The 190,832-nt window shown below is 43.3% G+C and carries 192 protein-coding genes, 2 tRNA genes and 5 pseudogenes; 116 read left to right on the top strand and 83 right to left on the bottom strand.

The window, feature by feature from the left end; genetic code table 11:
• Positions 1-41: 41 nt before the first annotated feature.
• The gene (locus APA_RS11800; RefSeq protein ID WP_201322454.1) at positions 42-1,721 is read right to left on the bottom strand and encodes an adenylate/guanylate cyclase domain-containing protein; all 1,680 of its coding nucleotides are present in this window, start codon (positions 1,719-1,721) and stop codon (positions 42-44) included.
• Between the two features lie 302 nt (positions 1,722-2,023).
• Between APA_RS11800 and APA_RS11795 the strand changes: the two genes are divergently transcribed.
• The 11 genes and pseudogenes from APA_RS11795 to APA_RS11745 all read left to right on the top strand — a co-directional run bounded on the left by APA_RS11795 (position 2,024) and on the right by APA_RS11745 (position 10,785).
• On the top strand, positions 2,024-3,283 hold the full coding sequence (locus APA_RS11795; protein ID WP_201322453.1) for an aspartate aminotransferase family protein: 1,260 nt from the start codon (positions 2,024-2,026) through the stop codon (positions 3,281-3,283).
• Between the two features lie 455 nt (positions 3,284-3,738).
• Positions 3,739-4,554, top strand: a complete 816-nt coding sequence (locus APA_RS11790) for a creatininase family protein (RefSeq protein ID WP_201322452.1) — start codon at positions 3,739-3,741, stop codon at positions 4,552-4,554.
• On the top strand, positions 4,535-5,767 hold the full coding sequence (gene ruvB, locus APA_RS11785; protein WP_201322451.1) for a Holliday junction branch migration DNA helicase RuvB: 1,233 nt from the start codon (positions 4,535-4,537) through the stop codon (positions 5,765-5,767). The genes APA_RS11790 and ruvB overlap by 20 nt, the downstream gene beginning before the upstream one ends.
• Before the next feature lie 167 nt (positions 5,768-5,934).
• A complete protein-coding gene (locus APA_RS11780) occupies positions 5,935-6,168 on the top strand; it encodes a hypothetical protein (protein WP_201322450.1) in 234 nt (77 codons plus the stop codon).
• Between the two features lie 10 nt (positions 6,169-6,178).
• Complete coding sequence (locus APA_RS11775) at positions 6,179-6,577, top strand: type II toxin-antitoxin system VapC family toxin (protein ID WP_201322449.1); 399 nt, start codon at positions 6,179-6,181, stop codon at positions 6,575-6,577.
• 103 nt (positions 6,578-6,680) lie between these two features.
• Entirely contained in the window at positions 6,681-7,391 is a 711-nt protein-coding gene (locus APA_RS11770; protein ID WP_201322448.1) for an AbiJ-NTD4 domain-containing protein, read from the top strand.
• 534 nt (positions 7,392-7,925) lie between these two features.
• Complete coding sequence (locus APA_RS11765) at positions 7,926-8,144, top strand: DUF433 domain-containing protein (RefSeq protein ID WP_236579523.1); 219 nt, start codon at positions 7,926-7,928, stop codon at positions 8,142-8,144.
• A gap of 210 nt (positions 8,145-8,354) precedes the next feature.
• Positions 8,355-8,746 (top strand): annotated as a pseudogene (locus APA_RS11760) (IS1 family transposase); the annotation flags it as partial.
• 244 nt (positions 8,747-8,990) lie between these two features.
• Positions 8,991-9,290 carry a hypothetical protein gene (locus APA_RS11755; RefSeq protein ID WP_236579522.1) on the top strand — a complete coding sequence of 100 codons (300 nt, stop codon included), beginning with the start codon at positions 8,991-8,993 and terminating at the stop codon, positions 9,288-9,290.
• Between the two features lie 74 nt (positions 9,291-9,364).
• The gene (locus tag APA_RS11750; protein WP_201322446.1) at positions 9,365-9,607 is read left to right on the top strand and encodes a type II toxin-antitoxin system Phd/YefM family antitoxin; all 243 of its coding nucleotides are present in this window, start codon (positions 9,365-9,367) and stop codon (positions 9,605-9,607) included.
• 203 nt (positions 9,608-9,810) lie between these two features.
• Positions 9,811-10,785, top strand: coding sequence for an alpha-ketoacid dehydrogenase subunit beta (locus tag APA_RS11745; RefSeq protein WP_103669647.1), 975 nt, complete (start codon positions 9,811-9,813; stop codon positions 10,783-10,785).
• Between the two features lie 33 nt (positions 10,786-10,818).
• Here APA_RS11745 and APA_RS11740 read toward each other — a convergent pair whose 3' ends face one another.
• From APA_RS11740 to APA_RS11730, 3 genes are all read right to left on the bottom strand, one after another.
• Positions 10,819-12,111: a Y-family DNA polymerase gene (locus APA_RS11740; protein ID WP_201322445.1), complete on the bottom strand. Its 1,293-nt coding sequence runs from the start codon at positions 12,109-12,111 to the stop codon at positions 10,819-10,821.
• Positions 12,050-12,664 (bottom strand): LexA family transcriptional regulator, encoded by a 615-nt coding sequence (locus APA_RS11735; protein WP_236579521.1) that lies wholly within the window; start codon positions 12,662-12,664, stop codon positions 12,050-12,052. Before APA_RS11735 ends, APA_RS11740 begins: the two co-directional genes overlap by 62 nt.
• A 126-nt stretch (positions 12,665-12,790) precedes the next feature.
• Complete coding sequence (locus tag APA_RS11730) at positions 12,791-13,036, bottom strand: hypothetical protein (protein ID WP_201322444.1); 246 nt, start codon at positions 13,034-13,036, stop codon at positions 12,791-12,793.
• A gap of 66 nt (positions 13,037-13,102) precedes the next feature.
• Here APA_RS11730 and APA_RS11725 point away from each other — a divergent pair, with 66 nt between their 5' ends.
• Positions 13,103-13,636 carry an NUDIX hydrolase gene (locus APA_RS11725; RefSeq protein ID WP_236579520.1) on the top strand — a complete coding sequence of 178 codons (534 nt, stop codon included), beginning with the start codon at positions 13,103-13,105 and terminating at the stop codon, positions 13,634-13,636.
• 48 nt (positions 13,637-13,684) lie between these two features.
• Here the strand turns inward: APA_RS11725 and APA_RS11720 are convergent.
• The 6 genes from APA_RS11720 to APA_RS11695 form a co-directional block, all read right to left on the bottom strand.
• Positions 13,685-13,758: transfer RNA gene (locus APA_RS11720), tRNA-Pro, on the bottom strand.
• A 212-nt stretch (positions 13,759-13,970) separates the two neighbouring features.
• Complete coding sequence (locus APA_RS11715; protein WP_201322443.1) at positions 13,971-14,543, bottom strand: TIGR04376 family protein; 573 nt, start codon at positions 14,541-14,543, stop codon at positions 13,971-13,973.
• A gap of 127 nt (positions 14,544-14,670) precedes the next feature.
• Entirely contained in the window at positions 14,671-15,810 is a 1,140-nt protein-coding gene (locus APA_RS11710) for a hypothetical protein (RefSeq protein ID WP_201322442.1), read from the bottom strand.
• Between the two features lie 281 nt (positions 15,811-16,091).
• Positions 16,092-17,069: a DUF1517 domain-containing protein gene (locus tag APA_RS11705; protein WP_236579519.1), complete on the bottom strand. Its 978-nt coding sequence runs from the start codon at positions 17,067-17,069 to the stop codon at positions 16,092-16,094.
• Positions 17,070-17,164: 95 nt separating this feature from the next.
• A complete protein-coding gene (gshB, locus tag APA_RS11700; RefSeq protein WP_201322441.1) occupies positions 17,165-18,127 on the bottom strand; it encodes a glutathione synthase in 963 nt (320 codons plus the stop codon).
• Between the two features lie 170 nt (positions 18,128-18,297).
• Positions 18,298-18,594: a hypothetical protein gene (locus APA_RS11695; protein ID WP_201322440.1), complete on the bottom strand. Its 297-nt coding sequence runs from the start codon at positions 18,592-18,594 to the stop codon at positions 18,298-18,300.
• Between the two features lie 112 nt (positions 18,595-18,706).
• Between APA_RS11695 and APA_RS11690 the strand changes: the two genes are divergently transcribed.
• A complete protein-coding gene (locus tag APA_RS11690) occupies positions 18,707-19,321 on the top strand; it encodes a hypothetical protein (RefSeq protein ID WP_201322439.1) in 615 nt (204 codons plus the stop codon).
• A 21-nt stretch (positions 19,322-19,342) separates the two neighbouring features.
• Here APA_RS11690 and APA_RS11685 read toward each other — a convergent pair whose 3' ends face one another.
• The gene (locus tag APA_RS11685; RefSeq protein ID WP_201322438.1) at positions 19,343-20,560 is read right to left on the bottom strand and encodes a DUF2252 domain-containing protein; all 1,218 of its coding nucleotides are present in this window, start codon (positions 20,558-20,560) and stop codon (positions 19,343-19,345) included.
• Positions 20,561-20,607: 47 nt separating this feature from the next.
• Complete coding sequence (locus APA_RS11680; RefSeq protein WP_236579518.1) at positions 20,608-21,927, bottom strand: hypothetical protein; 1,320 nt, start codon at positions 21,925-21,927, stop codon at positions 20,608-20,610.
• A 274-nt stretch (positions 21,928-22,201) separates the two neighbouring features.
• Between APA_RS11680 and APA_RS11675 the strand changes: the two genes are divergently transcribed.
• On the top strand, positions 22,202-23,491 hold the full coding sequence (locus tag APA_RS11675) for a glucose-1-phosphate adenylyltransferase (protein ID WP_201322437.1): 1,290 nt from the start codon (positions 22,202-22,204) through the stop codon (positions 23,489-23,491).
• A gap of 228 nt (positions 23,492-23,719) precedes the next feature.
• On the opposite strand, the gene gatA is transcribed toward APA_RS11675, so the two are convergent.
• A complete protein-coding gene (gene gatA / locus APA_RS11670; RefSeq protein ID WP_201322436.1) occupies positions 23,720-25,180 on the bottom strand; it encodes an Asp-tRNA(Asn)/Glu-tRNA(Gln) amidotransferase subunit GatA in 1,461 nt (486 codons plus the stop codon).
• Between the two features lie 166 nt (positions 25,181-25,346).
• Here gatA and APA_RS11665 point away from each other — a divergent pair, with 166 nt between their 5' ends.
• From APA_RS11665 to msrA, 5 genes are all read left to right on the top strand, one after another.
• Complete coding sequence (locus tag APA_RS11665; RefSeq protein ID WP_374101356.1) at positions 25,347-25,757, top strand: STAS domain-containing protein; 411 nt, start codon at positions 25,347-25,349, stop codon at positions 25,755-25,757.
• A 634-nt stretch (positions 25,758-26,391) separates the two neighbouring features.
• Positions 26,392-26,787 (top strand): Mini-ribonuclease 3, encoded by a 396-nt coding sequence (locus APA_RS11660; RefSeq protein ID WP_201322434.1) that lies wholly within the window; start codon positions 26,392-26,394, stop codon positions 26,785-26,787.
• Positions 26,784-28,256 (top strand): 23S rRNA (guanosine(2251)-2'-O)-methyltransferase RlmB, encoded by a 1,473-nt coding sequence (gene rlmB, locus APA_RS11655; RefSeq protein ID WP_201322433.1) that lies wholly within the window; start codon positions 26,784-26,786, stop codon positions 28,254-28,256. The genes APA_RS11660 and rlmB overlap by 4 nt, the downstream gene beginning before the upstream one ends.
• Positions 28,257-28,363: 107 nt before the next feature.
• On the top strand, positions 28,364-28,660 hold the full coding sequence (locus tag APA_RS11650; protein ID WP_307837244.1) for a DUF1816 domain-containing protein: 297 nt from the start codon (positions 28,364-28,366) through the stop codon (positions 28,658-28,660).
• Between the two features lie 105 nt (positions 28,661-28,765).
• Positions 28,766-29,419, top strand: a complete 654-nt coding sequence (msrA, locus tag APA_RS11645) for a peptide-methionine (S)-S-oxide reductase MsrA (protein ID WP_201322431.1) — start codon at positions 28,766-28,768, stop codon at positions 29,417-29,419.
• 213 nt (positions 29,420-29,632) lie between these two features.
• Here msrA and APA_RS11640 read toward each other — a convergent pair whose 3' ends face one another.
• Complete coding sequence (locus APA_RS11640) at positions 29,633-30,928, bottom strand: lipid-A-disaccharide synthase (protein WP_236579517.1); 1,296 nt, start codon at positions 30,926-30,928, stop codon at positions 29,633-29,635.
• 279 nt (positions 30,929-31,207) lie between these two features.
• Between APA_RS11640 and btpA the strand changes: the two genes are divergently transcribed.
• Together btpA and APA_RS11630 are read left to right on the top strand one after the other, a co-directional pair.
• Entirely contained in the window at positions 31,208-32,074 is an 867-nt protein-coding gene (gene btpA, locus APA_RS11635) for a photosystem I biogenesis protein BtpA (RefSeq protein WP_201322429.1), read from the top strand.
• A gap of 70 nt (positions 32,075-32,144) precedes the next feature.
• A complete protein-coding gene (locus APA_RS11630) occupies positions 32,145-33,044 on the top strand; it encodes a vitamin K epoxide reductase family protein (protein ID WP_201322428.1) in 900 nt (299 codons plus the stop codon).
• 32 nt (positions 33,045-33,076) lie between these two features.
• Here APA_RS11630 and APA_RS11625 read toward each other — a convergent pair whose 3' ends face one another.
• The 3 genes from APA_RS11625 to rpmI form a co-directional block, all read right to left on the bottom strand.
• Positions 33,077-33,904: a transporter substrate-binding domain-containing protein gene (locus APA_RS11625; RefSeq protein ID WP_201322427.1), complete on the bottom strand. Its 828-nt coding sequence runs from the start codon at positions 33,902-33,904 to the stop codon at positions 33,077-33,079.
• Between the two features lie 75 nt (positions 33,905-33,979).
• Positions 33,980-34,333, bottom strand: coding sequence for a 50S ribosomal protein L20 (gene rplT, locus APA_RS11620; protein WP_103670289.1), 354 nt, complete (start codon positions 34,331-34,333; stop codon positions 33,980-33,982).
• A 72-nt stretch (positions 34,334-34,405) separates the two neighbouring features.
• Entirely contained in the window at positions 34,406-34,603 is a 198-nt protein-coding gene (gene rpmI / locus APA_RS11615) for a 50S ribosomal protein L35 (RefSeq protein WP_103670288.1), read from the bottom strand.
• A 103-nt stretch (positions 34,604-34,706) separates the two neighbouring features.
• Here rpmI and lpxB point away from each other — a divergent pair, with 103 nt between their 5' ends.
• On the top strand, positions 34,707-35,888 hold the full coding sequence (lpxB, locus tag APA_RS11610; RefSeq protein WP_201322426.1) for a lipid-A-disaccharide synthase: 1,182 nt from the start codon (positions 34,707-34,709) through the stop codon (positions 35,886-35,888).
• A gap of 166 nt (positions 35,889-36,054) precedes the next feature.
• On the opposite strand, the pseudogene APA_RS25210 reads toward lpxB, so the two are convergent.
• From APA_RS25210 to APA_RS11595, 4 genes and pseudogenes are all read right to left on the bottom strand, one after another.
• A pseudogene (locus APA_RS25210) lies at positions 36,055-36,219 on the bottom strand (IS982 family transposase); the annotation flags it as partial.
• A complete protein-coding gene (pstS, locus tag APA_RS11605) occupies positions 36,213-37,271 on the bottom strand; it encodes a phosphate ABC transporter substrate-binding protein PstS (protein ID WP_201322425.1) in 1,059 nt (352 codons plus the stop codon). The gene pstS and the pseudogene APA_RS25210, both read right to left, overlap by 7 nt.
• Before the next feature lie 107 nt (positions 37,272-37,378).
• Entirely contained in the window at positions 37,379-39,265 is a 1,887-nt protein-coding gene (gene pstA, locus APA_RS25205) for a phosphate ABC transporter permease PstA (protein ID WP_236579516.1), read from the bottom strand.
• Positions 39,258-40,487: a metallophosphoesterase gene (locus APA_RS11595; RefSeq protein WP_201322424.1), complete on the bottom strand. Its 1,230-nt coding sequence runs from the start codon at positions 40,485-40,487 to the stop codon at positions 39,258-39,260. Before APA_RS11595 ends, pstA begins: the two co-directional genes overlap by 8 nt.
• Positions 40,488-40,818: 331 nt before the next feature.
• Here APA_RS11595 and APA_RS11590 point away from each other — a divergent pair, with 331 nt between their 5' ends.
• The 3 genes from APA_RS11590 (at position 40,819) to cobI (ending at position 43,323) form a co-directional block, all read left to right on the top strand.
• The gene (locus APA_RS11590) at positions 40,819-41,550 is read left to right on the top strand and encodes an SIMPL domain-containing protein (protein WP_201322423.1); all 732 of its coding nucleotides are present in this window, start codon (positions 40,819-40,821) and stop codon (positions 41,548-41,550) included.
• A gap of 316 nt (positions 41,551-41,866) precedes the next feature.
• Positions 41,867-42,496: a precorrin-8X methylmutase gene (locus APA_RS11585; protein WP_201322422.1), complete on the top strand. Its 630-nt coding sequence runs from the start codon at positions 41,867-41,869 to the stop codon at positions 42,494-42,496.
• Between the two features lie 122 nt (positions 42,497-42,618).
• The gene (gene cobI / locus APA_RS11580; protein WP_374101355.1) at positions 42,619-43,323 is read left to right on the top strand and encodes a precorrin-2 C(20)-methyltransferase; all 705 of its coding nucleotides are present in this window, start codon (positions 42,619-42,621) and stop codon (positions 43,321-43,323) included.
• Positions 43,324-43,367: 44 nt separating this feature from the next.
• Here cobI and APA_RS11575 read toward each other — a convergent pair whose 3' ends face one another.
• From APA_RS11575 to APA_RS11555, 5 genes are all read right to left on the bottom strand, one after another.
• Complete coding sequence (locus tag APA_RS11575) at positions 43,368-43,853, bottom strand: hypothetical protein (protein WP_201322420.1); 486 nt, start codon at positions 43,851-43,853, stop codon at positions 43,368-43,370.
• 64 nt (positions 43,854-43,917) lie between these two features.
• On the bottom strand, positions 43,918-44,346 hold the full coding sequence (locus APA_RS11570) for a hypothetical protein (protein ID WP_201322419.1): 429 nt from the start codon (positions 44,344-44,346) through the stop codon (positions 43,918-43,920).
• 63 nt (positions 44,347-44,409) lie between these two features.
• Positions 44,410-44,655 carry a GlsB/YeaQ/YmgE family stress response membrane protein gene (locus APA_RS11565; RefSeq protein WP_201322418.1) on the bottom strand — a complete coding sequence of 82 codons (246 nt, stop codon included), beginning with the start codon at positions 44,653-44,655 and terminating at the stop codon, positions 44,410-44,412.
• A 187-nt stretch (positions 44,656-44,842) separates the two neighbouring features.
• Positions 44,843-45,328 (bottom strand): CsbD family protein, encoded by a 486-nt coding sequence (locus APA_RS25200; RefSeq protein WP_236579515.1) that lies wholly within the window; start codon positions 45,326-45,328, stop codon positions 44,843-44,845.
• Between the two features lie 171 nt (positions 45,329-45,499).
• On the bottom strand, positions 45,500-45,757 hold the full coding sequence (locus tag APA_RS11555; protein ID WP_201322417.1) for a CsbD family protein: 258 nt from the start codon (positions 45,755-45,757) through the stop codon (positions 45,500-45,502).
• Positions 45,758-45,995: 238 nt separating this feature from the next.
• Here APA_RS11555 and APA_RS11550 point away from each other — a divergent pair, with 238 nt between their 5' ends.
• Together APA_RS11550 and APA_RS11545 are read left to right on the top strand one after the other, a co-directional pair.
• Positions 45,996-47,471, top strand: coding sequence for an alpha-amylase (locus tag APA_RS11550; RefSeq protein WP_201322416.1), 1,476 nt, complete (start codon positions 45,996-45,998; stop codon positions 47,469-47,471).
• A 131-nt stretch (positions 47,472-47,602) separates the two neighbouring features.
• Positions 47,603-48,037, top strand: coding sequence for a BLUF domain-containing protein (locus tag APA_RS11545; RefSeq protein WP_201322464.1), 435 nt, complete (start codon positions 47,603-47,605; stop codon positions 48,035-48,037).
• 87 nt (positions 48,038-48,124) lie between these two features.
• On the opposite strand, the gene APA_RS11540 is transcribed toward APA_RS11545, so the two are convergent.
• A complete protein-coding gene (locus APA_RS11540; protein ID WP_201322415.1) occupies positions 48,125-48,277 on the bottom strand; it encodes a hypothetical protein in 153 nt (50 codons plus the stop codon).
• Between the two features lie 673 nt (positions 48,278-48,950).
• Here APA_RS11540 and APA_RS11535 point away from each other — a divergent pair.
• The 11 genes from APA_RS11535 to APA_RS11485 all read left to right on the top strand — a co-directional run bounded on the left by APA_RS11535 (position 48,951) and on the right by APA_RS11485 (position 64,442).
• The gene (locus APA_RS11535; protein WP_201322414.1) at positions 48,951-49,499 is read left to right on the top strand and encodes an Lrp/AsnC family transcriptional regulator; all 549 of its coding nucleotides are present in this window, start codon (positions 48,951-48,953) and stop codon (positions 49,497-49,499) included.
• Between the two features lie 187 nt (positions 49,500-49,686).
• Complete coding sequence (locus tag APA_RS11530) at positions 49,687-52,692, top strand: alpha/beta fold hydrolase (protein WP_201322413.1); 3,006 nt, start codon at positions 49,687-49,689, stop codon at positions 52,690-52,692.
• Positions 52,693-52,960: 268 nt separating this feature from the next.
• Positions 52,961-55,315, top strand: a complete 2,355-nt coding sequence (locus APA_RS11525) for a 3-hydroxyacyl-CoA dehydrogenase/enoyl-CoA hydratase family protein (protein ID WP_201322412.1) — start codon at positions 52,961-52,963, stop codon at positions 55,313-55,315.
• Between the two features lie 152 nt (positions 55,316-55,467).
• Positions 55,468-56,649 (top strand): acetyl-CoA C-acyltransferase, encoded by a 1,182-nt coding sequence (locus APA_RS11520; RefSeq protein WP_201322463.1) that lies wholly within the window; start codon positions 55,468-55,470, stop codon positions 56,647-56,649.
• Positions 56,650-56,674: 25 nt separating this feature from the next.
• Positions 56,675-59,254 (top strand): acyl-CoA dehydrogenase, encoded by a 2,580-nt coding sequence (locus APA_RS11515; RefSeq protein WP_236579514.1) that lies wholly within the window; start codon positions 56,675-56,677, stop codon positions 59,252-59,254.
• Positions 59,255-59,391: 137 nt separating this feature from the next.
• On the top strand, positions 59,392-60,015 hold the full coding sequence (locus APA_RS11510) for a cofactor assembly of complex C subunit B (protein ID WP_201322461.1): 624 nt from the start codon (positions 59,392-59,394) through the stop codon (positions 60,013-60,015).
• Between the two features lie 16 nt (positions 60,016-60,031).
• On the top strand, positions 60,032-60,652 hold the full coding sequence (locus APA_RS11505) for a DUF2059 domain-containing protein (RefSeq protein ID WP_201322411.1): 621 nt from the start codon (positions 60,032-60,034) through the stop codon (positions 60,650-60,652).
• Positions 60,653-60,798: 146 nt separating this feature from the next.
• Positions 60,799-61,320 carry a DUF4330 domain-containing protein gene (locus APA_RS11500; protein ID WP_201322410.1) on the top strand — a complete coding sequence of 174 codons (522 nt, stop codon included), beginning with the start codon at positions 60,799-60,801 and terminating at the stop codon, positions 61,318-61,320.
• Between the two features lie 2 nt (positions 61,321-61,322).
• Positions 61,323-63,038 carry a serine/threonine-protein kinase gene (locus tag APA_RS11495; protein WP_201322409.1) on the top strand — a complete coding sequence of 572 codons (1,716 nt, stop codon included), beginning with the start codon at positions 61,323-61,325 and terminating at the stop codon, positions 63,036-63,038.
• Positions 63,039-63,041: 3 nt separating this feature from the next.
• Positions 63,042-63,479, top strand: coding sequence for a dUTP diphosphatase (gene dut / locus APA_RS11490; protein ID WP_201322408.1), 438 nt, complete (start codon positions 63,042-63,044; stop codon positions 63,477-63,479).
• A gap of 111 nt (positions 63,480-63,590) precedes the next feature.
• Positions 63,591-64,442 carry an alpha/beta fold hydrolase gene (locus APA_RS11485; RefSeq protein ID WP_236579513.1) on the top strand — a complete coding sequence of 284 codons (852 nt, stop codon included), beginning with the start codon at positions 63,591-63,593 and terminating at the stop codon, positions 64,440-64,442.
• 156 nt (positions 64,443-64,598) lie between these two features.
• Here the strand turns inward: APA_RS11485 and ilvD are convergent, their stop codons facing one another.
• Positions 64,599-66,284 carry a dihydroxy-acid dehydratase gene (gene ilvD, locus APA_RS11480; RefSeq protein WP_201322407.1) on the bottom strand — a complete coding sequence of 562 codons (1,686 nt, stop codon included), beginning with the start codon at positions 66,282-66,284 and terminating at the stop codon, positions 64,599-64,601.
• A 92-nt stretch (positions 66,285-66,376) separates the two neighbouring features.
• On the opposite strand from ilvD, the gene APA_RS11475 reads away from it, so the two are divergent.
• Positions 66,377-66,838, top strand: a complete 462-nt coding sequence (locus tag APA_RS11475; protein WP_201322406.1) for a hypothetical protein — start codon at positions 66,377-66,379, stop codon at positions 66,836-66,838.
• 63 nt (positions 66,839-66,901) lie between these two features.
• Here APA_RS11475 and APA_RS11470 read toward each other — a convergent pair whose 3' ends face one another.
• The gene (locus APA_RS11470; RefSeq protein WP_201322405.1) at positions 66,902-67,366 is read right to left on the bottom strand and encodes a nucleoside deaminase; all 465 of its coding nucleotides are present in this window, start codon (positions 67,364-67,366) and stop codon (positions 66,902-66,904) included.
• Positions 67,367-67,565: 199 nt separating this feature from the next.
• On the opposite strand from APA_RS11470, the gene metG reads away from it, so the two are divergent.
• Entirely contained in the window at positions 67,566-69,149 is a 1,584-nt protein-coding gene (gene metG / locus APA_RS11465) for a methionine--tRNA ligase (protein ID WP_201322404.1), read from the top strand.
• Between the two features lie 422 nt (positions 69,150-69,571).
• On the top strand, positions 69,572-70,216 hold the full coding sequence (locus APA_RS11460) for an NYN domain-containing protein (protein WP_201322459.1): 645 nt from the start codon (positions 69,572-69,574) through the stop codon (positions 70,214-70,216).
• Between the two features lie 89 nt (positions 70,217-70,305).
• Here the strand turns inward: APA_RS11460 and APA_RS11455 are convergent, their stop codons facing one another.
• Positions 70,306-71,238 (bottom strand): LysR family transcriptional regulator, encoded by a 933-nt coding sequence (locus APA_RS11455; RefSeq protein WP_201322403.1) that lies wholly within the window; start codon positions 71,236-71,238, stop codon positions 70,306-70,308.
• 183 nt (positions 71,239-71,421) lie between these two features.
• Here APA_RS11455 and APA_RS25785 point away from each other — a divergent pair.
• The 10 genes and pseudogenes from APA_RS25785 to APA_RS11405 form a co-directional block, all read left to right on the top strand.
• Positions 71,422-71,538: pseudogene (locus tag APA_RS25785) on the top strand (fluoride efflux transporter CrcB); the annotation flags it as partial.
• 120 nt (positions 71,539-71,658) lie between these two features.
• Positions 71,659-72,129 carry a chemotaxis protein CheW gene (locus APA_RS11445; RefSeq protein ID WP_201322402.1) on the top strand — a complete coding sequence of 157 codons (471 nt, stop codon included), beginning with the start codon at positions 71,659-71,661 and terminating at the stop codon, positions 72,127-72,129.
• 15 nt (positions 72,130-72,144) lie between these two features.
• Positions 72,145-73,743, top strand: coding sequence for a methyl-accepting chemotaxis protein (locus APA_RS11440; protein WP_201322401.1), 1,599 nt, complete (start codon positions 72,145-72,147; stop codon positions 73,741-73,743).
• Between the two features lie 20 nt (positions 73,744-73,763).
• On the top strand, positions 73,764-75,023 hold the full coding sequence (locus APA_RS11435; protein ID WP_201322400.1) for a CheR family methyltransferase: 1,260 nt from the start codon (positions 73,764-73,766) through the stop codon (positions 75,021-75,023).
• Between the two features lies 1 nt (position 75,024).
• Positions 75,025-76,779: a methyl-accepting chemotaxis protein gene (locus tag APA_RS11430; RefSeq protein WP_201322399.1), complete on the top strand. Its 1,755-nt coding sequence runs from the start codon at positions 75,025-75,027 to the stop codon at positions 76,777-76,779.
• A gap of 386 nt (positions 76,780-77,165) precedes the next feature.
• Positions 77,166-77,909, top strand: coding sequence for a chemotaxis protein CheW (locus tag APA_RS11425; RefSeq protein ID WP_201322398.1), 744 nt, complete (start codon positions 77,166-77,168; stop codon positions 77,907-77,909).
• 2 nt (positions 77,910-77,911) lie between these two features.
• Positions 77,912-80,155 carry a hybrid sensor histidine kinase/response regulator gene (locus APA_RS11420; RefSeq protein WP_201322397.1) on the top strand — a complete coding sequence of 748 codons (2,244 nt, stop codon included), beginning with the start codon at positions 77,912-77,914 and terminating at the stop codon, positions 80,153-80,155.
• A gap of 79 nt (positions 80,156-80,234) precedes the next feature.
• Positions 80,235-81,293, top strand: coding sequence for a chemotaxis response regulator protein-glutamate methylesterase (locus APA_RS11415; protein ID WP_201322396.1), 1,059 nt, complete (start codon positions 80,235-80,237; stop codon positions 81,291-81,293).
• A gap of 93 nt (positions 81,294-81,386) precedes the next feature.
• Positions 81,387-82,364 carry a hypothetical protein gene (locus APA_RS11410; protein WP_201322395.1) on the top strand — a complete coding sequence of 326 codons (978 nt, stop codon included), beginning with the start codon at positions 81,387-81,389 and terminating at the stop codon, positions 82,362-82,364.
• 134 nt (positions 82,365-82,498) lie between these two features.
• Positions 82,499-83,470, top strand: coding sequence for a hypothetical protein (locus tag APA_RS11405; RefSeq protein WP_201322394.1), 972 nt, complete (start codon positions 82,499-82,501; stop codon positions 83,468-83,470).
• Positions 83,471-83,632: 162 nt separating this feature from the next.
• Here APA_RS11405 and APA_RS11400 read toward each other — a convergent pair whose 3' ends face one another.
• Positions 83,633-83,785: a hypothetical protein gene (locus APA_RS11400; protein ID WP_201322393.1), complete on the bottom strand. Its 153-nt coding sequence runs from the start codon at positions 83,783-83,785 to the stop codon at positions 83,633-83,635.
• Between the two features lie 36 nt (positions 83,786-83,821).
• On the opposite strand from APA_RS11400, the gene rpsM reads away from it, so the two are divergent.
• The 7 genes from rpsM to rpsI all read left to right on the top strand — a co-directional run bounded on the left by rpsM (position 83,822) and on the right by rpsI (position 88,043).
• Positions 83,822-84,205, top strand: coding sequence for a 30S ribosomal protein S13 (gene rpsM / locus APA_RS11395; protein WP_009628987.1), 384 nt, complete (start codon positions 83,822-83,824; stop codon positions 84,203-84,205).
• A 20-nt stretch (positions 84,206-84,225) separates the two neighbouring features.
• The gene (gene rpsK, locus APA_RS11390) at positions 84,226-84,621 is read left to right on the top strand and encodes a 30S ribosomal protein S11 (RefSeq protein WP_009628986.1); all 396 of its coding nucleotides are present in this window, start codon (positions 84,226-84,228) and stop codon (positions 84,619-84,621) included.
• A 122-nt stretch (positions 84,622-84,743) separates the two neighbouring features.
• Positions 84,744-85,697, top strand: a complete 954-nt coding sequence (locus APA_RS11385) for a DNA-directed RNA polymerase subunit alpha (RefSeq protein ID WP_009628985.1) — start codon at positions 84,744-84,746, stop codon at positions 85,695-85,697.
• Between the two features lie 64 nt (positions 85,698-85,761).
• Positions 85,762-86,196, top strand: coding sequence for a 50S ribosomal protein L17 (rplQ, locus tag APA_RS11380; protein WP_201322392.1), 435 nt, complete (start codon positions 85,762-85,764; stop codon positions 86,194-86,196).
• An 8-nt stretch (positions 86,197-86,204) separates the two neighbouring features.
• Complete coding sequence (gene truA, locus APA_RS11375) at positions 86,205-87,044, top strand: tRNA pseudouridine(38-40) synthase TruA (RefSeq protein WP_201322391.1); 840 nt, start codon at positions 86,205-86,207, stop codon at positions 87,042-87,044.
• Positions 87,045-87,149: 105 nt separating this feature from the next.
• Positions 87,150-87,617 (top strand): 50S ribosomal protein L13, encoded by a 468-nt coding sequence (gene rplM, locus APA_RS11370; protein ID WP_201322390.1) that lies wholly within the window; start codon positions 87,150-87,152, stop codon positions 87,615-87,617.
• Positions 87,618-87,629: 12 nt separating this feature from the next.
• Positions 87,630-88,043 carry a 30S ribosomal protein S9 gene (gene rpsI, locus APA_RS11365; protein WP_201322389.1) on the top strand — a complete coding sequence of 138 codons (414 nt, stop codon included), beginning with the start codon at positions 87,630-87,632 and terminating at the stop codon, positions 88,041-88,043.
• A gap of 89 nt (positions 88,044-88,132) precedes the next feature.
• Here the strand turns inward: rpsI and APA_RS11360 are convergent, their stop codons facing one another.
• Together APA_RS11360 and APA_RS11355 are read right to left on the bottom strand one after the other, a co-directional pair.
• Positions 88,133-88,666, bottom strand: a complete 534-nt coding sequence (locus APA_RS11360) for a hypothetical protein (protein WP_201322388.1) — start codon at positions 88,664-88,666, stop codon at positions 88,133-88,135.
• A 107-nt stretch (positions 88,667-88,773) separates the two neighbouring features.
• Entirely contained in the window at positions 88,774-89,136 is a 363-nt protein-coding gene (locus APA_RS11355) for an Hpt domain-containing protein (RefSeq protein WP_201322387.1), read from the bottom strand.
• 404 nt (positions 89,137-89,540) lie between these two features.
• Between APA_RS11355 and APA_RS11350 the strand changes: the two genes are divergently transcribed.
• Positions 89,541-90,722, top strand: a complete 1,182-nt coding sequence (locus tag APA_RS11350) for a TRC40/GET3/ArsA family transport-energizing ATPase (RefSeq protein ID WP_201322386.1) — start codon at positions 89,541-89,543, stop codon at positions 90,720-90,722.
• A gap of 252 nt (positions 90,723-90,974) precedes the next feature.
• Here the strand turns inward: APA_RS11350 and APA_RS11345 are convergent, their stop codons facing one another.
• The 5 genes from APA_RS11345 to APA_RS11325 form a co-directional block, all read right to left on the bottom strand.
• Complete coding sequence (locus tag APA_RS11345) at positions 90,975-92,192, bottom strand: EcsC family protein (protein ID WP_201322385.1); 1,218 nt, start codon at positions 92,190-92,192, stop codon at positions 90,975-90,977.
• Between the two features lie 475 nt (positions 92,193-92,667).
• Complete coding sequence (locus APA_RS11340; protein ID WP_201322384.1) at positions 92,668-93,177, bottom strand: hypothetical protein; 510 nt, start codon at positions 93,175-93,177, stop codon at positions 92,668-92,670.
• Positions 93,174-94,277: an AAA family ATPase gene (locus APA_RS11335; protein WP_201322383.1), complete on the bottom strand. Its 1,104-nt coding sequence runs from the start codon at positions 94,275-94,277 to the stop codon at positions 93,174-93,176. Before APA_RS11335 ends, APA_RS11340 begins: the two co-directional genes overlap by 4 nt.
• Before the next feature lie 157 nt (positions 94,278-94,434).
• Complete coding sequence (locus APA_RS11330; RefSeq protein ID WP_201322382.1) at positions 94,435-95,118, bottom strand: hypothetical protein; 684 nt, start codon at positions 95,116-95,118, stop codon at positions 94,435-94,437.
• A 138-nt stretch (positions 95,119-95,256) separates the two neighbouring features.
• The gene (locus tag APA_RS11325) at positions 95,257-95,526 is read right to left on the bottom strand and encodes a hypothetical protein (protein ID WP_236579511.1); all 270 of its coding nucleotides are present in this window, start codon (positions 95,524-95,526) and stop codon (positions 95,257-95,259) included.
• 320 nt (positions 95,527-95,846) lie between these two features.
• Here APA_RS11325 and APA_RS11320 point away from each other — a divergent pair, with 320 nt between their 5' ends.
• From APA_RS11320 to APA_RS11310, 3 genes are all read left to right on the top strand, one after another.
• Positions 95,847-98,597: a phycobilisome rod-core linker polypeptide gene (locus tag APA_RS11320; protein WP_201322380.1), complete on the top strand. Its 2,751-nt coding sequence runs from the start codon at positions 95,847-95,849 to the stop codon at positions 98,595-98,597.
• Between the two features lie 205 nt (positions 98,598-98,802).
• Entirely contained in the window at positions 98,803-99,816 is a 1,014-nt protein-coding gene (locus tag APA_RS11315; RefSeq protein WP_201322379.1) for a type I glyceraldehyde-3-phosphate dehydrogenase, read from the top strand.
• Positions 99,817-100,106: 290 nt separating this feature from the next.
• Entirely contained in the window at positions 100,107-102,074 is a 1,968-nt protein-coding gene (locus APA_RS11310; protein ID WP_201322378.1) for a CHASE2 domain-containing protein, read from the top strand.
• Positions 102,075-102,101: 27 nt separating this feature from the next.
• On the opposite strand, the gene APA_RS11305 is transcribed toward APA_RS11310, so the two are convergent.
• Entirely contained in the window at positions 102,102-103,943 is a 1,842-nt protein-coding gene (locus tag APA_RS11305) for a hypothetical protein (RefSeq protein WP_201322377.1), read from the bottom strand.
• Positions 103,944-104,122: 179 nt separating this feature from the next.
• Between APA_RS11305 and trpC the strand changes: the two genes are divergently transcribed.
• From trpC to APA_RS11275, 6 genes are all read left to right on the top strand, one after another.
• Positions 104,123-104,992 (top strand): indole-3-glycerol phosphate synthase TrpC, encoded by an 870-nt coding sequence (gene trpC / locus APA_RS11300; RefSeq protein WP_201322376.1) that lies wholly within the window; start codon positions 104,123-104,125, stop codon positions 104,990-104,992.
• Between the two features lie 84 nt (positions 104,993-105,076).
• Positions 105,077-105,955, top strand: a complete 879-nt coding sequence (locus APA_RS11295) for an alpha/beta hydrolase (protein WP_201322375.1) — start codon at positions 105,077-105,079, stop codon at positions 105,953-105,955.
• Positions 105,956-106,057: 102 nt separating this feature from the next.
• Positions 106,058-106,459 (top strand): Holliday junction resolvase RuvX, encoded by a 402-nt coding sequence (locus APA_RS11290; protein ID WP_201322374.1) that lies wholly within the window; start codon positions 106,058-106,060, stop codon positions 106,457-106,459.
• Between the two features lie 153 nt (positions 106,460-106,612).
• On the top strand, positions 106,613-107,065 hold the full coding sequence (locus APA_RS11285; RefSeq protein WP_201322373.1) for a photosystem I reaction center subunit II PsaD: 453 nt from the start codon (positions 106,613-106,615) through the stop codon (positions 107,063-107,065).
• A gap of 351 nt (positions 107,066-107,416) precedes the next feature.
• A complete protein-coding gene (locus APA_RS11280) occupies positions 107,417-107,563 on the top strand; it encodes a chlorophyll a/b-binding protein (RefSeq protein WP_201322372.1) in 147 nt (48 codons plus the stop codon).
• Positions 107,564-107,792: 229 nt separating this feature from the next.
• Positions 107,793-107,939 (top strand): chlorophyll a/b-binding protein, encoded by a 147-nt coding sequence (locus APA_RS11275; RefSeq protein ID WP_103669610.1) that lies wholly within the window; start codon positions 107,793-107,795, stop codon positions 107,937-107,939.
• A gap of 43 nt (positions 107,940-107,982) precedes the next feature.
• Here the strand turns inward: APA_RS11275 and APA_RS11270 are convergent, their stop codons facing one another.
• The 9 genes and pseudogenes from APA_RS11270 to APA_RS11230 form a co-directional block, all read right to left on the bottom strand.
• A complete protein-coding gene (locus APA_RS11270) occupies positions 107,983-108,813 on the bottom strand; it encodes a RimK family alpha-L-glutamate ligase (RefSeq protein ID WP_201322371.1) in 831 nt (276 codons plus the stop codon).
• Positions 108,814-108,871: 58 nt separating this feature from the next.
• Complete coding sequence (alaS, locus tag APA_RS11265) at positions 108,872-111,508, bottom strand: alanine--tRNA ligase (protein ID WP_201322370.1); 2,637 nt, start codon at positions 111,506-111,508, stop codon at positions 108,872-108,874.
• A 237-nt stretch (positions 111,509-111,745) separates the two neighbouring features.
• Positions 111,746-112,591 (bottom strand): AAA family ATPase, encoded by an 846-nt coding sequence (locus APA_RS11260; RefSeq protein WP_201322369.1) that lies wholly within the window; start codon positions 112,589-112,591, stop codon positions 111,746-111,748.
• Entirely contained in the window at positions 112,592-113,167 is a 576-nt protein-coding gene (locus APA_RS11255) for a Uma2 family endonuclease (RefSeq protein ID WP_201322368.1), read from the bottom strand.
• Positions 113,168-113,663: 496 nt separating this feature from the next.
• A pseudogene (minE, locus tag APA_RS25780) lies at positions 113,664-113,921 on the bottom strand (cell division topological specificity factor MinE); the annotation flags it as partial.
• A gap of 8 nt (positions 113,922-113,929) precedes the next feature.
• Positions 113,930-114,733 (bottom strand): septum site-determining protein MinD, encoded by an 804-nt coding sequence (gene minD, locus APA_RS11245; protein ID WP_103669614.1) that lies wholly within the window; start codon positions 114,731-114,733, stop codon positions 113,930-113,932.
• Positions 114,734-114,735: 2 nt separating this feature from the next.
• On the bottom strand, positions 114,736-115,824 hold the full coding sequence (minC, locus tag APA_RS11240; RefSeq protein ID WP_201322366.1) for a septum site-determining protein MinC: 1,089 nt from the start codon (positions 115,822-115,824) through the stop codon (positions 114,736-114,738).
• Positions 115,825-115,915: 91 nt separating this feature from the next.
• A complete protein-coding gene (locus APA_RS11235; RefSeq protein ID WP_201322365.1) occupies positions 115,916-118,405 on the bottom strand; it encodes an ATP-dependent Clp protease ATP-binding subunit in 2,490 nt (829 codons plus the stop codon).
• 222 nt (positions 118,406-118,627) lie between these two features.
• Entirely contained in the window at positions 118,628-119,542 is a 915-nt protein-coding gene (locus tag APA_RS11230) for a sulfite exporter TauE/SafE family protein (protein ID WP_236579510.1), read from the bottom strand.
• Positions 119,543-119,622: 80 nt separating this feature from the next.
• Between APA_RS11230 and rimI the strand changes: the two genes are divergently transcribed.
• The 3 genes from rimI to APA_RS11215 all read left to right on the top strand — a co-directional run bounded on the left by rimI (position 119,623) and on the right by APA_RS11215 (position 122,279).
• The gene (rimI, locus tag APA_RS11225) at positions 119,623-120,162 is read left to right on the top strand and encodes a ribosomal protein S18-alanine N-acetyltransferase (RefSeq protein ID WP_201322364.1); all 540 of its coding nucleotides are present in this window, start codon (positions 119,623-119,625) and stop codon (positions 120,160-120,162) included.
• Positions 120,163-120,304: 142 nt separating this feature from the next.
• Positions 120,305-120,907, top strand: a complete 603-nt coding sequence (locus APA_RS11220; protein ID WP_201322363.1) for a hypothetical protein — start codon at positions 120,305-120,307, stop codon at positions 120,905-120,907.
• Between the two features lie 100 nt (positions 120,908-121,007).
• Positions 121,008-122,279 (top strand): peptidoglycan-binding protein, encoded by a 1,272-nt coding sequence (locus APA_RS11215; RefSeq protein ID WP_201322362.1) that lies wholly within the window; start codon positions 121,008-121,010, stop codon positions 122,277-122,279.
• 108 nt (positions 122,280-122,387) lie between these two features.
• On the opposite strand, the gene APA_RS11210 is transcribed toward APA_RS11215, so the two are convergent.
• Complete coding sequence (locus APA_RS11210; RefSeq protein WP_201322361.1) at positions 122,388-122,981, bottom strand: L-threonylcarbamoyladenylate synthase; 594 nt, start codon at positions 122,979-122,981, stop codon at positions 122,388-122,390.
• A gap of 94 nt (positions 122,982-123,075) precedes the next feature.
• The gene (locus APA_RS11205; protein ID WP_236579509.1) at positions 123,076-123,642 is read right to left on the bottom strand and encodes a DUF2854 domain-containing protein; all 567 of its coding nucleotides are present in this window, start codon (positions 123,640-123,642) and stop codon (positions 123,076-123,078) included.
• 633 nt (positions 123,643-124,275) lie between these two features.
• On the opposite strand from APA_RS11205, the gene rpoD reads away from it, so the two are divergent.
• The 9 genes from rpoD (at position 124,276) to APA_RS11160 (ending at position 131,061) form a co-directional block, all read left to right on the top strand.
• A complete protein-coding gene (gene rpoD, locus APA_RS11200) occupies positions 124,276-125,463 on the top strand; it encodes an RNA polymerase sigma factor RpoD (RefSeq protein WP_201322360.1) in 1,188 nt (395 codons plus the stop codon).
• A gap of 298 nt (positions 125,464-125,761) precedes the next feature.
• Positions 125,762-126,628, top strand: a complete 867-nt coding sequence (locus APA_RS11195; RefSeq protein ID WP_201322359.1) for a hypothetical protein — start codon at positions 125,762-125,764, stop codon at positions 126,626-126,628.
• Between the two features lie 365 nt (positions 126,629-126,993).
• On the top strand, positions 126,994-127,350 hold the full coding sequence (locus APA_RS11190) for a hypothetical protein (protein WP_201322358.1): 357 nt from the start codon (positions 126,994-126,996) through the stop codon (positions 127,348-127,350).
• A 248-nt stretch (positions 127,351-127,598) separates the two neighbouring features.
• On the top strand, positions 127,599-127,739 hold the full coding sequence (rpmH, locus tag APA_RS11185) for a 50S ribosomal protein L34 (RefSeq protein ID WP_201322357.1): 141 nt from the start codon (positions 127,599-127,601) through the stop codon (positions 127,737-127,739).
• Positions 127,740-127,815: 76 nt separating this feature from the next.
• Positions 127,816-128,166, top strand: coding sequence for a ribonuclease P protein component (gene rnpA, locus APA_RS11180; RefSeq protein ID WP_201322356.1), 351 nt, complete (start codon positions 127,816-127,818; stop codon positions 128,164-128,166).
• Positions 128,156-128,554 carry a PH domain-containing protein gene (locus tag APA_RS11175; RefSeq protein ID WP_201322355.1) on the top strand — a complete coding sequence of 133 codons (399 nt, stop codon included), beginning with the start codon at positions 128,156-128,158 and terminating at the stop codon, positions 128,552-128,554. The genes rnpA and APA_RS11175 overlap by 11 nt, the downstream gene beginning before the upstream one ends.
• Before the next feature lie 102 nt (positions 128,555-128,656).
• Complete coding sequence (gene yidC, locus APA_RS11170) at positions 128,657-129,958, top strand: membrane protein insertase YidC (RefSeq protein WP_201322354.1); 1,302 nt, start codon at positions 128,657-128,659, stop codon at positions 129,956-129,958.
• 81 nt (positions 129,959-130,039) lie between these two features.
• Positions 130,040-130,558 carry a R3H domain-containing nucleic acid-binding protein gene (locus APA_RS11165; RefSeq protein ID WP_201322353.1) on the top strand — a complete coding sequence of 173 codons (519 nt, stop codon included), beginning with the start codon at positions 130,040-130,042 and terminating at the stop codon, positions 130,556-130,558.
• The gene (locus tag APA_RS11160; protein WP_201322352.1) at positions 130,558-131,061 is read left to right on the top strand and encodes a DUF177 domain-containing protein; all 504 of its coding nucleotides are present in this window, start codon (positions 130,558-130,560) and stop codon (positions 131,059-131,061) included. The genes APA_RS11165 and APA_RS11160 overlap by 1 nt, the downstream gene beginning before the upstream one ends.
• 194 nt (positions 131,062-131,255) lie before the next feature.
• On the opposite strand, the gene APA_RS11155 is transcribed toward APA_RS11160, so the two are convergent.
• Positions 131,256-132,788 carry a lipopolysaccharide assembly protein LapB gene (locus APA_RS11155; RefSeq protein WP_201322351.1) on the bottom strand — a complete coding sequence of 511 codons (1,533 nt, stop codon included), beginning with the start codon at positions 132,786-132,788 and terminating at the stop codon, positions 131,256-131,258.
• A 277-nt stretch (positions 132,789-133,065) separates the two neighbouring features.
• Here APA_RS11155 and APA_RS11150 point away from each other — a divergent pair, with 277 nt between their 5' ends.
• Positions 133,066-133,218: a chlorophyll A-B binding protein gene (locus tag APA_RS11150; RefSeq protein WP_094534911.1), complete on the top strand. Its 153-nt coding sequence runs from the start codon at positions 133,066-133,068 to the stop codon at positions 133,216-133,218.
• 84 nt (positions 133,219-133,302) lie between these two features.
• On the opposite strand, the gene rpsF is transcribed toward APA_RS11150, so the two are convergent.
• Positions 133,303-133,755: a 30S ribosomal protein S6 gene (gene rpsF / locus APA_RS11145; RefSeq protein ID WP_236579508.1), complete on the bottom strand. Its 453-nt coding sequence runs from the start codon at positions 133,753-133,755 to the stop codon at positions 133,303-133,305.
• Between the two features lie 421 nt (positions 133,756-134,176).
• Here rpsF and APA_RS11140 point away from each other — a divergent pair, with 421 nt between their 5' ends.
• A complete protein-coding gene (locus APA_RS11140) occupies positions 134,177-135,289 on the top strand; it encodes an ATP-binding protein (protein ID WP_201322350.1) in 1,113 nt (370 codons plus the stop codon).
• A gap of 579 nt (positions 135,290-135,868) precedes the next feature.
• The gene (locus APA_RS11135) at positions 135,869-136,642 is read left to right on the top strand and encodes an SDR family oxidoreductase (RefSeq protein ID WP_201322349.1); all 774 of its coding nucleotides are present in this window, start codon (positions 135,869-135,871) and stop codon (positions 136,640-136,642) included.
• A 105-nt stretch (positions 136,643-136,747) separates the two neighbouring features.
• On the opposite strand, the gene APA_RS11130 is transcribed toward APA_RS11135, so the two are convergent.
• Positions 136,748-137,101, bottom strand: a complete 354-nt coding sequence (locus APA_RS11130) for a four helix bundle protein (RefSeq protein ID WP_201322348.1) — start codon at positions 137,099-137,101, stop codon at positions 136,748-136,750.
• A 160-nt stretch (positions 137,102-137,261) separates the two neighbouring features.
• Positions 137,262-139,631, bottom strand: a complete 2,370-nt coding sequence (locus APA_RS11125; protein WP_201322347.1) for a GUN4 domain-containing protein — start codon at positions 139,629-139,631, stop codon at positions 137,262-137,264.
• Between the two features lie 106 nt (positions 139,632-139,737).
• Between APA_RS11125 and APA_RS11120 the strand changes: the two genes are divergently transcribed.
• Together APA_RS11120 and APA_RS11115 are read left to right on the top strand one after the other, a co-directional pair.
• On the top strand, positions 139,738-139,962 hold the full coding sequence (locus APA_RS11120) for a DUF433 domain-containing protein (protein WP_142655204.1): 225 nt from the start codon (positions 139,738-139,740) through the stop codon (positions 139,960-139,962).
• On the top strand, positions 139,959-140,291 hold the full coding sequence (locus tag APA_RS11115) for a DUF5615 family PIN-like protein (protein ID WP_201322346.1): 333 nt from the start codon (positions 139,959-139,961) through the stop codon (positions 140,289-140,291). The genes APA_RS11120 and APA_RS11115 overlap by 4 nt, the downstream gene beginning before the upstream one ends.
• A gap of 62 nt (positions 140,292-140,353) precedes the next feature.
• Here APA_RS11115 and APA_RS11110 read toward each other — a convergent pair whose 3' ends face one another.
• Positions 140,354-140,929, bottom strand: coding sequence for a Uma2 family endonuclease (locus APA_RS11110; protein WP_201322345.1), 576 nt, complete (start codon positions 140,927-140,929; stop codon positions 140,354-140,356).
• Positions 140,930-141,050: 121 nt separating this feature from the next.
• Between APA_RS11110 and APA_RS11105 the strand changes: the two genes are divergently transcribed.
• The gene (locus APA_RS11105) at positions 141,051-141,695 is read left to right on the top strand and encodes a Uma2 family endonuclease (RefSeq protein ID WP_201322344.1); all 645 of its coding nucleotides are present in this window, start codon (positions 141,051-141,053) and stop codon (positions 141,693-141,695) included.
• A 54-nt stretch (positions 141,696-141,749) separates the two neighbouring features.
• On the opposite strand, the gene APA_RS11100 is transcribed toward APA_RS11105, so the two are convergent.
• From APA_RS11100 to APA_RS11090, 3 genes are all read right to left on the bottom strand, one after another.
• On the bottom strand, positions 141,750-142,892 hold the full coding sequence (locus tag APA_RS11100) for an IscS subfamily cysteine desulfurase (RefSeq protein ID WP_201322343.1): 1,143 nt from the start codon (positions 142,890-142,892) through the stop codon (positions 141,750-141,752).
• 178 nt (positions 142,893-143,070) lie between these two features.
• Entirely contained in the window at positions 143,071-143,529 is a 459-nt protein-coding gene (psbQ, locus tag APA_RS11095; protein WP_201322342.1) for a photosystem II protein PsbQ, read from the bottom strand.
• A gap of 69 nt (positions 143,530-143,598) precedes the next feature.
• A complete protein-coding gene (locus APA_RS11090) occupies positions 143,599-144,852 on the bottom strand; it encodes a pitrilysin family protein (protein WP_201322341.1) in 1,254 nt (417 codons plus the stop codon).
• Between the two features lie 684 nt (positions 144,853-145,536).
• Between APA_RS11090 and APA_RS11085 the strand changes: the two genes are divergently transcribed.
• Entirely contained in the window at positions 145,537-146,895 is a 1,359-nt protein-coding gene (locus APA_RS11085; protein WP_201322340.1) for a hypothetical protein, read from the top strand.
• A 71-nt stretch (positions 146,896-146,966) separates the two neighbouring features.
• Here the strand turns inward: APA_RS11085 and APA_RS11080 are convergent, their stop codons facing one another.
• The 4 genes from APA_RS11080 to APA_RS11065 form a co-directional block, all read right to left on the bottom strand.
• Positions 146,967-147,350 (bottom strand): ferredoxin, encoded by a 384-nt coding sequence (locus APA_RS11080; RefSeq protein WP_201322339.1) that lies wholly within the window; start codon positions 147,348-147,350, stop codon positions 146,967-146,969.
• Between the two features lie 105 nt (positions 147,351-147,455).
• Positions 147,456-148,037, bottom strand: a complete 582-nt coding sequence (locus tag APA_RS11075; protein ID WP_201322338.1) for a thylakoid membrane photosystem I accumulation factor — start codon at positions 148,035-148,037, stop codon at positions 147,456-147,458.
• A gap of 135 nt (positions 148,038-148,172) precedes the next feature.
• Positions 148,173-148,940, bottom strand: a complete 768-nt coding sequence (folE, locus tag APA_RS11070) for a GTP cyclohydrolase I (RefSeq protein ID WP_201322337.1) — start codon at positions 148,938-148,940, stop codon at positions 148,173-148,175.
• A 375-nt stretch (positions 148,941-149,315) separates the two neighbouring features.
• A complete protein-coding gene (locus tag APA_RS11065; RefSeq protein ID WP_201322336.1) occupies positions 149,316-150,050 on the bottom strand; it encodes an SDR family oxidoreductase in 735 nt (244 codons plus the stop codon).
• 154 nt (positions 150,051-150,204) lie between these two features.
• Between APA_RS11065 and APA_RS11060 the strand changes: the two genes are divergently transcribed.
• A complete protein-coding gene (locus tag APA_RS11060) occupies positions 150,205-150,765 on the top strand; it encodes a hypothetical protein (protein ID WP_201322335.1) in 561 nt (186 codons plus the stop codon).
• Positions 150,766-150,776: 11 nt separating this feature from the next.
• Here the strand turns inward: APA_RS11060 and APA_RS11055 are convergent, their stop codons facing one another.
• On the bottom strand, positions 150,777-151,277 hold the full coding sequence (locus APA_RS11055) for a hypothetical protein (protein WP_201322334.1): 501 nt from the start codon (positions 151,275-151,277) through the stop codon (positions 150,777-150,779).
• Positions 151,278-151,470: 193 nt separating this feature from the next.
• Between APA_RS11055 and APA_RS11050 the strand changes: the two genes are divergently transcribed.
• On the top strand, positions 151,471-151,923 hold the full coding sequence (locus tag APA_RS11050) for a peroxiredoxin (RefSeq protein ID WP_201322333.1): 453 nt from the start codon (positions 151,471-151,473) through the stop codon (positions 151,921-151,923).
• A gap of 65 nt (positions 151,924-151,988) precedes the next feature.
• Positions 151,989-152,369 (top strand): SH3 domain-containing protein, encoded by a 381-nt coding sequence (locus APA_RS11045; protein ID WP_201322332.1) that lies wholly within the window; start codon positions 151,989-151,991, stop codon positions 152,367-152,369.
• Between the two features lie 35 nt (positions 152,370-152,404).
• On the opposite strand, the gene ispD is transcribed toward APA_RS11045, so the two are convergent.
• Together ispD and APA_RS11035 are read right to left on the bottom strand one after the other, a co-directional pair.
• Positions 152,405-153,091, bottom strand: coding sequence for a 2-C-methyl-D-erythritol 4-phosphate cytidylyltransferase (gene ispD / locus APA_RS11040; protein WP_201322331.1), 687 nt, complete (start codon positions 153,089-153,091; stop codon positions 152,405-152,407).
• Between the two features lie 3 nt (positions 153,092-153,094).
• On the bottom strand, positions 153,095-153,313 hold the full coding sequence (locus APA_RS11035; RefSeq protein ID WP_201322330.1) for a DUF2839 domain-containing protein: 219 nt from the start codon (positions 153,311-153,313) through the stop codon (positions 153,095-153,097).
• Between the two features lie 170 nt (positions 153,314-153,483).
• Here APA_RS11035 and APA_RS11030 point away from each other — a divergent pair, with 170 nt between their 5' ends.
• The 13 genes from APA_RS11030 (at position 153,484) to APA_RS10970 (ending at position 161,435) form a co-directional block, all read left to right on the top strand.
• Positions 153,484-153,903 carry a hypothetical protein gene (locus APA_RS11030; RefSeq protein WP_201322329.1) on the top strand — a complete coding sequence of 140 codons (420 nt, stop codon included), beginning with the start codon at positions 153,484-153,486 and terminating at the stop codon, positions 153,901-153,903.
• Positions 153,878-154,039: a hypothetical protein gene (locus tag APA_RS11025; RefSeq protein ID WP_201322328.1), complete on the top strand. Its 162-nt coding sequence runs from the start codon at positions 153,878-153,880 to the stop codon at positions 154,037-154,039. Before APA_RS11030 ends, APA_RS11025 begins: the two co-directional genes overlap by 26 nt.
• 28 nt (positions 154,040-154,067) lie before the next feature.
• Complete coding sequence (locus tag APA_RS11020) at positions 154,068-154,310, top strand: hypothetical protein (RefSeq protein WP_201322327.1); 243 nt, start codon at positions 154,068-154,070, stop codon at positions 154,308-154,310.
• Positions 154,306-154,572 (top strand): type II toxin-antitoxin system YafQ family toxin, encoded by a 267-nt coding sequence (locus APA_RS11015; protein ID WP_201322456.1) that lies wholly within the window; start codon positions 154,306-154,308, stop codon positions 154,570-154,572. The genes APA_RS11020 and APA_RS11015 overlap by 5 nt, the downstream gene beginning before the upstream one ends.
• Positions 154,572-158,432 carry a tetratricopeptide repeat protein gene (locus APA_RS11010; protein WP_201322326.1) on the top strand — a complete coding sequence of 1,287 codons (3,861 nt, stop codon included), beginning with the start codon at positions 154,572-154,574 and terminating at the stop codon, positions 158,430-158,432. The genes APA_RS11015 and APA_RS11010 overlap by 1 nt, the downstream gene beginning before the upstream one ends.
• Positions 158,433-158,455: 23 nt before the next feature.
• Positions 158,456-158,680, top strand: coding sequence for a hypothetical protein (locus APA_RS11005; RefSeq protein ID WP_201322325.1), 225 nt, complete (start codon positions 158,456-158,458; stop codon positions 158,678-158,680).
• A gap of 43 nt (positions 158,681-158,723) precedes the next feature.
• Positions 158,724-159,038: a hypothetical protein gene (locus APA_RS11000; protein WP_201322324.1), complete on the top strand. Its 315-nt coding sequence runs from the start codon at positions 158,724-158,726 to the stop codon at positions 159,036-159,038.
• Positions 159,028-159,441, top strand: a complete 414-nt coding sequence (locus APA_RS10995) for a putative toxin-antitoxin system toxin component, PIN family (RefSeq protein ID WP_201322323.1) — start codon at positions 159,028-159,030, stop codon at positions 159,439-159,441. Before APA_RS11000 ends, APA_RS10995 begins: the two co-directional genes overlap by 11 nt.
• A 1-nt stretch (position 159,442) precedes the next feature.
• Positions 159,443-159,856 (top strand): hypothetical protein, encoded by a 414-nt coding sequence (locus APA_RS10990; protein ID WP_201322322.1) that lies wholly within the window; start codon positions 159,443-159,445, stop codon positions 159,854-159,856.
• A gap of 69 nt (positions 159,857-159,925) precedes the next feature.
• A complete protein-coding gene (locus tag APA_RS10985; RefSeq protein ID WP_236579506.1) occupies positions 159,926-160,174 on the top strand; it encodes a DUF2281 domain-containing protein in 249 nt (82 codons plus the stop codon).
• A 2-nt stretch (positions 160,175-160,176) separates the two neighbouring features.
• On the top strand, positions 160,177-160,563 hold the full coding sequence (locus APA_RS10980; protein WP_201322321.1) for a type II toxin-antitoxin system VapC family toxin: 387 nt from the start codon (positions 160,177-160,179) through the stop codon (positions 160,561-160,563).
• Complete coding sequence (locus tag APA_RS10975) at positions 160,563-160,769, top strand: hypothetical protein (RefSeq protein WP_201322320.1); 207 nt, start codon at positions 160,563-160,565, stop codon at positions 160,767-160,769. Before APA_RS10980 ends, APA_RS10975 begins: the two co-directional genes overlap by 1 nt.
• Positions 160,770-160,859: 90 nt before the next feature.
• Positions 160,860-161,435 (top strand): Uma2 family endonuclease, encoded by a 576-nt coding sequence (locus APA_RS10970; protein ID WP_201322319.1) that lies wholly within the window; start codon positions 160,860-160,862, stop codon positions 161,433-161,435.
• A 3-nt stretch (positions 161,436-161,438) separates the two neighbouring features.
• On the opposite strand, the gene APA_RS10965 is transcribed toward APA_RS10970, so the two are convergent.
• Entirely contained in the window at positions 161,439-162,584 is a 1,146-nt protein-coding gene (locus APA_RS10965; protein ID WP_201322318.1) for an ABC transporter ATP-binding protein, read from the bottom strand.
• A 148-nt stretch (positions 162,585-162,732) separates the two neighbouring features.
• Between APA_RS10965 and APA_RS25775 the strand changes: the two are divergent.
• The 3 genes and pseudogenes from APA_RS25775 to APA_RS10950 all read left to right on the top strand — a co-directional run.
• Positions 162,733-162,896 (top strand): annotated as a pseudogene (locus tag APA_RS25775) (HEAT repeat domain-containing protein); the annotation flags it as partial.
• A 103-nt stretch (positions 162,897-162,999) separates the two neighbouring features.
• Entirely contained in the window at positions 163,000-164,196 is a 1,197-nt protein-coding gene (locus APA_RS10955; protein ID WP_201322317.1) for a class I SAM-dependent methyltransferase, read from the top strand.
• A 103-nt stretch (positions 164,197-164,299) separates the two neighbouring features.
• The gene (locus APA_RS10950) at positions 164,300-165,079 is read left to right on the top strand and encodes a TIGR03943 family protein (RefSeq protein ID WP_201322316.1); all 780 of its coding nucleotides are present in this window, start codon (positions 164,300-164,302) and stop codon (positions 165,077-165,079) included.
• Positions 165,080-165,168: 89 nt separating this feature from the next.
• Here APA_RS10950 and APA_RS10945 read toward each other — a convergent pair whose 3' ends face one another.
• The 4 genes from APA_RS10945 to APA_RS10930 all read right to left on the bottom strand — a co-directional run bounded on the left by APA_RS10945 (position 165,169) and on the right by APA_RS10930 (position 171,644).
• Entirely contained in the window at positions 165,169-166,011 is an 843-nt protein-coding gene (locus APA_RS10945; protein WP_201322315.1) for an ABC transporter permease, read from the bottom strand.
• A gap of 21 nt (positions 166,012-166,032) precedes the next feature.
• Positions 166,033-167,880, bottom strand: a complete 1,848-nt coding sequence (gene hepA, locus APA_RS10940) for a heterocyst formation ABC transporter subunit HepA (RefSeq protein ID WP_201322314.1) — start codon at positions 167,878-167,880, stop codon at positions 166,033-166,035.
• Positions 167,881-167,933: 53 nt separating this feature from the next.
• Positions 167,934-168,938, bottom strand: a complete 1,005-nt coding sequence (gene pheS / locus APA_RS10935) for a phenylalanine--tRNA ligase subunit alpha (RefSeq protein ID WP_201322313.1) — start codon at positions 168,936-168,938, stop codon at positions 167,934-167,936.
• Between the two features lie 189 nt (positions 168,939-169,127).
• Positions 169,128-171,644, bottom strand: a complete 2,517-nt coding sequence (locus APA_RS10930; RefSeq protein WP_201322312.1) for a peptidoglycan DD-metalloendopeptidase family protein — start codon at positions 171,642-171,644, stop codon at positions 169,128-169,130.
• Positions 171,645-172,776: 1,132 nt separating this feature from the next.
• Between APA_RS10930 and APA_RS10925 the strand changes: the two genes are divergently transcribed.
• Both APA_RS10925 and APA_RS10920 read left to right on the top strand, forming a co-directional pair.
• Positions 172,777-174,375 (top strand): glycoside hydrolase family 57 protein, encoded by a 1,599-nt coding sequence (locus APA_RS10925; protein WP_103669579.1) that lies wholly within the window; start codon positions 172,777-172,779, stop codon positions 174,373-174,375.
• Between the two features lie 191 nt (positions 174,376-174,566).
• Entirely contained in the window at positions 174,567-174,722 is a 156-nt protein-coding gene (locus APA_RS10920) for a hypothetical protein (protein ID WP_201322311.1), read from the top strand.
• A gap of 29 nt (positions 174,723-174,751) precedes the next feature.
• Here the strand turns inward: APA_RS10920 and APA_RS10915 are convergent, their stop codons facing one another.
• The 4 genes from APA_RS10915 to APA_RS25490 form a co-directional block, all read right to left on the bottom strand.
• Entirely contained in the window at positions 174,752-176,194 is a 1,443-nt protein-coding gene (locus APA_RS10915) for a TldD/PmbA family protein (RefSeq protein ID WP_201322310.1), read from the bottom strand.
• Between the two features lie 60 nt (positions 176,195-176,254).
• A tRNA-Gly gene (locus APA_RS10910) sits at positions 176,255-176,326 on the bottom strand.
• A gap of 109 nt (positions 176,327-176,435) precedes the next feature.
• The gene (locus APA_RS10905) at positions 176,436-176,924 is read right to left on the bottom strand and encodes a flavin reductase family protein (protein WP_201322309.1); all 489 of its coding nucleotides are present in this window, start codon (positions 176,922-176,924) and stop codon (positions 176,436-176,438) included.
• An 87-nt stretch (positions 176,925-177,011) separates the two neighbouring features.
• On the bottom strand, positions 177,012-177,146 hold the full coding sequence (locus APA_RS25490; protein ID WP_258040775.1) for a hypothetical protein: 135 nt from the start codon (positions 177,144-177,146) through the stop codon (positions 177,012-177,014).
• A gap of 130 nt (positions 177,147-177,276) precedes the next feature.
• Between APA_RS25490 and APA_RS10900 the strand changes: the two genes are divergently transcribed.
• The 5 genes from APA_RS10900 to hmpF all read left to right on the top strand — a co-directional run bounded on the left by APA_RS10900 (position 177,277) and on the right by hmpF (position 181,526).
• Positions 177,277-177,684, top strand: coding sequence for a GIY-YIG nuclease family protein (locus APA_RS10900; protein ID WP_201322308.1), 408 nt, complete (start codon positions 177,277-177,279; stop codon positions 177,682-177,684).
• Positions 177,685-177,710: 26 nt separating this feature from the next.
• A complete protein-coding gene (locus APA_RS10895) occupies positions 177,711-178,436 on the top strand; it encodes a hypothetical protein (protein WP_201322307.1) in 726 nt (241 codons plus the stop codon).
• A gap of 18 nt (positions 178,437-178,454) precedes the next feature.
• The gene (locus tag APA_RS10890) at positions 178,455-178,640 is read left to right on the top strand and encodes a hypothetical protein (RefSeq protein ID WP_201322306.1); all 186 of its coding nucleotides are present in this window, start codon (positions 178,455-178,457) and stop codon (positions 178,638-178,640) included.
• Complete coding sequence (locus APA_RS10885; protein WP_201322305.1) at positions 178,640-179,668, top strand: ABC transporter permease; 1,029 nt, start codon at positions 178,640-178,642, stop codon at positions 179,666-179,668. Before APA_RS10890 ends, APA_RS10885 begins: the two co-directional genes overlap by 1 nt.
• A gap of 169 nt (positions 179,669-179,837) precedes the next feature.
• Complete coding sequence (gene hmpF / locus APA_RS10880; protein ID WP_201322304.1) at positions 179,838-181,526, top strand: pilus motility taxis protein HmpF; 1,689 nt, start codon at positions 179,838-179,840, stop codon at positions 181,524-181,526.
• Between the two features lie 65 nt (positions 181,527-181,591).
• Here hmpF and APA_RS10875 read toward each other — a convergent pair whose 3' ends face one another.
• Positions 181,592-182,074, bottom strand: a complete 483-nt coding sequence (locus APA_RS10875; RefSeq protein ID WP_201322303.1) for a peptidylprolyl isomerase — start codon at positions 182,072-182,074, stop codon at positions 181,592-181,594.
• A gap of 367 nt (positions 182,075-182,441) precedes the next feature.
• Here APA_RS10875 and APA_RS10870 point away from each other — a divergent pair, with 367 nt between their 5' ends.
• Both APA_RS10870 and rsmI read left to right on the top strand, forming a co-directional pair.
• Positions 182,442-182,765, top strand: coding sequence for a phasin family protein (locus APA_RS10870; RefSeq protein WP_201322302.1), 324 nt, complete (start codon positions 182,442-182,444; stop codon positions 182,763-182,765).
• A gap of 3 nt (positions 182,766-182,768) precedes the next feature.
• Positions 182,769-183,611 carry a 16S rRNA (cytidine(1402)-2'-O)-methyltransferase gene (rsmI, locus tag APA_RS10865; RefSeq protein WP_201322301.1) on the top strand — a complete coding sequence of 281 codons (843 nt, stop codon included), beginning with the start codon at positions 182,769-182,771 and terminating at the stop codon, positions 183,609-183,611.
• 22 nt (positions 183,612-183,633) lie between these two features.
• On the opposite strand, the gene APA_RS10860 is transcribed toward rsmI, so the two are convergent.
• From APA_RS10860 to APA_RS10835, 6 genes are all read right to left on the bottom strand, one after another.
• Positions 183,634-184,590 carry an RluA family pseudouridine synthase gene (locus APA_RS10860; RefSeq protein ID WP_201322300.1) on the bottom strand — a complete coding sequence of 319 codons (957 nt, stop codon included), beginning with the start codon at positions 184,588-184,590 and terminating at the stop codon, positions 183,634-183,636.
• 86 nt (positions 184,591-184,676) lie between these two features.
• On the bottom strand, positions 184,677-186,371 hold the full coding sequence (locus APA_RS10855) for an AarF/ABC1/UbiB kinase family protein (RefSeq protein ID WP_201322299.1): 1,695 nt from the start codon (positions 186,369-186,371) through the stop codon (positions 184,677-184,679).
• A gap of 140 nt (positions 186,372-186,511) precedes the next feature.
• Positions 186,512-186,697 (bottom strand): type II toxin-antitoxin system VapC family toxin, encoded by a 186-nt coding sequence (locus tag APA_RS10850; protein WP_201322298.1) that lies wholly within the window; start codon positions 186,695-186,697, stop codon positions 186,512-186,514.
• Positions 186,698-186,709: 12 nt separating this feature from the next.
• A complete protein-coding gene (locus APA_RS10845; RefSeq protein ID WP_201322297.1) occupies positions 186,710-186,943 on the bottom strand; it encodes a hypothetical protein in 234 nt (77 codons plus the stop codon).
• The gene (locus APA_RS10840; protein ID WP_201322296.1) at positions 186,940-187,296 is read right to left on the bottom strand and encodes a hypothetical protein; all 357 of its coding nucleotides are present in this window, start codon (positions 187,294-187,296) and stop codon (positions 186,940-186,942) included. Before APA_RS10840 ends, APA_RS10845 begins: the two co-directional genes overlap by 4 nt.
• 42 nt (positions 187,297-187,338) lie before the next feature.
• The gene (locus tag APA_RS10835; protein ID WP_236579505.1) at positions 187,339-188,397 is read right to left on the bottom strand and encodes an ATP-binding protein; all 1,059 of its coding nucleotides are present in this window, start codon (positions 188,395-188,397) and stop codon (positions 187,339-187,341) included.
• 99 nt (positions 188,398-188,496) lie between these two features.
• Between APA_RS10835 and APA_RS25195 the strand changes: the two genes are divergently transcribed.
• Positions 188,497-188,715 carry a hypothetical protein gene (locus APA_RS25195; RefSeq protein WP_236579504.1) on the top strand — a complete coding sequence of 73 codons (219 nt, stop codon included), beginning with the start codon at positions 188,497-188,499 and terminating at the stop codon, positions 188,713-188,715.
• 120 nt (positions 188,716-188,835) lie between these two features.
• Here APA_RS25195 and APA_RS10830 read toward each other — a convergent pair whose 3' ends face one another.
• Both APA_RS10830 and APA_RS10825 read right to left on the bottom strand, forming a co-directional pair.
• A complete protein-coding gene (locus tag APA_RS10830) occupies positions 188,836-189,213 on the bottom strand; it encodes an endonuclease domain-containing protein (protein ID WP_201322294.1) in 378 nt (125 codons plus the stop codon).
• Between the two features lie 18 nt (positions 189,214-189,231).
• The coding region (locus APA_RS10825) for a WD40 repeat domain-containing protein (protein ID WP_374101354.1) at positions 189,232-190,832 on the bottom strand (1,601 nt) is incomplete at its 5' end.

The raw sequence follows: 190,832 nt of genomic DNA, 5'->3' as shown, positions 1-190,832 counted from the left end.
CCCGCCACAACATTTTTGGTTTTTATATGGATTGGGGCAATTCACTTGGAAAAACTGGTTTTGCTTTTACTCAACATTTCTTTCACATCAACATCTTTCCAAAGGACTCGATACAACTGCAATGGCTCTTCTTTACCCTTTACCCTAATCAAGTCCAGCTTCTCTAGTGGCAGATTCTGACTGGAGATATGAGTCCTTGTGCTTTCAGAAATAAACACTTCTCCAGCCTTCGCGGCGGTACAAATTCGGCTAGCCACATTCATCGTGTCGCCAATATTGGTGTACTGAATGAGATTCTCAGAGCCAATATTTCCTGCGGCAACCATTCCTGTATTTAGCCCAATGTGAATCTGGATTTGCAGATCGCGTCCCTGTTCTGTCCAATCTTCATTTAATTGTTTCATCGCCCATTGCATCGCGATCGCGGCATTTACAGCCATGATCGCATCATCTTCTTTTTGATAGGGCGAACCCCACACCGCTAATAGGGCATCGGCAATATATTTCTCTAAGGTTCCACCAAAGGGGAAGACGATATCCTCGACCATTACCTTGAAATATTCATTCAAAAATTCGAGAACCTTACGAGGCTGCATTGGCGCAGTCATTTCGGTGAAGCCACTAATATCCGAGAACAAGGCGGTTACTTCCGCATCGATAATCCGATTTAAATCCCAACCTTCTTCGATCTTTTGGCTGACAGCGGCAGGAAAAAAACGCTCCAGCTTAGTACGACGAATCACCTCTGATTGCATATTGCGATAGAGGTGAGCATTTTCAATTGCGATCGCAGCTTGGTTAGCAAGACTACTCAAAAATTCTAAATCTTCTTTATGGTAGGCATGACCACGAGACAAATTATCCACATACAGAACACCGATTGTGCGATCTCTTGGTCTTAATGGAGCACACATGGCGGCTTGAATCGATTGTTGAATAATAGATTGCGAACTATCAAAACGGCGATCGAGCGAAGCATCATCACTGATAATCGCATCTCCCTGCTTAAACACAAAATTAGTAATTTTGCGACTATAAAAATCAAGATCGGCTGTGGCATTAGGATTGCTAAATCTATAGGCTTTTGGTTCTAGTAGTCCTGTTTTTTCATCGACCAGTAATAAGACGGCGCGATCGACCGACATAATTTTTAGCAATAATTCCAAAATCTTTTCAGGTAAAGCCGAATAAGCTTCGGGAGATGCTAATTCTTGGCTAACCTCCAGCAAAACTCGCAACTTTGCCGATGTTCTCTGTACCTCATCAGTCCCCTGAATCATCAACACCGAGCCTGATGTCGTTAATTTCTGCTCTTTCAGCAAATCTTGCATATTCACACGAGATTTCTCTGGAGAAACGCGCATTAAAATCGATAAACCTGAATTTGGAATTACTTTTTGACCAGAAGCAGAATCATCCCCAGATTGCGATTCATCAACTAATCGAAATACGACACTACCAAACTGCACCAAATCACCATGGTTTAGCTTTTGTTGAATAATCTTGACCTGATTAACAAAAGTGCCATTACTACTATTCAAGTCAGTAACATATAAGCCTTTATCTGTCACCTGAATTTCTGCATGATGACGGGAAAGACTACGCGCATCATCTTCAACGACAATACTGTTATCTAGTCCTCGCCCGATCGTATTTACACCATGTCGTAGATCGCAGATGCGCTCATGGGGAGTACCTTGACTTTGAATAATATATGGCATATTTTTTCCTGCTGCGACTACTGCAATATCATTACAGCGCAAAGCGCTGAAGTAAAACGCAAATTTTTTATTGAAAGTTTTGCTTTGCAAAACTTTCAATAAAAAATTTGCGTTTAAGTAACTAAGCACAATTAAATATAAAACCCAAAGATCTGTACCGCCCGCGCAGCGGGCGGTACAGATCTTATTTCTGGTTTTTTAATTATGCCAAGGTACTTATTCGCTAATTCCACTACAGAAGTACTTACGAAAACTCTCGTATCATTCATAATGAAATTAACAGCATTATCACATTTTTATCCATGTCTCCAACTACGTTAGAAGTACAATCTCAAGTTCAGGCAGATAATCAGGTTTCAACCGATCCCATTGCCGAGTTTAATCAATATGTGATGAGTACCTATGCTCGCTTCCCGATCGCCTTAGAGCGTGGTGCAGGTTGCCGAGTTTGGGACAGTACAGGCAAAGAATATTTGGATTTTGTGGCTGGCATTGCTACTTGTACGTTGGGACACGCACATCCTGCAATGGTCAAAGCCGTAACTGAGCAAATCCAAACTCTTCACCACGCCTCTAATTTGTTCTATTTTGCGCCCCAAGGTCAATTGGCTAAATGGCTGGTACAAAACTCTTGTGCGGATAAGGCATTTTTCTGTAACTCTGGTGCTGAGGCAAATGAAGGCGCGATCAAATTAGCGCGTAAATATGCCCACACCAAACTCGGCATTGAAGATCCCTTAATTTTGACCGCAAATGCTAGTTTTCACGGACGCACCCTCGCCACCGTAACCGCAACGGGGCAGCCTAAATATCATAAGAATTTTGCACCCCTTGTCCGAGGATTTGACTACATTAAATATAACGACATCGCCGCCCTCGAAGATGCTGTCAAAAAATATGAAGGCAGACTCTGCGCGATCATGCTCGAACCACTACAAGGTGAAGGTGGTGTAAATCCTGGCGATCGCGCTTACTTTGCTCGTGTTCGTGAGATCTGTGACGAGAAAAAAATTCTGCTAATTATTGATGAAGTCCAAGTGGGTATGGGACGCAGCGGAATGCTATGGGGCTATGAAAATCTTGGCATTCAGCCCGATATCTTCACCTCAGCAAAGGGCTTAGGCGGCGGCATTCCCATCGGCGCGATGATGTGTAAAGCGCATTGCGATGTGTTTGAGGCTGGGGATCATGCGAGTACCTTTGGTGGTAATCCTTTTGTCTGTGCCGTTGCCCTAGCAGTTTGTAGCACGATGGTTCAGGATAATTTGATTGCCAATGCGAGAGAGCGTGGTCAACAATTGCGAACTGGACTACAAGCTATTTGCGATCGCTATCCCCAACATATTGCTTCAGTCCGTGGCTGGGGCTTAATCGATGGTTTAGTTTTGCAAGAGTCCAGCCAGATTCAAGCCCGTGATGTGGTTGCCGCAGGGATTGAATCTGGTTTGTTGCTAGTGCCTGCGGGTGTGAAGGTGGTGCGCTTTGTGCCTCCTCTGATCGTCTCTGCCGAGGAGATTGATCAAGCTCTAGCCATCGTCGAAAAGGCGATCGCTAGCTTCTAGTTGGTTATTAATGCTTTACGGTCAAAATAGAACTTAGACCCCAAAAGGCATGGCTCAGTATTTGTTTCAGGGATTTACATTAGCTTAAATGGCTGAAATATCTGATGCGCAATGGTTTTACATCAAAATACAAAATGGTATAGCGATTTTATGTTTTGATGTAAAACCATTACTGGGTTTGATTCTCAAGTCATAAAAGTGTCGTCATACTAGTGTGACTTGGGATTAGCCTCGGATTACAAAGCATTAAGTTGTTTATCATGTTTGACCTCCCCATAACACCTATAGACCAAAACCCAAATAAATAGAGGCGGCGCAAAGCGCCGCCTCTATTTATTTGGGTTTTGATTTGTCCTAGCCTGCATTATTTATTAGAATTTGCGACTGAAGCCATCTTTAAAATCAAACAACATTATTATTTTAGAAATTGATCTAGGATAAATAATAAAATCGTCATGAGTTATTTCCCTAATCATCGATATTTTGCTTACCTCACGTCACCAGAAATCGCCGCAATGCCAAACAAGCAAAATGTAGTGATTATTCTACCGATGGGGGCGATCGAGCAGCATGGCGCACATTTGCCATTGATCGTTGATGCGGCGATTAGTATTGGGGTGTTGGCAAGGGCTTTAGAGAAATTAGATCCTGTGATTCCTGCCTATGCTTTGCCGCCTTTGTATTATGGCAAATCGAATGAGCATAGTACTTTTGCAGGTACGATAACCATGCGATCGCAGACGATGCTAGCGATGTTGACAGACATTGCTGAAAGTGTCTATCGAGCAGGATTTCGGAAATTAGCTTTGATGAATTCCCACGGTGGACAGCCGCAAATTTTGGAAATAGTTGCTCGCGATCTCCATGAAAAATATCCAGATTTTGCGATCTTTCCACTCTTTACTTGGCGGGTTCCTAATTTTGCCAAAGCGCTTTTGACGGAAAAAGAATTAGAATTTGGAATTCATGGTGGCGATGCGGAAACCAGCCTGATGTTGGCGCTTTTGCCTGAACAGGTGCAGATGGATAAAGCTGTTACCGAATATCCCTATGGCTTGCCTGAAAATAGTTTGCTCAGTATGGAATCGGCAAATCCCTTTGCATGGGTGATGCGCGATTTGACTCGTAGTGGTGTGTTGGGTGATGCTAAGGCTGCGACTAGAGAAAAGGGCGAAAAAATGCTTGCCTCTCTAGTTGATGGTTGGGTGCAATTGATCGAAGATATTTACAAATTTGAGCAACCTAAAGCATATGGCAATCATCTCCTCTAAACCAAATCAAACCCCGAATCCAGAAGACGATCGGGTTAATCACCAAACTGCTCAAAACTCTGCACCAGTTCCCGAACAAGCTGTCAGCAAAAAATCAACCTCCCGATCGCCTAAAAAATCCACTAAAAAAGAAGTGACATCGCCAGAAATGCAACAGGCGTTAGATTTGCTGCAAGCGGAAGCCACACCAGAGGAGAAATTAGAGGATCAACTTGCCAAAGATGCTCCTGCTCAAGTTTCAGTTGATATCAATATTCGCCCCAAAAATCTCGCAGACTATATTGGGCAGAAAGATTTAAAAGAACTGCTAAATATTGCGATCGCGGCGGCAAAATCGAGATCGTCAGCTCTCGATCATTTGCTGTTATATGGCCCCCCAGGGTTAGGTAAAACTTCTCTGGCTCTAATTATTGCCCAAGAAATGGGCGTGCAATGCAAAATCACTTCGGCTCCTGCCCTTGAGCGTCCCCGTGATGTGGCAGGATTACTGGTTTCTCTGCAACAGGGCGACATTCTCTTTATTGATGAAATTCATCGGTTACCTAGCGTGACCGAAGAGATTCTCTATCCTGCAATGGAAGATTATCGACTTGATATTACAATTGGAAAAGGTCAAGGAGCAAGGATTCGTAGTGTGCAGTTAAATAAATTTACGCTGATCGGTGCTACTACGAGAATTGGAGCATTATCTTCGCCATTGCGAGATCGCTTTGGGTTTGTGCAACATTTCCGTTTCTATGAGCAGGATGAACTAACGCAAATTGTGTCCCGCAGTGCCAAGATTTTAGAAACTCCAATCCATGACGATGGCGCGATCGCGATCGCCGCCAGATCAAGAGGTACGCCTCGGATTGCCAATCGTCTCTTAAAGCGAGTGCGGGACTATGCCGAAGTTAAGGCAAAGGGCGAACAGATTACAGGTGCGATCGCTGAATCAGCACTGGAATTATTTAATGTCGATCCGAAAGGTTTGGACTGGATCGATCGCAAATTATTAACGGTGTTAATTGAGAACTTTAATGGTGGCCCCGCAGGCTTGGATACATTAGCAGCGGCGACTGGTGAGGATGCTCATACAATTGAAGAAGTCTATGAGCCATATTTATTACAGATTGGCTATATCAATCGCACGCCTCGCGGTCGGGTAGCTACAGCCGCAGCATGGAAGCATTTGGGCTATTCTGTGCAATCTGCGATCGCGGGTTTGTTGTAGTATGCAATCGCCTTTCACTAAAAATCAGCCAAGCAGAGATCGCCTTTCAGCCTCTAATAGCGATCGCAACCATTCCCACAACTTCACAAATAGCTACGAATATTAGCTAAAATGTTGTAGTGCTACAATTGATTGGCGATCTCTCAAATTAACCAGCGCAGACGATTATGTTACAGACAATCCAAGGAATATATCGGAACGGTAAAGTTGAATTAGCAGAAGTCCCTCAAGATATTACGGAGAGTCAAGTTTTTGTGACTTTTTTTAAGCCTGAGTCAGTTAGTCGCGCTAATCAGTTTATGTCGTTTGGGATGTTTTCAGGTTCTCAACAATCGACTGAAGCTGATTTTAGAGATGCTGAATTTAATGGTGATATTGACGATGCTCTTGGCTGGGCTTAATTCTAGCAATATGAAATATATTCTTGATACCCACGCTTTAATCTGGTTTCTGGAGGGTAATTCTCGTTTAGGGGTGACTGCTAAAGAAATTCTTGCGGATTCAAGTAGTGAATTGATTTTACCTGCGATCGCTTTGGCGGAGTCGGTATGGATCGTGAGTCGAGGCAAGACTTCGATTCTTTCCGTTGATGCTTTGCTAAAGGTAGTGAAGCAAGATAAACGAGTTTCTATCTATCCACTTGATGCTGATGTAATTGAGAAAAGTATCAACCTCACTTCTATCAATGAGATGCACGATCGTCAGATTGTATCAACGGCTTTGGTGGTGGAGGGGCAAGGAAATCAGGTAGCTATTTTGAGTTGCGATCGGAATATTTGTGCTGCGAATTTGGTTAGGATTGTTTGGTAGTTTGACTAGGGAGATCGCCTAAAATATTTATTTTCAATGCTATAGTTACAAAATAGCTATAGCTGAAATTCTGCCTAAAAAAGTTTTTGTTAATTCTATTAAAATGTCATCATTAAAGTGTAAAGGCACGACAAAATCTGGTGCAAAGTGTAATCGTGAAGCAGGTTCTTCTGGATATTGCTATGCTCACGATCCTAAAGCCATAACTGAACGTGAGACTCAAAATCAAGCGTTAAAGTTAAAATCTAAATTTGCGATACCATCTAAAAGATTTAGCGAAAGACAGGGGTTTAAACACGTATCTGAAGTAATTCAAGTTGATGATATAAGTAAAGATTTAAGACATTCACTTTGGAATGTTTTAAGTAACAATTTTTTACTTAAGTATTCAGATCATACAAGAAGTGTTTTTTGTGGGAAGCAAATTGATGAGTTTATTAAATATTTGTGGATGGATTTTTTTAAAAAGCCAATAGATGATTTGCCATCTAATCTATATGCAAGTGTACAAGTAAATGAATTACGAGAACTCTTTGATGGATTTGAATGGTTTGAAGTTTATGATTTTCTTGAAGTTACCCTTAACTATTTTGAAAGTGTGACATTAGTGGAAGAGGTGAATAATATCTTAAACAGAGAGTTTTCAGGCTTTAGGTTTGTTGGAGGTGTATTTACAGATATAACAACTGAACAAGAGGTTAAGATGCTAGAGGAAGCATTGACTGGCAAGCGATTTCCTGCTGTATCGATCCATCTCCAACGTGCTCTTACTCTGATGAGCGATCGAAAAATCCAGATTATCGAAACTCTATAAAGGAGTCTATCTCTGCTGTAGAGAGTATTGCAAAAGAGATTACTGGTAAGCCTAAAGCAACTTTAGGAGAAGCACTCAAAGTTTTAGAAATTTCCAACAAAATCCATCCGTCTTTAAAAGAGTCTTTCTCAAAATTGTATGGTTATACTAGCGATGAAGGAGGCATTAGGCACGCTATGCTAAGTGAACCCAATCTTACTGCTGCTGACGCAAAATTTTTTCTACTTTCATGTACATCTTTTATCAATTATCTAAAGTCAAAAATTTAATCCTTTAATTGTCTTAGCCTATTTTAGAGTGTTTAAATTGAATCGCTGTTACTGACTGCCTAGGAACAACGATAAGAGGATGAGAATCGCGTTTGATGAGTAGAATAACCAAAAACTAAAGTCATGAAACAAAAAGAACTACTAACTGATGTTACGTGGAACGCTGAGATTGGGGCTTGGAGACCAAGCCTCTACCTTTACAAATATGTAGGGATTTGGTCTCCAAATCCTCTCTTAAGATGACATGGAAACATTCTGACGATCTTTGTTCTACGTAATATCAGTACTAACCCGAATCTCGATTAATCCTAATATTTGTTTTGGAAAACCCTGTATTCGTAGACATCGCATTTGGGTATCCCTAATTCTCGACTTCCTAGCCAGTGGCACTAGCATCCCTGAACTACTAGAAGAATATCCACAACTGCAACCAGAAGACATTTATGCTTGCATTGCCTATGGAGAAGCGAGCATTACAGCGTGAGAATATCACAGGAAATCTTTGGATCATTTAGCGTGGGCGCATCCGCATTATCAACCAACTAAAAAGTAAAAACAATTGCGATCGCTTTGTGCTGCCATAAAACCTAGTGAAATTTTAAAAATTTTATTGTCCCATACTATGGAAAAAAAATGGCACTGGTCAGTTAAGACGTGAGATGTAAAATAAAGAGGCAGAGTCAAGGAGAAAGGCATGGAATGTCCACACTGCCAAAACCAAAAGATAGTCAAGAATGGCAAGGATTGCCACCAAGACGGCAAAGCTATCCAGAATTATTTATGCAAAGGATGCAGCAAACGGTTCAACGAACGAACAGGAACCGCAATGTCAAGGCTGAGAACGCCAGCAAATGTGGTTTCCTTTGCACTCAAGATGAGGACAGAGGGGATGAGAATCAGAGCCAGTGGAAGAGTGCTAGAAAAATACCACACAAGTATCATGAGATGGGAGCAAAAATTAGCATCCCAGTCACAGCAATGGAGTCCCCCTGCCCCAGCAGGAGCAGATATAACAGTCGAGGGAGATGAGGTTTACACTCGCGTTGGCGAGAACCTCCCCCCTCAGAGTCAAAAGGATGGACAGTAATTAGTTCACAACTGGGTGAGACCTCATGTGGGCTTAGGGAAAAACAAGACTCCAGCTATGGCGATCGGACTATATCATCGACCGATCGCCATAGCTGGAGTTGCTATCATTGCGAGGCTTTACTTCCCTCACGTCTTAACCGACCAGTGCCGAAGTTTTTGAAATGCTCTTGCAAAGCGCATTTCAAAAAACACCAGAGATGAAACTCTACGAAAGATGCTAGATCAAGGAAAGCGACCTTCAGTGATAACAGTTATTGGAAAACCTCAGCCAATTATTGGGCTTCCAGAAAATTGGGAACAACCAGCACGTTTTTTCTACCCAAGTGAACAACCCATCATTATGGGATTCAACTGTTCTAGATCTAGTTTAGAGTCAATTGATGGAAATCAAAATGGTATAGGTTTTCGTGCTGGTACAATTTCTGATTTAAGAGAATGGCTTGACAAAGAAAAAGAACAACGTAAGTTTTGGATCGGCACAGTAGTCATTTCCTTTATATCCGTTGGTTCTATTCTTCTTCGAGTTAATTTACTGCATTAAGCTGTGATTTAGCAAGTGTAGCGATTTTGACTTTCAAAAGACATACGTACTGCTCAAATTTCCAGAAGAAAAAAATGTCCATTATTCCTCTAAATGAAGCTCAAGTTAAACTTCAAGATCTGATAAATGATGTTTCACATTCTCATGAGCCTATTCTGATTTCAGGAAACACATCTAATGCTTTTCTAGTCTCCGAAGAAGATTGGAAAAGAATTCAAGAAACAATCTATTTACCCTCAATTCCCGAAGTAGGAGCGTCAATTGTGGAAGGTTTAGCAACTCCTATTAGTGAGTGTAGCGAGACACTAGAATGGTGAGAAGGAAACAAGCGTGTATCGAATCAGTTTTTATAAAATCTGATTGTAAAGACGATTGCAAAAATAGATTTTATAAGGGCTAGCTATTTTTGAATATTCTTAGCGACAATATCCCCAAGTAAGGTTATGTGTATTGACGCACCCCAAAAGATATAATCGCTTAAGACTTGTTTACATAATCATAGATACAATCACAGATTTATATGGCAGAGGTTACTTTTTTCAACGCCCTCAGAGAAGCGATCGATGAGGAAATGGAGCGCGATCCAGCCGTTTATGTTTTAGGCGAAGACGTGGGGCATTATGGCGGCTCCTACAAAGTAACCAAAGACCTTTACAAAAAATACGGGGACTTGCGCCTACTCGACACCCCGATTGCAGAAAATAGCTTCACAGGGATGGCGATCGGCTCAGCAATGACAGGCTTACGCCCGATCATCGAAGGCATGAACATGGGCTTCTTGCTACTCGCTTTTAACCAAATCTCGAATAATGCTGGGATGTTGCGCTACACCTCTGGTGGTAATTTCAAAATCCCGATCGTCATTCGTGGTCCTGGTGGCGTTGGGCGCAACCTCGGCGCAGAACATTCGCAGCGTCTCGAAACCTATTTCCAAGCTGTGCCTGGGATTAAGATGGTGGCTTGCTCCACTCCTTACAACGCTAAAGGCTTGCTGAAGTCAGCAATTCGTAACGATAACCCAATCCTTTTCTTTGAGCATGTGTTGCTGTACAACCTCAAGGAAGATATCCCCGACGAAGAATATTTGTTGCCTCTCGACAAAGCGGAAATCGTGCGCGAAGGTAATGATGTGACGATCCTGACCTATTCACGGATGCGCTATCACGTACTCAAGGCCGTCGAGACTTTAGTTGATAGAGGCTACGATCCTGAAGTGATTGACTTGATTTCGCTTAAGCCTTTGGACATGGAAACCATCGTCACCTCGTTGCGCAAAACTCATCGCATTGTAATTGTTGAAGAAGGAATGCGCTGCGCCAGTATTGGTTCAGAGATCATTGCTTCGATTAATGATAGCTATTTTGATGAGCTTGATGCACCAATTGTTCGTCTTGCCGCGCTTGATGTACCAACTCCCTACAATGGCGGATTGGAAAATCTGACAATTCCTCAACCTGAGGATGTGATTGCCGCAGTTGAGAAATTGTTAGCATAAAAAAAGAGGCGGTGCTAAGCACCGCCTCTTTTTTTATGAAACTTCGAGTAGGTCTTGCCAACAGGTTGTGTATTTTGGCGATCGCTGTTCAGATTTTGTTTTCCAGACTTGGATTACTCCAGTGGTCGCAAATCGCAAGGTATCCCTACCATAAATTTCATTGATTGTATCCATGACGCTCATCAGATTGCGCGATCGCCGCTTTTCCTCATCATTACTAACATCAAAAAGATTGCCTTGAACTTGTTTCTCAGACACAAGTCCCGTCATAATCACACCAGCTTTTTTAAAATTTTGTCCTTTGCGATAGATACTTTCGACTAACTGAGACGCGACACGGGATAGTTCGATCGTGTAGTTAGTTGATAAATCCAATTCTGCGGTGGCGCTATTTGAGTAGAAATTATCTCGAAAAGGACTGGTTCTGGCAAAAACTGTGATCACACTGGCGGCTTGTTTTTGCTGCCGTAGTTTCTCTGCGGCTCGATGTGTAAAAGAAGCGATCGCTTCTTTGAGTTCTGACAGCGTATTTATAGACTGAGGAAAAGAGCGAGAGACACAGGTTCCTTTTTTAGGATTGTCAAGTAACTCCATCGCTAAACAAGATTCACCTCTTAGCTCCAGTTGTAATTTGACACCAACGATACCCATCTTTTTACGAATCAAGCTTTCATCGGCATTTTTTACTTGCAATGCTGAATTTATACCTTTTTCTCTTAGCCAATTAGCATATTTGAAGCCAATACCCCACAAATCGCCAACATCCACTTGAGATAGGATTTCATCAATAGATGGATAGACACTGAGATCGAAAACACCTGAGCTGGATTTCTTGGCAATAAGACTGGCTAACTTTGCTAAGGTTTTGGTCGGGGCAATTCCTACTGAAACGGGAATTCCCACCCATTGCAGCACTCTTTGTCGGATCTCATTGCCATATTCCGTTAAGTCACGATATCGAAATCCTGATAAATCCATAAAGGCTTCATCAATTGAGTAGATTTCCACATCGGGAGCAAAGTAAGCCAATGTAGACATGACTCTACCCGACAAATCGCCATAAAGACTGTAGTTAGAAGAATAGACCTGAACGTCGTAGCGCTTGATGAGTTCGTAGATTCGGAAGACAGGCACACCCATCTTGATACCGAGATCTTTGACTTCCTGCGATCGCGCCACGACACAACCATCATTGTTAGATAGTACTACCACAGGTTTTCCTATCAGAGTAGGATTAAATAAACGTTCACAGGAAACGTAAAAGTTATTGCAATCGACCAGAGCGAATCTTTTTTCGACTTTTCGGTCTAACACTGTGGATGACATTAGTGACAACTCCCCAAATATGTAGTTCGGAATGTTCGTTAATAAAAATCGTCTTGTAGCTATCGTTCTCAGGGACTAGTGCAACTTCTCCTTTCTGATAATGCAAGCGTTTGACAGTAATTTCTCCTTGGACTACAGCGATCACAATATCGCCATGGGTGGCTTCAAGAGAGCGATCGACAATCAGTAGGTCGCCATCATGAATATGCGCTCCAGTCATCGAATTCCCTGAAGTTCTCACAAAAAAAGTCGCCGCTGGATGAGTCACTAAATAGCTATTGAGATCGAGCTTATGTTCTACATAGTCTTCCGCAGGAGAAGGAAAACCCGCAGGGACAGAACAGTTTTGCAACGGCAATTCTAATTTAGTGCTCATATCAGGAAGATGAATATCTCTAACACTTTCGGCAAGACTACTAACCTGTTCTTTTGTCCATGTCCCAATATTTACTATGTTTTTATTTGTTAGCAACTGCATATTTGGGGCAGTTTGATCATGTCTACTACCTTTTAGTTGCCAAAATTCACCTTGATGTGGATCGTCACTTTCCATAAGCTATTTTTTTTGATTAAAGTGCGATATTCAAAACTTTAACACAGTCGTCGATCTATAGCAAGATAAAAAAAGCAAAGGCAACGTTTTGCGTTGCCTTTGCTTTTTTTATCTTGCTCATCTTGGCTAAGCAGCATGAAAAATCATTTGATTGGGGACTGAGACCCAGACTTGAAATTTGTCTGCGTTAGGGGTAATCAATATGGCTAAACCCAAATCTAAGTCTTTTCTACAAGCAGCGATCGCTGCGTTTAAGCTGTTGAAAGACCTATCTGCAACAAAAGTTTTACCTAAAAAGACAATCCCGCGTTCTCTACCAGCAAAGGTTATGACTTCAATTGAACGGGTTTCATTTAGTGAGTTGAGAATCATGGCTGTTGGATAGTTAGGCTTGAGATCTGTGAAGGAATTTCTCTATAGCTACGAGTATCGCTTTCTATGAGTGTTGGGACTGCGATCGCTAATTCTTGTTTCTGTGATGTTATGTGTGGTAATTTGCGATCGATATCACAAATCAAGAAATTTAGGCTTATGGATAATATTCAATGTATCAGACCGATTTCCATTTGCTTATTCCGTAATGGCAACAAAATTTTGGTGTCAGAATGCTTTGACTCGATAAAGCAGGACTATTTTTGCCGTCCATTAGGTGGAGGGATAGAGTTTGGGGAAAGCAGCCAAGAAGCGATGTTGCGTGAAATTGATGAGGAGATATCTATCGAAGTAGAGAAGCTGCACCTGATTAAGGTAATCGAAAATATATTTGTTTACGAAGGCAACCAAGGACATGAAGTTGTGTTTGTCTATGACGCTGAATTTGTGGATAAGTCTTGGTATGAAAAAGAAGAGCTAACTTGTTATGAAGGTTCTATAAAAACAAAATTTACTGCAAGATGGCTGTCATTAGCGGAAATAAATAACCAGAATATAAGACTAGTTCCAGAGGGTTTAGCGAGTGTATTAGCTACATAAAAAAGGAGAGAAATTGCCTTGCAATTTCTCTCCTTTTTTATTGCGAAATCGGAATGTTGGGATTTGAACCCAAGACCCCCACTACCCCAAAGTGGTGCGCTACCAAGCTGCGCTACATCCCGTTGCGTTTTTGACGCTTTCCTATCATAGCATGATGGTTTGCAAATTTTACTAGACAAGCAAAAATATCAGCAGTTCTCATTATGAACCGATTTTGGTGTTTCCAGAGCCAAAGGCTCTGGAAACACCAAAATCAGCATGAAAGTACGCCGCAGGCGTACTTTCATGCTGATCGCAAGAACAAAGACGCTTCGCGTCTTCCTTCTTGTGGGTTTTATTTGCCCATATTGCGTTTGAGGCGTTCAAGTTCTTCATCCATTTCCCAACGCCGAAAAGTTTCTTCTAACTTATCGTTAGGATCACGAAAGGGTGGAGTGTAAAGATTGTCCCAATTTAAAGGAGTACTAGTTGGTGATTTTGCTTTGGCAGTTTTAGCGGCTTCAGCGACTTTGGCTTGGACTTCTTTGCGCCGCTCTTGGATCTGCACCTGTAGCGTTTGACTATCAGTGGCTCGTTTTTTGACAAGTTCCATCTGTGCCCAGATTTGGTTGCCTTGGCGCAAGAGCGCAGCTTCGCGTTCTTTAGCTGCACTAGCTAAGTCAGGGCGATCAAAGGATTCTGCTTTGACTGTGCGATCGTGCCAGACGCGAATTTCTTCGGCAATTTCCAGAATCCGATCTTGGAGTTTTTTCTCCTCCAGTTTCGAGCTAACGATTAGTTTCGCTATTTCTTCTTCTTGCTGCCGCAATTTATCTTCGAGGATTTGCAACTCAATCTGTGGGTTATTGCGAATAAACTCCTCTAGGCGGGTCTCTAAAAAGCGAGATATATCCTCTATTAACCCCATATACTTTCCTCAGATGTTTTAGGCGCTTTCCAGAAAAATTGTAACCCAATATCAACATTGGCATACCCAAACCCAAAAGAGAGTTGCGGCACTTTGCGCCGCAACTCTCTTTTGTTTTTGGGGAATGTTAGAACTTTTGCCCAACAAATATAGTTTTCGTTTCCTTACCGCGCTTGAGGATGATCTCTTGTTGGCTAACACGGGATAAAATCCAGCCTGTATTGTTAATCGCTTTGCCTAGTCCGATAGATTGGACAGAGCCATTTATATCAAGCATTGCGGTAGAGCGATCGCCTAAATCAAGCACACCTATCAATGTATATGATGGCGCTGGCGCAGCAATGATTTGAGGAGATACAGCATTTGGTCTTGCCATTGTCGCTGAGTTAGAAACATCAACGGAGTTATTGGTCGTGACAGGCGGTAAGGCAAGCGGAGATGGAGAATTACCACTATTACCTAGAGCAGGAGGCTGATACACAGGCACATACATTGGCTGCTGCAACCCATTCACAAAAGGATTATTTGTCCCCACGGGTAATTGCATATTGCCGACTAGGGGCGCAGCAATGATGGGCATATTGCTACCAATGGTGCCAATGGCATTAGTTGCGATCGCTCGATTTTTGTCTACTACTTCCGACAACATCCGCTTAATTTCTTCGCCAAAAGCCTTACTTGAGCCAGTGTCTTTAGATGAAACTTGAGCAACATTAACTGATTGCCTACCTAGCCAAATTCCGTGATTAATTGTCCACATTACTGCTGCAATTAGTGCGGAGCTGCAAGCAAAGACCAGCAAGAGGCGATCGATCAGGTTATATTTCGGGACTACTAGCTCAGGTGGTGTTGGTGGCAGGTTGCTTGTCGGCTCTGGATTCCGCATGATGTAGGGTTGAATCCAGAGCACATCTTGTTTAGAGATGGGTGGTAAGGCAATGTCAGCAACATTAAGTTTGGTAATGCTAACGGTATCTTTTGATGTTGACAGCTCTTTTTCGGAGGTGTCAAGTTTAGGAATTGCTACTATGTCTGAGCTTGAGGCTTGTACAGAAGCATAGGGGGTTGATGTTTTGCTTTGCTTAGTTTGTGAGTTTTTTTGTCTAAGCGATCGCTGCTTGGCATAATCAACATGGAGCGTGGATTCGACATCTCCAAACAGATCGTCCATTAAGTTATCAACGTTGTCTGTATATGCATCAACGTCTTGAGTTACATAAAGCTGCTCAGTGCTATTTGTATATTTATTATCTGTACTTTGCATCATATGTCGATCCTATTCACTCTATTAACCACGCGCACTTGGCGATACCCAAATTTATAATCAAATTGTGAAGTTTTTATCGCTATCTTAGCCAAATCACAATATTTTGAACTTGTCTCAGAACAAATAAGAAAAAAATAATACTGGTAAGTGATACCACAGATTGACGCTTAACACCATAGATTTGGCAGAGATTTTGTAAATCTTTAAACCCAAAAAATGAAAGGGGCGCATAGCGCCCCTTTCATTTTTTACTATGGGTGGACGAAAAGCGTCCAACAGGACTAGATTCTGACAAGATCGGGATATATAGTCAGCACCTCATCAGTGGTGAGCGTATAGTCTTCGGATTGTGGTTCCCACAGTACCTCTACTGCCAACAGGTTGTCCGCAGGCACAGAACCGATCGCGGATAAAGCTGACTGCAAATCTGCGGTAGAACGTAAAGGAGGCAATTTGCTGAGGCTATCACCTGCAACTGCAAGTAAAAGCGTAACCACAATATATTCGCTTGGAGCTTCGAGGTCTAAGCTACCTGCACTAGGTAATACAGCAGCAGTTTTGCCTTGCAGTACCCGACCACTGACGTTACTCAATACTTCCTCATTGAGTTTGCTGCGCTCGGACATCACCAAACTATTAAATTTTTGCTCAGCAAGGGCAAACTTGGTGTTTTCGTTGGCACTGCTGACATAAACCCAATATTCTGGATGACGCATCAAGGAGATGGCAGTTTCGCGGGTGACCGTGGCTAAACCTTCTACGGAGGAGGTGTCCGACTCTAGAGCTAGACGAGTTAACTCTTGTTGCAGAGATCGCGCTGAGGAGAGCAGACCAACTTGGATTTTGGCAACAGTAACTTTGCTAGCCATGCCAGTAATACCTTCGCCATCACCACGACCGCGAAATGCTTGCATAATCGCGCCTGCAACAATCACCAATAATAAGATCGTAAACAGTCCGCCGCCACCACCACCAAAAAACATGGGTAGGAAGAAAAATCCACCGCCGCCGTTATTGTTGTAGTAGCCATTGCTGCTGCCGCTATATCCTGAATTGGATGGAGCCGAACGGGTTGGGGCTGAGAAAGAGCTTCCACCAATCCGACCACCTGAGCGTTTTGCAAAAGCTTCGTGAGCACCACCAAATATAGTCATCGCAACTAATGAAATTACGGCAAGCGATAGCGTCCAGACTTTGACGTGAGCATTAACTTTTTGCATAAATTCTGAGCTAAAAAACTTCATAGGTAAAAGGGACATTTCTCAAAGAATTGCTATAGATGTTCTATATCAATTCTAACCTAGACAAAGTTTGCAGTAGCAAATGAATAACCCACCACCTGTGGTGGGGTTATTCATTTGAGGGTTCCTAGCCAATCCATCACCCGATCGCCCAAACACACACCGTCAAGTCGGTCAATTTCACGAACACCAGTAGGACTAGTGACGTTGACTTCGGTGAGGTAGCCGCCAATCACATCAATACCAACAAACATTAAGCCATCACGCCTTAGGATTGGTGCGAGTTGGTTGCATATTTCCCGCTCGCGATCGGTAATATTGTCTTGCACCGCACTCCCACCCGCCGCCATATTGCCACGAAACTCTCCCGACTGGGGAACGCGATTTACTGCGCCAATCGGTTCACCATCCAGCAAAATAATCCGCTTATCGCCCTTTTGCGCGTCGGGCAGATATTCCTGCACCATCACAGGAGTTTTACCAATATTAGTACTGATTTCGATCATCGAATTAAGATTGCGATCGCCTACTTCCAAAAACAAAATCCCCTCGCCACCTTTGCCGCCCAGTGGCTTCATTACTGCCTTGCCCTCAGCCGCCACAAATTCGCGAATTGTCCCTTTATCAGCAGTCACAATCGTTTTGGGAATTGCCTCTGTAAATTGCAGGGCATACATTTTCTCGTTTGCCGCGCGAATACCTTGGGGCGAGTTGAGAACTTTAGTTTTGTTAGCATCAACATAATCGAGAATGTAAGTTGCATAGAGATATTCTGTGGTTACAGGTGGATCGGGACGCATCCATACAAATTGCATGTCTTCTAAAGGTTGAAATTTGCCCTCTGCGACTTCATACCAAGGATTTGGAACTTGCCATTTACCATCTACGAGTGGCACTGGATGGATTTTGGTGGATTGCAAAAAAGCCCATGCTTTGCCATCTTTGACACTGAGCGTATTCATATTTGTAATAAACACCTCGTACCCTTGGCGACAAGATGCTTCCATCAGGGCTACGCTGGTATCATGGGCGGGATCGAGTTTGGCGATCGGATCAATAATAAAGGCAAGTTTCATAAAGTTTTATTGATTTTTTTAAATTATAGTTAGGACTTACGCATTAACCACGATTCGTAGGGGCAATTCATGAATTGCCCCTACGAATGAATAAGGTTTTCAAGCCGATTTGCGTAAGTTCTCACAGATTAAAAATGGGCGGCGCATCGCGCCGCCCATTTTTAATCTGTTTAGTCAATTGTCGAAACTAGTCGCAGTAATTGCGGAATTTCCTCGGTTTCAGGAGCAAATTCTAGCTGAGTTTCGCGGGTGGGCAAATATCCTGACTCCGCAAAAGAGATTAACATTCTCTGCAATGCAATCCATACTTCCGATTCAAATTCCCAGTCGTGGCGTGAGTTTGCACGACCTGCGATCGATCGCAAAGCCCAAAAGTAGCTATTACGAACAATTGAGCCTTGCTTGTTGTAATTTGGTACATCCTCTCGATGGATAAATAGAACTTCGTTCTCAATCTTGGCGCGCATCTGCTCTCTTGTTTTAACTTGTATACTGCAATATATAGACAAACATGTTCCCAATTTTAGTACAATCAGCCAGCACTAAAATCAGAAAAAGCTCATCATTAAATATATTATTATGCCCAGAACCGCCATTATCCAGCCCGATCAATCCTATAGTTTTGCAGATTATTTTAAACTGAACTTTGCATCACAAGATATCCTCGCGTATTTTGGCGTTATTCTCCAAAGGCAATCCTTGCAATTCCCCCGTTATGAATCCACACTAGATCGCCTGATCGATCTCAAAGCGCGCATCGAAGAAAGTCTACCCCGCCTAAGTCTCACCAGTGAAATAGCGCGACGAGAATTCCTAATTGCCCCAGTATTAACCGATGTACTCCACTATACCCAAGCCACCCTCAACATTGAATATCCCGTCGCCGTGAGTAACCAACTCAAAGGCTCCCTAGATTATCTTCTGCAAAATGACCAGACATTCCTTGTTGTTGAAGCTAAAAATGAAGACTTAGAAAGAGGCTTTGTACAACTTGCGATCGAAATGATAGCGATCGATCAATGGATTGAATCCGATCAACCAATCATATATGGCGCAATATCCACGGGAAATATTTGGCAATTTGGAAAATTCAACCGTCAAACCCGCGTAGTAACTCAAGATCTCAACCTCTTCCGTGTCCCCGCCGACCTAGACGATCTTCTACGCATCTTAGTCAAAATCCTTAGTAATTAATTATCATCCGTAATTCTTAAATCATAAATATTGACAAAACTCCTTCCAGTCAAGTTTTACCTGCTGGCTATATACCTTAGCGTATTCCATTACCTCAGTTTTCCATTTAGATTTGCTAGCAAAGTCAATCAATTGATCAATGATCGTAGAGCCTTGTCTACCGCTACTACGCAAATGCGACCAAGCCACCACTTGTCCCAATGACTGCATTAACATTTCAGAATGCGGTAATTTATCATCCCATTTCTCGATCTTTAAATGATCGGTTGGACTTTGAGTTGACTGAAGTCCTCTCAACACAAATGAATCTTTACCAATAGTCACAGAATGCAGAAAAGCAATGGGAATTGCTTGTAATCGCTTTTGAATTGAAACAATGCGATCGCTTTCACTTTCCCATGTTGGTTGTGCCCAAACGTTATGCACTGCCAGCGAAGAAGGTAGTGCTCTTTTTAGATCGAGGAGATAGTTACCATCGGGTGAGCCTTTACCTTCCACTAATAAAACATAGCGCTCTAACCCTAAACTGCCCTTGCCAGCAATGCGTTGTGCTACATCCAATAATTTAAAGAACTTAGGGTTTGGATGCTTTGAGGCAAAGACTTCCATAAAACTTGTCACTTTCTGTCTTTGCAGATCAGAAATTGGTTTTGCCTTTTTGAAATCAATTTTTAGCGATCGCTTTTGCGTTTCTTTATCTAAAACAGTACGTTCCTCTAATAGCTCTCTGCGCTTGACCTGATTTTTGCGCGCCAGCAAATCTTCGATCACAGGAGGAGCCATATCTTCACCCATCCAATAAGCTTTCCCCTTAGAGATAGTCTGAATATATGAATTGAGGAATTTCTGGCAGAGCTTTTCTGCAATTTGCAACTCAACCGAATAGGTCTCTGTAGACACAAAAATGCTAGTCAACAAACGTGCAATTTCCCAAGTACATGGAGCAAGCACAGCTTCATCAAAATCGTTGATATCAAAATAAACGTGACGATTATCCGCTTTGTAATTCCCAAAATTCTCTACATGAAGATCGCCACAAATCCAGACTAGAGGAGCTTTTTTTAACCATGACTTAATTGGTAAATCTTCATAAAAAAGATGGCAGGTAGATCGAAAAAAGACAAAGGGATTTTCTTTTTCCTCACGCATATACCCATATTTCGCTTTAAGCAAATCAGGATCTCGCGGTTGACTGAGATTAAATTGATAAATGCGATCGCAAATATTTCGATTTGCCATACAAATCCCCTCAAATTAATATTAAGTGGCGCTAGCGCCACTTAATATTAATTTACTTTACTGATCCCTGTGTAGACATTCACATTTACTAAACCCAACCAAGGATCACTAGCGGGAGTGAGAAACAATTGATCGTAAACACGGCGATTAAGGGCTGTTAGGGATGCATCGCTATTCATAAATTCACCGTTAGCAAACCAACTGTGAATCTGCGCGTGAAATACATATTCATTGCGAACAGTGTCCTGCGCGATCGCACGTTCAAAACTATTGACCACCGTTGGCATCGATGCACTTGGTGACAACTTACGTTCCATCAGCTTCAGACTACCTTGATCGAGATACACCCGATTTTGATAAAGCCTAGCTAATCTCGCCCAATTTGCATCACTAAGCTTGGCAAAAGGCGAAGGTGGAATAACTTCAGAGAGGGGCACGCTAGGTGTGCGAGTTAAAGTTGGTAACTCGATCGCCATTTTACCAACAGCCAAACGACTAGCAATGGTTGCGTCAATATTCGTTGGCGCGATCGCTACGGTCTGAAGCAAGGGTTGTGCAGGAAGGCGTAAACGAGTGAGATCTGATCGCCAGTTTTTTTCTAGCTTAGCAAGGCGATCACGATGATATTTCACCAAAACTTCACGACGCAATTTTAAATCATTAGTATTGTCAAGTAGTTGTGCCGCCCCATCAGCATCTTTAAGATTGTCCATAAAGGCTTGTGGGCTGTACAAACCGGGGATTGCATCAATTGGGCGACCATCGCTATCGAGAACATAGTGGATGCTATTGCCAGTAAGGGTTTGTTCTAGCTTGCGACCATCTCCAAAATCAATCGTGACCTTAGGTACGGGACGCTCAGGCTGCCAATGTAAAATAAAACGATCGCGCAACAACTGCGAAACTCCTGCATTAGGATAAAGCGCCGTGCGGAAAAATCGACTATTAGCGCAACTAAGCTCATCATTGAGGTTGCCAAGCAAGCGCAAAGACAAAATCGGTTTGCCAGATTCTTTTGATGCAGTCTTGGCTGCTTCCAAATCTTTGTACCAATACAACCGCGATGCATCACAGTCCTTTTGCTGACAAATTGCGTCTAAAGTTGCTCGTAATTGCGAATTATTAGGTAAATCTTTTTGATAAGCATTCCAAAATGCATCGATACCCACGTTTTTAAATTCGCGTAACTTCGCGATCGCCTGCTGCGATGTTGCTTGATCTTTGGAAGCTGCTTGTCGAACGAGACCATCTAAACTCGGTTGCTCTGAGGCTCTAGCTGCCTGTGGTAAGGAGATACCCGAGATAGCGATCGCGCCCAAACTCAATAAAGCGAAACATGAATTAGCCAGCGTTTTGTTCACAAGCATTATAAAATCTCCCTAATCGCATTTAGGCTTAAACTTAACCTTGCTAGACATAGTTGTTGCTCATATTGTTCCTAGCAAAAATAAATTTTTATGCAGCGAAATGCTTTAAACCCTAAGAAAGGAGTAGCGGCGCAAAGCGCCGCTACTCCTTTCTTGGGTTTGACTTTCTGATTTTGTGTTCTTACATTACTTGCAACGATCCCCGCAAAGATAGACAATGTTTGCATTCAGAAAAAATATGCAAATAAAAAAGCCAAGATAATCCGAATAATTTATGAAAAATGTACTGGCTATCATTCTGGGCGGTGGACAGGGAAGCCGACTATATCCCCTCACTAAGACACGCGCTAAGCCCGCCGTCCCCGTAGCAGGCAAATATCGGCTGATCGACATTCCTGTGAGCAACTGCATTAACTCAGGTATTGAAAAAATTTATATCCTGACGCAGTTTAACTCTGCATCGCTCAATCGTCATGTCAATCAAGCCTATCGACCTGCCTCCTATTCTGATGGTTTTGTCGAAATTCTTGCCGCGCAGCAGACCCCTGATAGCCCAGACTGGTTTCAAGGCACAGCCGATGCAGTTCGCCGCTATGCATGGCTTTTAGAGTCTTGGGATGTCAGCGAATATTTGATCTTATCTGGCGATCATCTGTACAACATGGACTATGAAAAGTTCGTTGAGCATCACCGTGAAACTGGTGCAGATATCACCCTATCCGTATTGCCTGTCGATCAGAAAAAAGCATCAGCTTTTGGCTTGCTCAAAACCGATAACACTGGCAAAGTGATTAATTTCCTCGAAAAGCCTAAAGGTGAAGCGCTGGAGGGAATGCGTGTTGATACAACTAAACTTGGCTTAGATCAGGCTTCAGCGATCGCGAATCCTTTCATCGCTTCGATGGGAATCTATGTATTTAACAAGCAGGCTATGTTAAAACTGCTCAGCGAAAATCCTGAACATACAGATTTTGGCAAAGAAATTATTCCTGATGCAATTCATAATTTGAATGTTCAGGCTTACCTATATAAGGGGTATTGGGAAGATATTGGAACCATCGAGTCCTTCTATCAAGCTAATCTGGATTTGACTCGTCATCCTTCCACTGGCTTTAATTTCTACGAGACTAAAAAACCGATCTACACCCGTGCTCGTTATTTGCCACCCAGCAAAGTTCATGACTGTAAGGTAAAAGATTCAATCATCGGTGAAGGATGTCTCCTTAACAAATCGACTGTCACCAATTCGGTTGTCGGTATTCGGATGCATATTGATGCTAATTGCACGATCGAAGATACTCTCCTAATGGGTTGTGATTTCTATCAGCCCCAAGAAGACCGTAAGTCGGATCTCGAAACTAACAAAGTGCCAATGGGAATTGGAGAAAACACAATTATTCGTCACGCGATCATCGACAAGAATGCTCGTATTGGCAAAAATGTGCAGATCATCAACAAAGATCGTGTCCAAGATGTAAATCGTGAAGAGCAGGGCTATTGCATCTGCAACGGCATTGTCGTCGTCGTCAAAAACGCAGTAATTCCCGATAACACGATTATCTAAAGTAGATAGACGGAATCAGAACTAAAACCTCAAAAAGCAAATTGCCGCGTTGCAGGCAATTTGCTTACTGAGTTTAGTTTTTGAGGGAATCAAAAACTAAACTCAGTAAGGGGGGCCAATTCTCAAAATGGCGTTGCCATTTTGAGAATTGGTATAAACAAGAGTTAGAACCTTTTGCCGACTCTTGTTTAAGAGGGGAAAAGCCTTGCTTCGCAAGGCTTTTTTTGTTTATAGAGAAGGTTGTTGCTTGTGCCATTCCGTTGATTGCTCGTAACCATATGCAACTTGCAGCAACACATCTTCCCTCAATACATTTGAGATCATTTGCAAACCAATTGGCATTCCCTTTGAGTCAAAACCACAGGGAATACTAATCCCTGGTAAACCCGCCAGATTTACAGGAATTGTCATCAGATCCGAGAGATACATCCCTAGAGGATCTTCAGTCTTACTACCCGCTTTAAAAGCTGTAGTTGGTGCAGTTGGACAAACTAAAACATCCACTTGCTCAAAGGCTTTTTGGAAATCTTGAACGATTAAAGTCCTAACTTTCTGAGCTTTCAGATAATAGGCATCATAGTAGCCAGCCGACAGGACATATGTACCAATCATGATCCGCCGCTTCACTTCAGCGCCAAAACCCTGTTCGCGGGTATTTTCGTACATGCTTAGCAAGTTCTCAGCATTCTCGTCACGGAAGCCATACTTCACGCCATCGTATCGGGCGAGGTTGGCGGATGCTTCTGAGGGCGCGATGATGTAATAGGTGGGCAGCCCATAGCGGAACCGAGGACAGGAAATTTCATAAACCTCTGCGCCAATACTCTCGAAATGCGCGATCGCTTTCCTCACCGCAACTTCAACTTCACTATCCAAGCCTTCTCCAAAGGTTTCCGTAATTACACCGACCTTTTTGCCCTTGAGTGATTGAGTTAAATCTGGTGTTAACAAAGCTGCGTAATCAGGAACTGCGGCGTTAATGCTGGTGGAATCCTTGGGATCGTAACCTGCGATCGCACCCAAAAATATCGCCGCATCTTCAACGGTGTTGGCAAAAGGTCCTATTTGATCCAGAGACGAAGCAAAAGCAACTAACCCAAATCGCGAAACTAATCCGTAAGTCGGCTTTAGACCAACTACGCCACAATATGAAGCAGGTTGACGAATCGATCCACCTGTATCGGAACCTGTGGCAATTATGCATTCACCACTAGAGACAGCTGCTGCCGAGCCACCCGAAGAGCCACCAGGCACATAATCAGTATTCCAAGGATTCGAGGTCATTGCGATCGCCGAATTTTCAGTGGAGCTGCCCATCGCAAACTCATCGAGGTTAGTTTTGCCAACCATCACGGCTCCAGCCGATCTCAATTTGGCGGTAATTGTCGCTTCGTAAGGTGGGACAAAATTTTTCAGCATTTTGGAGCCGCAAGTGGTGGGCATTCCCTTGACACACATATTATCTTTCATGCCAAGCGGAACCCCAGCAAGCGCTGGTAAAGTTTCACCTGCGGCGATCGCCGCATCGATGACTTTTGCCTGTGCGATCGCCACTTCTGGCGTAACAGTAACAAAACTATGTAATTTTGGCTCTAGCCGATCGATGCGATCTAAAAACTCTTGAGCAATTTCGGTTGCTGATCGCTCTTTATTGATTAAGGTTTGGCGAATTTGGGCGATCGAAAGCATAAAGAATCTAGTACGTTAGTGGGCAAGATTTTAAGTATATAGCGAAAAAGTAGAGAGGTTGCTAAGCAACCTCTCTACTTTTTCGCTATAGCTGCTATAGCTTTTGTAGCAAAAATAAATAATTTTCTGGACAAGTGCGAAGAAAGCAAATACAATATACCCGCAAATTAAGGTACGTTCGCACCGCTTGGAGGTCATTATTCCTGAACCGCTAACCCTGACTGTGAGTTTACGAGGCAGCCGCGAAGTCAAGGACACCTATCAATTGATCCGCCTCACAGGTCTTCTAGACGCTTTTTCTGAGCCAGCCTTTAAAAAGGTGATAGGCAAATGCGTCGAGGATGGACCATTTAACGTGATTTTAGATCTGTCAACCATTGATTTTGTCGATAGCTCTGGACTTGGAGTTTTAGTACAAATGGCAAAAAAAACTCAAACTTTGAGTGGCACGCTCCAAATTATTACCAACGCTAGAGTCACGCAAACTGTCAAACTGGTTCGATTAGATCAGTTCCTGTCCCTTCAGACATCTATTGATGAAGCGCTTGCCAAGCTTAACCAAACTAAAAAAGACTAAGTTAAAAGCCAGTAAAAACAATCAAATAGATCAACATATCGATTAAGCTCAAAAAGTGTAGACACTCAATTTAAACTTGATGATATTTTTCACTCAAAGATGACGAAAGTTTAGGGGGCAAATTTTCCAAATTTGATGTAAACATCAAAATAAAATTGATCGCTTAAATGAACTTGATATAGCGCAAACTACTGATAAGTACCTCGGCATAAAAAACAGAGCCAAGAACTGTACCGCCCGATACGCGGGCGGTACAGTTCTTGGGGTTTTATATTTAATTTTGCCTAGCTACCTTAATAACTCCAAATATTTTGCAAGAATTCACCTTTGCTGTTTTTTTGCCAAATATTTGTTTGGGGAACCTCCACGGAGTTTGTACTAAAACAGTTTTAGAGCGCTCAAACCCTAGTTACGACACTTGTTTTTAGTGGCAGCCACCAAAACCTATTCTCAGTAATTGGAAGTCCTGCTATGATGTTCATAAGACAAAATTTATACACATTGATGGGCAAGCTACGCTTGCCCATCAATGTCTTAAAGTAAATGTAAATATTAAATGTCTGATAAATACCTAAACATTTTGTCCAGCCCCAACGAAAGTAATCAAATTATTCTGTAATGGCATTATCCTGTAATGTCTCTTAGCCCAATCGTTGAAAATATCGCTGAGATCCCAGCCTCTGCTCTAGCCTATATTGGCGATGCTGTGTATGAAATGCAAATACGGCTTCATTATTTACTGCCGCCACGCACAGCCAAACAGTATCACCAGCTTGTAGTTAGTCAAGTTAGAGCCGAGCAACAAGCAAAACTTCTCGAAAAACTTGATCTCACAGATTTTGAGTCCGATCTAGTAAGACGCGGACGCAATGCTGCGGGATCTGCCCCACGTAAAGTTGATCCCAAGATTTACCAAAGTGCTACAGGATTTGAAGCTTTGATTGGTTATCTTTACTTAACCGATCGCGATCGCCTCGACCAAATTTTTACACAGCTACTTAGCCACATCGATACCCCAGCGCCGCCATGACAACGCAACCTAGACTAAAATCCAAATCCGACAAGAATTCTGATAGAGACGGAGATAGAAGTTACGAAAAACGCTTCGACAAGTCTTTTGATAAGTATTCAGACAAACGTTCGGATAAACGCACTGACAATCGTACCGATAGCCGTTCCGATAGTCGTCCAGAGAGAAGTACTGACCGATTTGTTGACAAGCCCTACAAATCCGATCAGCCTTACAAGTCATCAGATAGAAATTTTGACAAGCGCTCCGATAGTCGCACTGACTCTAAATATTCTGGCAAATCAGACAAATACTCAGATCGTCGTCCTGAGAAAGGTTTTGACAAGCCATTTGAGAAGCGCTCTGAATCATCTGCGGAGCCAAGATTTGAGCGCAAGTTTGACAAACCTATCGGCAAAAAGTTTGGCGACAAATTCGCTGAGAAGAAATTCGGCGATAAAAAATTCGGTGACAAGAAGTTCGGCGATAAAAAATTCGGCGACAAGAAATTCGGTGGCAAGAAGTTTGAAAAGAGTGATCGCCCTGAGCGTTCTGATCGGGGCGCTGTTCGAGATTTTGGCGATCGAGATTTTGGCGATCGCAATTTTGGCGATCGAGATCGCTCCGCAGTTCCCAACTTTGAGCGCCGCTCTCTGCCGCCAGTCTCGCGTAATGTCGATCCCGATGGCGAGTTAGGAATTGTTGCACCAGTCCATAACCCTGAAAATCCCGATATTGTTTATGGTCGTCATGCAGTTGAGGCGGTACTACAAAGCGATCGCAGCATTAACCGTGTATGGGTAACTGCTCGACTGCGTTATGCACCAGACTTCTTGCCCTTGATTGACGAAGCTAAGGCAGCAGGAGCAGTGGTCGATGAAGTTGACAATACAAGACTTGATCGCATCACTGACAATGGCAGACATCAAGGTATCGCTATTCAGGTTTCTGCTTATGAATATGCCGACCTTGACGAATTAATTGCTAGTGCTAAAGCAAAATCGGCTCAGCCAGTAATTGTCATCGCTGACGGAATCACTGATCCCCATAATTTAGGGGCGATCATTCGCAGTGCTGCTGCCCTCGGCGCACATGCCCTAGTCATTCCCCAACGCCGTGCGGCAGGAATCACCGCCACCGTTGCCAAAGTTGCGGCAGGTACTTTGGAAATCCTTCCAGTCGCCCGTGTGGTTAATCTCAATCGCGCCCTTGAGAAAATCAAGGAAGCAGGCTTCTGGGTTTATGGAACTATGGCAGGTGCAAGCGAAGCAATTCACAAAGCCAAATTCTCTGGCGCGATCGCCTTGGTCATCGGTGCAGAAGATGAAGGTTTGAGTCTGTCAGTGCAAAAAAATTGTGACTTCTTGGTATCTATACCTTTAGAAGGAAAAGTGGAAAGCCTGAATGCGTCAGTTGCCACAGGAATGGCGCTGTACGAGATTTTTAGACAACGTTGGGTGAATACGTTAAACCTGAACAATTTGTCTTGAAGTCATGTTTTAAGTTATATAAAGATATAGAAAGAAGGCTTTAAAGTTAAAGTCTTCTCATTCACCTAAACCATTCACTTTAATTATGTAAAATCATGGGTGGTAACTTGTTTAAGAACATTTTTACATCAATTCTCGAAACTGTTGGATTAGCAGTGTGGGTCGAAATTGTCACCGATTCTCCACATTGCACATACTACTTTGGCCCTTTCGCGAGTGAGTCCGAAGCTGAATCTGCAAAGCTTGGTTTTATCGAAGATCTTGAAGCAGAAGGCTCTAAAGGACTTTCTGTAATGGTTAAGCGCTGCAAACCTGAAAAGCTGACCATTTATGATGATTCAATGGATTTTAAGCTTGACCGTTTTTTTGCATTTAGCGGTCAGACTCTGAAATCACTAAACTGATGAATGAATTAAGGGGCTGAAGCCCCTAATTTTTTGTGAGATAAATGCATAATAAATATCTATGAGAGATTTATTGTTTTTTTAAGCGAATATTTAAGCGAACATATGTTATTTGGACTTGGCAAAAAGTTAACTCTTCCCACATCATCAGATGCTCTTGCGGGAAGACCTTCGGCAATTCCCACCGCATCACATCATTTTGTAAATGGTAATGCGCTGAACCCCCCTTTCCCTGAAGGTATGGAAACTGCTGTTTTTGGCTTAGGGTGTTTTTGGGGAGCCGAACGTAAGTTTTGGCAGCAAAAAGGTATTTATGTTACTGCTGTTGGTTATGCTGCGGGCTTAACACCTAATCCGACTTATGAAGAAGTTTGTTCGGGCATGACTGGACACAATGAGGTTGTGCTAGTTGTGTACGATCCCAAAGTGATTAGTTATGCTGATTTACTCAAAGTTTTTTGGGAATCCCATAATCCCACCCAAGGAATGCAACAGGGCAATGATAAAGGAACCCAATATCGTTCAGGCATCTATGTGTACAACGATGCCCAAAGAAAACTGGCCGAGGATTCGCGGGAAGTTTATCAGGATGCTCTCAAGGTTTCAGGGATGAAGCAGGGCATTACGACGGAAATTCGTGATGCTGGGGAGTTTTATTACGCTGAGGGCTACCATCAACAATATCTCGCCAAGAATCCTGGTGGGTATTGCGGGCTAGGCGGTACAAATGTTTGTTATCCGCCTACTGCCGCGATATAAAAAAGAAGCAGTTTTTTGTGTCGTGGTAAAGCCACGACACAAAAAACTGCTTCTTTTTTATATCGCATCAATCTTGTCTTTTATTAAGATTAAGAAAGATAAGGGTCACCCAAATCTTTTAAGGAGATTTCCAAAAGAATATATACCCATGCGTAGGGGCAGGTTTAGAGGCAAGTCAATGGTTTACCGATAGATTTATTCCAAAACCTGCCCTTACAGGGATTTTATTGACTGGAAATCTTTTAAATTATTGATGACCATGGCTGCGAGTTTTGTGGCCGCTCCTGCTTCACCACATACTTTTTTTAAGCGATCGCGCATTTTTGCTAACTCTTCGGGGCGATCGAGATAAGACAAAATTTCTGTAGCAACTTGAGTCGGTATGAGCTTTCCCCAAAGCTCTGGCACGATCGCTTCACCAGCCCATATATTCGGCCAAGCTAATAACTGACCTCTTTTTTGAATTTGAGAAATCAGAATCCGATTAATTAAAATCCCTAAAACTTTACCCAAAAGTGGCGCTGATGCAATTAGCCCCAGCAATCCATCCCAGCCCACTTTGGTGTCTGCAAAATTGGTGGGCAAAAGAACTAGCATCGGCTGATTGAGCGCTGCTAGCTCGGCAGTATTCGCGCCGACAGTGGTAATGCAGAGTTGGCTGCTTTTGATGAAGTTATGGGCGGGGAATTCGCGATGGATCTTAATGATAGTCCCTTTGGCAGTTACTAAATTTCCATCAAATATATTGGCTGTCGCCCCATCACTATCGGCAGTAGGAAAGCTAATTTGAGTATATTGAGCTAAGGTTTCGGGGGTAGTCGTTGGGGCAAGGATGATCGCTAATTCTAGATCGGGACGTTTTTGTTTGAGAATATCCGCGATCGCCACAACTAGAGGTGCACCGACCTGTAGTTTATGCCCTTTGGAACCAGGCATAAAGCAAATTCTGTTAGCAGGTAATGAGTTTCTCAATGTCTCTTCTTGATTTGATTGATCAATCATCAAATCCCCGATTACTGTTGCTTTTGCTCGAAATTCTGTTGGGATCTTATCGAAAACTGCCTGATTGCGTACTGCGAACAAATCTACCCAGCGAGACCATCGGGCTTCCCATTCTGCATAAATCAAAGTTTTGTAGCCAAGGCGCTTAGCGATCGCGATCGCAAAAAACTGATCTCCACCCAAAAAAACTACGATCCCTTGTTTCGCCCATTCCCAGTTAGGCGTTTTACCCCACAATAAAAAATCAAAAAACTGATCCTGAGGCAATACACGATCTACATTCGGAAAACTTTGGGCAAGTTGGGCTTCCCGTCCACTGGCATTCTGGCATGGTGAGAGGGCGATCGAAATGCGCGTTTTTTGAGGGTTGGTTAAGTCTGGCTGCGATCGCATTGATATTTCTAAGGCTTGAAGAAAGGGAAATACCCATGTCGTTAACTCCCCAGGAGCATTCGACAGAATTAAAATATCTGTAGAAATATCCTTGGTTTGAGGAATGTTAGCCATTGTCAGTAAACCCATAAAGTAGACAGAAAATTTCTCACTCTCTCTACTTTATGGGTTTACTGACAATGGCACAATTAAATATAAAACCCCAAAATCTGTACCGCCCGCTACGCGGGCGGTACAGATTTTGCCTCTGTTTTTTTAATTGTGTCGAGGTACTCATTGCCAGAAATTGAAATGACGGGATCGAATTCACGATAAAATTATGCACTCATAATCAAGTTAAATTAAGAGCTAGTCACTCAGCTTTTTACCCAAATTTTTATAAACGTCACGCATGTGGATTTAAGTAGTTTATTTGATACGCCCAAACCCGTAATTGGGGTCATCCATCTTTTGCCATTGCCTACTTCGCCTCGTTGGGGGAGCAGTCTTAAAGAGGTAATTGATCGTGCTGAGCAGGAAGCTACAGCACTCGCCGCAGGCGGTGTACATGGAATTATCGTAGAAAATTTTTTTGATGCTCCATTTACTAAAGATCGCGTCGATCCTGCTGTGGTCAGTTCCATGAGCCTAGTTGTCCATCGAGTCAAGCAAATGGTTGGCGTTCCTGTAGGCATCAATGTCCTAAGGAATGATGGTCATAGTGCCTTAGCGATCGCTTCCTGTGTTGGTGCTAAGTTTATTCGGGTCAATGTCCTGATGGGCGTAATGGCAACCGATCAAGGCATTATCGAAGGTGATGCCTACAAACTTTTGCGCTATCGCCGTGAACTAGGCTCAGACGTGAAAATCTTTGCTGATGTTTTGGTGAAGCATGCTCAACCCATTTCAGTTCCGCAGATTTCCGCAGCAGTCCACGATACGATTTATCGAGGACTTGCTGATGCGGTGATTTTATCTGGATGGGCAACGGGACATCCACCGACATCAGAAGATCTTCAGGAAGCAAAAATTGCCTGTGGTGATACACCTCTATTTGTTGGCTCTGGCGCAACATGGGATAATGTGCCGCAGTTGATGGAATATGCTGATGGCGTAATTGTCTCTAGCTCACTCAAGCGTAATGGTCAGATTCAACAAGCGATCGATCCGATCAGGGTCAGCCGCTTTGTAGATGCTGTGCGCTTAGATATTGCCAATAAAAAAAATAAGCATGTTGCCGAAGAGCAAATATTGCGATCTCCGCCGATATCGATTGGATAAAATCTATAAAATAAAAGCTAGATGCGCATAACGCCTCTAGTTACAAATCTATTTAGTAGGCAGGTACAAATTGTCAGGAACAGCTACAAGAAAACGATCTGAGCCTTGGTTGCATCGGTGGTCGCGCCCTGCGATCGTCGCTTTGTCCCTATTTGGCTTTTCTCTAACAACTTATTTGACCGTAACTCACTTTTTTGGGCAAAAAGTCGCACTCTGTGATGTCCAAGGAAGTGGCTGTGACTTAGTGCTAAGTAGTGAATACGCCAAGATTTTTGGGATCCCTTTAACAATCTTTGGTGCTTTAGGCTATCTCACCATCGGACTGTTAGCGGGCTTGCCATTGCTCTTAAAAAAAGATGATCCCAAAGCTCAAGCACAAATCAAGGAATTAGCGAATTTCTTGCTGTTTATGGTTTCCTCGTCAACTTTTGTCTTTAGCGGCTACCTGATGTATCTCCTCGCTTCGGGGCAGATCGGTGGACAGCCGCAGGTTTGCCTCTATTGCATATCTTCTGCTGTCACCATGACCACAATTTGGTTGCTAACTATATTCGGTAATGCTTGGAAAGATGTGGGCAATCTCTTCTTTACAGGTGCGATCGTGGCGATCGTTACATTTACAGGAACTTTGGTCGTTTATGGTAGCCAAGGCAAACTCTCGGCTCAGAGTAACTCGTTTGCAGGACGATTAGCTCAGCACTTGACCGCAACCAATGCCAAGATGTACGGCGCATATTGGTGTCCGCATTGTTTAGATCAAAAGAAAAAGTTTGGCGAGGCTGAAAAGTTAATTCCCTATGTGGAATGTGCTCCTAATGCTCCTAATGGGGTAAAGTCCCAAACTGCATTATGTGAACAAAAAGGAATCAAGGGATTTCCCACTTGGGAGATCAATGGAAAGATGCTTTCAGGTGAGCGAACTTTAGATGAATTAGCAAATGAATCTGGCTATACAGGCGATCGCAAATAAATAAAAAAGAGAGTGCAAAGCACTCTCTTTTTTTATAAGCCCCAATAATTTGCGCGTTCTTTGAGCCAGCCATTTCTTCGCCATTTCTCAACAATATCAAATACCCGATCGCGTAAGTCTAGATGCTGTAAACCACGCGGTAAAGCGATCGCTAAACTATGAACCGCCAATGGCTGCCCAATGATTACATAATCAGGATGATCCTTTAGCCATTGCATGAGACTAGTGCGATCGCCCACAAAAGCTTTGACTTTGCCAGATAGCAGAGCATCTAAGCCATCAGCGTAAGAACTTGCACCAATAATCGCCGCTTTGGGGAATTGAGATTGGATAATAGCAATTGCTGCTGAATTCTTAAGAACCCCAATGGCTGATGGTAGCCTCAGTTCTTGAAAAGTTATGTCACGCTTAGCGATCGCGATCGTGCTGTCGGTGTAATAGGGCAAAGAAAAATCAACTAGGCGCGAACGATTTGTGGTGACGGTGATTTGGGCGATCGCTAAATCAACCTGATTGTTTTGTAATGCGGATAAGCGATCGCGATTTTTTAATGGGATTAGCTCAATCGGCATATTTAGCTCATTGGCTAATTCACGAGCAATATCAATTTCTAGCCCTGACAAGTTACCACTGCGATCGCGAAATCCTAAAGGCGGCAAATTATCTTTGACCCCAATAACTAACTTGCCTCGTTTTTGGATTTTATCGAGAGTATTTATTTCTGGAGTTATTAATGAATTTGTTTCTGCGGCGATAGCCAAATTATGTGGTTGAAGCGCCTTGAGATAATTCCCGCCATCAAACAAGGAAATTATTGCGATCGTTGCGAAGGCAAAAGTATTACTCTGGTTTTTTTTCACATCTCCTCCCTAAAATCTCAAAAAACCCAAAAAAGAAAAAAGCGGCGCTGAGCGCCGCTTTTTTCTTTTTTGGGTTTAAACGATCGCTTTTGCTTTTTCTACAATTGCAGTAAAAGCATCAGGATCAAGAATCGCAATCTGAGAAAGCATCTTACGATTGATCTCAATATTAGATTTCTTCAACAACCCTGCAAATTTGCTATAGCTCAAACCTTGTTGGCGAGCCGCAGCATTAATGCGGGTAATCCAGAGACTACGAAAATCGCGCTTCTTCTTGCGGCGATCGCGGTAGGCATTACGCAGAGCTTTCATTACCTGCTGGTTAGCAGTGCGGAACAGCTTAGAGTGCGATCCGCGAAAGCCCTTGGCTAATTTCAGTACTTTGTTGCGGCGCTTCCTAGCTACGTTACCGCGTTTTACTCTCGTCATGGCAGTTCGTTAATTATCGTTAAAATCGGTTATTTTCACTTCTAGCAATGTCTATCTCATCGATAGCAATCACTAGGCGTAAGGCATCATTGCACTTACTCTGTCATTATCAGTCTCATCAACTATAGCCATTTTACCCAATCTGCTCTTACGAACAGTTGGCTTATGCTCTAGTAGGTGATTGCGACCAGCGTGGCGGCGAGCAAACTTGCCGCTACCCGTCACCTTGAATCGCTTGGCGGCAGATTTACGAGTTTTGAGCTTAGGCACTTCTTTCTAGTCCAAATTTTTGACCTTTACGAGTGTACCATAAGGTAACGCGATATGTTGAATTTGGCGTGAAATAATATGGCACAACCTATAAAACTTAAGTATGGAATCTAATTCAGAAATTAAGACAAAACGCCGCGTGTTTATCAGTACAGGGGAAGTTTCAGGCGATTGGCATGGGGCGATTTTGATTGAGGGGCTGCGAGAACGTGCTGCCCTAAGAGGGATCGAATTAGAAATCGTCGGACTTGGTGGAGATCGCATGGCGGCGACAGGGATCAAGGTGCTAGGAAATACGGTCGGAATTGGTTCAATTGGGATAGTTGAAGCGCTACCTTATATTTTGCCAACCCTGAAGGTGCAGCGAGATGCAAAACAATGGTTAAAAACTTCTCCGCCCGATGTGGTAGTGCTAATCGATTACATGATGCCCAATCAAAGTATGGGGCATTATGCTAAACACACATTAAAGATCCCCGTCATCTATTACATCGCTCCTCAAGAATGGGTTTGGTCATATAACGACAAAAACACGAGGGCGATCGCTGATTTTACGGATAAATTATTGGCAATTTTCCCGCAAGAAGCAGTTTTTTACGAGAAGCAAGGCACAAACGTACAATGGGTCGGACATCCATTTGTAGACCTAATGGCAAGGATTCCCGATCGCATGGAAGCACGTAAGCAACTTGGTATCGCTGATGATGATTTGGTGGTGACTTTACTTCCAGCTTCTCGTACTCAAGAATTGCGATCGGTCATGCCGATTATTCTGGCAACCGCTAAAATCATCCAAACGAAGTTACCCCATGTCAAATTTTGGTTGCCGCTATCTTTAGAGCGCTATCGCCCCGAAGTTGAGAAGTTACTTAAGGAATATGACATCAAAGCCACAATCATTTCCGCAAAGTCTCAGATTGCAATTAGCGCGGCTGACTTGGTGCTGAGCAAATCAGGAACTGTGAATTTAGAGACAGCTCTTCTCAATGTGCCGCAGGTAATTTTATATCGAGTCAGTAATGTTACGGCTTGGATCGCCCGTCATGTGCTGAAGCTAAAACTACCATTTATTTCACCCGTGAATTTAGTCAATATGGAATCAGTCGTGCCTGAATTTGTCCAAACTGCGGCGATTCCCGAAGCGATCGCGGAATGTGCATTAGATTTATTAATCAATCCTCAAGCAAGGCAAACTATGCTGGATGGATATGCCAGAGTAAGAGAAAGTTTAGGCGAAAAGGGCGCGATTAAACGTGTTGCTGATTCGATTCTTGATTATCTATAGCTTGATTGTCTATAGAAAGATAGATAGAAAAACTTCGTTATGAACTACCAAACCTCTCGCCGCCAATTTCTAGCTGGTGCTTCTAGAGCGATCGCTTTAACAAACAGTCTAGTGACGGCTGGCGAGACTGCTGCCCAATCATCTAATCAGACGTGAATTCAACGAACTACAAGCAAATAGGAGGAAGAGCAGACAATCCTTTGACCTGAAGATCCAAAGCAGGTTTAGTCTCGCGATAGGGATAAGCAACCAAACTAGCCAAAAGGCTAGCGAGAAAATTGAAAATACTGCGATGCCTTGAATGCTCAATCTGAGAAATGTTTTTCAGTTGCCAATTTTATCTAGTTCGGCGATCGCCTTTTTGACAATCATGTCTGGCAGAGGAACATATCCAAGTTCAGAACCCATTGCTTGTCCCTGTGTCAATCCCCACCGCAAGACATCTTTCAGTGCTTGCGCCTGCTTGGGATCGTCATACTGCTTATAGGCTAGTACCCAACTATACGTGACAATTGGATAGGCATCATTTGTTTCAGGGTCAGCTACAGAACCGCGAAAATCGTCAGACAATTTGATAGTGGCGATCGCCTTGGCAGTTGCATCTTCCGTTGGCAGAGCAAACTGTCCCATTCTATTTTCTAGCGCAGCTGTGGCAAGTTTCAACTGTTTGGCAAAAGCATATTCCACATAGCCAATTACGCCTTCTCCTTGCTGTATTTGAGCGCTAATTCCCGAATTATCCTTGATACCAACGCCCGTCTTCCAAGAAACGTTAAGCCCAGTTCCTACTGCACTTTGCCACTCAGGACTAATCGCGCTGAGATGGGCTGTAAATGCTGCGGTCGTACCGCTTCCATCAGAGCGATGAACTACGGTAATTGGCAGATCTGGAAGCGTAACGCTTGGATTAAGAGCGGCGATCGCGGGGTCGTTCCATTTTTTAATCTTGCCTAAAAAAATAGCTGGGAGAACTTGCCGTGATAGCTTTAGTCCAGTCTTTACCCCAGGAATGTTGTACACAACTGCAACACTACCCGCTACAGATGGAATAAGAACTACGCCGCGATTGACTTGAGAGATTTCTTTATCAGTAGGAGGAACTTCACTCGCACCAAAGTCTACTGTTCCCGAGAGAAACTGCTGAATTCCTGCAGCGCTACCTACTGGTTGGTAACTGATTTGCACGTTAGGGTTTTTAGTGTTGTATTCCTTAAACCAGCGCAAATACAAGAATGAAGGAAAGGTTGCTCCCGCCCCATATAGAGAAATTGCGGTGGCAATTGCTGACGGTTTAGATTCGGGGGCTTGAGTATTAGTCTCCTTAGGATCGGGAGGCTTTCCTTGACAAGCCTTTAGCGCGATCGCTAAGGGGATGGCTGACATTAGGAGAAATCCGCGACGGGATGAAACAAATCTGAAAGACACAAATAACCTAACTGTAGATTTTGGATAACAATACTACGATCTGTCAGCAAAGAAAAGGCTCATCGCTACAGGCGATCGCGCGTTAAAAATCTCGCTGTGATGCTGAGCGTTAAAATTAGGGCGACAACTACGAGAGCCGCCGTCCAAGCCAACGATTGATGGTTAGGATAAGGCGACAAGGCAAAGTTATAGATCAGCACGGACATTGATGCAACAGGCTTCCATAATCCATTGAATCCATACTGGCTGAACAAGGCAGTAAATAGCAATGGAGCCGTTTCACCAGATGCCCGCGCGATGGATAGAACTACCCCAGTGGCGATCGCTGGCGATGCATCTGGTAAAATTATAAATACAATAGCTTGGAGCGGACTTGCTCCTAGAGCATATGCCCCTTCACGCAGTTCTAGAGCCACAGCTTTTAATCCTTCTTCTGCAGTCCGCACTGTAATTGGCAACATTACTACCGCTAGGGCTACTCCCCCTGCGATCGCCGAAAAAGTTCCTGTAGTGAGAACAACTAAGGCGTATACAAAAAGACCGCAGAGAATTGATGGCACTCCACTCAAAATTCCATTAAAAAACCTAACCCATTGCGATAGAGCATTACCTCGCCCAAATTCAACCAAATAGATCGCCGTCCCAATTCCTAATGGTGCGCTTAATCCCGCACCTATTCCCACCATTAATAAGGTTCCCTCAATCGCATTGCGGAAACCTCCACCTAAGTCTAACGGCGGCGGCGGGAATTCTGTAAATGCCGCGACATCAAAACGCGATACTCCTTGCCATATCAGACTCGCAAAAATCGATCCAATTGCCAAAACAGCAATCGATGTTCCCAAAATTATCCCGAATGTCAACAGCCAAGTTCCAATTTTGCGCCGCAGCGGATTTGGCTGCCACAGTCCTAATTGTCGATTGGATGGAATGCGATCGCGAACTGTTTTAACACAATAACTTCCTATGATCTGCAAAAATGTTAAATTACCGTATTGCTTAGCTAAATCCTGAATTAGATGGAATGAACTTATAAACCAGTTAGCCACAACATTGACGAACAGCGTCAACACCATTAGCACTAGTGCAGCATAAAGCAATGCCGACACCTGAATTCCACGCGCTTCTGAAAATTGATTGGCAATTAAGGCGGCGATCGTAGAGCTAGGAGCCAGCCACGACCATTGAATTTGATTAGCATTACCAATCAGCATCACAGCTGCCATCGTTTCGCCGATCGCCCTACCAAGTGCAAGCACTGCCGCACCGACGATTCCAGACAAACCCGCAGGAATCATAATTCCTAAAATAAACTCCCAACGATTTGCTCCAAGGGCAGCTGCTCCCAAACGCAACTCTAATGGGACTGAGGCTAGCGCATCGCGAGATAGCGCAACCACAATGGGCAAAATCATCAGCGTCAGCACCAAGATTGTTGGCAATAGCGAGCGATTAGATGGAACTGTGCTAAAAAAAGGGATCCATCCCAAGTTTTGATGCAGCCAAAGAAGCACGGGCTTCATTATCGGGGTCAGCGTAAAAATCCCCCAAAGACCATAGACAACACTAGGAATAGCTGCAAGTAACTCGATCGCAAAAGAAATTGGTACGCGAATGCTTTTAGGTACAAAATTTTCATTCAAGAAAATCGCAATGCCAACTCCCATAGGAATTGCTAGTGCTAGGGCGACTATAGAACTGACTAGAGTTCCATAGATCTGAGGCAAAATTCCATAAATGTTGCGGACTGGATTCCATTCTGTCGTGAAGAGAAACCCTAACCCAAATTTTTGAATCGCAGGAATAGCCGCGATCGCCAGTTCGACAGCGATCGCGGCAACAATGACGACAATCGCGATCGCCATTCCTAGAGTAACCCAATGAAATACCAAGTTCGACCAAAGAGAAGCTCTATTGCGGGTCAAATAATTTGGGATAGAGACTTTAGGCACGACATAGATCGGCGCTTAAGCGACTTTCACAGCTAGAACGTTCTGATGCACTCAGATCTTCCATTTTGACATCACGACGCAATACCATGCCATTATGACCAGAGATAAAGCGGGGAAGCTCCTCAAACTTAATCAGTTGCATGGTTCGCATGTCATAGGTAGTATAGGTTGTAAGTTCAGGAGATGCAAAGTTGATATCCATTACAGTTAGAGATTTTCGTGGTGGCAGACGACTGTCAATATAAGGACGAGGTCCCGCACCGAGAATTCCCATATGTAAAAGCTGGAGCTTGCCTTTATGAGCGGGATAGTATCCGTGATGGTGTCCGCTGATATAGGTATGCACCTGATTTCGCTCTAGCATCGCCCGTAACTGTTCGGTATTTGCCATGACTTCACCAGGATCATTGCGCCCAACCGTAATCGCATAAAGAGGTAAGTGTCCCAATAAAATCTTGATTTTTGCAGATTTAGCTTCAGGGCTTTGCAACGCCTTCTCCACCCAATCCAGTTTGTCTTTGGGAATCATATCGGACGAACCATCCCAAACCAGAAAGAAAATGTCTTTGTGTTTGAAACTATAGTAGAAAGGAAACTCATTGCGATCGACAAATTCCACTCCGGGATTGTGCGCTGGATCGTTCCAATATTTAGAAGCGACCTTCCTTTCTTTGTCAAACAAAAAACCACCCGATATACTTCTAGCGCTAGATGCATCGTGATTTCCCATCGTAAATCCGTAGGGCAGTTTTGCCTTACGCAATGGAGATGCCACATGGTCGTCAAAGGCTCCCCACATCGCTTTCATCTGCTCTTCAGTCAGGGAAGGATATTGTCCAGCTACCATGTCGCCACTACATACCACCATATCTGGCTGCCAAAAGGGAAGTAGGGCAACACCCTTATCGACTTCTGGATCGTAATCAGTTGAACCATAGGCGCTGTTAAGATCGCTGATTACTACCAGTCGTACATCACCCCTTGGTGGATTATAAAGTCCATTTGGACCAGCGCTGTCAACGATCGCCTTTGTTGCTGGAGGAAGTGGAGTCTCTTTTGGGGCAGACTCAACAGCTTTTGGATTTGCAGTTACTGACGGGGTGGGAGAGGTAGGGGTTGATGTAGAGATCAAACCAGTTTGACATGCATGGAGCGCCAACACTATGGCAAGACCAGCCAACATACCAAGGAAAATTCGCAAAGACGATCGCCAAAACTGCATGATTTAAGTTGAAAGTTCAACGCGAACTACATAAGGATTCAAGTTAAATTAAGCATATAATCCATTTCTTTGCAACATAATCCAAACCGCAACAGTAATTCTCCTTATCAAAATTGGTTTCATAATGAGAATTGCTGAAACCGCAAATCTTGCTTTACAGTAATTTTCGATCAAAAATGTCGCTAAGCAATACCTTCACTCTTAAGATTTGGGAACCTAGATCTTTGTCGTTGCTGAAAATGTAACCACTCTAAATCCTATTTTATCTAGGTGATATTTTAAGAACAGCAAAAATAACAATATCGTAAAAGCAAAGGTTCGTAAGGATTATATGCGTCACTTAACTACATTTGTTCTCAGTCTTGCTTTTTGTGTTCCCGCGATCGCAACGATCGCACCTGCCGCAAAGGCGAAAGAATCTTCTGCAAAGTATTCCGAAATCAAAAATGAGCGGGTTCTCACGGTCACAGGACGTGGTGAACGCTCTGTCAAAACCACTAAAGCGAGAATTCAGCTTGGTGTAAATGTGGAAGGAAAAACTGCGATCGCCGTCCAAGAAGAAGTTGCGCGTCAAGCTAATAGCATTGTCGCGCGCTTGCAGCAACTAAATGTTGAGAAATTACAAACCACCAGCATTCAGCTCAATCCCAAGTATGTCTATGAAAATAATCGCCAACGCCAAGAAGGTTTCACGGGACAGACTAGTGTGAGTTTTGTAGTCGCGATCGATCAAGCTGGTTCAGTCCTTGATGCGGCTGTTAACTCAGGTGCAAATCTAATTGAGCAAATTAGCTTTGTCGCCACCGATGCCGAGTTAAATGCCGCTAAGCAATTCGCGCTCCAAGATGCGATTAAAGATGCTCAAACTCAATCTAATACGGTTTTGAGCGCCTTAGGTTTTACGCCCAAAACCATAAAGACCATTAATATTAGTGATTCAGCGATCGCTTATCCAGTTCCACAGCCACGCATGGACACATTTGCCAAAGCTGCTAGCTCCGTGCCAATTTTGGCTGGCGAGCAGAAAGTCGAGGCTTTAGTGACTTTGCAAATTACTTACTAAGTCCCTAATTAAAAAAGACAAATCGCCCGCTAAGCGGGCGATTTGTCTTTTTTGGTTTTAAGATTTCTTTTGCCTAACTGCTTATACTAATTCTCAAAGTGGCGTTGCCATCAGCAATTCTCATTATGAAACTGATTTTGGTGTTTCCAGCGCCTTTGGCGCTGGAAACACCAGAATCGGTTTTTTGAAAGCACGCCTAAGGCGTGCTTTCAAAAAACCGATTTGTATAATGAGAATTGCTACGTTTCCACTTTGAGAATTGGTATTAAGGGGCTTTACGCTTTAGAATAGCTTGAGATCTAATCTGACCTGTTACATGCTTGACTATATCCGTGATGGCAATGAAATTTATCAAAAGTCCTTTGCCACAATTCGCGCTGAGGCTGATTTATCAATTTTGCCACAGGACTTAGAAGTAGTTGCTGTGCGTTTAATTCATGCCTGTGGGATGACAGATATTGTTGGAGATCTTGGCTATTCTGAAGATGTGGTGAAAATTGGGAGGGCAGCGCTGAAAAATGGCGCAAATATTCTCTGTGACGCGCAAATGGTTGCTAATGGAGTCACCCGCAAGCGCCTACCAGCCAATAATCCTGTAATTTGCACCTTAAATGAGCCTGAAGTGCCAGAAATTGCTAAAACAATTGGCAATACACGTTCAGCCGCCGCAATGGAACTATGGAGATCGCATATTGAGGGATCGATCGTAGCGATCGGTAATGCACCAACGGCACTATTTCGATTATTAGAAATGCTAGATCAAGGTTTGCCCAAACCAGCCGTTATACTAGGATTCCCCGTTGGTTTTGTCGGTGCGATCGAATCAAAGGCGGCTTTGGCAGCAAACAGTCGTGGCGTTCCCTTTTTGACTATTCATGGTCGGCGTGGGGGGAGTGCGATGGCAGCCGCAGCCTTGAATGCATTAGCGATGGAGAATGAGCTATAGCAATGTACTTGATTTGTCAGTAAGGGTAATTCATGAATTGCCCTTACTGGTTTAGCTAGGCAAGGAAAAGATTCTCACACACATGATTTAGGATTGTTAGTATGAACCCAGTTGAAGAAGTGATTGCAAAAAAAGGAAACTTGTATGGCTTGGGAATTGGGCCAGGCGATCCAGAGTTATTGACTATTAAAGCGCATCGCATTTTGACTTCAGTTCCTGTGATCGCCTATCCGACTATGGAAAGCGGCAAAGTTTTGGCTAGGGCGATCGTTGCTGATTTTATTCGCCCTGAGCAGATTGAAGTACCAATGCCACTTCCATTTAGTGTCGATCGCTCTTCACAGCCCTATTACGACATTGCTGCCGAAAAGATCGCCAAACATTTAGAAGCAGGGCGGGATGTGGCGGTATTATGCGAAGGCGATCCGATGCTCTACGGCTCGTTTATGTATATTTTCAATCGTCTATCTGACAGGTTTCATACAGAAGTCATTCCAGGAATATCTTCTACTTTTGCCAGTGCCGCAATGTTGGGCGCTCCCCTTACATATCGCAATGATGTACTGAGTATCATGCCTGCAACTTTAGAAGCTAGTATTTTACGCGATCGCCTAGCAGTTGCCGATGCGGCGATCATCATCAAATTAGGTAGACATTTCGCTAAAGTTAAGTCAGTTTTAGAAGAATTAGGATTATTTTCTCGCGCCCTATATATTGAACGCGCCACAATGCCCAATCAAACGATTAAAGCGATCTCCTCAGTTGTTGCCGATGAAGTTCCCTATTGGGCGATCGTCATGATTCCCAGTCAAACTAATCCGCAATAAAAAAGAAGCAGTGCTTTGCACTGCCTCTTTTTTATTGGGATTGACTAATTGTTAGGAGAACCTGTGGTTGGCATTGGTGTTGCAGAAGGAGTCACAGCCTTTGGAGGTGCAGCTGGTGTTGCTGTCGGTTGGGCTGTTACGGTTACTGCTGGTGCTGGTGCTGGTGCTGGTGCTACAGGCTGAGGCTGTACAGTGATCTCAACCTTGGGAGTTGGTTGCGAAGTTGCAGGACTTACTTCTTTAATAGTTGTGTTATTCCGTTCGATTATTGTTGATTTGTTTTCTTTCACAGTATCAACTGCACTCGGTACTAAGATCGGTGTTGCTACTGGGCGGTTGTTTAGGAAGTATGCGATCGCTCCTCCACCTATCGCTAAGAGAAGTATGACACTGACAATTACGGCAGTAGAACTGCCATCGTTGTTGACTCTAGTCTTGTGTTCTTCAGTAACTCTGTATCCGTTCACAGGAGTATTTGAGTCAGATGTAACTTTTCTACTTGTGATTTCTTGATCTCTTTCATTAGGCATGATTTTTAATATAACTCTTAGTAATTGTTTAAGCTGGGCATTGCGACGTATCGCAAGTAATTGACTAATTGTTTGGAGAACCTGTGGTTGGTCTTGGTGTTGCAGCGGGAGTGGCAGCCTTTGGAGTTTCGGCTGGTGCTACAGGCTGAGGCTGAACAGTGATGTCAACTTTTGGGGTTGGTTGCGAAGTTGCAGGACTTACTTCTTTAATAGTTGTGTTATTCCGTTCGATTACTGTTGATTTGTTTTCTCTCACAGTGTCCACTGCACTCGGGACTAAGATCGGTGTTACTGGGCGGTTGTTTAGATAATATGCAACTGCTCCTGCGCCTACAGCTAAGAAAAGCAAGACGATAACAATCACAGCGTTAGAACTGCTATCATCTTTGACTTTAGTCGTGCGTTCTTCAGAAACGTTGTATCTGTTCAATGGAGTATTTGAGTTAGATGTAACTTTCCTACTTGTGATTTCTTGATCTCTTTCGTCAGGCATGATTTTTAATAAAACTCTTAGTAATTGTTTAAGCTAGGCGTTGCGACGTATCGCGAGTAATAACTACGCTGACTTAATCAGGCGTAGCCCAAACAGGAGGACAACAGCGCCAATCGTGGCAACAATCAAACTACCGAGTAGTCCGCCGCCAGTAGATAGACCAAAGGTGCTAAATAAGAAACCACCGAGCAATGCGCCAATGACACCGACAACGATATCTCCCACCAACCCAAATCCACCACCTCTCATCAGTTGTCCTGCTAGCCAGCCAGCAGCTAGACCGATCAAAATAAACCAAAGAAAATTCATACAATTCCATCCTTTTTATTAGTCATTGCAGTTTTCAACTTATTTCACTGATGTTACGTGGAACCCTCATCCCCCAACCCCTTCTCCCGCAGGAGAAGGGGAGTAAAACCCATATTATTTCTTGTTCCCCTCTCCTGCGGGAGAGGGGCTAGGGGTGAGGGCTGTAGAAACTTCCACGTAACATCAGTTATTTCAACATGTCTTTAAGTTTACCTTTGGCATCTTCCATTAAATTGCGAGTCTTCGATTCCATTTGTTTTGCCTTGCCAGTGACTTGGTCTCGGCTATCGCCTGTGACGTTACCGATCGCCTCTTGAGTTTTACCTTCGATATTTTTGGTAGCAGCCTTGACCCTTTCTGGTAACTTCACCTTGCCTCGAATATCTTCAGCCGCATTACGAACATCGGCTTCAACTTGTTTCGCCTTACCAGCAATTTGATTTTGGGTATCACCCATAACATTGCCGATCGCTTCTTGAGTTTTACCTTCAAGATCTTTGGCAGTTGCTTTAACTTTCCCCATTGTGGCGATCGCTGTATGAGGATAATTAACTAGCTGCGTGAATGATTGTTCCGCCGAACTATTCTTAACAGCAAGCCCAAAGACTAAGGTAAATGAGAGGATTGAAATTAATCCAATCTTTAATAATGATCGATAAATTTGCGAAATCATTTCAGTTCTCCAATTACTCTCTAAAAAATGTATTGTTTGGGATTTAATTTATCTAGTTAAATAAGTAGTCCCTAAGGAATGCCTTATCTTGTTAGATACAGGAATAAAGACGATTTTTTGATGATTAAAAATACAAAAAATCTTGGATCGTAATTTTTTAGTTAATTAGATTTAATCAATAGCATTTTTGACATCTTTCGCTTTATTCTTTACAGATTCAGCTACATTTTTAGCTTTTTCTTTAACAATGTCAGCAACATCTTTAGCTGCATCTTTGACATCTTCAGCTGCATTGCGAACATTTGCTTCAACCTGCTTTGCCTGACCTTCAGACTGCTTTGAAGAGTCATGAGTGATATTGCCCACAACTTCTTCAATTTTGCCTTCAATATTTTTGGCAGCCGCTTTAGCTCTTTCTGGTAAACTCATAATTAATGTCCTTTGTTTTTAATTCACAAATTCACTTTTGCAGCCGCGTGATTGATTTATTGAGTGAAATGAGTAACTTGATTAAATACGACATAAAATTTAACAAAGAGGATTTAACCAATATGATAGAGATCACCAGCCTTTCCAAAATATTTATTACTCAATCAGCCTCGTAATTAAGCAATAATTTCTTTATTCCTAGTTTTGTTTTTTAACCTTGATATAGAGAATGTTAGCTATGGCGAAACAAAATGGCGTGATGATGCAGTATTTCCACTGGTACATGCCCGACGATGGTAGTCTGTGGAATCAGGTGGCTGAAAAAGCTGATGAATTAGCAAAAATAGGTATTACATCCCTTTGGTTACCACCTGCTTACAAAGGTACGGCTGGAGGTATGGATGTGGGGTATGGCATTTATGACTTATTTGATCTTGGCGAGTTTGACCAAAAAGGCTCAATCAGAACCAAATATGGGACTAAAGACGAATATATTCGCGCCATTAAAGCCGCACAGAAAGTAGGAATTAATGTTTATGCCGATGTAGTGTTTAATCACAAACTAGGGGCCGATCGCGAAGAAGAAATGGAAGCGACTCCATTTAGCATGGAAAATCGGAATCAGGCGATCGGCGAGTATCAACACATCAAAGCTTGGACTCACTTTACTTTTGAGGGTCGCAAGGGCAAGTATTCGACGATGGAATGGCATTGGTGGCATTTTGATGCGATCGATTACAACGTTTATAACGAAGGTGAAGACGCTATCTATTTGCTTAAGGGTAAATCCTTTGATAAGGACGTTGATCTCGAAAAAGGGAACTTTGATTACTTAATGGGTTGCGACCTTGACATGCAAAACTCGGAAGTCCAAGGGGAACTCAAATATTGGGGGGAATGGGTGTATGACACAACCCATGTCGATGGATTCCGATTTGATGCGGTTAAGCATGTGTCAGCAAGATTCTTTCCAGAATGGTTAGAGCATGTGCGTCATCACGCCAAACGGGATCTATTTGCAGTGGGGGAATATTGGTCTTACGAAGTAGAAGCTTTAAATAATTTCATCGCTATTACCGATGGTAAGGTCGATCTATTTGATGCACCTTTGCACTTTAATTTCCATCTCGCCAGTCAAGCGGGTCAAGATTATGACCTCAGCCAAATTTTTGAAAATACCTTAGTCAAAGATCAGCCGACCCTCGCGGTTACCTTGGTAGAAAACCATGACTCTCAGCCATTGCAGTCCCTAGAATCAATCGTCGAGGCTTGGTTTAAGCCCCTTGCCTACGCACTGATTTTGCTAAGGCAAGAAGGATATCCTTGTATTTTTTATGGTGATTACTACGGCGCACATTACAAGGATTGGGGTAAAGATGGCAATGAGTATGAAATTTGGATGGAGAGCCACCAATGGTTACTTGATAAGTTCCTTTTTGCTCGGCAAACCTATTGCTATGGCGATCAGTTAGACTATTTCGACCATCCCAATACGATTGGTTGGACAAGATTGGGCGATGAAGATCATTCTGGTGGTATGGCGGTAGTACTTAGTAACGGCGAAGATGGACGGAAATGGATGAATGTCGGTCATCCTAATAGTACCTACATCGATATCACTGAGCATGTTGCTGAGCCTGTGACCACCAATGACGAAGGCTGGGCAGAGTTTTGTTGCAATGGTGGCTCAGTTTCTGTATGGCTCAAAAAGTAGAGCTTAGTAGCTAGAGCCAAAAGAGAGTAGCAGCGCTTTGCGCTGCTACTCTCTTTTGTGTTAATTGTGTGCGACAAATCATTGGCGATTTTTGGTAGTCTTATATACATTACTTGGCAATGAATAAATCTATGGCTCTCTATCGTTTAATCTACGTTAGTCAGGCGATCGCAGGACTAGAATATCCCGACTTGGTTGAAATTTTGGAGAAGTCCGAACGTAACAACAAAAAAGTAGGAATTACGGGAATGTTGAGTTTTGGTGATTCGATGTTTTTGCAGGTACTAGAGGGCAGTCGGCGGGTGATTAGCCAAACCTATAATCGCATTCTGCTAGATAAGCGTCATGTTAATGCTGAGCTGATAGATTTCTCGGAAATTGAGCATCGCGATTTTGCTCTATGGTCGATGAAGGTTGTTCAACTTGGTAATCATGCCGAAGTGCGCGACATTATCTTGAAATACTCAAGTTCAGATATATTTTCACCAATCTCGATGACTGGCAAGCAGAGTTTGAATTTTTTGCGTGAATTGACTGAACTTTATCAAAAGGGAGTAGTCTCCTAGAATGCCAAAGAGAAGAAGTATTAGGGTGGGCATTGCCCACCCTAATACCTGCAAGCAGCAACTTGCTGCTTGCAGGTAGCAAATCTATTAAAAAACTCCAATCAAAATGATGAAAGTGAATAGACAAAGCATCCCTAATATCCATGCAAAGATAGTTAAATAGGGAGCATGGTTTAATCGATCTAGATACTGATTAGCTTTTTGGTAACTCTCATCGGAATGTGAAGCAGCAGATTTCATAATTCTTTCTTCCATTATTCCTTAAAAGACATCAACTTTTAATTGCAATGGCTCACAAGGGTTGTAAAGACTGTACAAACAACAGATTGATAAAGCCCCTCTACTTTATAGAGCCATCTACCAGCAAAAGATTAGGCTTCTACAATCATCAAAAGTCATACTCTAATCTTACAACAACACTCAAGAATCTTAGGGATTAGATACAAAGAAATACACTTGACTGGGCTTGGAAGTAGTGTATGCCAATCTTAGTAAGCTCTATAACTTTAGTCAATTTACTCCCTTCCCAGTGAAGAATTAGTGGTGCGCGGCTTCGCCGCGCACCACTAATTCTTCACTTTACAACGTCTATTCTCTCGGTAGGAAGGGAGTAGTTAAGATATAAACTCAAAAAGAGAGTTGCGGCACGAAGCGCCGCAACTCTCTTTTTGGGTTTTGTTTTGTCCTAACTGGCTACAGCTATATGACGGTTTCGGGGGGGCTCTATATTTATAACTTTGCAGCAAAAATCTACATTTTTTAATACTTTATTCATTATTTTGGTTTATAAAATAAACCAAAATAATGAATAAAGTATTAAATAACAACTGGCGGTCTTGATTTAACTGGAGAATTCGGCTAGGATAAAAAGTAAGGAAATATCAATTTATAAACCTGTATTTGGAGGGGTCAATTGCAAAAGAAAAAATCTCTTAAACGCAACCCTACAGATAAGCAACCAGAACAGTTTCAGCAGTTAGACGATCGCGATAAATTACTGTTGCAACTCTTACAAGAAAACAGTCGAACGAGTAATGTAGAATTGGCTCGTCAGCTAAATCTCACCCCACCTGGGTTGCAAAAACGGCTTAAAAAACTAGAAGAAAGTGGTTGCATCGATGGATACGTAACACTAGTAAATCGTGAGGCATTGGGACTCGATCTGCTCTGTTTTACCCAAGTTACCCTCACCCATAATCAACCAGAATGTGTCGGTCAGTTCTGCGAACGGATGAAGGGGTTAACTGAAGTATTGGAATGCCACCATCTGACTGGAGAATTTGACTATTTATTGAAGGTGGTCGCATCAGATCACCAACAGCTAGAACGATTTCTCAATGAGCAGATCACGCCAATGCCAGGCGTTGAGAAGGTACGCACAAATATCGTACTGAACCAAATCAAATCATCAACTTCTCTGCCCTTCGATACTGAGTCAAATTCTATAGAAATCCAGAATTAACAAGTTCCTATAGTTCCTATAGCCCTGCACTCAAGTGCGGGCTAAAAGCTAAAGTCTGCTGAAGCAGACTAAAGAAATCTTCTAATTAACCCGTTTCAACGGGTTTGAGCTTTCAGCCCGCACTTGAGTGCAGGGCATAAGTATATCACAAGCAACTTCAGATCCCATCTTAGGGGAGGTAGCGACAGTGAAACATATAGAAGGAACGTTATTGGGGTATGAAGGATGCCATCTCTACTATCAAAGCTGGCAACCAGAGGGAATTAGCCATGCGATCGTTGTTCTCATTCATGGCTTGGGTACACATAGTGGCGTATTTCAGAATGTGGTGGACTATTTGGTTCCCCAAGGCTATGAGGTCTATGCCCTAGATTTACGAGGACATGGACGTTCTGAGGGACAACGCGGCTACATCAATCGTTGGCAAGAATTTCGCGAAGATTTACATCTTCTATTGCAACAGATTCGATCGCAACGGGTTTGCTGTTCTTATATCCTTTGGGGACATAGCCTAGGCGGGACGATCGCCCTTGACTATATCTTGCACTATCCTGAAAATATTCAGGGTGCGATCGTGACTGCGCCTGCTTTGAATAAGGTAAATATCTCGAATTTCAAGTTATCTTTGGGGAAATTATTTTCTAACGTATTACCAAGGTTCAGTTTGAAATTGGGGATTCCCCATGAAGGTAATGCCCGAACTCCAGCCGAACAACTTGCTTACGAGCAAGATCCATTGAGACATGAATATGGAACTGCACGTCTGGCGACAGAATTCTCCTCAACCGTAGACTGGATTTACAGCCATGCATCGGAGATTAAAATCCCATTGTTAGTGATGCATGGCAATTCCGATCGCGTCACGCTTCCCGAAGCCAGTCGTGCTTTTTTCCAACGGGTGATCTTTCCTGATAAAGAACATCGAGAATACCCTGATAGCTATCACGATCTCTACGTAGATGTCCATGCTCGCAAAGTATTTACTGATTTAGAAATCTGGCTCGATCGCCATCTAGCTCACGATTTAGCAGGAACGCAAACCTGCCAGTTTTTCTTAGCGAACACATTACAAAATGCGGCTTTAGTTCCTTTAGGACGAACGTTACCTTCGCTGTTAGAAGAAGCTTGTCAACGTAATCCCAATGCCAAAGCTCTTAATCAATGGACAGATCTTGGTTGGCGATCGCATTCCAATCAAGCATTCAAATCGGCAACGGAAACTTTGGCGATGGGATTGCTCGGTTTGGGTTTAGCTAAAGGCGATCGCGTGGCTTTACTGCTGCATAACGATCTCAATTTTGCGATCGCAGATATGGGTTGTCTATTAGCAGGCTTAGTGGATGTACCGATTGACTTGACGCAGACTTTAGAAAATATTTTCTGGGCGCTATCTCATAGTGAAGCCAAGGCTTTGGTGATCGCCAATTTGGATTTACTGAAGCAAATCGCACCATATTTGGGTAAAGCTCCGAATTTGCAGCAAATTGTGATTGCGGAAGTTCCTGATGATTGGCAGCCAACGCGATCGCTAGCTCCAGAATCGGCAGAGGATATACAGAACGATAGCTTGGAATTTACGCAAAATATTCCTGCCCAAGCTTGTCTAGATCTGCATACGTTCCTACATGGAAATCGTCCAGAATTTGCTCCAGAATCTCGCGATATTGCCCTACCTCAATGTTTACAAGTATTTTCACTAAGTGAATTGCAAGCCCAAGGTCAGAGTCGGGCGACCGCGCATAATCTCCAAATCTTGCGATCGCGTTTGAACTCTAGGGATCTGGCGACGATCATCTACATTCCCGCAGAGAATGGCAAACTGGTGGGAGTGATGCTGACCCATGAAAATCTTTCTGGGAACGCTTTAGCCGCTTTTGCGAGTTTAAAGGATATGGAATGGGGTGATCGCGAGGTGGGGCTATCCTTTTTGCCGCTGACCCATGTGTTTGCGCGTTGTCTGTTCTATGGTCATCTGTACTACGGTCACAGCATTTACCTCTCCCATCCCAACCGCGTACTCAGACATTTAAAGGAAGTCCAACCGACAATTCTCGCTTCCATACCTCTGCTTTTAGAGAAGTTCTATAGCAAAATTGTGGAGCGCAGCCAGAAATCATCATCGTGGTGGGAGCAGCAGATTGCGGTCTGTGGGTTGCGCCTAGCGCAACAATATGAGCTAGGACAACAGCCTCGCGGACTGGCAGCTTTGCACAACAAACTGGCGATGCAAATTGCCGATGGATTGGTATATACGCAGTGGCGATCGCTATTTGGCGATCGCTTGAAATATCTGCTCAGTGGTGGAGCGGCGCTAAGTCCCGAAATCGCCAAAGCGTTTAATGCCGCAGGGATACCAGTCTTGCAGGGTTATGGTCTAACGCAGACGGGTGGTGTCGTCTGTTTCAATCGGGTGGACAATAATCGGGCTGGCACGGTGGGCAGTCCGATTCCAGGAGTGGAAATTGCGATCGCTGCCGATGGCGAAATTCTTGTCCGTGGACTGTACGTTACCCCCGACTATTACAAAAATGCAGCAGCTACCGAGGCAGCGATCGATCCGCAAGGATGGCTGCATACAGGCGATTTGGGGGCATTTACTGACAATGGTTTGCTCAAAATCACGGGCATGAAGAAATCTCTGTTTAAGCTCTCCACAGGGAAATATATTGCCCCGCAACCCTTGGAAGAACAGCTAAACAAGTCAGTTCTGATCAAGCAAGCCACGATCGTCGGTTCCGATCGCAAGTTCTGCTCAGCATTGATCTTTGTCAATCTTAGTGCTTTACGCGATCGCGTGCGAGCTTTGGGTTTCCCTGAATTGAGTGTCACCTTAAGTAATGACGAACTGTTCCGTCATCCCTGTATCTTGGCACTCTATCGCGCTGAAATCGATGCAATCAACTGCCACTTACCTTATTGGGCGAATGTCAAGCGCTTTCTGCTGATCGATGCGGAATTGACTTTAGAAAATGGCTTACTGAGGTCAGATCAGCAAATCAATCGGGCTGCGGTAATTGCAAGATTCTCTCGCGAGATCGACATTCTCTATGGAGAGCAGGATGAGAGCAAGCTTAAAAACAGGAACAAGGCGAACAATTTAGAACCTGAAAATGTTCAACTCGATTGTGCTGATTATGATGCGATCGCCTGTCCAATTTTCACGCAGTCGCTCAATCCCCGCTTTACCAATTAGAAAATCGAAGAGATCCCCCTCAATCCCCCTTGTAAAGGGGGAAGAATTTAATTCCCCCCTTTACAAGGGGGATTGAGGGGGATCTAAAGCAACCCCCGCTTTACCAATTAGATATTCACTTTAAGAATTACTTTCCGAGGTCAAAACCTCAAAGAGATCCCCCTCAATCCCCCTTATAAAGGGGAAGGAATTAATTCCCCCCCTTTATAAGGGGGGCTGGGGGGGATCTAAAATCCCCGCTTTCCAAATCCACAGGAGGATTAAGATTATGTTTACGCCATTCCGAACCGTTGCTGTTCTCGGTGCAGGCGTGATGGGTAGCCAGATCGCCGCCCATCTGGCTAATGCTGGTCTGACCGTACATCTGCTCAATCTAGCTTCAAGCACTGGTTGCAAGAATGACCATGTGGAGGCGGCTTATAAGAAAGCGCTGAAACTATCACCACCAATTTGCTTTACCGAGAAAACCTCTCGGCGCGTCATTCTTGGCAACTTTGATGAGCATTTCGATCGCTTAGCCACAGTTGACTGGGTGATTGAGGCAATTGTGGAAGATTTGCCCACAAAGCAAGCCCTGATGGAACGATTGGAAGCGGTGATCCATCCCGATGCAATTATTTCCACGAATACTAGCGGCTTACCAATTCAGGCGATCGCTAAAGGACGCACAAAATCTTTTCGCAGTCGCTTTTTGGGAACGCATTTCTTCAATCCACCGCGCTATCTGAAATTGCTGGAACTGATTCCCACTAAGGACACCGATCCGCAGGTATTAGCGAGAATGCAATGGTTTGGAGAATTGCATTTAGGCAAGGGCATCGTGATTGCTAAAGACACGCCCAATTTCATCGCCAATCGCATTGGGATGTATGCGACGCTGCTAGCCATCAAAGCATGGACTGAAAAAGGTTACACGATCGCCGAAATTGACACCTTAACGGGAACCTTGGTAGGTAGACCCAAATCCGCAACCTTCCGCACTGCTGATCTAATTGGGCTGGACACTCTGACCTATGTCACCGATCATCTGTATCCTGCGATTCCTGACGATGAGAGTCGCGAGATCTTTCAAGTTCCCGAAATTATGCAAAAACTGGTCTCTACAGGAACTTTGGGCGCGAAAACGGGACAGGGCTTTTACAAGAAACAGAAGTCAGCAATTCTTGCCATCAATCCTGAAACCTTGACCTACGAAGCCACTGATGACACTGATTCTTTAGAAGTTACCGCGATCGCCAAATTACCACTTACCGATCGCCTGATTGCTCTGTATCGAGATCGCGGCAGGGCTGGCGAATTCTTCCGTCAAACCATGCTGGAAATCTTGGCGTACAGCTCCCGTCGGATTCCTGAAATTGCTGATAGCCCTCTCGATATCGATCGCGCCATGTGTTGGGGCTTTGGCTGGGAATTAGGGCCTTTTGAGATTTGGGAAGCACTGGGCTTTGAAACAGTTTTGGCAGATATGAGATCGGCAAATATCCTTCTGCCTGAATGGGTAAACATCTTGAGTTCTAAAGAAGGTCAACACTTCTATCAAGAGGATATCCATCAAAATCTGGAAGTCTATCGACATGGACAGGGCTATGTCCCAGTGCCATTGCTACGGGATGCGATCGATCTCGACCTGCTGAAATCGGAACCTAAACTCACAGTATGGCAAAATTCCGAAGCCGCACTGCTCGATCTGGGTGATGGGGTGCTGCTGTACGAATTTCGCTCTAAGGGTAACACGCTCAGTTTCAAAGTGCTTGAAGGTCTATCAGCATCCCTAGATATCTTGATGTCAGATCATTACAAGGGCATGGTCATCGGCAATGGTAGCGATCATTTCTCTGGTGGCGCGAATCTGCTAGAAATGGTCATCGCCGCGCAATCTGGCAACCTTGGCGTATTGGAAAAACTGATTGTAGACTTCCAAAATCTATTACATCGCATTTACTACGCACCCAAACCAATCGTTGCCGCCATCCAAGGGCGAGTTCTCGGTGGTGCTTGCGAACTCGTCCTCGCTTGTCCCCACGTAGTCGCCGCCGCCGAAACCTATATCGGTCTAGTGGAAGTGAGTGTCGGTCTGATTCCAGGAGCAGGGGGAATTCTGCGTACAGTCAAGCGTGCGGTGGAACGTTCTGCCTCAGAATTACCAAGCCACATTCAACCGTTAATCACGCGCGTCTTTGAAACGATCGCGATGGCAAAGGTTTCTTCCAGTGCCTATGAAGCTCAGGAAATGGGTTACTTACCAGCCAGTGCAAAGATTGTGATCAATGGCGATCGCCGTCTAGCGGTAGCAAAAGCAGAAATCCTCCATCTCGATCGCCTTGGCTATCTGCCACCAATCGAGAACAATAGCATCATGGTACTAGGACGTTCTGGTAGAGCCGTCTTGGAACATGAGGCATATCTCTTCCAACAAGGCGGCTATGCCAGCGAATACGATCGCTATCTTGCCAATCGCCTCGCTTATGTGATGACAGGCGGCGAACTCTCGGCTCCTGCCTTGGTTTCGGAACAGTATCTACTGCAATTGGAACGGGAAACTTTCTTGCCACTGTTGGAGCAACCAAAGACGCAAGAACGGATTGCTCATGTTTTGAAAACGAAAAAGCCGTTGAGGAATTAAATCGCCCCCTAGCCCCCAATTCTTGGGGAACAAGAAAATAACAGACTTTCAAAGCCCCCCAGAATTGGGGGGGTTAGGGGGCTAGATAGGTTGAAACGCAGACAGATTAGGTCAATCCGATCTTGATTATGGAGACTAAAACAATGAACGCCATGAATGAAACATATATTGTCAGTAGCGTGCGAACCGCCGTCGGCAAAGCCCATCGCGGCACGCTGAGAAATATGCGCCCCGACGATCTCGGCGAGATCGCCTTGCAAGGTGCGCTGAAAAAACTTCCCAATTTGCCCATTGACAGCATTGAGGATGCCATCTTTGGTTGTGCTTTTCCTGAAGCAGAGCAAGGATTTAATATCGCGAGGGTGATCGCCAGACGCGCGGGGCTTCCCGATACAGTCGCAGGTGCGACGGTCAATCGCTTCTGTGCTTCAGGGTTGCAAGCGATCACTTCGGCATCACAAGCGATTGCTACGGGACAAGCGGAAATAATGGTCGCGGGTGGCGTGGAATCGATGAGTCTGATTCCTATGGGTGGTCATGTGATGCTACCCAACCCAGTTTTGATGGAAAATATGCCTGCTATTTATAGCGCAATGGGACATACCGCTGAGAATATCGCGGAGCAGTATCATATTTCTCGTACTGAGCAAGATGAATTTGCCCTGCGTTCTCACCAACGCGCGATCGCGGCAATGCGATCGGATAAACTCTTGGATGAAGTGATTCCCGTCACCGTTCGCGAAACTCTGTATGTAGATGGCAAACCTGAAGTACATGAAACAGTTCTATCGATGGATGAAGGCGCACGTTTTGATACTAGCCTCGAAGCCTTAGCCCATTTGCCTCCCGCATTTCGTATTGGTGGTACTGTCACCGCAGGAAATACTTCGCAAATGTCCGATGGAGCAGCGGTTTCGATTCTCGTCAGCCACCGCAAAATGATCGAGCTTGGACTGCATCCCCTCGGTCGCATGGTCGGTTTCGCTGTCGCAGGTGTACCGCCAGAAATCATGGGTATTGGTCCAATTCTCGCTGTTCCGAAAGTGCTTGCGCAGGTTGGTCTGACTTTAGCAGACATAGGCTTGATCGAACTGAATGAAGCCTTTGCCGTCCAAGCCTTAGCCGTGATTCGCAAATTGGGATTGGATGAGGATATTGTCAATGTCAATGGTGGTGCGATCGCCTTGGGACACCCCTTAGGCTGTACGGGTGCAAAACTCACTGCCACGCTATTGCATGAAATGAAACGCCGCCACATTCGCTACGGACTGGTGACGATGTGTATTGGTGGTGGCATGGGTGCTGCTGCCGTATTTGAGAATTTAATGACTTAATCCTCTTCGGGGGAGGCAATCGATCATGATTACTTTACCTTTCGCGATGACCATTCCCGTTTTGTTAGCAACACTCGTATTGCTGGGATATATGGGCGTATCCCTATGGCAGTGGTCGCTTTACGGCGCGATCGCCCTTTTAATTTTCAATGCACCACTTGAGATTTGGGGAATTTTCGGTGTGCTGGCGCTAGTCTTCAATCTAACATTGCTACGACGGAATCTTGCTACAGTTCCAATCATGAAACTAATTCGATCGCTCAAACTCTTGCCCAGTATTTCGGCAACCGAACAGGTAGCAATCGAGTCAGGCACCGTCTGGATTGAAGGTGAATTCTTTTCAGGAAATCCTGATTTTCAGTGCATCAATAGCGAACCCTATCCCACCATCGATCCTGAGATTCAATCTTTTCTCGATATCCAAGTCGAAAAAGCCTGTGAAATGGCAACGGATTGGGAAATTCATCGTCGCAAAGATTTGCCTCCCGCTCTGTGGGACTATCTCAAACAAGAACGCTTCTTGGGGATGACGATCCCCAAATCTTATGGTGGTTTGGGCTTCTCCAGTCTTGCCTATAGTGCAGTGATAATGAAGTTAGCTTCCCGTTCTTTTATCCACACAGCCACCGTAGGCGTGACGAATTCTCTGGGACCCGCCAAATTACTGCTCAACTATGGCACAGAGACCCAGAAAGACCACTATTTGCCGCGATTAGCAAGCGGTGAAGAAATCCCCTGTTTTGCCTTAACGGAACCTAGTGCTGGTTCCGATGCCGCCAGCATTATCTCGAAGGGTGTAGTCTTTAAAGCAGAAGATGACAATTTATACATCCGTTTGAACTTCCGCAAACGCTACATTACTTTAGGCGCGATCTCGACTCTGATCGGACTTGCATTCAAACTCTACGATCCCGATCATCTCTTAAGTAAAGATGAAGATGTCGGCATTACCTGCGCTCTGATTCCTAGCAATACCACAGGCGTAATCTTAGGTCAGCGTCACGACCCTATGGGCGTCCCCTTCTACAACTCTCCGATCGCAGGTGTGGATGTCGTGGTTCCCATCTCGCAAATTATTGGTGGTGTGGAACAAGCGGGTCGTGGCTGGCAAATGCTGGTGCAAACCCTTGCCGCAGGACGTGGTATTAGCTTCCCTGCTACCTGCACAGGCGTGGCAAAGTTCGTAACGCGGGTAACAGGGGCCTATGCTGGTGTGCGCCAACAATTTGGGTTGCCCATCGGACGCTTTGAAGGTGTGGAAGAACCATTGGCACGAATTGGTGGCTTGACCTATCTCATGGAAGCGGCGCGAGTTTATACCTGTGCCGCCGTTGATCGCGGCGAAAAGCCTGCGGTTGCTGCCGCGATCGCTAAATATCAATTTACAGAACTTGCCCGCAAAATCGTCAATGATGGGATGGATACCCTCGGTGGAGCAGGTATTTGTCGCGGGCCACGCAATTTACTGGCTAATCTCTATACTGCTATGCCCATCCCGATTACCGTCGAGGGTTCCAATATTCTCACGCGCACGATGATGATTTTCGGACAAGGCGCAATTCGTTGCCATCCCTATATCTATCAAGAAATCGAAGCCTTACAAAAACAAGATGCGATCGCCGTAGATATGCTCCTATGGAATCATTTTGGTTTCATAGTCAAAAATGGATTTCGTAGTGCCTTGCTGAGTCTATCTCGCGGTCATCTTGCCAATCTGTCAGATTTAGGAACTTCTGGAGCGATCGCTCGCTACTATCAGAAACTAACTTGGGCTTCAGCAACCTTCGCATTCCTTACTGATATTGCTTTTTTACTCTTTGGCGGTAGTTTGAAACGTCACGAGAAACTCACAGGAAGATTTGCGGATATGCTCTCTTGGCTATATTTGGGCAGCGCCACTCTACGAAGGTTTACTGCCGAGGGGCAGCAGGAAGCAGATCTTCCCTTTGTGAACTGGGCGATGCAATACAGCTTGGCACAAATCCAAATCGCTTTAGAAGGAATTCTCGATAACTTACCTTTACCTGCGCTCGCTCGCGTACCTCTTCGCGGATGGTGTCGCCTCAATCCGATCGCAAGTTTACCAACTGATGCTCTCGGTGGTCAGATTGCCAAAAGCATCCAAACCTTTGGTAGCGATCGTGATCGGCTCACCTCTGGCATATATATTCCCACTGACTCTAATGAGGCGCTCGGTCGTTTAGAAAATGCTCTTAGCCTAAGCGATCGCGCTGAAGTAGTCTTCCAGAAGTTGAAGGCAGCAATGAGATCGGGACAGATCCTGAATATTAAACTTGATCGCAATTTGGAGCAAGCGATCGCATTGGCTTTGAGCGCAAATATTATTTCTGAAGCAGAAGCGAATCTTCTCCGAGAAGCTGAATTAGCTCGCAATGAGGCTATTCAGGTTGATGCATTTAACCTTGATGAGTATATGCAAGGTGCTGAAGTTTCCAGTCCAGAAAAACTTTATGCTTCGATGTCCTATGCCTCTCAGGTTTACGATTTGGCTGCTGTCGTCAATATCACCCAAAACACGATAGTCTCCAATTCTCAATCGAAAGCCTTTGGATACGGGTTAGGAGATCGCAATGCAGCATTATGAACATGATGATAAATTTTTTATGATGGTCTTTCCTGACAAAAGTTTTTCATGGCAAGAAATGTTTTAAAACCAATAAAATCAGAGGTGATGCTAGGCATCGCCTCTGATTTTATTGGTTTTAAATGGATTTAGATATGATGATTCGATATTTGCCGCTTGTGGTGGGTGGCTTAGGCGGCGTGGCGCTATTAGCTAATCGCATGGTGACTGCAAATCTTACAAATAGTCAGTCTCGCGCTGATGCTTTGGGGGTTTTGTTGAGCGCGGTTTTGATTTTGGTGGGGCTACTGTGGCAACAAGCTCAGCCTAAGCCTCCCGATGCAGTGAATTTAATTGGTGAAGAAGGTTTTGAACTTGATGAGAATTTGTCAGAGGCGGTCAAAACTGAACTGGCTTGGGCTTCGCATATTTTGCTAACTAATACTGTGACTAAGGTGGCGGCGGTTTACTACGATCGCAAGACGATTTTACGGCGGGGCATCTTAGGCAAGAGCAATCAGGTAAATATCGGCACGATCGCGGCAAGGGTGATGAAAACCCAAAAGCCAATTTATCTAGTCAAACTAGAGCTTTATCCTGGGCGGGTGGAGTTTGACTATCTACCCGAAAATACTCAGGGCGTAATTGTGCAACCTCTAGGCGAAAAAGGAGTCATGGTTTTAGGAGCAAATATCCCGCGTAGCTATACTAAACAAGATGAAAATTGGGTAGCGGCGATCGCTGACAAACTCACCTATAATCTCGAAAAAACATCCTCATAAAATCATGCGAAATCACATGCGAAATCATATTTTTACAACAGTTGCGTTGTCTTCATTGCTCACTACGGCTCTAGTCTTACCGTCATTTAATCAAGCGATCGCGCAGACTCCTCAAGAGAGCAGTGATGCATCCCAGCCCACAAAAACGAGTTCGCCAGTAATTTCCCAAGAAAAACGAGCTTTGATCAAAGAGCTATTAGAAATTACCGAATCCAGTAAAAATGCCCAACAAATCATGGATGCGATGGTAAGGGCTGAATTACCCAAACTAGTATCGACTATTCTCAAAAATGCTCCCGCGCTCGACAGCGATAGCCCAGATGTTCAAAAGAAGTTGAGCGACATCGTGTCACGGATGGCTGGGAAATATCGCGATCGCGTGATCAAAAAAATTGATGTCGGCCAATTGATCGATGAGGTGTCTTATCCGATCTATGACAAGTATTTTACGACCTCTGAATTGCGTGACATCATTGGCTTTTATAATTCGGCAACTGGTAAAAAGGCGATCGCTGTATTGCCTCAGGTTATAGGTGACTCCATGAAGCGTACCAATGAAATTTTGTTACCTAAAATGTCTAGCATTATGGCTGAAATCATTACTGAAGAGCTATTAAATGCATTGCCACGGAAATAGAAATAATCAGTGCAAAGCAATGTAACCGCCTTAGCGATTGCTATACTGTAATGCTGTAAGTGCTTTGTCGCATTAACAAGCCTTTCACACATTTCACTTTCACACATTTCAACTGTTACACCCTAAATCACATTCTTAAGAGACGCATGGCACTTCTAGATCGACAAGGTCGTTTATTTGGCAAATTTAGCATTCTCGACATCGGTGCGATCGCCACGATCCTGATTGTCCTGATTGGCTTACTTATAGTTCCTGGCAATGGCGGCAGTTCGATCGCGCAAATGCTATCTGCTGAAAATAAAACAGTCCAAGTCGATATGAATGTGCGGGGTCTAAGTGCAACCAATCCTCAAAACCTTCTCAAAATCGGCGACAAAGTAAAGATTATTATTCGCAATCAACCACGAGGAGAAGTCACCATCAAAAAAGTGGAAATCTCAACTCCAAAAGTTGTTGCGGCAAAATCTGATGGCACTGCGGTTTATTTTGATGACCCTCGTGCTGTCTCGACCTCTCAATCTGACCTTGCCATAACCCTCGAAGCAACTGCCCAAATCACGAATGATGGAGCTGTATTTGCTAACGAAAAGGTCAAAGTCGGCACTTCAATTGACATTGAAGGACCGAAATACATTATTCGGGGTAGTGCAATGGCGGTGAGGTATTAATTATGCAATCCCCATTTCCTCAAGGCTTTGTACTTAAAGGTCGCTATGCAGTCCGAGCAACAATTGGACAGGGTGGCATGGGGCGCACTTATCTAGCGCAAGACCTAGAGCGCTTTAATGAAACCTGTGTATTGAAAGAATTTATCCCTCCTCAAGATTCTCAAGAGGTGACAGAAAAGGCGAAAGAGTTATTTCGCCGAGAAGCATCGGTACTTTATCAAATCCGTCATCCACAAGTGCCAGAGTTTCGGGCGACCTTTGAGTCTGAGGGCCGATTGCTCTTGGTTCAAGACTATGTGGAAGGTAAAAATTATCGCAACTTGTTACTTGATCGCCTCAAGGTTGGGCAGACATTTTCGGAGAATGAAATTTTTGCATTGATGCAGCAGCTTTTGCCAGTGCTGAGCTATCTGCATGGTCACAATATTATTCACCGCGATATCTCGCCCGAAAACCTGATGTTGCGATCGCAGGATAATTTACCTGTGCTGATCGATTTTGGTGTCGTGCAGGAAACCACCGCCAAACTCAACTCACAGATGGGCATTCCCGCCTCAACCGTTGCAGGCAAAGCAGGCTATGCGCCTCCCGAACAATTACAGTCGGGCAATGCCTATGCCAATAGCGATCTCTATGCTCTTGCGGTAACTTCGATTGTTTTGCTAACTGGTCGCGAGCCATCAGAACTGTTTGATAGCATTAATCTGGCTTGGAATTGGCAACAGTTTGCCAATGTTAATCCTGCATTTGCAAGGGTAATCAACCAAATGTTGAGCTATAAACCCACCAATCGCTATCGTTCCGCCGATGAGGTGACTCAAGCGCTGCAAGTTGCCCAAGCCTCTTTTTCGGGCGCAAAAACCTATGCCGTAGGACGACAAGTGCCATCTAATGTTGCGGCAAATATTCCCCAAAGAACGGTGGTAGCTGGTGCTAGCAATCGCAATCCAGCCAATTATGGCACTCAAAATCCGCCTAATCGATCAACTAGTGGTGGCGGTGTCAACTGGTTTTTAGGGATTTTAATCATTTTGGTAGCTGGTATTGGCTCATGGGCAATCACCTCTTTCTTTTTTAGTCGTAATCGCGCTACTACCAGTCCGACTGAAACAGCGATCGCTTCTCCCACGGCAACACCAAGCGCAGCCAATGTAAAGAATATCAACACTAGCCTTGAACTCAAGTCAGTTAATGAAGGCTTAAACCGTGGATTTAGTAGCGATAAAATTGCGGCGGGACAAGTCATTAATGTACGTTTTAATGGCGAAAAAGATGAGCTTTTAACCGTTTCGCTAAATGGGGCTGATTTGCAAATGACCATCCAAAGTGACGATCAAGTTAGCCTTGATCGTAAAGCAATTGATAATGCGACAGGATATTGGCAAGGTCGCCTCAAAAAAGATGGTGTGTACTACATCAAAATCAAAACCACTAGTACAAATGAAACTACTTATAAGCTCGATGTCCAGTTAGAAGCCTCGGTAAAAGCTCAACCGACACCAACTCGAACACCTACGGCCAGTCCAACAGCTACGCCTACGGATAAGCCAACAACTACGCCCACTGCTAGTCCCACCCCTACTTCTGGACAGCCAGATCCTACGCGATCTCCCGATCCTACTCCTACTGCTGTTCCTACCGAACCACCGCGATCGCCCTCGCCAGTGCCTACTCCTACTGAGCCTGTGCCAGAGCCTTCAAAACCACTTACCTTCTAATTAATGCAAACCATAGATATCAAGTTCCAAAAACTCCATCCAGATGCTCAAGTTCCTAGTTATGCCCATATTGGGGATGCTGGTGCTGATGTTTATTCGGTTGTCGAAGTTACGCTCCAGCCACTGCATCGCGTCGCCATTCCCACAGGATTAGCAGTCGATATTCCCATCGGCTACGAAATTCAAGTGCGTCCCAAAAGTGGGCTGGCGCTCAAACATGGTATTACCGTTCTCAATTCGCCTGGAACAGTCGATGCTGGTTATCGTGGCGAGATTCAAGTGATTGTGATTAATCTAGGAACAGAAGCTTATACTTTCGCAAAAGGTCAAAAGATTGCTCAGTTAGTATTAAAATCAGTGATTCAAGCTCAATATCTTGAAGGAGAACTCGGAACTAGCGATCGCGGTATTGGCGGGTTTGGCAGTACTGGATTAACTTAGAGAGTAAGGTGGGCAATGCCCACCCTGCGCGGGAGAAATATCTTAAGTAGCCTAAATATAAGTATGCCAAGCGTTCATCACCCGAAGCTCATAATATTTTCTCAGCATGGAATGAGCGATACCAACCATGCGATGAACTCGTTAGCTTATAAAGTTGCGCCGCCATATTCTCATATCGTTGCACCAAATCTGGGGTTTATCCAAACTCATTTTGAGATTGAACCTTTGATTCAAAAGGTTGAGCGATCGGCTGCACAAGCTTTTGCTCAGTACCCTGATCTACCTGTTCGGATCATGGCTACTTCGCTGGGAGGTGTGATTTGGGTTGAGGTATTATCTCGCCATCGAGAATGGTGGTCAAAAATCGAGTCTTTGGTATTGTTAGGTTCGCCTATTGGCGGTGCTGATCTTGCCCGAATTATCGATCCTTTTGGGTGGGGTATTGGTATGGCTAAACATCTTGGCAAAAATCGGCGACCTCTAGCAGAGCAAATTACGGCTATAGTTCCGACATTGGTAGTGGCGGGGAATATCGATAGTGATGGTACGGTCACAACTGAGTCTACAAAGTTAAACCACGCTCATTTTGTCTGCTTAAACGGTGTAAGTCACCCCGCACTGAGGTTTGATCCTACTGTGGCTGAGGCGATTCAAGAATTTTGGGCAAAGCCGAGAGAACCCCTACCTGCGCCCAAAATCACGCTAACCTTAGAATTGATAGAACATTTTCGTGCCGTGTCAGGTATCACTGATGCAAATTCGCGAGATTTGCACCATGCTAAGACTGTATTCTCTTTTGCCGATGGGACTAGCCTCCACACTTGGAAAAACATTTTCGGTGTTGATCATATATTCATTGCTAATGCTGCTGGGGAATGTCAATATGCTGGATTTGTTGGCTGGGTAGACTCTGTTGGGCTGAGAAGAGCTATAGGTAAAGCGATAGAACTCCAAATAGTATGAGGCGGCGCTTCGTGCCACCTCATACTATTTTGGGGTTACAGCAATTTCAGATCAGATGAACCATAAGAAATTTTTTAAAAGTGTTGCTTCGCAACACTTTTAAAAAATTTCTTGGTTCGGGTTTGAGCGCAAAGCGCTGTAATCCCCGTGTCGAGACTAGAACAGGTCTAAATCAGTTACAGCACCTTTACTACTCGTCGAAACAAGCTTGGCATATTTTGCCAAAACACCTTTGGTGTAACGAGGAGCTGGAGGCTTCCAATTTGCACGACGGGCAGCAAGTTCCTCCTCACTGACATTGAGTTGAATCAATCGCTGATGCGCATCAATCGTGATTGAGTCGCCTTCATTTACTAAGGCGATCGCACCACCAACAAAAGCTTCAGGCGCAACGTGACCAACCACCATTCCATAAGTACCGCCAGAAAAACGGCCATCAGTAATCAGAGCCACTGAGTCCCCTAAACCCGCACCGATAATTGCACTGGTGGGCGCAAGCATTTCACGCATACCAGGTCCACCCTTTGGCCCCTCGTAGCGGATTACTAATACATCACCAGCATTAATCTTGTTCGCGAGAATTGCCCCAAGACAATCTTCTTCCGATTCAAAAACACGGGCTGGCCCAGTGATGATTGGATTTTTGACACCAGAGATTTTGGCGACTGCACCTTCTTCTGCAAGGTTGCCTCTAAGGATCGAGAGATGTCCTTGCTTGTACATCGGACGCTCCCAAGGACGGATCACATCTTGATCGGCACGAGGTTCGGCAGGAATATCTTTGAGAAGTTCCTCAATGGTTTGACCAGTAATCGTGATGCAGTCACCATGTAATAAGCCATGAACTAAGAGCATCTTCATCACTTGAGGAATACCACCTGCTTTATGGAGATTGGTGGCTACATACTTTCCTGATGGCTTGAGGTCACAGAGAACAGGAACACGCTCGCGGATACGCTCGAAATCATCGAGATTCCATTCCACACCTGCGGAATACGCGATCGCTAAAAAGTGCAAGACAGCATTGGTCGAGCCGCCTACTGCCATGACCACCGAAATCGCATTCTCAATCGATTTGCGTGTGATGATATTGCGAGGCAGCAAATTATTCCGAATCGCATTTACTAACACAGTGCCAGCTAGTTCAGTATTTGTCGCTTTTTCGGGAGCGACGGCTGACATGGTGGAGGAATACATCAAGCTCATGCCCATTGCTTCAAATGCTGAAGACATAGTATTTGCCGTATACATCCCACCACAGGAGCCAGCCCCAGGACAAGCATTGCGCTCAACTGAGTTGAGTCTGACTTCATCAATTCTGCCTGCGCTATACTGACCGACGGCTTCAAAGGAACTAACTACGGTCAAATCTTCGCCATCGAGATGCCCAGGTTCGATCGTGCCACCATAGACAAACAAAGCAGGAATGTTCATTCTTGCCATTGCGATCATCGCCCCAGGCATATTCTTGTCACATCCCCCGATCGCCAAAACGCCATCCATACTCTGACCAGTACAGGCGGTTTCAATCGAGTCAGCAATCACATCACGGGACACGAGAGAATATTTCATCCCCTCGGTTCCCATAGAGATCCCATCGCTGATCGTGATTGTGCCGAAAACTTGTGGCATCCCATTCGCAGCACGAATTCCTGCTTCAGCGCGGATCGCCAAAGGTGCAATCCCCATATTGCAAGGGGTAATTGTGCTGTGGGCGCTTGCCACACCGACAATAGGTTTAGTAAAATCTGAGTCTTGGAAACCAACAGCGCGTAACATTGCGCGGTTAGGCGATCGCTGAACGCCTTCGGTAATTGCACGACTTCGGCGATTATCGGACATAGTTCACATCTCTATTATTAGCTTAATCAACTAAAACATTTTAGAATTTTTAGACACTAGAATAATCATCTTGGACTATCGGCAATTACCAAATGCAACTTCAAAAGCAATTTCCTAAGCACTTGTCTGATCGTTTGCCAACCCGTCTCAACCGTCGTGCCGCCCTTGGGGCTGCGGCTCTGACCATCGGACTAGTTCTTTATGGTTGTGGAGAAAGTAAAATTTCCCAATGTAACAAAGTTGTTACTATTGCCAATAAAACCACAGCTTTGGTGGTTCCCAAGGATATTGCGGGCTTTGTGCCATTAGCCACAAATATTGATCAAATCCGCACAGAAATACAAGCGATCGCAGTCCAAGACTCAAAGCTTAAAGATTTGCAAACACAATTATTGGGCGTTTATGGTGATGCTTCTCAAGCTCTAAAGGGGCAAGTCAAAGCAACGGAGGCGAAAGATCCCAATGCCATGAATAAAGCCAAGCAAGATTTAGAAATTGCGGCTGGGAAAGAGAGCGATATCGTCGATCGCCTTAACGCTTTATGTAGCAAATAGGGGTTGATCATTTGCGCCACAAAAAAACTAGTTTTTCATTAAATCGCCAAGGTCTAACCCCTTTTAATTTCTGAGATTTTTAAACCAAGCTTGCAATAATTCCTGACATTCTCGTTCGCGGATTCCTGCGATCGCCTCCAGCTTATGAAACGACACAGGACTATCAGGCAAATTTGCCACCGTGCGGATCGCCCCCGCCTTCGGATCATCAGCACCATAGACTAAAGTACTAACCCTCGCCTGTAAGATTGCCCCTGCACACATCGGGCAAGGCTCTAACGTCACATATAATGTGCATCCGTTCAGATGCCAATCATGCAATACCCGCGCTGCCTCACGGATGGCAACAATTTCAGCATGGGCAGTTGGGTCTTGATCACGTTCTTTGCGATTTACACCTGTTGCGATCGCCACCCCCTCACTATTAACAATCACCGCACCCACAGGTATTTCCCCCGCCGCCCCTGCTTCTTTTGCGAGTGCGATCGCCCGATCCATCCAAGCTTGATGTATTGCTAAGTTTTTCATTATTTACAGCGCAGGGTGGGCAATGCCCACCTTACTTTCTTTCTTATCAAAAACCAAAAATAATCGGCGGCGCAAATCGCCGCCGATTTCAAAGCCCAAAAATAATCAATGGCGCGAAGCGCCTCTGATTATTTTTGGTTTTAATGTTATTTATCGCCATTTTTTTGCAAAATGGTATTAGTCCTGAATTGAGTCTTCTATGTCCCCCGAACCAAACGCTTTAGAACCGATCTCATTAACTACACCACTTTTTTACGTCAACGATCGTCCCCATATTGGTAGCGCTTACCCCACGATCGCTGCCGATGCCTTTGCGAGGTTCTATCGACTCAAAGGACATCCTGTTATGTTTGTGACAGGCACAGACGAACACGGACAAAAAATTCAGCGCACTGCCGAAAAAAACAATCTATCGCCTCAAGAACATTGCGATCGCACCGTTGCCGAATTTTATTCACTCTGGGAAAAGTTTAATATTCGCTTTGATCGCTTTACGCGCACCACCGCCCCAAAACATCAAGAGATCGTGAATGAATTTTTTCAACGGGTTTATGATGCAGGTGATATTTACTTAAATCAGCAAAAAGGCTGGTATTGCGTTGCTTGCGAAGAATTTAAAGAAGAGCGCGAACTCCCCGAAAGTCATCATTGTCCGATCCACACTAACGTTGTCTGCGAATGGCGTGATGAACCAAATTATTTCTTTCGTCTCTCCAAATATCAAGACGCGCTTGATCAATTTCAAGCAGCTAACCCCAACTTTATCCAACCCGAAAGTCGCCGCAATGAAGTTCTTGGCTTTATGAAGCAAGGATTACAAGATTTTTCGATATCCCGTGTCAACCTCGATTGGGGCTTCCCGATTCCCACCGATCCCACCCATACAATTTATGTTTGGTTCGATGCACTGCTAGGTTATGTCACAGCTCTACTCGATCCTGACGATGAGGCAACCCTCGAAAATGCTCTCAAAAAGTGGTATCCCTTCAATCTACATATTATTGGCAAGGACATACTTAGATTTCATGCAATTTACTGGCCAGCCATGCTCATGTCGGCGGGATTAGCCTTGCCAAAGCGAGTATTTGGTCATGGTTTGCTGACAAAAGATGGTCTAAAAATGGGCAAAACTCTCGGTAATACCATCGATCCTTACGATCTAGTTGAACGCTATGGCGCAGACCCAATTCGCTACTACTTTCTTAAGGAAATTGAATTTGGGCGGGATGGAGATTTTAACGAAGAAAGATTTGTGGCGATCGTCAATGCCGATCTCGCCAATAGTCTTGGTAATTTACTCAATCGCAGTCTTGGTATGGCAAGTAAATATTGTCAGCAAACTATACCTGCTCATGATCCCAGCGATCGCACTGAATTCTCAGCCCTAATTCGCCCAGTAATCGAACAGGCTACATCCTTAGGCGATCGCGTAGCAATTGATTATCAAAACCTCAACTTTCGGGCGGCTTGCGAGAAAATTCTGGAACTGATCTGGAATTGCAACAAATTAATTGATGAAACTACGCCTTGGAAGCAGTTTAAGGCAGGAAAACAAAAAGAAGTTAACGAAACTTTATATACCCTGCTCGAATCAGTACGAATTGCTGTTTATCTACTCTCGCCAATCACGCCACACATGAGCATTTCAGCCTATCAACAGCTAGGCTTACCTTTTGATGAAACATCTCCTCCTGATTGGAGTCATATAAATTGGGGAATACTAAAAACAGGTCAGCCCCTATCAACACCAACTCCAATATTTCAACGCATTGAACATAACTAAGTTGCAGTCATGTTGAGATGATTTTTAGATTTTGAATTTTGCGCTTTTCAACTCCTAAGCCCCAATCTACTCCTCTAAGTATATTTACTTATAGTGTATAGTTAGTAGTAAGTTATAAAGATAAGTTATTCATTAATGTAGCTTTATCGTTAAAAATCATATTATAGCTCTAAATTCATTTTAAATTCACTTTAAATTTAATCTTAAATTTATATTTCAAATAGTCTTGGAATAAAGCCAAGTGTTTTTATTGAAGATTACTTTTAGCGTCCGCTCATATTTTTGAAAAACTATGCGTAGGTTTATTAATCAGAAGTAAGACAAACGAGTTAAGTAAACACTTAGGACGAGTTTAAGTATCAATGCTAATACCAAAGCTTCATCCCACATCACTAGATAATAAACGTTCTATAGGCAAAAACATGTTACCTTTTGAGCAAGATTCTGGCTTTAAAGCAGACCAGATTTTAGAAAATCGAGGGCGCGTTGCCATCTTTATTGATGGCTCTAATCTCTTTTACGCCGCACTACAACTTGGTATTGAAATCGACTATACCAAGTTGCTTCTATGCCTTACCGATGGCTCACGGTTACTTAGAGCCTTTTTCTATACAGGTGTCGATCGCACCAATGAAAAGCAACAGGGCTTTCTGTTGTGGATGCGGCGCAATGGCTATCGAGTCATTTCTAAAGAACTTGTACAGCTACCCGATGGCTCTAAAAAAGCTAATCTCGATGTCGAAATAGCTGTCGATATGATGGCACTAATTGGCTCCTACGACACGGCTGTACTGGTAAGCGGCGATGGCGATCTTGCCTACGCAGTTGACGCGGCAAGTTATCGAGGTGTTCGCGTTGAAGTTGTCAGTTTGCGATCAATGACCAGCGATCATTTGATTAATGTTGCCGATCGCTATGTCGATCTTGAAGCGATCAAAGAAGATATTATGAAAATATCGCGACCTCATTCGCCCAGTCATATACCCAATACTGCGCCATCAATCGCCAACTACACATATCGTCCTATCTCTGGCGTTGCATCCATAGACAGCGATCGTGACAACTAAGGTGATTTTGCGTAACTAAATTACTGATGGTTCGTGGAGCCGTCACTCTCGCACTTGATGAAAGAGAGGACGGTTCCATGTAACATTACTTAAATATTTTGAGATTGGGAATAGACAAGATTGCGTAGCCATATATGAAATGGACTGTTATTGCTATGTTCAGACCAAACTTGCATATAGTTATATTCACCTAAATCAATCGGTGGGTCAAACATGGTTACATTAGCAAAACTCGCTAGAAGTGAAGCAATACGGCGCGGTAAAGTCAAAATAAGATCAGTTTGACCAATAATGAGAGCCGCAGATAGAAAATGCGGTAATTTTAGCATCAATCGCCGTTTGACTCCTAATTCTTCTAACTTGCTATCGACATGACTTTTAAATAATTTATTGGTTTCGGGCAATGGTGAACCTGTAGTGGTGATTAAAGTATGTGGCGAAGTAATATAGGACTCAAGCGTAATATCTTCAAGAATAGGATGATCATCTCTGACGATGGATACAAAACGTTCTGTAAATAAATTTTGAGTCTTAAATCCCTTGGTTCCATCCAGATCAAATACCCCTAAGCCGAGATCGATTTTTCCATCTTTGAGCTTTCCAAAAATGTCGGTATGCGATCCATCAATCTCTACATTAATAGAAGGACTAGAGAGAGAAAGCTGTTTTATAACTGAGGGAAGAATGACGGTGGTTCCATAGTCTGACGAGGCGATGTGAATTGTGACTTCGGCTAAGGCTGGGACAAAAATCGGTTCTGCCACTAGCTGTTCGATATTCAGAAGGATATTTCTAAGGGATGCTCGTATGGCGATCGCTCTAGGGGTGGGACGCATACCCGATGCCGATCGCTCTAGCAATGGATCGTTAAACATTTTTCGCAATCGTTGTAAAGCATGACTAGTTGCGGATTGACTTAAGCTCAGTTTTTCACTGGCTTTAGTAACGCTAACTTCATCAAGGAGAACTTTTAAAATATTTAACAGATTTAAGTCGATTTCTTTGATATCAATCTGATGCATATAGATAATTAAAACTATTCATTTTACAACTAAGTGACTTGCTGATAATACTTATATTTAGATATAGGTATCCTCCTTTGGGGTGATTACAATATCCTAAAACTTCAGCGACTTCATTTCTACTAACTAATGTCAGATATTACTATCCCTCTTGCGATCGCTTCAGGTGCAGTGCCTTGAGCATTGTCTCGGTTTTACCTCACAGAATGGTCAAAGGCTAAATTTGGAACGAAGTTTCCCTATGCAACATTTGGTATTAATTTAACTGGATGTCTAGCGATGGGTTTCTTTTTCGCGATTTCCAAAGGAATTACTGGCTTAGGCAGTGCGATCGCGGGTATGATTGGTATCCAAATCGGTGTTTTGTTGGCAAGAGCAAGCGCTCGACAATCGGAATCTTAAATTAAAAGTGTATTAAAAGTGCTAATTCTACTTTTCTATGCTGGCAAAGACCTCTATGCGATCGACAGTTCTTATATTGTTGAAGTGATTCCGCGAGTTAGTTTTAGAAAGGTACATCATGTTCCCGACTATGTGGCTGGTCTATTTAACTATCGAGGCGTAATCTTGCCCGTGATCGATCTTTGCCATTTGATCCAAGGAAGCCCCAGTCGTCCTCATCTCAGTACGCGGATCATTATCGTCAAATATCCACAGCAAAACCAATCGCTGCAATATTTAGGGCTGATGGCGGAGCGGGTGACGGAGACTTTGAGTATCTCCAATGCCGATATTCATGATTCTAATATTCGGGTTGAGGAAGCGCCTTATTTAAGCGGTACGATTGTTGATGAGAAGAGAATTATTCAATGTGTGCAGCTTGAGAAACTTTTCAGTGATGAGCGACATAATTATTTGCTGATGGGCGATCGCGATTCGATTACTACCTAAATAACCCCAAAACTTATGTTGAATAAAATTACCAATCGTCTCATTTTAGGCTTCTCACTGCCAATTCTGTTCCTAATCGTGTTGGGAACGATTATCTATTCAAGTACGGCTAACCTCATCAAATTGCAGGATGACTCAAGGCAAGTTGCCCAAAACATCAAGGATACCAATGAGTTTGCCTATGATGTGTCTAGGGTGATTGCCAGTATTCGCGGTTATGCTCTTTATCCAAAAGACCAGTACTATCGCGGAACCTATGATAAGGCGCGAGAATCGATGACCCAAAATAGGCAGGATTTGGTAAAGGTAGTTGATGCCAAAGCTCAAGACTCGATCAATGAGATGCTCCAACTTGGTGATGAATTCGATCGCGTTGCCGCCAGAGTTTATCCCCTTGTTGATGACAATAAATTGGACGATGCGAAACGGGAAATTTTAACGCCGCGCCTTGCCAAACTTGATGAGGCGCGTCTGCGCGTTCTGAAGATTCTCGAAAATCGACTTAACGATAATATTCGCGAAGCAGAACAAGCCAAAAACTTAGTAAACCTAGTAATTTTGTTGGGAACTTTGTTGGTGACGGTAATCACGATCGCGATCGCCCTATGGATTGCTTTACCACTGCAACGTCAATTACCAAAAGTAGTCCAAGCCGCCGAGCAGATTGCCGATGGCGATTTACAACAAACCATTGAGCTAAGCAACGATCCGAGCGAAGTTGGCAAGTTAATGGCTGCGTTTCACAATATGTCCAAAAAGTTGAATTTACTAGTTCTTCAGATGCAAAAATCGGGAGTACAGATTAGTACCTCTTCCACCCAAATCGCCGCCGCAGGTAAAGAATTAGAAGCTACTGTTGTCGAACAACTTGCTTCCACTAATGAGGTGAATGCTACATCTAATCAAATTGCGGCAAATTCCAAAGAATTAGTCAGAGTCATGGAGCAGGTGGCGCTGATGGCGCATTCGACTGCAACTGAGGCAGGTGCGAGTCAAACCGATCTGAACCGCATGGGTACGGTCATGCGTCAACTTTCCGATGCTACTACTTCTATTGCTACTAAACTTGGGGTAATGAATGAGAAGGCGAACAATATTAATAGCGTGGTGACAACAATTAATAAAGTGGCTGACCAGACGAATTTGTTGTCGTTAAATGCGGCGATCGAAGCTGAAAAAGCAGGAGAATATGGCGCAGGTTTTGCGGTGGTCGCCCGTGAAATTCGTCGCTTAGCTGACCAAACCGCCGTGGCAACACTGGAAATCGCGCAGATGATCAAAGAGATGCAGTCAGCAGTTTCCACAGGTGTCATGGAAATGGATAAGTTTAATAAATCTGTAGTTGATAGCGTTACTGATGTCAGCAAGATTAGCGATCAGGTTGCGAAAGTGATTCAACAGGTGCAGGGATTGACCCCACGCTTTGAGCAGGTGAGTCAGAGCATTGAGGAACAATCACAGGGAGCGCAACAAATTAGTGAAGCGATGGGACAACTCACTGAGGCATCGCAGCAGACAGTGAATGCTTTGCGAGAAACCAACGGTGCGGTAGGACAGCTTGACGAGGCGGCAAATCGATTACGATTAGAAATTGCTCAGTTCAAAACTGCTTAAGCTGCTAGCTAGGATTACTGATGGCTTTAGTTAAAATCACCAAATTACTCAGCCAAACCATCGGTTTAGATCCCGATGTGGTCGGTCTTAGCCAAATTACTAGGGCGGTGGAGACGCGGCGCGTTAGCTGTAATTTACCTGACATCGATCGCTATTGGACGCGGTTACAAACTTCGGCGATTGAATTAGAGGAACTGATCGAACTAATTATCGTGCCAGAAACTTGGTTTTTTCGCGATGGTAAACCCTTTGATTATCTCAAAACCTATGTCAATACAGAATGGCGACTTAAACCAAACCGCAATCTTTTGCAACTCCTGAGCGTCCCATCCTCAACGGGCGAAGAACCTTACTCGATCGCTATTTCTCTCCTCGAAGCAGGTTTACAACCCAAACAATTTACAATCGATGCGATCGATATTAGTCAGCGATCGCTTACCAAGGCGCGGCGTGGTATTTATACCAAAAACTCCTTTCGTGGTGATGCATGGCAGGAGCGATCGCATTACTTTCAACAAAATGATCAAGGTTATGAGCTATCTAAATCTATTCGTGATCTGGTCAATTTTCAGCAAGGCAATGTGATAACGACTTTAGCTACTAATCAAAAGCAATATGACATTATCTTTTGTCGGAATTTATTGATCTACCTCAAACCAGAAGTTTGTACGCAAGTATTAGCAGCGATCGATCCCTTACTTGTCGCAGGTGGATTGTTATTTGTGGGCGGTTCGGAAACTGGAAAAATCGTCCCAGAGCAGTACAGTTCCATTCGTCAGCCCTTCACCTTTGCCTATCGCAAGTTGGAACTCCCTCCAGTCCCTATCAAACCATCTCTTAATTTCAGTAATCCTCCTCAAATTCCCACCACACTAGATATGCAAACAATTCCCAAAATGCATTTATCTACAATTTCAAGCGCTCAATCAAGCCCATCTCTCGACTTACCAGTAGTGAGAAAACTAGCAAATGAAGGAAAACTAATCGATGCAACCACGCTTTGTAAAAACTATCTAGAAAAATATCCCACCAGTGCCGATGCTTATGTACTTTTAGGCGAGCTATACCAAGCCGATCGCCAAAATCCTCAAGCATCCCAAAAAGCAGATCAATGCTTTCAACGCGCTATTTATCTAGAGCCAAATTCCTATGAAGCCCTAATTCATCTTGCGTTGTTAAAGGAAAGTCAGGGAGATACAACAGGAGCCAATATCATTCGACAGAGAATGTCGGCGATCGCATCACGGCTTCCCAATTCTAGTTTAGGAGGAGGAACCTAAGATGTTCAAAAATCAATCGATGCAAGCCCGTCTCCTCTTTGCCTTCTTCTTTATGGGAGTTTTGGTATTAATTGTTGCTTTGGTGGGTTTAAGCGGTAGTTCTCGCTTGAGTAAACATATCAATACTTTAGCCAAAAACAATCTCCCTAGCATTGCCAGTCTATGGAAAATCAATGAAGGAAAAACCCAGATTGAATCATCGGAGCGCGGTTTACTAGATATTAATCTCAGTAAGGATCGGCGACAGTCGGAGATCACTCGCATGGATAATGCTTGGAAACAAATTCAAGAGGGATTTTATCAATATGAAGCCACTCCTAAGTCGGACACTGAAAAGAAAACCTATAAAGCTTTTCTAGAGAAGTGGGAGGCATGGAAGAAAGCCCATGAAGAGTTCTTAAGAATCAATCTCAGGTATGAAAATAGTGGAGTTGCTAGCCCCGTAATTACCAGCCCTGTCATAAATCCACTGGAAAATCCAGCGACAAATCCTGTAAATGCAGTGAAAAATCCAGTTACAAGCGTTTCTACACTTAGCGATCTCGGAAAGCAAGTTGAGATCAACCGCCAACCCTTCACCGCCGCCACCGATCTACTTTTAGCCCTGTTAAAGATTAATCAAGATCTTGCTTCAGAGACCGAAAGTATATCAGCGCAAGATGTCTCTCAAGTCGGCTTTTGGGCTTTTGTCGCCATTATCATTGGTCCTGGGACTGCGATTTTATTTGGCATCTTCTTTAGCAACACGATCGCTAAACCTCTAGGCGCGAAGATTGCAGGAGTAGTTGACATCGCTCACAAAATTTCCGCAGGGGATTTGACGAGCGAGATTTCCCCTGCCGAACAAGAAGATGAAGTCGGTCAATTACAGAATGTCTTTTACACGATGAATAAAGACCTGAATACCCTAGTTAATCGCATTCAAAAGTCTGGCAATCAAATCACCAGTTCCACCGATCGCATTACCGCTTCAGGCAGAGATTTAGAAGCCACGGTTGCCGAACAGGTTGCTTCTACCAATGAAGTATCGGCTACCGCGCACCAAATTGCTGCGACATCAAAGCAATTGGTAAAAACGATGGAACAGGTTTCGGCGGCAGCGGAACAAACCACGATCGCCGCAGCAAATAGTAAAGACAATCTGCACCACATCAATGCCGTGATGGGACAGTTGTTGGAAGGTACACAAATTATTTCTTCCAAACTAGAAGTGATGAACGCCCGCGCCAACAATATCAGCCGCGTCGTGACCACGATCATGATTGTCGCCGATCAAACTAATTTGCTTTCCCTGAACGCGGCGCTAGAAGCTGAAAGAGCAGGAGAATATGGGGCGGGTTTCTCCGTTGTCGCAAGGGAAATTCGCCGCTTAGCCGATCGCACGGCTGTGGCAACTCTGGAAATTGAGCAGATGATCAAGGAAATGCAATCAGCAGTTTCCATTGGTGTAACCGAAATGGATAAGTTTACCGAGTCAGTAGTGCATAACGTTGAAGATGTGGACAGAATTAGCGAACAAATTGCAGAAGTGATTCAGCAAGTACAGGGATTGACTCCGCGCTTTGAGCAGGTCAGTCAGAGCGTAGATGAACAATCGCAAGGAGCGCAACAAATCAGTGAAGCAATGGAACATCTCAGTCAAGCCTCGCAGCAGACCGCAGGTTCATTGCGTGAGACTAATCATGCTTTAGGACAGCTTGATGAAGCGAGTCACACTTTAAAGACGGAAATTGCCAGATTTAAGGTGATAGCCTGATGTTAAATATAATGTACAGACAAGTTCTTCTGACTACGTTTCAAGGTTTAGATCCCCCTCAATCACCCTTAAAAAGGGGGAAGAAGATAATTTTCGATTCTCTCCCCTTTCCTTTACAAGCTATCGTGCACAGACAAGTCATAAAACCCAATCAAGCCAAGCCCTTATCGCCCCCTAGCCCCCAACTCTGGGGGAACAAGAAAATAAAAGTCTTTCAAAGTCCCCCAGAATTGGGGGATTTCTTAATAAATCAAAACGAAGACAGAGAGACTTGTGTATATACGTTAGCTTATAAAGCAAAGAGAATTGAATTATCTTCTCCCCCCTTTACAAGGGGGGCTGGGGGGGGATCTTAGCAATAGTATAAAAATGGAGAACAATAGCCAATGGAAAATCATTTGAATATAGTACCCATACCTGATGATTCGGAACTTGACCAACCGACTCTCAATGATTGCTGGAATCAAATTGGCGTAATGGGCGATCGCACCTGTGGCGAATTAAAAACAGTCATTCATTGTCGCAACTGCAAAGTATACTCGGCAGCAGGACGTAGCCTATTAGAACGTAACGCACCCCCTGAATACCTCAAGGAATGGACTGATATCTTGTCAGAAGCTTCCACTAATCAGTCGGGAATCGGTGAAGGAACCCTAGTTCGCGCCACCGATACGCTTTCGGTGATTATCTTTCGACTTGGTAACGAACGCTTAGCCTTGCCTGTTAACATTCTCCAAGAAGTAACCACGCCCTATCCCATTCACACTGTCCCACACCGCAGTAACTCAGTATTTTTGGGATTAATCAATATTCGGGGAGAAACATTACTCTGTATTTCGCTCAGAGATTTACTCAGTCTAGAGTCGATCGCGGAACCAGCAGATTTCACAAATACAATTAATCCTCAGAGGATGATTGTCGCTGGCAAGAATGAGAACAAGTGGGTCTTTCCTGTCGATGAGGTGCATGGAACTTATCGCTTCCATCTCAATGAATTTAAAGATGCGCCTGTGGTCATTTCCAAAGCATCGGAAGCTTATACCAAAGGAGTCGTCACTTGGCAAGGTAAGAAGATTAACTTTTTGGATTCCGATCAATTGTTTTACACCCTAAGTCACAAGGTTTTTTAATCATGAGCGATGATTCGATGCTAGAGCTATTTCGGCAAGAAGCTGAGACACAGGTGGCGATCCTGACTCAGGGACTATTGATTTTGGAAACCAATCCTCAATCAGAGGAGGTCTTAGAAGCGTTAATGCGAGCGGCGCATTCGATTAAGGGAGCGGCAAGAATTGTTTCTCTTGAAAAACTGATTCAGTTGGCGCATCGTATGGAAGATTGTTTTGTGGCTGCCCAGAATCAGATTATTACTCTCGGTTCAGACGAAATTGATGTCTTATTGCAAGGTGTTGATCTATTGCAAGCGATCGCCCAAATTGCCGAAATCGATTTAATTGCATGGCTAAACGAGCGCGTAGGGCAGTTTGAGGCTTGTTGTGCCGCGATCGCCGCCCTCTTGCCGACTGATTTTGATACGCTCCATCCGTCATCTTTAGTCAATGTCGATCAAAGCTTGGAGACAGGAAAAGGGCTACGGCAAGAGAATGTTACTTTTGAAGCGATTACCATACCCAGCGATCGCGTGGTACGAGTCACTGCCGAAAATTTGAATCGGATTATGGGATTAGCGGGTGAATCATTGGTGGAAGCAAATTGGTTGCAACCCTTTGCCGATTCCTTCACGTTACTCAAATCTCGTCAATCGGAACTAGCTCGACTTTTGGAAACAATTCATACAGCGATCGCAAATACACCAATTGGTTCTGAAAATCAACAGATTGTCGATACAGCGCGGCGCAAAGCCCAAGAATGTCGCGAAATCCTCACCGATCGCCTCAGCGAACTAGAACTTTATGCTCGGCGAACTACCAACTTAAGCGATCGCCTCTATCGAGAAGTAATTGCTTCCCATATGCGTCCCTTTGTCGATGGTGTGCAAGGCTTCCCGCGTATGGTGCGCGACCTATCTCGACAATTAGATAAACAAGTCAAGATCCAGATTGTCGGTCAATCCACTTTAGTCGATCGCGATATTCTCAAAAAGCTCGAAGCGCCGCTTACACATATGATTCGGAATGCGATCGATCATGGCATTGAATCGCCAGCAGAGCGCGAAGCCTCAGGTAAATCGATGGAAGGCACTGTGCGTTTAGAAGCATTCCATCGCGGCGGTATGTTGGCGATTACAGTTGCTGATGATGGACGAGGAATCGATCCTGAGCGCATTCGTCAAAAAGTTATCGATCGCAATTTAGCTTCACCTGAAACGGCAGCACAACTCTCAGAAGCAGAAATTATAGAATTCCTATTTCTATCAGGATTTTCAACCACCGAGCAGGTAACGGAAATCTCAGGAAGAGGTGTAGGGCTAGATATTGCCAAAAGCATGGTACAGGAAGTCGGCGGCACAATTCGGGCTATATCTCAATTTAAAAATGGAACCAGTTTCAACTTTCAGCTTCCACTCACGCTCTCGGTAGTTAGAACATTAATTGTAAAAATATCCGATGAACCCTACGCCTTCCCTCTAGCAAGGGTAGATCGCATTGTCAAACTCGAAAAATCTGATATCTATATTGTCGAAGGTCGTCAATATTTCACGAAGGATGGTCAAAATATTGGCTTAATCGCCGCCCATCACATTCTCGATCTGCCCGAAACTTTGCCTGATTCCGATGCACTTTGTGTAGTCGTAATTAGCGATCAAGCCAATGCCTATGGACTGTTAGTAGACCAATTTCTCGGAGAGCGCGATCTCGTAGTCCGCCCGCTCGATCCGCGTTTAGGCAAAGTTCGCGATATCAGCGCCTCGGCTCTAATGGATGATGGCTCACCCGTCCTGATTGTCGATGTTTCGGATTTGGTCCGCTCCATAGACAATGCGCTCAGCAGTGGTCAATTAAGCCCCGTTGATATCAACAAAGCTAAAAAAGCTAAGGGTAGCGATCGCAAACGCATTTTGGTAGTCGATGATTCGATTACCGTTCGCGAAATGACCCGCAAACTCTTACAAAATCGCGGCTATGATGTCGATGTCGCCGTAAATGGGATGGATGCTTGGACGGCGATTCGCAGCAATCCCTATGATTTAGTGGTCAGCGATATTGATATGCCACGCATGAATGGAATTGAACTGGTCAAACAAATCAAAGATCATCCGAAATTACATACCCTACCTGTAATTATTGTCTCCTATCGCGATCGCGAAGACGATCGCATTCAGGGTATGGAAGCTGGTGCAAATTATTACCTCACAAAAAGCAGTTTTCACGATGACACTCTGGTAAATGCGATCGTCGATCTGATTGGCAGATAGCTAGGATTTCGCGATCGCACCTGCAAAATGTAGTCTAAAGTATACCTAGCCATAATTTAGCCAAAATCCTAGACTGAAAATGAGAATTGCGATCGTCAACGATACAGCTATGGCAGTTGAAGCGCTCAAACGAGTGCTTTTAACCGTTTCAAGTTATCAAGTTGCATGGATTGCAAGGGATGGCGCTGAGGCTGTGGCTTGTTGTGCTAGAGATAAGCCCGACTTGATCTTGATGGATTTATTTATGCCGATTATGGATGGTGTTGAGGCAACTCGTCAAATCATGAAACAGTCTCCCTGCACGATCTTGATCGTAACTGCAAGCGTGGGCAAGAACGCAGGAAAAGTTTTTGAAGCGATGGGATATGGTGCTCGTGATGCAGTGGATACACCGATTTTAGGAGTTCAAGGAATTTCCGATTCCGCTCAACCATTATTGGCAAAAATCGTGACCTTGAGCAAGCTCATAGGCAGATCGTCCACAACTTCAACATTAACCTCTAAGACTCAAACTTCAACTCTAACTTCTAGACTACAAACTTCAAAATTTACTACATTCACCACACCATCTCTAAAACTTCCTTCTCTAATCGCGATCGGTTCCTCAACAGGTGGGCCTAAAGCTCTGGCGACAATTCTATCTCGATTACCAGAAAACTTTGGCGCAGCGATCGCGATCGTCCAACATGTGGATATGCAATTTTCAGCAGGGCTAGTCGATTGGCTAAATCAACAAACTCCGCTCACGGTGCGCTTAGCCAAGACTGGCGATCGCTTAGAAAAAGGAATTGTCCATGTGGCGGGAACTAATGATCACCTGAGTCTGCGTGCAGATTTGACATTGCATTACATTAAAGAACCAATTGACTATCCCTATCGTCCATCAGTGGATGTCTTTTTTAAGAGTTTATCGCAGCATTGGAATCAGAAAGAAATTGCGGTATTGCTAACAGGGATGGGACAAGATGGAGCAGAAGGACTCAAGGTTTTGCGATCGCGGGGATGGCATACGATCGCACAGGATGAAAAAAGCTGTATTGTTTACGGAATGCCAAAAGCCGCCGTTCAGTTAAATGCAGCTATGGAAATTCTGTCGCCTGATGCGATCGCCAAAAGCTTAATCCAGCGTGTGATTTAAACTGTGATGTTACAAAAGATCTTCTCAAATTACTTTAGAATATTGCTCAGAATGCTACTGAGTCTATCAATAATTCTCATCGTATGGTCATTTGTGGACTCAACCGAGGTTTTAGCCGCAACAGTTGAACCACCGCAAACCTGTAGAATTGGGGTTTATGTCGCGTCTTTACGCAATCTAAATCTACCCGACAAAAGGTTTAGCACAGATTTCTATTTATGGAGTGTCTGCCCATCCAAAGAGTTACAGCCTTTGAAAAGTATGAAAGTTCTTAATGTTGAAGACTTTAAAAACTTTAAAGTGGCAAATGATAGTTCTGATGAGCGGAAAAACCTATCAAAATGGTTTGATGTACAGGAAAATGTTTATTGGTCGGGGCGCAAGGTTCGAGCAACTTTGTCTCAGAGTTGGAATGTTAGTAATTTCCCTTTTGATCGCCACACATTAACGATCGCCTTTGAAGAGACGACTAAAAATTCCTCGGAGTTTGTTTACACAACAGACTTCGATAACTCTGGATACAAACCAAATATTGATTTGGACAGTTGGCAAATTACCAAGTTTAAGATTGCCGAACAAAAGATATCCTACTCAACTACTTTTGGGAATCCAGAACAAGTTGCACAGCAGGAAAGTTACTCAAGAATAGTGATTTCAATTGATATAAAGCGGATTAAGATGTTCAGTTTCTTTAAGCTTACTATTGGCGTTTATATTGCCTTTGCAGTTGCAATGTTGTCTTTCTTCTACGATTCTAGTAATACAAGTTTAGCAAGTCCGAGAAGAGCGATTTATATCGGGGCATTATTTGCCACTTTGTTAAGTATGCGCTTACAAGAATCTGTCTTAGGTCGCACCGAAGACTTAACCTTAATAGACCAAATTCATATTGGCACTATTCTCTATGTTTTTGGAACTGGCGTTGTATCAGTCTACTCTCGGCTAACTTCTGAAAGTAACAATAAAAAGTTTGCCATGTGGCTCGATCGCCGCGTTTTCTTTCAACTGTTTACCATCTCGTTTGTCGTGTTTAATGTCATCGCGATCGCCTACGCAATTATTGTCGGCTAATCGCTAATTCTAATCGCTAATTCTAATTGCTAATTATTTACTCTTTTGTTTACTCTTAAAGTCAGGGCATAATTTTGTACTTAAAAGCTTGTAAATTTATTCTTATCTCACTCTTATGTATTAGCGCTTGGCTAATGCTTATAGGAGTTCCAGATGCGATCGCAGATCCAGTAAAACCTCCCCAGACTTGTCGCATCGGAATTTATATTACATCCTTGCGAAATTTTAAATTTGCAGACAAATCATTTACGGCTAACTTTCGGTTATGGAGTGTTTGCCCTGTCAAAGAACTTAAACCTTTAGAAAACATAGAAATCATTGATTCATTAGAATCCAATGAAATATCTATCACTACGCTTGACAAAAAAAATCTTTCTGAGTCCTTTTCCACAAAGGGTGAAGTTTATTGGTCTCAAAAAGACATCAGTGCCGTCTTGTATCAGAGTTGGGATGTCCAGAACTATCCATTTGATCGTCACACCTTAAAAATTTCTTTAGAGTCCGATCAAGATGCTTCTGAATTTATATATACACCTGACTTTAAAAATTCTGGTTATCAACGCAATATGAAGTTAAGCGGATGGAATATTACCGACTTCACCTTTGAAGAACTTAAAGTTTCCTACAAGACAAATTTTGGCGACCCAGAGCTAATTGGCAAAGATGGAGTTCATTCCCGTTTGACGATTTCCATCCCAATTCAGCGTAGCAAGTATACAAGTTTCTTTAAACTGACCGCTGGTCTCTATGTTGCTTTTGCCGTTGCAATGCTGTCATTTTTCTATGAAACGGGAGAACCTAGCTTGGTTAGCGCTCGAACAAGCTTGCTTGTAGGATGTTTATTTTCAGTTTTAGTGAATATGCGCGCCCCAGAATCGGTTTTGGGACGCACCGAGAGCCTAACTATGGTCGATCAAATTCACATTATTGCGATCGTTTATATCTTTACAGCCTCCCTTGCTACCGTATTCTCACGAATAACCAACGAAAATGGCAAAAGAAAGCAAGCGGTTTGGTTCGATCGCTATATTTTATTTCGGTTGTTTACGATCTCGTTTATCGTTCTTAATGTGATTATCATCGCCTATGCGGCGATCGTGGGCTAATCGAGATTGCTACAAATACTTGGTGCGGTTCATTTCAGGTTCGTTTCACAAGCGATCGCCTACGGTTAGCAATGCTAACCGTAGGCGATTAACTAAAGTAAATTATAAAAATATTGACATAAGTTACCATTATCCATATATTATAGAGTTCGCTGTAAAATATTACGTCTTCGTAATTTGCTTCTGTCGATTGTAGCTAACCCACTGCATAGAACTAACGCTCTCGCGAAGATAGTGTTGTACAGCCATCCGTCCCAAAAGTTGCTGACGAGATTCCTGAAAGGGTTGATCAGCAAGTGCTTTTAGGGCAACCATAACATTGAAAACTGACAACAAATTGGGAGACTTATAGTGGCTCGCATTGCAGGAGTAGACCTTCCGCGTGACAAGCGCATCGAAATAGGACTAACGTACATATACGGAATCGGTCTAACTAGCGCCAAAAAAATCTTAGCAGCTACCAAAATAAACCCTGATACACGGGTTAAAGAACTTACTGATCCTGAAGTAACAACTTTACGTCAAGAGGTAGAATCCAACTTTCAAGTTGAAGGCGATCTGCGTCGTCTCGAAGGTTTAAGCATCAAACGCCTAGTAGACATCGGTTGCTACAGAGGTCGTAGACATCGTATGGGTCTTCCTGTCCGTGGACAACGTACTCGCACCAATGCGCGTACACGCCGTGGCGGTCGTCGTACTGTCGCAGGTAAGAAGAAGGCTCCAGGTAAGAAGTAAGTAAGGATTAATACGAAACAATGGCTCGTCAAACAACTCGTAGAACTGGCGCACGTAAGAATAAGCGCAATGTCCCTAATGGAGTCGCTTACATCCAGTCTACTTTTAACAACACTATCGTCACGATCGCAGACACCGTAGGTGATGTCATCTCTTGGTCTTCGGCTGGTGCTAGCGGCTTTAAAGGCGCGAAGAAAGGCACTCCATTTGCAGCGCAAACTGCGGCTGAATCCGCTGCTAGAAGAGCAATGGAGCAAGGAATGCGTCAAGTTGAAGTAATGGTTACAGGTCCTGGATCTGGCCGCGAAACCGCAGTGAGAGCTTTGCAAGCTGCTGGTCTAGAGATCACCCTCATTCGTGACATTACCCCAATCCCTCACAATGGCTGCCGTCCTCCAAAACGCAGACGTGTGTAATCAATTACAAATTAGAAATTACGAATTAAAAACTAAATTCGTAATCCGTAATTCGTAATTTTTCAATTCTCTAATTTCACCTTTGATTTTCGTTTACTCTTGCAGACTAAGTCGGTACAAATATGGCACAGTTTCAGGTTGAGTGCGTTGCATCCCATACAGAAAAAGACAATAGCCAGTACAGCCAATTTGTTCTGGAACCACTAGATCGGGGGCAAGGCATTACCATTGGAAATGCGCTCAGACGGGTATTGCTCTCCAATCTTGAGGGTGCGGCCGTCACTGCTGTTCGCATTGCTGGTGTCAACCATGAATTTGCGACGATTCCTGGCGTACGGGAAGACGTTTTGGATTTGATGCTCAACCTTAAGGAGCTAGTGCTGAAGTCTTATAGCTCAGCACCACAGATTATCCGTTTGGTAGAGCGCGGTCCAAAGCTAGTTACGGCTACCAGTTTTCATTCTTTGCCATCGGATATCGAGATTGTTAATCCTAACCAATACATCGCCACTCTTAGTGAAGGTGCAACATTGGAGATGGAACTTACGATTGAGCGTGGTAAAGGCTATCGTTCGGTAGATCGTTCTAAGGAAGACCATAGTTCTCCTATTGATACGCTCAAGATCGACGCTGTGTTTATGCCTGTGCGCAAGGTCAAATATGAGATTAAGGACGCTCGGATCGGTGATGCGATCAATAAAGAGAGTCTATTAATCGATATTTGGACAAACGGCAGCATTACGCCTCAAGAAGCGCTTAGCCAAGCCGCTAGCGTGTTAGTGAATTTGTTCTCGCCCTTGCAAGAAATCACCCTTGCGCCCTCGTTGCCTCAAGAACGTGATGAGCAAGACGAGACTAAGCAAATTCACATTGAAGAATTGCAACTGTCAGTCAGAGCTTACAACTGTCTCAAACGGGCACAGATTAACACTGTTGCTGATTTGTTGGAATATACCCAAGACGATTTACTGGAAATCAAAAACTTTGGTCAAAAGTCAGCAGAGGAAGTTATGGATGCCCTCAAACAGCATCTTGGCTTGACCTTAACTGAGTCCAAGGCTTCTAAAGTTCTGTAGAAAGGCTATCTTTTAAACTCTTTCACCTAAAGAGTTTGGTTTCATATCCATCTAGTACACACCTATGCGTCACCGTTGTAAAACCCCCCAGCTTAACAAGGCTGCCGATCAGCGCAAAGCTCTCCTACGGGCTTTGACCACTGAGCTAATCCTCAGAGGCGAAATTAAGACAACCAGAGCTAAGGCTGATGCTGTTCGCACCAATGTCGATCACATGATCACATTGGCTAAAAATGGCTCTTTGCACGCTCGTCGTCAAGCGATCGCCTTTTTATACGATATTTCGGTCAAAGATGGCGAACCCGTTAGCGATCGCCCTCAAACCAAGACCAAACAGGAACAATTACCTGAAGATGAGCGAGTAACTACCTTGGTTGACTTATTGTTCACCCAAGCTAAAGAGCGCTACGCTGAGCGCAATGGTGGTTATACACGTATTGTGCGCACGGTCAGCCGTCGCGGTGACAATGCGGAAATGGCGATCTTGCAACTCGTATAAGCATCAAGATGTTCTCCGCTGATTCTGAGTCTCCTCATCGTGTTGCTTTAGTTATTCAATATCTAGGTACACAATTTTATGGGTGGCAAAGACAGCCAAATCATCCCAGTGTGCAGCAAACGATTGAAGAAGCGATCGCTAAGATTTGCGGAAAAGCAACCGTTTTGCATAGTGCAGGTAGAACAGATACTGGCGTTCATGCTGCGGCTCAAGTAGCCCATTTTGATACGTCAAGCTTGATCCCTCCCCACCGTTGGGCAAAGGTACTTAATAGTTATTTGCCCGAAGATATCTTGATATGTGGATCGATGGAAGTGGCTGCTGACTGGCACGCAAGATTTTCGGCAACATGGCGGCGTTATCGTTACACGATTTACACTGCGGCGATTCCGAATTTATTTGTAAAGCCGTTTAGCTGGCACTATTATCACGATCCTCTTGACGAAAAGCTGATCCATCAAGCCTTACAACCCATGTTAGGTGAACAAGATATGACGGCATTTCAGAGAGCAGGTTCAAGTCGTCCCCATAGCCGTCTTGAGCTTCAAGAAGCGATATGTTGGCGGGATGGCAATTTTGTCTATGTGGAAGTCCAAGCAAGTGGCTTTTTGTACGGCATGATTCGTTTGTTAGTAGGGCAATTAGTCGAAGTTGGGCGCTCGCGCCTAAGTGTTGAAGCCTTTACGAGCATATGGCAAGAAAAGCGTCGTATTGAAGTCAAGTATGCGGCTCCACCGCAAGGACTGTGCTTATTGGCGATCGGCTATGCCGATCATCCATTTGCTGAGTTCGCATCGCGCAAGCAAACACTAGGCTTAAATGACAACCATGTAATTACATTGGTTTGAAGTTTAAAGGCTAATGTGCTCCAAACTTACAAGTTTGACAGAAATATTTCACAGATCTATTTCTCAGATAAATATCATAGATAAATCTCGTTTGTAGAGAAACTAATGACTACAACTACACTTACTCCGAATAAAAGCTACTTACCTAAAGATCCCGATCGCAAATGGTATGTCATTGATGCGGAAGGTCAACGCCTAGGAAGGCTTGCTAGCGCGATCGCGCTTATCTTGCGCGGCAAAAATAAGCCCATCTATACGCCCCACCTAGATACTGGTGATTTTGTCGTTGTAATCAACGCCGAAAAAATTGCTGTAACTGGGAAAAAATCCACCCAAAAGCTATACAGAAGACATTCTGGTCGCCCAGGTGGGATGAAGGAAGAAACCTTTGATAAGGTAATCGCGCGCGTTCCTGAACGTATTCTCGAACATGCCATTAAGGGGATGTTGCCGAAGAATACCCTCGGTCGTCAGCTTTTCACTAAGCTCAAGGTCTACAAGGGTGCTAGCCATCCCCATGAGGCTCAACAGCCCGAAACCTTGGTCATCAACACCATCCCATCGCAGAAGTAGGAGAAATAACCGATGTCAGATACTGAACGTTCTAATCGTGCTGTTTACTGGGGGACTGGTCGCCGTAAAAAAGCGATCGCCCGTGTTCGCCTTGTTCCAGGCGAAGGAAAAGTCGTAATCAATGGTAAAGCAGGCGATTTGTACCTGCAATTCAACCCCACATACATTGCAGGCGTTAAGGCTCCTTTGGAAACCTTGGGCTTGGAAAATGAGTACGATGTTTTGGTCAATGCTCATGGTGGTGGTGTCACTGGTCAAGCTGATGCGATTAAATTGGGAGTTGCTCGCGCATTATGCGAACTTGCTCCTGAAAATCGTAAGCCTCTTAAAGTTGAAGGCTACATGACCCGCGATCCTCGTTGTAAGGAACGTAAGAAGTATGGTCTTAAGAAAGCTCGTAAAGCTCCTCAATACTCGAAACGGTAATCGTTTGCCTCAAATAAAAAGCCTCGCAATGCGAGGCTTTTTATTTATAAGGATATGAGATGCGGCGCTTCGCGCCGCATCTCATATCCTTATAGTTTTTCAATGCCGTGATCTAAAACTTCGTAATAAAGGGGTAAATATCCTGATTTGATGCCGCCATCTTCTTTGGCTTTGTCTAAATTACCGCGCAGAGTATGACTATTGTGAACGCTGTAGATTTCATAGCGATCGCCTATAAATACATAATCAGCAACATCAGTAAACTCTTCACCTTTGACGAGTTTCCAGAGATCATTCACATAAACAAAATGATAATCAGCTAGATCTGGACTTGAGGATGGACGCTCCACAGCCGCAGAGATTTCGGCAGTATAGTGGGGATTATTATTTGTTGGGGGGACAACTTTACTAGTGACGTTGCGATAAAAACAGCTTTCGTTGTAGCAAAATCTGAGTTTTGCCATTTTGTTTTTAATGTTCTCGAAGCGATCGACAATCTGAGATGAGGAAGGTTCGGTTTCAGCTGATACATCTGGCACAAACTTATTTGAGAAGGTTATGCCAAGGCAAATTAGGCAGATACAAAATATATTGGCAAGCGATCGCCATTGTTTTCTGGTCATAAAGCTCATGGTTATTAAAACTATATAGCAATCCTAAATCATAAAACCCAAAAGACAAGTTGCGGCACGAAGCGCTACCACTTGTCTTTTGGGTTTTGAAATGCTCTCTAAGATGATAAAGCTGCTATTTTTTCGGTAATAAATAGCTCAACTGCTTTCAACTTCAAGAACATCTCTTCAATAATTTCCAAGGCTTTTTCTGAATCTTGTGAGTGATTTAGTTCCTCAAGATGTAACGCTAATATCTGTATTTGCAAAGCACCCACATTGCTACTAGCGCCTTTAAGGTGATGAGCCTGACCCATAATTTGAGACCATTTATTGCTAACGATCTCATCTCTAATTTTGCTTAATCGTTGCGAAACATCTTCAACATAAACCTGTAGAACCTCAATCTCAAACTCTATATCTCCCTCTGATATCTGGTTAAGTTGCTCTAAATTAACAGGTGATTCTGGTTGATGATTCATATAGGTAAAAGCCTTACAGCAGTTAACTAAGCTAGTTTAAGTTTGCCTCAGGCTAAACTACCATGTATACAATCCAAAAAACCAGTAAGTAGGAAAAGCATTCCAGTAGTTCTAATTATGAAACTGATTTTTGGGGTTTCATCTCTGCATGCTCTGAAACCCCAAAAATCAGTTTTGATGCAAGTCCGCCGACTGCGGACTTACATCAAAACTGATTTTTATAATGAGAAGTGCTGAAGCATTTCAAAAGCGCTTTAGGCGATCGCGATATCAATGTTAGAATTAGAGGAAATTGTAAAGATTTGCAAAGCAATCTATTTATTCAAAATTTATTAGGCTGCATAGAGCAAAGCGATGTTCAGCCTAGCCTCATCAAAATTTAAACAAGACGAGTCATATCGACCATGCGTATCATTTTAATGACAGGAAAAGGCGGGGTTGGCAAAACTTCTGTCGCCGCAGCCACAGGTTTGCGCTGTGCTGAATTGGGTTATAGAACTCTAGTTTTGAGTACCGATCCTGCTCACTCCCTCGCCGATAGCTTTATGGTCGAATTAGGCCATGACCCTAAAGAAATTCGCCCAAATCTTTGGGGAGCAGAGCTAGACGCATTACGTGAACTCGAAGGCAACTGGGGTGCGGTCAAGCGTTATATTAGTGAAGTTCTCCAAGCAAGAGGGTTGGAAGGAGTTCAGGCAGAAGAGCTTGCCATCTTGCCAGGGATGGATGAGATTTTTGGTTTAGTGCGTGTCAAGCGTCACTATGACGAAAAGGAATACGACGTATTAGTAATTGACTCTGCACCTACGGGGACAGCGCTTCGACTACTTTCGCTACCTGAGGTGGCAGGTTGGTATATGCGGAAGTTTTATAAACCTTTACAGGGGATTGCCCAAGTTCTCAGTCCTGTATTTCAGCCAATTTTTAAGCGGGTGACTGGGTTCTCTTTGCCGAATAAAGAGGTAATGGACGCACCCTATGAGTTTTATGAAGAACTGGAAGCTTTAGAGAAAATCCTCACGGACAATACGACCACAACGGTCAGGCTGGTGACTAATCCAGAGAAGATGGTGATCAATGAGTCTTTGAGAGCGCATTCCTATCTCAGTCTCTATAATGTAGCTACTGACATGGTGATCGCCAATCGCATCATTCCTGAGGAAGTCCAAGATCCGTTCTTTAAAGTTTGGAAGGACAATCAGAAGCAGTATTGTGAACAAATTCACCGTGATTTTCACCCTTTGCCAATCAAGGAGATTCCCCTCTATGCTGAGGAAATGTGTGGAATTGCTGCCCTAGAAAGGCTAAAAGAGACTCTATACGGTAATGAAGATCCATCTCAGGTCTATTACAAAGAAAATACGATGCGTGTAGTTGAAGAGAACAAGCAGTATCGTTTGGAATTGTATTTACCAGGTGTGCCGAAAGAGAAGATTGAGCTAACCAAGACTGGTGATGAGCTGAATATCCGTATCGGTAATCATCGCCGCAATTTGGTGTTACCTCAGGCTCTATCGGTTCTTCAAACTGCTGGTGCAAAGATGGAAGGTGACTATCTGAAAATTCGCTTTTCGACTCCTGTTTAATGTTATACCAGTCCCTGAAAGTGTGACTACAATTTCGGGGATTAACAACCAAACCCAGTAAGAGTTTTAATATCTTCAAATGGCGTTGCCATATGAAGATGTTGTATTTTGGACAAAGCCAAAAAACAAAAGCTAGTTGCAGCGCTTCGCGCCGCAACTAGCTTTTGTTTTTATTAGCTATGGATAACTGAAAATCAAAAAGATTGTAGGATATACTTTTGCCGCCTATCATCTTTTTGATTCTGACAGATTTCAACCTAATTTCTTCTCAATCATCCTGAGTAATTCTGCCTCCTCAGGCGTTACGATACCGTCTAGCATGGCGAATTTCTGACATTGGACAAATAAAGATAAAGCAAACTCTGGTTTGATATCTTTTAGTAAAATCTCAAGAGGGATCGGTGAATCCATGTGGTTTGCGATCGCATTGATCGATTCTGATTTGAGATTGGCTAATCTCAAATCAGTTAAAATATCCTCCTTACTTCTGCCCTTACTTCTGCCCTGATTTCCCGCCAAGATCACATGGACGAGAATTTGATCGATGATTTCTTCCTGTGGAATTGCACTTTTTAAGATTTCCTCGCTATCTTTTTGAATTGCTTCTAGTTTCTCCTCAAAGTTGACTGGGTTGAGCTTTGCTTCATAAAACGCGCAACTAGCTTGCCCCAAGGTATAAAGCATAACTGCATTGGAACTTACGGCAATCACTGAGCCAGCAATGGGAATATTCCTGAGCATTCCTAATCCAGCTTTGATCGCCATTTTGCCGCCAAAAGCTAATCCAAATACTGCGACAATCTCACCTTTTCTAGTCGGATCTTTAAGATCCATTCCATAGGCACTGGCAATTTGATAAACCATCTCGGCTTGAAGTGAAGTTGTGGCAATCAGATCCCCAGCGAAAAATACTGCCGCCGCAACAGGGACAATGGAAGTAGCAAATCCAGTTGCACCAGCAAATACTGCTTTTTGTCTGATGATCCTTTGAGCTATTTGGTTTACGGACTCGTTAGGATATTTTTGCTTGAGGCGCTTCACTTCAGCTTCTGCCTTGCTAACATCAACTTGATCTAGTATTTGAAGCAGCCAATCAGCCTTGAAGGTTTGAGCAACTTTCTTCATCAAAAGACTGTTGCCGATCGCATCGATCGCATATCCTGTGCCACTGGTTGCCGTTGAGATGCCACCAACTACCGCACCGCCGACTGTTTTAGTCAATGCGCCAACTGCGCCGCCAACTGCTCCTGCGGCACTACCGATGGAACCTCCTGCGACAACAATGGAACCACTAACTGCTCCTGCTGCGCCACCGACTGCGTTACCAACTGCTCCTGCTGCGCCAGAAACCGCACTAAGCGCTTTGCCCCATTTTCCTCTTTTCTGAGCTACTTCAGATGGAATAATTGCAGAATTAATTTTTGAGACTTCATCACTAGGTTCAGATTGCTCAATAGGATCGGTTGTCATAGTAAGTAACTTATTGAGATTTTGCTGGAATTTTTAGGGCTAGACATATTAAAGGATGATGCGATCGCCTAAACTGATATAAATAATTTAGCAGCTCATCACTTGTTTCATTGGGTTAAAGATTCTCTAAATCATCGCACTCAAACGCATAGTCATCGCTCAACATCGAGGTTGAGATCCCCGACTTTTTCTACTCAATCAAAGGGGATTTACAAGTTTACAGAAAAAGTCGGGGATCTAGGCATTAACATATTCCTAGAATCGCTTAAATCATTTGGTCAGAGATCGCTTCTCTGAGGGCGTTAAAAAAAGTAACCTCTGCCATATAAATCTGTGATTGTATCTATGATTATGTAAACAAGTCTTAAGCGATTATATCTTTTGGGGTGCGACAATACACAATCTTGCTTATTGACTCTAGATTCATACTCAAAAATGACTAGCATCATTACCAACAATTTTTAAGAATCTGACGTTAATTAAAAAGAAATGGTTTGACAGCCAGACGTACACGCTTTAGCTCATTTTCGTTATGTCTAAGAAGGTGATGCTCCCATGTTTCATTCGTATTTTCAACACAATCTTTAGCAAGAGCTTCGCCAATGTCTTCAAAGCTCTTTTTCATATCATTCTTGAGTTTCTCAGGTGCAGTCCGAGATCCAAGAATAAATACCCGTTCTTGTAGCTCCTCTGGAACTTGACTCTTGATATAAATTAGTCGATTTTCATAACTCAATCCATCTGGTTCCTTATAATCATCAAAATCGATAACCAAGACAATCATTCTCTTTGGGAATTTTCCCATCTCAGAAACATGATCGTTCTTGAATTTATCTACCACTTTTTTCCAACCATTAGCGATCGGTAAAACCTGAATAGCAGTTTTATTAACGCTTAAGTTAAGAATAAATCCATTGATAATTTGGCGATTAGCATCATCTTCAGGTAGCACAAGAATATGCTCAACAAACTTATTCACTCTCATAATTCTATGTCGCCAAGAATCAAGCTATTCACAAGATCGCCATTTATAGGTATCTCACTAAGCATCCTAATCAAAGTTGGCTCTAAGTGACTTTTGCGATCGAGTATAAAAGTATTTTCGTTAGAAAACTTGCGGATTGCTTCTTCGTTATGCGACGTTACTAAAATTTGTCCACTATTCTTAAATGAGCGCCTTAGGGTTGTAATAAAATGTCCTACCTCTGATAGAGAAAGATAGTTGTCAGGCTCATCCCAGAAGCAAAAAGGACTATAGTACTTGTTTGCCGCTAGGACGACAGCACAGAGGAAAAAGCATTTTTCTCCATCAGATAAGTCTTTAAAATCAAGACTCAATGTTTGATTATTTGCTTCAAACTGAACAATCATGCTTTTAGCATCTTTGCCAATCGGTTCATTCTGGATATCCTGAATATCGGGCATGACTTCACGAAGATATCTGTCAACCTGCGTATAAGCGGCGGGGTAGCGCCTAAGTAAGCCAGAGAACCATTCGCCAAAATTTGATCCATTCCGTTCTGGTTCCAGAGTCTCACCACTAGATTCCCCTGTCATCAAGCTTGGGATCGGAGCTAAAATGATCATGCGCGACAGCCAATTCTTGAAAATATAAAGAGGATCAGTCTCAGATTTCACCTGAATTAATGGAAGAGCGACAAGATGCCACAGTAATTGAAACTGAGCTTCTTGTGGGCTGGAGTAAAAGTTGACCTGTGAAACTTCACGCGAATAAATTGGATTCCCTGCAACTAACAATTGTTCTTCAAATACGCGGATTTCCTTGGAATTTTCTGATGACAATTCTAACGCAAGGACATACTTATATAATTGCTCTTTAAGTAATACTTCTATCTCAAAACGAATTGGAACGCCAAACCTACCATTATTAAAGTCCTTATTCTGTATAAGCTGACTAACTCTATTAATGCCTCGACCTATGCTTTGTAATACTTCTAACGCAGAAGCGATCGTTGATTTACCTGTGCCATTTTTGCCAATTAAAAGTGAAGAGGGCAAATCTTTTAGATTTAGTTCAAAATTCTCCAAGCATCTAAAGTTATGTACATAGAGTCTTTGAAGCATAAAAAACTATTCCAATAAATTTGAATGAGTATTAAAGTATTTTACAAGATCAGCTATCGCACTTTCTCTTCTATCAAAGAATCCAGAAAGTGTAATTGTCGTTGACGATTGCACTTTTGTATTTCCATCAGGATTTTTCAAGATTCCAAAGCCAATTTTAATCGGAATTTCTTGGATACCACTCTTCGAGTCTACGGTAAATTCCTTCTTCAAATTTTGCTTTGCGAACATTGTATGAGTTATTACCAGATGTCATGATTTGAAACGAATTTTCCAGCAATGAACTACTGCTGCGTCTATCTCTAAGAAGCTTCGAGTAAACATGTGCCATAATTCCATGCACGTAAAAGTAATCTTCATCAATTGATTCAAAGGCATCCCAAATCTCAAAAATTGCTGCGTCAAAACTATCTAATTCACTAGTGCTCAGTAATGATGGGCTGTCATCGTTTGGGTAGCGATTATTATAATAAGCGTTAATTCGAGCAATTTGATTTTCAAGAACAGTGCTAAGAGGAAGTCCAGCTTTCTCAGCAAGAGATAAACACGCTTCAATATTATGTCCCGCTTCGGTAGTGCGTCCAAGGTCTTTAGACTCTTTCCCTACAGCGCGATAAACTGCATGTGCTTTTCCTTGCAGTGATGAATCGGTAAATAGTAGGTATGACTTTAAGAGCTTTTCTACAGATTGAGTAGCCATTTCAAAGCTTGACCACAAGTTGTTTAATAGACCACATCTAGCAAGTAGATAATCATCACTAGCCTTTTCGGCGAACTGCATAGCGTCAATATTTTGACGTAGGAACTCTTGAAAAGCTTTTTTCGTTTTGATGGTGGGCATTGAAAGGTGTTTTCTCTTACTCTAAAAATCTACTATCTCATTATAAAGTTTATAAACACGACTACTTACAAATTTGTTTTTCTGCAATAGCGATCGCACTCAAATTTAGAAATTTAAACTTCCCCTTGCTGTGAATAATTAGCCTTCACTCATCCACGAAACTCCTATATCGAAAAAACGACCACTTCCTTCATGGAGTGAGAGAGGCGACATAATTTCTAAAGTACCGTTGTTGTAATGGAATAGAGTTTTACGGCGATCGCCAACATCCGCAAGTAAACGCTCAAAAGTTTCCCAACTCACCCCATGAAGCAAGACCCGATTTTCAGATAGTGGTCTGGATTTCTCGATTTCTTCACTTACTGATGTAGCAGCTTGCTCTCTTGGTAAGGTTGGAGTATTCATCATGATTGTTTAGAGAAAAATACGGGCAGTTGTAAACTTAGATCTTTAGCTCTGAGATGAGATATAAAAATTTAAAACCAAACTTAGCTTAACAAAGATCGTTATAGCGATCGCCAATACGCCCTACGTACAGCTATATATAAATACATAGCGTCACCAACATACGTGCTTTACAAAACTTATCGTGTCTTTCTGGTTGAAATACCTGTAAATGCGGCATTTTCTGATGAGATAGAGATATATATTTAAGTTGGAAAACCCTATACTTGGGTAGATATTATTTCGACTTTTTACATACCCTTTAAAGATCTCAAGGCAGACACATGAGCGTAACAGCGTCAAGTGGTGCAGTAAATGCCCGCCCAAGTCTATATCAGACCGCTTTAACTTCCACAATTTCTCAGATAGAGCAACAAGATCGCTTTGCGACTCGTAGCGAATTAGATGATTTATCCACATATTTTCAATCTGGACTAAAACGCCTCGAAATTGCAGAAATTTTGACAAAAAACTCTGACAATATCGTATCCAAGGCTGCTAGCCGTATTTTTACGGGTGGTTCAGCAATGGCATTTTTGGAAAAACCCAAAAATGCCGATGCCTTGGAGGTCGATCGCGCTGGTCGAGTGGTTGATGTCAAGATCGGCATGGAACTTGGTACAACTACTTATACCGAGGCAAGCGAAGGTGGCTTTTTAGGGACAATCAAGAATTTCTTCAGTAATACAGGCATTACTGGCGTTGTTGATTCTGTGCCAGCTAATTTCCGCCCCATTAACATTTCTCGTTATGGCGCAGACCGCATGAAGAAGTCACTGCGTGACTTGTCATGGTTCTTGCGTTATGCCACCTATGCGATTGTCGCAGGTGACCCAAATATTCTTGCCCAAAATGTGCGTGGCTTGCGTGAAATCATTGAAGCAGCTTGCTCCACTGACGCAACTATTGTTGCTTTGCAAACCATGAAGCAAGCCGCAGCAGGTTATTTCCTCAACGATCCTGCGGCGATCGAAATTATCAAGCAATACATGGATGTAGCGATCGCTGAGTTTAAAGCAGCGACACCTTCACCCAAAGTCCGTCAGCGCAATTCCCCAGACTTACAAGGCTTGGCACTGCCTCAGATTTACTTCAACACCGCTGAGCGTCGTCAGAAGTTTGTGATGAAGGCTGCCATGACAGGTGCTGAAAAAAATGGCGTAGTTAAAGCTGCCTATCGTCAAGTTTTCGAGCGTGATATTGCTCGTGCTTATAGCCAAGGTATTTCTGACCTTGATTCTAAGGTCAAGAATGGTGAAATCTCGGTGCGTGAGTTTGTCCGCCGCTTAGGTTTATCGCCTTTATACCGCGATCAATTCTTCCTACCTTTCATCAACTCTCGTGCAGTTGAGTTAGCATTCAAGCATTTCCTTGGACGCTCTCCTGAAAGCCGTGAAGAAGTGGCTGCTTACTTTGCAATCGTCTCCAAAGGTGGTTTGCCTGCCCTAGTCAATGCTCTAGTTAACTCCAGAGAGTACAGCGACTACTTCGGCGAAGAAACCGTCCCTTACCAACGTGGATACGGACAAGAAGCCCAAACTGCACGCAACTGGGGCGCACAGTTTGACTTATTCAACTACTCTGCACCTTTCCGTAAGGTTCCTCAATTTATTACCTTGTTTGCTGCCTATGAGCAACCATTGCCAGATCAGCATGTTTATGGCGCTGGTAATGATCCTCTCGAAATCCAATTTGGTGCGATCTTCCCTAAAGAAACTCGTAATCCTAGTGCATCCCCTGCACCTTTCGGCAAGGATACCCGTCGCATCTTGATCCGCAATGGTGCTGGTATCACTAACCAACTTGGTAATCCATCGGCGACTGGCTCGATCGATCCTATGAGTCCCAAGGTCTTCAAGCTCGATCAAACCCTACGTGATAACGTCAAGATCGGTAAAGGTGCAAGAAAATCTTCGATCAAGGGCTTGAGCATCACCAACTCGGAAACCTCTACCCAAGCTGTGATTCGTGCTATTTACTTGCAAGTCATTGGCTTTATTCCTTATTCTGGTCAGCGCCAAACAGTTGCAGAGATCAAGCTAGAAAATGGCGATATCTCCGTCCGTGAATTTGTCCGCATCTTGGCTAAGTCCCCAACTTTCCGCGATCGCTATTGGACGAAGCTTTATGTATGTAAAGCGATCGAGTATACTCACCGTCGTCTATTAGGTCGTCCTACCTATGGTCGTCCTGAAATGAACGCTTACTTTGATCTCGCATCAAAGAAGGGCTTCTATGCAGTAGTTGATGCGATCCTTGAAACCAAGGAATACGAGCAAGCCTTTGGCGAAGATACCGTTCCTTATGAGCGCTATCTCACCCCCGCAGGTGTATCGCTCCGCAACAATCGCAACAGCACCTTGGGCGAAGAAAAAGGCACTAAGGTTGTGGTTGAACCAACCGCAAAGTTCATCGAACTTGGTCAGGTCACCGAAGAGCGCTCATCAGTATCGATTCGCGATCGCATCAACCAAGGTGTTGATAAGAAGCGCGAACAACGCAAGATTTTCAAGCTCACCACCACCGATCCTGTGGAAACAGGCGCATTGGTACGTGCAGCTTACCGTCAAGTGTTCGAGCGGGACATGGATGCCTATGTTGCTGACTCACAGTTCAGCCAGTTTACCTCCAAGTTGCTCAACGAAGAAATCACGGTCAAGGAATTCATCTTGGCGATCGGTACATCCGACCTTTACATCAAGGAATTCTACGCACCATTCCCCAACACTAAGGTTATCGAATTGGGTACAAAGCATTTCTTAGGACGTGCGCCCCTCGATCAAGCAGAAATCCGTAAATACAACGTGATTTTGGCAACTAGCGGTATTAAGGCGATGGTAACGGACATGGTGAACAGCCTTGAATTCCTCGATGCCTTTGGCGAAGATGTTGTTCCTTACAACCGCTTTGAGACATTCCCTGCGGCTAACTACCCCAACACCAAAGTGCTATACGATCGCCTCACCAAGCAGGACAAGTCGATCGTTGTACCTAGCTTTGCCTCGGTTAAATCGAAAGTTCCAACCACTGTTTAGCTAATAAAAAATACATGAAATACGCTGTGCGTGTTTCATGTAAAACCCAGAAAGGTAGGGGCAATTTATAGATTGTCCCTACCTTTCTGGGTTTTATTAAGATTCAAAATTTTGCTTTAATAGAGAATAAATTAGTGACGGTTTTTCGGTATCATAAGCATCAGATTAAAGTAAAAAATTAAATTTAGATAAAGGGCGATAAGAAGTGACTATCAGGGTAGCGATTAATGGATTTGGGCGTATCGGACGTAACTTTCTCAGATGCTGGGCTGGTCGCTCAGAGACAAACATAGAACTAGTTGGACTTAACGATACGTCCGATCCCCGTACCAACGCTCACTTGCTAAAGTACGACTCCATGCTCGGCAAATTTGCTGGAGAAGTTAGTGCTGATGACACCACAATTACTGTCAATGGCAAAACCATCAAAACAGTCTCCGATCGCAATCCTGACAACTTGCCTTGGAAAGAATGGGGTATTGATCTAGTTATTGAATCTACGGGCGTATTTATCGATAAAGTTGGTGCTAGCCGACATATCGGTGCAGGCGCTAAGAAAGTTCTAATTACTGCCCCTGGTAAAAATGAAGATGGCACGTTTGTTGTAGGTGTTAACGATAAAGACTACAACCATGACATTCATAACATCATCAGTAATGCTAGTTGCACCACCAACTGTTTAGCACCTGTTGCCAAAGTCTTGCTAGAAAACTTTGGCATTGTTAAAGGGGTAATGACCACCACCCACAGCTACACTGGTGACCAAAGATTGCTTGATGCTAGCCACCGTGATTTGCGCCGTGCCAGAGCTGCTGCTTTAAGCATCGTGCCTACCTCCACAGGTGCAGCTAAGGCAGTTGCGCTCGTATTGCCTCAACTTGCTGGCAAATTGAATGGCATTGCCTTGCGAGTGCCAACTCCTAATGTCTCGGTTGTAGACTTTGTTGTGGAAGTTGAGCAGCACACGATCGCTCAAGAAGTTAATGAAGCATTCCGCGTTGCCGCTGAAGGCCCCATGAAAGGCATTTTGGAATATAACGAATTGCCTTTGGTGTCAATCGACTATCGCGGTGTTGATGCATCTTCGATCGTTGACTCTTCTTTGACTATGGTCATGGGTGGCAACATGGTTAAGGTTGTTGCTTGGTATGACAACGAATGGGGCTATAGCCAACGTGTTGTTGACTTGGCTGAAATTGTTGCTAAAAACTGGAAATAGACTAACAAAAAAGAAGGGGAGGCGCTAATTGCCTCCCTTTCTTTTTTGTGAAAATCCCGCTATTTCGCTGATGTATGCGTATGAAACACTATAGATAGAATAGTGTCGAGATACTGTTCTTATAGCGACCGCCAGTTATGTTAAGAAACAATCAAAACCCAAAATAGAGTTGCGGCCTGAAGCGCTGCAACTCTATTTTGGGTTTTATCGTGGTGACAGCTTATGCATCAATATCTCAAATTTTGATGACAAAAAAATAACAAAGCACTCTTTTCTCATCGGCAATCGTAATGAAACTCTCTTCCACTTTGATTAATTTTAGAGATTTTTGTAAACGCAATCATCAGCAATTAGTGGCTGGCTTGATCACGTTTTCATTGTCTTTGGGTGTTTTAGGATTAAGAGAAAATGGAGCTTTTAAGGAAATTGAGCTTTGGGTTTATGACAGCTTAATGCGATCGCAACTTAACGAACCGCCCGATCGCCGTGTTGTCATTGTCGAAATTTCGGAAGCTGATATTCAAGACTTCTCTAAGCTATATTCTGAGCGATGGCCAATTTCGGATCGCTTATTTGCCAGACTTATTAACCAAATTTCCGTTACCAAACCCGCCGCGATCGGCATTGATAAATATCTGGATTTACCAGTTCTAGAAGGACGTAGTGAGTTAGTTGCCGCAGTTAAAAATGCTGGTAACGTAGTAAATGCTAAATTTATTGCAACGGTCGAAGGTCGGAGTGGTGTCGATCCTGCCAAAGATTTAGAACCAATTAGCAGCTATGGATATGTGAATTTACCTACCGACAAAGGGGCACTGGTGCGGCGGGCTTCAATAGTTGGAGATTCAGGTTCTTTAGCCTTTGAAATCGCCAATTTGTATTTAAAAAAATTACACGGCAAGCAACTTGAATTTAACCCAGCCGCAATTCAATTTACGGCTGGCAAACAAATTATTCCGAGGATAACGGCAAATTACGGTGCATATCGCAAAGAGGATGATAGTGGATATCAAATGATGATTCGCTATCGAGGAAAATCAAGATCTTTCGAGCATATTCGAGCGACTGATGTACTTGAAAAGCGTGTTGCTCCTGAGAAACTGCGCGATCGCGTTGTCCTAATTGGTGTGACCGCGGAAAGTCTCAAAGATAGCTTCCCCACACCTGTCAGTGTTGATGGTGAAGTGATGTATGGGGTGGAAATTCATGCAAATATTGTCAGCCAGTTGATTAGTAGCACTTTAGACGATCGCAAATTTATTCAGGTTTGGTCAAATGATACCGAAAATATTTGGATTTTGTTTTGGGCGATCGCTGGTGGTGCAATGGCAGCATTTATTGCTCATGCTGGTAAAAATATAGGGCTTTTAGTTCTCTTCTCTGGTGGTTTAGTTTGGGCTAGCTATTTTGCCTTTGGTCAGGCTCTGTGGATACCATTATTTCCAGCCTTGTTGGGTTTAATTTCTTCAAATGTACTAGTCATGGCTTATCAGCTTGCGATTCAGCAATCAGAACGCAAAGTATTGATGGGACTATTTTCACGACATGTCTCCAAGGAGTTAGCCGATATTATTTGGTCAAACCGTGAAAAATTTTTGCTAGAGGGTCGGATCACGGGACAAGAGGTATATGTTACGGTCTTGTTTACGGATATGCGAAACTTTAGTACTGCGGCGGAGGCGCAAGCTCCAGGCGAGACGCTAAATTGGCTCAATAATTATTTGGGAACGATCGCAAATGAAGTACTTGCCCATGGTGGAATGGTCGATAAATATATCGGTGATGCAGTGATGGCAGTGTTTGGTGTGCCGATTCCCCATAGCAATGAAGTTGAACGTACCCGCGATGCTCAATCTGCTGTTGCTGCGTCTTTAGCGATCGCCCATAAATTAGCAGAAATGAATGAGGTTTGGGTTGCCCAAGGTTTACCGCCAGTCTCGACAGGAATTGGTATTAACTCTGGGCTTGTGATTGCAGGAAGTTTAGGCAGTTCGGAGCGACTGGAATATTCTGTGTTAGGAGATGCGGTGAATGTTGCGTCGCGACTAGAAAGCTTTAACAAAGAAGTTGATGGTGGACCTCATCATATTTTGATTAGTGAAGAAACGCATCAGCGCTTAGATAATAATTTCCAGACCGAGTTTGTGGGTAAATTTGCCCTCAAAGGGAAAACACAAGAAACAGGAATTTACCGAGTGTTGGATGTCCAAAAGAAAACTAATCAACTTAGTCCCACAAGCTCGTCTGAAAATAAATAAAGGGCGGCGCATTGCGCCGCCCTTTATTTATTTTGTTTCTGTAGATGCTGCTTCGGGTTTAGCAGGGAAAAACTTACGTGGATCAAAGTTGAAATTTTTGAATACATCTGTTGGAGCCGCAGTTGGCTTAAACGTCTTAGGTTCCTTTTCAGGCAAGATACCTTTGGCTGGTTCAGCTTTTGGCATTACCTGAGCAGCTTCTTTCGTGGCTTTGGGGACTTCCTGAGGAGCTTCTTTAGGTGTTGTTACTTGAGGTGCGACTTTTGGTGCGATCGGTCTGCCTGGTATTGCAATAGGGGCATATTTACTCCTGCTTGGGGCAGGAGCGATCTTTACTGGTTCTACAACAGGTACAGGCTTAGACTTGGGAGATTCTGGAGTAACCTTTTCTGACTCAGTAACTGGTGCGTTTTTAGCCTTGATGATGGGTGCAGTCTTTATAGTTTCAGCAGCCACAGGAGCAGCTTTTACTTTAATCGGTTCAACCTTGGTTGGTTCTGGAGCTGGAGCTACCTTAGTCGGAACTGGGGCAGCTTTGATGGGTTCTACAGGAGCAGCCTTTACTTTAATCGGTTCAACCTTGATTGGTTCTGTTAAATCTACCTTAGTCGGGACAGGTTCAACCTTGGCAGGCTCAGCTACTGGTGATGATTTTGTAATAATTGGTGCGGCTGGAGCAACGGGAACAGGAATTACTGGAACTACAGGAACTGGAACTACAGGAATTACAGATGATGCTTTATCAACAGGTTTAGTCTCTTCCTTGGGTGTAGCTACTGGCGTAGATGTGGGGCTAACAACCTCAGTTTTAGATGATTCGGTTGGCTTTTCCGTAGGAGCGACGACAGGTGCGACAGACTCAACAGGCGAAGGTATAACTTCAGGAGCAGGTGGCACATAGTCTGGGTTAACGATCGCCTCAATGTTGGCAATCTTTTCACCACGGACTAGACGCGCTAGGGTGTCAGTACCATTGGGTTGATAGTTAATGACATGGGCTGTGCTGTTGAACACATTCGCGATCGCATCGCCATCTGGTTCTAGTAATTCTAGCTTCACCCAATTTTGTCCAGTTTTAAAGCCTTTGAGATAGATTGGCTCCCAGCGATCAAAGGTAAAGCTTTGTCCATCAATGGTGGCGCGAACCTGCCAATCATCGATCTCCTCATCATCTTTGCCGAGCAAATGCAAAGGTGCATTTTGGAGATAAAAATCAAGCATGATTGGCTCAGCACCATAGGTTCCTACAGGACGGCTGTAGGTGAGCAAAGGTGTTTTTGCTTCGGGAGTATTTTCGCCAGTCTTTGTCAATACATTAAAGGTAGTCTGTGCATACGCACCTTGGTTTTTGAAGCTTTCATGCCAAGGTCGCGAAGCAAAGGCTCGAATTGTATGAGTTCCCGCGCTGAGGTGATCAAATGTTGCGGTTTGATTTAGGTCGTAAATTGCTTTGTATTCTTGGTTATCCAAAGTCACATGGATATGTGGCCCTAAGCCAAAATCAGCATTTTTAAAAATCGGCAAATTTTTGACATCAAACTTCACTGAGACTTGGGTGTCGTTTAGCACTTCATCAGATTTTGGGCTGACAATGCTGACCTGAGGTGCGTAGCCATCGAGTAGGCGACTGAGTCGTTGAATTTCAGTGGGTGGCGAAACTTCGGTGAGATTGATGCTAGTTACAACTTTTTTGTCTGTGGCTTTACTGACTGGCTTATTATTACCACCGCAAGCTGTGAGGTAAAAGCACAGGGCGATCGCCATGACCAAACTGGATAACTTTTTCCAAGGGATATTTCGCCAATAAGATGAAACTCGCGAAGTCTTTGGCTTGTCTTCGGGTTGGTTAGAGTTTGCGATCGCGCTCATAAAAACTATGCTCAACTCACATTACACAGGCAAATATACCGAAAAATGAGCGCTTTGCTTGTAAAGAAACCTCATAATTTATAAAGTAATTTGCTAAAAAGTAACCATAGGCGGCTTTTTGATAAATTGCTTTATGCTAAAAGCTATATCTTTTTACACGATCAACCAAATTCTCATCAATGCAAGTACGTCGCCAATCTGAAACCGCTAGTAGCAAAGGCTATGCGATCGCTGCCCTAACTGACGCGCCCCAAAACATTTTAGAAAAAATTGTTTGGCATAAGGAGCAAGAGGTTGCGCAGATGTATGCCACCGAGCCGATTGAGTCAATTAAATCTAAATTATCTAGCATTAGTCCGCCACGAGATTTTTATAGCAAGTTGCAAAATTCCCCAATTAAGCCTGCCCTAATCGCCGAAGTCAAAAAAGCCTCACCTAGCAAAGGTTTATTTCGTAAAGACTTTGATCCTATAGCGATCGCCCAAGCCTACGAACGCGGCGGCGCGAGTTGCCTCTCAGTATTAACTGATCGAGAATTCTTTCAAGGCAGTTTTGAAAATTTGCAACTGGTTCGCCAAGCTGTTGAATTACCGTTACTTTGTAAAGAATTTATTATTGATCCCTATCAAATTTATCTGGGGCGATCGCATGGTGCGGATGCAGTTTTATTAATCACCGCAATTCTTACTGATACTGAATTAACCGAACTGCAAGCATTAATCCATGAGTTAGGCATGGCTGCACTAGTTGAAGTGCATACTCAAGCTGAGCTAGATCGTGTTTTACAAATTTCTGATGTGCGCTTAATCGGGATTAATAATCGCAATTTAGAAAATTTTGTCGTCGAGCTTGAACAAACTAAAATTTTAATGGATAGACTAGATTCATTAACTAGAGATAAATATCTTTGGGTGAGCGAGTCTGGCATTTATACCCGTCAAGATCTAGATTTTGTGCAAATTTGTGGAGCGAGTTCTGTGCTAGTTGGCGAGTCTTTAATCAAACAAGAAAATATTGAAGATGCAATCACAAATTTGCTAGAGAAATAAATATTCAATATACAATCGCAGCACTAATGAACTTTTGACTGTGCTTCAGATTCTTAAAAAAGTTGCTCAGCTATTTCAGTAAAAATGAACCCGAATTTACAGTCAGTATTGCAAATATTACAAAGGTTTTTATTGCCAGTAGTTCGCATTCTGGTGCTTGCTTACATTGGCTTGGCGATTGCTTTATATTTCGGACAATCAAACTTAGTTTATATGCCAAGTCAAGAGTTAATAGATACGCCTGCAACCATAGGCTTAAAGTTTGAAGATATACGGATCACAACTAAAGATAATGTCAATTTAGACGCTTGGTTTGTGCCATCTAAAGACAATGATCGAATTGGTAAAGGTGTGATTTTGTTTTGTCATGGCAATGGCGGCAATATTAGCAATCGCATCAGTTACTTACCGATATTTAAAGATTTAGGGCTTGCTACTTTCCTGTTTGATTATCGAGGCTATGGAAAAAGTGAGGGTAAACCCAGCGAAGAAGGAACCTATAACGATGTCGAAGCTGCGTGGCAATATCTTACTCAAGAGAAACAAATTCCACCTCAAAAAATTATTATCTACGGTGAATCATTAGGAGGTGCGATCGCTTCTTACCTTGCCCAAATGACTACACAACAAGATCCCACAAGTAACGCTGGTGGGTTAATACTTGCCTCCACATTTACCTCAATTAGCGATCGCGCGGCTGAGCTTTATCCATTTTTGCCAATTCGGTTTCTGTCGCGATTTTCCTACAACTCCATTGATCGCTTACCCAGCATCAAAATTCCTGTTTTAATTATTCATAGCACCGATGATGAAATCATTCCCTTTCATCATGGCGATCGCAATTTTCAAGCAGCCAATCAGCCTAAAAAATTAGTCAAACTACGCGGCGATCATAACGGTGGCTTCCTAGACTCTCTCGAAACCTATCGCAAGGGGCTTAAGGAATTTATCCAAAGTATATAATTGTGGACAGCGTAAACAAAAATTACGAATTACGAATTACGAATTGAAATCTCCTTGATAATTCGTAATTCGTAATTCGTAATTATCAATTCAGGAATATCCGTGCTGTTAGGTTTTGATCCAGGAAAACAAAAATGTGGTCTTGCTGTCATGGGCTTAGATCGCAAGCTGCATTTTCAGGTAGTTATCCCCAGTCAAGAGGCGATCGCTAAAGTTGGCAGCTTATTAGATAGCTATCCCATTTCGCTGATGGTGATGGGCGATCAAACCGCCTCTAAGCAATGGAAAGCTGAACTACGGTCATCATTCCCAGATTTGAGAATCATCACCGTAGACGAGCGTTATAGCAGTGAAGAGGCTCGGCTGCGATTTTGGAAAATTTATCCCGCACAAGGCTTAATGAAATTAGTCCCGCTTGGAATGAGATCTCCCGATCGTCCTATCGATGACATTGTTGCCATTATCCTGATTGAGCGTTATCTCATTCGTCTGATTAGCTCGTAAACAAGAAAACATCTTGCAAAGCGAGATGTTTTCTCCAAAAGTTTTGTCAAGCTTCGTAAAGTAACGTTAAGTAAGCTTGAAGCAGGGGTATATAGAAATGATATCTTTGCACTTGATATCAAAAGCGTATACGCAATTTGGGAGAACATCTCAATGTCAGAAGAAACAGCAGAAACAGCAACCTTTACTGCACCTGCCCCTAAAGGCAAAACCCCAATCTGGGGTGGTAGCACAGGTGGTTTGCTCAACTCCGCTTTCACCGAAGAAAAGTACTTAATCTCTTGGAATAGCCCCAAAGAGCAAGTATTTGAAATGCCCACAGGCGGCGCTGCAACTATGGTCAGTGGCGACAACTTGCTTTACTTAGCTAAGAAAGAGCAAGCCCTTGCTTTGGGTACACAGTTGCGTAAATTTAAGATCACCAATTACAAAATCTGGCGCGAATTTCCTAATGGCGACCAAGTTTATCTCCATCCTAGCGATGGTGTATTCCCTGAGAAGGTGAATGCTGGTCGTGTTGCCGCTAATAGCGTCAGCCGCAAGATTGGTGATAACCCTAATCCTATAAGCGTCAAGTTTACAGGTAATGCAACTTACGATGTCTAATTAATAGCTTTGGCTATTAATATCGCTCTCATTTATTTTTATTTCCTCAAAAGCCATCGAGATCATAGGATCTCGATGGCTTTTGTTTTAGTTAGGAGTCTGCGATTTAATAAAGTACCGAATATGAAACCAGAATAAGTGGGGCGGCAAAGCCGCCCCACTTATTCTGGAAAATCTGGATTGGCACTTTATTCTTTCGCAAGTCCCTTATCTTGCTGAGGTGTCGGTAGACACAACCTCACTGAATCTATCTTTAGCGGTATAGCATATTAAGAAATATAAAGTAATATTAATTCAAGCAAAGATTATTAACGTTTACTTAATAGTTAAACCACCAAGGAGATTACTGAAATGGAAAACACTACGGAGACAAAATTCGGTTTCAACAACTTCGCTGAAACTTGGAATGGTCGCCTCGCAATGTTAGGTTTCGTTATTGGTTTGGCAACGGAATTAATCACTGGACAAGGCATTCTATCTCAAATTGGCTTGATGTAATTTTTGGTTGCTTTACAAACCGTAGTTGATAAAAGTTGCATTCACTTATTTCATTAAATACACAAAAGGAAAGCTGCGTTAAACGCAGCTTTCCTTTTGTGTATTCTGCTCTATAAATTTGTTCTACCTTTAGCGGTATAGCTCTTATTAAGAAATATAAAGTAATATTAATTCAAGCAAAGATTTATAATTTCTACTTAATAGTTAAACCACCAAGGAGATCACTGAAATGGAAAACACTACAGAGCCAAAATTCGGTTTTAACAACTTCGCTGAAACTTGGAACGGTCGTCTTGCAATGCTAGGATTCGTTATCGGTTTGGCAACAGAATTAATTACTGGACAAGGCATTCTTACTCAAATTGGCTTGATGTAATTTTTCATCTAAGCAAATAAAAAGGGGCGCATCGCGCCCCTTTTTATTTGCTTAGATATCTTAAAATCTTTTCAAAAAGCCCCACGATCGCATCTTCTCCATTATCTCGAATGAAAATATCAAAATTTGGATGAGAATTTGCCTCAATCAGCCAGTAGTTTTGGTGATCATCTAAAGCTATATCTAGACCGACATAAGGGATTGCCATCTTCTGGAAAATTGGTTTAATAAATTCATCGATCGCTGCAATAGTTTCGTGATTACTAACTTGTTTCGCGATCGCCCCTTCCCAATGTAATGGGCTAAGATTTCCCGTAAACTCTGCCTGCGAAATATCTTTGTCATACAGAACTATTTGCTCATGATTGAGACATACGGAGCGATATTCCTTAACGATATTAATTGGTTCTTGCACTAGAGCAACGTAGTCATAGTTTTTACTATTAACATTAAAAATACAATCTAAAGCATTACGAATCTGGAGCAAATCTAAACACTTAAAGACATTATTGCCACCTGATCCCCGATTTCGCTTCAAAATGATTGGCAAATCAAAATTTCTTTCAATCTCTGTAATAATTTCTTCGATAGCGGAGAATTGTAAATACTCTTTATATTTCTGATCGCAATAGGGCGAGATAAAAGAGACTGTACGCGGCATCTTCACGACATCTCGAAATACTTGATAAAAATATTGCTTATCCTTAAAGATTTCCGCTATAGATTGTGGCGTGAGAGGGGTTGAATAGTTGGTAAAGTAATATTCGCGATCGCTGAGTTTAACCTTAACTAGATTCTGATTCGGATGCAAAATCTCATATTCAATGGATAACTTTTTACAAGCTTCCAATAACATTTTGATGTTTGTGAGCATATTTACTTGATTCTATTTCAAAAAATAGAGGAGGCACTTTGAGCCTCCTCTCCAACTTTTAAGCTAGCGTATTTCTGAGCTGAGCTTCAGCAGCTTCTAGAGCTTCGGGCAACTTACTGGCATCTTTGCCACCTGCTTGAGCGAGGTTGGGGCGACCGCCGCCGCCGCCGCCGCAGATTTTGGCGATCGCACCGATAAATTTACCAGCTTGTAAACCCTTAGCAATTACTTCCTTACTGAAAGAAGCAACCAGTGTAACTTTGCCATCATCAGTAAAAGAACCTAGTACTACTGCACTATGTCCTAGTTTTGCAGAGAGCTTTTCGGCAGCCGCTTTGAGAGCTTCTGCTTCGATGTCAGGAAGTTGAGCAACCAGAATTTTAAATTCGCCGATGGGTTCAGCTTCATGAATGAGAGTATCAGCCTTGACTAGAGCTAATTCCTGTTTGAGATGTTCCACTTCTTTCTGAGCAGTTTTTAGTTCATGCTGCAAGCCTGTAATCCGATCGCTAATTTCTTCAGGCTTAATCTTGAAGCGATCGCTTAAATCCTTAGCAATATTGTCGCGCAGGGTGAGATATTCCAAAACTGCCTGACCTGCGATCGCTTCGATCCGACGCACGCCAGAAGCAACACCTGCTTCAGAAATGATTTTGAATAGTCCAATTTCGCTCGTGTTTTTTACATGCGTTCCGCCGCAAAGTTCCATTGATACATTAGGAATATCCATAACGCGGACTTCTGCGCCATATTTTTCACCAAACATAGCGATCGCACCTTTGGCTTTTGCTTGGGCGATTGGCAATACTTCGATTACTGATTCATGGGCTTCGGAGATCCAGTTATTGATCTGCAATTCGATTTGCTGAAGCTCTTCGGTGGTGATCGCCCGATTGAGATTAAAGTCAAAACGAAGGCGATCGCTATCAACTAATGAACCTGCTTGAGAAACGTTAGGATCAACGATTTTCTTTAGGGCTGCTTGTAATAGGTGCGTGGCGGTGTGGTGCGCCTGAATGCGACGACGTTCAGATACTGCAACTTGAGCATTGACGTTATCACCAATAGCAATTTCGCCACGTTCTACTTGTCCGATATGAATAAACAAATCCGCTTGTTTCTGGACATCACTAATTTTAGCGATCGCCTCACCAATCGCCAAGTAACCTGTATCCCCAACCTGTCCGCCTGATTCTGCATAAAAAGGAGAGCGATCTAAAACGATTTGGACTTTGTTACCTACGATCGCCGTTTTCGCTAATTCACCATTAACAAGAATCGCTTTAATCGTGGCGGTGCTGCTGAGTTCCGTATAGCCTAGAAATTCAGTTTTACCAATTTCCTTCGTAATATTCACCCAGCTATCTTTCGACATCAGGTCAATATCTTCATGGGCAGCTTGCGATCGCTCTTGTTGCTTCTTCATTTCCGTCTCGAAGCCTTCAGAGTCAACGGTAAAGCCTTCTTCTTCAGCAATTTCTTGAGTTAACTCTAATGGGAATCCATAGGTGTCGTAGAGGGTGAAAGCATCGACACCCGAAATTGTCTTACTAGATTGAACTTCAGGTTTAGTAAGAATTTCTTCAAGCAGCTTTTCTCCCCGTTCTAGAGTTTGTAAAAAGCGGACTTCTTCGATTTTGATTTCTTCTTTAATTACTTGCGCTCTTTCGCGAGTATTGGGATAAACGGATTCTGAAAGTGCGATCGCAACTTCGGCAACTTCAGAGGCAAATGTACCTGAGATCCCAATCAAACGCCCATGACGAACGACGCGACGCAAGAGACGACGCATAATGTAACCTCGTCCTACATTCGAGGCATTGATGCCATCGGCAATCATATGTACAACCGAGCGTACATGATCGCCAATAACTTTTAGCGAAGTTTTTACTTTTTCATCGCTCTGGTGATAATCAATTCCTGCAATATCCGCAGCTTTTTTGATGATTGGAAAGATTAAATCTGTCTCATAGTTATTGGGAACGGCCTGCAAAACTTGAGCCATTCGCTCTAATCCCAAACCCGTATCAATATTTTGCTTCTTGAGCTTTGTGAGATCGCCGACCGCATCACGATTTAACTCCATGAAGACCAGATTGTAAATCTCCAAAAATCGTGAATCATCTTCTAAATCAATCGAGTCGTCACCCAATTCAGGATGAAAATCATAATAGATTTCTGAACAAGGGCCACAAGGCCCCGTCGCACCCGAAGCCCAGAAATTATCATCGCCCATCCGTTGAATCCGATGCGCAGGAATACCGATCGCATCACGCCAAATTGCAAAAGCATCTTCATCAGTGTGATAGACACTGACTACTAAGCGATCGGGCGGTATTTGAAATACTTTGGTTACTAATTCCCATCCCCAAGAGATCGCTTCTTTTTTAAAATAGTCGCCAAAACTGAAATTCCCTAACATTTCAAAAAATGTTTGGTGACGCGCCGTTCTACCGACATTCTCGATGTCATTGGTACGGATACATTTTTGAGAGGTGGTAGCGCGAGGAACTTCAGGCTCCTGTTGTCCTAAAAAGATTGGCTTAAATGGCAGCATTCCCGCGATCGTTAGTAGCACTGTGGGATCAGCAGGTACGAGTGAAGCACTAGGCATTACCTTGTGACCGCGCTCCTCAAAGAAATTGAGAAACTTTGCGCGAATTTCAGCACCAGTAAGAGAGGGAAGGCTAGCCATAAAAGTTTGAATTAATGCAGACGATAGATGAATTTTTCAAGAAAGCTTAACAAGTTTGCAACATGATATGTTAGGCAAACCTAAATAAATTCTTACAAATTTTAACAATTTCCTAATTGTATTATATCGCTGTCGCCAATTGTACTAGGACATAAAACCCTAGAGTTGATTTGCACTAAGGTAATTGACTGAAGCTATAAAAGGCAGTTTTGTCTAAGTTGAGCAGATTACCAAAAATCAGAAATCGCCGTAGTCAACTTGTAAGCAAGTTAAACCAAGATCTCGCCAAACTCTGACTACCTGATCGCGATCGTCTAATACAAACGCCACATTGTATTTATCAAGAATAAATTCATCATAAATTTCTTTCTTAACAATGCTGTCCTTTCGCATGTCACCAGATTTACGCATATGCAGACTATCAAAACTAATACCATGCTTCTCCAGCCATGCTAATGTCTGAGGCTTGGACTTATCCTCTCTCCCAGAAACAAATACGATCGCCTTTCCTGATGTCTGCAAAATCGATCGCACAGGTTCATTGACCAAATCCTTCTCACAGCTAGCACCATCATAGGGACTGCGATCGCCAATCAAAGCAAGCGTTCCATCTAAATCACAAATAATCGCATCAGGTAGGTCTGGATTACGAGCAGGTTTAGGGCTTCTAGGCGGTGCGATAAATTGGTTATACATATCGCGAATCACCTTCTCCCCAACTGAGTTAAATCGCTTCAGGTCACGCTCAATACAGGTTTCTAGAGTCACATGCCGAAAGTCCACTATCTCTAGTACCGCCAAGCCCTTGATCAATTCTCTAATTCTCGCTTCGTGTTTAGGTGCAAGGTGCGTATTATCAATAATTACGTGCTTTCCTTCTTCTAAAGCCGCTTTAATAATCTGATCTTGGATATTTAAAACAAATTTCTCATTACCTTTGGAGAAATAAGAATTATCTAGCATGGCTCGAAGCTCGTCCTTATTCACCCGCTTAATTCCATTGGGTGATTTATCCACTTTTGCTTTAGCCCATGTAGACTTGCCAGAAGCAGGCAACCCAATTGTGAAATAAACTGTCAACATTTATTCAAAAATCTCGGTGAGATTACAAGTGAAATCTGGTAATAGAAGCGAAGTTATCGAATCATTTTCAAATAGAGTTGCCACTAAAACTAGAGCCGCATTCTCTCTTCTATAGACTTGGATAGACCTCTTTCTCCAATCCACAATCCAATATTCAAGCACACCTTGAATTGAATAAAGCTTTAACTTCAACTCGCGATCGCGCCGCTCTTGTCCTGCCCCTTCTGATAATACTTCGACCACTAGATCAGGTGCGGCGGTCAAATGTCCCTGAGCATCAAGTATATCCCTCAAGCGCCCTTGTCTTAACCAAACCAGATCAGGTATGACATTATCAGAATCAGCGAAAACTATCCCTGGAGTTGTAGCAATTACGCCTAGCCCAGTTTGTCGATTCCATGACTTTAAGGCAAAACAAAGATTGTCGATCGCAGTTTGATGATGCCAATGCGGCGCTCTAGCCACTAATAATTCTCCATCAATGATTTCATAGCGAGTATTATCATCTGGAAAAAGCTCTAAATCAGAAGCTGTCCAGCGTACTTTGGCGATGTTAGCCTCTGTCGTTACTGCCATGATTCTCTTCCTCTTGATTATAAAGTTTTGGAGATTCTTCAAATACTATTTCTTGAGATTCTTGTGAATTAGACAAACCTAAAGACAACTCTAACTGATCGCTTGCTTGCTCATCTAATCCTTCTGATTCTTCATTGATAGAATTTTCTGATGATGCATCAGGCGAAACCAAATCAGAATTATTGAAAACATCTGTAATTACAGCGGGGGCTATACCAGTTTCTACTACGGCGCGATCGCTGATCTCCCCGTTTTGAGTCTTATTCACAGCAGTTCTTATTTTGCTGGTTACTTCGATAGTGCGTTCCGCAATTCCAGCAATACGCTCTGGAGAAATATCTTCAGTTGTAGCTTTGATGTTTTCTTTTGCCACGATCGCATCAAGAGCATCTTCTGCGGACTGATCCATTTCTAAGGCTAAGGCATCAAAGTTATTTAATGAATCTACTTCTTTAGTGGGTTCATCAAAAAGACTTACGAGATCGGGCAGGTCTTCACGCACCATCCGAATCGGCAAATTAGCAATCAACGCTGTCATCCGTTTATCAGACTCTAAGCGAATATCCAATAAACCTTCATCAAGTTCCACATACTTGGAAACTACACGCATAATCTCATGGCGCATATTTTCAAACACCTGTGGCTCGATCGCAGCACGATCATGGGCAAGGATAAATTTCAAACGCTGCTTGACTTTTGCCCCACTAGGGACATTACTTCTTTGAAATAGGCGATCGAGCAGTGTTGAAATCATCTCAAACCTCAGGAGTTCCCACTAATCCAACTTGACAGACGGGCAAAAAATCCTTTAGGAGGAGCTTCGAGTTTTAAAAACTCAATATTTTTTCCTTCAAGGCGTTTTGCCACATTTTCATAGGCAGTGCCTGCCAGCGATGGCTTATCTGACAACACCAATGGTTCCCCTTTATTTGTAGAAACGATCACCTGTTCGTCATCAGGAATTACGCCAATCAATTTGACTGACAAAATATCCAGCACATCTTCGACACTCATCATGTCGTTGTTTTGTACCATCGCAGGACGGATACGATTCAGAATTAATTTAATATCCGTAATTCGATTGGCTTCGAGTAACCCAACTACGCGATCGGCATCTCGTACCGCCGAAATTTCGGGGGTCGTCACCACGATCGCTTCTTTCGCACCAGCAATTGCATTTTGAAATCCTGACTCAATGCCTGCGGGGCAGTCGATCAAAACATAATCAAAATATCTGCCTAAAACCTCTACAAGCGCCTTCATATGTGCTGCCGTAATGGCAGTTTTGTTGCGCGTTTGCGGAGCCGCCAATAAAGACAGGTTGGGTTGACGCTTGTCTTTGACTAGGGCTTGATCGAGTTTGCATTCTCGCGCAATTACCTCTAGGGCTGTATACACGATGCGATTTTCTAGTCCCAATAACAGATCGAGATTGCGTAAGCCAAAGTCAGCATCCACCAAGACCACTTTGCGTCCTAGTTTGGCGAGCGCCATGCCGAGATTTGCTGAAGATGTGGTCTTGCCGACACCACCTTTACCAGAGGTAACAACGATAATGCGACTCATGTTTACGAATTACTGATTAGCGAGGGATAGTTGAGCGAAGAATGATTAAATGCTGAAAAATCAACAACTTGAACAATTTTAATTGCAGGTGTACCTTGCGTACTCACAAATGCGACTTCTGGACAGAAAGATGTGCTTGGACTCTCAACACGGGCGATAAAGCTGGCAATCCTAATTTGAGTAGCATCTAGGTGTAAAGCCATAACCACTGCTTGGGCGTTGCCTTTAGCACCAGCATGAGCCATGCCTTTTAGCTTGCCACACACAATAATATCGCCTTCAGAGAGTAGCTCTGCGCCAGCATTGACATCACCGAAGATAATAATACTGCCAGAATGCCTAATTTCTGTACCAGATCTTACCGTCATCTTAATGTATAGCGGATCATCCGTCGGTGCATTAGGAATCGGATTAAATCCTAGCAGTTCACGAAAGATTGTACCTTGCTCTATGCAAAAGCCCATGCTAGCAGCATTAATTGCAGTTTGGCGACGATTGGTGACAATACAATGTAGCAAAAGTTGATAGTTTTGCAGTGACTCGGACAACTCTTGGAGTTGGCGTGTATCTAATAGGCGATCGCCTGATTGTAAATATACCTGTGTGCGGGGCTTCCAGTCGTGACCGCTCGCCGCCATGCGTTGCTCTAACTGAGAAAGTATTTCTTCCCAGCTCAAGGTTAGCAGTGAAGTCTCAGAATTATTTGACTGGCTACTATCTAAGCCGACTGCTTGAAATTCGCTATCATCGTTCGACTTATTAAATGGTAACTTGACTTTTTTGTCAGTTGGTAACAACAGATTCAGTTTTCCATCAAGCGTTTTAAAACGAACCTGCGAGATTTCTGGATCGGGTTCTGGATCGGGCTGAGATTTTTTCGCAGGCTTGCTGGTGGGGATAGGCTTAAGCTCACCACCCTCGACATCTGCGACAGTTAGAGGAGCAGGCACATTACCGACATACTCGTCATTTTGAGCCACAACAATAACTTCAGGCATCTCCGCAGATGACAAATCCCCTGCGACCGACTGTAATTTTGTAGGAGGCAGAGGATTAGATTTCACGGCAATATTACGCTGGTTGGCATTCATGAAGCTTGTTTTAAATTTAGCGCTATGCAAATTACCTACATCCAGACAAAGGTAAGCCCCGCGCTTAGCGTAGGGCTTGCCTTTATCTATCTTAAGCTGATGGCAGCAACTGAAGGTTATTTTCAGAGCCGCTTAGAGCTTCTTGTTCGATCACTTTGACCTTGCCATCGTCATCGACATCCACCTGTACAGATGCGCCTTCACGCACTTTACCTGTCAGGATCTCTTCTGCAAGAGAATCTTCGAGCAAGCGCATGATCGCGCGACGTAATGGACGTGCACCGTAGCTAGGGTTATAGCCTTCTTGGACGAGCAGATCTTTAAATCTCTCAGTTACCGTAAGGACAATATCCTTGTCGAGCATCCGTTTGAAGAACTCATTGAGCATGAGATCGGCAATCTCTTTGACTTCGGGCTTAGTCAACTGACGGAAGACGATGATTTCGTCGAGACGGTTGAGGAACTCTGGGCGGAAATATTGCTTCAGCTCTTCATTAACTAGCGATCGGATGCGGGTATAAAGCGCATCTTCTTGGCTAGCTGCGAAGTCAAAGCCAAGTCCACCGCCACCTTTTTCGATTACCTTGGAGCCGACGTTGGATGTCATGATCAACAAGGTATTCTTGAAGTCAACAGTGCGACCCTTGGAGTCCGTCAAGCGCCCGTCTTCGAGTACTTGCAAGAGTAAGTTAAAGACATCGGGGTGAGCTTTTTCGATTTCATCGAATAAAACTACGGTATAAGGCTTGCGACGTACTGCTTCGGTAAGTTGACCACCTTCGTTGTAGCCCACATAGCCTGGGGGCGAGCCGATCAATTTCGATACGGTGTGACGCTCCATGTATTCGGACATGTCGAGGCGAATCATCGCATCTTCTGAACCAAAGAAGTAAGCGGCAAGAGCCTTGGTTAGCTCTGTCTTACCAACTCCTGTAGGACCTGAGAAGATAAAACTAGCGATCGGGCGATCGGGACTCTTGAGACCGACGCGAGCACGACGGATTGCGCGAGAAATTGCTTTAACGGCTTCGTCTTGACCGATGACGCGGCTATGCAGGGTTTCTTCCATCTGCATGAGCTTGACTGATTCGGATTCAGTAATTTTGAGAACAGGTACGCCAGTCCAAGAACTGACGATGTAGGCGATGTCTTCTTCTGTTACATGAATCTCAGGTGCATCTTCGGCTGGAGTTTCCGCCTTTTTGGTTTGGCTGAGGGCGCGAATTTGTTGTTTGAGATCGATTTCGCGATCGCGCAATTCGGCGGCTTTATCAAAGTCTTGTTTGCGAACCGCATCATCCTTGTCCTTGAGAGCTTGACGTAATTCTTTGTCAAGTTCTTTGGCAGCGGGAGGTAACTGCGAGTTGATCAAGCGCACCCGCGATCCTGCTTCATCCATTAAATCGATCGCCTTGTCGGGCAAGAAGCGATCGCTGATATAGCGATCGGCTAGTTTCGCAGCGGCAACTAATGCTGCATCATCGATCTTCAGCTTGTGATGCTCTTCGTAACGTTGACGTAAACCAATCAAAATCTCGATAGTTTCTTCGACACTAGGCTCACCGACCATGACAGGCTGGAAGCGCCGTTCGAGAGCAGCATCACGTTCGATGTGCTTGCGATATTCGTCAAGGGTAGTTGCGCCGATGCATTGTAGTTCGCCACGCGCAAGGGCAGGCTTAAGAATGTTGGCGGCATCGATCGCGCCTTCCGCAGCACCAGCACCGATCAAGGTGTGAACTTCATCAATTACTAAGATCACATTGCCAGCAGTGCGGATCTCTTCCATGATCTTTTTGAGGCGTTCCTCAAATTCACCCCGATACTTTGTGCCAGCGACCAGCAAACCAATATCTAAAGTGACAACTCGCTTTTCTTGGAGAATATCTGGTATGTCACTATTAGAAATCCGCTGTGCTAGCCCTTCAGCGATCGCAGTTTTACCGACACCAGGTTCACCGATCAAAACAGGGTTGTTTTTGGTGCGGCGACCGAGAATTTGGATTACTCGTTCAATCTCTTTTTCACGACCCACAACAGGATCGAGTTTGCCATCTTGGGCAAGCTGGGTCAGGTTTGAGCCAAACTCGTCAAGGGTTGGTGTTTTGGTGCGTCCTGACGAACCGCCACCTGCGGAGACTTCAGCAGTCTCACCCAACATACGGATTACTTGTGTACGGACTTTGGACAAGTCTACGCCCAGATTTTCTAAAACTCTAGCGGCCACACCTTCGCCTTCGCGAATTAGTCCTAGCAATAGATGCTCAGTACCGATGTAGTTATGTCCCAACTGGCGAGCTTCTTCTAAGGACAACTCTAGGACTCTCTTGGCGCGAGGTGTGAAAGGGATTTCTACCGCGACAAAACCAGAGCCGCGTCCGATGATTTTCTCAACCTCAATCCGTGCATCTTTGAGGTTTACACCCATCGACTTCAGTACTTTGGCGGCCACGCCAGTTCCTTCTCCGATCAGACCCAATAGAATTTGCTCTGTGCCGACAAAGTTATGACCGAGGCGGCGAGCTTCCTCTTGAGCCAGCATGATGACTTTAATTGCTTTTTCTGTAAAGCGTTCAAACATGGCGTTTCCCCATACTTTGCTGCGTTCTGGTTAAAGTAAATACTAGCACAGCATCAACAGCATTCTGTGTGTACGGATCTCACCCTTTTTAACCAAAGTTTAAAGTTACCTCTTAGGGATAATTTTTGCTTTTTACGGGTCGTTTTACTTATCATTTTTAGTTTTTTGTTGCTTGCGAAACCGATTAAGTAGGCGCTTTGCTATAGAGATCCTTCAACAAAATTAAAACAAATTAAAAAACAAATCGCGTTGCCCCCAAAGCATCCATGTTCCACCGATCGCCATAAAAGCAAGTACCACTTGGCGAAACTGGTGGGGACTCATCCGACTGAGGATATATTTCCCAACAAGATTGGCAGGTATCGCCGACAAACCGATCGCGAGTCCTGCAATTATTTGTTCCTTCGACATGGCAGCCAGTAGCCCGTAGGTGACAATTTTGACTAGATGAATGATCGTCATGTGCGTGGCTTTAGTGGCAAGCATTTTCTCTTTGACTAAGCCATAGCGGAGATAGAAAGGATTTAATACGGGTCCAGTTGTTCCGACTAAACCTGATACATAGGCTTTGAGGAAACCCGCAGGCATGATATGCCAAGCTTTGAGTTGAAATTTGGGCTTTACTTTTTCAGGAATTAACGCTGACTGCTCTAGATCGCTCAATTCGGTCAATTCACCTAACTGATTGATCTCGATGAGTTCCTCGATCTCTTCTAACTCTTTGGAGTTATCGACCAGTTTGATCTGTTTTGCCTTATCTTCGGCAACGGTTTTTTCGGGACTTTTTTCTAGTTCAAATAAAACTGCACTCACAATTAGGAATATTGCAATCACTATTTGCAGCCAATCTAGATGGATTTTGGTAAAGGTATATGCGCCCAAGACTGCGCCTGCGATCGCGCCAGGTGCATACCAAGCTGTTAATACCCAGTCAATATCGCGCCAAAATAGCAAAACTCGATGGGCATTACCAAAAAACATGCCAATTGTAATTACAGGGGGAACGGCGGCGGCTCCCATGAGTAGACTGACTAATGGAATTAAAATGAAGGGGCTGCCACCACCCGCCAGAGTGCTAACAATCCAAGCAAAAAAGCTAACTACGCTGAGATATACAATTGGCATGAATTCTGACATTGATCGATAATCCGTTTTGATCAGGTTCGGATGTGTGGCGAAACCATACATCCTCATAAATCTTTAGATAATTACAACACATGAGCCTTTCGACGCGAATCTATCTAAGTGAGATTGATCAAAAATTTTTATCGCAACTACGGGCGATCGATTGCGCATGTCTTGGTGATTTTTGGAGCTTAGAAGCCTATCAGCGTGAAATCGACAATCCCAGTAGCCTTATGTTGGGCTTAACTACCGAGAATTATGAGTTACTGGGTTTTGGCTGTTTATGGTCAGTTCTAGAAGAAGCACATATAACAGTATTAGCAGTCCGACCTGAATATCAAGGTCAAGGTTTTGGTAAGTCGTTGGTCTGGGGCTTGCTTAAAAAAGCTCGCGATCGCAACTTAGAATGGGCAACCCTCGAAGTACGTGAATCTAATCATGTGGCGATCGCTCTATACGAAAGTTTTGGCTTTAAGGAAATTGGTCGAAGACCCAAATATTATGAAGTAACGGGCGAAGATGCGTTGATGTTATGGTGCAAAGGTCTACATACAGAGGAATTTGGGGTATTGCTGGGGCAATGGCATGAGTCAATCTCGGAGAATCTATTAGCTAAGGGCTGGAATTTATAATTTCAGAAAACCTAAAAACTGTACTGCCCGCTGCGCGGGCAGTACAGTTTTTAGGTTTTTAATTATGCCAAGGTACTTACGATAGAATTAGCTTAGGTTCATGAGCAATTAAGTCGCTTTAGGGTTAAAGGTCTAAACAACGATGAAGATATCAGACTGGGCAAAACAAGCTATCAGCTTAGCGATCGCGAGTTTGGGGTTTTGGAATGTGGCGATCGCAAATGCTGCGGCACAACTAGGCAATGTTGTTGTCTATATAGCAGGTAATAATCCTGTAACTCTGGATATTGCAAGACAAGTCGTCACTAATCCTGTAGTTGCTTCAGTTAATGGACAGACCTCCATTGTCGCAGGGTCATTCGATGCTTCGACCGCAGACTCTGTGACCAGAGAATTACAACGACGCGGCGTAGCCGCACAGCAGGCTTATCAAACCTCCCAAACTTTTCAGCCGACTCAACCTGCTAATACTTCACCCTATGTAACCTTGCCGAGTTATTTGCCTAGCAATTACTCTACAAATAGCATTGAGAATTCGGCACAATATCGCTACGTTACCGCAGTTCCCATGCGATCTATGGCAACTTTAGACCAAGTAAGACAATTTATTCCTAGCGCGTTTGTGGCAAAGTCAGGTCGTGGCGACTATATTTATGCGGGCGGATATCCAAATCGCGATGCCGCCGAATCTTTGAAACATTTCTTGCGATCGCAAGGACTAGATGCTCGTGTACTCTATTTTTAACTTTAGAGAATAAAAATGGTTCAAAGCACCACTTCTATTCTCTAAAGTATAGATTATGAGCCAATTACAGACCATAAACTTTCATAGATTTGGGCTAATTATGGACTCGATATTAAGACAAGGTAGTAAGGGTAATGCTGTCGCTGAGTTGCAGCAACTTCTCCAAAGTAAAGGATTTTATAGTGGCAAAATTGACAGCGATTTTGGTGCTGGTACAACAAATGCTGTCCTGAAATTTCAAAAAGCGAATGGATTAGTACCTGATGGCATTGTTGGTAGTTCTAGCTGGGCTAAACTGCGGGCGGGCATACCGACTTCATCTCAGGGATTGCAAACATTGTTACCAGGCTCCAAGGGCGCTGCTGTTTCTCAAGCGCAACAACTGCTCAAAGACAAAGGCTATTACCAAGGTCGCATTGATGGTGATTTTGGCGTGGGTACAAGGGATGCGATCGCCGCATTTCAACGCGCTAATGGATTGACCATTGATGGCAAAGTGGGAGAACAAACATGGAAAAAATTGCAAGCGCCAGCGATCGCTGATGTCACCCCACCCGTCACAGTTGTGGAGATTGTACGCCCATCATCGCCGACCCCAACCCCAGCAACTCCATCGCCAATCCCAACACCTTCGATTTTTGTCCCTTCCCCAACGACTCCAGTAACAGCTAATAATCCAAGTGTTAACACGCCATCACCAGTTCCGACCGCAAGTCCAATTAGCCTAGTCGATGCTGCAAATAGTTATAGCCGCGCTAGATTGCCAAATCAAACCGCCGCAATTAACAACTTGCAGGCAAGTGTCACCCCAGAAATATTGCAGCAATTCTTTCAGCGTTGGCAAATTGCCTCTGGACTAGCAACTACAGCTACATCTTTGCAAGATGCCTTCAGTGGTTATAACAATGCCCAAATGCTCAACCAAAATCTTGCTTTGCAATGGTTACAAAGCCAACTCTTGTCACAGACGATCGCTCAATTTCGCCAAGATTGGTCAAACCTCAATACAGGAACAGGTACAGGCACAACTACTCCATTTACGCCGACACAACCTATTGAACCTACAACCAACAATCCTCAACTACAACTTATCAATCTGACTGCTGCTGTAAAAGTTTATACGCGCTCGGCAAACCAGCTTACTGCATTGGAAAATTTGCAAACTTCTTTGCCAGCACAGACTATGCAACAGTTTTTCCAACGTTGGTCACTTGCCTCAGAACAAACGGCGATCGCTATTTCTCTGGTGGATGTGTTTCAAGACTACGACAGTCAGAAATTTCCTAGTCAAGTAACAGCGTTGCAATGGTTAGAAAAAGAGCTAACTACAGCCAACCTAGAAAAATTCTCACGAGATTGGCAAACAATCTAAACAAAAAAGGGCGCTTCGCGCCCTTTTTTTGTTTGGATTGAACAAACCCAGTATATTTATTGAAAGTGTTGCGAAGCAACACTTTCAATAAATATACTGGGTTTTAATTCAGTGCTTTACGCTGTAAAAACTGACAGCACCTTGGCGACGAACTAACCAACCATCTTTCGTCCATTCCACTACAGTTGATGGCAGTCCACTACCAGATCGTTCAGTAATGTCGATCCCATCTCCCAAAGTCATTACTGAGGGAAAAGAATTATTAATTTCGATCATTTTGCGTAAAGGCGGCTCGTTACTTTTATTGGCACTCGTGGTTAGCATTGCTCCTGTCTGCTGCAAAATGGCGATCGCTGTTTTACTATCAGGAATTCTCACTCCTAGGGTAGTAAAGCCTTGATTTAAAATACATCCGCGATCGCTAGCTGGCAAAACTAGAGTCACCGCGCCTGCAAAATATTTCTGAGCAGTTTGTTGCCAAATCGCTAAATCAGGATGAGCTATATCTAGAAATGGGAGAAATTCTTCCCAACTCGCCGCCATCAAAATTAACGGCTTATCAGGCGATCTCTGCTTGAGCGTAAAAATATCAGCACTGCGATCGGGACGTACCGCCAAAGCAGGCACAGTATCTGTCGGGAAACTAACTAATTTTCCCGATCTTGCGCTCGCTACCAAAGCTATCAAAGAGACTAAAGCCACTGAATACCGCTATCCCCAAACTGCTTAAATACATACAAAATAAAAAGCCAGTTTTTTGTGGCGAGACGAAGCTGCGCCACAAAAAACTGGCTTTTTATTTTACCGAAATCAACTTTAAATCAACTTCCTTATTTTCTAATTCTGTAACAACGGCTAAGATTCCAGGACCAAAAAATCGCGTTAATTTGTCTTGTTTTTGTTGCCAAGTCGCAAAATCCATCAATGGCGATCGAAAACGTAAAACTAAACTGTAGGCTTCCTTAGTTTCTACGGATTGTGAAATTTCCTCGTAGATGCCAACTAAGACTGGGCGCTCCTCATCGGTAGGACTCATCCCTAGTTTTTCTAAAATTTCATCTAAATGCGCCTTGACACCGTAACGATAGCGGGTTACATCTTTGCGTAACTGCTTTTGTGTTGAAGTTTCTTGTAAATTACGCAAAGCTAGAACCGCTTTAGATTCAGGAACAATTACAGGTATTGGTGTTACTTCCGAAGACTTAAAAGCAAATCCTCCCAATAAAATTGGAAAACCATAGAAAAAACCAATCAGATTTAGCGTGGAATTTCCTTTAGCATAAGCCCAAAACCCTACTACAAATAGAATTGCGCCAACATACAAACCAATTGAAGCTAGGGATATTTTATTAGTCTTAGGCATAATCAAAATTTAATAATACTTAATAAATGTAGCTTTTAACCGCATCGATTTTTTGAAGATATTTTTTGGCGATCGCTTTATGTATAGGCATAGCAATTGTAAAGCCCACACAGTAAGAGGCGCAAAGCGCCGTCTCTTAATCTATGTGGGCTTTATTTAGAGCTTTCTCCAGTCTCGTTAGCGCATAAAACTCAAAAGATAATGTAGCTATAGCCAAGTGAGTTAAGAAATAAAACCCAAAAGAGAGTTGCGGCGCTAAGCATCGCAACTCTCTTTTGGGTTTTGGTTTTGTCCTAACAGTAAGTGGCTATAGCTACATATAGAGCTTTGCACCATACTAATCTTTTACGTTTTGATTGGGTTTCGTGTGAAGTGATTATGGCAATAGTTGCCAAAATTCTTTTGTCAAAAAATTTTTTTTATAATCGGGTTTGCCATCGTTAGACTATAAATATATAAGTAGGAATTACGCTAGTTTGACTAAATTCAAGAATTGTAAATTAACCCTTAGACAGGTTTTTCATAATTTTAAGTAGCCCAAACCACCATTTTTATATTTGGCAAGCTACAATCATCTAGGTGTAATTCCCCGTAGCACAAAGTTTTAGACAGTACGGATCTGAGGAATCTGGCATGAGCAAAACAGCCATCGACCTACCTATTGAAATCAAGTTGCCTGTTGGCAAACTTGGCGGAAATCTTGAAGAAATTGAAGAAGACCTTGAAGACCTAGATGATGATATCGAACTCGAAAAGGACGATTCAATTGATGACTCAGATGAAGACGCTGACCCTGATGATGACCCTGACAAAGCTGGCAAGGCAAGGGGGACTAAAAAACGAGCTAGCCAGACTAAGAAAAAACATTTTACTGAAGACTCGATTCGCCTCTATCTCCAAGAAATTGGTCGTATTCGCTTGCTCAGAGCTGATGAAGAAATTGAGCTTGCTCGAAAAATCGCTGATCTTCTAGAGCTAGAGCTAAAGCGCGAAGAAATAGCTACCGAAGTTGAATGCCATCCTGACGACGTAAGGGAAGCTGACTGGGCAGTCAAAATGGATATGCCCCTCGGAGAGTTTCGCAAACGACTACATTCTGGTCGCCGCGCCAAAGACAAAATGGTGCAGTCTAACCTGCGACTAGTGGTATCGATCGCTAAAAAGTATATGAATCGTGGATTGTCTTTCCAAGATTTAATCCAAGAGGGTAGTCTAGGCTTGATCCGTGCCGCTGAGAAATTTGACCATGAAAAGGGTTATAAATTCTCGACCTATGCGACATGGTGGATTCGTCAGGCGATTACTCGTGCGATCGCCGATCAATCGCGCACGATCCGCTTACCTGTTCACCTTTACGAAACCATTTCGCGGATCAAAAAAACTACCAAGTTGCTTTCCCAAGAAATGGGGCGCAAGCCAACCGAGGAGGAAATTGCCACTCGCATGGAGATGACGATCGAAAAGCTGCGGTTTATTGCCAAATCTGCCCAGTTGCCGATCTCCCTCGAAACGCCAATCGGTAAGGAAGAAGACTCTCGCCTTGGTGACTTTATTGAATCTGAAGGTGAAACTCCTGACGATCAAGTTGCTAAGAGCCTATTACGCGAAGATCTTGAAAGCGTCCTCGGTACTCTTAGCCCTAGAGAACGTGATGTCTTACGTCTACGTTATGGGCTTGACGATGGGCGCATGAAGACGCTCGAAGAAATCGGTCAAATCTTCAATGTCACCCGCGAGCGCATCCGCCAAATCGAGGCTAAGGCTCTCCGCAAATTGCGCCATCCTAATCGCAATAGCGTTTTAAAAGAGTACATTCGTTAAAAAGTAAAGGTAGCGCTTAACGCTACCTTTACTTTTTAGGTTTTAAATTTTATTGTCTTCTTATAAAAGAGGCTCTATAGGTATTTCGGGGAGGTCAAACATGATAAAAGGCTCAATGCTTTTAATGACGGGAGCTTCAGACATCGAAGACCTCCGAGTCTAAAACTATTACACATCAAGCATTTCAGCCACTTAAACTAAAGCGTCTCCCCGAAACACCTATTGAGCCATAAAAGATTCTTGTAGGCGTTCATGCTCGTATTTTTAATTCACGGGGTCGCGACTCAAGATGCTGGTTATGGCGACCAATTCAAGAGAAAAGTTAAGGAAAACCTTAGCAAAAGGAATGTTGAGTCACCCATTTTTTTTCTCAAGTTTTTGGGGACATGCTTTTAAAAGTAAAACCGATCAATTGTTTAATTGGGTTCGAGCTGACGTAAAAGATTTGTCTGATAAGTGTAGAGCACTCAATAATTGCGGTAATGATATTTATCGTTATCAAGAAGCTCGTGAAGACTTCATTGCCAAGTTTTTTGGTGACTTCCTGACTTATCTCAACGTTGACAAAGGTGCAGCAATTCGCAAACAAATCTTGAGTCAATTCCAAGATTTTATTGATAATCATCCTGAAGACAAAGAAATCACGATAGTTTCACACTCGCTTGGCACATTAGTTTTATGGGATCTACTCTTCGCTAAAGATTTACCTGAAAACGATCCCGCCAACGAATTTCGCAAATTTTTCAACTCTAATGGGCTGAAATTGTCTGGCTTAGTCACGATGGGTTCACCACTTTTATTTATGCGATTAAGGCAACCTATCGACTTCTCAGCAGTTGATGATTTTGCAGAAAAAAGCAACGAGGCTCTCACGTGGCTCAATATTATCCACGCTTCAGACCTAATTGCTTATCCTCTAGGCAATGCAATCAAGCATGATAAGGCTAAAAACTTCCTATTCACCGATCAATTTCTATGGATGCATGCAAATGGTGCAGAGTCAGGAGCTTTGCGCTTCGGTAATGGTCATGCTGGTATGGCATTGGGCATGGCGGATGCTCATGGTGGATACTGGAGTAACGATGTTCGCAGATTTGATGGCATTACTAGTGAGCGGAGATTACGTCCCTACGAAAAGAGTTCACACAGGTTGGCAAAGCTATAGTGAAGATGTTCCTAAAGACTATGCAAAGAAGAAAAAGTAGTAATTTTGTAAACAAAGTTTAGAGACTGGAGTGAGCTATGAGTAGCCTGATAACCATCGAAGATATTTATAAACTATTTCAAAAATCTCAAGAAGAAAGCGATCTCCGTGCTGCTGAAAGAGATCCTTATGCGGGAAACTTTTTCTAAAAGGGACACAAGCGATCACACCACAGCAAAAAAATCATGAGTGAGTCCATCAAAGCAAGCCGCGCTAATGTCGAAAGCTGGTTAGTTTTATTGCAAGAGTTTAGGAAATAATGCGATCGCTTTTTTGTTTTTAAGGCAGTACACAGTAACATTACTTAGATAAGGAGCAAAAAACAAATGACGGAAGCCCCACGATTAGAAGCGGCTTTATTGGCTCTAACTCAGTCTGTGCAGACTTTGATAGAAGAGACTAGAGTTACTAATAACAATCTCAACAGCCTAGTTGAGCATCTTTATACAAGAAATGATGTGGTAGCCAATGATGTAGTAGACATCAAAAATGAATTGTACGAATTTAAAGAGGTGTTTAAACAGCAAGCTTTAACCGCCGATCGCTATGCCAATGCAGCCCAAGCCCAAGCCCTTGCAGCACAAGCCCAAGCTGAATCAGTCAAAGTCCAGTCTGATACAGCCAAAACTCAAGCCGACAATATTCGATTAATGATTGAAATGCTTAATAGGAAACAGGCTTAATTAGGCGATCTCGCTACAGCCAAAAAATCATGAGTGAGTCAATCAAAGCAACCTGCGCTAATGTGGCACTCGGTGGTTTAACCGTTGATGTTTTGTTGCGATCGCAAATGACGAAAATTATAAACCTGTAACTTGGTGAGTCCTGCAGATTTTCGGTAATCCTATACATAGGCTAAACACAGGTGTTATACTTAGAAGCCTGTGAAAAAAAATGACATCCTTAGAAACTAAATAAGTAAGTAACGGTTATGACAAAACGTACCCTACGCGGTAGTGTCCGCAAAAAGAAGCGCACCTCTGGATTTCGGGCCAGAATGCAAACGCCTACAGGTCGCCGAGTAATCAGAGCGCGTCGTAGCAGGGGTCGGATTCGCCTCACAACTGTATAAACGATCTAGCGATCGGCTATTACTAGATTTAATTCATAACCATAATTTGTAATCGATTTGCAATTGTTAATCACTAGTGCTTCCTAATCAAAACCGTCTGCGGCGGCGTGAAGACTTCGCAAAAGTATATGCCAAAGGCGATCGCTACAGAGGCACTTACTTGAGTCTGCGAATTCTTTTTGATAGCAATGACCCTTTAACAAGGATAGGCATAGTTGTTAGCAAAAAAGTCAGCAAGTTGGCGGTAACCCGTAATCGATTTAAACGTCAACTTCGCGCCATTTTTCGTCAACTTCTGTCACAATTGAAGAATGGATTGCAAATAGTTGTAACAGTGACTACTGTTCAGAGCAAGCCAAGTTATCAAGAGCTTTGGGATGACCTAAAGAATTTATTAGCAAAGGCGAAGGTTTTGCATGGCAGTTAACGAGGAAGTTTACTACGAAGGCGCACCCCACATTGGCGATCTAATTATTAGCTTGCTGATGAGTATTTTTGTGATCACAATTCCCTTTGGCATTGCCGCGATCGCAAGAGCATTGTGGGTACGTTATCGGATCACCAACCGACGCATTACCGTAACAGGTGGTTGGAGAAGTCAAACCCGTACAGATATTGTGTACGCGGAAATTGCCAAGATTGTCACAGTTCCTCGTGGTTTTGGCAGTTGGGGTGATATGGTACTGACCCTCAAAGATGGTTCTCGCCTTGAACTAAAATCTTTGCCTAAATTTCGAGAAACATACGAATATATCGAATCGAAGCTAAGCCTCAAAGCGCAAGACATAAGTGGCGCGATTGGTGGCAAAGCCTAAAATATTTAAGGATCGCTCTCCAACATTAGTTATTGGGCGATCCTAATTTTGATGAGTGATATTCGTTATCATTCGGATGCAAACACAACAGTAAAGTAGAAAATGGATTTCGGTGTAGGTTTTCTTTCCAACAACATAATGTTGCCTTTCCTAGATTTTTTCTACGGCATCGTGCCGAACTATGGATTGGCAATTATTGCATTAACGTTGGTTGTACGTTTTGTGTTGTTCCCAGTTAGCGCTAATCAGCTTCGCAGTATGCGCCGCATGAAAATCGCTAACCCTGTGATGCAACAAAGAATCAAAGAAGTTCAAGAGCGCTACAAGAGCGATCCCGCTAAGCAGCAAGAAGAGCTAGCAAAGGTCAACTCAGCTAACTTCAAAGAATTTGGAAATCCTTTGTCGGGATGTCTCCCTGCACTAATTCAGTTGCCAATCCTGTTTGCCTTGTTTGCAACCTTGAGGGGATCGCCCTTTGCAGATATCAATTATTCTCTCAACTTTCAGATTGCGACTCCTGAAAATCAAGCCGAGATTCAACATCAGCCTTTTACCTCCCCTAGCCAGAACGTTTATTTTGCCGATCGCGTGCATTTCCCAGTTCTTGCAACCGCTGTAAACGGTACAAACTTAGCGATAGGTGAGCAATCGAAGATTGTGTTGCAGACTTCCCTCGGAAAAGACTTTAACGCACTAGCTACTGAATACCCAGATGTGGAGCTAACAACTAAGTGGAAAGTGACTAAGGGGCAAGACTTGGTTGAAGTTCTAGATGATGGAACCGTAATTGCCAAGCAAGCTGGTGATGTAACAGTTCAAGCAACAGTTCCTGGGCTAGCATCAAATAAAGGATTCCTGTTCATTAAAGCCCTCGGTAAAACTGGTGTTACCAATGCTGATGGCAGCATTAACTGGGATATCGTGATCATGGTATTGGGATTCGGCATCAGTCTTTATGCCAACCAAAATATTTCGAGTGGATCCACGCCTAAGCCTAGCAATGCCACCCCTGAAGCTTCGCAACAGGACACGATGAACAAACTCACACCAATTATTTTCTCTGGTATGTTTTTGTTTTTCCCACTGCCATCGGGTGTAATGCTTTACATGTTGATTGCGAATATTTTCCAAACTTTGCAAGCCTTTATTGTTGCTAAAGAACCACTGCCTGAAAACTTGCAAAAGTTGGTAGCGGTTTCTGCGAATTCTGCGCCTTCAGCTAAAGCTAGCTCTAAGTCTGACAGTAAAACTAGCGTCTCTAGCAAATCTGAAACGACAAAGACTGTTGATGCCAAAGCTAAAGTTGTAGTTGACGATAAAGATAGTGATACAAAGAGTCCGACAAAGTCTGCTATACCATTTGAGCCTAACTCGTCTAATAAGAAAAAGAAGAAAGGCTCTTAACTAAACTGGGTGATGTAAAGCGTCACCCAATTTAGTATTGGAATTATATTTAATAGAAATTTGATCAGGCAAGTAAGGTTTATGGAAGATACTTCAGCAAGTGCAAATTGGCTGCAAGAGCTTTTAAGTTTGATGGGTTATGCGACTTCGGTTGATATTAGTATTGCCGAAGTATCTCCAGAACAAGTTGCCGCTGGCTCCAAGAACTATTGGCTAGAGATAAATGCTCATGGTTTACAGGATCATCAAATTCAAAGATTAATTGGGAAAGATGGCATAGTAATTGATTCGTTACAGTATTTGTCCAGTATTCTTTTGAATCGTCACTTACCATCAGACAATGCCGAAACGGAAAATCGAAATTTTTACACAGTCGAACTAAATGGCTATCGATCAAATCGTATAGCTGACTTACAGGCTTTGGCAGAAAATGCGGTGCGGCAGGTTCGCGAGACGCAAACTGAGTTTGTAATTAAGCAATTGTCGTCTGCCGATCGCAGACATATTCATCAGCTTTTAGAAGATTTTCCAGATATTGAAACCCATAGTCAGGGTCGAGAGCCAAATCGTCATTTGATTGTCAAGTTGTTGCAGAGCTAATGGAAAAGTTATATATACCTCAGATTGCTAGAGCCGTAGAGGCGACTGAAACTTTTGAATTCAAAGAATTTATTGAGGGGCTGGAGACATTAACTCCTGTACAAGGGATGATTAGTGTCAGGCATGTTGGCTCTTTTCTCGAAGTTAGTTCTAAAGCTTCGACGATTATGACTTTGACTTGCGATCGCACGTTGGTGCAATTTAACTACAGGTTGGCGATCGACAATTCTGAGAGGATTTGTCTGGCTGAGCCTTTGCCAGAAAGTGAGTATCCCAGAGAGCGAGAAATTGAAACGGGTGACTTAGTAGAGTCTATATCGCCATCTGGTTATTTTGATCCTGCGGCTTGGCTATACGAGCAATTAATTTTAGCTATTCCCTATCCGAAGATTGCACCTGATGCGCCTGCTCTTGAAATTACAGATACAAACTGTCTTGACGGCTCAAAAGCTCCTATCGATAAGCGATGGGAAATTTTAAATTCCTTAAAACTACCTGAATAATAGCAATCACCCAAATGGCGTTGCTATAAACCCAAAGAATAATAGCGGCGCGGCGCGCCGCTATTATTCTTTGGGCTGTGATTTTTTCTAACTAATTCGAGTATTGCGATAGGTTGGGGGTTCCAAGTCCCGAAAGCGTGACTATACTTTCGGGACTTGATATAAAAATGGCGTGCAAAGCACGCCATTTTTTGTTAGCCAGCGCAGGCAAATAACTTTTCTAGTTGTGATTTCTCTGTGGGATTTTCGATGGTTTGAGCGATTTCCTTGGCTTTATCGCGTTGACCGATCGCCCAATAGGTACTGCTGATGTCTGAGTACGCTCTGGAGCGAATGTTGGGATCTGGCGCAGTTTTGGCGATCGCAAGACTCTCTTGCAAAATTGGCTCCACCTTTTCAGTTAGCCCAAATTCACCATAGGTACTTGCCACAATATTGAAAGCGAAAAGACGATCAATGGGTTGTGGTAGATCCTTGGCGATCGCTAAGGATTGATCCCAAGCTTTAGCCGCTAAATCAGTCGATTTGATGGCTTGATATTGGCGACCGATTTCTACTAGTAGCGTAAAGACATCCATTGAAGGTGCAACAGCGCTTAGCCCTTGCAGACTTTGATCGAATAATTTGATGGCAACATCGTTTTTCTTGTCCTTGGTGTAGGCGATCGCCACATTGGCTATACCAACGCTTTTTTCAATCGATTTCTCATCAAGGTTGCCAATAACTTCTAGGGCTTTGTCATATTGCTTGGATACTAAGTATTGACTTGCAACCAAAAAAAGCGATCTCGTCTTTAAAAGTTCAGCATTTGCGATCGCGGCTTGTTCGACAGCTTTAGGATCGGGCGTGGCTTTTTCCTCCTTAGGCGCACTAGCTTTTAAAGCTTTATTCGCTAGTTTTAGAGTAGGTTTTTTAGTGGTTTTGGCATTCTTTGCCGCTTCTTTTGCCGAAGCGATCGAATTGTCACGCATCGCATCAAATTCTTGGAAGACCGCATTTAATGAAGCAATCGCTTTGGCATGATTTCCCGCTTGGGCGTAGCTACCAGTAATTTCAACTCGCGCTCTAGCTTTGATATTGGGATCTTCGATCATCGGTAACAAGTCAGTTGCTGCTGAAATCGAAGCTTCAGAATTAAAATCATCGCCAATCTCGGTATAGACATTGGCGATCGCGGCAAAAGCCCGCGATCGGACATAGGAATCTATGATCTCAGGTGTTGCCTGAGTTGTATCGGCGAGTAAATTCTGAGCATTCTCTTTTTTACCTGCTTCCCCATAGGCTTGTGCAATTTTGATGTTGGCAAAAACTCTATCGACAGGATCGGGTAATGTTTTGGCGATCGCTAAGGCATCATTAAGCGCATTCACTGCTAACTTGGGCTGCTCAGCTTTGGTTAGGCGACCTGCTGTATCCAATAGCGCAAAAGCTTGGAGAGATGGCGTAGCGATCGTGTTGGCTGTGGTTAAGCTTTTTTCTAAAACTTTCTTAGCTTGGTCTGGACGCTGTAATTCTAAATATTTACCTGCGATTTCAGTGTAGGCAGCAACCTTGGCTTCGGGGGATGTCCCTGCATCTGCCAATGACACGAAGCACTGAAGTGGGACACCCTGAAACTTTGCATCTCCCGACTTTTTGGGACTAGCTGCCCATACTGCGCCAGTTGTTGTCAGATTGACTAACAATGCTAAGCAGCCAGCCAGAAGCCGCATCCATATTTTTCGCATAGTTAATTTTGTCCTTGCGTAGATTATTGCGTGAATATCTCTTGGATTCTACCCAATTCGATAGCGATCGCACCTATAGATGTTGCTAAGCCAAACCCAAAAAATATAATTGCGGCGCTTCGCGCCGCAATTATATTTTTTGGGTTTGGCTTGAATGTCTTTACGAATATCAAGTTTATCTATCTAAAGGCAGAAAATATAAAGAAAGATTGCGAATAACTAAATAATCTGTTACATTGCTAAATATAAGTTAACTAACTACAAAGGTAATTCGATTATGTCTGACGAAAGCCGTAACGTTTGGAATTGGGGTTTCACTTCTGGTGCTGAAAACTGGAATGGACGCTTAGCGATGATCGGATTTGTATCCGCATTAGCGATCGAATTAATTAGCGGTCAAGGCGTTTTGCACTTCTGGGGCATCCTGTAATTTTTTAATATTTAGCCAATAAAAAAGCCTCGACTAGTCGAGGCTTTTTTATTGGCTAAATCAAGGCTGTGAAGCGCCTTTGTTTTATTCAGCAGCAGCAACTTCAGCAACAGCTACTGGTTCAGCAACAGCAGATATTTCAGCAGCAGCTACTGGTTTAGCAACAGCTACTGGTTCAGCAACAGCTACTGGTTCTTCAGCGTCAGGAATGATTGCTTCAGCATCTTCTTCTTCAACGGCTTCTGGCTCTAATTTGATCGTCATATAACGAATCACATCATCGGCAAGACGCATGGATTTTTCTAAGCTTTCGATGGTTTTAGGAGTTGCGGTGTAATTTACTTGAATGTAAATGCCTTCGCGGTGACCTTTAATGTCGTAGGCTAATCTGCGTCTGCCACGATGTTGAATCGTAATATCTTCAGATTCTTGTTGTACTAAGAAGTCTTGATATTTAGCGATCGCGGCATCGGCTTCCTGATCGGGAAGATCGGGACGCAGGATATACATGGTTTCGTACAAACGCTTAACAGTCATTGAATTTTTTCCTTACGGTCAGTATTTGGCTTCTGTTGGTTTAGGTTCAGAAGCAAGGATTTATTATCATATCGCGTTAAGGCGTTCAAAAAATAGATTTTCAGGAAATACAGCAATTCAAACTAAGTAGCTTGGCACAATTAAATATAAAACCCAAAAATATGTCCCGCCCGCTGCGCGGGCGGGACATATTTTGTCTCTGATTTTTTAATTATGCCGAGGGATTTGCCAAAACCAATTTTGGGATTTTCAGTGTCCGAGGCACTGAAAATCCCAAAATTGGCTTCATAACAAAAGATAAAGGTTGTCACAGAGTGACAACCTTTATCTTTTGGGCTAATTTTATATATTAATCGTATAATTACAATAAGTGGATCAAAGAGCTATTTAGCTTAGGCGCAATAGAGGCATAGTGAAAAATATGGCAGTGAAAACTAAGACGATCGCTGATGTCCTGATTGTAGAAGATGAACTTGTTACTGCAAATGCCCTATCAGATGTTTTAGCTGATAGGGGCTATCGAGTTCTGGCTATAGCTGATAGTAGTGATGGCGCAATTGCTTCTATCCATCATCAGATCCCAGATATTGTTTTGATGGATATTAAACTAAGAGGTTCAGTTAGTGGGATCACTGCGGCTAATGAGATTCATAAAATAGCAGCTATCCCCGTAATTTATCTAACTGCTTTTAGCGATCCTGAGACTTTAGAAAAAGCGATCGCTACTTCTCCCTACGGATATCTCACTAAGCCACTTAGATATGCGGAAGTTAATGTTGCGATCATGCTGGCTCTGAAGAAGCATCATGAAGAAAAAATATTGCAAGAAGCTCTGGACAAAGAAAAAGAGCTTCATACTTTAAAGTCTCGTTTACTTGCCATGGCATCCCATGAATTTTCAACGCCAATGTCGGTAATTCGATTATTAATTTGGAAATTACAAACCTTTGAAGAGCAAATAACTAAAGAAAGTAGAGCCAAAAATCTTGCTTCTATTCAATCAGCAATTAAAGATATTAACTGGTTACTTGAAGAGGTGAAATTTATTGCCTGTTCTGAATCTGGGAAATTCCCATTTAATCCTGAAAATGTAGATACGATCGCCTATTGCCGACAACTTGTAGATAGCTTTGACACAGAAGAAAGTATGCGTAAGTGTCGGATTAAATTTCATAGCCATGGACAATGTCAAAAGTTGAAGTTAGATAAGAAACTGCTATGGCATATATTTATGAACTTGGTCTCTAACGCTATTAAATATTCATACGAAGGGGGGACTATTGATGTGGAATTGATCTGTGAATCAAAGCAGTTATTTCTAAGTATTGGTGACCATGGTATTGGTATACCTGATGAATATTTAAACAATCTATTTTTGCCATTCTTAAGAGCTGATAATGTTGGGTCTGTCAAGGGATTAGGAATGGGTTTATATATAGTAAAGCAAGCTGTAGAAGCTCATTCTGGAAAAATTACTATAGAGAGTGAAGTCAATATGGGTACAAAGTTTACAGTTGTTTTACCTTCAGCATAGTAAATCCCCAAAATATGTACCATCCGATGCGTGGATGGTACATATTTTGGGATTTATTATATCTTTAGAGATAACTCTTTAGGCTTATTTTTAATTTCTGATTTATGATGATTATCTATTAGATTTTGAATAAATAAAAGCTTGTAAAGTAGATAGAGTAAGCATTGTTTGCTTTGATTAAGTTGTTAATGACTCTATGTAAACAGATTGAAAGTGTGTTTAACAATACTTTACATATTATGGAAACAGATGTAAGGTTTTATCCATGTTAAAAGTCTGTATTGATTTTCCTTTATTACTGCATAGACCATGTTTCCTAAAGGAGGTAACGACATGACAGAACTGGGGATAGGCTTCAAAGATTGATTTTCGACTGCTTACTTGTTGTGGGCAACGTGACTGAACAAAAACTTTTTAAAACTCAACGCATATAGAAGTTTGGTCACAAGTTGTTTGCAACGAGATTGTTAACCGTCTCACAGAATTTACTTTGTGTAAGTTTTAGTTAGCGGCATAGGCTAGAAAACTTGCATCATTAACAAATAGTAAAACTAGTGAGACCTCAATATTGGAGGTTTTATGAATGTTCGTGGAAAAACGGCTCTAATTACTGGAGCTTCACGAGGTATTGGAAGAGCGATAGCATTGGAACTCGCTCAACAGGGTGTTAAATGTTTGATTTTGGTTGCTCGCGATCTTGAACGATTAAATTCTGTTGCTTCGGAAGTGGAAGCTTTAGGAATAGAAGCGGTGAGTTTACCTCTAGATCTATCGCAGACAGTCGAGGTAAACATTGCGATCGCACATGTATGGCGAGATTTTGGCCCAATTGATATTCTGGTTAACTGTGCTGGTGTGGCGCATCAATCATCTTTTTTGCGATCGCGCTTTCAAGATGTGCAATCGGAAATCGAGGTCAATTTGCTGGGTATGTATGCGATCACGCGGATGGTGGCAAGGCGGATGGCGGTGCTGCGCAATGGCAGAATTGTCAATGTCTCTAGCCTGATGGGTAAGGTCGCTGCGCCGACGATGGCAACTTATTCGGCAACTAAATTTGCGATCGTGGGGTTTACTCAGGCGCTGCGTGGTGAGTTGGCTGCTTACAATATCAAGGTGTCGGCGTTACTTCCATCTCTTACTGATACGGATATGGCGCATGATTTGGAATGGTTTCGCTGGGTGGCGATGATGACTCCGAAGCAGGTCGCTAAGGCTCTGATTGCGGGGCTAGATCGTGAGGCTCCTGAAATCCTTGTCGGATGGCAAAGTCATCTGGCTGTTTGGGGTCATCGGCTCTTTCCATCTCTAATGGAAAAGATTTTGCTGATTGCTGCTCCTAAGGTTGGCTAGATCAAGGAAAAAGTATAAAGGAAAAAGGAAAAATTTCTTTTTATCTTAACTAACCATAATGGAAAATCTAAACCCATTAACATCTTAATTTTTCCTTTTTCCTTTTTACTTGATTGTTCCTTTTGCCTTGACAATAATTGCTCCTAAGATTCGGGTAATTTCTTCGGCTTCTTGGGAGATGGGACTGAGGCGAATTTCGGGAATGATTTCTGTGGCGGCGAGAAGTTTTAGCCAGTAGAGTGTTTCCCTTGCTTCTTTGAGTGCAATATAATTTTTGCTAATAAAGTCGGCTTTGCTTTGTCCTGCTTGTCCTTCTTGGACGTTTGCGCCGATAGATGTTCCAGAACGCAGTAGTTGTTTGCCAATCGTTCGTGCGACTCCACTTGATTCTTCGAGATGTTGGTAAAGTTTGACTATACGGATAGCGAATTGGAAGGTGCGATCGGGGATGGGTTGCATTTCAAGGAAAAGGGGAAAAGTAAAAAGTAAAAAGTAAAAAGTAAAAATTTCTTTTGATATTAACGAATAACATTGCAAAAAAACAAATCTATCTGCATCTTATTTTTTCCTTTTTCCTTTCTACTTTTTCCTTGATATAGAAGTGTGAAAGCTTTATGGTTTACACTTCACAAGTCTTGATGCGAGAAAAGATACCCATCTGTCTAGCCCTGATGGATCCCCCCTCTCTCGGGAGGTGCCCGTTTACATTCATAAAATTTACTCGAAAAAATTGGTCGGGATAGTCCACCCATTTACCCTCGCTTTTCCATGCTGTGCGATCGCAAAATTCATTCCAAGTTTTAGAACTAGGATCACTAAAGTCTAGAATACCACCACACTCGACATAAATCTGCTTCTGGACACTAAAGCCAAACTCAAATCCATGTTTCTTGCTATATTCCACCCACAGGCGATCTAGCGTTAATAAATCTTCGTAAGGGAAATTTTTAATATTTTCTAACTCTAACCATCCCTCTTCCTCCCGATTCGTTACCTTAAGCATCAGCTTCCAAGTTTCCTGATCCGCCTCATACCATTGCTGATTTTCCAGATATTCCTCTAATTGCTGATAGAGATTATTCGTGACTAACTTCCTAATCGGCTCGGCAACATCAGCCCTGTTGATTTGGCGATATATAAAATCCGCTAAGTCCTCTTGATCAAGTTCAACTAGCTTTTGAATTAGTTGATTGGGATCGACCAAATTGGCATAAAAAACAAATGTATCTTTCCAAGCATCGATCTCTTTCCACTTATCTAAACTAGACTTGGCATAGATTAACTTCTCACCTTCTGCTTTTAAATCATAAAGTTCCCAAGCAGCAAGAAAAGATTGAAAGCTAAGATGAGAAAACTCATAATTTTCATCGCGCTTGACTAAAAGTTCGCTCACATCCACCATCTGCTTTAAAAACTCATCGGCTTTAATTGTCCAACCCTTGTTTGTCAATGCTTGTTCAATTGATTTGATTAAATGCTCGTGAGAGATTTGTTTAAAACCTTCATCATCCTTTTTAGTACTACTCGTCACCTGTTGCATCATCGCTAGCGCCACCAACTGCAACACCTGTTGACGTTCCGCCGCAGAATTGAGTGACAATGTAATCCCTTTCTCAGTCGGTCTGCGGTCTAACTGCAATTCCAAAATGCCACGATATAGCTCAAACTTACGCTGTGGCAGATCCTTTCCTTTTTTATCGCGATGATATCGCACCATCATATTTAGCATCAGGGCATTACCAGAGAGCGCCTTGAGTTCTGGACGCATATCAATTTGATCGAGTAGAGACTTAGCCCTCGTTTTTGCCTTTTTCTCAATACCTCGATCCAGCCCCTTAGCGGCTTTTCCTTCTTGGTAGATATACCATTTTTCCAGAAATTCTTGACGCTGCTTATCATTAAAGTCATTTATCCAATAATTCATGAATGGCTTCTTGTTTGGATAATCTAATCTGTAAGCAGTTGGGCGCGAAGTCAGGATGAAAACCGATTTTCTATATTTTTGCATTTCACGATTGAGCCAAGCACTAACTTTGACCCGCTCCTCAGAACTTGGTATTTCATCAAAACCATCCAACATCACCAATGCTTGCCCATTTAAAAGCAAATTTTTTGCCCAATCATCAGGAGCAGTAAAGACTTGATTCTCTAATAATTTATGGGCATGATCGGTTAACAGTTGCGGTAATTGGAGCGAATCGTCTTGATTTATAAATTTGACACAACGGGATAAGTACAGCAAAAAGGGAATAAACTTTGGTGCTTTGTAGTCTCCAGAGGCACGATTACTGTAGGTATAGGCAAGATATTTCAAAAGTGTGGTTTTACCATAGCCGCCCCTTGCCCGAATCGAGATCCTTTTAAGTTTTTCCTTATCTTGGCTATTTCTCAACAATTGCCAAATGTCCGATATCTGACCACCTTCCAATTCTTCGTATCGGTTAAACCCAAGTTCTCTAGGACTATCGATCAGTCGCAGAGGTACAAATATTTCTTGCAATACAGGATAGTTATCGAGATGATCTTCTTCCCTAACCCCATCCGCCTCATCACGATGACAAGTATCTTTTTGCTCTTCCAGATATCTTGATTCAAAATCAGTAAGTCTTTTTATCTCAGCTTGTTTAGCCGCATTTTGGATAGACTTTTCTGCTGAGATTTTTTCCTGCTGCTCCATGCTTACTAATAAACGTTCAGCGCGAGTTTTGCCCGTTCCTGCTAAGCCATCTTTAAGCGTATCCAAAAAGCTTTTGCCAAAAGCCCAAATCAATCCCCAACTTGCCGTGATGACAAACAAAAGAAAAAAGATCGCCGCCTTCGTCCAATCTCCCTGAATCAGGAAATTGATGCATAACCCGCCAGTACCACCCAATGATGACCAGCTTAAAATTTTGGGAGCATCAGTAACGTCAATTCCAAAAAAAATCTGTTTCTCTGGAATTGAGCTTGTAGGCTTATCAGTATCTTTTGGCTCTGGCTCTTGAGTCATGGTGTTTATGGCGATCGCATTGTCAGCATTAATTCTCTGTATTATAAAGCGATAAAATAAATTGGTATGATCAAAAATGAGCAATCAAAAGAACGAGCTAAAAAATATGAACTATCGCGATCGCATCACCATTGAATCAGGAAAACGTAGTGGAAAACCTTGCATCAGAGGAATGCGAATCACCGTTTATGACGTTCTGTCCTATCTTGCCTCTGGCATGACCTACCAAGAAGTCCTTGAAGACTTCCCATACCTTACTCAAGAAGATATCTTTGCCTGTTTAAGCTATGCCGCCGACCGAGAACAACAAACTCTCCTGATTCAAGCATGAAGCTACTTTTCGATCACAATCTTTCTCCAAAATTGGTTTATCGCTTAGCAGAATTATTTCCTAATTCCAATCATGTTTATCATTTGGGATTAGATCGAGTGGAAGATCGACAAGTCTGGCAATATGCGAAGACAAATGATTTTACGATTGTTACAAAAGATGGCGACTACAATGAGTTGCTAATCTTGTTGGGATTTCCGCCAAAAATAATTTGGATTCGCCGTGGCAACTGCTCAACCAACGAAATTGAGAATATTTTGAGAAAACATTATCTTGACATTCAGGATTTAACCAACACAGAATCTTTGGGGCTGTTGACCATGTACTAAATTTTCTCATTTAGATTTTGAGTCATGGTGCTTAAGGCGATCACGCATTCTAATGTATAACATTACCAAATTTCCGGAAGACTCAAAACGAACTCAGGTAAAACATCTTCCCCAGAGAGAGAACTCGGATTTTGCAAAACTTCCTTAGGTTTCCCAATCCGATAAACTTCCACCTCCCGATCTTTGCGATTAATCAGCCAGCCGAGCCTTGCTCCATTATCCTGATATTCCTGCATCTTGACTTGCGTAACCTTCAAATTATCACTAGGCGACATCAATTCAATTACAAAATCTGGACAAATTGGCGCAAACTTAGCCTGTTGCTCGGTCGTTAATGCTTCCCAACGTTCTCTCAAGATCCATGAAGCATCAGGAGAGCGATCGCTCCCATTCGGAAGTTTAAAGCCCGTTGACGATCCAAAAGTAAAGCCTAACTTAGTTTTGCGATTCCAAATCCCTAGATCGATTGTAATACTGGCACTACGCATTCCTGTGCCGCCGCCTTCTGGAGCCATAATTGTGATATCCCCTTGAACATTGCGCTCGAATCTGAGGTCGCTATTTTTGCGGCAAAGTTGAAAAAACTGTTCGTCAGTAAGATCGATGACAGATTCTAGGCTGATCGTTAAAGCATTCATAGTTCTCAGTAAAGTCTGGAGCCTACATTCCGATTTTATCACAAGCGCTGAGTCAAGGTGTTTAGAGCGATCGCAAGATTATCGCTATATAATTATCACAGATTAACTCAAAGGTGCAGTCATGGTCACTACTCCAGTTATCGATCTCATTGAAGCAATACCCCCTGAAATATCTTCAGATCAAAATGGTGTGCAAAATAGTCAAATTCTTGTAACTTTAGAAGAATATCGAGCGATCTCCGAAACCGCAGTAGAACGTCTCGAATATCGCGATGGAGAAATTTTTATTATGTCTGGAGGCTCACATCCCCATAGCCGTATTGCTGTAAATATCATGGTTATTCTAGGTATTGCTCTTCGCGATACCAGCTTTGAGGTTTGTAATGGCGATATGCGGATCTGGATTCCAGAATTTAATTGCGGTACTTATGCAGATGCGCTAGTGATCGATGGTGCACCAGAGTTTAATGGCGATCGCACAGACGAAATTCTTAATCCAGCTTTAATCGTGGAAGTTTTATCACCATCAACACAGGGCTACGATCGCGGTGAAAAATTCCGTAAATATCGCTCCATTCCTAGCCTGAGAGAATATCTACTCGTCAGTCAATCAGAGCCATATATTGAGCATTATTTTAAGCCTGAGAATAGTGATATCTGGCAGTTTCAAATCTGCGATCGCATAGAGCAGAAGATTATACTGCACAGTCTCAATATAGAAGTTCCCCTTGCAGAAATTTATCGACGCATCATAGATGTTAAATAATAAAACCCAAAAAAGCAAATCACCAGCTATGCTGGTGATTTGCTTTTTTGGGTTTTATTGTAGAGATCGCACTGAAGCAATTACATGATTAGCGACAGTTTCTATCTCATCAAAAGTATTGAATTTACCAATGCCAAACCGAATGGAAGCGTAGGCTAACTCCTTAGAATGCCCCAAACAGGTAAGCACATGAGAAGGTGCAGTCTTTGCAGAAGTACAAGCAGAGCCAGAAGAGACAGCGACAACTGACTGCAAAGCAAGCATTAAGGCGGCTCCATTAACTTCTGCAAAACTAACATTCAGATTCCCCGCGAGTCTCTGCGTCGGATGTCCATTGAGAATAATGCGATCGAGTTCGCTTAATCTCTGCCATAAATGTTCACGCAGATCTAGAGCTTTCTGCTGCTCCTCAACTTGAGACGCGATCGCAATTTCTAGAGCCTTCGCAAAGCCGACAATCTGCGGTGTGTAGAGAGTACCAGAACGCATTCCTCGCTCATGTCCGCCACCATGTAATTGGGTTGCAAGACTCACCCTTGGGCGGCGACGCACATACAAAGCACCGATTCCCTTTGCACCGTAGATTTTATGGGCGGTAAGCGACATCAAATCGATTTGCATCGCGTTCACATCAAGAGGGATTTTGCCGATCGCTTGAGCAGCATCGCTATGGAATAAAACTTGGCGATCGTGACAAATTTGACCAATTTCTGCGATCGGTTGTAGCACCCCAATCTCGTTATTCGCCGCCATCACCGAGACTAAAATTGTATCGGCACGAATTGCTGATTCCAGTTGCGGCAAATCAATTAAGCCATCAGATTTGACAGGTAAGTAGGTAATCTCAAACCCAAGAGATTGCAAATAAGCACAGGGATCAAGCACCGCGCTATGTTCAGTTTGTACGGTGATGATATGCCGCCCTTTTTGGTGATATGCCTCAGCTACTCCCTTAAGAGCCAGATTATTCGCTTCGGTTGCGCCACTCGTAAAGATAATTTCTTCAGGTGTTGCATTGATGGCTTTGGCGATCGCCTCACGCGCTAACTTGACCGTCGCTTCAGCTTCCCAGCCATAAAAATGTCCAATACTTGCTGCATTGCCAAATGATTCCCGAAAATATGGCAGCATCGCCTCTAACACCCTCTCATCGACGGGTGTTGTGGCATGACAATCTAGATAAATAGGTCTTTGCATTAGTACTTGTGCAGAATAAATTACCCAAGCCCGTAAGGTTGCGCCCCTGAGGGGCGCAACCTTACGGGCTTGGGTTTGTAATTAATTATGTCCATTTACTTATAGCTTTAAAGATCAAAGAGGGCGCGATGCGCCCTCTTTGATCTTATAGAAGAGATGCTTTGCGTCCCTTTTTTAATTAGCTTACTAAATCAACAATACTTTCAAAATCTTGGAGGGCATTTTTAAACGCATTCTCCGCCGCGATCGCATCTCTATCCTTGGCTGCATTATCAAGGATCACAAAATTTTTGAATAGGTTGTTAGCTAAATCATTAGCAGTTTCTTTTTGAGTTTTGCTCAACTGACCTGCGATTAATCTTAGCTCACGACGAATTTCGCCAAATGGACCATGAATGTAAGTAATCACATCATTCCATTTTTGGGCATATACAAATTTTTCGAGACGATCAAAGCGATCGCTAAGCACATCTAGCTTTTCAGCAGAGGCAGCAAGAGCAGCCGATTGAGATCCACTTTGAGCGATCGCAGGCTGAGTTAAAACAGGTGCAAACAGCGTGCCGACTAGTACCAGCATTAAGCAAAAGGCGATCGCAACTTTTTTGAAACCTTTCCAATAATTTTTGAAATTCAACACAGAAAAAAGTACTCCTTTATAAATATAGATCTGATAAGTTTGTTGTGGGCGCTTTGCGCGACACCAAGATCATTTTACCTGTTTCAAAGCATCTGCCGAGCCTGCTACTGAAATAGCAGGTGTTACAAAATATTTTTGCGCCACATTCTGGACATCAGCGACCGTTACTCCTTCAATTGCCTCGACAAATTGGCGATCGAACTCTAGCCCTAGCCCCATCACCTCATACCATCCATACACTTGAGCAATTTGACCATTAGTTTGTTTGCCAAGGGCATATTGTCCCAATAATTTACTCTTGCAAATTGTCAACTCTTCCTTTGTAATTGCAACTGTGGCAAGTCGCTCACATTCATGACGCAAACCTTCCAGCGCAATTCCCGTATTTTGCGAAGCCGTCCCCATGTAGGCGACAAATTGTGAAGCTTCTAATCTAGTCGGATAAAAAGCAGATACTTCGTAAGCAAGCCCCCGCTTTTCACGTAATTCCACAAACAAGCGGCTTGATAATCCATTGCCTAAATAGGTCGAGATAATTTTCAGCGCTGCATAATCTGGCGAGCTAACCGATGGCGCAGGATAGCCAATTATGACGATCGCCTGTTGTGTATCCTGCTCATGGGTAACTAATCGCGACTGAAAATTGGGTGTGGGTGTCGAAATAACAGTTGGTTGATGAGGCTTTTTCCAATCACCAAAGGCTTCTCCCACAAGAGAGAGTGCTTGCTCTGGCGAAATCTTACCTGCGATGCTAACTACCATCTGATCGGGACGCAAATAAGTTTGGTGAAAATCAACCAAGTCATTGCGAGTGAGGTTGCTGACGGTTGATTCTGTCCCAAGGCTAGGAAATCCGTAGGGATGATCCCCATACATCATGTGTTGCAGGTGATCGTAGGCGATCGTAAATGGTCGCTCCTGCTGCGATCGGATCGATTGAATCGTTAGCCTTCTTTCGAGATCGAGTTCACTTTCAGGATAACTAGGCGATCGCAAAATCTCCGATCCCAGCAGCAATATGTCATGGAAATCCGATGAAATTGTTTTCAATGACAGCAAAAAATAATCACTTGAGCATTCCGTACCCAATGATGCGCCGATCGACTCCACCTGTTCAGCAATTTCTAGGGAGGAATATCTCTCAGTACCACGTGTCATTAGGGAGGCGGCTAGATGGGTTAGTCCTGATTTTGCCGAGGTTTGGACGCGCTCACCACCTGCAAAAAAGCATCGTGCTGCGATGATGTCAGCCGTGGGGTTTTCGGTTACTAAGACCACAATGCCATTGGATAATACCAAGCGATCGCTGATTCGTTGTGACATTGTTAGTGACAAATTTTACTCCCCAACTTACAAAAAACAAACATTAGGCGTAGTGACTGGCGATACCTTTAATATTCTTAGCTTACGGCAAATTTCGATAAACCAAACCCATATTTTTGTAAAAGCCATGCTTCGGGTGGCTTTTACAAAAATATGGGTTTGGTTTGTCCAAGCGATTTCCAGCCAAACTGACCATATACATAAACTCAAATTTGATGAATTATGAGTAATGGGACTGAAAATGAGCTAAGTAGCTAGGCTCAATTAAATATAAAACCCCAAAATCTGTACCGCCCGCTACGCGGACGGTACAGATTTTGGCTCTGGTTTTTTAATTATGCCGAGGTACTTACTTGCGTTTAGTGACCAACAGATTATGCTAGATTTTCTGTCATCTTCAAAGCGTCGTATTAATATGTTTAAAGATGGGAAAAGTTTTGGGCTGCCCATCTTTTGAATTAACTAAAAACTCTAAGCAAAATCACACAAATCCAATCAATCATTAATACAAGTCAGTGTAAGTTTCATGCAATACATAGCCTACAGCGCCTTGCGCTTAAAAAAATACCAACAAATTTAGGAGCAACCCATTAGGTAATTGTTTAGATAATCACCAGCATTTTGTGGTTGAGATGCTTGGAAAAACGCTGTAAATAAGAAGATATTAAATGCGGAGAGGATTGGATGAGTACTGCAAAGGATAAACAGAAATGTCTAGATTGCTTAACAAAAGCGATCGCAGACTTAAATGGTCAAGTTGACATAGAGCAATTGACTAAAATCTCCAATTTGATCATTCAGACCATGACTGGCCCTTGGCGATCGTTTCATACACCAAATCATATTTTCGAGGTTGGTGAGGGGGGAGATGCGATCGAAGTAATATCAGCAATATTTCACGATCTGGTATATGTACAGGTAGATCAAGGCATCAGCGTCAATATTAGTCGCTATATTTCACCCTATATCAAACAAGATCGCGAGCAATTAGTCATTCTTGATCCTCCTGAACTTCAAGAAGACATGATTTTTAAAATGGTAACAATGCTGTTTGGCTTTGAGCATGGACGACCTCTACTACCAATGTCTGGGCAAAATGAATTCCTTAGTGCACTTATTGCCATCAAAGCCCTAGAAAACATGCTGCCTTTAGCGACATTGACAGAAATAGCTGCTTGTATCGAAGCTACAATTCCGTTTCGTCCACAATTAGATTCTGGGCTGACTTGTTCTGACTTGCTATTTGGGCGCTTAGTTGAGGCAAATGAAACATTTAAGTTTGGGTGGGGCGATCGAGAAATCGCGGAAATTGTCAAGAGAGCAGTCCGTTTATCTAATCGTGATGTCGAAAATTTTGCTAGTACTAATTCATCGCGGTTTCTCAACAATACTTGGAACTTGATTCCTGAGACAAATCACGATCTTAAGAATGTGAACTCCTATAGTGTGCATGGCTATCGAGTTTCCATCCAAAAAATGGAAGGATTTATGAACTTCCTCTCACCTGAAATTGTTTTTCGGCGCTATCGCAATGAGCCAAATGAAAAAGACTATTACAAATTACTTGCCCAAACCAAGCAAAATTTAGAAGTAGCAAGATTGTATTTAGGAACAAAACTCACGTCGATCGCAATTTTGGAAGCCCTATCGTTTCGGATTGGGCGTGATATTTCGCTCTCGACCATGATGGGGGAATTGCCGTTAGAAGACAGACCAGTGGTGGGATTAGAACAGTTCTTGCCAGAAATCACCACGCCACAACAGCCTTCGAGTCCAGTTGAAGCTGAAGTATTAGAACTTTTAGATAAGGGACGCACAGTTGACTCTAGTTATGATGTCAAGAATTCGCCTGTGGCAACTTTTATGGTGAAATCAATCGGCTTTACGGAAATGCAACGTATGTTAGATCTTTCCAAGGAATTTTTTAAGGGGAACTTAACCTCCGAGGAATTAATTGCAAGCTGCGATCCCTATGTAATGTCAATGATCAAGAGTGCAGTTTTGCAGCTATTCGACTCTCGCAAAGCCGCACTTTCTCAGTAGCGCCATGTTATAAAATCCAAAATTTTTGTTGAGAGTGTTGATTTGCAACACTCTCAACAAAAATCTTGGATTTAGTTTTCTGGTGTAACAAAAGCATAGTCTGAGACGATTTCGCCGCCAATAATATGTTCTTGAAGGACTCGCTCTAGTACCTCTGCGGTTGCCGAGTGATACCAAACCCCATCTGGATAGACTAATAAGATCGGCCCACGATCGCATACACGCAAGCAATTAGTTTTCGTCCGAAAGATTTTCGCTTCGAGATCGAGTTCTTTAATACGGCGTTTGAGATAGTCCCATGCTTGTAAACCGACTTCTTTTTGGCAACAGAGGGGCTTAGTCTGATCGGCACATAGGAATAAATGTTTCTCGATCTGGGGAATTGATAATTGCTGAGCGCGATTTGCTAACTGTTGGCGAACCAAATCTAAATCTAAGACAAGATCTTCATTCATCACTAAATCTGAAGTAATAATTTCTCTATTTCCCTTCTCCTTTGCAAGGAGAGAGTTTAATAAAAAATTTGTGGCACGGCGAAGCCGCGCCACAAATTTTTTTATTTAGGGATTCAATTCGTTGATGACTCTATCGGTTTTACGGAATTTTAATTCGGGAGGAGCATCAGGTAGATGCAGTAAGTCGCGAATTGCCGAGTCTAGTTCTTCAAATCCAAACAGCCCTTCGCGATCGTAGCTAACTTTGCCTTCACCAGAAATTAGCACTGTTTGGGGCACTGTACCTTTGTAATAGTATGCTTCGTCTGCTGGGGTGTAGTTGTTTGTTTGTAAGTCCAAACTATCGACAGGAACTGCGATCAGACTGATAGTTTTGCCATAAAACCCTTGAGCTAGATTGAGAATTGGCGAAAATCTTTTGCAGTCGGCACTGTCATCAACATAAAAGACTAACATCGCAGCCCGACCTTGCTCAAGGGATTGAGCTAAACTAATCCGAGGTGGCACAATGGAGCCATTACCACCATAGAGGGCAAATATATTGCCATCATAGGTATCATCGGTAAGTCTTGCTTGAACGGGTTGAGCATCACCAAATACTGCTCCTAGCAATATACTTAGACTTATACAACTTGCGATCGCCACAAAAAAAATCAAATCAAAAGATCGCTTCAGCCAATTTTTCATTATCTTCAATATAAATTCTGCTACCAATCACTATATCTACAAGCAAGACGCACGAAACAAATTAAAACCCGAAAATGTAGTGGTAATTCATGAATTACCACTACATTTTCGGGTTTTTGTAAAGCGCACAACACTTTATGAGTCGCCAAAGCCATGAGCGCGAATCAGATCGAAGAATTCTTTTTTCATCGATGGGTCTTGTCTGAAAGAACCGCGCACGATCGAGTTAACCATCTTAGTTTCGGGTTCTTTGACTCCGCGCCAAGTCATGCACATATGCTGAGCCTTGATCACAAAGGCAAGTCCTTTAGGTTTGATCAAATCTTCGATGGTGTCAGCGACCATAATCGCTGCTTCTTCTTGGATATGAGGACGACTCATCACCCAGTCCACGATGCGATTAAATTTTGATATACCAATTACGCGATCGCTTGGCACGATACCAATCCATGCTTGACCAACGATTGGCACAAAGTGGTGAGAGCAAGCCGAACGGACGGTAATTGGACCAAGAGTATAGATTTCATCAAGTTCTTTGGCATTAGGAAAATCTGTAACCTTAGGCATGGGATGATAACGACCTTTGAACACTTCATCCACATACATCTTGGCTACCCGACGAGCTGTTTCTTTCGTGTTGTGATCATTGGCGGTATCAATAATCAAAGAGTCAAAAACTCCTTGTAGTTTCCCTTCAATTTCTTTTTTTAGCTCTTCCCGTTCGATCTCGCTGATGTGATGGGCGATCGTGTCATTTGCAAAGAAAGGATCTCCAGCCGCGATCACACGATCGCGAATAATTTGTGAAATTGCTTTGCGGCTGGGCAGAGATTCGAGAGATTTGGCGAGTTTTGCATCGTTCTCGGAAATATTGCTGACAGGGCGAGAAATACTGATCGTCATATTGTGATACTTACTAGATATCTAGTGAATTAAATTAAAACTGAGGAATCCGAAAGAATGCCGAAAACACAGTAATTAAACATCAAAATTTTGTGTTTGAGCCAAGCTAACTAAACCATCATAAGAAGGTGTTTAACTAGCAATTCAAACTGTAAAATTTAATATATATTTTCCTATATTTACAGATCGCTGGAAGTTATTTCTTCTCTCAATAGATTGAAATTTTTCTATCGCGATTTGATTTTCATTCACAATTCTAGACTATTCCTTTGTTGCTTAGGCGCTTTGGGGTTAAGTTTCAGTTAATTCCATCCATAAGATAGAGATGTGATCACCCCAGAAAGTGAAGGCGGCGCACCGCACCGCCTTCACTTTCTAAAAAGCTTCTCCGTTAGGCATGATCACAAAGTCATTGATCATCGCATCGGCGGGAAGATTTACCAAAGTCATGATTGCATCGGCGACTGTGGCTGGGCTTAGCATGGCTGCGCGATTAAAACTTGGCGGCACTTTATCACCGAGGGTATCCCATAGGGGTGTATCGACTGAGCCAGGACAGATTGCCATAATTTTGATGCCGTGAGGCTTTTCCTCTATCATGATCGCCTGAGTTAAGCCCAATAGCGCAAATTTACTAGCACAATATGCACCCCAATTTGGAAAACCTTGCTTAGCCGCGATCGAGGCGACGTTAATCACCGTGCCGCTTTTTTGCGATCGCATGGTTGGCAACGTTGCTTGTAAGCACTGAAATATACTGGTTAGGTTGAGATCAAACAACTTCTGCCATTCAGTCAGAGGCATATCAATCAATTCGCCGATATAAGCCATGCCTGCGTTGTTAATTAAAATATCTACGCCGCCCATATCGGCAACGATAGCCTGTATCTTTGCCGGGACTTGAGAGATATCACTAAGATCAATTGCATAGCCTTTAGCATTACTACCTGAGGGTAATTCGTGGAGAATGCGATCGGGATTACGGCTAACCAGACTAACCTGTGCGCCCGATTGTAATAGTCGCAATGCTACTTCTTTGCCAATACCGCTACTTGCTCCAGTAACGATCGCTCTCTTGCCTGCTAATTTACCTGATACTGTATCTGTCATGGTTTAATTTGTTTTCCTTTAAGTACTTCGGCATAATTAAAAATCCAGAACCAAAATCTGTACCGCCCTCGCAGCGGGCGGTACAGATTTTAGGGCTTTATATTTAATTGTGCCTAGCTACTTAGTTTAAGTCAAAACTCTAAGTCAAAGGTCTATGTCAAAAAAAGTAGGACGGAGCTTTTGGTGGCTATGGCTGATTGCAAATGTTATTGGCAATATGCTGTTATCTAGCTTTGTTTGGGAAGACCCTTACGATTTGCGATCGCGTATTTTTCTTAACGAAATACTGCATGGAGTAGGGATTTCCATCGCTCAGTCTTTAGTGCTGCGCGATCGCTTTGCCAAAGAGGGCTGGTGGTTGCCGCTAACTCTGTGTGGGTGGGTTTTGGGGCTAGCGATTGTATTTTTTCTGCCAAACCTGTCACTACGTTCTCATGTGCAAAACATGCCATCACTATCAATTTTAATGATTGATTTTGCAATTATTGGGACAATCGTTGGTATTTGCCAATGGCAATTACTCAAATCATTTCGGTCGGCGGGGTTGTGGTTACTTGTTAGCCCGATCGCTTTGTCATTGAGTACTTTGGGGCTATATTTCGGTTATATGGCGAAATCCACAATATTGGCTAGCGCCTTGCAAGGGTCGATCTATGGCGCAATTACAGGATTCACCGCCATCAAAGTTCTGCGATCGCCCAAAGTTAGGAAGTAAAAGCGCCGCTTTTATTGTTTTGCAGCAGATTCCACAAAACGTAAATCTCTTTTTAAGAATGTTTTTTCACCTGTATCGGTATCCACTGTTGCTCTGATTAAGCTAGTGCGAATTACTAATAGCTTTGCCATGTAGTAAGGACTATCGGGTTCAAGAATCAATACGCGATCGCCTACTTGTAAGGGTCTAATTGTGGGAGTTGGCAGAACTTTCTCAAAGGATTTGAGATCGCTTATTTCTGGATTTGCCGCAACATTGCTTTGGCGATCTTTGATTAAGCTGTCTACATATTGCTTGAGCTTTTTTTCTAAATTAGCTTCGAGGATCGCAAAACGATCTTTTTCTGTTTTTTTGTCATCAGTCTGATTTAAAACTTGTCGTAATCCCTCTACTACTAAATCGGTTTCGCTTTTGCCAGTTATTTGGACTTGTTCTAGCAAAGCTGCATAAAGTTCATCAGATAGCTCGATCGTTAGTAGGTGGTTGGGGCTTTGAGGTTTAGAACGTTCCATGGTGAGTATTCTTGATAAGATTATGATTGGCTGTGAAACAAGTGCTAAGTACTTGTGCAAAATAAATTATCCAAACCCGTAAAGTTGCGCCCCTGAGGGGCGCAACTTTACGGGTTTGGGCTTGTAATTAATTATGCTCATCTACTTATGCTCCAGTCTAAATCCCAAATCAAAAGGTAATACAGGAAATTCTATGTCTGTCGAAGTTGGTCAAAAAGCTCCAGATTTTACTTTACCTAGCGATCGCGGCGATATTACACTCAGTCGCTACGAAGGCAAAACAAACGTCGTACTAGCATTTTACCCAGGGGATTTTTCGCCTCTTTGTACTAATGAAATGCAGTGCTTTGCAGATGATTGGACAAAGTTTCGTGAAGCTGGAGCAGAGATTTTAGGTATTAGTACTGATCCAATCGAAAAGCATATTGCTTTTTCCAAAAAGTTGGGCTTACAGTTTCCCCTGCTCAGCGATCGCAACCAAGATGTTTGCAAAAAATATGGGGTGGCAGGTTTGTTTGGTAGTAAACGCGCCTACTGCATCATCGATATTCACGGCATCGTCCGTTACAAGCATATTGAATTTTTGCCAGTCTTTAAGCGTGAAGATTCGGAACTCTTAGTCGTATTGCGAAGTCTCAAATCGTAGAATTAAGATGGACTGCTTAAATTAGTGCTCATCTTAATCTCAAAAATCAGTTTGGGATGTCACTTATGAAATCTATCAAAATTTGCGCTTTCATCCTTGCGGAGATAGCTACTCTAGCCACATTCGCATCACAATTTACCTCTAGGGTCAGTGCTCAATCCATCACAGATAAAAGCTGTGTTGCCGATATTATCGGTAAAGATATTGGTTCTCAAGTTAATATCCGTTCTGGTGCAGGAACCATTTTTAACGTCATAGGTACAGTATCGGTAGGCAATCTAGTGATTGTTGCTAATGACGACCGAGACAAAAGTGGTGTTGTCGCTCCACTTAGCCGTAAAGATAGCCAAGGAGATGTCTGGTACTTAACCACAAGATATAGAGCAAGTGAGTATAAGGGCTGGATCAGGGCAGATTTCTTGAGACTAAAATGTCCTAATCCATAAAAAGCAGATGGAATGCTTTGCACTCCATCTGCTTTTTATGAAGCTCTTTGTTTCAAGATAAATTCAGCGATCGCTAGATCTTGTTGAGTGGTTATTTTGAGATTAGTTTCTTCTCCCATCACAATTTGTACTGCTAAACCAACTTTTTCTAATAGAGCTGCATCATCGGTGACTTCCCATCCTAGCTCTATTGCCGTGAGATGAGCATTTTTGATCACTTCTAATTGGAAACCTTGAGGAGTTTGAGCAGCCCAGAGATGATCGCGGTTGGGGGTGTCTACAATGGTTAGACCATCGACGATTTTAATCGTATCTTTGACTGGGACGGCAGCAATGAAACCTTGCATCTTTTGCAAAGCTTCGTCACAGCGATCGAATAATTCAGGGGTGGCTAAACATCTCGCACCATCATGAATTAAAACGCGATCGCAGTCTATTGGTAAAGCTTTTAAGCCATTAAATACAGAAGCTTGACGGGTTGCGCCGCCTTGAATTAGTCGAATTGGTTTAAGTTGACTAATCTCATTAAAAATCTTTTGAAATTCTGGATAGTCACGGGGCTGACCCATCACACCAATCCAAGCGATCGCTTCTGATGCGATCGCAGCTTCTAGAGTCCATTGCAAAATTGGTTTACCTAGCAGTGGTAGCAGCAATTTATTGCGATCGGCTCCCATGCGTTTGCCGCTACCCGCCGCAGGAATTAATAAATGACAGGTCATAGGTTAATCGGCAAGATGCCACCAACCAAAGGCTGGCCCAATAAACCGAATCGTCAACCAAATGACCACCATTGCACCAATCCCATACCAAGCTGCTTGGGTAGAAACTTTCACAAATGTTTCAGCCTTGTCTTTGGTCAAAAAAGGAATCCAAGATGCGATCGGCTCAGGGCTTCCATACTTTTCACCCATGACTTCCTTACGGCGCTTTGACTCGCCCATAGCTAATGCTCCTACAACTAAATAATTTATCCCATGATATCAGTTCGGTTTCTGATGTTTATAGCCAAGATCAAAACCGAAAGGAGAGTTGCGGCGCTTTGCGCCGCAACTCTCCTTTGAGGTCGTGTATGCTGTCTTGTGTTTAGTCATATCAGTAAGGAGTGAAGGCAATGTTTTCGGATCAAGAAATTTCTCAACTGACGGCGGAAATTGATGCTCAGTTATTGGAGTTGCGATCGCTGTCTGGTGATACATCTCTAAAATCTGGTGACAAAGAGACACAACTTGTTAAGCAAAATCAGGCGATCGCCACAGCAACTAAGGAACCAGCGAAGAGTTTTTTGCAAAAGTTTTGGAAAGCTGCTAAGGCGGATCTCTGTGAGGAAGATGGGGTACTGTATAAGCAATGGAAGAAGTGGGGCGATCTTGATAATAAGGAGGCGATGGATAAATTTAAGGTGGTTTTAACAGGATTGGGACTAACTGGTAATTTGTTGTCATCGGCTTTGGTAGCGGTGATGGTGATTGTTTTGCATATTGGTGTGAAGGCGTTTTGTGATGAATATGGCGATTGCAAAGAAAATTCGTAAAATTAAAATTAAGCGGCGGCGTGATGAGATTGCTCAAAATGGACGTGAGGCATTGGCTGCATATCGAGCAGGAGAATTAAAGTCTTACACAGCAGAAGAGGCGATCGCTGAGCTACGGTCTATGATGATTGAGTGATAACTTTTGTAAAACTTAGGAAGAAATCATGAATGCTTTTAAGTATGAAGTTGTGGTTGGTAAAAATGGGCGGATTGAGGTTCCATTTTCTGATCTGCCAGAAGGGGCGACGATTGAGGCAATATTTTTGATGAAATCGAGTGCTATTGAGTTGCGTCGAGAGGAGATCTATCAGAATTATCTAGCTAGTGTGGCTGAGGAAAAAAACGGCAACCTGACATTTACTACTGATATTGAAGAATTGAAAAAGTTGGTAGAGGTTAATGATTGAAGTTACCTTTAGCTCTACATTTCAGCGTGCCTTTCGCAAACGTATTACAGGAAATAGCGATTTGCAAGCAAGGTTTTGGCAAAAGGTCGCACAATTTCAGCAAGATCCTTTTCAGGCAACATTAAGGACGCATAAACTTTCTGGGAAAATGAAAAATATGTGGAGCTTTAGTATTGAGTACGATGCAAGGGTGATATTTTATTTCTCAGATGATGACAAGGCGGTGTTTGTCGATATTGGTACTCATGATGAGGTTTATTGATGATTGAGCTAAATGTGCGGTTTACGAGTAGCGATCGCTTTGTCATCAAGTTCGACGATCGCGAGACGGATGGTCTGGAATTTAAAGCACCTGTGAATGATGGCGATCGCGCTGAGATGCGGTGGTATTTGGAGAGCTATGCCGCGCATTACATGATGGATGTGGACGATCGCAGGGCGGAGAGGATTGAGGCGCAGTTGCCTAAATGGGGAGAGGCTTTGTTTGAGGCGATTTTTAGCGATCGCGCGGCGGCGAGGATGTTTAATGATTTTCAGGATAGTGACGGGCGGGGCAAGATTTTAACCATTGGGGCAAGTCATCCGCTTATTTTGTCTTTGCCTTGGGAATTGTTGCGCGATCCGAAGGGGACTTATTTATTGCATGAAAATCCGCGTATTGCGATTCGGCGTAAGTTTGCGGGTGTGGGTGGTGGACGCAGTGCGGCGCGGGTAAATCCTAAAGAACAATTGCGGGTGTTGATGGTGGTTAGTCGTCCTAGTGATGCGGGGTTTCTCGATCCAAGGGCAGAAGGATTGGCATTGTTGGAAGCGATCGGTGATGTGGGCGATCGCGTAACCGTAGAGTTTTTGCGTCCTGCGACTTTGGATAAGTTGATCGATCGCTTAGAAGACGATCGCTTGCCTGCGGTGGATATTGTGCATTTTGATGGACATGGGGCGTTCGATCCTGATGGTAGGTTACACGAGCGGGCAAAGATGAGCGATCCAGTTGCCGCAACTAAGGCGGATGCAAAGGCGGCGGCGAATACGGGCTATTTGTTGTTTGAGGATAGTGAGGGCAAATCGGCACTGATTACGGCGGAAACTTTGGGGGATATGCTGAATCGGCAAAGGGTGAGTGCGATTATTTTGTCGGCTTGTCAGTCGGCGGCTGTTGGTGGTGATGATGCTTTAGGGAGTGTGGCGGCGCGGTTGACTCAGGCGGGGATGCCGTCGGTGTTGGCGATGCAATATTCGGTGTTGGCGGTGACGGCGAGGCAGTTGTTTGGCAAGTTTTATGGCTTTTTGCTGCGAGGTCAGGGTGTGGGTGAGGCGTTGGAAAATGCGCGGCGGGATCTGTATCTGAATAAGGAACGGGGCGATCGCGCAAGGGGTAAGGAGCGGGTGGTTTTGAAGGTGCAGGATTGGTTTTTACCTGCTTTGTATCAGGTGGGGAATGATGGAGCGTTGTTTCAGGTGGTTGATCCCCCCCAGCCCCCCTTGGAAAGGGGGGAGAAGAGTGGGTCGAATCTGCGGGAGGTGCAGGAAGCGGGTTTTTGGGGTAGGTCGCGGGAGTTGTGGGCGATCGAGAGGGCGTATGTGCGGGGGACGCGGCGGATTACGATTTCGGGGTTTGGGGGGATGGGGAAAACCTATCTGGCTGAAGAGGCGGGGCGGTGGTTGTTGCGGACGGGAATGTTTGCGCGGGTGTGTTTTATCAGTTTTGCGGATTATCAGGGTGTCGATCCTGTGAGTTATGCGGTGAGTGTGTTGGCGACGGTGTTGGATACCAATCTGATCGATGGGGCGGCGGCGACTAGGGCGCTGAGGGAACAGGCTGTGTTGGTGATTTTGGATAATTTGGAGACAATTAGATCCCCCCTACCCCCCCTTGTGAAGGGGGGCAAAGAAGATTCCGATCAAGATCCCTTTGTCAATGGCAAAGAGGATTCGGAAAAAGCCCCCCTTAGTAAGCTTAGTAAGGGGGGTAGGGGGGATCAAGCCCTGCTCGACATCGCAAAAGAATGGTCGGAGGCGGGAAATAGTCGGGTGTTGCTGACGACGAGGGCGGCGGATTTGCAGCATCGTGATTATCCCAATCAGGGGAGTTTGAAGCATATTCCTTTGCCGTTGCGGGGTTTGTCGGAAAATGATGCGCTGGACTATTTCCAAAGTTTGATTAAGTTGCCACCAGAGCCACAGTTTGGGTTGCCGCCCCGTGAGGGTTTGTTGGAGTTGTTTAAGTTGCTGGACTATCATCCTTTGTCGTTGGGATTGTTGGCGGGGCAACTGAAGCAAAGAAGGGCGCTAGAGGTGCATCGGGAGTTAGAGCAGTTAGTTTCGGATACTCCCAATAATCCTTTGCTGGCTTCGCTGAATCTGTCGGTGAGTCGGCTCGATCCTGAAGCACAGGAATGGATTAAGCGGTTGGGAGTATTTCAGGGTGGAGCATTGGAAGTTAATCTACTTGCGATTACTGAAATTGCGGAAACGGAATGGAATGAACTCAGAACGCAGCTAGAGGCAACGGGGCTAATTCGCTCTGAAGCTTTGGAAAGTGGTCAAACTTTTCTCAAGTTTCATCCGACTCTTGCCCCTGCGATGTGGTCACGACTGACCGAACCCGAACAACAGCAACTCTTCAGCCGCCAACGCCAACGCTATTACCAACTGTCGGGTTATTTGTATGTTGAGGATCGTAAAAATCCCTTTTCTGCGAGAGCCATAGCTCAACGAGAACTACCGAATTTGCTGTATGCAGTGCGCGGTAGCATCGAAGCAGGTGAAAACTTTGCAGTGGAGTTTGTGCGTAACGTTAACAGCATTCTTGGTGACTTCGGGCTGAATCAAGATCGGGCGGACTTGACAGAAATGGTGCAACACATGGGCGGTGAGGTTGGCTCCCAAACTTGGTATCTGACGCGCAGTAATACAGGCGAACAGTTACAGAATGCAGGACGCTATGCCGAAGCAGAGGCGGTGTTTCAGGAGATTTTGGGAGGCTTGGGCGCGACTCCTAGCTATGAGCGCTGTATCACGCTCAACAGACTCGGACGTTGCTATGAGTCAATGGGACAGCCAGAACGGGCGGCGGCAACCTATCGCCTTGCATTAGAGGTGGCGGGACTGCTAGAGAAAAATAACAGCGTGAAGCGACAGATGGGCGCATTACAGTCAGATTTAGGGGATGTGTTGAGACATATTGGGGACTACGATCGCGCCCGTGAGTCCTACGAGGCATCGTTAGAGATTTCTCAAGAACAGAAAGATAACCGTCAAATAGCCGTTGTACAAAACCAACTTGGAACTTTGGAACTAGTGCAGAACAACCTCACCGAAGCCGCCCAACGCTATCAAGAAGCACTGCAAATCTTTCAGCAACTCAACGAACCCTCATTAGTAGCAACCGCATGGCATCAGTTGGGCATTACCTTTGAAAAATCTCGCCAATGGGAAGCCGCAGAGCAAGCTTATCGCCAGTCCGCCCAGATTAAGGAAGCACAGGGCTTAATTGGTGGAACAAATGGAGCAGCAACGACTTGGAATAACTTGGCAAACGTGAGTAAAGGTGCTGGGAAACTGACGGAGGCGGAGGCATGGTATCGGAAGGCGATTTATGAGGGGTTTATACCGACAGGCGATCGTATCAATGCTTCTTTAGCACTCAGTAACCTTGCCTATTTACTCCAACAATTTCCAAATCGCCTCAACGAAGCCCAACAGTTAGCCGAAGAGTCCCTAGCCATTAAGGAAAACCTCGATCCTGCGGCGGCTCAGATTTGGTTGACTTACAACACTTTGGCAGAGATTAGCGATCAACAAGGCGATCCAGCCAAAGCAAAGGACTATCGCCGTCTTTCTCGCACCGCCCGCGCCAACTTTGCAGCCACTGAGTACGAGCTACGCCAACACGCCCCGCTTATCGAGGCTGTAGTGAGTGCCGTTCACGATACCGAGATTAGACAGCAATTAGAATCTCAATTACAAGAAGCCGATCCAGAAGGTCGAAATATCCTCTTGAATGCGATTCGGCAAATCCTCAACGGAGAACGTGATGAAGATATTCTCTGCAAAGGATTGAATGATATAGGTTCTCAAATTGTCCTTGCCATCCTTGGACAAGTAAAAGGTAAAAAGTAAAAAGTAAAAATTGGAGATAAATTATGGAAACCATCACCATCGAAGTCGAACCAGAAATTGCTAGAGCATATCAAAACTCAAGCTCTACAGAACGTAAAAAAATACAGTTGACTTTCAACGTTTTGTTCAAACAAATCATGAACACTCGATCTTTAGAAGACACCATTCAAGAAATGCAAACACAAGCCAAAGCCAAAGGGCTAACCCAAGAGATCCTTGATGAAATATTGAATGAAGACGATTACTAAACCGAGATTTGTTATAGATACAAATAACTAAGAGAACAAACAAATGACCACCAGAGAAAAACTCATTCAAGAAATATCCCATGTTCCCGAAGAACTAGTAGAAGAGCTTTTTGACTTCTTGCTATTCGTACAAACTCGCAGACAACAAAATAAACCACTAACTGCACCAAAACCTCATGCCCTCCACGCTGGCGAATTTTCTATTCAGCAAAACCTTGACAAACCTTTACCCGAAGAAATCTTAAAAGAGTTAGAGGACATATCTCTAATGCAAATTATGGATGATATTGGCTATCAAGCTGAAAAGAATGGATTAACTCCAGAAATCCTCGAATCAATCCTTGCTAATGAAGACTAATCGGCTTGTCTTTGACACGAATGTTATTGTCAGCGCTTTGATGTTTCCCCGTTCTTTGCCAAGACAAGCATTTAACCTTGCTTATGCCACAGGTAAAATTTTAGTATCTTCAGCAACAGTTCGAGAATTAGAAGAAATTCTAAGTCGCAAGAAATTTGAAAAATATTTCTCAATGGAAGAGCGTATAAAATTTGTTGCCAAGTTTTTTGCCGATGCAGAAATCATAGAAATTAGAGAAACGATTAGTGTTTGTCGCGATCGCAAAGACGATAAATTTCTAGAAGTGGCAGTCAATGGCAAAGCTGACTATTTGATCACAGGCGATCGCGACTTGTTAGTTCTACATCCCTTTAGAGATATCCAGATTCTCACCCCAGCCGACTTCCTAACCCAAAGTCCCTAAAATGGCACAAAATCAAAATCAATTAACATCTCAACAAAACTATATTGCTCAACTCCTAGAGCAGTTAACCGTGAACTATCAAAACACCAAACTAGAACGCAAACAAATTGCCAAAAATTTCTCCAATTCTAAAGCAGAATTTACCCCATTAGAAGAAATTGAATTACTGACAGTAAGTATTCAAGGCTATGCCAGCCAAATCGCCGCATCAGGAAGTTTAAAAAACGATCGCCAAGCGATCGCCGAACTACAACAACTAAGCGTATTTAACAATCATCTCATCGTTCAACTTTATAGCGAAGCGCGATCGCATTATCCACAGATGCAGTCATATATCTGTATGTTGGACTATCTCAGATTATTGGTCTTAGAGTATCTACAAAATCAACAAACCCTGCAACTGATTTCAGCTTAGCTAGATTCGCCAAACGCTATGAAACAAAGTTATGATATTTTTAGTTAAAGTTAGCAAGGAGGCGTGATCGTGCTGCAAACAACAACCTTCCAAAATATTGAAGAAAGCCTAAAGCAACTGCCCCATTCTCTACAGATAGAAGTGTTTCATTATATTGAGTTTCTGAAAAGTAACTATGCCAAGCAAAATAATAGCAGCATAGAAGTTTTGGAAGAGAAAAAGACTAAAAATCGCGATGGATTTGGTATTTGGCAAGGAAAAATTACCATGTCCGACGATTTTGATGCGCCAATGGCAGAATTTGAAGAGTATATGTAAACATGAACATACTTTTAGATACGCATACGTTCATCTGGTATATCGATGGCAACTCAAAGTTAACCGAAAAAGCTAGAGAAGCGATCGAACTGTCAGCCGACAAAGTATATCTGAGTATTATTAGCCTTTGGGAAATTGCAATCAAAACTGGTAAAAATCAACTTACGCTGCAAAACCAATTTGATGATTTATTAGATGTTTTAAATTCATTACAAATCGAGATTTTATCAATTACCTTTGCCGATACGAAGATTTATAAAAATCTTCCCTTACATCATGGAGATCCATTTGATCGAATGATAATTTCACAGGCAATCAGCAACAATTTAACTATCGTCGGTTGCGACCAATCTTTCAATAATTATCCAATACAGATATTGTGGAAATAATGACTGAGGCAAATGATCCTGAATCTGTCCTCACACCTGAAGAACTAAAAGCAGGACGCGATCGCATTGCCGCCGCTAACATCAATAATGTCCTACATCACTGTCGCAAATGCGATTATGAATGGGTCGCATCCCATGCCGAAGCCTGTCGATGTGGCTCCAAAAGTGTCGAACGGATTATGTGCTGGCAATTTCCCGATGATTAGAATGCGATCGCCTATTGGGTTGTTCTGATAATTCTGTCATAATGAAAATTGGGATCTGCAATACCTAGCAGCAAGAGGTAAATATTATTTATGAACGCCCTAACTATAAGCCTAGAGCCAATATTTGAACTGACCGAAGAAAAGTTCTTTCAACTCTGCAAAAAAAATCGCGATTTAAGATTCGAGCGTAGCGCTCAAGGAGATATTACGATCATGGCTCCCGAAGGTAGTGATACAGGAATGCGTAGTTCTGACGTAAATGGTTACCTCTGGCTTTGGAATCAACAGAAAAAACTAGGCTTTACATTTGGTTCTTCCAAGGGCTTTATATTGCCTAATGGTGCAATGCGATCGCCTGATGCTTGTTGGATATTAAAAGAGAGATGGGATGCGCTAACTCCAGAACAACAATCTAAATTTGCACCAATTTGTCCAGATTTCGTGATCGAGTTAATGTCGAGAACCGATATCTTGTCCACCGTCCAAGCCAAAATGCAAGAATATCAAGACAACGGCGCAAGACTAGGCTGGCTGATCAATCGTCGCGATCGCCAAGTTGAAATTTATCGCATTGGACAACCAGTGGAAATTCTCCAATCACCAATTACGCTTTCTGGCGAAACCGTATTACCCGAATTTGTTCTAGATTTAGCCTCCATTTGGTAAAAGCTAAATCTTGCTGTAAGGATGATGCAAAGTAACGCCTGACTCTGCATTAAATCCATAGAGCTTATTTAAATCAAATCGCCAGAAACTGCGATCGCCAATTTGCCAATGATGTTCTAAACCAATATCCGCTGAAACTCGCGCCCGCAATTCGCTATCTTGTAGCCTTAATAGCACAATTGTTTCTGAGCCGAGAGCTTCTACTAATTCTACAGTTCCTTCAATATGTGCCATATCAGCCGTTGCAGGTTGCAAATCTTCGGGACGAAATCCTAATATAAATGGGCGATCGCAATCAATTTCTTTGATTGAGAACTCATTAATAGAAATTGGCTTGAGCAAACTTTCTCCTTGCAAACATCCATTAGCATCAACTTTTACGGACAGAAAATTCATCGGTGGCGAACCCATAAATCCAGCGACAAATTGATTTGCGGGTTTGCGATAGATATTCAGTGGTGTATCTACTTGCTGAATATCACCTTTATTTAAAACCACAATCCGATCGCCCATTGTCATCGCTTCTACTTGATCGTGAGTCACATAAATCGTGGTTACCTGCAACTGCTTTTGTAACTGCACAATTTGCGATCGTGTATCACTGCGTAACTGAGCATCGAGATTGGATAACGGCTCATCCATCAAAAAAACTTGCGGGCTTCGGGCGATCGCTCGACCTAGAGCAACCCGTTGTTTTTGACCGCCCGATAATTCTTTAGGTTTGCGATCGAGTAAATGAGAGATTTGCAAAGACTCGGCAACTTGTTGCACCCTCTGATCAATTTCTGCGCGTTGTTTTTTGGGCAGAGGCATAAACCAAGAAGCTAATTGGCGCGATCGCTGTCGCCTCAAACCAAAAGCAATATTGTTATATACAGTCATGTGAGGATAAAGCGCATAACTTTGAAAAACCATCGCGATATCACGTACCTTGGGCGGCAAATGATTAATTTGGCGATCGCCCAAATATATAGAGCCGTCAGTCACTTCCTCCAATCCTGCAATCAGCCGTAACAAAGTACTTTTGCCACAGCCCGATGGCCCCACCAATACCATAAACTCCCGATCTTGCACTTCTAGGTCAATCTCACGAAGAACTATATTTTGTCCAAATTTCTTGGTAATGCCACACAAACGAACGGGAGCCATCGCAAAACATCCTAAAAGTGATCCTAGAGCTACTCCAAAGAACAGCCTGATTGATCTTATCGCTAAATTCAATCAGTACAGGGTCACTTTGCCCCTTTCATCAAAATGGGATGAAGAGTGAAGCGCCGCATCCATTTTGATGACAAAGCCTATGGTGCAAGCTATGCTGCATAGTGACAATGTAACCGTGAGAGGAAGTGCTGCGAAGGCGATCGCGCAAGTGGTGATCATCCTGAGAAGCCATTGTCACCCGAAGGTGTGCAAGGTTTAAAAACAGCGCTGCAAGATCCTAATCCTGTCGTCAATACTGCAACTAGTGCATTCCCTAGACTAGAGATGATGGCAGGTTTTAAGAGAGGACAAGCTTAGGTTAATATGCTAGCAGTCTTTTTTGAAGGAAAAACTCCCGAATACCATGTCTGATCCCAAAGTTAGCGCCGCCGTAGCCAGTCTCTATAATACTTATCCTTTCCCGCCAGAGCCAATCTTGGATGAGCCACCACCAGGGTATAACTGGCGCTGGAATTGGCAAGCAGCTTATAGTTTTTGTACTGGGCAAAAGCCTGCAACAGACAATATTCGGATTCTTGATGCTGGTTGTGGATCGGGAGTTAGTACAGAATATCTAGTCCACCTGAATCCTGACGCGCATGTAGTTGGAATTGATCTCAGTGAAGGAACTCTCGCAGTTGCCAAGGAACGCTGTAAAAGATCGGGAGCAACCAGAGTCGAATTCCATCATCTCAGCTTATTTGATGCCGATCAACTTGAAGGCGAATTTGATTTAATCAACTCAGTGGGAGTGCTTCACCATACATCCGATCCGATTCGGGGAATTCAAGCTTTGGCAAATAAGCTGGCTCCTGGGGGATTGTTGCATATCTTTGTCTATGGCGAATTAGGACGATGGGAAATCAGACTGATGCAAGAGGCGATCTCTCTATTGCAAGGTGACAAACGTGGAGATTATGTCGATGGCGTAAAAATTGGGCGAGAGCTATTTGCGAACCTTCCTGAGACTAATGCTCTAAGTCGTCGTGAGAAAGAACGATGGTCAATGGAAAATACTCAGGATGCTTGTTTTGCTGATATGTATGTGCATCCTCAAGAAATTGATTACAACGTTAATACGCTGTTTGAATTAATTGATGCATCGGGTTTGGAATTTCTTGGTTTTTCTAATCCACATGTCTGGGATTTAGATCGCTTAATTGGCAAAGTTCCAGACCTAATAGAGCGATCGCAACATCTTACAGAACGTCAGCGCTACCGACTCATTGAAGTTCTCGATCCCCAGACAATCTCTCATTATGAGTTCTTTTTGGCACGTCCTCCAATTCCTAAGCAAACTTGGGAACTTGATGCGGATCTTCTCCCAGTAATTCCTGAGCCTAGTCCCTGCATATATGGCTGGAAAGATAGTCCTAACTTCTTTGACTATAATTATCAACTTGCGAAAATTGGTGATGCTGCATGGAAGTTTTTGCTAGCTTGTGACGAAAACCAAACTAAACAGCAAACTGTTGCTCAGATCTTACAGTCTGTAGATGCAAGTTTAGAAGATGTGCGATCGCTTCAAAAACAACAAATTATTCTTTTGAATAAAATCTAATCAGTATCCCAAAAAGTGCTGTCATACCAATTCTCAAAATGGCAACGCCATTTTGAGAATTGGTATAAGATACAAACTAGTAACCATTTAGCAGTCCTACTCCATGCCATCTCGTTCCGCGAATTCGTCGCTTATAAATAAGTACTGGCAAAAGTTCTCACCTTGGCTAGAATCCTGTGCGATCGCGGCTTGGGGAATCACGCTACTGAAGCTATGGCTTGCTGGACAGCTATATCTCTTAGTCCATCCCAATTATATTCCCCTAACCATAAGTGCTGGCATAGGACTAACTGTTGTTGGCATAGCAGAGGCTTGGCGCGTAGCAAAGCGGCGGCAAGGTTATACCAATACTCAGCAACATGTGGCATTGATCAAGCCATCCTTGAGCAGTAGTTTACTTTTAATAGTAGCGATCGTCGCTTTATGTATCAATCCTCGCCCTTTCACTAGCGAAAAAGCAATTCATCGTGGCGTAATTGACAACATTGCTGATGCCAGAACTATTCCTAAATCATTTCGCTCTAGTAACCGTCCCGAAGAGCGGACTCTTGTAGAATGGGTGCGTACAATCAGCGCCTATCCTGAGCCTGATGCCTATAAGGGGCAGAAGGTAAAACTTACAGGCTTTGTTGTCCATGCTCCCGATCAGCCAGACAATATGTTTCTGATTACGCGGTTTGTGATTACCTGCTGTGCTGCGGATGTATATCCTGTCAGCTTGCCAGTCAAGATTACCGAAAGCCGTTCTATCTATCCACCCGATCGCTGGTTACAAATAGAAGGTCAAGCCGATGTGGAAACCTCCAACGGTAAGCGCCAAGTTGTGATCGTCGCGAGTAATATAACTGCGATCGCTGAACCAAAAAACCCATACGATTACTAAGTAAATCAACAGAAGAACGCTTAAACCCAAAAAAAGCAAAGCGCCCATGTAGCGGTCGCTTTGCTTTTTTGAGGTTTAGTTCTTAACAATTAGATAACATCAGCAAACGTTCGTTCCATTTTGCGAAAATACCAAATACCACTCCAAAGAAACAACAAAACAAGTGCCAAAGATAGAATAAAGCCCGGTAAATAAAGCTTAGATTCACCCCCTAAAATTGCCCAACGGAAACCATCAATCACACCTACTATTGGGTTGATGGAATATAGCAACCGCCATTGGTCTGGAACAATACTGCTACTAAAACCAACAGGAGAAATATACAGCCCAAATTGGATGATAAAAGGTACAACAAACCGAAAGTCTCGATACTGTACAGTCAGCGCCGCTAACCATAAACCTACGCCCATCGAAGCCGCAAAGGCTATCAGAACAAAAATTGGCAAAGTCAAAATGCGCCAATCAGGGACAAAGCTATAATATGCCATTAATCCAAAAAGAATCATCCCTGAAATCAAGAAATCCACAAAACTCACGATCACAGCACTAGTCGGCACAATCAATCGAGGAAAGTACACCTTAGAAATCAAATTTGCATTTCCAACTAAACTGTTGCTGCATTCACCCAATGCATTAGAAAAAAACTGCCAAGGGAGCATTCCTGCAAAAACAAGAATTGGATAAGGTACTCCTTGATCAGGTAATTTAGCTAACTGTCCAAAAACTACAGTGAACACGACCATAGTCAAAAATGGTCTAATCAATGCCCAAGTAATCCCGATCGCGGTTTGCTTGTAGCGCACTAAAATATCGCGCCATGCTAAAAAATAAAATAGTTCTCGATAGCGCCACAAATCTCCCCAATATTGCTTCTCTGTTCTCCCAGCTTCAATTATTAGTTCCTTTGTAGGAGCAACATTTTGTTCTTTCATACATTTAAATTTTACTTGGGATTAGCCTTGCTCAGAAGAATTTTGCATCTGATGGTATTTCCATAGTGCTCCTTTCCTTTCAATTAGTTCTTGATATTTTCCTTGCTCAACTATTCTACCTTTCTCAATCACAACCACTTTATCCGCTCGAACTATAGTCGAAAGACGATGGGCGATCGCAATTACAGTACATCCCTTGGATAGACGATCAAGTGATTCTTGAATCAAACGTTCCGTTACAGAATCCAGCGCACTTGTCGCTTCATCTAAGATCAAAATATCTGGTTTGCGGAGTAAAGCACGGGCGATCGCAATTCTTTGACATTGACCACCTGACAATCGTACACCGCGATCGCCTAGTACAGTATCAAAGCCTTGTGGCATATCTAAAATAAAGTCAAGAGCATTGGCTTGCTCCGCCACCTTTACCACAAGATCTTCGTCAATGTCATCAACTCCATAGGCAATGTTATATCGCACTGAAGCATTGAAAATAAATGTACTTTGACTAACTATAGCCATTCGGTTGCGCAGTGAACTAATTTTTAGATCCTTTAAATCAATTCCATCGATAAAAATCATTCCATTTGTCGGATCATACAACCTCGGAATTAGATCAGCTAAGGTCGTCTTCCCCGCCCCAGAAGTACCCACCAAAGCGGTTGTTTGCCCCCGCTTAATTGACAAATTAATATCATGTAATACAGGATTGTCTAAGGCATTATAACTAAAGTCAACAGAAAAGAAATCAATCGAATTCTTTAGAGCTGTAAACTCTAATTCCCCATCCTTTAGATAAATCTTATCTTCCGTTGCTAAAATCCCTTTGATCTTAGCAATCGACCCTCCATAACTGCCTAGTTCAACTCTTAATCCATTTACTTGCTCAACTAGAGGCATCATTCTAAATAGAACAAACATAAAAGTAAGTAGAGAAGCAGTTTGCAACTGACCACTCACCACAAAAATGTTAAAAGCAGTAACAATCACAGAGATTAAAATCGTTGTAGAAATTGCCTCGGATAGAGGACGAATCATATTGCCAGATTTATTTAGTCGATATAATGCCTGTTTGACTTGTTCAGAAACCTTATAAAAGCGAGTCCTCTCAAAATTCTGTGTAGAGGATGTCTTGATTGTTCGCATGGCGCTAATCAATTCAATGCCTGTAGACGTAAAATCTGCACCAGCCTGTGATACTGGAAAACTCGCTTCCCTTACGCGAGCCACGAAACTGGATATGATTACGGAGAGCATTCCAAAAAGCGCTAGAGATATAATCGATAGTTGCCAAGATATCAAAAACATTGCCACAATATAAACAAGCAGCGTTGAAACTCTAATTGCAAAGGCAGAGGCAGCACCAAAACCTCTCTGAATAGTGGCAATCTCACTATTGAGGATGTTTATTAAATCGCCCGATCTCGTCTGAGAATAGTAACCGAGATTTAAGCTGATTAATTGCTCAAACATGGACTTCCTCATTCGGTCAGCAAAGGATGCGTCAGTTAATTGGGCATAAACTGGGCCTAAATAGGCGAAAAGCGATCGCAGCCAAGCTAAACATATCACTAATAGCCCAAGGCGAAGCAGGCGATCGCTTGTGTTAGATTGTGCACCAAACACCCATAGATTCAGCCACTCAAACACCAATTTGACGGGTGGTTTATCAGGGCTAGTTAAAACTTGGAGAAAAGCATTGATCACAGCTAATGCTGCGCCTTCAAAAATTGCACCTAAAAATGAAAATATAATTGCAAGGACTGCTACACCCCAAAAATACTTAAATTCTCTTAGAAAAACATAATTTTCTTTCCAAAAAGAAGTAACTTTAATTAGGCTTCGTAAAGACGCTAAGAATTTCTGCATATGATCTTACTTAAAAAATAAACAATTAATCATAGATCTTATTTAACAGACTCTTAGAACTGGCGCAGGAAGCGTGAATCACTTGTGAATAGACGGCGGATATCATCTATTTTATGCAAAACCATAGCAACACGATCTACGCCAAATCCCCAAGCAAAGCCAGTGACTAGCTCAGGATCGTAGCCCACAGCCTTGAAAACGTTGGGATCAACCATACCGCAGCCGCCGAGCTCCAGCCATCGTCCATTCCACATCACATCGACCTCGGCAGATGGTTCGGTAAACGGAAAATAACTAGGTCGAAAGCGAATTGGGCAGTCGCCTAAAAGTTCTTCAACAAAGGTTTTGACAGTCCCTTTAAGATCTCCAAATGTTAGCCCTTCTTCGACAGCTAAAAGCTCGATTTGATGAAAAATTGGTGAGTGAGTAGCATCAATTTCATCTTTGCGATAGACACGTCCAGGGCAAGCAATTCTTAAGGGAGGTTCATTCTCTTCCATATAGTGAATTTGTACTGAGGAAGTTTGCGATCGCAGTAATTTACCATCACTCAAATATAGAGTATCTGCCATGTCACGAGCTGGATGGTCGGCAGGAGTATTTAGGGCTTCAAAGTTATAATAATCGGTCTCAATTTCTGGTCCTTGAGCAACTGTAAAGCCCAAACCAACCAAAATGTCCAACATACGGTCAATTGTGCTTTGGATTGGGTGTTGTCTACCTTGATAGGAATGTAGTATTCCTGGCATTGTTACGTCAAGGGTTTCTGATTCCAGACGCTTGGCAATTAATAATTGTTGGATTGTGGTTTTGCGTTCTTCTAGCTGAGTTTGTAATGTTTGCTTAACCTGATTGGCGATCGCGCCAACTTGAGGACGTTCTTCAGCTGATAATTTACCCATCGCGCCAAGTATCTGAGAAAGAGTACCTTTCTTTCCTAAATACTCAACTCTTAACTGGTCTAATTCTTCAGGAGTTTGCACATCTCCAACTGATTTTGTTGCGAGTTCTGCTAGAGATTGCAATTGAGCGGTTAAGCCCTCTAAGTCCGTTGCCATCAACGCTTCCTATTTGTTTATGAAGAATTTTTTCTGTCCTAACTTTAGCAGAAAAAATACAAACTCTGTGGTGATCTCTAAATTTTCTTGGTACTGCTCTATAGCTATAGTCTGTAAAAAGCAAAATAGAGTTGCGGCGCTTTGCCCCGCAACTCTATTTTGCTTTTTACTCGAATTTACGATCAAACTTTATCTTTTGGCACTAGCTAAGAATGCCATTGGGTCGATCGCACTGCCACCGTTCGGACGTATTTCAAAGTGAAGGTGAGGGCCAGTACTAAAACCAGTGCTTCCCATTGCGCCAATGGTTTGACCTTGGCTAACGGTTTGACCTTCTTTGACATAGAGCTCATTCATGTGGGCATATCTGGTGATCGTGCCATCAGCGTGACGAATATCGATCATATTGCCATAGCCACCATCATTCCAAGTGGCATACTCAATTACGCCTGATGCTGCTGCCAAAATTGGAGTACCAACAGGTGCGGCAATGTCGATACCTGCATGAATTCTGCCCCAACGCCAACCATATCCAGAGGTAAATACACCATCTGCGGGCCAGACAAACCCAGTCGATAGTCCATAGTCTTGGACATCAGGCAAGTAAGCACTAGCTGTCAGTTGTGGCAACTGTGGAGAAATTCCTGAACGATCACCTGGATTTGCGATCGCGCTACGATTACCATCGAAATTGCGATCGGGATTAGGCGAGGCATTTAAATTTGCCGCTGCAATCCTAGCTGCTTCAGCTTTACGAGATGCTTCCTTAATTTCAGCATCGCGGACTTTCGCATTAAGTTGATCAACTTCTGATTCCAGACGCTTTACTTCCAGAGAAGTCATCCTTGCTTCAGGCTCTGGTAATAGAGCAACTTGATTGGGCTGAGCAATGATCCCAGTCTGTTGCTCGACAGAAACTGACGCAGGCACTTTTGGTGAGAGGTTAGCTGCTAGCCTTGCAGGGATCTGAACGTTTGGCTCAGAAGCAGGTTGAGGTATAACAGATACAGGATCGGAGTTAGAGTTACTGCTTTGCTCGATTGCTCGATTTACAGGAATAGCCGGAGTCGAGATTGCAGCTACTGGTGCAGGCTTTGTAACTGGCTCGGCTGCTGGTTGATTTAATGTTTCCACAGGAGTATTAACCACACTGACTCTCTGCTCCTTAAGCATGGCTGTAGGAATCTGTGGTACTGATAACGCCGCCGCAATTCTAGGTGAGAACTGAATCTTCGGTTCAGCTACTGGCTGAGAAGAGTTTGCTTCAATGGGAATTGAGCGATTGTTACTGAACTGTTCGGCTGCACTTGATGCGGGGATCGATGGTGTTGCGATCGATCTGGCTGGCAAATTAAGCGCCGTTGAAGACATCGCAGGATTCTTATTGTTATTAAGCCCGCCTAATTCTCCCAATAGCTGATTGGGCGCAAACGGGAAAAGCGCAACTGCAACCTTAATTGCTGGCTCACCAGCGACAGGTAAGCTTGGTTGCATAGCCGTTACTTTAGTTTGTAAACTAGCTGATTGCTCTTGAGCAGGAGCAATTGGCAGATTAGTAGAAGCCTCTGTTCCAGTTAGCTGCATTAAACCGTCCCAAGGAGAAATGCGATTAACTGCTGCAATTTTTACTGCATCTTTGGGCAAAACCATCGGTGTTGCCGCAGTAACCCTAACAGCTTCAACTCTAGTAGGCTCTAATCTAGTAGTCTCAGACAAGGATGCTACGGGTGATGGAACCTGCTTGATTGGCTTTTCATTTACAGATGCGACTGTTTGGGTCGAAGGTAGGTTGCGCTCTTGAGGAAGCTTTAACTCTTGATTAAGCTCTAACCATTGAGGGTTCTCTAGCTTATTAGCCACAATGATTGACTTTTGCGTAATCCCGTAGCGACGAGCAACTGTCTCAATTGTGTCGCCATTCTGAACTCGGTAGGAAGTATACTTTGGCTGCTTCGCGATCTCGTTCTCAGCCACAGTTGACTTAGAACTGTGGCTAGCTAGGGTCGCTAAAGCTTTTTTGCCTTCTAATTCCTGCAAACGCTGCATTAAGCGCTCTTTTTCCGCCACTAACTGTCTCTTGACATGACCTTCTTTAACTTGCATTAAAGTCGAGACATTTCCTGGAATTACTAGAGACTGGTCGATAGCCAAAAAGTCGCCAGAACTTAAAGACGTATACTTAATAATTTCGCTTTTAGGAACGTTGTAATAACTGGAGATAGCTTCTAAAGTGTCTCCCGATTTAACCTTGTGAACCAAACCGTTCACGGGAGGGATTACCAGCTTTGTCCCTGGCTGCAACTCAGTATTTGCACTTATGTTATTTGAAGCAGCGATCGCTGCCGCGTCAACTTGATAAACTTGAGTTAATTTCCATAAGGTCTCATCTTCACGAACCTCATGGACAATTACGCCTTGGGAGTTATCCCATGAACCTGAGGCGATCGCGGTTCTTGCCATTTCATATTTGCGATCCTGATTTTGTGCCATCACATCAGTCAAGGTGCGAGATGACTCAGCAACAGGCGAAGCTTTGAGATTATTATTCGCTGTTTGTTGGTTGACCAACACCCCCACAGTCCCAGCGGATAGAGCAAATCCTAAAACTGCAAGCGAACGACGAACCTTCAAAGAGGACATCTTTGCACCCAATGTCAGGGAAACATTAGTTGTTAGATCCTCGTCTTTGGAAGATATCTTTTTCAAAAAAACTGCCTCCTCTTAACTAGCTTTGCTCCTATTAAACCAAGTGTGAGAATAAAGCGAGTTAAATAATTAAGCTTTAAATTGCCAAACTATTAACCCAACTCAAGGAGCAATTACAATTAATAAGTTACCTTGCTTTTTTCCTTAAAACAAGTTCATGGTGAACAGTAAAAAAATAGATTGTATGCATTGAAGTAATTCTTCCTCCTTGATGCATATAAAGAATAGTTTTGTCAACCATCAGTTTGGTAAAATAATCTTGCAAAATCTTTAAAAAATCAATTTGTACTTAACTATACCTAAAGATAGTTTTTGTTGAAAACCTTATTTCCGAATCGATCTCTTTTTTGAGTCTACAAAATGATTTTGCTTAATTCGAGTTCCTAAGGTATCTCTCATCTCCACAGATAGCAATAGCAGCTATTATAGTTTTTCATAGTGGTTAGCTCTTAATATCTCCACTTTGCTCTTATTTACTGCATTTAACGATTGAAATTGCTTTGTCTCATTATGTAATCATTTTTTAACAATTTGCTGGAAAAAATTTACAAAATAAATCTCAAGTTGGTGATTTACAGGATTTTTTTATCTTTTGGTTAGAGTTTTTAGATGAGATAGGCTCATCTAGATTCCATAGCGATCTCCTTACTTAATTTTCATGTATAGCGATCAATCGCCAAATATGTCATCAATGCTCATTATAAAAATTGATTTTGAAACAAGTCCGCCGGCGGCGGACTTGCTTCAAAAACTATATTGGGGCTTTCAGCGCCTGCGGCGCTGAAAGCCCCAATATAGTTTTCATAATTAGAATTGCTGTCAAGATGTATACATAATCACATTAGGTACAGGAATAGCTTAAAATTACTTTAAAAATGCCTTAAAAAATGAAATCACATTTGTAGATAACAGCTTTCATCAGCATCACATAATGTACAGAGACCCTACCCATCTTTAAAATTAGGGTAGACCAGCTTTAACGTACTTTATTTGCTTGAAACCAGTTGTCAAACTAATGAGTAGATCTCAATATCAAAATAGGCAACATATAGCGTTGTCTGTCGGGATATCGAAATTCTGCCATTTTTAGCACTATCGGCTAATTTAAAGACTTTTTAGGAAAAGAAGATCTATGAGCATTGGATATCTCGCGCTGGTCTTACACGCTCACCTGCCTTACGTCCGCCATCCCGAAAGCGACTACGTACTTGAAGAAGAATGGCTATATGAGGCGATCACCGAGACTTATATTCCCCTCATCAAAGTCTACGAGGGACTTAGGCGAGATGGCATTGATTTCAAAATGACCATGAGCATGACACCGCCACTTGTATCAATGCTTCGCGATCCACTTCTGCAAGAACGTTATGACAAGCATCTAGCGATGCTACAGCAATTAGTTGAACTTGAAGTAATTCGCAATGAACATAATGGTCATGTCAAGTATCTTGCTGAGTATTACGTTAAAGAATTTGCCGAAACTCGCGAAACTTGGGAAAAATATGGTGGCGATCTTATAACTGCATTCAAACAGTTTCAGGATACAAATAACCTTGAGATCATCACTTGTGGCGCGACGCATGGCTATTTGCCACTGATGAAAATGTATCCAGAGGCCGTCTGGGCACAATTAGAAGTCGCCGTAGAACATTACACCCAAGAGTTTGGACGAGCGCCCAATGGAATTTGGTTGCCAGAATGTGCGTATTACGATGGTCTAGAGAGATTATTGGCGGATGTAGGATTGCGCTATTTTCTGACTGATGGGCATGGGCTTTTGTATGGTCAGCCCCGACCTCGCTTTGGGACATATGCACCTATTTTTACAGAGACAGGCGTGGCTGCATTTGCCCGCGATCATGAGTCATCACAGCAGGTATGGTCATCAAAAGTTGGCTACCCTGGGAATGCTGTTTATCGAGAATTTTATAAAGACTTAGGATGGGAGGCAGAGTATGAATATATCAAGCCGTTTATCATGCCTAACGGTCAGCGCAAAAATACAGGTGTCAAGTATCACCGCATTACAGGAAGTGATTTTGGGCTAGATGCAAAGCAGCTTTATGATCCATATTGGGCAAAGGAGAAAGCAGCTGAACATGCGACTAATTTCATGCAAAATCGTGAAAGTCAGATCGGCTATCTTCATGACATGATGGGGCGCCCGCCACTTGTGGTATCTCCTTATGATGCAGAATTGTTTGGGCATTGGTGGTATGAGGGGCCTTGGTTTATTGATTTTCTGATTCGTAAGTCTCATTACGATCAAACCACTTTTGAGATGACGCATCTTGCAGACTATCTACGTGGCAATCCAACCCAACAAGTATCTCGTCCTGCTCAATCTAGTTGGGGCTATAAGGGATTCCATGAATACTGGCTCAATGAGACGAATGCTTGGGTTTATCAACATCTGCATAAAGGTGCGGAGAGGATGATTCATTTGTCCTATCGTGAGCCTGTTGACGAGTTAGAATGGCGGGCATTAAATCAAGCTGCGCGTGAGTTGCTTTTAGCACAGTCATCTGATTGGGCTTTTATTATGCGAACTGGCACGATGGTTCCCTATGCAATTAGAAGGACGCGATCGCACTTAATGCGGTTGGAAAAACTATTTGATGATATTGAAGCTGGCACAATCGATGCTGGCTGGCTAGAAAAAATTGAATATATTGACAATATATTTCCCGATATCAATTACAGAACTTACCGTCCATTGACTGCTGGCTAATCATAGCTATAGTCCCAAAACCGAAAAGAGAGCTGCGGCACGAAGCGCCGCAACTCTCTTTTCGGTTTCATATCCTGAGGCTTTTCTTAACCTTTTTTTAATGGAATTTTAGTAGTGTATGCTACCGTTTGGATAATTATATGTTATGGTAGCTATATATAAACAATATGTAATTTATAAGGATATTAGTGATGAATACAGTTCAAAGAAAGGCAGAAGCAGCAGCAAATCATAAAGCCAATCTATCAGCTTCAATTAAACGCCGTATGGAAGTTGCTCGTACTAATAATGATGCTGGATTACTAAATGTCCTTGAACAAGAAATGAAGCAACTGGGCTTAAATTAAAAAAGAAGGGCGCAAAGCGCCCTTCTTTTTTAGGTAGCACCGCCAAAGACTTCAATGTTTGCAAATAAGCAAACAGGCGAAGCATGTCCTACACGAATTACTTGGTTAGGCTCACCTTTACCGCAAAAGGGAGAACCATAAGCCTCGACGGTGTCGCAATCGCCGACTTTAGTAAGACTATTCCAAAATTGATTGGTGATACCGCGATAGTTAGGATTGCGGAGGGTTTTGGTTAATTTGCCATTTTCAATGAGTTTCGCGTATTCACAGCCAAATTGGAACTTGTTGCGATAATCATCAATTGACCATGAGCGATTTGACTCCATATATACGCCGCGTTCGATATCGGCGATCATTTCCTGAAAAGCATATTCTCCCGACTCAAGATTAATATTTGCCATGCGATCGATTGCAGGACGGTTCCATGAGTTGGCTCTGGCATTAGCTACACCTTCAATGCCAGAGCGCACTTGACTCTCAGAACTGCCTAAACCGCGCAATAATTTACCTTCTTTAATTAAATATTCTTTGGTGGCTGGAATCCCAGCATCATCAAAGGCATAACTAGCAAATTCGCCAGCCATTGTGGGGTCGAAGGAGACATTCATTAGCGATGAGCCATACTGCATGTTGCCAAAGTCTTCGAGCTTGATAAAGCTGCCGCCTGCATAGTTGCGCTCATCGCCTAAGATGCGATCAATTTCTAAGGGATGCCCGATGCTTTCATGGATTTGTAGCAACATTTGATCTGGTGCTAAAACTAGTGCCGTAGTTTCCGTGGGACATTCTGTGGCGGTGAGTAATTCAACTGCTTGTTCACCGACAACTTGCGCTCTTTGTAAGATTTCCTCACGATCAAATACTTCCATACCGATCTGATTACAACGAGCCAGTTGTCCATTATCGCTGCGTTTTTGAATAATTGCGCCGTCTTGGGCTGTAGCGGCATAGTCTGTGGCGATGGTGAGAAATTTTTGATAAATGTCAGAACCATTACTGCTGACAAATTTAGTCTCGATTTCGGTAATTACGGCATAGGCACTAGTTTTAACGATTTGATCGGAAACCTTTAAGGTGTCGCAGATTTCGATCAGGAGTTCGTTTATTTCTTTCGGGGCGATCGCATCCGATGGTTTGAGAAATGGTGAGAAATACTGCCCAATCGCCTTTGGTCTTTGCACGATCGCAAAGTGATGTACTGCCCACTGCGCCGATGTTTTCGCTTGTTGATAAGCTTTCTGCGCCGTTAATTGAATATTTGCGAGATCAAGATGATTGGTGCTGGCATAGCCAAATTGTCCGTTGGCTAGCACTTCGATCATTACGCCATGGGATTGGCTACGTCCATTGGACTGTGGTTTGCGATCGCGTACATACCGAGTCGTATTAATTTCTTGGACTTCACGCAAGCCGATCCATTCGGCAGATGGCAGATCAATATGAGATAAGGCAGCTTTTAAATCAAATTGCATCAGGAAAAATCCGTAAAGTAAAAGGTACGCAATGCGTCCCTTTTACTTTATCAATTATTAAGCGGGTGATGGGATTCGAACCCACGACATTCTCCTTGGCAAGGAGATGCTCTACCACTGAGCCACACCCGCACTTTGCAGTCTTTTGCGTTTAGCGCTTTACTAATATGACAAACATTGGGAACAATGTCAACTATTTTTTCAAGTATTAAAATAAGGCGGCGCTTTGCGCCGCCTTATTTTAATACTTGAAACCATTTTTGCGCGTGTGGATCGCAGATTCGCCTTCACGGAGGCGCTCGCCTGCAATGATGTTTGCCAAAATTACGGTGTGGTCACCTGCATCGAGACTGCCAACAACAGTTGCATCGAGGTAGGCGATCGCATCGGTTAGATACGGTTGTCCGCTCGGTGCAGTTGCAGTTTCGATACCATCAAAAGGATCGATATCTGGAGCAAAACCCTTGGCAAAATGTCCGATGATTTTGCCCTGTCCTTTTTCGGCGATATTAATCACGACAGGACTACCGACTGTTAAAAAAGACTCAATTGGTCTGCCTTTGGCAACGATAATCGTTACTGAGGGCGGAGCAAACCCAGACTGTTGTATCCATGAAGCGAGCATGGTGGCAGTTTTGCCATTTTGTTGAGATGTAACAATAAACAATCCACTTGGGATCGCGCCAATTGCGGCTCCGAGCTGTTCATCTTGAGAAGTGGTAACGGTCATTATTCACTAAAATTATAAAAGAGTTGTTTTAGCTTAACTTAGCAAATAAAAAGCGGCGCAATGCGCCGCTTTTTATCAAATATAAGCCTAGACGTAAGCAGTCTGGAATCCCCACCAGAGTAAGAATCCGATCGCACTCAAAACGACAACGCTAGAAAGCACAATTGACAAAGGGCTGTCAGCATTTTCAAACTTCATGATGCCGCGATTAAAATCTGTCATACAAGCAAAACCTAACTAAATGATTTAGATTACCTAAGCAAAACAATGTAGTTATAGCTCAACTCTTATAGCGATCGCGCAAAAGTAATCAAATCTCTGGGAATAAGCACGCTAGGATAGCAAATTACCTATGACTGAATGGCTTCGTATTTTTTGGCTACCATCTAAACCCGTAAAGAAGTTAAAAGAATTACCCCAAGATGCAGGTGTATATTACATTACGGCTCTATGGATTGTGCTATATGTCGGCAAAGCAAAAAATTTACGCAATCGCTGGAAAACCGCCCATCATCGCTATCAACAATTTAAACTGCTACATCCTTTTGGAAGACTGCATTACAAAGTTTTAACAACTACTCAGCTCCACTCCTACGAAAAAGCTGAGATTGCGCGATTTCGTCCTGCATGGAATGGCACGGCAAGAGTGACCTTTTGGAATTTACTATGTCTGTTTGTGGCAGTGTGGGGACGGGTGATCATTTATGTTTTGCTGCTACTGCTTGCGATCGCTGCTCTTGTCTATTTGCTATCAAATTGAATTTTATGTTAACAATACAAAGATCTTTGAAAAGTCGATTCCGCGCTATTTTTACAAGCATTTTGCTAATTGCACCGCCAAATTTTGCCGATCGCCTAAAAACTCTGACAAACTCCGTAATTAATGACAGGCTGAGTAATCTAGAACTAATAGACGAAATAGATATAACTATAGTGACGATTGCTATCGGTGCATATTGGCATCAAGACTTACAAGAAGTTAGATCGCGAATATTAGGATTACAGTCCCATAGCAATGCTGATATTCAAGAATTGGTGTTAGCTTATGCGATCGCCTTAGCCTGTCGAGGGGAGATGAAACCGCAATCATTTACTAATCAGGTTTGTCACGATTTTAATAAAAGAAGATCTCTCAGTCGCGATCTTAAATCTCAACAAAAGTGCCTAGAGCAATTGCAACTAACGCAAAAATTTGTTAATCAAGGTGCAAGCGCGATCGCAGCCCATAGTGACAATGGATTGTCTGACTCGATCGCTAGTAGTTTGTATTATTTCCTGAGTACACCCCACAGTTGGCACTTAATCACTGAACGCGCTCAAAGGCATCCACAATCGAATAATCCAAACGATCTCCAAATCACCCTCCAATCTGGGGCAATCGCCGCCGCTTTTTTGGGTGAGCTTGGCTATATTGCCAATCAAAATCAGGAAATCTTGACCAAAGGAGCAATAAAAGGCGATCAGCTATGGGCAGAATGGTCTGGAGTTTTTGATGTTAAATTAGATAACTAAGTCAAGAGAAACTGATATATGCCACAGCTAATTGGAATTTTGCTACTAATCGCCTACATATTTGGCGCTATAAAATTTTTGTTGGGATTTCGTCGCACCGATTTTGAAGGTAATCAGATCGGACTAGCCTTGCTCTGGCCAGTCTTATTCGTCATGAATGGCAACTACCGCAAAAATTTCTTTAAAGCACTTAAAGGCTCCTAATGACTTGGTGGAAAAGACTCAGAGCCAATCCTCTAGCTTGGATTGGTATTGTAATTTTAACGACTTTCTATGGCTTGGCTCTATTTGCGAATTTTGTAACCCCCTATGGTGTTAATGAATCAGCTAAAAATGGAGCATTACTACCGCCCACCCAAATTCATTGGCGCGATCGCCAAGGGCAATATATTGGTGCTCATGTCTATCCGACTACTCAGGGCAAAGTCGATATGGAAACTGGCGATCGCGCCTTAATCGTTGACTACACCAAACCCTCACAGATTCAGCTTTTTCATGGTGGACATTTGTTTAGTTCCACTAGTAGTGCCCAACTGAATATACTTGGAACCGATGAGCAAGGACGGGATCAGCTGACCCGCTTACTTTATGGCGGTAGGATTAGTCTCTTAATTGGCTTTATTGGGACAATTATCTCCTACACTGTAGGCTGCCTTGTTGGTGGTATTTCAGGCTATGTTGGCGGCTGGCTTGATGTGGTATTAATGCGTTTTGTCGAGGTCCTGATGTCAGTTCCTTCAATTTATTTGTTAGTAGCATTAACTGCAATTTTGCCACCTGAAATCAGTAATACTGAGCGATTCGCGTTAATCATTGCGATCATTTCATTTGTATCATGGGCAGGACTAGCAAGAATTATTCGAGGACAAGTACTGTCCATCAAAGAACAGACTTTTATTTTGGCAGCTCGTGCATCAGGAGCAAGCCCATTAAGGATCATTGTCAATCACGTCTTACCACAAACCATCACATTTATTATTATCTCAGCAACCCTCGATATCCCCCGATTTATCGTTGTAGAAGCAGTTTTAAGTCTTGTAGGATTGGGCATCCAGCCGCCTGATCCCTCATGGGGTAATATGCTGTCTGTGTCTACAAATGCCTCGATTGTAATTCTGCAACCTTGGCTTGTATGGGTTCCTGCATTAGCGATCGTATTGACGGTGCTATCATTTAATCTCTTGGGTGATAGTTTACGCGATGCCCTTGACCCCAAAAACATTAGGCAATAGACTTTTTAAAAAAAGTCCCAACAGTCTTAAAATATGTCGCCAAAATGCTTAGGTAATTAGGTAGTATGAGACTAGGATTTAGGCTATTTTGTATTGTTTGTGACGGGTTTTTGCTCTTTCGTCATGTCAATCTGAAAGTTAGCATCAGCAAAATAGGAGTATATTCAGCGTGCAGTACTTAGCGGAACTTCAAATATCGAAAGCAGCTTTTGGATTAGGCGGTAACTCGTCAGTCCGTCTATTAGCACGTAATACGGGTGAAAATATTTGGCAGCCGATTACTAACGAACAAGTTTTACCAATTCAAGATGCGGCGCAGGCGAAAGAATTTAAAGATGGTCAGATGGTAATTGCCGAGATCACTGGCAGTAACCAAGTGCAAAGTATCCAAGATGCTTCTAAAAAAATTGTCAATATCTTGCAGGCTTTTTCGCGATCGCAAGAAAAAAATAAATCCGCCGAAGAAGAAGTTGAACAGTGGAAGCAATCTCTTAATTTTCAGAGCCAAGAGTTGCATCGGCGTGAGCAGGAGTTAGAGCAAAAAGAACTAGAGCTAGAACATCTTGATGCTAGAAAACAAGAAATTGAGGAGTTAGAATCCAAGTTTGGCAAAGAGCGCGGTGAAATTGAGCAATTACGCAAAAATATTGAATTAGAACGGGGGCAGTTTGAAGCTAAGGCAGCAGCCTTAACTGTCGATCAGGCTGAGCATATCAAAACGCTGATCGGCCAGTTATCAACAAGTTTTACAAATCCAGACTCTCTTAGGACCAGAATCCATAGCGCTATTGATCTGCTCAACCAACGTCAAGAGATACTTACAGGATTTTGGCAAAATTTAGATAGACTAAAAAATGAAGCTGAGAAGCAAAAAGGTAGTCTAAGCAAATCAACAGAAGACCTTAATGTGCGTAAGACTCAATGGCAACATACTCAAGTTGCTCTTGCCGATGCTCAAGCGGAGCTTAAAGCTCAGCGTGGCATCCTGAAGTTACAGGAAAATAATATGGCGATGTCTAGGGTGCAACTTGACGATCAAATTGACCTCTATCAGCAGACATTCAATGCGATCGAGGAGTTTGGGGGGCCAGGCAGTATGGATGTACTTAGTCCAGAAGAAGAAAGCCGCTTACAGTCAATGTCTATTGAAGAACTAGAATCGACAATTAAGGCATTACAAGCTGATTTTGATAGGTTAGCTAATTATGTTAGTGCTCAAGAAGATGAGCTAGCTGGGCTTGAAGGCGAAATTGCAGATCTACAGAGTCAGGTAGAAACTGCGGATCAATTTGATCGCATTGAACTAGAAAGCAATAAGGATTTTGCAGAAGAGCAGTACAAGGTTCTTGAAGATAGCGTGATGGGGTCAAGAGGGGCAATGCAACAGCGCCTTTCCATTCTAAATAAGCAAAAGGCAATTCTGGATCGTCGCAAAGGACTTGCGGTTGATTCAAATCCAGTCCAAAGTTTATTGCCTTTGTTATCGCAAATTGAATCCCAAAAGAACCGCCAAGAACAAGAACTGCGGAAGATGGAAAGCCAAATTGAGGCAGTTAGAAATTATACGCAGCAGCAGCAAGATGTTCTCGCTAAGCAAACTCAGGAACATCAGCAACAAGAGCAATCAATTCGTGCAGCCGAAGCTCAACAGCAAGATCAGATTAGAGTTGTGGCTGAGTTGTTGGGGCAAATTAGCGCTCAGGAGCAGCTTTTACGTCCTGTGCAGGATATTGTGGACACGTTACGTCCGCAGTTAGAGGCGGCGGTTCAGGATTTGGGAGTTATGTCAAATGGTAATAGCTCCTCAAAAATTCTCACTGACTTACAATCCGTTATTCAGAGTTTAGTTTCTTCTTAAGAAAACTAAAACAAAAAAAGCAAAGATCCTACCTAGCGGGATCTTTGCTTTTTTTGTTTTAGTTTTTATTCTTCCACTTTAATTGAGAGGATTTTGTCACCACGACGAATTGCTTGTGCGACTTCGGTATCTTCTGTATAACCAAAAGCTGCGTATTGACCATCCAAAAATGATGCATCACCAAGGGTGATGAAAAATTGACTAGTAGCACTGTTAGGATCATTCGTGCGGGCCATTGAGAAAACACCTGCTTTGTTGTGCTTAATTACGGGCTTTTTACCACCAGTTAGGATGTTGCCAATGGTGGCTTCAGTATCGCCATCAGCCCAGATTTCGAGTTTGATGCGATCGCCTGATCCACCAGTACCATTACCAAGGGGATCGCCGCCTTGAATTACAAATCCTGGTTCGACACGATGAAAAGTTAGTCCATCATAAAAACCATGCTTGGCTAGGTCTACGAAATTTTTGACAGTGATTGGGGCGTGTTGATCGTCAAACTCAGCACGGATGGTTCCCTTAGCAGTCTCGATTACAGCACGGATCATAAGTAGACTTACCTAAAAGTTTTTGAAATTTAAATCAGCTTAAAGTATAGCAACCGCTAAGGTGGTTAAGATGCAAAAACTCAAAAGCAGTGGTAATTCATGAATTACCACTGCTTTTGTTTGTTTTTTATAGCGATGCTTGAATTAGTTCGCCCCATATCACCAATTCTTGGCTGGGAAGGGAGGAGGACATAAAACCCCAAGAATAGTAGCGGCGCAGAGCGCCGCTACTATTCTTGGGGTTTTAGAATTTGCATTTCTATAGTCAAAAACAGTGGAGTGGGGCTAAGCCCCACTCCACTGTTTTTGACAGAGAAGGAAGTAGTATGATGGAGTGATAGATCGGCTTTGAGGATCACATATAGTTATGGATAGCAATAATTTGCTCAAGCAGTTACTCATGCTTGGAGTTGGCACGACTTCGATGGTGCTAGAAAAAATAAAAGAAGCTAGTGAAGATTGGGTCAAAGATGGCAAAATCGATCCTGAACAGGCTTCAGAGATCCTCAATGATATTGCAAGCCGACTCAAGTCAGAACAGGGAAATCTGGAGACTTTAATTCAGCGGCAGATTCGTAATGTGATGCAAGATTTGGGTGTACCACGTCAAAATGAAATGGATGAATTGCGTGGGCGAATCGATCGCCTAGAGCGTCAGCTTCGCGAATTAGAAAATAAACAGTGGCGCTAATTAATGGAAGCTTCAGGGATTCTGTATTTGGTGGGTACGCCGATCGGTAATTTGGAGGATATGACTTTCAGAGCGATCGCGACGCTGAAACAGGTGGATTTAATTGCGGCGGAGGATACTAGACATACGGGGAAGCTGCTGCATCATTTTGGGATTGAGACTCCGCAGACAAGCTATCACGAACATAATGCTTTTAAGCGTGTCCCCGAACTAGTAGAAAAGTTGTTGCAAGGTATGGCGATCGCCTTAGTCACCGATGCAGGAATGCCCGCGATTTCTGACCCTGGGGTAGAACTTGTACAGGGTTGTATTGCAGCAGGAATTCGGATTGTCCCGATTCCTGTCGTCACCGCAGGGATTGCCGCATTAACGGCATCAGGATTAGCGACACAGCATTTTGGGTTTGATGGATTTTTGCCAACTGATAAAAAAGAAAAACGCGATCGCCTCGAAATTTTGCGATTAGAAACTCGCACGATGATTCTTTATGAATCGCCACATCGGTTATTGCGAACTCTCGAAGAGCTTGCCGAAAGTTTGGGAAGAGATCGTCGAATTGCGATCGCTAGAGAATTAACCAAATTACATGAGGAGTTTTGGCGCGGTTCCATCGAAGATGCGATCGCCCATTTTACGATTCAGGCTCCTAGAGGCGAATTTACATTGGTTTTAGAAGGAGCGAAAGCTCGTCTAAAACCTGCTTGGACAGAGGACGTAATTTTAAAAGAGTTGCAAAATTTGATTGATTCTGGTGTTTCGCGATCAGAGGCAAGCCGTCAATTAGCCGAACTAGCCGATTTACCACGCCGCCAAATTTATCAGCTAGCGCTGACGCTACAAGAATAAAATGTTGTGCTCGCACAACATTTTATTTTCTGCGGCGTAAAAAAGCTAATAGCTTCTCGAAGCCTTCGGGTAAGGGGGCAGTATTTTCAATTAATGCGCCTGAAACTGGATGGGTAAAGGTAAGCCGCCATGCATGTAGTGCTTGACCTGTAAGATATTGCGAAGTTTCCTTGTTTGGATATCCATAGACAGGATCGCCAGCGATCGCCCAGCCCATATATGCCGAATGCACCCGAATTTGATGGGTGCGCCCTGTTTCTAAATCAAACTTAACAAGCGTGTAATTTCCTAGACGCTCCTGAATTTGCCAATGCGTAATCGCTTTTCTGCCATCGGCAATGACTGCCATTTTTTTGCGATCGCTCTTGTGTCTAGCGATCGCAGCGTCAATTATGCCTGATTCACCCTTGGGTACGCCGCGCACAATGCCTAGATATTCCCGTCGCGCTGTTTTTGCTTGAATCTGGGCTTGTAAATCTTGATGAGCGCGATCGCTCTTGGCAACCACCATTACGCCACTGGTATCTTTATCTAAACGATGCACAATCCCTGGGCGCTGAGTTCCATTTATCCCCGACAGCTCTGTGCAATGTGCTAAAAGCGCATTCACTAGAGTCCCATCGCTATGTCCCGCCGCAGGATGGACGACTATTCCCGCAGCTTTATTAATTACAATTAAATGTTCATCTTCGTACAAAACATCTAGGGGAATTTCTTGGGCAACGATATCAAGGGGCGTTGCGTCGGGAGTAATTAGCTGAATGCGATCGCCTGCTTTGATTAAATCCTTTTTGTTATTACAAAGAACGTCATTAACGGTGACATAGCCTTCATCAATTAATGCTTGTACTCGCGATCGTGATAGTTCGGTGAGGTGATGAGCTAAGAAGCGATCAATTCGCTCAGATTTAATCAAATCTGTCCCGACTTTAATCAAGTTAGTATTATTATTCGCTGTAGGAATGATTTCTAGATTCATATCAAATTTGATTGTACATGTAAAAAGGAAAATCGACCGCTACGCGGTCGATTTTCCTTTTTTTGTTTTTGATTACGCCAAGTTTGTTAATTGATATTTTGAAAGGCAGCGAAGGGGAGAGCCGCTGCGATCGCTTTAGGAACTGCTCCAGTTAGAGTCTTAACTGCCATATCCCATAACTTCGCAGGTTCAAGATCAGCACCGATCATTTGCCAGATCCGCATTAGCTCCTCGGTATGAAGGCGATTATCTTCGGTAAGAGCTAACAAAATGCGGCGGCGGATATATGCACCATCCTTGGAAGTCAAGAATTTCAATCCCATACTTGCAGTCGGGATAATGTCAAAATCACTATCGGATTTTGCGATCGCCAATAAATTCTCCAATCTTGCCCATTGGAACTTATCATCTTTAAACAAAATGCCAACTAATCTTTGACGCAGACTTTCTGATTCATCAGTGAGCAACCGTCTCGCTACATAGGGGTAGGCAACCTGCACAATCTGAAATTCTGGATTTAGGCTCAGAGCCACACCTTCTTGGGTAATTACAGAACGAATGATGAGTGCAAACTTGGCAGGTAAACAGAATGGATAGTCATACATCACTTTCGAGAAGCGATCGGTCACAACTTTAAAGTTGAAGTCTTTCACTTTCTCGGACATGATATCGCCTAAAACTGATTCGAGAGCGTTGACAATTGGCTTCATCTCGATGTCAGGTTGCAGGAATCCCAGTCTTACATAGTCTTGTCCCAGCTCGTCGTAATCCTTATTCAGCAAGTGAACGACTGAATCAACTAACTGCTCTTTGGTGGTGAGATCTAATTGATCCATCATGCCAAAATCGATATATGCCATCTTTCCATCGTAGGTGGCGAAGAGATTACCAGGGTGAGGATCGGCGTGGAAAAAGCCAAATTCTAGAAGTTGACGTAAACCAGACATAACGCCAATTTTTACGAGATTGTCTGTGTTTAGTCCTGCGGATTTAATTTGGTCGATTTCAGTGAGCTTGATGCCATTAATCCATTCCAGTGTTAGGACTCGATGGGTGCTGAACTGACGATAAATTGATGGAACTTTGACATCAGGATCGTTTTTGAAATAACCAGCGAAACGCTCGGCGTTGGTTGCCTCATGAACGTAATCGATTTCTTCAAATAGCTTTAAGCCGAACTCATCGACGATCGCTTCTAAACTATTACCTAAGTTAAGCGGCAAAAGTGGTCCCAGCCATCCTGCAATGCCACGCATGATGTAGAGATCGAGGGTGAGTGTAGGCACTAAGGCTGGACGTTGTACCTTGACGGCTACTTCTTCGCCAGTGTAAAGCGTGGCTTTATAAACCTGTCCTAAACTTGCTGCCGCGACTGCGTCTTCAGAGATGATGCGATAAACTGCATTTACGGGTTTGCCTAGCTCTGACTCAATAATTGCAAAAGCTTGTTGGTTAGAAAAAGGCGGTAACTGGTCTTGCAGTTTCGTTAGTTCTTCTAGGAAATCGATCCTCACCAAGTCAGGTCTTGTCGATAGTGCTTGCCCGACTTTGATATAGGTGGGGCCAAGAGCGGTAATGATGCGGCGTAACTGCTCGGCTAGCTTAGGCTGACTGACTGTGTTGCCTGTCAAGACATCCCAGCCAAAGGCGAGACCAAAGCTCAATGCAAAATAAATTATTTTGAAAATACGTGCGATCGCTAACCAAGGACGACGACCGTAATATTCGGCATTGGCTTTTGCGTCGTAGCGATTTAGCTGTTCGAGGGGATGCTGACTCACGCTGATAAATACCTTTTGTATATCCCATTCAACCTACCAGTATACAAAAATACATAATATATTTGTAATAATTTTTAAAGAGTTGCCATAATTGGGGCAAAGGGCTATTTTAATTGCTCGACATTCGATGCTCGATAAACTTAGACTGTAGACCAGTCTTCGATTGATAGACTTTGGATCTGTCCAAAATCTTTTGCATTGCGTGTAATTACGGTGGCGTTGATAGATAAAGCGATCGCGGCAATTCTTAAATCTCTCGTACCCAAACGTCTAAATTGGCGACGTAAAATCTCAAACTGATGATAAGCGCTAATGTCAAAACTCACTCTCTGTATAGTTTAGAAGAAATCTAAAGCTTTCTCAAACTCTGAATAGGCTAACAGTAGTCTTGATGATTGTGCTGCTTGGCTATGTTTATTAATTTCACTAAGCCATCCTTGGCAAATCTCTTCAGCCGTTATGACTGAGATGGCAAGGTTTTCTGGATCAGTTTGAAATACGCGATCGCAAATTAGAGCATTGCCTTTAAGAAATAAAGAAGCATGATCGGTATCAAGTATCAGTAAACTCAAGCGATTTTTCCCTCTTCATAGTCAGTTGCCGTCTGTGAATCGAGTTCATGGCGGTGAGATTCAATGTTGGTTAATACGGAGTCAAATAGCTGACTGTCCTTGTAAATTCCTGCAAACTTTCGCCAAGGATGTTCAGATTTGGGGATTTCTAGTTCTAAGGATATGACTTCATTCCCCAATAAATTTGCAGTAATTAATCGATCTAATTCAGAAATAGCTGAGTTGCGATCGCTGCTAGTAACGCTATATTCTGGCAGCCCTAATACTCTGGCGCTGACCTTGCCATCTTTCTCGTTTTTGACTAAGACATTAATAGATAGCTTAGTTTGTCCATTCAGCAGTTTAGTGTTCATAAAATTTACCTGTGGCGATCGCATTGGTTACGATGATTAATATTATGACACTTTCAATTGTTCGGCTTCAGCGAGGATGGGGTTGAGTCCGAACCATGTGCCGAGTTCGTCGAGATACTCGAAGACAAAGAGACTGCGAAGGAGGGTTTGATAGCCTTCTTCACCGACTACGGCTTTTTGAGCCTTGACTTGTTGCAGAAGTTCCCATTCATTGGCAGTGATCGCTCTGACGAGGGAATCGCGTTGGGTGGCGATCACTTCTTCGAGGGTGTCGCGATCGATGGGTGGGTCTTGTTTTTGGAGGCAGCCGTAGAGGAGAACGAGGAGGTTGCGAACGTGACCGCCACTGACGGTGCAGAGCCGATCGCAAGTTTCTTGATTTTCAAATACTTGGTCGAGATATTGGGCGCGTTCCTCTGAGGACAGATCGGGAAAAGCACGGGCGAGAACCATGTCGCGTAAGAGGTGGATGCCTTCGGTGTGGAGTTGGTTGTCGCGATTTTTGACGCGCACCATTGGTAGGACTTTGGGTGCGCCGCCGAAGCGATCGCTGAGTGGTGCGATCGAGTTAGAGAAGTTGAGGACGAGGGGGGTGGTGTAGACGATGTGGCAATGGAATTGACGGAGTTTTTCGCCGCGTGTGACGAAGATATATTCGGCTTGGTTGCGTTCTTTGGTGTTTTCGAGGCGATCGAGGCTATCGACGATGGCAACTATCCCTTTTTGTCCGCGTTCTTGGAGTGCCTTGTTGGCGGGTTCGAGGAGTTCTTTGTTGATGAGTTCTAGTAGGTTATCGGTTTGGGGTTCGAGGTGTTGGCGCAGTCGGGCGCGTGCGTCGGGGTTGCCTTTGAGTTTGGCGCTAAATTTGCCGATGCCGAGGAGGTCGGCGGAGACTTCACCTGTGGTGCTGGCGGAGACTTTGCCAATCAGGGGAATGTTCCCTTCGCCTGAGATGCTGACATCACTTTGGAGGACGCTCCAAGTTTTTTGGAGGAGTCCCTGAAAGCCTGTGGGATTAAGTTCGATTTTTGCGGCGGTGAGACTTTTACCGATCTGGCGGGCGACGGTGAGGAGGATGTCGGATATGTCTACGTCGGTCATAACGAGGTCTTCGCTGGAGTCGAGATAGACGACGTGAAAGCCTTCGCGTTCGAGTTCGTATTTGAGTTTGCCGAGTTCGGTGGATTTGCCGCAGCCGATGTGTCCTGTAAAGAGTTGGTGGCTGCGATCGTCGCTACGGGTAATGGTGCGATAGAGTTCGTCGATGAGGCTGACGGTTTTGCGTTTGCCGCTTCTGGCTGCGGTGAAGTCGATGTAGTAGCTGCGGTCTGTTTCGTTGGAGACAATGAGGGTTTTGTTGGGGTTGCAAGCTTTGAAAAATTTGAGAGGGTCGAAGGTCATGGGTTTATGGATGGGTGAACTTTGGCTTCGGTTTGATGTGTTTAGCCCCCTAAATCCCCCAATTCTGGGGGACTTGAAGAGTTTGGATTTATCTTGTTCCCCCCAGAATTGGGGGGCTAGGGGGGCTAGATAGTTCAATCATGGGAAGAACTCTATTTGAGCGAATTTAGCAATTTGGAGCAGGACGTTTGATAAATCATTAATCACTTCTTCGTTGGTAAATCTGAGAACGTGATAACCAAAGGTTTGTAGTTCATCTGTTCGTGCTTGATCGTAGGATTGTTGTTGACTATGAATGCCACCATCGACTTCTATTACCAATTTGGCGCTAGGACAATAAAAGTCAACGATAAATCTTCCAACAGGATGCTGACAACGAAATTTAAGTTGACCGATTTTTCGTCCTCGCAATGATTGCCACAATATTTCTTCAGCAGGTGTTAACTGTTTCCGTAAGCGACGGGCAGATTCTTCGATCTCTCTTGTAGTACCACGAATTCGATTAGAGCTTTTCATATTTTCTCAAATACCTTCTTAATCTCTCTTACCGATAAAAATGGAGGAGAGAAGGGTTAGGTTTCCATTTTTTAGGAAGTTGAAGGAGGTCTTGGGTGGAGGGATGCCTTCACAGGCGGTTTTGGCGCGTTGGCGGAGTTTGCGGTCTTCTTCGGGGATGGTGCGATCGTTGCTGAGGGAGGCGAAATCCCGCAGATGCTCACATATTGCTGAGAGCGAATGATCAAGATTGAGATCCCATAACGTTATTAGTCCATCTGTATTACCCGTAAGAATACTCTTGCCGTCAGGTGTAAATGCCAAGCTAGAGACAGTATATTGAGGATTTCGACGCTCACGCTCTTCTTGACGCTCTTGATCTTGACGCTCTTGATCTTGACGCTCTTGATCTTGACGCTCTTGGAATGTATGCAGCAAGCGACCGTCAAGGCTCCACAATTTTGCCGTGTCATCTTTGCTGCCAGTGAGAATGGTTTTTCCGTCGGGCGCAAACGCTACATTAGTGACGTAATCTTGGTGACCTTGAAAGGTTGTTTGCAATCTGCCATCAATGCTCCACAACTTCGCCGTGTTATCCCTGCTACCCGTGAGAATGGTTTTTCCATCGGGCGCAAACGCTACACTAAAGATAGTATCTTGGTGACCTTGAAAGGTTGTTTGCAATCTGCCATCAATGCTCCACAACTTCGCCGTGTTATCCCTGCTACCCGTGAGAATGGTTTTTCCATCAGGCGCAAACGCTACGTTATCGACGGAATCTTGATGCCCCTGAAAGGTTTGCAATAATCTACCATCAATGCTCCATAACTTCGCTTCATCCCCGCTAACTGTAAGGATGGCTTTCCCATCGGGTGCAAAGGCAATTTTATCGACAGGACGTTGGTTTTCACTCTGAAAGGTTTGCAATAATCTACCATCAATGCTCCATAACTTCGCCGCCTTCTCTCCACCTCCAATCAAATCCCCACTACCTATGAGAATGCTCTTGCCATCTGGCGCAAAGGTAACGCTATTGACATCAGACCGATACCGTTGAAAAGTTTGTAATAATCTGCCATCAATGCTCCACAGATTCAAATTACTATCTGTAACGCTAGTGAGAATACTCTTGCTATATTGCTTGATTTTTATCATAGATACATTTCTTTCATATCTACTCCCAGCGAGAATGCTCTTACCATCGGGTGAAACCGCAACGCTAATGATAGAATTTTTAGGATTTTGAAAGGTTTGCAATAATCTACTATCAGTACTCCATAACTTTGCAATACTATTCCCTCTCCCTCTGCCACTGAAAGAGTTAATTCCACCGTTCGTTAGAAGGCTCTTGCCATCAGGCGCAAAAGCAACGCTAAAGATAGATACACGCTCTCTAAAGGTTTGCAACAAGCGTCCGTCTATGCTCCACAACTTCGCTGTATTATCACTACTGCCCGTGAGAATAGTTTTTCCATCGGGCGCAAAGGCGACGCTCGTGACACGAGATTCTTGGAAGGTTTGCAACAAGCGTCCGTCTATGCTCCACAACTTCGCCGTTCCATAAGTATTTATTCCATCTCCCCGCAGCACTGCCCCACTCCCCGTGACTACGCTCTTGCCATCGGGCGCAAAGGCGACGC

Origin of the sequence: Pseudanabaena sp. lw0831 (assembly GCF_016584665.1) — a bacterium.
GTDB lineage: Bacteria > Cyanobacteriota > Cyanobacteriia > Pseudanabaenales > Pseudanabaenaceae > Pseudanabaena.
The sequence above is the reverse complement of the archived record's forward strand: the minus strand, read 5'-3'. Positions and strand labels throughout refer to the sequence as shown.

Bases quoted from the DNA above. Each gene is read 5' to 3' on its own strand.
- APA_RS11435 (WP_201322400.1), top strand. From the start codon at position 73,764: ATGGCTTTAGTTAAAATCACCAAATTACTCAGCCAAACCATCGGTTTA.
- APA_RS11085 (WP_201322340.1), top strand. From the start codon at position 145,537: ATGAGTACTGCAAAGGATAAACAGAAATGTCTAGATTGCTTAACAAAA.
- APA_RS11585 (WP_201322422.1), top strand. From the start codon at position 41,867: ATGCTTGACTATATCCGTGATGGCAATGAAATTTATCAAAAGTCCTTT.
- APA_RS11140 (WP_201322350.1), top strand. From the start codon at position 134,177: ATGGCAGTGAAAACTAAGACGATCGCTGATGTCCTGATTGTAGAAGAT.
- APA_RS11235 (WP_201322365.1), bottom strand. From the start codon at position 118,405: ATGTTTGAACGCTTTACAGAAAAAGCAATTAAAGTCATCATGCTGGCT.
- APA_RS11115 (WP_201322346.1), top strand. From the start codon at position 139,959: ATGAAGCTACTTTTCGATCACAATCTTTCTCCAAAATTGGTTTATCGC.
- APA_RS11565 (WP_201322418.1), bottom strand. From the start codon at position 44,655: ATGAATTTTCTTTGGTTTATTTTGATCGGTCTAGCTGCTGGCTGGCTA.
- APA_RS11345 (WP_201322385.1), bottom strand. From the start codon at position 92,192: ATGACAACCGATCCTATTGAGCAATCTGAACCTAGTGATGAAGTCTCA.
- APA_RS11230 (WP_236579510.1), bottom strand. From the start codon at position 119,542: ATGTCAGAATTCATGCCAATTGTATATCTCAGCGTAGTTAGCTTTTTT.
- APA_RS10835 (WP_236579505.1), bottom strand. From the start codon at position 188,397: ATGACCGACGTAGACATATCCGACATCCTCCTCACCGTCGCCCGCCAG.
- APA_RS11460 (WP_201322459.1), top strand. From the start codon at position 69,572: ATGTTACCTTTTGAGCAAGATTCTGGCTTTAAAGCAGACCAGATTTTA.
- APA_RS11690 (WP_201322439.1), top strand. From the start codon at position 18,707: ATGCCCAGAACCGCCATTATCCAGCCCGATCAATCCTATAGTTTTGCA.
- APA_RS11730 (WP_201322444.1), bottom strand. From the start codon at position 13,036: ATGATTCTCAACTCACTAAATGAAACCCGTTCAATTGAAGTCATAACC.
- APA_RS11795 (WP_201322453.1), top strand. From the start codon at position 2,024: ATGTCTCCAACTACGTTAGAAGTACAATCTCAAGTTCAGGCAGATAAT.
- APA_RS11595 (WP_201322424.1), bottom strand. From the start codon at position 40,487: ATGCAGTTTTGGCGATCGTCTTTGCGAATTTTCCTTGGTATGTTGGCT.
- APA_RS11150 (WP_094534911.1), top strand. From the start codon at position 133,066: ATGTCTGACGAAAGCCGTAACGTTTGGAATTGGGGTTTCACTTCTGGT.
- rpoD (WP_201322360.1), top strand. From the start codon at position 124,276: ATGAGCAAAACAGCCATCGACCTACCTATTGAAATCAAGTTGCCTGTT.
- APA_RS11220 (WP_201322363.1), top strand. From the start codon at position 120,305: ATGAAGATATCAGACTGGGCAAAACAAGCTATCAGCTTAGCGATCGCG.
- APA_RS11090 (WP_201322341.1), bottom strand. From the start codon at position 144,852: ATGTCACAACGAATCAGCGATCGCTTGGTATTATCCAATGGCATTGTG.
- APA_RS11430 (WP_201322399.1), top strand. From the start codon at position 75,025: ATGTTCAAAAATCAATCGATGCAAGCCCGTCTCCTCTTTGCCTTCTTC.
- APA_RS11010 (WP_201322326.1), top strand. From the start codon at position 154,572: ATGATTGAGCTAAATGTGCGGTTTACGAGTAGCGATCGCTTTGTCATC.
- APA_RS11255 (WP_201322368.1), bottom strand. From the start codon at position 113,167: ATGGCAGTAACGACAGAGGCTAACATCGCCAAAGTACGCTGGACAGCT.
- APA_RS10915 (WP_201322310.1), bottom strand. From the start codon at position 176,194: ATGCAATTTGATTTAAAAGCTGCCTTATCTCATATTGATCTGCCATCT.
- hepA (WP_201322314.1), bottom strand. From the start codon at position 167,880: ATGCAGAAATTCTTAGCGTCTTTACGAAGCCTAATTAAAGTTACTTCT.
- trpC (WP_201322376.1), top strand. From the start codon at position 104,123: ATGCAAGTACGTCGCCAATCTGAAACCGCTAGTAGCAAAGGCTATGCG.
- APA_RS11775 (WP_201322449.1), top strand. From the start codon at position 6,179: ATGAAATATATTCTTGATACCCACGCTTTAATCTGGTTTCTGGAGGGT.
- APA_RS11060 (WP_201322335.1), top strand. From the start codon at position 150,205: ATGTCAAAAAAAGTAGGACGGAGCTTTTGGTGGCTATGGCTGATTGCA.
- APA_RS10965 (WP_201322318.1), bottom strand. From the start codon at position 162,584: ATGGCTCCCGTTCGTTTGTGTGGCATTACCAAGAAATTTGGACAAAAT.
- APA_RS11020 (WP_201322327.1), top strand. From the start codon at position 154,068: ATGAATGCTTTTAAGTATGAAGTTGTGGTTGGTAAAAATGGGCGGATT.
- APA_RS11770 (WP_201322448.1), top strand. From the start codon at position 6,681: ATGTCATCATTAAAGTGTAAAGGCACGACAAAATCTGGTGCAAAGTGT.
- APA_RS10860 (WP_201322300.1), bottom strand. From the start codon at position 184,590: ATGAATCTAGAAATCATTCCTACAGCGAATAATAATACTAACTTGATT.
- APA_RS11005 (WP_201322325.1), top strand. From the start codon at position 158,456: ATGGAAACCATCACCATCGAAGTCGAACCAGAAATTGCTAGAGCATAT.
- metG (WP_201322404.1), top strand. From the start codon at position 67,566: ATGTCCCCCGAACCAAACGCTTTAGAACCGATCTCATTAACTACACCA.
- APA_RS11800 (WP_201322454.1), bottom strand. From the start codon at position 1,721: ATGCCATATATTATTCAAAGTCAAGGTACTCCCCATGAGCGCATCTGC.
- APA_RS10925 (WP_103669579.1), top strand. From the start codon at position 172,777: ATGAGCATTGGATATCTCGCGCTGGTCTTACACGCTCACCTGCCTTAC.
- APA_RS10875 (WP_201322303.1), bottom strand. From the start codon at position 182,074: ATGATCCGTGCTGTAATCGAGACTGCTAAGGGAACCATCCGTGCTGAG.
- lpxB (WP_201322426.1), top strand. From the start codon at position 34,707: ATGGAATCTAATTCAGAAATTAAGACAAAACGCCGCGTGTTTATCAGT.
- APA_RS11725 (WP_236579520.1), top strand. From the start codon at position 13,103: ATGAGTGTTGGGACTGCGATCGCTAATTCTTGTTTCTGTGATGTTATG.
- APA_RS11050 (WP_201322333.1), top strand. From the start codon at position 151,471: ATGTCTGTCGAAGTTGGTCAAAAAGCTCCAGATTTTACTTTACCTAGC.
- APA_RS11080 (WP_201322339.1), bottom strand. From the start codon at position 147,350: ATGAATGAAGATCTTGTCTTAGATTTAGATTTGGTTCGCCAACAGTTA.
- APA_RS10975 (WP_201322320.1), top strand. From the start codon at position 160,563: ATGACTGAGGCAAATGATCCTGAATCTGTCCTCACACCTGAAGAACTA.
- ispD (WP_201322331.1), bottom strand. From the start codon at position 153,091: ATGACCTGTCATTTATTAATTCCTGCGGCGGGTAGCGGCAAACGCATG.
- APA_RS11705 (WP_236579519.1), bottom strand. From the start codon at position 17,069: ATGTCCCTTTTACCTATGAAGTTTTTTAGCTCAGAATTTATGCAAAAA.
- APA_RS11735 (WP_236579521.1), bottom strand. From the start codon at position 12,664: ATGGAAAGTGACGATCCACATCAAGGTGAATTTTGGCAACTAAAAGGT.
- alaS (WP_201322370.1), bottom strand. From the start codon at position 111,508: ATGGCTAGCCTTCCCTCTCTTACTGGTGCTGAAATTCGCGCAAAGTTT.
- APA_RS10900 (WP_201322308.1), top strand. From the start codon at position 177,277: ATGACTGAATGGCTTCGTATTTTTTGGCTACCATCTAAACCCGTAAAG.
- APA_RS10990 (WP_201322322.1), top strand. From the start codon at position 159,443: ATGGCACAAAATCAAAATCAATTAACATCTCAACAAAACTATATTGCT.
- APA_RS11675 (WP_201322437.1), top strand. From the start codon at position 22,202: ATGAAAAATGTACTGGCTATCATTCTGGGCGGTGGACAGGGAAGCCGA.
- minD (WP_103669614.1), bottom strand. From the start codon at position 114,733: ATGAGTCGCATTATCGTTGTTACCTCTGGTAAAGGTGGTGTCGGCAAG.
- APA_RS11485 (WP_236579513.1), top strand. From the start codon at position 63,591: ATGAGCGATACCAACCATGCGATGAACTCGTTAGCTTATAAAGTTGCG.
- APA_RS10995 (WP_201322323.1), top strand. From the start codon at position 159,028: ATGAAGACTAATCGGCTTGTCTTTGACACGAATGTTATTGTCAGCGCT.
- APA_RS11335 (WP_201322383.1), bottom strand. From the start codon at position 94,277: ATGCTTCAAAGACTCTATGTACATAACTTTAGATGCTTGGAGAATTTT.
- APA_RS11325 (WP_236579511.1), bottom strand. From the start codon at position 95,526: ATGATGAATACTCCAACCTTACCAAGAGAGCAAGCTGCTACATCAGTA.
- APA_RS11030 (WP_201322329.1), top strand. From the start codon at position 153,484: ATGTTTTCGGATCAAGAAATTTCTCAACTGACGGCGGAAATTGATGCT.
- rlmB (WP_201322433.1), top strand. From the start codon at position 26,784: ATGACAACGCAACCTAGACTAAAATCCAAATCCGACAAGAATTCTGAT.
- APA_RS11780 (WP_201322450.1), top strand. From the start codon at position 5,935: ATGTTACAGACAATCCAAGGAATATATCGGAACGGTAAAGTTGAATTA.
- ilvD (WP_201322407.1), bottom strand. From the start codon at position 66,284: ATGTCCGATAATCGCCGAAGTCGTGCAATTACCGAAGGCGTTCAGCGA.
- APA_RS11120 (WP_142655204.1), top strand. From the start codon at position 139,738: ATGAACTATCGCGATCGCATCACCATTGAATCAGGAAAACGTAGTGGA.
- rpmH (WP_201322357.1), top strand. From the start codon at position 127,599: ATGACAAAACGTACCCTACGCGGTAGTGTCCGCAAAAAGAAGCGCACC.
- APA_RS11400 (WP_201322393.1), bottom strand. From the start codon at position 83,785: ATGGTTGCCCTAAAAGCACTTGCTGATCAACCCTTTCAGGAATCTCGT.
- APA_RS11035 (WP_201322330.1), bottom strand. From the start codon at position 153,313: ATGGGCGAGTCAAAGCGCCGTAAGGAAGTCATGGGTGAAAAGTATGGA.
- rplQ (WP_201322392.1), top strand. From the start codon at position 85,762: ATGCGTCACCGTTGTAAAACCCCCCAGCTTAACAAGGCTGCCGATCAG.
- APA_RS11545 (WP_201322464.1), top strand. From the start codon at position 47,603: ATGGCTCTCTATCGTTTAATCTACGTTAGTCAGGCGATCGCAGGACTA.
- APA_RS11540 (WP_201322415.1), bottom strand. From the start codon at position 48,277: ATGAAATCTGCTGCTTCACATTCCGATGAGAGTTACCAAAAAGCTAAT.
- APA_RS11125 (WP_201322347.1), bottom strand. From the start codon at position 139,631: ATGACTCAAGAGCCAGAGCCAAAAGATACTGATAAGCCTACAAGCTCA.
- APA_RS11105 (WP_201322344.1), top strand. From the start codon at position 141,051: ATGGTCACTACTCCAGTTATCGATCTCATTGAAGCAATACCCCCTGAA.
- gshB (WP_201322441.1), bottom strand. From the start codon at position 18,127: ATGAAACTTGCCTTTATTATTGATCCGATCGCCAAACTCGATCCCGCC.
- APA_RS11320 (WP_201322380.1), top strand. From the start codon at position 95,847: ATGAGCGTAACAGCGTCAAGTGGTGCAGTAAATGCCCGCCCAAGTCTA.
- APA_RS11160 (WP_201322352.1), top strand. From the start codon at position 130,558: ATGGAAAAGTTATATATACCTCAGATTGCTAGAGCCGTAGAGGCGACT.
- APA_RS11495 (WP_201322409.1), top strand. From the start codon at position 61,323: ATGCAATCCCCATTTCCTCAAGGCTTTGTACTTAAAGGTCGCTATGCA.
- rpsK (WP_009628986.1), top strand. From the start codon at position 84,226: ATGGCTCGTCAAACAACTCGTAGAACTGGCGCACGTAAGAATAAGCGC.
- APA_RS11515 (WP_236579514.1), top strand. From the start codon at position 56,675: ATGATTACTTTACCTTTCGCGATGACCATTCCCGTTTTGTTAGCAACA.
- APA_RS11570 (WP_201322419.1), bottom strand. From the start codon at position 44,346: ATGCCTGACGAAAGAGATCAAGAAATCACAAGTAGGAAAGTTACATCT.
- gatA (WP_201322436.1), bottom strand. From the start codon at position 25,180: ATGCTTTCGATCGCCCAAATTCGCCAAACCTTAATCAATAAAGAGCGA.
- APA_RS11355 (WP_201322387.1), bottom strand. From the start codon at position 89,136: ATGAATCATCAACCAGAATCACCTGTTAATTTAGAGCAACTTAACCAG.
- rsmI (WP_201322301.1), top strand. From the start codon at position 182,769: ATGGAAGCTTCAGGGATTCTGTATTTGGTGGGTACGCCGATCGGTAAT.
- APA_RS11295 (WP_201322375.1), top strand. From the start codon at position 105,077: ATGAACCCGAATTTACAGTCAGTATTGCAAATATTACAAAGGTTTTTA.
- APA_RS11710 (WP_201322442.1), bottom strand. From the start codon at position 15,810: ATGATGCAAAGTACAGATAATAAATATACAAATAGCACTGAGCAGCTT.
- APA_RS25490 (WP_258040775.1), bottom strand. From the start codon at position 177,146: ATGACAGATTTTAATCGCGGCATCATGAAGTTTGAAAATGCTGACAGC.
- APA_RS11280 (WP_201322372.1), top strand. From the start codon at position 107,417: ATGGAAAACACTACGGAGACAAAATTCGGTTTCAACAACTTCGCTGAA.
- APA_RS11025 (WP_201322328.1), top strand. From the start codon at position 153,878: ATGGCGATTGCAAAGAAAATTCGTAAAATTAAAATTAAGCGGCGGCGT.
- APA_RS11575 (WP_201322420.1), bottom strand. From the start codon at position 43,853: ATGCCTAATGAAAGAGATCAAGAAATCACAAGTAGAAAAGTTACATCT.
- rplM (WP_201322390.1), top strand. From the start codon at position 87,150: ATGACTACAACTACACTTACTCCGAATAAAAGCTACTTACCTAAAGAT.
- APA_RS10870 (WP_201322302.1), top strand. From the start codon at position 182,442: ATGGATAGCAATAATTTGCTCAAGCAGTTACTCATGCTTGGAGTTGGC.
- APA_RS11405 (WP_201322394.1), top strand. From the start codon at position 82,499: ATGCTTATAGGAGTTCCAGATGCGATCGCAGATCCAGTAAAACCTCCC.
- APA_RS10920 (WP_201322311.1), top strand. From the start codon at position 174,567: ATGAATACAGTTCAAAGAAAGGCAGAAGCAGCAGCAAATCATAAAGCC.
- folE (WP_201322337.1), bottom strand. From the start codon at position 148,940: ATGACGATCAGTATTTCTCGCCCTGTCAGCAATATTTCCGAGAACGAT.
- minC (WP_201322366.1), bottom strand. From the start codon at position 115,824: ATGAATGCCAACCAGCGTAATATTGCCGTGAAATCTAATCCTCTGCCT.
- APA_RS10970 (WP_201322319.1), top strand. From the start codon at position 160,860: ATGAACGCCCTAACTATAAGCCTAGAGCCAATATTTGAACTGACCGAA.
- APA_RS11350 (WP_201322386.1), top strand. From the start codon at position 89,541: ATGCGTATCATTTTAATGACAGGAAAAGGCGGGGTTGGCAAAACTTCT.
- rpsF (WP_236579508.1), bottom strand. From the start codon at position 133,755: ATGACTGTTAAGCGTTTGTACGAAACCATGTATATCCTGCGTCCCGAT.
- APA_RS10950 (WP_201322316.1), top strand. From the start codon at position 164,300: ATGCCATCTCGTTCCGCGAATTCGTCGCTTATAAATAAGTACTGGCAA.
- APA_RS11660 (WP_201322434.1), top strand. From the start codon at position 26,392: ATGTCTCTTAGCCCAATCGTTGAAAATATCGCTGAGATCCCAGCCTCT.
- APA_RS11130 (WP_201322348.1), bottom strand. From the start codon at position 137,101: ATGCAACCCATCCCCGATCGCACCTTCCAATTCGCTATCCGTATAGTC.
- APA_RS11110 (WP_201322345.1), bottom strand. From the start codon at position 140,929: ATGAATGCTTTAACGATCAGCCTAGAATCTGTCATCGATCTTACTGAC.
- APA_RS10840 (WP_201322296.1), bottom strand. From the start codon at position 187,296: ATGAACACTAAACTGCTGAATGGACAAACTAAGCTATCTATTAATGTC.
- APA_RS11415 (WP_201322396.1), top strand. From the start codon at position 80,235: ATGAGAATTGCGATCGTCAACGATACAGCTATGGCAGTTGAAGCGCTC.
- APA_RS10945 (WP_201322315.1), bottom strand. From the start codon at position 166,011: ATGAAAGAACAAAATGTTGCTCCTACAAAGGAACTAATAATTGAAGCT.
- APA_RS11000 (WP_201322324.1), top strand. From the start codon at position 158,724: ATGACCACCAGAGAAAAACTCATTCAAGAAATATCCCATGTTCCCGAA.
- APA_RS11715 (WP_201322443.1), bottom strand. From the start codon at position 14,543: ATGGGGTTAATAGAGGATATATCTCGCTTTTTAGAGACCCGCCTAGAG.
- APA_RS11205 (WP_236579509.1), bottom strand. From the start codon at position 123,642: ATGCCTAAGACTAATAAAATATCCCTAGCTTCAATTGGTTTGTATGTT.
- APA_RS11065 (WP_201322336.1), bottom strand. From the start codon at position 150,050: ATGACAGATACAGTATCAGGTAAATTAGCAGGCAAGAGAGCGATCGTT.
- APA_RS11740 (WP_201322445.1), bottom strand. From the start codon at position 12,111: ATGTCATCCACAGTGTTAGACCGAAAAGTCGAAAAAAGATTCGCTCTG.
- APA_RS11340 (WP_201322384.1), bottom strand. From the start codon at position 93,177: ATGAGAGTGAATAAGTTTGTTGAGCATATTCTTGTGCTACCTGAAGAT.
- APA_RS11640 (WP_236579517.1), bottom strand. From the start codon at position 30,928: ATGGCTAACATTCCTCAAACCAAGGATATTTCTACAGATATTTTAATT.
- ruvB (WP_201322451.1), top strand. From the start codon at position 4,535: ATGGCAATCATCTCCTCTAAACCAAATCAAACCCCGAATCCAGAAGAC.
- APA_RS11685 (WP_201322438.1), bottom strand. From the start codon at position 20,560: ATGGCAAATCGAAATATTTGCGATCGCATTTATCAATTTAATCTCAGT.
- APA_RS11215 (WP_201322362.1), top strand. From the start codon at position 121,008: ATGGACTCGATATTAAGACAAGGTAGTAAGGGTAATGCTGTCGCTGAG.
- APA_RS11195 (WP_201322359.1), top strand. From the start codon at position 125,762: ATGGCGACCAATTCAAGAGAAAAGTTAAGGAAAACCTTAGCAAAAGGA.
- pstS (WP_201322425.1), bottom strand. From the start codon at position 37,271: ATGTCAGCCATCCCCTTAGCGATCGCGCTAAAGGCTTGTCAAGGAAAG.
- APA_RS11550 (WP_201322416.1), top strand. From the start codon at position 45,996: ATGGCGAAACAAAATGGCGTGATGATGCAGTATTTCCACTGGTACATG.
- APA_RS25200 (WP_236579515.1), bottom strand. From the start codon at position 45,328: ATGATTTCGCAAATTTATCGATCATTATTAAAGATTGGATTAATTTCA.
- APA_RS11790 (WP_201322452.1), top strand. From the start codon at position 3,739: ATGAGTTATTTCCCTAATCATCGATATTTTGCTTACCTCACGTCACCA.
- APA_RS10890 (WP_201322306.1), top strand. From the start codon at position 178,455: ATGCCACAGCTAATTGGAATTTTGCTACTAATCGCCTACATATTTGGC.
- APA_RS11275 (WP_103669610.1), top strand. From the start codon at position 107,793: ATGGAAAACACTACAGAGCCAAAATTCGGTTTTAACAACTTCGCTGAA.
- APA_RS11475 (WP_201322406.1), top strand. From the start codon at position 66,377: ATGCAACTTCAAAAGCAATTTCCTAAGCACTTGTCTGATCGTTTGCCA.
- APA_RS11360 (WP_201322388.1), bottom strand. From the start codon at position 88,666: ATGACCAGAAAACAATGGCGATCGCTTGCCAATATATTTTGTATCTGC.
- yidC (WP_201322354.1), top strand. From the start codon at position 128,657: ATGGATTTCGGTGTAGGTTTTCTTTCCAACAACATAATGTTGCCTTTC.
- APA_RS11505 (WP_201322411.1), top strand. From the start codon at position 60,032: ATGCGAAATCATATTTTTACAACAGTTGCGTTGTCTTCATTGCTCACT.
- APA_RS11420 (WP_201322397.1), top strand. From the start codon at position 77,912: ATGAGCGATGATTCGATGCTAGAGCTATTTCGGCAAGAAGCTGAGACA.
- APA_RS11750 (WP_201322446.1), top strand. From the start codon at position 9,365: ATGTCCATTATTCCTCTAAATGAAGCTCAAGTTAAACTTCAAGATCTG.
- APA_RS11285 (WP_201322373.1), top strand. From the start codon at position 106,613: ATGTCAGAAGAAACAGCAGAAACAGCAACCTTTACTGCACCTGCCCCT.
- APA_RS11045 (WP_201322332.1), top strand. From the start codon at position 151,989: ATGAAATCTATCAAAATTTGCGCTTTCATCCTTGCGGAGATAGCTACT.
- APA_RS11270 (WP_201322371.1), bottom strand. From the start codon at position 108,813: ATGCTCACAAACATCAAAATGTTATTGGAAGCTTGTAAAAAGTTATCC.
- dut (WP_201322408.1), top strand. From the start codon at position 63,042: ATGCAAACCATAGATATCAAGTTCCAAAAACTCCATCCAGATGCTCAA.
- pheS (WP_201322313.1), bottom strand. From the start codon at position 168,938: ATGGCAACGGACTTAGAGGGCTTAACCGCTCAATTGCAATCTCTAGCA.
- APA_RS10885 (WP_201322305.1), top strand. From the start codon at position 178,640: ATGACTTGGTGGAAAAGACTCAGAGCCAATCCTCTAGCTTGGATTGGT.
- rplT (WP_103670289.1), bottom strand. From the start codon at position 34,333: ATGACGAGAGTAAAACGCGGTAACGTAGCTAGGAAGCGCCGCAACAAA.
- APA_RS11135 (WP_201322349.1), top strand. From the start codon at position 135,869: ATGAATGTTCGTGGAAAAACGGCTCTAATTACTGGAGCTTCACGAGGT.
- APA_RS11695 (WP_201322440.1), bottom strand. From the start codon at position 18,594: ATGCGCGCCAAGATTGAGAACGAAGTTCTATTTATCCATCGAGAGGAT.
- APA_RS11175 (WP_201322355.1), top strand. From the start codon at position 128,156: ATGGCAGTTAACGAGGAAGTTTACTACGAAGGCGCACCCCACATTGGC.
- APA_RS11100 (WP_201322343.1), bottom strand. From the start codon at position 142,892: ATGCAAAGACCTATTTATCTAGATTGTCATGCCACAACACCCGTCGAT.
- APA_RS11455 (WP_201322403.1), bottom strand. From the start codon at position 71,238: ATGCATCAGATTGATATCAAAGAAATCGACTTAAATCTGTTAAATATT.
- APA_RS11310 (WP_201322378.1), top strand. From the start codon at position 100,107: ATGAAACTCTCTTCCACTTTGATTAATTTTAGAGATTTTTGTAAACGC.
- APA_RS11555 (WP_201322417.1), bottom strand. From the start codon at position 45,757: ATGAGTTTACCAGAAAGAGCTAAAGCGGCTGCCAAAAATATTGAAGGC.
- APA_RS11155 (WP_201322351.1), bottom strand. From the start codon at position 132,788: ATGCGAAAAATATGGATGCGGCTTCTGGCTGGCTGCTTAGCATTGTTA.
- rpsI (WP_201322389.1), top strand. From the start codon at position 87,630: ATGTCAGATACTGAACGTTCTAATCGTGCTGTTTACTGGGGGACTGGT.
- APA_RS11305 (WP_201322377.1), bottom strand. From the start codon at position 103,943: ATGAGCGCGATCGCAAACTCTAACCAACCCGAAGACAAGCCAAAGACT.
- APA_RS11260 (WP_201322369.1), bottom strand. From the start codon at position 112,591: ATGTTGACAGTTTATTTCACAATTGGGTTGCCTGCTTCTGGCAAGTCT.
- APA_RS11190 (WP_201322358.1), top strand. From the start codon at position 126,994: ATGACGGAAGCCCCACGATTAGAAGCGGCTTTATTGGCTCTAACTCAG.
- APA_RS11745 (WP_103669647.1), top strand. From the start codon at position 9,811: ATGGCAGAGGTTACTTTTTTCAACGCCCTCAGAGAAGCGATCGATGAG.
- APA_RS11055 (WP_201322334.1), bottom strand. From the start codon at position 151,277: ATGGAACGTTCTAAACCTCAAAGCCCCAACCACCTACTAACGATCGAG.
- APA_RS11500 (WP_201322410.1), top strand. From the start codon at position 60,799: ATGGCACTTCTAGATCGACAAGGTCGTTTATTTGGCAAATTTAGCATT.
- truA (WP_201322391.1), top strand. From the start codon at position 86,205: ATGTTCTCCGCTGATTCTGAGTCTCCTCATCGTGTTGCTTTAGTTATT.
- APA_RS11425 (WP_201322398.1), top strand. From the start codon at position 77,166: ATGGAAAATCATTTGAATATAGTACCCATACCTGATGATTCGGAACTT.
- APA_RS10980 (WP_201322321.1), top strand. From the start codon at position 160,177: ATGAACATACTTTTAGATACGCATACGTTCATCTGGTATATCGATGGC.
- APA_RS10830 (WP_201322294.1), bottom strand. From the start codon at position 189,213: ATGAAAAGCTCTAATCGAATTCGTGGTACTACAAGAGAGATCGAAGAA.
- APA_RS11330 (WP_201322382.1), bottom strand. From the start codon at position 95,118: ATGCCCACCATCAAAACGAAAAAAGCTTTTCAAGAGTTCCTACGTCAA.
- APA_RS10905 (WP_201322309.1), bottom strand. From the start codon at position 176,924: ATGACCGTTACCACTTCTCAAGATGAACAGCTCGGAGCCGCAATTGGC.
- APA_RS11525 (WP_201322412.1), top strand. From the start codon at position 52,961: ATGTTTACGCCATTCCGAACCGTTGCTGTTCTCGGTGCAGGCGTGATG.
- APA_RS11385 (WP_009628985.1), top strand. From the start codon at position 84,744: ATGGCACAGTTTCAGGTTGAGTGCGTTGCATCCCATACAGAAAAAGAC.
- APA_RS11520 (WP_201322463.1), top strand. From the start codon at position 55,468: ATGAATGAAACATATATTGTCAGTAGCGTGCGAACCGCCGTCGGCAAA.
- APA_RS11510 (WP_201322461.1), top strand. From the start codon at position 59,392: ATGATTCGATATTTGCCGCTTGTGGTGGGTGGCTTAGGCGGCGTGGCG.
- APA_RS11590 (WP_201322423.1), top strand. From the start codon at position 40,819: ATGCGTCACTTAACTACATTTGTTCTCAGTCTTGCTTTTTGTGTTCCC.
- APA_RS11075 (WP_201322338.1), bottom strand. From the start codon at position 148,037: ATGAAAAATTGGCTGAAGCGATCTTTTGATTTGATTTTTTTTGTGGCG.
- APA_RS11470 (WP_201322405.1), bottom strand. From the start codon at position 67,366: ATGAAAAACTTAGCAATACATCAAGCTTGGATGGATCGGGCGATCGCA.
- rimI (WP_201322364.1), top strand. From the start codon at position 119,623: ATGAGCCTTTCGACGCGAATCTATCTAAGTGAGATTGATCAAAAATTT.
- APA_RS11680 (WP_236579518.1), bottom strand. From the start codon at position 21,927: ATGCTTGTGAACAAAACGCTGGCTAATTCATGTTTCGCTTTATTGAGT.
- msrA (WP_201322431.1), top strand. From the start codon at position 28,766: ATGTTATTTGGACTTGGCAAAAAGTTAACTCTTCCCACATCATCAGAT.
- APA_RS11165 (WP_201322353.1), top strand. From the start codon at position 130,040: ATGGAAGATACTTCAGCAAGTGCAAATTGGCTGCAAGAGCTTTTAAGT.
- APA_RS10955 (WP_201322317.1), top strand. From the start codon at position 163,000: ATGTCTGATCCCAAAGTTAGCGCCGCCGTAGCCAGTCTCTATAATACT.
- APA_RS11440 (WP_201322401.1), top strand. From the start codon at position 72,145: ATGTTGAATAAAATTACCAATCGTCTCATTTTAGGCTTCTCACTGCCA.